Consider the following 230,686-nt stretch of genomic DNA (forward strand, 5'->3'; position numbering starts at 1 on the left):
ATAAACAGTCAAAGGTTTTGGTTAGTCTAGCGATAGATAACCGGAACCTTTTTTTCTTGCTCAGCACAAAAAAGCAGGAAACCCTGTATATACAGAGTTCCCTGCCACACTTGCTATTCCGCGGAACCGCGTTCGCTTGAGGCAAGCTCAAAACGGTAATTGCGGCTCAGCTTGACGACTCTCCTATTATGGCGACGGATTACGACGGTTGAATCATCCCATGCAACAACGATCCCAACCACGTCGTTCACTTCCATCTCATCGCGCACGACACGGATTTTTTCGCCGCTCTGGCGAAACCGATCCAACTGCTCTTCACTAATCACCGCTAATCCCTCCGTACGGACTAACCGACATGCTCCTTGGAATCATTGGTTTCATACCATTCATCGAGCACTCTCGAAGACATGACGCGCTTGGCGATATATTCTGCCTGACGTTCCGTGAATTGACCTTTCCATTCCTCACCGAGCTCTTCGCAAAGCTTCACAATCGTAAGAAGCTCCGACCATGCAACATAACGCTTGTACCAGAAAAATTGCGGATGCTCAATCATATAAGGATACAAATCATCAAATTCCGTATGCTTGCAATCTAGCGCGCGTTCGAAGTGAACTTTCGCGTCACCCAGTTTCGCAGTCAAAAATTCAGAAGTTATCATTGCCGCTGCCTCCCCTCGGTTCCTTCACTCTCATTATAACTTAGTCGAACTGAATTTGCCCGTTTTTCAAAGAAGTAACATTTACTAGCGATTCTACCCGTACCCCTTGCTCGCGAAGCGTTCTCGAACCGGCCTGGAAGGATTTCTCGAGGACAATCCCCATGCCAGCCAGCTCTGCGCCTGATCTCTCAATGATCTTGATCAGTCCGCGGGCCGCATCGCCGTTTGCGATAATATCGTCGATGAAGAGCACTTTATCCTCAGCCGACAAAAACTGCTTCGACACCATAATATCGGTCACCATCCCCTTTGTAAAGGACGGAACACGCTCCGAATACGCATCCGGATCCGCGATTAGAGTTTTCTTGCGGCGCGCAAATACAAGCGGTACAGCTAGTACGTACGCCGTGGCATAAGCAACGGGAATACCGGAGGATTCAATCGTAACGACTTTCGTAATTTTCTCGTCAGCAAACCGTTTTGCGAATTCATGTCCCATTTCCATCGTAAGAGCAGGATCGACCTGGTGGTTAAGTATGGAATCCAGCCGCAACACATCGTTTGAAAGCACCGACGCTTGCTCTAAAATTCGTTCTTTTAAAATATCCATCGTCATTTCCCTCCACCAAAATCTCTTTTCGATAACTTACCATAGGATAGGCGAACAACGCAACCCGGCTTTTTCATTTTTTTTGTCGAAGCAGGAGACGAATCATTTTATATAGAAGAGATATATAAAGCAAAGCAACTTTTTCCAGATATGGACGTTAATTAAGATAAGATAGGGGACAAAAAGCGACCCAAAAGGAGCGCAATCGCATGAACAAAACAACGCGAAACTACAAGGCGGCAAAATGGTCGGCCGTGATCGCCTTTACTCTCATTGCGGCAACCGGCTGTTCCGACCCATCGAATTCAACTCCCCCTTTGGGTATGCAGCCAACCGAGCGTTCTTCGGGTACCTATCCAACTGGCGATAGTCCGCAGAAAACCTACTCTCAAGGGCAGGATAGCCGGAAATACGGCAAAAAGCCCGAAGCAAGCGGCGCAAATGCATCCGGCGGAGATACGAGCGCGGAATCTTCCGGCAAAAGCGCATCGCCGTCCGGCACCGGCACAGCAAGCAAACAACCGCAATGGGACGCCTCCCATCCGGTCATGCTGGGGCTTCAGATTGGCGATTCCCATACCAAAGTATCCGAGCGCTATGGCAAAGCAGACGACGTATACAGCCTGAAGGACGACGCGGAGACCATAGAGGTTCACGAATACAAAGGTTTTGCCGTGGGGATCAACGAGGACAAAGCGATCCAGTACATAGAGGTTTACGATAAGTCGATTGCAACCGGGCTTAGCGGCGTTCGTGTCGAGGATAAGTCGGAAACCGTGCTTAAAGCGCTTGGAAAACCAACTTCCCAGAACAGCTACATTATTACTTACCAAGGCAAAGACTCGCTGCTTAAATTCGATCTTGATCCGGATCATAACAAAATCGTATCCATTAAGCTGTTAGCCGCCGCGTAACGGCTCTCCCATCCGGAAGTTGCTGTCATGCCCGTCCCTACTCGGACATACCTTCTTATATAGAAGGTTATTTTCGGGAGGACATGCCATGGCAAAGCGTACGGGAAAGGTTCTGCAAATCGCATCCACTTATATAGGCACAATTGTAGGCGCCGGTTTCGCGACTGGGCAGGAGATCCTGCAGTTTTTCACCCGCTTCGGCTACTGGGGTACACTGACGATCGCTGTCGCGACGGCGCTCTTTATATGGCTGGGCGGCAAAATGATGCTGATTGCGAGCGAAATCGGAGCAAGGTCCTACGAGGATCTGAATATTGCGTTGTTTGGCGATAAGTACGGAAAATGGATCAGCCATTTCATGCTGGTCGTGCTGCTGGGCGTAACGGCCGTGATGCTTGCCGGCGCGGGGACCATTTTTTACGAGAATTGGAATGTCTCCTATCAAACGGGATTAATCGTCACCATTGCCGCTTGTTTCTTCCTGCTTCGAAAAGGGATGAAAGCGATCCTGACGGTGAATGCGATTGTGGTTCCGGTGATGCTGCTCTTCACCGCTCTTATTATGGTAGACACGTTCCAAACGCCTGAAGCGGACAGGTTCATTACGATTGCGACCGACCATTCGGTGTGGGCGGCATGGGCCTCCCCGTTTCTGTATACCGCCTTTAACCTGTCGATGGCGCAAGCCGTTCTTGTGCCGCTCGGGTCGGAGGTTAAAGACCGGAAAACGATTGTGCTCGGATCATGGATTGGCGGCATCGGAATTGGCATTATGCTGCTGGCCGGACATATCGCGTTATCCGTTCATATGCCCGGCATCCAGCAGTTTGCCATCCCGATGGGAGGCATCGCCAAGCAGCTTGGCCATATCGTGCAGTATATTTATATCTTCCTCATATTCGCGGAGATCTTTACGACGCTTATTGCCGATATTTACGGGCTGACCCTCCAGCTCCAGGAGCGGCTGAAATGGTCGCGTCCTTTCATAACCTTTGGGATTCTCGCCTTCTGCTATGTTGCGAGCCAAATCGGTTTTGGCCCGCTGCTCTCCACGCTTTATCCGATTTTCGGACTGATCAGCTTAGGCTGGCTGTATCTGGTCATCCGACGAAAGATGGCCCACTGACGGCCGGGCGTGCGCCGGGCAGCTCGATTTGAACGGCATGGGGCATGCTTGCTTGCAGCGCAGCCCGTATATGCTCATGGCAGGTAAACAGAATCACTTGGCGCGATAGCGACAATTCCCCGAGTAATTGGGCAACGGCGTGCAAGCGCTGGCGGTCGAAGTTCACAAACAAAGCATCCAGCAGCAGCGGCATGCCCGCTGCTGCTGTTCGTTCCACGGCAAGCGCAAGGCGCATAGCCAGGTACACCAGTTCGGCCGTGCCGCGGCTTAACATAGCGGAATCGATCAAACGGTTGTCCGGCGTCTCGAGCCGGATGGAAGGCTGGTCCGGGGTCGTCGTTACCCGGATATACCTTCCTTCCGTAAGCCGTCGGACATAGTCGCCGGCCAGCCTGAGCAAGGCAGGCTGCCGCTCTTCCTCGTACGTTCGTTTCGTTGTGCGAATAAGGGAGGCGCTGACGGCCAGCACGGCATAACGCTCGGCATCCCCGGCAATCTGGGAGAGCGTCGTTTCCTTGACAGCCAGCAGCTCCCGGCGCCTCTCCTCCTGCAGCAGATGCTCCAGCTGCTGACGCAGCCTGCCCCGTTTATCCAGCAGATCTCCCCTATTCTTCTCCAGCTGCTCGGCTTCCGATCGAAGCCGATCGCAAAGCTGCTTCAGCTCATCTCCGTCATGGCTGGTCAACAGCAGCTCCAGCTCTTTTAACCGTTCCTCCGACATGCCTGCTTCGATTTCGATCTTTAGCTTGTTCAGCTCGTTATCGATCGCCTCCAGCCGGTTCCGGTGAACCAGAACGGCGGCAAATTCGGCTTCGTTGCGGAAGCCGGCAGCTTCCGTCAGCTGCCGGATGGAGGCCCCCTGCTGCTGCTGCTTGCTGCGGACAGCCATTAAGGCGTATTGCAGGGCTTGAAGCCGCTCATCCAGCCGGGCGGCTTCTTCCTGCGCCGCAGCCTGCCGGCGCAGCTCAGCCTGCAGGAGCCGCAAGGCTAGCGCGGGCTCCGCAGGAAGACGCTGCGCCGCGTCCGGGAAGGCGGCGCAAAGCTCCGCCGCGCGAGCCTCGAACGCGGCGATCTGGGTGCTGGCCGCCTCGAGCTTCGCTTGGCGGCGGTCCCGCTGCTGGAGCCGGTGCAAAGCTTGCTCGGCGAGCTCGAATATTTCGAGCGCCGCGTCCGGCGACATATCCGGCAGCGCGATCGCTTCGAGCCAGCCGCGCCATTGCCGGGCCGCGGCTGCGCGCTCTTCCGCCGCGGCGGCAGCCGCCTCGCGGCGCTCGCCCGCGGCAGCGCGAAGCCGCGCATGCCGGCGAGCCAGCTCGAGGCGGCCGGGGCCGAGCTGCTCGCTGCGCTGCAGCGCGGCGGCGCGCGCCTCGGCAGCGGCGCGCAGCTGCTCGCGGGCCGCGCCGGCCGCGTGCGGCGGCTCCGCCAGCAGCGCCGCGGCGGCTTCCGCGGGCGCGCTGACGAGCGCCGCCAGCGCTGCGCGGACGCGCTGCTCGCGCGCGGGCGCCGGCGCGGGACCGCGCGTGCTCCGCGGCCGGCGCCCAGCCGCGCGGCGCCCGCGGGCCGCGGCTAGCGCCGCCAGCGCCAGCGCGAGCGCGCCTAGCGCAGCAGCTGCGCCGGCTGCGCCAGGGAAAGCGCCGCCGCCTAGCGAGGCGGCACCAAGGGCAACAGCGGCGCCGCCGGCCAGCGCCGCGCCAATCCATAGCGGGCCGGCAGAGCCCTGGCCCGCTTCTCCCCGCGCGGCTGATCCCTGCAGCCGCTCCAGCTCCCACTCGCGCAGCGCGGCGTCGCAGCTATGCCATGCTGCTCGCATCGCGTCGCTCGTCTGCGGCAGGAACGCGGCGCTGCCGAACGCGCTCTGCCCGCCTGCCGCTGCTTCCGCCCGCGCAAGCTCGGCTTCCGCCTCGGCAAGCTGCTGCGCGGCCTCGCGCTCCTGCTGAATGACGGCCTGCAGATCGGCATGCAATCGTTCCGAGCTCCGCCCGGCTTCCGACTCAAGCTGTCTTTGCCCTCGCACATACTCGCGGTCCGATACGGTTAACTGCAGATCCAGCAGCTCCCGCACCCCCCAATTCGGGGCGATGCGGCCTAACAGCCGGGTCAAAGCTTCTCCATCCGCTTGCAGCTCGGCTGTCAGCGTAATTTTTTCCTCTCTCAGAAGCTGGATCCGTTCGCTCTCGAGCAGCAGAGCCTCCGCTTCCTCTTTTCGGGCAAGCAGTTCATTATTAACTTCAATGGCCTGACGCTTTTGCTTAATCAGCTGCTCCTCTTGCTCAAGCTGTTCTTGCTCTTGCGCGCTGCTTCTTTGCTCTTTCCGCAGTTCCTGCCAGTTATGCTCCGCTTCCGCCGTAATCCGCTGGGCGTCTGCAATCCCTGCCCGCTCCCGGCCAAGCTCAAGCTGCCTGAGCCATAACGGTCTTATCGCATGGGCCTTCCCGGCCAGCTGGACCGCAGACTGCCGATGCGGCTGCTCTGCTTCAAGCTGCTCGAGCTCCCGGCTAATCCGCTCAAGCTCTTGCTGGAGCCCGTTGTATGCTTGAATCGCATCTTCCTGCTCCCGAAGCTCCTGCTCGGTCTTCTCCAGCGTCTTCAGCCGCTTGTTGATCCGCTGGTTAGCTCCGCGCGGCTTGAACAGCTGCTCCATTTCGAGCTGCAGCCTTTTCTCGGCGGCCGCAATAGCTTTCCCGTTCTCCCAGCCGGCGTGGTACAGATAACGGCCTAACTCCTCATGGGATAACGCTCCGACCTGCTGCAGCTCCGTTAAGGTAATCGCGTACAGCTCGCGGAACAGCTGCTCGGTTGTACCGCCGAGAAACCGACGCTCCCATTCCTCCTGGGCCGGCCAGCTCTCCTCATGAATCTGAGCATCATGCTCCGTGAGGCTGGTCCGTCTAAGCTTCAAACGACCTCCGTTCACGTGGGCATACCGCTCCGCTATGTAGGCTTGGCCTTCATCATCCTCGAATACCAGCTGTCCGCCGTGAGTGCCGCCATGAACAGGCTCCTGACGTTCCGCCGGTTGATTCCGCCTTGCAAACCCAAACAAAATCGTCCGGATAAATCCGAACAGCGTACTTTTTCCCGCTTCATTCATGCCGTATAAAACAACGGAAGGACCGTCCAGCCTGCAGGTTAACCCTTGCAGCTGTCCAAAGCCGTCAATCCTGGCCTCCAGCAGCTTCATTCGTCCTTCCTCCCTTCTGGCGCCAGCAATCCAAGCACATGCTCCCTGGCCTGCTCCAGCCAATGCTCGGGCAGCTCGTCCCATTGCTTTCGGAGCAGCCTTCCCAGCTTGGCATGGCCGGAAAGCGGCGCAACGGCGGCGGCCGCTTCTTCTCTCCAGGCTTCCGTATCCCGCCCTAGCCGCCGGGTCAGCCTGAACAGCTCGCCCGCAAAGCTTTCCTCGTCCTCCAGCTCCGACAAACGGAGCTCCGCGCGCGTGTTAACTTCCAGCGCATAGACCCATGCGTGAGGGGAGCCTTGCTGCAATTGTTCAAGCAAGGTCCGCACAGTCAACATCTCCGTAAGCTTAAGGTGCAGCGGACCTTGACCTTCCAGCGTCAGACGAATCATAACAGGCCGGTCCTCGCCTTCTGCAGCAAGCCGATCCGCCTGCTCTTCCAATCGCTGCAGCAGCTCCTGCTCGGTATGTAAGCCGTTAATCGACAGTCCCGCGTCCAGCCAGCGAACGTCGTCTAACGGGAGAAAAGTCAGCTGAATAGCCCTTGAAGCCGAGACCTCTGCCAGGTAACAGCCCTTTGGTCCGGTCTCCCGCGGATTGCGCCCCTGTATATTGCCCGCGTACACGACATGAGGGTATTCGTGAAGGATTTTTCTTGAATGGATATGGCCTAGCGCCCAATAATCAAAGCCTTTGCCGGTCAGCTCCTCCAGCGAGCACGGCGCGTATGGATCATGGGAGGAATCCCCGTTTACGTTGCCATGAAGCAAAGCGATATGAAAAGGCGCTCCTTCAACAGGCGTATAGCGGGCGGCCAAATTTTCCGTTACATGCCGCTTCCCGTAAGACATCCCGTAGACAAAAGCAGCCAGCTCACCGTTTCTGCAGTAAGCCGGCCGATATTCCACGCCACTCGCGCCAAATTGCGTCACGTTGGACGGCAGCTTCAGCTCCGCCCGCGCGCCGTTCAGCGGATCATGATTGCCGTGTATGACAAAAACGGATATCCCGTATTGCTGCAGGCGCTCCCACTCTTTTAATAGAAGCAGCTGCGCTTTAAGCGAACGGTCCGCTTCATCGTACAAGTCGCCGGAGATCACGATAAAATCAACCTGCTCCCGAATCGCCGCATCCGTTAACCGGCGCAGGGCGCTGAAGGTCGAAGCCTGCAGCTTCTCCTTCAGCGTTTCCGGCACCTTGCTCAAGCCGCGGAACGGGCTATCCAGATGCAGGTCTGCCGCGTGTATAAAACGAAAAGGAACCGTCACGATTATTCCTCCGGTTTCAACGATAAGTAAACTTTCTTCATCTGCGAGATGACCCGCTGCAGCGAATAGACCTTCTTCGCCTTGTCCCAGCCGGTACGGGCCAGATTGTATCGGTAAGTCGGATCGGTTACCAGCTTCTCCAGCGCATCGGCAAGGGCCGGCGCATCTTCGGGCGGTACCAACAGGCCGTTGACGCCGTCCTCGATCTGCTCGGCGATACCGCCGACGTTCGTTCCGACCAGCGCAAGCCAGCACAAGGCCGCTTCGGCAAATACGGAGCCGAATGCTTCGGCGCGCGACGGCAGAACGAAGATGTCGAAGAACGGCATGAACTCCTCCGGATGAAGCATATAGCCGTAAAAAATAATATCATCGTATAAATCCAGCTCGACCGCCAGCTGCTCCAGCTCTTCCCGGATCGGACCGTCCCCGATAATATGCAGGACAAAGGGATGTCCGCGGCGCTTCAGTTCCGCGCAGGCGTGCAGCAGAATATCCAGACCTTTCGCGGGTACCAGGCGGCATACCGTAATAAACTGCGGAACGGCATTCTCGTGGGCAATCGGCTTGAAACGCTTCTCGTCGAAGCCGTTGGGAATAACCTTGATTGCGGAAGAATCCTTCATATAAGGGGACAGATAAGTCCGGAAAGAATCCGATACCGTCAGCAGACGGTCCAGCTTTGCTTCCAATTCGCCGTAGATGGAGGTCAGGAAGCGGTGCGCGATGCTGTTTTCCTCGATTTTGCCGTTCAGGACGAGCTCCCGTTCGAAGGAGGAGTGAATCGTCATCATGACCGGCGTATCCGGGAACAGCTGCTTCATGACAAGCGCCGCAATCGGATGATGCGCGTGAATGATATCGTAAGAACGCTTCAAACGCAGGCGCGTCCACCAAATATAGTCCCGCATCGTCTGTAAATATTTATCCACGATAGGATCGCCCAGAAACGGTGTCACATCGAAGGTTTCAAATACGATTTCCTCTTGTCCTTTTCCTCTTACCCGCTTCGGCAGCGAGAATAATTCCATTTGCCAGCCTAGTTTCAAAAAACGCTCTTGAATATAAGGCACCATGGAGGACACGCCGCCCGGTTGTTCCGGCGGAAAAAACAAAGCCTGTAGTATATTCAATGTCCTTCCTCCTAAAAAGAATTGTGAAGCAATTCTTACTTCGTAAGCATTTGCTTAAAAAAATGTCACACAAACGACCTGAAAAGGGGCCTTTGCGATGATTTTACTTCGTAAGCATCCGATTTTCTTCTTAGAAGAAGCTGTTCATCTTTAATTTTACACGGTCATGAACCGATATCTTAATTATTAGAAAGGATGCTTTATTAGGCAAATTCGTTCTGGGGTCATGCTTTTACCATCTCGTAAATCATGATATATTAGAACATATGTTTCTGTAAAGCAACACTCCATAGGATATGGTGATACTAAATTATGACAATCTTAACCTGGCTAACGGGGCCTAACGGCCAACTTATTTCTTCCGCTTGTGTCATTATCATCCTTCTACTGATGCTTTTCATGTCGACCCGGTTGTATGCCAGCTATCGGAACAAACGCATTTACCGGCTGCTTACCCTGACGATCCCGCTTTTTATGGTGCAAAATACCGTTTTGGCCATGCTTGCGTATCCCGAGCAGAAGCTTCCGCCATGGCTGCATATCGTTTCGATGATTTTGCAGATCGTCTCTTTCATCATTATAAACTTTGTCTTCATGAAATTATATACTCATCGCGGCGCGCAAATAAAAGTTATGCCTTTCGTTCTGCTGATCGCCTTAACCTTTGTGATTGCCGCGGTGCAGTCCGTCTTTATGGATCCATCGGATGATATCTTGCCGGGCGGGCAATACCGTCTCCTTGGACTCGATTTCTACTCGTTAATTGTAACCTTTATGATCCTGCTTGGCACCAAAGGCACCGAGATGAACGGCAAATTCTCGGCCAGTCTCATTACCTATTTTATTCTCGACCTGTCGAGAATTGCCGACGGCTATGTTTTTCACGGTTCGGTAAATTGGCTGGTGCTGCTCAGTTACTTCCTGCCGATCGTCTACTTCATGCAGCTGTTCCTTTTGCTATTCGAGTGGGTCATTGAGCGTCTTATGATGACTTATCAATCGTCAATAACGGATGGATTGACGGGCTTGTACAACCGGCGGCACTTTACTTCCAAGGCCGAACAGATTTTGCGGAGACAAAAGGGTCTTGCCGTTATCTTCTGCGATATCGACAATTTCAAGAAGCTGAACGATACGCAAGGCCATCATAAAGCCGATGTCGTGCTGAAACAGGTCGCGGAGATTATGAAAGAAGAGTCTGCGGGCATTGGCGCGGCCGGCCGTTACGGCGGCGAGGAGCTGCTGGCGTGCATCTCGACAGACCGGGTTAAACCGGACCGTGTCGCCGAATCCATCCGCAGCCGCGTTGAGAAAGAAACCATCGTTACGGTCAGCGTTGGCGTCAGCACCTCCAAGGACGGCATGGAGGTCGCTCAGCTCATTAAGCTGGCGGACGAAGCCATGTACCATTCCAAAACAACCGGCAAGAACAAGGTTACCTTATTCAACGCCATGCCAGCCAGCAAGAAAAAAGCATTATCCACGTAAACAAACAGGGCCTAGTCTCAGGCGGCGGCATGCCATCACAAGGACTAGGCCCTTTTTCATTCTATTGAAAATACCCTCGCCCGCTTACAGCAGCCATTGTCGCGGGTCTTGCGTAGCTCGGCGCAATCATCGCCAGCAGGCTTTTTACCTGCTGCTGCCCTCTCCGGGCGCCGCAAGGCAAGCTAGCTCTGCTGCATCAAGCATACGATGAAAATACCCGAAGCGGGCACCTACAATCACTTCCTGACCAGTCCTGCAAGCAGTTGACCCAGCTCTGCCACCGTACCTGCCAGATAGGTCGGCTCGGCCAGCTTCAGCTCCTCTTCGCTGCCGTAACCGTAACCCACGCCAATCGAGTCCAGGCCATGGCGCTTAGCCCCGATAATATCATGCTTGCGGTCGCCAATCATCACGGCATCCTCCGCGGACAGACCGCAGGAGAGCAGCACATGCTCGATAACCTCCCCCTTGTCGACGCGGGTATTGTCCAGGTTGCTGCCGCCTATAAACTCGAAATATTCGCTTAGCTCGAAATAAGAAATGATTTTCTCCGCGAAAAAGGTGGGCTTCGACGTAGCGACATACAAGGAAGCACCCTGCTCCTTCAAGCCGGCAAGTACTTCTTTGATGCCTTCGTACCGCTTGTTCTCGTACATGCCTCTTTCGGCGAAATACTCCCGGTAGTATTTGATCGCTTCCGTGCACATCGCGTCCGTAAAGCCGTAAAACTCTTTGAACGAGCCGGCTAGCGGCGGTCCGATAAAGGGATCGAGCACATCCAGGTTATCGATTTGAATGCCGAATTTGCTTAGTGAATATCGAATGGCGCTTGTAATGCCCAGCTTGGGATCGGTTAACGTCCCGTCCAGGTCGAATAAAATCGATGAATACGTCTTTGTCATAGCAGAGTCAGCACCTCGGATAATTGTTTGATTTCGAATTTGGGCTTAACGGGCGTCGTATTCGTCTTGTTATGCGGATTATACCAGCAGGTATCCATACCGCTGTTTAGCCCGCCTTGAATATCGGAGGTGAGCGAATCTCCTACGATAAGCACTCTGGACGGATCGGTAATGCCAAGCTTCTTAAACGCGTAATCGAAGATTCCGATATGCGGCTTCTGAAATCCTGTATCCTCCGACACGATAATATGCTCGAAGTAACGGTCCACGCCTGCCTTGGAAAACCGCGACAGCTGCACTTCCCGGATCCCGTTCGTAATAATCGCGAGTCTTACCTTGGAACGGAGTTCTTCCACAAGCTCCACCGCTCCGTCGATCAGATAGGCTCCCGCCCCCAAGTAACCGAGATAACGGTTGCTGAACTCCTCGGCTCCAATCGCAAGGCCCGTTCCATTGAATAGCCGGCTGAAACGCTCTACACGAAGCTCCGCAAGCGAGATCGCCCCTTTTTCGAAATCGTTCCACAGCTCCTGATTAATGGTCCGGTAGAGGGCTGCAAAGTCGGTATCCGGCGATTGAACCCCAAACTCCCCGAACACGCTCGTCAGAGCGAAGTCCTCTGCTTTCTTGTAGTCGAATAGCGTATCGTCAGCATCGAATAATATCACGTCGTAGTTCATTGCAGTCAAATCTCCTTGCTCTTCAATAGTGTTAGACCTCGAGTGTTCCTTGCAACATCATCTTTGCTTGGCCGGACAAAAGAACGCGGCTGCCGTTCACGGCTACCTTCACGATTCCGCCGCGCTTCGAAGCTTGATAGCCGGTCAGCTCCGGTTTGCGGAGCCTCCTAGTCCAATACGGCGCAAGCGCGCAATGGGCGACGCCCGAAACCGCAGCCTCGAATATACCCGCCTTCGGGAAAAAGGCGCGCGATACAAAATCATAGGGAGCATCCGCAGCTGCCTTTGCCGTTACAATGATTCCTCTACCTCCTGCCGCGGCAAGCTGCTGCCGATCGGGCTTTAAACTGCGCACCGTTTGCTCGCTGTCCACCTCAACCATATAATCCTGGCGGTACTTGCCGGTATATCGGGGAATTAGCCCAAGGCCTTGGATTAGAGCTTCCGGCGCATTCGCCGGCAAGGGCACCTCTTCCGGATAGTCCATTGTCATCCAGCCGTCTACTCCATTATAGTCAACGGTCAGTACCCCGCTCTTCGTAATAAATCGCGCCGTCTGGTCGGAACGAAGCCTCCCCGTATGCCACAGCGTATAAGCGGCCGCTAACGTGGCATGCCCGCCAAGGTCAACCTCCGACTCGGGAGTGAACCAGCGCAGGTCGTAGCCGTCCTCAATCGGGACCAGAAAGGCCGTCTCGGGCAGGTTTATTTCCGCAGCCACCTGCTGCATCCACCGTTCGTCCTCCGGCTTCCCGCATAGGCACACCGCTGCCGGATTACCGCGGAACGGCTCGCTTGTAAAAGCATCGGCCACATAAATCGGTTTCATTTTCCGACCTCCTCGTTCTCTTCATTATAATCGACAAACGCAAACGTCTCCATCTACCTTGAGAAAAGAGGCGGTAAACAGTAAAAAGCAGGGACACCGGCTAGGGCTCCCTGCATCCTTTTATTCGTCCCGCAACGGAATTAGAAGCTCGACTTCTTCCTCTTCCCAATGGCGTTCGTTAATGTAAAATACTTCGATCGCAAGCGCGCTGTCGTGCTTGTTCAGCTTCCGCTCGTTCATCCAGGCAAACAGCTGCTCGTAAGCTTCGCCGATTCGTTTGTTCGAGGTAGCCACCATGGCATAGCGGTGTTCCGGAATCGTGAACTGTACCATGCCCCTTGGAAGCTCCTCCATATGATACACCTCATAACAAGCCCAATAGGAAGCAAATACTTCATTGCCGAAATACGGGCTGTACAGAACAGGTGATTTGGATACGGTATTTAATTCATGCTTGCGGGCTAAAAACTCGCTCTGCAGCCGGATCGCTTCATCCGGGAATGTGGAATACGGACCGCAATAGCTAATTCCGGCCAAATGGATAGCGGGCTTCGTAATGATGGAGCAGTTGTCCAAGCGAATTCCTCCTAAAAAGTTTTGCCAAGGTAAAACGGCTTCGCCGTCCTTTTATTGATGCAAAACTTACTTCGCAAGCAAGCCATTGCTTAATCCCGTCGGTACGTCTGCGCTGGGATGAGCATTTATTCCGCCATTAGTGTATCATGAATTACCATTTTCAGGATAGTATTTTAATTGTTTTTTCCGGCTGACCGCAAACAAAAAAAGCCGGCTTCGGAAGCCGGCTGTGAATGACCTTACATATTAAAAACGAAGTCCTCGTCGCGCAGCTGCTCGATGTGAACGGTACGCACATAACCGTTGCCTTTTTTCGAGAAGAAATCATGCTGCTTGGTGTGCGTGCTGATGCCGTTGAAGACGATCGGATTGACCGGCTCTTCCGGGAAGTACGGATCAAAGCCCAGGTTCATCAGTGCTTTGTTCGCATTGTAACGGACGTAAGCTTTCACTTCTTCCTGAAGCCCGATCGGGCTGTACAGGTTATCCGTGTAAACCACTTCGTTCTCATACAGCGTATTCAGAAGGGCGAATACTTCTTCTTTCAGCTGAGCTTGCTCTTCCGGCGTAAATTCGTTGAACAGCTCTTGAGCCAGAACGCCAACATACAGGCCATGGATGCTTTCGTCGCGGAGGATCAAGTCGATAATCTCGCCGCTGCTTGTCATTTTGCCTTGACCAGCCAGGTAGAGCGGATAGAAGAAGCCGCTGTAGAACAGATAGCTTTCGAGGAATACCGAAGCGGCCATCGCTTTGTACAGCTGCTGCTTGGTTTCGATGCCTTGATACCAGGAAGAGATCAGAGTCGCTTTCTTCTGAAGCTGCTCGTTTGTCTCTACCCACCCAAAGATCGCGTCGATCTCTTCCGTCGACGCCAGCGTCGTAAAGATACTGGAATACGACTTCGCATGGATTTGCTCCATCATCGACATAAACGCGAGTACCGCTTTGCGCTGCAGGCCGTCTACATGCTCGAGAATTTTCGGCATGCCGATGCCGCCTTGAATCGTATCGAGAAGCGTCAGACCGCCAAGCACGTTTTTATATACAGAGCGTTCGGTGTCGCTCATTTCCATCCAGTCCATTTTATCGTCGGAAAGTGGAATTTCTTCGTCTGTCCAGAATTGCATCACGTTCTGCTGCCAGAAGGTAAGCGTAAAATCGTCGTCCGGACGGTTCCAGTTTACTGCTTTCATCAATCCTGCTCCTTTGGTTAAAGGCTGCTTTCCGATTCTCCTCTTCCGGCAGCCTTGTCGTTAGTTCGAATTATACGGCGCAGCTTGTGCATTCCTCAACGGAAAGACGCTTCGTTCTCGTATAGTAGAGCGATTTGAGCCCCTTCTGAGCGGCATAGATGTAGAAGCGCGCCAGCTCGCGGGTCGTTACGTTGCTGTTCACGTGAAGGACGGTCGAGATCCCTTGGTCCACGTGCTGCTGAATTTCCCAAATCAGGTCAATCAGCTTGAATTGATCGATATTGTAAGCCGATTTGTAGTAGAAGTAGTTATCTTGAGCCAGGTAAGGCATCGGATAGTACGTCGTCGAGTTCGCGTAAGTACGGGTCTCGATATGCTCTACGATCGGCATAACGCTCGAAGTCGAGTTTTGGATGTACGAGATGCTTTGCGTTGGCGCAATCGCCAGACGGTAAGCATGGTACAGGCCGTATTTTTGCACGTTCTCCTTCAATTCAGCCCAGTCCTGAGGAGACGGGATTTCCATGCCTTCGAACAGTTCTTTGACTTTATCCGATGCTGGACGGAAGTCCGTTTCGATATAGCGGGTGAAATAAGTGCCCTTTGCGTATTCGGAACGTTCGAAATCCTTGAAGGTTGCGCCGCGTTCCTTGGCGATTTCCATGCTCTTCTCGATCGAGTAATAGTTCATCATCATAAAGAATGCGCTCGCGAATTCTTTCGCCTCGTCGCTCTCGTAAGCAATCTTGTTCTTCGCGAAGAAACCGTTCAGGTTCATTGCGCCAAGGCCAACGGAGTGAAGCTCTTCGTTTGCTTTGCGTACGCCCGGCGCGTTGTCGATCTCGGATACGTCGCTGACCGTCGTCAGAGCTTCGATGCCGACATGGACGGATTCTTTGATTTTCTTGCGTTCCATGACGTTCACGATGTTGAGCGATGCCAGGTTGCAGCTGATATCGCGGCGGATGACATCGTCCATTCCGTAATCGTTGATCGTCGAAGTCTCTTGCACTTGGAAAATTTCGGTGCAAAGATTGGACATCTTGATTTGACCGATATCCTTCAGGGCGTGAACTCGGTTGGCGTTCGATTTGTTCATGATGTAAGGGTAGCCGGATTCCAGCTGGATCGAAGCGATCTTCGTCATCATGTCGCGGGCGTTCATGACCGCTTTTTTCACGACTTTATCGTTAGCAAGCAGCTCTTCGTACATCACGTCCATGTCCATGTCGTCGAGGTGCTTGTCGTATGCTTTATGAACGGAATGAGGGCCAAATACGTACAGCGTTTCGTTCTTTGCGGCCAGCTCATAGAATTTATTAGGTATGATCAAGCCGATCGACAACGTTTTGATCCGTGTTTTCTCGTCGGCGTTAATTTTCTTGCAGTCGAGGAACTCGATAATATCCCAGCCGAAAATGTTGTAGTAGCCCGCGCCGGAGCCTTTGCGCTGACCCATTTGGTCCGCGTAGGAGAAAGCGTCCTCCATCAGCTTCAGTACCGGCATGACGCCTTTTGCGGCGCCTTCCACGCCTTTGATGGCCTCGCCGCGTCCGCGCAGCTTGGACAGGTTAACCGCTACGCCGCCGCCGATCTTCGACAGCTGCATGCATGTGCCAAGCACATAGTTGATCGAGTTCAGGGAATCGTCCATCTCCAGCAGGAAGCAGGATACCATTTCGCCGCGGCGGCTTTTGCCGGCGTTCAGGAACGTTGGAGTAGCCGGCTGCAGACGCTGCTCGATCATCGCTTCCGCAATGCGGAGCGCTTTCGCCCCATCGCCTTCGCCAAGGTTCAGGGCAACGATTGCTACGCGGTCCGGATACTGCTCCAGGTACTTCGATTTATCGTTAGTCTTCATGGCGTAGTCTTTGTAGAATTTCGAGATTGCCATATACGATTCGAATTGGAAGCCGCTACTCTCGGTCAGCGTGAACACCGCCTCGATCTCCTCATATGTATATTTCTCGTATACATTCTCGTAAAAGTCGTTCTCGATGAGGTAGTCCAGCTTCTCGCGGAGGGAACCGAATTTCACGCTTTTCGCGTCCACTTCCTCCATAAATGCGGCTACCGCCTCTTTATCTTTATCCAATTGATAGAAGCCGTCCGCTCCTCGTTGCATCAATTCGTTGTTCAGCTCGATGTGTTTCAATATTTCGCACCCTTTCGACAAAGTATTCCATATCTTGATTCGTACCGGATAATTCAAACTTCGATAGGACCGGCACGTTGAACAGGCTGGAGATCGTATCCGCGCTTTTCGCGAAGCCGTCTCCCCAGTTCCGATTGCCGCTTGCGGATACCCCTTGCAGATTATTGCTGTTGCGGTTCAAGAAATTCATGACGCGCTCCGGCACCTGACCGAATCCTGTCGTGTAGGTAACCAGCACGTAAGGCTCGTCCACTATGTCAAGCTCCCCAATGGGCACCGCTCTCATATTCAATTTGTTGATAAAGCGTTTCACATTGCCTGTTCTTGAATCGTAGACTACCAACATGCTTCTCTCTCCTTAAAAGAATTGCAAAGCAATTCTTGCTTCGTAAGCTTCGATCTAGCAACGTCTATCACTGAAATTTCAGCAATATAAAAGCGCTTCTGACAGCAAAGATGTCAAATGCGCTAGTTGACAAAATCGTTGAAATATGACCTTACAACTCAATATGTAGTTGATGAATTTGATTCTACATCAAGATATAGGTCTCGTCAATGCAAATTATGGAGAAATTATTTATTTGGGCTTTTTCGACACTCGACTATTTTAACAGATGCAGATATGATGGGATAGTGACATTTTATTGCTAATACGGAGGTACAAATGGACAAGCAAATAACGCCGGAGCAGCTGCGCGAGGCCGTGCTCCAGCTGTTCCGGGATGCCGGATATACCGTACCCGAACTGCTGCCTTACATAGATGGTTTGAGCCAGGAGAACGATCGTCTGAAGCAGGAATTGAAACGTTTGAGACTGGCGGCCGCCCGCGGATCGGCCTCCTCGGATTCTATGAACAGCAGATTGAAGGACGCGTTAAGGGAGTAATTAATAGATCGGAATTTGGACGGCAAAGATTTATAGCAAAAACTATATCTAGTGTTCACCGTTTAAAAATTATGTCGAATACCCCTGTTGCATCGGCGACTTATTCTGATAAAATAATACAACCATTGAAGCGAAGGTAAGGGATAAGTCATGGATAGAGGATTCGTTACGGTCATCATAGGTCCGATGTTTTCGGAAAAATCGGGAGAGCTCATCCGCCGCTGCCAGAAGCTGATGAAATACGGCCGAAAGCAGGTACGGGCTTATAAGCCGGCCGAGGATGACAGGTTCAGCAATGAGGAGATCGTCAGCCGGATCGGCTACCGCCTTCCCGCGACAAGCGTACCGCGCGCTCTCCCGGCATCCTCGGTGGAACAAATTCTGCTCGAGTCGAAAGATGCCGACGTGGTGGCGTTCGATGAGGCGTCCTTCTTTGGGAAGCCTATCATCGCTCTCGTAGAGGAGCTGGCTTATCAAGGGAAGCATATTATCGTAGACGGTCTTAATATGGATTACCGGGGCAAAGAATTCGGCTACATCGGCGGCCTGCTGGCGATTGCCGACGAAATTGTGAAGCTGACGTCGTTCTGCGCCGTTTGCGGCGATGCCAATGCGACCTTTACGCAGCGTATCGTCAACGGCAAACCGGCCAAGCTTGGACCGGTCTTCCTGATCGGCGATACGGAGAGCTACGAGCCCCGCTGCCGCTCCTGCTTCGTCCCGCCGCACAAAGTGACGGGCGATGCAGCCGAAGAGCTCACAGACACGATTACAGCTTCTCAAGCATAAACGGCAAGCTATCCTTGGAAGAAGCTGAGGATGAAAAATAACAGGGTTGTCAACTGTCACTTGAAGTGACGGAAGACAACCCTGTTTGCTTTCAAATTTTCTGCCGCATCATTTCACGGCCGCAAAGAACAGCCGCTCCGAACCGTCTCCCGCAGGTTCAAGTTCAAAGTCCGCATAACAGTCGACCGAACGGAAGCCCGCCCGCTTCAAGGCGGCTTCCATCCAGCCGCGGCCATACGCCCGCTGTTCATGAATTTCTTCGAAGCGCTCGAACCGGCCGCTTTTCTCCTGGGCGAATATGGTCAGATGATGCTCGATCTGAAGACGGGACTCGTCGAGCTCGCAAGTCCATATGTAGGCCACCTCGTCCTCGTCGAGCACAAAAGGCTGCTCCTCCGCGTAACGAAGGAACACCTTTGGATCATGGACGTCGAACAGGAACAGTCCGCCCTCGCGCAAATTATCGTAAGCCGCCTTAAAGGCCGTCTCCACGTCTTTCTCCTCGGTCAGATAGTTCACGCAATCGCAGAACGAAATCACGGTATCGACGGGCTCTGCAAGCGTCCACTCCCGCATATCCTGCTCCAGCCAGGTTACGTTCCCCCGTGCGCGGGCCATTTGCGAGGAAGCTTCATCCCATTTGCTGCGCGCAACGGTCAGCATATCGGCAGAAAGGTCGATGCCGTATACCTCCAGCCCGGATAAGGCCAGAGGAATCGCAATGCTGCCCGTTCCGCAGCCGAGATCGGCAACCGTCCTCGGCATGCCGTAACGTTCCCAGCTGTCATGGGCGAATTGCAGCCAGTCCTCGTATGGCATGTCCTGCATCAGCCGGTCGTAGACCGATGCGAATTGACCGTATGCATCCATGCCGCTATTCCTCCGTTGACTGAACCGAAGCTGACGCTGAAGAATCTGAACCGGCATCCTCCGCTTTAGTCGGATCCGCCAGATAAGTCCAGCTTCCTTTTTGCGTGATGAGACCGTCCCTCATCAGCTTTCCTAAAGCGCGCTTGAAGGCCGATTTGCTGATGCCGAAGCGCTGCTTGACCGTTTCCGCAGGCGTTTCGTCGGAGTAAGGCATGCCGCCGCCCGGACGCTCCTTCAGGAAGGCCAGAATGCGACCCGCATCCTCAAGCCGGCCTTCCTGCTTCAGCTTCGCCATCGACAGATTTACGCGTCCATCTTCGCGGATGAACGTCACACGCGCGGATACCCGCTCGCCAAGGCGAAGCGGGCGGACGCGCTCGGGTGCCGGAATCAGTCCGTATACGCCAAAGCCAACCACGCCGCCGTCGACTAGCACGAATGAGCCCATCTGGAGCGACTTGGTGACCCAGCCTTCCACCCATTGGTTGCGCCACGATTGCGGAGCCTGGAATACGAGCGGTCCAAGCTCCTCCTCGCCAGCCGTTCTCGCGAGCAATCGTCCGGCCTTGTCGTGACCAAGCACGACATGGACCTCATCGCCCGGCAGCGGACGGAATTCCACCTTCTCCGGGAGCTCCGAAATCGGAAGCAGCAGCTGACGTCCCAATCCAAATTCCAGGAAGCAGCCGAGACGCGGATGCACGTCCGCGACCTTCAGCCGCGCCATCTCTCCAAGCAGGAGCTTTGGACGCTTCATCGTTGCCGCAATCCGGTCCTCGGAATCGTAGAAAATGAAAACCTCTACTTCATCGTTCATTTTCGGCTTCTTGCCGACCAGTTCGGTATAGTGCAGAAGCACTTCCGACTCATCATCGGTCAGGAAATAGCCGTAGGGCGACACTTCGCGTGCCACCCTTAAAGTTACCATCGTACCGGCTGTCAGACTCATGCGAACTCCACTACCTTCGCATCGGACCACAGGCGTTCGATATTATAATAATCGCGTTCATCGCGGTGGAACACATGGACAATGACATCGCCAAGGTCAATCAGTACCCAGCGAGCAGAATCCATGCCTTCAATGCCTTTTACGCGTACGCCGCGCATTTCCGCCTGCTTGCGGATTTCCGTTGTAATCGCCTGTACCTGCGTGTCCGAATTGCCGTGGCAGATAACGAAATAGTCAGCCACCAGCGAGATTTCTTTCAAGTTTAATGCTACGATGCGATGCGCTTTCTTGTCTTCCGCAGCCGCCACCGTAATTTGCAGCAGTTCATCCGAATGTACGGTCATAGCTCAGCCTCCTTGTTTTTGCTGTTCAATTAGATCATTGCGGGATTCCACCGTAAGGGGATATATCCGGTTCCCTTTCTCCAGCAGGAAAGAGATCGTTGAATCAAAGCCGGCGATTAGCGCCTGTTCCAGACTTGTCTCGCTCAGCTCGCGTATGCGGTCGACTCCGGGGAAGTCCCGTCCCGGTTCCATATAATCGGCCAGACAAACCACTTTGTCCAGCTTGGTCATTCCTACCCGCCCGGAAGTATGATACCGGATGGCATCCAGCACTTCCCGATCCTTCACGCCGTATTCATGCTCGGCTACCCAGTAGCCGACCTCGGCATGCCATAACGCCTTGTCATGGTTCAGCAGCCCTTGGTCAAGCCGCTTCTCCCGGATAATCTGTTCCATCTTCGCGATCGGCCAATATTTGGCCACGTCATGGAGGATAGCCGCAAGCTCTGCTTTCACCGGATCTTCCCCAAACCGCCCGGCAAGGATAACGGAAGTTTCCATAACCCCTTCCACATGCTTCCAGCGCTTCTCCGGCATTTGCGATTTGACCGATTCGATCATTTGTTCACGATTCATAAAGCCCTCTCCCCTTTATAAACTGATGAACGGTGTCCGGAACCAGATAAGCAATCGAACGCCCCGCATGTACTCTGCTTCGAATATCCGTGGACGATATGCCGATCGGCGGCATGTCCGCCATCGTCACGCGCCGGCGGAGAAAGTCCGGCAGTTCATCCAGCTTTACCGACGTCCCTTCCCGTTCCAGCCCAATGAAGGTAATCAGCTCCGCCAGCTCTTCTATACGATGCCATTTAGGCAGATCGTTAATCCGGTCCGACCCGATAATATAGGAAAAGGCGTTGTCCGGGTACCGCCTCTTCAGTTCCAGCACCGTGTCGATGGAATAACTCATTCCGCCGCGTTCCAGCTCGATGTCAAGCGCTTTGAAGGCCGGGTTGCCTCCCAGCGCTTCCTGAACCATTTGAAGTCTCAGCTTGCTGCTTGCACCCGGCCGATTATCCTTTAGAGGCGGCTGATAAGTCGGAATAAACCATACCTCGTCCAGCCCGCAGCCGTCGCGGGCCGCTTCAGCCGCAATCAGATGACCGGTATGAACCGGATCAAACGTGCCGCCCATAATGCCGATTCTGCTCATTAAGCGCTACCCATCCTTTTGCGGCAACGGCGTTATTTCGCCGCAGCCTTAGGCAGCTCGATCTTGCGGTACTTTTCTTCGGTCGCCTGCTTGTACAGAACGATCGTTTTTCCGATAACCTGAACCAGCTCTGCACCGGCAGCTTCCGCCACTTCCGCGCCGATTTCTCTTGGATCGTCCAGACAGTTGTTCAATACCGAAATCTTGATCAGCTCCCGCACTTCAATCGCTTCTTCAATGTGGCGGACAAGCTGATCGTTGGTGCCGCCTTTGCCTACCTGGAAGATCGGCTGCAGATGATGAGCCAGCGATCTGAGGTGACGCTTTTGTTTGCCTGTTAACATGGTAGTTCCTTCTTTCATCTCTATAGGTTATCTTTATTGTCGCGTAAAGCTAGACAAGGGATTGCAATACGGTCTCGCGCATCGCTGCTGCAGGAGCCGGCTGCCCTGTCCAATATTCGAAGGCGTAAGCCCCTTGGTAAATAAACATGCCGAGTCCGCCATGCACGCGGCAGCCATGCTGCTCGGCGTCCAACAGGAACTTCGTGCGGAGCGGATTGTAGATCAGATCGCTCGCGACTGCCCCTGGCTTCAGCCATGATGCATCGATCGGGGTAGCATCGGTATGGGGATGCATGCCTACCGAGGTCGTGTTAATGACGATATCCGCTTCCCTGCAGGCAGCCTGCAGCTCGTCGTTAGCAATGGCACGGATATCCGCCAGTGACCGGAACGATTGCGCAAGCTCCTCGGCCCTCTCCACCGAACGGTTGGCGATCGTAATGCCGGAAGGCTGTTCCCCGGCAAGCGCGTAGACAATGCCGCGGGATGCGCCTCCTGCTCCAACAACGAGAATCCGCTTGCCCGCAAGCTCAGGCTCCGCTTCTTCCTTCAAGGACCGGACATAACCGATTCCGTCCGTATTATAACCGGTTAACCGGCCGTTATCGTTCACAATCGTGTTGACTGCTCCGATTGCCTGCGCACCCGCGTCAATCTCATCCATATACTTCATAATATCCAGCTTGTGGGGAATCGTCACGTTGACTCCCCGAATGCCCATCGCCCGAATGCCGGCAACAAATTCCCCAAGCTTGCCCTGCGTAATATGAAAGGCCATGTAGGCTCCGTTGATTCCCGTCTCGCGAAAAGCGCGATTCATCATAATCGGGGATTTCGAATGGCGAATCGGATCTCCGATTACGCCATACAGCACCGTTTGGCTGTCAATCCGGTTTCCCGTAATCCCATTGTCAAGCGCGGATACCGTCAATGTTCCCGTTCTCCTCTCTTCTATACAAGCGAATCGCGAAGCAGTACCTTAATGCCCTTAGGCGCATAGACGTCCACCACCGCGCCGGAAGTACCGTTCGCCTGAATCCAGCCCATGCCGGATACGAAAATATCCTTCTTCGCTCCCCGCGGAATACGAATCGAATGGCGGGTCCAAGCCGGCATCTCATCCAATTCCTCGCGCGACGGGCCGCCCAGCAGCTCTCCGCGGTGGTCAACGTAAAGCTGTTCCGCCCGCTCCAGCTTAGTACGGTGCACGCTGAGGGCATTGGAGATATAGAAGGTAAACGATTGACGTTCCCCTTCAACGAAGTCGAACCGGACCAAGCTGTTAATGAACAACGACTGTTTATCGTTTAGCTGGTACACCAGCGGCTTGATCGGCTTATCCGGCAGCAAAGCCTGAAGGAAGCCGCGCGGAACGATTTCCGTCATCCGGGTAGGATACACGATCCCCGGCGTATCGATAATCGATTTGCCGTCATCGAGTGGAATATGAACCGCGTCAAGCGTCGTTCCCGGGTAACGGGAGGTCGTCAGCTCGCGTTCCATATCGCTGTAATCATGGATAAGACGGTTAATCAAGGTTGATTTGCCGACATTGGTTGCGCCAACGACGTAGACATCCCTGCCCTTCCGGTGATGCTCGATCGCTTCAATGACATGCTCGAAGCCGATGTTCCGTTTCGCGCTGCAGAGCACGATATCCACCGTCCGGAGTCCTTCTGCCTTCGCCTGCTTCTGAACCCAGTTCCGAAGACGGTTCAGATTAACCGAACGTGGCAGCAGATCGACTTTATTGACTACCAGCACAACCGGATTATTGCCTACGAAACGCTGCAGGCCTGAAATCAGGCTGCCCTCAAAATCAAATAAGTCGACAATATGGACAACCAGGCTGTCCGTCGACCCGATGCTGCCGAGCAGGCGCAAGAAATCATCCTGATCGACCGTTATCGATGAAGCTTCATTATAATTGCGAATACGGAAGCATCTTTGGCAAATAACCGGCTCACGGTTTAACGCCGCTTCGGGCAGGTAGCCCGACTGTTCCGGATGCTCCGTCTGGAGCTTTACTCCGCAGCCTGCGCATGCATGCGACTGACTTTGCTGCTCTTCTCTCACTTCGTCTCCCCCTCATACCATGTCCCCTTTTTGCGCAAACGGGAAAGAACAAACCGCTCGATTCTCCTGTTCACGCGGGTCATTATTCCTTCGTCAGCAGGAGCAATCGGCGTGACCAGAATCGTATACAAGCCCATGCGTTTCCCGCCAAGCACGTCGGTAAGCATCTGGTCGCCCAGCACAACGGTCTGCTCTACGGGCAGCCCCAGCACGCTTAATGCTTTGTGGAACGCCTTATTCGCCGGCTTGCGCGCGGCATGAATAAACGGAATGCCCAGCGGATCGGCGAATTTGGACACTCTCGTCCTGTTATTATTCGACACAATGACAACTTTAAAGCCATAATCCCGAACCTGTTCCAGCCATGTCGTGAGCTGCGGCGTTGCAAGCGGCTCACGCGCTCCAACGAGCGTATTATCAAGGTCGGTGATGATTCCGCGGACACCTTTTTTGTATAGCTCGTCCAGCTGGATATCGTACACCGAATTTACCCGTAAATGCGGCAATAATCTTTCGAACATGCTGCCTTGCCCCCTCGAACTTCGCTCATCTCCTGCTATCTTACGAAACTATACCATATATTCGGATTTTGTTGCAAAAGAAATACCGCCCGGCAAAGCGAGCGGCAAACTTTCCTTCTATATAATATACGCCAATTTTTATAATTCCTCTTTAATCGCTTTGATCTTTAGAATAAACCGGTCCGTCTCGATGCTTGACGCCTGGACGGAGCTGTACTTCGCGCGCTCGAACTCGTCAAGCACCTCGCGAAGCAGCTTGTTCAGCCGGTGGTGGCTTGGCGACCATCTCTGGATCGCTTCGCGCAGCGTCTCATGCTCCTCTCGTTCATAGCCTTTGCGCCGGCAAAGACGCAGCAGCTTTTCGGTTTCCCATACAATCCGGTCATTGCCGGAATACGCGCGGTATTTGGAACGGAACCATGGCGTACGCAGCAGGATCAGAACGAGCACGATCAACGCAAGGACGGATGCGGATACCGTGCCCCAGAGAAGAGCCGGATGACTGCCTCCCGTGCTTTCGGTTACTTCTTCCTGCACCGGATCGGTATCGGGGGCTGCGGTAGGCGTCGGCAATGCTTCCTGCTGCACCTCCGTCACCGAGTAAGGGAAGGTGAAGCCTGCCGTAGGCTCGAACGGAATCCAGCCATAACCGTCGAAGTAGATCTCTACCCAGGAATGCGCATCCGAGTTGCGGACGGTATACGTGCCTGCCCCGTCCGGATTTAGTTCCGCTTCGCTCGGAATGCCTCCGGCGGACGGCACGTATTCCGAAGCAGGAAGCACGCCCGGGGCAAAGCCTTTTACCCAGCGGGCAGGCAATCCGATCGAACGGGACATGACCGCCATAGCCGTCGAGAAATAATCGCAATAGCCTTCCTTCAGTTCAAAGAGAAACTGGTCGACAAAATCCTTGCTGTCTCCGGTCAGCCTTGATTTGTCCGGTTCATTCGTATAAATGAAGTTCTGGCGGAGATAAGTTTCTATCAGCTTGGCCTTATCGTAATCGTTCACTGCCGAAGCCGTTAACGATACGGCAAGCGACCTTACGCGGCCGGGCAAGGAGGACGGAAGCTGCAAATATTGCTTGGTCTCTGCCGGATCCGGCAATTCCGCCTCCGCGTTGCGAAGTCCTTCTTCATCTAATACGGTTACCTCAGAGGTTACCGCATAGCTCTGCGGATATCTGCGCAGCGGCTTGTCGGACCAGATCAGCTCCTGCTCGTTAACCGCCCATTTCAGGCTTTTCGGCAAGACGGAAGCATCCGGATCGTCTACCCAATGAACAGCCGTTATGGGAGAAGCGCCAAACAAGACCGGATAAATATTATTGTTCGCCATCCGGACCTGCTGGTCCACCTTCATCGTCTCCGCCTTCTCGCGGCCTTCGATTAACGGGAGCTCCCAGTCTTTACCCACCGAGGCTAACCGGTTCCGCTCCGACTCGTCGTTCACCGTCCAGCCTGCTCCGGTGTATTCGGTCTTTGTCTCGCCTCTCCAGTAGCTCCGATGGTTGGTCGTAATCGTCATAACCGGCGAGTAGTCGAAATCAAACCCGCCGCCAAGCTCGGAATCATCGCGTCCATAGCCGGACTTGGTATTGCTGCTGCTCACGTCAACGGGAGCCGCGATGCCTTTGTCTCCGAGGAACACGTTAACCGTCTCGCCCTTGGATTCCTTCCACATCGTATAAGGATCCTGAATGATCGGCGAAACGGTCGGCATCAGAATACCGGCTGTCATCAGCACGGACAACACGATGACGATTGGCATCAGCAGCTGCAGCGGATATTCCGTAAGCTCCTTCCAGCTGTTCGGATGATGGCTTGCCAGCTTGTGCAGATGGTTGGCTACCAGCCAGAGCAAGCCCAAAAAGACAATCCATGCCACCTCATCCCACAACCAGATCGGAGTAAAAGAATCCGCAATGGTCAGAACGAGAATATTGACGCTAATAAAGCCGAATAACCGCGTCCTTGTTGTAATCCACCTGTCAAACAGGATATACACAACGAGCAGGGCACCGCTGATCCATATGAAGGGTTGCAGCTGCTCGGCATACCCCCACAGCGTACGGAACAAATCGCCAAGCCGGTTCTCTTGATCGGGAACGGTCAGGACGACCTTTTTCAAATCGGCAAAATAAGCCGTCGCGCCTAAGGCAAGCAACAATTGAACTCCAATCCGAAGTGCCTGCATGCTGCGCGGCAGCAGCCAATCGGCAGCGACGGCGAAGAGCAGCGTGAAGCTGACCGCGTAGAAGGTCTCGCTCCACCAGAAGCCCTCAAAGATCCGGATCGTATGGATAAGCATAAGAGCAATAAACAATTGCGAGAGCTTCGTATACCAGTTCGGCGTAACCTTGATAATCGCCGTACGGCAGAAAGTAAGCAAGAGGCTCATGCCCGGCCTCCTTCCAGCACGGCAGGAAGCTCCTGCAGCTGCTTCAATTCGAATAACGCCCAGCCCTTGCTGCGGATCATCAGGCGCCATTGTTCCTCCAGCCGCCTGTCGCCGCCGATATGTATCAGGCATGGCGTCAATCCTTTGCGGGAAAGCCATTCCATCGAGCGAACGGCTTCCCTGCCGGAGGTTCCGCTAATCACGATTGCAAAGGATCCGGGCTCCAGACGAGAGTCTGCTGCCGCTAGAGACTTGAACAGCCCTTGCTCGGCGTCGGCGTCCACAAAGGTTAAATGCTTCATTAGCGCGTTGCGCTGTTCCACGCCGGACTTCGGCGGGAGAATCGTCAGCTTCTTGCCGGATGACATTAGACCGATTGCCGTATCGCCCTTCAGACCGCTGTCTATAAGCGAAGCCGCGGTAGAGACCGCCAGCTCGAAGCTTTCCGCCCCCGGAATGGGGTAATCCGCGGCATATCGGTCAAGAATAAGGAGCGTGCGCGGCAGCGATTCCCTCTCGAACGCCTTCGACTTCCAATCTCCCGTCTTGGCCGTTGCGTTCCAGTGAATCCTCGACAAACGATCGCCGTACAAATATTCCCGCACGCCGTTGATTTGCGTCGTTTCCTTGGCTGCCCGAGGGGCGGCTGCGTGGGAGTAAGGTCCCCGGAAGCCGCTCTGAATGCTATGCCATTGGCGCAGAGGAACAATCTGCGGCAATACGCTGAAGGCTGTCTCGGAGCCGAATCGGCCGGAATGCTCAAACAAGCCGAATATGTCATGGGCAATGCATTCGGTTGTGATAAAGCGGTACTCCCCTCGCTGAAGCGGCGGCGTTTGATACAGCACATCGCCGGATCGCTTGAAGTTAGGGACGAAAGAGGCTTCGAAATGCAGCTGCTGGCCATTATGGCGCTGCAGCCGGTCTCTGACCAGTACATAAGGAATCGGATAGACGCCAGGTACCTTTACCGATAATTGGACATCCAGCGTGCTGCCTGCCGTGAGCGAATGGTCGCCGCCCGCGGCTGCCCCGGTCTGTCGGTAGCTTCGGATGCCGGACACGCGGCTGATCCCGCTCCAGCGGCCTAAAGCCAAATAAAGCAGCAGCACGTTCAAAATCATAAACAGCATTAATGCCGTTTTGCCGCCCTGAAACAATAAATAAAGCAACGAGGCGCCATAAAGGATTGCGATAAGTCTCCAGCGTTTACGGTTCTTCGTCTCTTTCACGGCGTTCATGGGATCACCGCTCCAGTCTGACGGGAACCTTTGTCTTCTCCAGAACCTCGGCAATAATATCCTCGCTCCGCAGACCGTTCATCCTTGCGTCCGTTTGAAGCAGCAGACGGTGGGAAAGTACATACGGCGCCAATTGCTTGATATCGTCGGGAGTGACAAACGTACGCTGGGCAAGGAAGGCGCTGGCTTTCGCCGCGCGCGATAACGCAATCGCGGCACGCGGGCTAGCGCCCAGCAGGACAAACGGATGCGCACGGGTAGCCCGCACAAGCTGAATCAAATAATTGCCGACGGCATCATCGATATGAACGGCTTGTACCTGTTCTTGGATTCTTGCGATATCTTCTATGGAAGTGATCTGCTCCATGCGGTCCGACGGATGGCCGGACTCTCTTGCCAGAATCATCCGCTGCTCGTCCGCTTCGTTCGGGTAGCCAAGCGTCAGCTTCATCATAAAACGGTCGAGCTGGGCTTCCGGCAGGGAATAAGTGCCCTCGAAGTCGATCGGGTTTTGCGTAGCAAGCAGGATAAAGGGAGCCGGGAGCATATACGTATCGCCGTCAACGGTGACATGCCCCTCTTCCATCGCTTCAAGCAGGGCGGATTGCGTCTTCGTTGTGGCGCGGTTAATCTCGTCGGCGAGCAGGACGTTTGTCATGACCGGTCCCGGACGGAATATAAACCGCTCCTGCTTCGGGTGATAAATCGACACGCCGGTAATATCGGTCGGGAGAAGATCGGGGTTGCATTGAATCCGCCGGAATTGGCCGCCGATTGTTCTCGCAAGCGCTTTCACCAGCTGGGTTTTTCCCGTTCCGGGCACATCCTCAAGCAATACGTGGCCACCTGCAAGGACGGCTATCATTAAACGTTCGATTTCGTTCTGTTTTCCGAGAATGCATTCATTCAAGCTATTTAGAATTAAGGAGCATAATTGCATATCGGCAAGGCGTGTTTCCATGGACATACCTCCTGCGAAATAGTGGATGCAAAAAATAAGGGGATTTAGTACCATTTTACAGCAGTTCCTTCGGGTAGCACAAATGAACGAACTGCCGAAAAAAATTGGAGGATTCCACATAACGCCTGCAACGAATCGCCTTGTTGCTGTAAAAGTGGGAATCGGTATTCTCATATGATATATTGGCAATATCTTCACTTTTAGACGAACGAAAGAACGAAAAGGTTCTGTTCGCCATTAACATTCCCTTAAGAAGGTGCCACAGTTTGCTGACTCATCTATCGCGTTTTACTAACCGGTTCAAAAACGTATTCAAACTGCTGTTCCCCGTTGCCATCCTGCTCTTCCTGTACACGCAAACGAGCGGCTTCATCAAGGAGATCAAGCCGGCGGCGGCTCTCCACCTGCTGAAGCATCTTCACTGGAGCGACCATATTCAGCTGGCTGCCGTCTGTTTCCTGGCGGTTGCGGTCATGTCGGCTTATGACTTCGCGTTAGTCAGATGGAACCAGGCGCGCATGCCCTGGACTGCCGTGTTCAAAATAAGCTGGATCGCCAATTCCTTCAACAATGCCATGGGCTTTGCCGGATTAACGGGAGCGGGACTGCGCGTTACGCTGTACCGCAAATGGGGCATTCAAGGCCCGGCATGGCTGCGGTCGCTGGTGTACCAGTCCTTATCCGCCCTTTCCGGCTTGTCTATTCTCTCCATCTTGCTGCTTGTTGGCGTCTGGAATGACCGCAGCCTTCTTGCGCATCATCTCTGGCTGTATCTGGCCGTCATTCTGATTGCCGCGTATGCGGTGCTGTTCGCCTTACTCGGCAGATTGCCCCGGCTTCGCAATCTGCTTGGGCTGACCGATAAGGAACAGGAAGATGACGTTTCCTTATCGAAGCCGCCGGCGCTTCGCATGATAACGGCCTCTTTGGCGGAATGGCTGATGGCCGGCCTCTGCTTCTGGCTGATTATCCACTTGATGCATCTGCCAATCGGATTCCGGGAAGCCATGAGCATCTACGTCGTGGCTGCCGTTGCCGGCGTTGCGAGCTTTGTGCCGAGCGGACTGGGATCCTTTGACGCGATTGTCCTGCTGGCATTCCAGCATCTCGGCTTATCGCCCGATCAAGGTCTGGCCGTGCTTGTGCTTTACCGGATTTTTTATTGCTTCCTTCCGTGGGCGATCGGACTTGCGCTTGCGACAACCGAATGGATTCCGAATAAGAAACGCTGGACTCAAACGCAGGAGCAGGTACTGAAGCCCGCCATCAAACGTTGGCATACGGTCTGGAATTGGCCTAGCCAAACGGCTGTCCTAAGCGATATAAGCACTTGGGCGCTTTCGGCTCTTGTCTTTATAAGCGGCATCCTGCTGCTGGTCTCGTCCGCTACGCCCGGCAGCTGGCACCGGATGCAGCTGCTCGAGCAGTTCGTCACGCCTTTTACGATGAAGGGCTCCCACCAGCTGGCCGTTCTCATCGGACTGCTTATGCTGATGGTATCCGAGGGAATCCGTTTCCGCGTCAAAAGAGCGTACTTCCTGGCCATGATCCTGCTGATCGGCGGTACGCTCGCTTTGATTCTGAAGGGCTTCGAATTCGAAGAAGCCATCTTTCTTCTGTTTGTATGCCTGCTCTTATGGCTGTCCAAGGACCGGTTCAACCGGAAGGAAGCGATCTTCACCTTGCGCAAAACGATTGGCTGGGCAGTCATCTCGCTTATCGTGATGCTGCTGTACCTGTCTGTCGGAATATCGACCAACGAGCTTCCGCCCGGCATGCTCCATCATGCCAAGTGGCATGCCCGTTACTCGCTGAAGGATGAAGAGCTGCTGCGCGAGGGGATCATTGCGCTTGCGATCAGCTGGATTCTGCTTACGGTCCGCAGAATATTCGTCCCAAGCCTCCCGCCCGCCCCTAAGCCGGTGACACAGGATTGGGAGAAGCTGGAGCTGCTGCTCGCCAAGCATCCCGGCAATTTTCTGACTCATCTGCTGTATATGGGCGACAAGAGCTTCATGTGGTCGCCGGACAATCAAGCGGTACTCGCTTACGGCCGCATCGGCAAAACCTTAGCAGCGCTTGGCGATCCGATCGGCGACCCGGCTTCCGTCCGGCTGCTCGTGCGACAATTCCGCGATTACGCCGATCATTACGCGGCGACGGCCGTCTTTTACCAGGTGAAAGCCGAAAACCTGCCGCTCTATCACGAGTACGGCTACCGGTTCTTCAAGCTGGGAGAAGAAGCGATTGTTCCATTGGATCGGTTCCAGTTATCCGGCAGGCGCAAAGCGGATTTGCGGGCCGCTTGCAATCGGTACGAGCGCAACCGTTATACGTTTGAAATGGTGAAGCCGCCATTCAGTACCATGCTGCTGTCCGAGCTTAAGGCGGTGTCCGATGAATGGCTGGGTGACGATAAAGAAAAGGGCTTCTCGCTCGGAACCTTCTCCGAAGCTTACCTGGAGCTGGCTCCGATTGCCATCCTGCGGGATAACGACAACCATGTCGCGGCATTCGCCAGCCTTATGCCGGTGTACGATCGCAACAAATCCGTCTCCATAGATTTGATGCGCCACCGGGACGGCCTTAGCGGCGTCATGGATGTTCTGTTCGTTCAATTGCTGCAATGGGCTAAATCGGAAGGTTACGAAGTCTTTAATCTGGGGATGGCGCCTCTCTCCAGCGTCGGAGAATCGGTCTACGCCTACCGCGGGGAGAAGCTCGCAAGATGGGTGTTCTTGAAAGGAGGCCACTTCTACGGCTTCCAGGGCATCCGGCGCTTCAAGGACAAGTTCGACCCGGAATGGGAACCGCGTTATCTGGCGTTTCCTCAGAACAGCCTCTTCCCGAGGCTTATCATTCAGGTAACGAGATTGATCTCCCGCGGGACCGGAAGCGGCAGATAAATCATGCCTTGCGAAGAAAAAGCAGGTTTGCCCCTATGCGGCAAACCTGCTTTTTCGTTTATCCCTTCGGACGGACAACGAGGGCCGCCAGGAAGGAGAATATAATCGCCGCGGAAATACCGGCGCTGGTTACTTTGAATATGCCGGAGATAACGCCGATCCAGCCGGAATTTTGCAGCTCGGTCAAAGCGCCGTGAACAAGCGCATTGCCAAAGCTGGTAATCGGCACGGTTGCGCCAGCCCCCGCAAAGCTGACGAGCGGTTCGTACCAGCCGAGACCGTCGATGATCGCCCCTGCGACGACAAGCGTGGCCATCGTGTGAGCCGGGGTCAGCTTCACGACATCAAACAGCAGCTGGCCAACGACGCAGATCGCCCCTCCTACAACAAATGCCCATAGAAATTGCATGATGATCTACTCCTTTCCGCCGCTTATCGCAACGGCATGCGCAATGCAAGGGATGCTTTCCCCTTGCTGGAAGGAAAGCGGGGATAATAAAGCGCCTGTCGCAACGACAAGGACGCGCTTCAGTTCTCCGCTGGCGATTTTTTTGAGAATATGCCCATAGGTTACAACGGCCGAGCAGCCGCAGCCGCTTCCTCCGGCCTGTACCTTCTGCCGCTCCACGTCATAGACCATCAGTCCGCAATCTTTGAAAGTCGTCTCATCCATCGGAACCCCGTCACGGATAAGCAGCTCCTTGGCAAGCGGATGCCCGACGCTGGCGAGATCTCCGGTCACGATCAGATCGTAATCCTTGGGCGTCCGTCCCGTATCGTTAAAATGTGCTTGAATGGTATCCACCGCTGCAGGCGCCATTGCTGCTCCCATATTAAACGGATCCTTGATGCCCAAATCCACAACCTTGCCGATTGTGGCATATTCAACCACGGGACCCTCGCCCGCCGCGGCAACGACAACGGCGCCGGCACCGGTTACGGTATACTGCGCGGTCGGCGGCTTCTGCGAGCCGTATTCCGTCGGATAGCGGAACTGCTTCTCCGCCGTGCAGTTGTGGCTGCAGGTCCCGGCCAGCACGTATTGCCCCGCACCCGAATCTACCATTAAAGAGGCAATCGCCAGCGACTCCATCGAGGTCGAGCAAGCGCCAAATACGCCGAGATTGGGCACGCCTAGCGTTCTGGCCGCAAAGCTGTTGCTGATAATCTGATTCATTAGATCGCCGCCGACATAGAACTGCAGCTGATCCTTGGCGATCTTCGCATTGTTGAGCGCAAATTCCGATGCCTGCTCCAGCAGCAGCCGTTCCGCTTTCTCCCAGCTTTTCTGCTGCATGTCGAGCTCCGGATGCACGAGGTCGAAATCAGCTGCGAGCGGTCCGTCGCCTTCGTCGGGACCGACAACGGCAGCCGCCCCGATAATGACCGGGCGGTTCTCAAACTTCCATGTTTGTTTTCCTTGCAGCATCTTAATGTGCACCACCCGTCCCAAAAATCAGATGGGCGATGCCGACGAAAAACGCCGCAACGGTACCGTACACGATAACGGAGCCGGCCAGCTTGAACATATTTCCTCCCACGCCAAGCACCAGCCCCTCGCTGCGGTGCTCGAGAGCGGCGGAGCACATGGAGTTGGCAAACCCGGTTACCGGCACCGCAGAGCCGGCGCCGGCAAACTGGGCGATTTTGTCGTAAACGCCGATGCTCGTCAGGATGACGGAAATAATAATCAGCACGGCAACGGTTGGATTGCTTGCATCCTCGGCCTTCATGTGGGCCAGATGGATAAAGAGCTGCTGAATCGCCTGCCCCAGGACGCAGATGGCGCCGCCTATAATAAACGCGCGAATACAATTGCCAAATATCGAACGCGAAGGCTCGCGAGTTTTCGCAAAGGCTTGGTATTCCTTTGGCGACATGGACATTTTGCGGTATTTTCCGCCTCCGGCGCTTTTTACTGCCATAACGTTACACTCCTTTTTTATGTACACATGGTAAGTACATTATTTGTCAACGGAAGAAAGGATATGTATGGGAGGGTGAAAAGCTCCAGCGACCATAAAAAAACCTCCGCAGCTGACTGCGAAGGTTCATAGGGTTAGATGATTCGTTCAGCCTTTAGGCTTGACGAACAAAGCGGCGATGAAGGAGAAAATAATCGCGGCGGACACGCCGGCGCTCGTCACCTTGAAAATACCCGTGATGATGCCGATCCAGCCGGTCTTCTTCATCTCGTCCAGCGCCCCGTGAACAAGCGCGTTGCCGAAGCTGGTAATCGGAATGGATGCGCCAGCGCCGGCAAATTTGATCAACGGGTCGTAAATGCCGACACCGTCTCCGATCGCGCCAAGCACGACAAGCAAGGTCATCGTGTGGGCAGGCGTCAGCTTAAAGACGTCAAAACAGATTTGGCCGATGACGCAAATCGCTCCGCCAACCAGAAAAGCCCATAAGAAAATCATAGCTCCCTCACCTCATTCTCGATGGAAACCGCATGCGCAATGCATGGAATCGTCTCCCCCTGTTGGAAGGAGATTGGCGATAAGAGCGCGCCCGTCGCAACGACAAGAATGCGGTTCAGCTCCTTCTCGCGCATCCGCCGCAGCAAATGCCCGTACGTAACGGTTGCCGAACAGCCCGCGCCGCTGGCGCCTGCCTGCACCTGCTGCTTCTCATAGTTATACATCATCATGCCGCAGTCCTTGTACACGGTCTGATGAATAGGAAATTTATTTTTTTCGAACAATTCGTTCGCGATTGCATAGCCAACCTTGGATAAATCTCCCGTTACAATCAGATCATAATAACCGGGCTCTATGCGAAAATCGCGAAAATGAGCTTGTATCGTATCAACCGCCGCCGGCGCCATTGCCGCCCCCATATTAAACGGGTCGCTGATGCCCATGTCCACGACGCGTCCCAGCGTAGCCGAGGTGACATAAGGGCCGTCGCCCTGCTGCGATAAAACGCTGACTCCCGCTCCCGTTACGGAAAACTGAGCGGTTGGCGGCTTCTGGGAGCCGTATTCGGTCGGATAACGGAACTGCTTCTCCGCGGTAGCGTTATGGCTGCAAGCGCTCGACATGACATATTTGGCCGAGCGCGAGTTAACCAAATTAGCCGCGATTGCCAGACTTTCCATGGAGGTGGAGCAGGCTCCAAAAACGCCGATATACGGAATTTGCAGCGTTCTTGCCGCAAAGGTGGAGCTGATGATCTGGTTCATCAGGTCCCCTCCCACCAGAAAGTTGATGGACTCCTTCGTTATCTTGGCCTTCTCGATGGCCAGATTCGCGGCTTCCTCCAATAAGGTCCGTTCGGCTTTTTCCCAGCTGTCCTGACCAAGCCGGAGATCGCCGTGGACAATATCGAAGTCATGGGCTAACGGGCCTTGCCCTTCGAACGGACCAACAATAGCAGCCGTCCCTGCAATGACGGGATGATTCTCAAAGAGCCAGCTTTGATGGCCTTTCAGCATGATTAATGTCCTCCTCCAACGGCATGAGGATTAAAGATCAGGTGAACAATGCCTACGACAAAAGCCGCAACTACGCCAAAAACGATAACCGGACCGGAGATTTTGAACATTTTCCCGCCTACGCCAAGCACAAGTCCTTCACTCCGGTGCTCGATAGCCGCCGAAGACATCGTATTGGCGAACCCGGTAACGGGAACGGCGGAGCCGGCTCCTGCCCATTGCGCGATTTTATCGTAGATTCCCAAGCTGGTTAGCACGACGGACAGGAAGATCATCACCGCTACCGTGGGATTGCTGGCCTTCTTCTCGTCGAAGCCGGCCCAATGGACAAACATTTCCTGGACGGCTTGGCCGATAATGCAAATCAAACCGCCCACCAGAAAAGCCTTGAGACAGTTAATGAAAATGGGGCGTTTAGGCTCATGCTTTTTCGCAAGCTCCTGATACTCCTGCTGTACCGGGGTGAACTTCTTTTTATTGCTCGACATCTCCTAACCTCCTGGCTATTCAAGTCAATGATGCAGTAATGGTTTCATCCTGGTTATGACCTGCCGCATTTCTTGCGCGCAACGTTCATACATGTGCTTCGCTTCCTTATTTTTGGTCGAGAGTCCGAACAGCTCCAAATCGGCTTCGATCTTCTTCAATAAGGCATACAGCTCGGCCTTAAGCTGGGGCTGGGGGACCTTAATATGGTCATCGTACAGGTCCACATACAGCTGACGATACGCATCAACCTGTCCGATAAAGACATTGTCGAGCGATACGCCGATTTTCTCGAGTTCGGTTGTAAGCCATCTTCGGTTTAGGCCAACGGTAGAGAGCGGCTCATCCATGATTTTGCCGTCCATAATAACCGTTTGGGGCTCATGCTCGGGGGCAACCTTAATACCGAGATGCGCAGCGGTAAGCGGCTGGTTCTCCCTCGTAAGAAGCACGCTGATATCACCGCTTGGCTCCATAATCGCAAACTCGACATCCGCTACCCGGAATACATCCTTCTTGCGAAGCTGCTCCAGCAGCTCGTCGGATGTCAGCCGTTCCTTCTTCAAATTGTCCTCAAGCACTTTGCCGCCTTTAATCAGAACAGTTGCCTTACTGTCAATTAGGTCGCGTCCTTTCTTGCTCTTAAGCTGCAGGAACTCTATTCCGATTGAAACAAGCACCCATACACCAAGCGAGATTAGACCCAAATACCAGTTTGCCTCAAGATCAAGCGATACGTAAGCCGCAAGGTTCCCGATCGAAATTCCGGTAATGTATTCAAAGAAAGAAAGCTGGGATATTTGCCGCTTGCCCACTAATTTCGTCAGCAGGAACAGGACAAATATCGCCAGAAAGGTGCGTAGAGTAACCTCTAACCATTGCTGCACAATTCTTTTCCCCCTGTCGCTTGTTTCTACGTTTAGATTATTTGTCAAAATGCAGATGGCAACTCGAAAAACCATTTTCCACAGCAGGAAAAAGGTTCAGGCGGGCATGGCGTTAATTTCCATGAATGCCAGAAGTGAAAGGCTGACATATTAGTTTTGTTGTGAAGTTCTTAAGGAGGTGTTGGACATGACCGTAGCATCCGATGTAAAAACTTGCGTTGCCTCTTTGAAGAGCGCGCAGGCAAGCCTGGAGCAATTCGCCCTTTCCACTGAAAACAAAGCGGCAAAGCAGATGTTCGAGCAGGCGGCGCAACAAACGCAAACCATCGTCGATCAAGTGGCCAGCCGGGTAAAAGAGCTGGAAAACGAAGAGCCTCAGTATGTAGGCTTCTAGAAAAATAAATGGCCGTGCGATAAGAACGCACGGCCATTTTTCGATATTTAAGTTAGAAGCAAAAGAACAATAAAATGACGAGAAGCACGTAAAGGACAAGAACAAAGGTCGTTATCGACGGCCGGCGGCCGCTTGATGCCGGTGCTGCAACGCTTTTCATTGGCATTCCCCCAGTAGGCTTCTGCCATTATCGTATGCAGCTTGGGCGCCGCTGGTTCATCTCCTTACAGGCTAATCATGATTTCTTTGCCGGAAGGACTAACCGCGCGGATATGATGATCATCCTGTATGGACAGCCCGATACACTGACGCCATTGCTCATGCCGCATTTCTTCGAGAGCGCCAGGCTCTCCGTAAACCGCGGCGATCAAAATATGCTTGCCTGGCTGAAGCTTCGCCAGAAGCGCGGGAATCGACGTCCTTGGATGCATCAGGTTGGTATTGGACTGGGCTTGAATAAGCTCTGCCCGCTCATATCCTCGAATGCCGGAAATTCCGCTTCCGCCAAAGCCGGTACGGCCGAATACGCCGCAGGCTTGCCGGCTGACGGCAAGCGTTGCGTCAAGCGGGAGAGCAAAGCCGCCTTCGGCCGCATCCAGCTCTCTTGCCGTCTCGATCCGGTGAATCCTGAGATGCCATGGCAGTCCGGCAATCAAATAAGTCGTCACCGTTACATCCCGCCACGGCTTCCAGACGGACGTGAGGATATCGCCATCGATATTGGTCTCTACGTTTGTCCGGCGGACGCGATACAGGTTATCTCCTTCGCTCAAGGCCAGCATGGAGTCGTAAGCGCCTTGGGACAACCCCCATTCCGCACGCGGCACGCTAAAGCCGAAGGAAGCGGAATAAACAAACTTCTCGTATTTCGCCGAGGTATGAGTATGCTCGTTGGTTCCGAGATGGCCCGCGTTAAAGGCTGCAACATGATCTCGCTCGCTTTGCCTGCAAACGACAAGATGAGGAGCCTGCTGCACCGAGATGGCCGGCAGCTCCGGCAGCGGAAGCTCCTCTGCCTGCCAGAACGGATGATCGTCCGGCAAAGCCAGCGGCAAAAAAGCTTTAAATGCCCAATAAACGGAGCCCGGCGCATTATAATTTTCGGCCATAATCAGATTGGGATAGCTGTAGCCCACCGTTAATATGCCGTCGGACGTGAATATCGGCTGGCGTAGCCACCATCGCAGATGGCGCAAATACAAGCCCTTGACGACCCCGAGCTCAAGCGGCTGCACGTTGGCAAAAGCATACGCTCCCCACAAAGCCCCCTGCGCGAAACGGTAGGTCAAGCTGCGTCCGTACGGAAGGGCCCTTCCATCCCCGGCGAACCAGTTCACGAACTGCCCGGCGAATAAGACACTGCGTTCTTCGAAGCGTGCTGCCCGCTGCGGATCCTCTTCCTTCATCAGCGCCGCATAGATAAGCCCGCAGTAATGAAAGGCCAGCGGCACGTAATAATCGCTATGCCCGTTAACGCCGTCTTCGTACCAGCCATCCTCCATATAAAACTGCTCCAGCCGGTTCAGGTTCGCTTCAAGCTGATCCTTCGCGTACGGCAGACCAAGCTTATAGAAGCCTACATTAACTAACACATGAAAGAAAAGCCAGTTGCAATCGTGAGCCCGGCGGCGGTTAATCTGATTCAGCCAATCATAGAAATGCTGCTTCGCTTCGGCGCTAAGCGGCTCCCACAGGCGGTGCGGGGCAATGGCTAAAGCTAGGCCTAGCGAAGCCATCTCCACCAGGCGCTGATCGTAATCGGCAACTTCGCCCCAAAACTCCTCATGCGCGGGATTCGTACCGTTTGTTATTCCCTTCAGCACAAGCTGCAGCAGTTCTTCGTTAACCTCGGCAGAGCCTGCCGCTAGCGGCGCAAGTCCCCACACAATACGGGAAAAGCCTTCCATACCGGCAACGTCCGGCGACTGGCCGGCTCCGGATCCGTTTAGAGATAGACGAGCTCCTCCGGCTGAATAATACGGCAGGAGCGGCTTGGTCAGCTGGCTGAACGCCAGCGCAAGATCCGCTTTGCCGCGGAGCGGATTCGAAGCGGTCGGTGCGCTTACTCCCATGGAATCGTAACGCCTCCTTTAAGACGCGCGAGACCCTCCACAAAGAAATAATCGCCGTAAATAAGCGGCACATCCATATTTTTGCGTTCCGGATAGTGGCTGGTTCCATGCAGGATAAGCCCTTCTTCCTCTTCCTCGCCAAACGAACCGTAGTTTTCGTACAAGGACTTCAGAATACGCTCTCCGGCGCTGCGATAGCTGGATGCCTCCGCCGAAGGCACCAGCTCAGCCAGCAGCAGCAAGCCGCAGGCCGCGCAGGCACCTGCGGAAGAATCGCGAAGCCCCTTCGTCTCCTCCGGCGCACGGAAATCCCATACCGGCACGCTGTCCTCGGGCAGCTGCGACAGGAAGAAATGCGATACCTGCTTGGCGGCGTCCAGAAGGTCCTTACGGCCCGTATGCTTTGCGGCCAAAGTCAGTCCATAGACCGCCCAAGCTGTGCCGCGGGACCAGGCGGACTCCGGTCCATAGCCCTGGCCGCCGATAAACTCGGCAACCTCGCCGGTCCGCGAGTCAAACCGGACAATATGGCGGACCGAGCCGTCGGTACGGATAAAGTGGTTCAATACGGTGCCCATATGGGCTTCCGCCACATGGCTGTATCTAGGGTCGCCTGTCTCGCGGGATGCCCATTGCAGGAGCGGAACGTTCATTGCGCAGTCGATTATCGCCCAGCCGCTGTTGTCCTCTCCTTCGCTCCAAGGGTTCCAAGCGCGGATGAAGCTGCCCTTCAAATTAAAGCGACCCATCAAATAATTGGCTGCCTTAAGCGCTCTGCGGCGGGACTGTTCCCCGCCATTCAGTTTATAATTGATTACGCTGGTCAAAATCCACATAAAGCCGATATCGTGATCGAGCCGGTCATAACCGTCCAGCACCTCGTCCAGCTTCCGCTCGCATTCTTCCGCAATCTGCCGGAAAGGAAGGCCGTCGTTCGCTTCACCTTCATGCAATAACCACAACAAACCCGGCCAGAAGCCCGCCGTCCACCAATGCGGAGCTTCCAGAACATATTGGCCGCCTTGGCTTGCATGCGGGAATTCCGCGCCGATACGGGCGCTTGTCCGGAGCACCTTGCGCACCGTTTGTTCCCATGCTTCATTGACCCACGATGCGGTGTCGGTCTGGCTGGCAGCAGTTGTATTTGTCATTTACGATTCCACCTGTTCCTGAAATTTGAAGTTGAGTTTAAACGTCTTTTCAAGGGATGCTTCGTCTTTCGAAATAAGAGAAATGCGATAATAGCCTTCTTCCTGGCCCGAATGATTGGAATAAACGCATTCTGCGATGGAGACGTCCAGGCTTTGCGGTTCATAGCATAATAAAACCGAATGCCGGCTTCCCTTCAGCATAATCTGGCCTTCCGATCGCACAAACGGCGGGCATTTACTGACGATAACCTCCGTGACGGCCCCGCCTTCCTTGCCGAATCGGAAAGTGTCCGTCAACTCAAGCTCCGGAAGACCGGTTTTACGCCAGACAAATTCGCGCTCAAGCGCTGCAAGTCCGCTGCCCGGGTAACAGGCTGCAAGCTCCAGCTTAAGCCGGTCCGCAAGCTCTCCCCGTTCCGCCCAGTCAACGGAAGCCTTGCTCCCCGCGCCAACGGCCTGAAGCTGACCGTTCACAATCGGCAATGAATGTCCTTGCGCTCCCGTACAGTCGTATTCGTACCGGCCTTCGCCAAAGTATTGGGCCGTATATTCCCCGCTTCCGAGATCCGCGGCAAACGCCGGATCATCATCGGCAATGAGAATAAAATGGCCTACGTCATTATGATTGTGCGGTTCATCGTTATGCCCGCCTTTGGCTGCAAAGCCAAAGCTGCCGGAAGCATTGCTCACCCGGGAGATCAGCCACTGGACATCCGCCAAATACCAGCTTCCGCTTGGCCAATCCGATTGTCTTGGAGCCTCCGGCCTGAACCAGAGCAAATTGCGCAAAGCATGGGCAAACCGGCTGCAATGATCGTCCGTAAAGCCTGCCCTTATCCCCAATGGTGCGTAGTCAACGCCTTCCACGCGAGAAGCGAGATAATCGGACAAGCCGATGTTTACGCTTACATGGGAAGAGGCATCCGAGAAGTTGGCGGGTCTGTTGCCGGCGAGATACGCTTTTTGCTGGAATCCGGCGATAGACCGTACGTGATGGGAATCAAGCAAATCCGCATGGCCGCCGGTGGCGCGCTTCAGCAGATCTGCGAAGTAAACGAAATAACCAAAGCCGTAATTCCAGTAGCCCGGCCCCTCCGCGCAAGCTCCGTCTTCCCCAAAGCCGGATAAATAATGGTTCATCGTTCCGATGGCCCGGTAGAGGACGGCTGCTGCTCGTTCCTTCTCAATACCTAGCAAAATGGCGGTTGCTCCAATCGAACCGGCACAAACCGCCGCCCAGTTATGATCGGCGGTTTCCCAATGATAAGGAGGATATTGATTATCCAGATATGGGGTAACTATTCTTCGCTCGATCTGTGCTCGAATTTCTTCCCGAAGCGCCGAAGGAAGCGATTGTTCCGTAATCGTCAGAATCTCGGCCAACGCAAATCCCGTTTCGGAGGCAAATAGATCAATATGGCGATCAACCGGGTTCCCTCTCATATGAGCCGGCAAGCACCAGGTCATCTCTTCCAGAATCGCCTCAATCGTATCCGTAAGCGCCTGACGATATGCCGGCAAATCCGGGAAAAGGCAATGCAGCAGCGCAAAAGAAGTAAGCCGGCTCCTGCGTTCGAAATACAGCCCTTCGTAAATGAGGCGGTTCCCGCTCTTCTCGAACAGATCGTAAATCTCCCGGGTCAAAACGGGAATCGGACGCTTAAGCAGGCGTTCTCCCTCTGCCCGGATCTCCCCGATCATGTCGGAGTAGGCCGGGGATTCCGCTATCCCACTCCAGTCCGCTTTGTTCCCGGAGTACGTATATACATCGCTAAGCGCCGCCGGCTGCTCCGTGAGCCACTCTACCAGCGATTCCTTCGGCCAATCATAATTCGTCCGCAAGTTTCTCTCCTCCTAACCGCGATATTCGGTTGGCGTTAAGCCCGTCTGCGCCTTGAATGTCTTGATGAAATAGCTCTGGTTGTCGTAGCCGAGCATCTCGCAAATCTCGCTTACGTAATAATTCGTCTGATCGAGCAATTCCTTGGCCCGCTCGATCTTCTGGTCGGTGACATACTCAATAAAGGTCAGGCCGGTCTCCTTCTTGAAAAATCGGCTGAAATAGCTTGGATTCATATGCAGATGAGCGGCAACTTCCTCGAGCGAAATCCGTTTGCCCAGATTCATCGACACATACTTGCAGGCTTCCGATACCTCGCGGCGTTTGCTCACCGGCAAGGCCTCTTCTCTGGCTGCGATGTAAGACTGAAGCTGCGTGTGGAACCATTCGAACAGCCCCCATAACGAATCGAAATAAACGATTTCCTTATGCAGCTTCTCGGCCGTTAAGGTCTGGGAGGCAAACAGCATGGCATGAAGCTTGAGCCGCATATCGATAAGCAGCTTCAGCACCCAATCCCTCACTTCCTCGGAAGCGTATCGCTCCTTGCGGATATGCGTTTCCCATTTGCCGGCCAGCGTTCTGACCTTATCGCCGTCCTTCGCCATAATCGCTTCGCGAATTTCCGCGGCAGCCTGGTCGTACAGGGCAAGAAGCCCGGAGCCGGACTGGGCGCCTTTCTGCCACTTGGCGGTTTCCCCTTTGGACAAATAGAACCGCTGTTCGTCGGCTTTGAGCAGATTGCACAATGCCTGCTTCAGCAGCTGCGGATTGTCGCAGCCCGTCCCAATGAGAAAAGCCATCTGAATCTTCAGCACTTGACCAAGCGTCCGCTGCACGGTTTGAAGGCTGGACTGCACCTGATCATAAACATTTTGCTTAAGGCCCGGTTTAAAAGCGAAGAGCAGCAAGGACTGCCTGCTGCTGTAACCGATATGCACCACGCGCAACGGCAGCTCGGCCAGCAATTCCTCCATCACGTTGCTGATCGCGAAATGCAGCGTCTGATCCGAATCGAACCGATTTTTGATCAGGTTATAGTTTTCGATAAAGCCGGCTGCGGGAAGACATAGCTCACCGGGCTGGAACAACCCGTAAGAGCCGAAATCGCGCTGCCATTGCTCCGCGGAAATCAGCGGCTGCTGGACAAATTCGCGGAACAGCTTCTCCTTGCGCAAATCCTGGGTTTCGCTGACCATCCGCTTCATCTTGTTTTGCTCGGATAACATCTGGCGTTCGCCGTCAAAGCCTTCCTTAAATTTCTGCAGCAGTCCGATCAATTCCTCCGGATCCAGCTGATCCTTAAGCAAATAATCCTGAACATCCAGCCGCATCGCCTGTTGGGCGTATTGGAATTCGCTATGGCAAGAGAGGATGACAATCCTTACCGAAGGATTTAATTTTTTGACCCTTTGAGCCAGCTCCAGACCGTCCATCTTCGGCATCCCGATATCGGTCACGAGAATATCCGGTATTTCCTCCTGCACATGCTCCCATGCCGCGAGTCCGTTCTCATGCTTGCCGGACAAAACAAGACCAAGCTTCTCCCAATCCACTACTTCCGATAACAGCTCGATTACCGGATAATCATCGTCCACGAGCATCACTTTATACATGAGGACGCCCCTCCTCTCGAATAGGGATATGCATCATAATGCGTGTTCCTTGATCGATGTCGACGGTAATATGAAAGGCATCGCCAAACATAATCCGCATGCGCTCCGCGACATTCGCCACGCCAATTCCGGACATTCCGGGGCCTTTGGAACGCCCGGTTTCTTGAATCTCTTCCGCCCCTGTTCCCGCGGCCGTAAGACGCGCTCTCAACCGTTCCAATTGCTCCGCGTCCATGCCGATTCCGTCATCTGCCACCGACAGCTCGAGGAAGTGCTCGTTTCTAGCTGCCGTTATCCGGATCGTGCCGGCACTTTGGTTAAAGCCATGGATCAAAGCGTTCTCCACCAGCGGCTGCAAAATAAACCGGGGAACACGAATATCAAAGGAGGTTACATCTACGTCCACCACCAGCCTTGCTTCTTCCTTCTGCCGCAGATTCATCAGCTCGACATAATGCGTCAGCAGTTCGATTTCTTCATGCAGCATAATGGCGTCTTCATCCCGGCTGATCGTCATTCGCAGCAGCTTGGACAAAGAGGCAATCATCTTGGCGCTATCCTGGTCGCCGCTCCGCATGACCTTCATCCGGATCGAATTCAGCACGTTAAACAGAAAATGCGGATTAATCTGGGCCTGCAGCATCGCCAGCTCCGCTTTGCGTTTACGCGCTTGCGTGAGCGATACCTCGGTAATCATCTCTTTAATGCGGTCGAGCATTTGGTCGAACAGAAAACCCAATCTTCCGATCTCGTCGGCGCCGCGGATACTGGACCGCACCTCCAGATTGCCCCGCTGGACGCTTGAAGCTACCTTCCCAAGCTTGATCAGCGGCTTTGTCAGCTGTCTCATCAAGAGGAGAAGCACCACGAGAAAGGCGATAAACGATGCGATCTGGAATAAAAAGACCCGGTTAAAAATCGAGCTGATGTTTACGATCGCATCCTGATAAGGCTCCGTTGCCACCAGATGCCAGTCATTAAAGGAAAGATCAGCCGTTGTGAGCAGCAGCTTCTTGTCTTCATCCTTAATAATGGAAGAAGCGACGCGAGGATCCCTCTCCGCCATCTGCTTGCTGTATTCGAACTGCCCGTTCACTTGCTTAAGCTGTGGCGATGACAGGATCTTGCCGCCGCCGTCTACCAGCACAACTTCCTGGCTGCCCGTCAAGCTGCCCAGAATCTTACTGAATTTGTTTTCCATCATCGTCACGATGACGTATCCGTAAATCCGGGTGCTGTCGAACCGAAGCGTTCTTGCGACCGAGATTTGATAAGGACTGCTTATGCGGTCATAAGGAAAAATCGTCGGCGAAGTGCTCACCCAATAAGACTGCAGGCCCGTCAGCTGTTTCAGGTTGTTGAACCAGGGCTCCTTCTGGAAAGTAAGCGGATCCATCTCATCCTTGGAGTAGTTCGTAAAGGTCTCTCCGTTGGTGAGTATAATCGTGATGTAGCTCTTCTCCCCTATATAAGTGAGCGTCTCAAGCTGCTGCATAATCCGGCTCGTTGCCGTAAACTTCTCGTAAGGATCCAGATCCGCATTCAGCATCTTGATAAAGCTTGCTTTCATATCCGCGTTGGCCTGCAAATAATTCGCCGTGTTCAGCATGCCTTGAAAAAGATTATTGATCGAGCCGTTAACGAGCTGCATGGAATCGGTCGCATTCTCCTTCGCCTGCCGTTCTACGGCTTCACGGGTAAGCGAGTTATAGATCAGCATCGTTAAGACGGCCGGTATAAGAATGCAAATAACCGCTACAAGAGAAAGCTTGCCTCGGATGGAATGAAAATAAGACCTGATGCGGTACATCGCGCGAAGTCCCCCTTAGATAGAAAAGGGGGACAGTAACTCCCGTCCCCTTTGGCTATTTATTATACCTTATTATTTTTTGTTCGCCGCAATAATTTCGTCCACGCGTTTCTTGGAATTTGCAACGGTCGTATCGATGTCTTGGTTGCCAAGAATCAGCTTCTCGTACTCTTCGTTGATCGCTTTGTATACTTCGGCTTGATAAGAAGCAGGAGCGATAATTTCGGTTGCTTTCGAATTCACGAGCGTATTTACGAGGCTTTCTTTGTCAACAAGCTCAGGGTTCTTCGTGCCCGCAAGAATCGTATCGATAATGCCTGCTACCTGATCGTTGCTTACGCCGTTCCAAGCCGGAATGTTCTTGCCTTGCACGACTTGGCCTTCCGTTGTGTACCAGCGAACGAATTTATAAGCTTCTTCCTTGTTCTTGGAGCTTTCCGATACCGCCACATAGTCCGTCGTAACCGGGGTGATGCCGGATTGGTCGCTGGCATTGTTTTTCGGGAATGGCGCAACCGCTACATGGAACGTCAGAGGCAACGTATCCGTACCGCCGATTTCCGTGTTCATCCAGGAGCCGATTGTCAGCATGCTTGCCGATTGGTTAAAGAATTGGTTACGGTAAGCCAGCTTTTGCGAGATCATATCCGAGTAAGGAACGGAGGACTTATCCTCTTTTTCCATTTTCACGCGAAGCTCAAGCGTCTTCTTGAAGTTCGGATCATCCAGATTGGACGTGCCGTCCGCCTTCAGGAATTCGGAACCGGTTGGCTGGTTCTCCATCATCAGCTTCAGATATTCCATCCAGCCGCCGTTTTGCGGACCGTGGAAGTAGGTGCCGTAACGTTTTGTCGCGCCTTCGCCTTTGGTGAGCTTTTTCGCGTAGTCCGCGTATTCATCCCAAGTCCAGTCCGTCGGAACCGCAAGTCCGGCTTCGTCCAGATTGTCCTTGTTCAGAAGCACGTACCAAGGATTGAATTTGCCTGGCAGCGCGTACACTTTGCCGTTCAGATGCGTATCAACCTTGTAATCCTCTTCTACCTTGTAGCCGTCCTTCGCAAGGAAATCGTCAAGAGGAGCAGCCATGCCAAGCGCTACGCGTTGTGCGTAACCTGCCGCGTCGCTGAACATCATCACGTCGATTTGTTCGCCGGAGGCTACGGCAAGATCGAGCTTTTTCATCGATTCCTGCGTGTCGCCTTTTTCGCTGAGCTGCACAAGCTCAACGGTTACGTTCGGGTTTTTCTCGTGGTAAGCGTCCAGCGTTGCTTTCCAGTTGTAAGCTTGCTCCGTTCCGTACGTGTAGAGGCGGAGTTTTACCGGATCTCCGCTTGCCGCGCTGCTGCCTCCTGCGTTCGAGCTTGCCTCCGTGGAAGGAGCCGCGCTTGCGTTCTTGATGCCCGAATCACTGTTGTTGTTGGAGTTTCCGCAGCCTGCCAATACTCCGGTAAGCAGTAAACTAATCGCGAGTCCCGATGCCCATCTCTTTTTCATTTCTAAATGCCCCTCTCTGAAATGCAAGGTTATAGGATGTTGATAGTTTTCATTATAGTGAGCGGCAATCGGGTAAGGATGAAACTATCTTTACCTAAATTGCAACAAATTCGACTTTCTTGCTAACGCTTTCATGTTCGTTACCCTTTTACGCCGCCTAATGCAATACCCTCGATAACGCTTTTTTGACCAATGATAAAGATGATAAGGAGCGGCAGGATCGCCGATACGGCAGCTGCCATAATAAGCGAGTAGAACTCACCGCTGAGCGACGTGAACTTCTGCATGGCCAGCGGAATCGTGAACAGCGAGTCCGTGCGAAGGAAGATCAGCGGATTCTGGTAATCGTTCCAGGTCCAGATAAAACGCAGAATCGCGTAGGTCGCGACTGCCGGTTTCACCAGCGGGAAGGCGATGCTCCAGTAGATCCGGAAATGGTTGGCCCCGTCTATTTTAGCAGATTCGATAAACTCCTGGTGAATCCCCATAAAGAACTGCCGCAGCATAAAAGTTCCCAATACGCTGAAGCTGCTAAGGATAATCAAGCCCCAGTGGCTGTCGAACAAGCCGATTTGACGGTACAGGATAAATTGAGGAATCAGAATCGCCTGGCTTGGCACCATGTAAGTCGCAAGCACGATCAGGAACACGAAATTGCTGCCCTTGAACTTGATCTTCGAGAAGCCGTATGCGGCAAGGGACGAGAACAGCGCAGAGATACAGGTCGTAATGACTGCGATTTTGATGGAATTCAAATAATATTTCCAGAAGGGATAGTCCCCTACCCATACTTCCTTGTAGTTCTCGATAGCGTGCCAGTGGCGGGGAATCCATTCGATCGGGTAGACAAAGACGTCCTTCTCGATCTTGAACGAAGTGACCAGCATCCAGATGAACGGAAGCAGGAACAAGATGCTGACGGCAAACATGAGGACGGTTAGAACGCCTTTGCGCCAGTTGAAAGCTGTGTTAGATGTCTCCATAAGGTTGGTCTCCTTCCGTTAGTAGTTAACCCATTTTTTCTGCGCAAGCCATTGTCCGAAGGTAATGAGAAGGACGAAAATAAACAGCATGGCCGCGATCGACGATGCGTAACCGACCTTCAAGTTCACGAAAGCCGTATCGTACAGGTACCATACCATCAGCGACGTGGAGCCGATTGGCCCGCCTTGCGTCATAACCGCGATGATATCAAACACCTTAAAGGTTGAGATAATGCCGGTTACAAGCAGGAAGAAGGAAGTTGGCGACAGCAGCGGGAACGTTATGCGGGCAAATTTGATCCAGCCGTTCGCCCCGTCGATATCGGCCGCTTCGTACAGATCCTTCGGGATCGACTGCAATCCGGCAATGTAAATAATCATGTTGAAGCCAATCGATGTCCATACGACGATCATCATAATGGAGGCAAGCGCGAAATGCGGATCCGCGATCCACTTCGGCGGATTGCTTACGCCAAGCGTGTGCAGAATCTGGTTGATCGGGCCGAAAGACGGCTGGAATAAGACCTGCCACACGATCGCTACGGCAACGATATTGGAGATGTAAGGCATAAAGTAAGCAACCTTGAAGTAGCTTTTCAAGTAAACATGGCGGTCGATGATGACGGCGAGCACCATGGAAATAATCATATAGATTGGTACGGCGAGCAGGAATACAAAGTTGTTGCGCACCGAGCGGATGAACTGATCGTCATGGAACAGCTTCTTGAAGTTGCCGAAGCCCACCCAATCAATCCCTTTCCAGCCCTGAACAAAGTTCCAGTCGGCGAAGCTGAGCACGATTGTCGCGACAATCGGAAGAAGAACGAGAATACATACGCCAATGAGCATCGGGCTCACGAACAGCCAACCGGCCAGCGTCTCTCCGCTTTGCAGCGAGCGTACTTTTTTCGGCTTCTCCAGCTTGCCTATTACTTGCGGTGAAGTCTCCATCTTAAGCACCTCGAATTTCTTAGAATATAGTAGGAAGTAGTGAAGTTGTTTTTATTATAGAGAATGGGAAAGCGCGACCTATGCCGTTATTTTTACTTTTTTCTCGTTAGAATTGACTTCTTGGCTGGGGGCTCGTTGAAAGGTGCGTTATGGGGGGATCGGGGATCGAGGGATCGGGGATCGAGGGATCGGGAATCGATCTAACGAAACGTGGTTATTTGGCGGAAAACAGCGGTTTTTTAAATCTAACGAAACTACGTATCGCTATCGGTGTATTTCGTGGCTAAAAACGGGGCAAAAGCCTGGAATAACGATGCGTAGTTTCGTTGGAAATAGAAAGTCTCCCATTTTGGGCGAATGGCGGTACGTAGTTTCGTTAGAAAAAGAGACTGCCCCATGATGGGGCAGCCTCGAGTCGTTTTTATAGATGAGAACGATTAATATCTCGCTAAATAATCTAGCAGCAGTCCGTTACAATGGGCATTCTGCCTTTATAACCGCAAACGGTTAACAGAAAGATCAACGCCAGCGGGACAACGATTTGAATCAGGATGACAAACGGATTGCCAATTTGGTCTGCGTAGCCGATATTTCACTCCTCTTCCTCTTCCGTTTCTATTACAGCAACTGCCCGGACCGGTGAACCGTCACCACCAGCAATCCGCAGCGGAAATCCGTAAAATATAAAATCCCTATTGGTGGGAAGGCGATCCAAGCCCTGCAGCCCCGTATACGTTAGGATATTGATTCCGAGCAAGGCACGCTCCAATTCTTCCGTCAATTCTCCGCCTACAAACGATGGCCGTAAAGCGGCAAGTCGTTCATAGCATTCCAGCCCGGCCGACTCGATGAAAAATAGTCCTCGCCCTTCCGGCCATGCCGATTCTCCAATGCGAACTATACGCGAAGGTCCAAAAAATCGTTCCGCCGGCAGCTCATCCAAGGTTGCCGCACCGGCATGCATATGAGATGGAGCATCCACATGCGTTCCGGTATGGCTGCCCATGGCAAGCTTCCGCAGCTCCCAGGTATGACTTTCGTATGTATGCGCTACCTTGACCTTAACCTCCGGATCGCCGGGATATACGGCCATTCCATCTGCAATTAATGCCGACAAATCAATAACTCTCATGCAACCGTCCCCTTTCTGCAAACTATTATATAACGTATGAGCGGCACATTGGACATCGAAGGGCAATATCATACATTAGCCTAATGAAGGAGAATGCATGATTATGAATCGGATATATGACTATATCATCGTCGGAACGGGACCTGCCGGTGCGGTAATAGCCAAAACCCTTACCGACGACAAGAAAACCTCCGTATTGCTTCTCGAAGCCGGATCGAATAACGATAACGACAAACCGATTAGAGATTCGGCCATGGCTTTGGAGCTGGAAGAACGGTTTTTCCCGGAATATTTTTGGCAAGGCGAAGGTATTCCCCAAGCAGAACTGGATGACCGCATGTTTGAGTGGACCACGGGCCGGCTCCTTGGAGGGGGCTCCTCGATCAACGGTGAACAATATGTACGGCCTACCTCGGCAGTCATGAAGGAGTGGGAACGATTATTAGGGCCTCTATGGTCCCCAGCCCGAGCTATTCGGCGATTTAAGGAGCTAGAAAAATATAATGGGAAGACCGGCAATCCGGCAGCCCGCGGGTATCGCGGGCGGATCGATATTCGGCAAGCTCCGGAACATCCGACTTCGATGGCAAAGAAACTGGTGACGGCCATCGAAAGAGCAACGGGTTTCCCGGAAATTTTAGATTATAATAATCCGAAAACTCCCCTTGGCCCTTTTTCGCGTTGGCAATTGTACCAAAATCCGAACGGCCGGCGAGAAAGCTCATCCGCAGCCTTTCTTTCCGGAGACATTATGAAGCCGAACGGCCAGGGAGTAAATGGACGTCGGCTGCGGGTATTGTTCAATTCGACAGTTCTGAAAGTTCTATTCTCAAACAGACGGGCGAAAGCCATTGCGTTTTTACAAGATGGCAAGCGGCAAAGAGCCTATGCTAGAAAAAAGATCATTATTTCGGCAGGCATCAACAGTGCCCAGCTTCTAATGTTGTCCGGCATAGGGCCGGCCTCCGAGCTGAAAGAGGCAGGTATTCCCTGCATATTCAACAATCCGAATGTGGGCCGGAGACTAAGAAACCATACGCTTAACTTCGCGGTTTTCACGACTAACCCGGGTGATGCTGCATTGCCTCGGAACGATACGAACGCCCTTTATACCGGAGGAGCTTTCTTGCCGGATCCAACCGGTTCGAATCCGAAACGCCGGGCGGTGCAAATGCTGGGTATTGGCACAGATGGCATGTTGACGTTGGGATTGATTTATTTAAAGCCGAAGAGCCGCGGTACTATACAATTGCAAAATAAAGATCCGCTAAAAATCGTGCTCGCGGATGAAGGTTTTTTAATGGATCCTTCCGATATGGACGCCATAAAAAATATTTACAGAATTTATGTCAAAGATATAGCGTCCGAGCTCGCTTCCATCGATCCCTCTTACCGACTCGTCTCTCCGGCACCCGACGTGATAGAGAATGATTCCAAGCTCGAAGAATTTATTAAACAAAATTTCGATCACAACCATCATCAGCAAGGCTCCCTTCGCATGGCTCCTTTGGAAAGAGGAGGAGTCGTTGATCGTCACGGGGCCGTACATGGGGTGAAAAATCTAATCGTTGCGGATGCTTCAGTCATACCGTTTACGGTTGACGGGAATACGTCGGCTGCCGTGTACCTGATCGGTTACACCGTTGCCAAGAGGTTACTTTATGGAGCGGCGAACACAAAAATAAAACGGAAACGGTTATTTGAAACGGATGTAGAATAACTCCTCCGCAGCAGGAAGGTGCGGCTCCAAGCGAAGGCGCCCCCCTTTCGTTATCCGTGTCATTTTAAAATCAATATGTTTCCATCCCTTCTGCAACTAAAGTTACTCACTTTTCGTTAAGAGACTCGGGAAGCAAATAATACCAATATTATTTCATGCCCTTATGAAGTTCTCCATAAAGGAGAAGCCGGCCATCGGTTTCTTCTTTATGTTTATATATAGTAAATTTAGCGGTTGCGGTTTATTTTTTCTTCTCGAATGCCGTTAACAAAAGAGAGCAAGAAACATTTTCCAAGGAAAGGGAAGGGAATTAGTGAAGGAAAACATCAGAGAAATACTGTCGCTCAAGTTCGTCCGCAGCTGGCTCGCAGCCGTGCTTGCCATGACGCTTGTCATGACTAGCCTGAATGGGGTTGCGCATGCGGCGACGACGGATACCGTGACAGGCATCGAGTGGAGCTACGCGGAGTCGGATTACAATCCAAGCACATCATCGCTGGAAATGTACGTCGAAGACGGCAATGTGGACCTCACCGTACTTGCGACCATTTCGGGCTCAACATCCAAAAAAGACGTAACAACGGACGTAACGTGGAAATCATCCAATAGCTCTATCGTCAAAGTTGATAAAGGCGTGTTAAGCGGTACGGGCAAAGGTACGGCCACTATCACCGCTGCCTATAAAGGGTTCTCCTTATCGATTAAAGCAACATCGGATTACGTATACAACCAGGTTACGATTATGCAAAACGGACAAGCGGCTCCCACTGCCTTAACCGATGTGCTTTTAGGTCAATCGCTTGTATTTACGCTTGACGGAGACGGCCAGAATATTACGGACGATGCGACATGGACAACCTCCAGCTCGTCCATCGCTACCGTCGATGACGGCCGCATCACGCTTGTTGGTGCCGGCACGGTTACGATTACGGCGAAATACAAGGGCAAGTCGGATTCTATTAAACTGACGATCTCGTCGCCTTACAAATCCATCGCTATTACTCCGGAAGCGGCTAGCGATCTGTTGGAGCTTGAAGTAGGCGGCGATGATTACAAGCTGGAAGCAGACGCCGTATTGAAATCCGGAGAATCCTCCGATGTCACAAACGATGCCAAATGGACAAGCGCTAATGCGAAAATGGTTACTGTGAACAAAGGAGTCATTACTGCCGTCAGCGCAGGCAAAACGACTGTCACGGTCTCTTATCTCGGAGTATCGGACACGATCACGGTTGTCGTCCGGACCCCTTATCAGTCCATCAAGATTGCTCCGGAGAAGGAATACCATATGCAATTGCAGGATGCTCCTCTGCAGATCAAAGCGGAAGTGCTTAGCAATTCGAACGTATCTTCGGACATTACAACCGTAGGCACATGGACTTCCTCCGATATTACTATCGCTACCGTTGATCAAGGAAAAGTCATTCCGAAAGCGGTTGGCACGACCAAAATTACCGTGGCTTACCGTGGCGTTAGCCGCAGTATCGATGTGACGGTGTATCCGAGCATTACCAAGCTGAAGGCTGAAAAAACGTCGATCGACGGCTTCAAAGGAATCGAAGGCGAGCTTCCGAAAGTAACGGCAACCACGTTCGACGGCTCCAGCGTTGACGTATCCAAGCTTGTGAAATGGACCGTTGCGGACGAGGAAATAGCCGAGCTTAAGGATGGCGTCTGGACGGCCAAGCAGCTTGGAGAGACCACCTTCACGGGAACCGTGCAGGACCTGAAGGCCACGGTAAAGCTTGTGGTTCACTTGAAGCCGATCAAGCTTTTATCCGAAGCCAAAGACTTGAGCGTTATTTTGGGTAAAGAGACGAACCTTCCAAAGGTAACGGTCGTTTACGAGGACGGTACGGAAGCCGATATTTCCGAAGCGATCGAATGGAATACGGCGTCTGACAATATCGTTTTGCTTGATAAGACGTTAAAAGGTCTGGAAGCATCCAACGTAACCTTAACAGGAACTTATCTGAGCAAAACCGTCTCCGTTCGCGTTAAGATCGAAGAGGAAATCGTTAAGATGGTTGTTGAACCAACGAAGCTGGAGCTGAATCCGGGACGATCCAAGGCGATTAAGGTTACGGGCTATTACAAGGACGGCAAGAAGGTTTCCATCGGCACCAAAATGAACTGGGTTGCCGCAAACGAAAATATCGCTGCGATCAGCGGTTCATCGTCCGTTAAAGCCATTGATGTGGGTACAACCAAAGTGACGGGCAAATACCAAGGAAAAACGGTTGAAGTCCCCGTCACGGTTACGCCAAAGCTGAAATCGCTGCAGCTCTCCAGTAAATCCGCGCAGATGTCGGCGGGCGATACGTTGACGGTCAGCCTGCAAGCCATCTACTATACGGGCAACCCGGTGAACGCGACGAGCGGCGCAACATGGACTTCCTCCAATTCGTCCATCGCAACCGTCAAGGATGGCAAAATCACAGCGGTACGCAAAGGCAGCGCAACGATTAAAGCAGCCTTCGGCGGTAAAACGGCCTCCATCCGCGTCTCCGTGAAGTAACTTATTTTATTAAAAATTGAAAAACCCTGCTCGCAGCGTTATGAAAGCTGATGTGCAGGGTTTTTTAGATGAAAATGGTTTATCCCTTGTCGTGCTGCGAGAAATAGCCGGCTAATACGCTCAGGCTTTCCTCTCTTAATACGCCTCCAAGGACCTCGGGTTTATGGTGCGAATGTCCAAAGACAATCTCGGAGCATCGGCTTCCTTTTTCATTCAAGAGGCCGCATAAATCCATATCGCTGGCTGCGTAAACCAAGCGCCCGAGCTGCGTCCATACCATGGCCCCGCTGCACATAAAACAAGGCTCGCAGCTGGAATACATGGTGTATTCCCGCAAATCGGTTATCTGCGTTTCTGCGCAAAATCTCCGCAGCAAGCCTGCTTCCGCATGGAACGTTGGATCCGTCGCCGAATAAATCCGGTTCTCGTTGGAATATACGATTTCGCCATTTTTAACCAGTACCGCCCCAAAAGGTTCATTGCCATGCTCTACGGCCAGCTTGGAGAGGTAGATCGCTTCTCTCATGAAAATCTCGTCTTGGGTCATTCTTTATCTCTCCTTCTATGTAGAAACTATTGAATCTCAACAACGGTTCCATAAAAAACCTCAAGGATTAAGATAACCCGTTTCCGCTGTACATGCAAAAAGAAAATAGTATCGTTTATCATGGCAACAGCAAAAAGCGACCGGTGCCTATCAGCACGGCCGCTTTTTCGTTCATTCACTTATCCGTTCAACAATCCTGCCGATACCAGCAAACGCTTCAAAAGCGTTGCCGCTTCGGCGCGGGTTACGCTGCCTGCCGGAGCAAAGGAGCCGTCCGGCATTCCTTTTAATAAACCTGCACCGGTCGCTTTGCCTACGGCATCGGATGCCCATCTGGAGATATGGCCAGCATCCTTGTAGCTCAAGTCTGCCGCAACAAGCTTACTGCTTGCTGCCAGCTCGATCGCTTTGACTGCCATCATGGCCATCTCTTCGCGGGTTACCTTGTTATTCGGACGGAAGGTTCCGTCCTCATAGCCATTGATAATGCCTGCACCGGATGCGAGCTTCACCGTCTCTTCATACCAGCTGCCGGCTGGAACATCCTTGAAGCTGCGTGCCTCGCCAATCTGGCGGATTCCTAACGCGCGAACCAGCATGGCGGCGAACTCGGCGCGGGTCACCGCGCGTTCCGGTTCATACTTGCCTGCCGTTACGCCATTCAGAATACCTTTGCCGGCAAGGAGGGCAATGTCCGCTTTGGCCCAATGGCTGCTCGTATCCGTGAAGGTACGGTCAAGCTTCGCTGCGGTATAAATACTGTTGCCCATGCTTCTAATCGTCACAACCGTCTTGCCGTCCTTCACCGTAACAAAAGCCGGTACCGAACTGAATGTACCCGTTGCCGGATCGTAGACCAATACGGTTAATTTGCCCGCCTCTTGCACGCCATTTACCGTAAGGGTTCTTTCCACGTATACTCCGCCAAAGCTTTCAATAATGATCGATTTCGACCCGGATTGAACCGAGATGCCGAAATCCAGCGCAGAGCCAATCGTCGTTACGCCATGTTCTGCCGCATCCTTATTCAGCTTGGCAGTCAGGTCAGACGAAGGCGATTGGATCGAGAAGGTCCATATCGCGTTAACAATTTCCGTCATACCGTTAGCCTTCAAAATTGATATAAGCTGCTTCAGCGGGAACGTGTAGCTTCCCTGCTGGTTTTTCACGACCAAGACCGTGTCCGGCTTGGAGCCGGCCAGCTCCAGCAATGCTTTTACCGTAAAGGCTGCTTTACCGGATGCCGCTGAAGCGCTGACATCAACCGTAACGACGGAATGTCCTTCGTTTACTTTGTTTTTCAAGGCAAGGTCATTGTCTTCCGGCTTCGAAGCTGCCGTAATGACTTCCGTTCCGTTACTGCCCGTATGGCCGGTGTTACCCGGATTCGTGCCTGTGCCGCTGTCTTCCGCTCCCGTCACTTGAAGCGTAAATACGCGCTTCACGCCGTTATAAGCGACGGAAATATTTGCAGTGCCTGGACGTGCTGCTTTTAATGCTCCGTTTTCTAAATAAGCAATATTGCTGTTGTCGATCGTGATAACCGCATCTCCCGTTACTTCTTCCCCGCTTCGGTTATAGACATGAACCGCTTCAGATGTCTGTTTCTCCATCACGAATGGTCCGATACGGTCATTTCCTACCGCGAACCGGAAAGGCTTTAACAAGCTAGCGAAGCCTTCGTTCTGCTCCTCGAACGCAAAGCCCGGATTCGAATCGTTCAGAACGGAGATCCGTTCACCGCGTACGATAAGGTTATCCGCCATTATGGATCCTTTTACGTTAGGCGTCACATCCACTCCGTTTGTCCCCGTGCCGTCAATAACCGTATTCTCAATGGAGACGCCGCTCACGTTAAAGTCGCCATGCACAATCAGTCCGGCATACGTGCTGTCGAGGGCCGTGTTATTCCGGATGTATACGGTGCCGTTCAGATCCTTCTCGCTTGCGAATACCCAGATCGCGCCAAGGTTCACGCCATAGCCGGTATCGAAGCTGCCTGTTCGGATCAGCGTATTGCGTTCAACGACCGTAGTACCGCTGAACGGAACCGGATTGAAGCGTGTCGATACCGCTGCGCCTGCACCGTTGGTAATCGTGTCTTTGGCGATGTTGTCGGTCAGCTTGTTGTCTTTGCCGCCGAAGATGACCATATTGTCCGCGAGCCAAGGAAGAGACACGGTATTAAAGCGTGCCGTATTATTTACGCTGGCTACGCCTTCCGCCGACCACATCGCAATGCCGTCGTCACCCGGATAACGGATGTCGCTTTGCTCCAGCATGCTATTGCTCGTTCCGACGCAGAAGTTAATGCCGTCCGCCATCAGATTGCGCATTCGGAGACCAACCATATGCAAGCTGTCCGTATAGCCCATGCTTCCTTTCAGACGCGTCAGCCAGAGACCGGTCTTGGAATGCTCAATCCATACATTCTGGATAACGGAGCCCGGGCCAAACTCCCCTTCGAAGCCATGCGTGCTTGCTTCGTCATCGCGTACATTCAAGTCGCCGTCAACGAGCAGATCATACACTTCGGTATGTCCGCCATCGCCGATAAATCTTGCTCCAAGAAGCGTGGTATACCACATGCCCGCACCGCGGATGGTCACGTCGCTGACATGCAGCAGGCTGCTGCGAAGCTCAAAGGTACCCGCGGGGAACCAGACGCCTTTGCCTGCGGCTTTGGCGGCTGCCATAGCGTCGATAAAGGCTGCCGTATCATCCGCGCCATCATCCGCGGCTGCGCCGTAATCCGCGACGGACAGGAAGCCGTCCGGCATGGTCAAAGGATCTGCAACCTGCTCCATGTCGGCCAAATCGATCACGTAGTAATTCGCCGTGCTGTCCGCGTCTTTTTCCAACCGGATCGTTGCGCCGGCAGGCACATCGCCGATCAGCGCATGGATCTCGTCGAAGAAGCGGTGCGCGCTGCCCTGCTTCGGATCGTTGGACCACGGGTAGCTGCCGTATTCCCAAGCGTATTTCGAAGTCAGATTGAGCTTTTGCTTAAATTCGCCGTTTACGTAAAGCCCTAGCGTTTCCTGCCGTCCGCTGCCGTCCGCGCTGTCCGGGATCGCATACCGCAATACGATGGAGTTGGCCGGCCGAGCGAGGGTAAACTCTACGTAATCGCCGGTCTCGCTAAGGGATACCGCCTGTCTGCCCGAAGCTTCGGAGGCCATGTCGCGGTATACTCGGGATGGTCCAATCAACGCGGCATTGGTAGCCGCATGCTCGGCTTCGTAGGTTAAGTAAGGAACGGTCGCTCCGCGATAAGCCAAATTCACCGCATGATTAACGGAGAGCGAATCAATCGAATAGCCGCCGCTGCCTGACGCTCCCTGTACCGTAACCGTATTAACGCCCGCGCGAAGCGCAAGCGACAACTCGGCATTCTTCCAGTTCGATGCCGCAGGGAGGTTCGCGTCATCGGAGGGAATACCGTTGACCGTCACTTTCAGCGTACCGGATTGACTACCCAGGTAACGGATTGCAGCGTCATAGGCACCCGCTTCTTCCGAATTCACAACAAAGCGGATCAGATCGCTGCTATTCTTCAAGCCTTCTAGATAACCCGTGCCCGTATATCCTTCCGACAAAGCTTCTGCCGAAATGCTTTGGCTGCGGAAGGCGTTTTCCGCTTCGTAAACAATCTTGTCTTGCACCGGAGTTAAGCTCCAAACGGCTGGAGAAGCCGCTTCGCCGTACTCCAGCGAACTGCCCTCTATATGCAAAGCTCCTTTCTTATCTGCCGCGTTAACCAGCGCAAAATGTCCCAACCGTTCTTCAATCATCCACTGCTCGGCATCCGTTATGGCCGCCGCACTGTCCTTGAGAGAAAGGTCCTTCGACAGCAGCTTGCCCGTAGCGCGGTTCTTGATCAGCTTGCGGCCGTTGTAGTCCTGCAGCAGCCATTCCGCGCTTGAATGACCAGCACCGGAGCTAGCCGTTACGACCGCCGTGCCGTTTGATTCCGCAAGATTTTTGCCGCCGGCCGTTATGGCGATGTAATTGGTATCGTTAAAAATCGGGGTGCCGGTTGCTTCGTTACGCTCATCGCCCATTACCGGCGTTCTAAAGTCAACCGGCGCGTTGTCAAAGCTCCATTGCAGCGTCCCGAAGGACGCAGGGAACAAGCCGCGTTCGGCGTAGCCCGCGCTATTTTGCACATTGATATATTCATCGTCAAAGCTGCCGTATAAGCTGCGGATCAAGTAGGTTGTGCCTTGCGGCTCTATGGACCAGTCCGCTCTTGCCGCCGCTTCTTCCAATGCTCCGCTCGTAATGTACCGGTAATTATCGTCTACCGAGATGTAATGACCGGATACGCGGTTGCGGATGCGGTAAGATCCGTTAGCTTCTTCAAGCAGCCAATGCGAGTAGCCGTTATCCGCATCCACGTTGCCGTACAGCACGACACCGCCATGGTTCTCGTAAAGGAATTGGCCGGTTGCGGCATTTTTGATCCGGACGGGAACGGCTGGCAGCGATGCTTCAGGCACTTCGACCGGTTCCGCCGCGAACTGCCCTTCATCATTGCCCGCAACAAGCTTGCTTACTTTCGCATACCCTGCATCGTCCCCGCTCGCTTCATAGACAAAGTGGCCGGCCCATGCGCTTTTGATATTCACATAGCCTTCATATGCGCTATCCTGCAGGTACCACTTGGCGCTGCCCCATTGCGGGTAGATGCTTTCCGCAACCAGCTTGAAGTCCGGCGCGTCCTGCTCGACCGAACCGCCTACGCCCTCCATCGAAACGTAATGTCCGGTTGCGAGGTTTTTGAGCCTTACCGATCCAACTCCGTCGCCGGCGTCTTCCGGGAACCAGATCGACGAGGTATCGGATTCGGGAATGTCGGCGAATTTCAATTTGCCTAGATCCGCGCCGGCTTCCGTCACTTCGTACAGATAACCGCCGGTCAGCTTGCTCTTGATCCGAAGATTGCTTGGCGCGGCTTCAGGCACATTAATAAAGCGCCAGCGCGGGCTGCCCCAGTTCGGATTAATAATGCCGTACTCGGCATATTTGGTCAGGTTCTGCAGGTTGATGTATTTTTGCGAGCCTTCTGCGTCGTTTGCGTCCAGTACGCTGTGAATCAGCCTGGAGCCGCCGCCTTTATCCTCGATGACCCAAACGGCGCTTCTCCAGTCGTCCTCCACGTCGGATACTTTGATATGTCCGTCCGTTACATTTTGCAGATTGATATAATGATTGGTCGCGCGGTTCTTGATCCGCTTACGGCCCTGGAACCGCTCAATGACCCATTGATCGCGCTGATCGTCCTCGCGGATATTGCCGTATTTCAAATTGCCCTGCGAATCCTCATACAGATACATGGACTGCCATTCATTCATAATACGCACAAACTGCGGGGACCCGTCCGTCGCTGCCGAAGGATCGGCAAGCAGCCATTGCGCCGGATTCGTGTCCGGATCCACCGTGCCCGCCTGGGCAGATCCCGTTGCATCCGCGTTATGCAGATAGACATTGGCCCCGCTTGCGTTTTGGATCGTCTTATAGTCGTCGTAGATTTTCGAAGATGCCAGCGTCCACTGGTAGGAAGCATCGATAGCTGCCGGTTTATCCGCCGTCAGGGGATCCGTCGGCTGAGACGACCCGCCCCGGATATAGTGGCCGGTTGCCACGTTGCGGATGAGCGTCTTGCCATCGAAATCCTCCATGATCCATTGGTAGAGATAGCTGCCTGCATTGGCGCTGTCCAGCGCTCCGTATTGCACAACCCCGTTATTTTCGTATAAATACGCTGCTCCCGCCGGATCGTCGGAATAGCTTGCAATCCGGACAGGCTGAACATCCGCCGCCATATCGATCCGCCATTGCGCGCTTCCCCATGCCGGCTGAGCCCAGTCGTTGGCACGGACATTGGTATCATCCGGGAACTGGGTATTAAGCACATAGGTAAGAGGCGTTTCTGCTTGCGCCGCAAATACGTTGGTAAAAGTAACATAGCCTGCGGTAGCCGCAGCTGCCATCGTCCATTCGCTTCTCGAGCCGTCTTGAGCGATTGCCTTAAGCTGCATCCAGCCCTCATCGCCTTGCGTAACGTAATGCCCGGTCGCGCGGTTCCTCAAACGGATAACCGAGCTTCCGTCTTCTTTCGTTTCCACCGTTTCCATATACCAATGGGTGACCGGGTCGGTAATGCCGCCGGCAGCGCCAAATTTGACAAAGCCGTCCTTGTCCTCATACAAATATTGGCCTGCTTTGTACTGGTTCACGATCCGGACGGGAACGCCTGCCGGATCAACCGGCTCCAGCGCCCATTGCGGGCTTTCGAACGTAATATTGATATCGCCGCTGACTTCCGCGAATCCAAGCTGGTCCTCCTGATGAATAACCAGGTTCGCGGACGGATCGCCGGCATTCCTGATAATGACATAACCGGCACGGCTGGAATCCGCGATGATCCATTGATCAGCCGTGGTGCTGGCTGCAACGCTCCGGCTGAATAGCGGTTCTCGCCGCTGATTCGTATCCTCCATCGTGATGTAATGGCCGGTTGCGCGGTTTTTAATCCGCTTCACTCCCCCGCTGTCTTCAATCAGCCAATGGGAGCTCTCGTTGTCCATCGCCGTAAAGCCGTAACGGACAACGCCGTCCGAGCCCTCATACAAATAATTGCCTTTCCATTTGTTCTTGATCCGCACATAGCTGTCCGAGCCGCTGCTGACCGCAGCGACTGCTTCGTTGTTGCCGCTGTCCGCCGCATACACCGGAAACGCCGTCAACAACAGCAGCAGCGCCATCAAAGCAGACAGCATTGCCTTGCTTCGTGCCATTCGTACTCCCCCTTAAGTCCCGCCAAGGATTAGTTGCATCTCCCATCTTAGAAGGTAAGGGTGTACAGGACGAGGTGTATTATTGGGAATATTAGGTGTTATATTAAGATGCTTGCCAGCCGATAGACAGCTTATCTCTTCTTGCCGAACACGGCAAGGGTCAGAACAGAACCTCCCGAGAGCAGAATCGCGATCAGGATAAAAGAGAGCCGCATCCCGGATAGAAACGACTGGCTGCCGTTCAACACCGCCCCAAGCAAGGCAACGCCAAGAACCGACCCAAGCTGGCGGCTTGCGTTGACCGCTCCGGAAACCGCCCCCGTCTGTTCCCTCGGAGCGGAGGACATAACCGCCGCCATCAGCGAAGGAATGGTCAGGGAAACGCCAAAGCCTATCAAGATCAACCCAATAAATGTCCATGCATAGCTTGTGCCCGAAGCGGCCCATGCCAGAAGCAGCGTCCCTGCCGCTCCGAGCCCAAATCCTGCCGCCATGGGCGTCCTCGCGCCGATCCGGCTGACGATCCGTCCGGTCAGAATCGGATTAAAGGCGAGCGGCAGCATCATCGGGAGCAGGGACAGGCCGGCCGCGTGCGCCGATAAGCCTTTACTCTGTTGGAAGTATAAGGGCAATACAAACAGCACCCCGGACAATCCCACGTTAATTGCCATGCCTGCCACCAGCCCCGCGGACACGGTGCCGTTCCTGAACAAGCTTAAAGGAAATAACGGAGCACGCCCTTTTGCTTCAAGGAATACAAACAGGATCATGCACAGAATCGCCAATCCGAAGGTTCCCAAAATGACGGGTGAACTCCAGCCGTAGTACTGCCCCTCCATCAAACTGAAGGATAATGCGGCAATTGACGCCAAGACGCTTACCTGTCCTCCCGCATCAAAGCCCTTATGCGCGGACCGGGGCGTCTCATCCGCCAGCAAATACGTCAGCAGCAGACTTATTGCGGCAAGCGGAACATTAAGGAGAAAGATACTCCGCCAGCCAAACGAGTCCGAGAGTATTCCGCCAATCACGGGTCCTGCCGCCATCGCGGCTCCCGTAACCGCGGTCCATATTCCCAGCGCCTTGGCCCGTTCTCCCGGCACGGGGTAGGCATGGGACAATAAGGATAACGAGGCCGGAAGCAAAGCGGCTCCTCCGATGCCAAGAATAGCCCGCAAAGCGATGAGCGCGCCTATATCGGATACAACCGCGGAGGCAGCCGAACCCGCAAAGAACAGGATGAGACCGCCGACATAAACCCGCTTTGCCCCCAACCGGTCCGCATACACTCCCATGGACAGCAAAAGCCCGGCAAATACGATCGTATAAGCATTGACGACCCATTGCAGATCTATGAGCCCTCCCCCGAGATCTTCGTGGATAGCCGGAAGGGCCACGCTAACGACCGTCATATCCAGCAGCACCATAAAATAACCAAGCGATAGTCCGAGCAGAAGCAGCCCGCTTCTGCCGGATACTTGCTGTAAAGCTTTCTCCATTTGTTCTTCCCCTGCCTTATCTCTTCATGTCGAATTCCCATAGAGTGTATAATGGATCCGATTAGAGAATAAGAGGAGAGCTTATCCTAGGAGTTTTTCTCCTAGGATAAGAATTTTAATAAGAACGATAACGGAAAGAAGGTTCTATCGCATGGATGACAAGGCAAGATTAAGAGAGCTTGCGCAATTTCTGAAGACGCGGAGAGCCCGGCTGTCTCCGGAGCAAGCCGGATTGCCGGCGATCGGGCGCCGGCGGACGCCGGGACTAAGACGCGGGGAAGTAGCCATGCTCTCCGGCGTAAGCGTGGACTGGTATACCTGGCTGGAGCAAGCCCGGCCGATTCAGGTATCCGCCCAAGTACTGGATTGCATCAGCCGCGCGCTCCAGCTGGACGCCGATGAGCGTCAGCATTTGTTCCTGTTGGCTATCCAGCAGATTCCGACTGACCTCTCCCTGGATGAGAACAGGATCAGCGAGCATTTGCAAAGCTTCCTGGACCGTCAGGGAACAAGTCCGGCCTTTATTACCGATCAACGGCTGATTATCCGGGCATGGAATAAAGCCGCGAATCTCTTATACGGCCCTTTCGAATCGATGTCGGAGCGCGAACGCAATACCGTATGGCGTTCTTTCCGTTTGCCCGGCGTCCGGGAGCTCCTGAAGGAAAATTGGGAGAAGCATGCGCGGCACAGACTTGCCCAATTCCGTGCCGGATATGCCAAATTCCCGGGTGATGCCTGGTGGCTGGAGATGATTGACGAGCTGCAGCGAACAAGCGAAGATTTCCGGGAATGGTGGCCGCAGCATGACGTGCTGAACGGGCCCGAAGGAAAGAAGCTCAATTATCATCCGGAAGCCGGAACGTTGGCGTTTAACCAGCTTTCTTTTATCGTATCGGACGCTCCCCGCTTTACCGTCACCATTAACCTGCCGGCTGACGAACAGACCGTCTTCAAGATGGCGCAGCTATTGCTCGATCTTAATGCCAAGGCTAATGCTCCATCTTAAACAGGAAAGCATCCGGCGAGGTTGGCTCCACGCTGCCTCCCGACGGCTCAATGGTAAGCGCGAGCTGGCTTGCCTTTACCAATGCTCCGGCTTTCACATAGAGATGGGCATGCTTCTTCTCCGACTGCTCGAGCAATCCCAGATTGACCCGGCTGCCGCCCTCCAGCGCCCATGCCTGTATGTCGTAATCGCGGCTCGACAGCATGCCGTCCAGCAGGACCAGCATTTCGCCGGAGTCGCTGTTAAACCAGATATACCCTTCCCCAAGCTCATTGTTATAAGGATGCACTTTATAACTGGCCGTCTCCGGCGCGTGAATAAAGTCCACTGCTTCCGGCTCGTGCGCGGCGACATAATCATTGCGCTGGTCGTCGGGCTGCCGGACGCTGCCGTAAAGCGAAGCCGCACAGACGACGGCAACGACGGCGGAGACAAGCGCGGCCGTCCATTTGCTGCGTGACGTCCAGCCGGATCTCAGCCGCTTAACTATCCCGCGCCGCCGAACATGCGATCGCAGCCTATTGCGGATCCGGTCCGACGGAAGCCTGTCATCCGCGGTCCGGTCAAACTCCCCGTATCCGGCTGCCGGGGCAAAAATGGACTGCCATTCCGTTACCTTTTCCCGGCAGGCCGAGCATTGCTGTAAATGATTGGCCATCTCTGCATAACGCACGCCTGGCTGCTTTCCGAGCAGCCAATCAATCCATTGTTCCTCGCTAAATCCGATTTTGCATTGTTCTTCCGGCATTACGCTCATCTCCGTCCCTCCTCTACTCCGGTCGTTCGCTCGCTTCCCCTTCGCTCCAGATGCTTGCGCATATTGTTTAAGCCGTATCGCACCCAGGATTTTACGGTACCGAGCGGAACGTTCCAGGCATCGGACAGCTCCTTTTGCGTATGCGGGCTGTAATAGCTGTATGCGACCGCGTTCCGTTGATTGCGGGGCAGCTTCTTAAGCGCTTCGTTTAATTCCTCCAGCTCCAAATGCCGCAGGGCAATCTCCTCCGAGCTTCTGCCGCTGGATGCGGTGTCCTGCCCAAGCTGCTTCCCCTTCTCGGCTATCCGTTTGGCTCTGCGCAGACGGTCCAGACAGCGGCTCCTTGTCATCACCGCCAGCCACGCCTCCAGCGATCCGCGCCCGGGATTGTAATCCTTTCCCCGCCTCAGCACTTCAAGAAACACATCATGGCAAACATCCTCCGCCTCCATCCGTTCTCCCAGCGTGCGCAGCGCAACCTGCATGACAAGCGGCGCATACCGGGCATAAAACCGGTCAAAGGCCTCCGTCTCGCCTTCGCACATGTCGCGAAGAACCTCGCTCATATCCTCCAAGCGGCTCATAGCCGTTCCTCCCCCGCTAACCGAATCAACCTCATCTACCTAACGTTGTACCAGAATTTTCGCCGGAGGAAAAATAAATTTTTTTTCAGGTTCGCAAATCCAATCCCTTTTGCCATTCGTACCGATTACGTACGCTTCAAGGCGACGCATTCCAAATTTCAGAGCTACAGGAGGGGATCGCATGCTTCAAGCATGCCGCAAAAAAAGCGCTAAATACTTGCTTGCGCTAGGAATGACATTAGGTGCCGTCTCATGGGGAGCAGGCGCCATGCCGGTCTCGGCGGCAGCGGCGGTAGAGCTGTATACGCCTTATCTACAATTGTCCGCGCCGCCGGGGGATTCGATCGCATACTCGGTGGACATTATCAACCACGGCTCGTCTACCCAGACGGTGGATCTTGGCTTCGACGAGAAGGGGAACAAGTGGGATTACGAACTCACCGCGGGAGGGCGTACCGTAAGCAGGATCGCGGTGAAGCCCGGAGAATCCCAAACGGTAAACCTCCAGCTGGACGTTCCGCTCGAGATCAACAAGGGCGTGTACCAATTTCAAATGAATGCCGACGGAAGCGTTCTTCCGCTTGCCGTTCAAGTCTCAGAGCAGGGTACCTTCCGTACCGAATTAACGACGGATCAGCCCAATATGCAGGGGCATTCGGACTCTACGTTTACCTTCAGCGCGACGCTTCGAAACCGCACAGCCGAGAAACAAACCTACGCGCTTGCTGCCGAAGCCGCTGCCGGCTGGGACGTGACGTTCAGCGACGGAAGCAACAGCGTGACCTCGGTTGAGGTCGATGCCAACGGCGAGAAGACGATTACCATTAGCGCGAAACCGCCGGAGTCGGTTAAAGCCGGTACCTATGACATTCCGATATCCGCCTCCAACAACTCTACGAACGGGAGCACAACGGTGGAAGCCGTCGTAACGGGCACCTACGATTTGGCGTTAAGCACGCCTAACGATCTTTTGAGTACAAGCGTAACCGCCGGCTCCACCCGCAAGCTTGATCTGGTCGTCACCAACAAAGGCTCGGCGGAGCTCAAGCAAGTGGCCATGACCGCGGAAAATCCAACCGACTGGGAGGTTACCTTCGAGCCTGCGACCATTGCTTCCATCAAGCCGGGAGAAACCGCCCATGTTCAAGCCACCATTAAAGCGGATAAAAAAGCACTCGCAGGCGACTACGTGGTAAACGTCAATGCCGCTTCTCCGGAAAAATCCGCCGACGCGCAGTTCCGCGTCGCCGTGAAATCCTCGGTCCTCTGGGGCTGGATCGGCATTGTCATCATCCTGGCTGTTATCGCCGCTATTTACGGCTTATTCCGTAAATTCGGGAGGCGGTAAAGATGGACTCGCTCAACCAGGCACCGATTATTGAAATGTCCAGGCTGACGAAAAAATACGGCGAGCAAACCGCGGTCAACCAGTTGGATCTCACGATTCAAAGAGGGGAGGTATACGGACTTCTCGGCCCGAACGGCGCGGGAAAAACAACTACCATTCTGATGATGCTGGGGCTGACGGAGCCAAGCTCCGGGAAGGTGCGGGTATGCGGGCTTGATCCGGCAAGGCAGCCGCTTGAGGTAAAACGAAGAGTCGGCTATATGCCGGATGATGTAGGCTTTTACGAGGATCGTACGGCACTTGATAATTTGCTGCTTACGGCAAGACTAAACGGCATTCCTGCCCAGGATGCCCGCAATCTGGCGCTGGAATTGCTTGAACGGGTTGGCCTTCAGCATACGCTGACCAAGAGGGTTGGCGCTTTCTCGAGAGGGATGCGGCAAAGGCTCGGCATTGCCGACGTGCTGATCAAGAAGCCCGAAATCATTATTCTCGACGAGCCAACGCTTGGCATTGACCCCGAAGGGGTGCGCGAGCTGCTGGAGCTGATCGAGCAATTAAGCCGGAATGAAGGACTTACCGTCCTGCTGTCCTCCCATCACCTTCATCAGGTGCAGCAAATATGCGACCGGGTAGGCTTGTTCGTTCAAGGCAAGCTGATTGCTTCCGGCAACATCGAATCGCTGGCGAAGCAGCTGGACGATGACGGCAGCGTAACGGTCGAGCTGTCCGCCGCCCCTTGGACCAAGGAGCTGGATGAACGTCTTTCGAGCTTGGACGGTCTCCTTACCTATAAAGGTCCTGCTGCTTGGGATCATGCTCATGGCAGCGCTCAGCCATCGGACGCCGTACTCACCGGCACGCGCGACCTAACCTCGGAGGCGGCCCGGGCCGTGCTTGATTGCGGGGCTTCCTTGATCGGCATTCGGCGCAAGCAATACGGTCTCGACGATATCTATCACCGTTATTTCGAAGGAGGCGGACAGCTTGAACGCAGCAACAGCATTCAATAACGGCTTTTGGAAAAAGCTTGCCGGCCGGATTAGCGGCCGTTCGGGCCAAACGCAAGAAATTCCGCGCCGCGGCTACTCTCCCTTTTGGGTGCTGGTCCGGAAGGAGTTCGGCGACCATCTGCGGAGCTGGCGCTTCACCATTCTGATCGGCATCATTACGCTGGCCTGCATTGGCTCCATCTATGCCGCGGTTACCGCTATTCAAGCAGGCGTCAAATCGCAGCAGACCGACAGCTCCTTTTTGTTTCTTCAAATGTTCACCGCTTCCGACGGTTCTCTTCCGACCTTTGTTACCTTTGTCTCTTTTCTGGGGCCGCTGATCGGCATCGCCCTCGGCTTTGATGCCGTCAACACGGAACGCAGCAAAGGTACGCTAAGCAGACTGCTGTCGCAGCCCTTGTACCGGGACGATTTTATCCTGGCGAAATTTACGGCATCGCTGCTGTTAATCTCCGTCGCGCTGTTTTCTCTCGGGCTGCTTGTCATGGGGCTTGGCCTGTTTGTCATCGGTTATCCGCCCACGCCGGAGGAGGTGCTGCGCGTCCTGTGTTTTCTTATCGCAGCTATCGTTTACGTCGGCTTCTGGCTGAACCTTTCGATTATCTTCTCCATCCGCTTCAGACAGACGGCTACATCCGCGTTGTCGGGTATTGCGATATGGTTATTTTTCTCGGTGTTTTACAGCATGATTATCGGACTGATTGACAAAGCGACCGCGCCCGCCGATTCGGCCGGCATCGGCGCGCAGCTTAGCCACTTCAACTGGATGCTCCTGCTCAACCGGATTTCCCCTTCGTATTTGTTCTCGGAGGCCACCAGCACGCTGCTGATGCCCGGCGTCCGATCGCTTGGGCCGCTGACAACCGAGCAGGTTGTTGGGGCGATTGCCAGCCCTCTGCCGCTTCTGCAAAGCATCCTTCTGTCCTGGCCGCAGCTTATTTGCTTAATTGCCGAGACGGCAATCTGCTTCGCGGTCTCTTACGTGCTGTTCATGCGCCAGGAAATCCGCTCGCGGTCCTAATCAAAAAGCTTTCCCCGCTCTGCCTTGGGAGCGTCGGAAAGCTTTTTCCTTTTTCTTATTCACTTGGATACAGCTCCAATAGCTCGCCGGTCCCGGAACGCGCAAGGATAACGGAATCAGGCAAGAATTTAATCCTCTCGAAATACCGTCCATTGACCGTTTTCTTTCATGAGCGCAAGATTAGGGTCCATGATGGTTCCATCCTTCATTAAGACATACACGTTCAATAGCTCTATGTCGGATTTTATCCCCATCCATTCCTGTACGGCTTTTGCCCGATTATCGGGATCATGTCGTATCCATAATAGTTTCTCAATTTCATTTCGGCGTTCAAAAAAGTTATGCAGCAGGATCCCTTTCTTATGCTCCGAAAACAAAACAGCCTGCGGAACATCAATCTGTTCCGCAGGCTGGCTGTTAATCTCTATCCCTTCACCGACCTGGCTTGTTCCCTGTAGTCGATTGGGGCGAGACCCGTAACGCTTTTGAATACCCGGTTGAAATGGCGAATATTCCCGAAGCCCGTGCTTTCGGCGATATTCGTCACCTTCTCGTTGGAGGATGCAAGACGTCTCTTCGCTTCCGTGACTCTAAGCTCCGTCCAATACTCGACCAGCGAGCTCCCCGTCCGCTGCTTGAACAACGTCGACAGGTAAGCCGGGTTCAGATAGACCTGCTCCGCGACTTGCGTCAGCGACAACGGCTCCTGATAATGCTGGTTCACGTACCGGATGACTTTCTCGATGGGGTCATGGTCGGCGTTTTTCTGCCGGCTCGCAATGCATTCGGCCAGCTTCTCCAGATAAGCGCTGCAGCAATCGATCAGCTCCATTCGGGAGGTCAAGGAACAGATCTCCAGCAGCACCGCCTGGATCGTGCGGTCGCCAAGCCAGCTTGGCGTCAGCTCCAGCTTCTCCGCTTCCTCATACCCGTGAATTAGAAGCTTGCATATTTGCTGGTGAATCACTTCCGGATTTCGGGCCTGCGAGCAAAGAGCGGTAACGAACGAAGCGGCGTATTGCCTTGTCTGCTCCGGCTTGCCTTCCTGAATGGAGGTCTCGAGAAGCTCCAGCGGAAGCTCAAGCAGCGAGCTCCAAGCCATCTCCTCTTCGGCATCCTTTATCCGCGAATAGCTGATCACGCGGTCGCCGCCAACGATTAACCGATGCAGCTGGGCAATCTTCGCCTCCTGGAACGAATGCGGAATTTCCTTGATTCCGCCTACGATTCTTCCCAGGCCAATCGTTACGGTCAATCTCGACAGGGAGATCATCCGCCTGCGGATCGTTTCCGACAGCGCAAGCAGCGGGTCTTCCGCCTCCGGCTGGCCGGGCAGATTAACAAGCGCCACAACCTCAGTCTCGGATAAAATAAACGAAAATCCTTTTGCCCGCTGATCGAGCAGCTCCTGGACGATCTGTTGAATATACAGCTGGAACAGGCTTGGATCGGCTTTCTCGTACCGTTCCTTGTCGAGCTGATCCTTATCCAGCTTAATAATCATGCAGGCAAAACACGGCTCCTGGAAGGTAACGCCGATTCTCGCAAGCAAGGCCAGATCCGTCTCGTTCACATAGCCCTTGAGCAGCCCTGCCACCAGATGCTCGCTTACATGCTGGCGGATGACCCGCGCATCGGCCGGCTCCCCCGTGTACAATTCGGGTGCCTGCCGGGACTTGGCAAGCTCGCCTTCCAGCTTCCCAAGCGTCTTGAACAGCTCCTCCCGCTCCACGGGCTTCATCAGGTAATCCCGGACTCCATGGCGGAGCGATTGCTGCAAATACGTAAATTCGTCAAAGCCGCTAAGCACGATGACAAGCAGCTTCGGATAGCGCTCCTTCGCGATTTGAATCAGCTGCAGCCCGTCCATCCGGGGCATCCGGATATCCGTTAACAGCACGTCGGGCCTCAGGCTCTCCACCATTTCAAGAGCTTCATAGCCGTCCTTTGCTTCGCCTGCAATCTGCCAGCTGCCGGAAGAGGACTCGATGATTTTACGAAGTCCCCTGCGGAATATCGCCTCATCGTCAACAATCAGAATGTTTGGCATTTTGAAAGCACTCCTCCCTATCCCGTCATTGAAAAAGCGATTGGCATCGTTAAGATGACCTTTAACCCTTGGAACGGCATGCTCTCGAGCTGCAGACCGTATTGCTCGCCGTAATGCAGACGGATTCTGCGGTGAACGTTCATCAGGCCGTTGCCCGAGGTGCCTCCGAGATCATGGATTTTATCCAACCGCTTGCGCATCGCGCTTAGCTGCTCGCCGGTCATGCCAATGCCGTCGTCCTCAATGACGATCATCAGCATTCCCTGCTCCTGATAGCAGGACAATTGAATCCTGCCTTCGCCAATCCCTTTATCGAGCCCGTGATTAATGGCGTTTTCCACGATCGGCTGTATCATTAGCGGAATAACCGGACAGCCATGCAACGATTCGTCCACCTTAAGGCGAAAATCAATCCGGTCGTCGTAACGCATCTTCTGAATAGTCATGTAGCCTTTTACATGGTCCAGCTCATCGCGCAGCGTTACGGCTTCCTTGCGTCCGCTTAACGAATATCGAAGCAGGCGGCTTAAATTGTTCGTCATCGTCACAACCTCCCTGTTGCCTTCCACTTCGGCGTACATGGAGATGGAACCCAAAGTATTGTATAGAAAATGCGGATTAATCTTGCTTTGCAGCGCTGCGATCTCGGCATCCTTCTCCCTGATTTCCGTCTCGTACAGCCGGTACCCCAGCTCGCTCAGATGGGACACCATCATGTTGAAGGCATTGCCCAGCTGACCGACCTCATCCCATTGCCGGACGGGGAACGATACCTTCAGATCGCCGCGTTCCACCTTGCGCATGAGCGACCGCAGCATCCGGAGCGGACTTGTAATCCTGAACGCGATAAAGACCGAGAGCAATACGGCAAGCCCGATACAAATGCCGCCGATCAGCATAATCGAGTTGCGGACCACGAGACTATCCTTCATCAGCACCGATACCGGAACGACGCCAACGGTAGTCCAGCCCGTTACCTCCGAGCTGACGTGGGCGACAAGCAAGCTTTTTCCGTCCACCTTATGATGGGAGACGCCTTCATCCGACAAGCCTTCGATGACGGGATAAATCGCCGTTTTCTCCTTGCGCAGCACCAGATCCCCGGCACTGTCGGTCATGTACAGCGATTCCTTGCTCCCCAGGCTGACTTGGGACAGAAGCTTCCGTACTACCGCAGGATCGATGTCAATGACGATGTAACCAAGCGTATCCCCGCTGTCGAAGCTTCTCAGCTCCCGGGCAATCGAGAATACCTGATAAGCCGTCCCGCTTGTCGACTTGACTTCGTGTGTGGTTATAAAGGTCGGCTGGCCGAAGCGGCCCTTAGCCTTCTCCAGCCAATCCGTATTGCCGCCAAGCTGGTACGTCGTCATGTATTGGCTTTCCGGCAGCACGACATAGGAAGCCCCATGCTCGCCGAACAAGGAAATGCCCATAATATCGACGCGGCCGTTCAGAAACACCTTGGAGACGAAGTTGTTCAGGTCATCGATTTCCTGCAGAGACAAGGCTTCGCCGGGTTTTCTGTTCGTTGCGAGAAAATCGAGGATCTCCTGATATTGATAAGGCATTAACGATAGACGGTTCAGCTCATTCATATAAGTGTCGATATTCAGCGTCACCTGCTTCAGCATCTGAAGCTGATACTTGCCTACCTGCTCTTCCATCTTGGAGGCGAAGATGGAGAAGGACCACGCGCCGATCACTCCCAGCGGCACCACGATAAGAAGCACGTTAACGAGAATAAGCTTGCGGGCGAGCGCCAGATTTTTGAACCATTGCTTCAAGCGCTTAAAAATCGTCATCATCGCTCACCCCGCTTATTTCGACATTTCCAGATTGATTTGCTTCTCGGTTGCCTGGAGCGCCTGCTCTGGTGTCTGCTGACCGTAGATCATCCGTTCGAATTGCCGGATGATCACCTCGATAAAGCTGTGCTGCTTCGTATGCTTCGGCCAAAAAGCGACGGAATTGGCCGCTGCCGCATAATCGCCCCGGTAATCCAGCGACTTGAACGCTTCCGAATCCATTACTGCGCTGACGCTTGGGATATGGCCGGCTTCCGCCCATTTGGCGCCATGCTCGGCAAGCCATTTCATGAACAGCATTGCCGCATCCCTTTTTTCCCGTGGCATGTCATGCTGCGAAGGGATCGCCAGCGTATGGGAATCCGCCCAGGCCGCAGGCTTGTCATAGATCGTTGGCAGAGGCACAACGCCAAAGCTCAGGGCATCGTTTTTTTCAAGCGCGCCGGTTGCCCAAACGCCCGTAATGAGCACGGCTGCTTTTCCTTCATTAAATAGCTTGAAAGAGTCCGGTATATTAGGAGGAATCAGCTTGCTCTTATACAGCCCTTCTATAAAGTTTAAGGCTTTCAAAGCAGCCGGGTTGTTAAGCACCGCTTTCGTTCCCTCCGCGTTATAGAACTTTCCGCCTCCTTGAATCTGGTTATACAGACTCCACCACAGCCACACGGCATCGATCCTGGTGCTTGGCTGGGCAAGCGGGGCGACATCGCCCGGAACGGCCTGACGGATTTGCCTCAGAAAACGGGTAAATCCCTCTTCCCCGCCTTGAAGCACCGGCTTGCCTTGCGCATCTAGAACACCGGCCTGCTCCAGAAACGTCTTGTTGTAATACATGACAAGCATATGGGTATCCAGCGGCACCGCATAAGGCTTCCCTTGGAAGGATACCGCCTTCATCCCCGCTTGGTTATATACGTTCCAATCCAGGCCCGCTTCTTGTGCCGGGCCGGACAAATCTTCAATGTAACCGTTCTGCACGAATTGAGGCAGGGAGCTTGCGTGAATAATGGCCACATCCGGCGCGTTGCCGGAAAGGATGGCCGTTCGCAGCCGCGAATAATAGTCGTCCAGCCTTGAATTCATCTGGACGACTTGAATGTCTTCGTGGTCTTTATTAAACTGATCGACCATCTCGGTCATAAACAAATTGTCTCCCCCGCTGAAGGGGGTCCAATAATTAAGCTGAATGGCGGATGCTTTAGGCTCGGCCGATGCCGATGTGCCGTTATCGTTATGGCTGCAGCCAGTCAAGGCAAGGCTTGCCGCAAGGATGACGCTTAAGCCTGATGTAAGATACGAACGAAAGGACAAGCCTCTCATGACCAGCGCCTCCTAAAAAGAATTGTGAAGCATTTACGTCAGTGGAATTGCTGAACAATTCATGCTTCGTAAGCGTTACTTAAGAATGGTGAAGCTAATGCTTATTGTGCTGAGCTTCTCAAGATATCCATATAATCGACGTGCACCTCTGCCGTCGCATTCTCAAGTATAATGGCGTTCTTGCCCGCCTTCAATTGCAAGATGACCGATTGCGTCTGGTAATTGTTGCGTTTTCCATCTGGAAAAACAAGCTTTTTCGCTTTGCTTCCGCTGCCGTCCACGCGAATCTGAAGCTCCGCTTCTTGCCCGGAGGAATTAGCAGCCGCCAGCCTGATCTCATAATCGCCGCTTGCCGGCACTTGAATGTTGGCAAAACGCAAGGCATCGCCCTCACCCGGCCCAACCACAACTTTTCCTCCCGCCGACGAGAACAAGTTCTCCTCCGCTTCGCCTTGCGTTCCCGCAGAAGCATATTCCGCTTCGTATCTTGGAAGCTCAATGGCCTCAATCTTGCCTTGCCCTCCGACAATCGCGATACGAATCTCATTAATGCCCGCCGCAAGCGAAATGTCGGCATAAGCGTATCCCGTTCCGCTAGTTTCAGGAAGCCCAACATTTACCCCTTGTTCGCCGTTTACGCTAACGTTTGCTTGAAGCTGTTCTCCCGTATCATTCCGATAATGGATAAGGAGAGGAGCCGTAGTATGAATAGCGGAAGGAATCAGATCGAAGCTTACGTCGGCAGAGGCAGCCGCCGCCTTGAAGACCCCCATGCCCGCAGGAACCTCAATCGCCGTATCCAGACTTAACGGATTGCCAACCTGCAATTTCCCCGCCTCATCCCATGTCAGCTTCTGAGCGCGCGCCTTGCGGTTTGCCCAGCCATCCGTAGCCGCGGTTGTTGCGTGATAGACAATCCACTGCTCCGTACCGTCGGGCGAGGTTACGAAGGAATTATGTCCCGGACCGTAGACCCCGGCGTCCTCATCCATCTTGAGAATCGGCTCCTGCGCTTTCGTCCAGTTCGAGGCCACGAGCGGATCCGCGCCTTCCTTCAGCGACAGCATGCCAAGCGCGTAAAACGGCGTCCAGCTGCCGGCTCCCGAATACACGATATGAACCTGGCCGTTATGACGGAGAATGGAATGTCCTTCATTAATATAAGGAGGACCTCCGGCTTTCTCCCATTCCAGATCGGGCTCGGATAAAAGAACGCGAGGACCGCTGATAGTCAGCGGATCGCTCATCGGAGCGATATACGTATTTTGCTGTACGTTGATATCGCCTTCCCAGCCGGACCAGACGAAATAAAGCTTGTCGTTCAGCTCCATCGCAAGCCCGTCAATCGCCCATTTATCCGTGTCGTCCTTCACCTGGCCTTTAAACGTATAGCTGCCCATCGGATCATCGGTATCCGCTTCCAGCGCGAACATCCGGTGATTCTCGTTCAAGCCGTCGTCAGCCGCGAAATAAATGTACCATTTGCCCTGCAGGAACTGAATCTCCGGCGCCCATAGCTCAGCCGAATAGTTGGTTCCGATATCGGGATACCAGACAACCTTCCGCTCAGCCTGCTTGAAGTCGATGGTTCGGGATTTCATCACCATAACGTCCGCGCCGTTATGCGTAAACGTCATATAATAGTAGCCGTCCTTATACACAACGGCGGGGTCTGGCGTATCGATCTCCGCCAGCGTATTTTTGAATGTGCCGCCATGGCCGTTATATTCGGACGATACTTCGTTTGCTTCGTTAGCGTTGTCTTTCATTGCCCACACTCCTATACCGGCCGCCGTCACCAGCAGCACCGCCGCCGTGAGGACAGCCCATCGTTTTGGGTTCATTTCACACCTGCTTGCGTGATCGCTTTAACAAAGGAACGTTGACCGATAATAAAGACGATAAATACCGGAAGCGTCGCAATAACCGTCATCGACATCAGCTTGCCGTAAGCCTGCGTATAGCTTCCTTGCGCCATCATCGCAATGCCGGCCGTAATCGTGCGCATCTCCGGCGAGGTTGTGGAATAAAGCGGCCATACGAAATCATTGTAAATGCCCATAAAGGTAAAGATCGCGAGCGTTACCATAATGGATACCGAAGCGGGAAGCAGGATCCGGGAGTAGATCTGCCATTTGTTTGCGCCGTCGATCCGTGCGGCCTCTTCAATCTCTTTCGGAAACGCCGTGAAAAACTGGAACAACAGAAACACGCCAAATGCGCCGGACGAATAAGGAAGAATAAGCGCCGCATACGTATTGATCCAGCCAAGCGCGTTAAATTCCATGTACATCGGCAGGAACGTCAGGACGCCGGGAATCATCATGGAGCCGATAAACATCGGGAACATCAGCTTCTTAAACGGCAAGTCCTGCAGACGGGCAAGAGCGTATGCCGCCATGGACGAGAAGAGCAGGACAATCGCCGTGCCCGCGGCGCCTACGAACAAGGAGTTCGAGATCCAGCGCGTAATCGGAACGTTCATCAGATTGCCTTTTAACCCGTCCAGATAGTTCTCGAACGTTGGTTTCTTCGGAATCAGATTCATCTGACCGGCAAGAGCCTCGAAATCGTTCTTGAAGGAAGTGGACAACATCCAGATAAGCGGAAGCAGGAAAATAACCGCTATGAGGACTGCTGCGAGAACAAGCAATGTTTTTTTCATGCGGCTATTCCTTCCTTCCGTAAGCGATTTTGTACTGGACAGCCGAAACGATAATTATGATAAGCGCCATCAGAATCGCCATCGCCGAAGCGGAGCCGACCTGCTTGCCTTTAAACGCTTCGTCCAGCACGTTCATAAGGAGCACCTTCGTGCTGTCGCCGGGTCCGCCCCGCGTGAGGAGGAACGGCTGCGCGTACACGTTAAACGATGCAATCGTGGAGGTAATAATGATAAACAGCATAACCGGACGGATCGACGGCAGGGTAATGCTGACGAATCTTTTCCATGCGTTCGCCCCGTCAATCGAAGCCGCCTCGTAATAATCCTCCGGCACTTCGTTCAGCGCATTGGTGAAAATAATCATGTTAAAGCCGATCGTCCACCACAGCGTGGTCAATACGAGCGACACCCACACCCATGGCAGATCCGTCAGCCACGCAACCGGATCGATATGAAGCTTAGCCAGCAGCCCGTTCAGGAAGCCCGCGTTCGTGTCGAACATCATCAGCCAGATAACGGCCATCACCGAGCCGGAGATCGCGTAAGGCATGAAGTAGAACGTGCGGAACAGCCCGCGGATCCGCTTCGGCAGCTGATTCAGAAGCAAAGCGAGCGCCAGGCCGAGGATCACCAGCAGCGGAACCGAATACAGAACGAATTGCACCGTATTCCACAGACCGGTTGTAAACTGCTCATACAAATACGAGCCGGGCGTAAAGATTTTAACGTAATTTTCGAAGCCTACGAATTTATGCGAATCCGACAGCAGCTCGAAGTTATGGAACGAAATATAAATGCCGTATAAAATCGGGATCAGCAGAAAAGCGCAAAAGCTGAGCAGGTACGGCAGCACGAACAAGGTTGACGTTAAGCGGGATTGCAAAGAGCTCTTGACCATCACAGCTCCTCCATTCGGATTAAAGGTATAAACAGAGGGACGAAGAAGCTGGTTGTCAGCCTCTTCGTCCTGCCGTTACTTATTTTTTCATCGCTTGTCTGGACTTCGCTACCGCGTCGTCCAACGCTTTTTGAGCGTCCTTCTTGCCAAGCAGCGCATTGCTCAGCTCGCCCCAGATCGGATCGGAGATCGTTCCCCAGTTCAGTACGTTTGGCGCGAATTGAACGTAATCAAACGATTTCGCTACGTTGCTTTGCATGTCGAGAGCTTTGAATTCCGCGCTTTCCAGCATTGGCTTGGAAGCCAGCGCTTGACCGGAAGCCGCCCAATCCATCGAGTTGGTCGATACGTATTTCAGGAAGTCGCCGATGCCTTTCACGACATTTGCGTCTGTTACGCCTTTAGGCAATACGAAGTTATGGGAGCCTGCGTATACCGCTTGTTTAGCCTTGCCGATCTGCGGAACCGGAGCTACGCCGTAGTTGATGCCCGCTTCGTCGAATTGGCCTTTCATCCAAGGACCGTTAAATTGAATCGCGTTTTTGCCTTGCAGGAACAGCGTGTTTTCTCCGTCCTGCTGAACGTTGCCTGGCGATACGCCTTTGTCTACGAGACCGCGCATCCATTGCACCATCTCAACCGCTTCAGGCGAGTTGTAGGCTACGTCCGTACCGTTCCACAGGTCGCCGCCATTTTGCCATACCAGCGTCGGGAAAATAAATTGCTGCGGCCAGAGCGTAGGAACCACATAACCGTATACGCCCTTCGATTTGTCCGTCAGTTTCTCAACGTCCGCTTCGAATTCGGCGCGGTTGGTTGGAGGAGCCGCAATCCCAGCTTTATCGAACAAATCTTTGTTGTAGTACATGACGAGCGGATGAATGTCCAGCGGAATGCCGTACCATTTGCCGTCGATGGTCTCGTAGTTCACCGGAGCTTCTACATAGTCCGCTTTATTAATGGAAGCTGCCGCCGCCAGATCGTCCATCGGCTGAAGCTGGCCTTTGTTCACGTAAGTCGGGATTTGGTCCACGTGCATGATCGCCAGGTCCGGACGGTCTTTGCCCGCGCTCATCGCTACGTCAAGCAGCTTGTAGTATTCGCCGTTTGGCTGAATGACGAGCTTCACTTTGTACGTGTCTTGGGAAGAGTTGTATTTCTCTACAATCTTCTTCATGAATTCGCCGTCGGCTCCGGAGAACGGTGTCCAGAACAGGATGTCCGCTTTCTCCGCTTTCGCGTCTCCGCTATTTCCCGCAGCCGCGTTAGTCCCGCTGTTTGCCTGGTTGTTGGTTCCCGCGTCTTTGCCGCCGTTGTTGCTATTGTTGCTTCCGCAGCCCGCTGCCGCTACAAGGCTAAGTGCGATAAGCGAGGTACCCAAAAGCTTCATCGATTTCTTCATGTTCGCTTCCCCCTAGAATGTTTGTGTCGTTCTTTCTGATTCTCATTCTAGCTGGCCGGGGATAACGCGCCCATGTCGCTTTTTTAGAAGGAATGGACATATTTTTAGATCGTTGAGAAAAATTGTCCTGCCGCCTGAACGCAAAACCCCGGACAGCTGGGAGAATTTTCTCGTGCTGTCCGGGGTTTGTCAGAAGCGGCCAATTCGCCGGTCTTAACGATGTACGGCATCGTTAAGACCGGCGAATTGGCTTTTGCTAGGCCTTAACGATACGTTGTATCGTTAAGCCAGCTCAGATCGGAGCCGCGATTACTTGCCATCGTTGATCGCTTTGATTAGCTCAAGCGGCACCTTCGGCTTGCGGTCGTATGTCAGCAGACCGTTGATCTCCTGCTCGACGTCCGTCAACTGCGTATAGCAGTAGCCTTGAACAACGCCGGAGAAGATAAGCGGCTGAATCACGTTGCGGAGGCGTTCCACAAAGTCCTCGTCGCTCGATGCGCCGGAATAACCCCAGCCTTCCCATTCGCTCTTCTTGTAAGCAATGCCGCCGAACTCCGTGACGATGATCGGTTGCCCGTCGTATTCGTAACCCGCTACGCTAAGGCGGCGGTTAGCCGGCATAGCCGACACGGCTTTTTCCACGCTGCCGTAACGGTCCTCGAGCACTTCGCGTCTCCACTCGTAGTCATGGATGTTGTACAGGTCGGTTGCAACCATTTCCCAGCCGTCGTTGGAGATGACAAGGCGAGTCGGGTCAAGCGACTTGGTCAAATGGTACATGGCAAGCGCATGCTGCTGCTGACGAACGTCGATCTGGATGTTGGGAACGCCCCAGCTTTCGTTCAGCGGTACCCATACCGCGATGCATGGATGATTGAAGTCGCGGTCGATCGCTTCCTGCCATTCTTTTGTAATACGGCGGACGTATTCTTCGGAGTAGTCGCAAGCATTCGCCATTTCGCCCCATACGATCAGCCCCAGCTTGTCGCACCAGTACAGGAAGCGCGGATCCTCGACCTTCTGATGCTTGCGCGCGCCGTTGAAGCCCATTTCCTTCATGAGCGCGACATCCTGCTTAATCGCCTCGTCCGAAGGAGGTGTCAGGTTACCGTCCGGGAAATAGCCTTGATCCAGAACAAGCTTGCTGAAGTAAGGACGGTTGTTCAGATTAAACTTGCCGTTCTCGAGCGAGATTTTCCGCATGCCGAAGTAGCTTGTTACGCGGTCAACCTCGGCTCCGTCAACAGACAGTACGTATTCGACATCGTACAGGTTAGGCCGTTCCGGCCACCAAAGGCGGTCCATGCCGTGGTCGTTTAATCCGCTGAGCTTGATTTTCCGGCTCTCTTCGCCCGCGCGTACTTGAAAAGTGTCTTCGGACATAACCTCTCCCGCGAACGAAATCTTCACCGACAGGCTGACGTTCCTCGCGCCTTGCTCCAATCCTGCTACAAACGAACGGATCTGAATCTCATTCGTATCGATATTCGGTACATATTTTACCTTGCGGAGATGAACAGGCGATACCGCCTCCATCCATACGGACTGCCAGATCCCCGTTGTCCGCGTATACCAGATCGCGCGGGACTTCTCTTCCCAGAACTGCTTGCCGCGCGGCAGGAATACGTCCGTGCCGAAATCTACCGCTTTGACAACGAGCGTGTTGTCGCCGCCCGCGCGGAGCGCATTCGTAATATCCGCCTGGAACGGCGTATGGCCGCCTTCGTGGGAAGCCACCAATTGGCCGTTCACCCATACATAAGCTTCGTAATCCACGGCGCCGAAATGAAGCACAACCCGCTTTCCTTGGAAGGACTTCGGAATCTCCAGCTTTCTGCGGTACCATACAACGTCATGAAAATTCGGATCGCCAATGCCGCTTAGTTCGCTCTCAAAGCTGAACGGCACCTGGATTTTTTTCGAAAAGCTCTTGCTGCCCGAATGCCAGCCTTCCTCGCTGCCAACGCGCGCATCGTCAAATTCAAATTCCCATTCCCCGTTCAGGCTTTCCCATGCGTTGCGGTTGAATTGCGGTCTAGGGTATTCGGCTCTTGGCAAGTTCGTCATCTGTTACGCCTCCATTGATTAACCAATTAGTTGTTATATTAACAAAACCATATGAATCTGTTGCTTATTTTATCGCCTGCCCCCTTAACCGTCAACTAAAAAGTTGTTTTATTAACAGTTAGGTTATATAATAGCCAAGACAATGGAAAGCGAGGAAACCGGCGTGCATATACAAGTCAGCACCAAATATATGACGATGCTCGAATGTTTTTCATCGGAGACGAGGGTGAGAATGATCGAACTGCTTAATAACGGACCGATGAGCATCAAAGAGCTTGCGGAAATGCTAGGCTTGTCGTCGGCCATCGTAACGAAGCATATTCAGAAGATGGAGGAAGGCGGACTAATCAAGACCGAGAGCCTGTCGGGAACAAGGGGAAGCCCGAAAATGTGCTCGCTTGCGATCGACTCGCTTACCCTTCAGCTCCGCACTGCTTCACCGGAAAAAGCCTTAAATGACGAAGCCAAATACACGGTTGAAATCCCGATCGGCCAATATTCGGATTACGCGGTTAAGCCAACCTGCGGCCTTGCGTCGGAAAGCAAAATTCTTGGACTTGTGGATGATCCGAGGTATTTCTCCGATCCGGAACGGATGAACGCGGCGCATCTCTGGTTCGGCAGCGGTTACGTCGAATACCGGATTCCGAATTACCTGCATGCCGGACAAGCGGCTTCGCAGCTGGACATTTCGCTCGAACTCTGCTCGGAAGCCCCTTCCTATAACGAGAATTGGCCTTCCGATATCAGCTTCTACATCAATGACATTGAGATTGGCGTATGGACTTGCCCGGGCGACTTCGGAAGTAAACGGGGCGCGCTGACGCCTTCCTGGTGGCAGCTCGGCACGCAGAACGGTCTGCTCAAAAGCTTGTCCGTTCAGGCGGCCGGCACGTTCCTCGATGGCGTCAAGCTGTCGGACGTGACTCTTGCGGATGTCGGGCTAAAGCTTGGCGAGGATTTCCGCTTCAAGCTCGCCTCTCTAGAGACGGCCCGCCATTGCGGTGGAATCAGCCTGTTCGGCAGGCATTTCGGCAACTACAAGCAGGATATTATGGTCAATGTCTATTACAAGGATAAGAGCAGGACCGAATCTACTTAATCATGAATGGCTGTTGATCGCGATAGCCGGCTCTATGAAACAGAAGAGCCGGCTTTTTCCGTTTTTTTATATCTAATTAGATATAAGCAACCGCAAGATTCGTTTGCTATACTACATTTTGAAAACGCTTACCAAACTGCGAAGGAGATGATAGTTCATGAAAAAATGGAAGACCCTGCTCATCGGTGCCGCAGCCGTCATGATGATGCCGCTTCACGCAAGCGCGTACAGCAATCCGATTAGCGTCACGGACTCCTGGCATTGGGCAAACAACGATTTCTATGGCGAAGGCGACCCGTATATTTTGAAATTTAACGGCACCTATTATCTTTACGTCAGTACCGTTGACGATCAGAGCGGCGTAAAAGTATGGTCCTCTACCAATCTCGTGGATTGGAGCTACCGCGGCTTATGCACGACGGAGGCGGTTACCAAGGCGGCATATGCGCCTGAGGTCGTCTATTGGAACGGCATGTTCTATATGTACACCTCCCCTGGCGGAGGAGGTCATTACGTGCTGCAGAGCACCAGTCCAACAGGACCGTTCACGGTTGCGACGGGCAATCTGGGCATGGGCATTGACGGCAATGTCTTTATTGACGATGACGGCAAATGGTATTTCTACTCGACCGGCTCCAATACGATTAACGCAAGGCCGATGACAAGCCCAACGGCCTTTGGCGCGGCAGTCGGCACCGGCTTATCGATGGCGGGCTGGACGGAAGGCTCCACAACCTTCAAGCGCAACGGCAAATATTATATGACCTATACCGGCAATCATGTCTGGAGCACCGGATACCGGGTCAATTACGCAACCAGCGCAAGCCCTACGACCGGCTTCGCCCCGGCGGATAACCAGAATCCGGTTCTGATCGACACGGAAGGCTCGAATGTCGGACTTGGCCATAACAGCGTTATTAAAGGCCCTGATCTGGATTCGGATTTCATGGTCTACCACAGCCATGCATCGGATGGCAATCTGACCTATCCAGGCCGCAAAATGAATCTGGACCGCATCGCCTGGAACGGGGACAAGATGCTGGTGCTTGGTCCAACAACGGCTTCCCAGCAAAATCCCGAGCTGGCGGATTTCGAAGACCGCTTTAACCGCACCTCCATCGGAACCGGGTGGACCAATATCGGGGGCGGAACCTGGGGGATCTATAATCAGGAGCTGATGTGGCAGGATACGATCGGCAATACCAATACTTACCGCCAAGTAACCGGCGCGGGCACTGCCAGCGATTATACGGCGGAATTCAACACCAAGCAGATGAAGCAAGGCACCAGCAGCAATCCGGTGTACGGCACCGTCTTCTCCTACACCGACGAAAGCAACTATGGAACAGCCGTCTTGAACCGCGGCCTGAACCGTCTGGAGACGAACTTCGTGGTTGGCGGCGTCAGCCAGGGCTGGCAATATTCCGCGCTTCCGTCCGGCTACGACTATACCAAATGGCATCAGATTCGCGTTGAGAAAGCCGGCACCACCTTCACCGTTTACGTGGACGGCATGAAAAAACAAACCCGGACCGTAAGCGGAATCGGCGGCGGCAAGATCGGCTATACCACAACGGATGCCCATGCGGACTTTGGCTATACCGCCTTCAGCAATAAAGTGAACGGCAGCAGCGCTTGGAATGCGTACAAGCCTCTTCCGGGCAAAATCGAGGCCGTACATTATATGAACGGGGCCGAAGGAACGGCCTATCATGATTTGTCGGCCGACAATATCGGCGGCGCTTACCGCAGCGGATCGGTCGATATCCGCAGCTCGGCAGCCGAGGGCAAAAATGTCGTAGGCTGGAATCAGACGGGAGAATGGCTGAAATACCGCGTCAATGTGGCGGAGACCGGCTATTACGATCTGGATGTGCGTCTCGCGACAACGTTTACCGACGCAAGCTACCGTGTATGGGACGGTGCGACCGACTTAACCGGCATCGTTGGCGTTCCTGCCACAGGCGACTGGGAAACGTGGACAAACTCAAGCAAGAAAGGACTGTATCTGACGGCCGGTTACCATGAGCTGCGCTTGGAGTTCGTCAAAGGCGAATTCGACTTCTCGGGCATGACGTTCTCCCGCGGCGATGCGGTGACCAGCTTGTCCGATGACTTCAATGACGGCAACGATAACGGCTGGACAAGATTCGAAGGCAGCTGGTCCGTCAATTCGGGTGAGCTGGACTCTGCCGGCGGAGGCGTATTCGGCAAGACAACGATCGGCAATGAGCGCTGGGCGGACTATACGGTGGAATCGGATATCAAGCTCGTTGACACGACCGGGGACGCCGGCGTGCTGGTAAGAGTCAATAATCCGTCAAACGGCACCGTACTGGTCAATAATCCGGATTATCTTCAAGGCTATTATGCTTTTATCAAACCGGATGGCGTCTACTTGGGCAAGATGAATTACAACTATGCGGGCGTCGCCTCCTCCCCCGCATCACTCGCGGCAGGAGCTTGGCATCATATGAAGGTTGTCGCTTCCGGAACAACGATTAAGGTCTACGTCAACGATATGGCAACTCCGAAAATCACCTACACCGATAACAGTGGCAATCCGTTTACCCACGGAAAGGTAGGCCTGCGCACAATGAATAATCATACGCGGTTTGATAATTTCAAAGTTAACCCATAACGCAAAGAAGGCAGGCCATCATCAAAGGTCTGCCTCCTTCTTTATTTATGATGGCAAAATCAGCTGAGTCGGAACAACAAACCTGCCTTGAAGCTGCTCTCCGCGGGCGATATGGCCCATCAGCAGCGAGACGGCTTTGGCGCCGATTGCGGCTTCATTTTGACGGATATAAGCAACCTCTGGAATCTCGGTATCATCAAACGCAACCAATTGTTTACCTGCGGTCCGGTTTATCCGTTTCAAAGCATGATAAGCCAGCCGGGCAAGCTCAACGTCCGTAGCGACAAGGCCGGTGAAGCTGTCATGATGGATAAGCATCCATTGATGGATCAACTCCGCCCCATCCTTCCTTGATACGTTAAACCGCTGATACGGAACGGTATATCGCAATACGGATGACGGCTTCAGCCCGAATTCGGCCACCGCGCTTTCGAAGCCGGCAAGCCTGTCGGCCATTACGCTATGCTCCACGGGCGGCGTCAGCAGGGCAAGACGATGATGTCCTTTCCCGACAAGATACGATACGGCCTTGCGCGAGCCTGCCTTATTATCCGAGCAGACGCTGACGACCGGCCTATCGTTGTAATAACGGTCGATCAGTACAACCGGGCATTCGAGCTCCTCTGCTCTTACGACAGTCCGACGTTCATGCAACGCTCCTATGGAGAAGAGGATTAAACCGCTGATGCCAATAGCGCCAAGATCCTCAAGCGATTGCAGCTCCTTGGCGGCGCTGCCCCTGGATACGCGGATGACCAGCGTATAGCCATAGCCGTTAACCGCATTTTCGATAGCGTCCAGAAGACGCTGCTCCACTTGCGTGCGCATGGACGGAATAATCATTCCGATAAGCTTGCCGTACGAATGGCGGTATGCAGGCAGCTCCCGCTCCCCTCTGCTTCCTTCGTCTGCCGGGAAAAACAAATTGTACGGCGCTTGTCCGGCAACAAACGTGCCTTTGCCCTTGGAGCGGATGACAATTCCCTCCTCCGCGAGACCGGCCAAGGCATTTTTCGTGGTCATCAGACTGACATGAAACTGCGCGGCCAAATCCTTCTCGGACGGTATCCGGTCACCCGGACGCAAATTGCCAAGCGAGATTTGGCTTTTAATAGCTTCCTGAATTTGTTTATATAACGGAATATCCTTCAAAGGCGCTCACCACTTTTTACTATACTGTGCCAGCCCCCCGCATAACAACAAAAATCCCCCTCCGGGTCTATCGGAAAGGGATTTTTCCGCCTCTTATTTCTTCAGCAGCTCTTCGATTGCTTTACGCGTATCGGCGCTGAACTCCTTGAAAAATTTGATCAGCTCCGCATTGCACAAGCCTGCGTTATACAGCATTTGAATCGTAATAAACTCCGGCATTCCTTTATCGTTCACCGACGTGATAATACCCGCTTTCATGGCTGCCGAAGTCGAGGTCTTCGTCCAGCTTGGCGGCGTTTGGCTGCCCGAAATGTTAACATGAGTCTCAAGCGCGGCAAGCCGCTGCTCAAGCTCCTCCATTCGTCGTTTTTCCGCATCTGTCATTGGTTTATCCTCCTCCGGCGCATAGGCATTAAGCAAATCGGCTTCCGTCCCCGCGTATTCATTCAGATCGACATTACCGCCAATGCCCGATACCTTCCGGGTGCCGCTAGGCAATGACCCGCCCGAGCTTCCGTCGCTGTATTGCCAAAACTTCCATTTGGCCCAAGCCTTGGCATCATCCGGCGGCGTAGATGCGTTGTATCTGGCAATCCATAACGGATATCCGCCAAGCGAGATATCGAAATGGTTGGCAAAAGCGTTGCCGGTATAAAAAATCGGCTTGACCCCAAATAACCGCTCCGTCTCCTCCAAAAAAGCTCTTGCTACGGCGTTCATGCTTGCATCGCTAAGGCTGCCCGAATTCGTCTCGTAATCCATGACGGGTGGTAATAGCAAGCTGTTAGCCTGCGAGGCCGTTTGGTAGAAAAACTGAGCTTCCCGTTTCGCCGCAGCCGATGAAGCCGCCCTCAGAAAATGGTAAGCCCCAACCAGAAGCCCTGCCGCTGCCGCTCCGTTGGCATTTTGCAGAAAGGTTGGATCCTTGTAGTTCTCTCCTTCGGTAGCTTTGACAAAAGCAAACGTGATTCCGTCGCCCGCGACTTTCGCCCAATCAATCGTTCCCTGGTAATGGGATACGTCAATGCCTTGGGCATTCCCCTTTGTTCTTCCTTGCACGACATCCCCTCCTTTGGGTCTTTAATGTAGCTTCTTCTTATTAGGAGATTCAGATTCCGCTAGATAAGGCACGGCTTTTTGGCACAAAGAAGGCCGCCCTGCGGGAGGGCGGCCTACATAATTTCTTTTCTATTTCAGCATTATGGCGCAGCCGTCAGATTGAAGGCTTCCCAGCCGCTGACGCTGTCGCGGTTGGCAATCAGCATGCCAAGGTTCAAATCCGCGCTGACATATTTATTGTTGGCAACCGATTTGAACGATACCGTGCCATCGGCATTGGTTGATTTCGTGAACTTCTCCCACGCCGCAATACCCTGCGCCTGCGCGATCAGCCTGCCGTTGTTGTTAAGATCGGCGCTGACGTATTTATTATTGGCAAGCGACAGGAACGATACCGTGCCGTCCGCGTTCGTCACCACGATAAATTTCTCCCATGTGCCAACGGTGGTGCGGTTGGCCACAAGCGGCGAGGCGCCGGTATTCTCGGCCGTAACGTACAGATTGTTCGCTTTTGCCTGCAGGCTGGAAGGCGCATTAAGCTTCGCGTAAGCTTTGAACATATTGATAAGGGTCGTATTTGGCGTAAAGTAACTGGTTGTGAATTTGGACAACTTCGATTGCATCGTTGCAAGACTGTCGCTGCTTACGTTCGGGAACGGGTTCGTATTGTTCTGGTACAAGCCCCAATTGCCGCCGCTCGTTACTTTATAGGACCAGTTCGTCCAGGAAACGTCAAGCGCATCCAGGCCCGACAGACATTTCTCCCATAGGTCGTTATGCGTAAACAACGTAAACTCGCCGGAGTAGACCGGCACGTTCCAATTGTTCTGATGCCAGACAATATCCGAGAACCACTGGTTGATGCTGTTGTTCTGGCTATTCCAGTCCGTATCGTTCCAGTCATAGCTGTGCACCTCGTAAACCACGTTCGTCCAGCCGTAAGTCGAAGGAGCCGCGATATTATTCCAATAGCCGAAGGCTTCCACGTAAATCATATGATCCGGGTCAATCGCGCGGACGGCTTTGTACAAACGGTCATACATTTGGCTGATCGACAGGCTGCCGTTATTGCTGACCGGTTCATTAAGCAGATCGTAGCCGGCAATCGTTGGATTGCCTTTGTAGTGAGTGGCGATCCTCTGCCACAGCTGCACGACCCAGTTCTGGTACGTGGTGTTGCTCCACAGCTCGTTTGCGCCTTCGCGCCCGCCGCTTTGCCAGCCGTTCATATTGCCCGGAACGCCGTGCAGATCAAGCAGCACATACAGACCTCGGGATTGCGCGTTGGATACAAGCCAATCCAGGTTGCCGAACGATACGGCATCCGACTTCATCGTGCCGTCGCGGTTCATCATGTTCTCCCAATAAATCGGCACCCGGATAAAATTAAGACCCATATTTTTTATCGTATCCAAATCGCTTGCCTGAATCCATAAATCCTGATAGCTGTCCTTCAAGGAATCAACCGCAGAAGATCCGAACCGGTTAATCAAGGTTCCGCGGACCGTCCACTCGTCGGTGCCGCCAAGCGGGGACATCCAGTTCTCTTCCATCATCCAGCCGCCAAGGTTGGTGCCATGCAGGCTTACGACGCTGCCGTTGCCGTTGTTGTTCTTAATTTGCTTTCCGTTTGTCTTCAAAAAATCGCTTGCTCCGATGGCCGCATCCGCTTGCTGTACCTTGATGGAGCCCATCATTCCCACCGCTAGGCAAGCCGTCACGGCCAGGGTTAGTGCTTTTTTTAATTTCATTAACGTGCCTCCTTATTGATTTCTATTTATGAAATCGATTTCAAACAATAATATAACGACCCGCCCGACAAAAAGCATTGGTTATTTTTCAGATTCAATTGTACGGTTTTCAGGATTGAAAAAATAACCAGATTAACAAAAAAACCCTTCCGGCGTGGAAGGGATTGCTCTTACCTTAGCAAGGGCCCGGCAATCAAATCGATAAGCTTCTGTGCGGCTTTGCTCAAATAATGCTGCTTCAGCCATATGACCGCCGAACTTGAAGTGACGTCCGGACCGTCGATAGGCACAATCCGGATACGGTGATTCTGATACCGATTCACCGAGGTGCGCGGAAGAATGGAAGCGCCAAAGCCTGAAGCGATAAGCTCCACAAGCATTCCGATATCCGAACATTCGCCTATAACCGCAGGCGAAAGTCCGCGCGAATGGAATTGATCGAGGATCAGATGATAAAGCCCTAGCCCTTCCGTGCTCGGGAGAACAAGCGGGTGCTTGGCAATACAATCATACGTAACCTTTTCAAGCTGCTCATCACCCGCCCCGGTCACAAAAAACAAAGGCTCGGCGCCAAGAATGACATGATCGAAATCCTCCAGGCTGACCGGAAGCCGGACGATCGCCAGGTCCAATGCTTTGTCCTTGATCAATCTCGTCAGCGTATTCGTCTCATTCTGCTGAATCTTGAACGTAACCTTCGGATATAACTGGCGAAAGGCGCTAAGCACGGCCGGAAGCCGTTCGTCGGACAGCGTATTGATTCCGATCGACAGCTTTCCCCGAAGCCCGAGGCCGGATTCTTTGACTTCCTCCTTTGCTTCCTCCAGCAGCCGGGTGATGGTCAAGGCATGCTCGTACAAGGTTTTTCCCGGCGCCGTCAGCTCCAGATGGCGGCCGCTGCGTACAAATAAAGACACGCCAAGCTCCTCCTCCATCAGCTTCAGCTGCTGGCTGAGCGGTGGCTGCGACATATGCAGACGCAGCGCCGCCGACGTCACCTGAAGCTCTTCCGCCAACGCAATAAAATAACGCAATTGTTTGATATCCATTTCCTGTCCCCATCCGCAAGTCTGCTATATGATTTTCATATGCTTTCGCAATTTATTTAATATTTTTAATATAGTTATGCTCATGATACCATATACGGAGCATTCGGAAGAAAAACGAAGCTCGAATGAAACGGAAATTTTGAAGAAAGCTGGGAATCCTAATGTTGAAAACAAAAGAGAGCTTCACCGTGCTGCTTGCCGGCATGCAGTGGCTGTTCTTTATATTTACGAATACGGTAATGGTGCCGCTCTCGGTCGGCCATGCGCTTGGACTTGCGCCGGAGGATATCGCGTCTTCGATGCAGCGCTCCTTTATTCTGACCGGACTGCTCTGCATCGTCCAGGCGGTATGGGGGCACCGTTACGCCCTAATGGATGGCCCGGCCGGCGTCTGGTGGGGACTGGTGCTCAGCATTTGCGCTTCCGCGCCCGCGATGGGACTGGATATCGGTACGGTTGCGGCAAGCCTTAGCAGCGGCTTTATCATCTCGAGCAGCATAGTCATTATTCTTGCGTTATGCGGCTTCCTGAACGTACTGCGGCGTATCTTTACGCCGATGGTTATGGGCGTGTTCCTGCTGCTGCTTACCTTCCAGCTCGCCAACACGTTCTTTAAAGGGATGATCGGATACGATCAAGGCGGCAAATGGGATTTGAAGCTTGCTGCCTTGTCCCTGTTTATTATTATCGTTGTAGCTTTTATTCATCTGAAAGGCAAAGGGAAATGGGGGCAGTTCTCTCTGCTGGGCGGGATTATCGTAGGCTGGATCGCTTACTCCGTCTTTTTCGGAAGTCAGAGCCGCATGGAAGCAGCAAGCGGAGGAACCGGCATCTGGCATTGGCTTCCGTGGGGAACGCCGGGCTTTGAGCCGGGCATTATAATGGTAGGCCTGCTTGCCGGGCTCGTCAATATGACCAACACGCTTACGAGCTTGACGGCGGCAGGCAGGCTTTTCAAACGGGAAGCAACCAACAAACAGTTTGTCCGCTCGATCCTGTTCACGAACGGCTTCTCGATTCTGGCGGGGTGTCTGGGCTTGATTCCGTTCGGAACGTTCGCATCCTCGATCGGGTTTTTGGAAAACACGAAGGTACTTCGCCGTGCGGCCCTTATTGCCGGAGCAGCAATGTTTATCATCGTCGGAGTCTTCCCGGCATTAGGCAGCTGGCTGGCTAAGCTGCCGTTGTCCGTCGGGAATGCGGTATTGTTCGTCGCTTACCTGCAGATGTTCGGCACCGCGATCCGATCCTTCCAGGGAACCTCGTTTAATGCCAAGACGATCTATCGGGTTGCGCTTCCGGTTCTGACCGGTATCAGCATCATGAACATACCGGCTTCGGCCTTTGCGGAGTTTCCACCTCTCCTGACGCCGATTCTCTCCAACGGACTTATTATCGGAGTTATCCTCGTCATCATTCTGGAGAACGTCATCCGCTGGGACCGGTTCGAGACCAAGGCTTCCGAACCTAGGGCTGCGGAACCCAAGGATCACGCCATGAAACCGGCAGCACAATCGTAATCCTAAAAAGGCCATGCAGACTCAGGCATGGCCTCTCAATTTATTGCGGAACTGAATCGAAAGGATAGATAGAGAAAACTTGGAAAAAGGCTCTATCCCCCTATTGAAACACCCATTCGGATGCGGCATTTTGTCCATAAACTATGAGATAAGCTGCCGCAGCGAGGGGATGCGAGTCTTGTATGTTTAACTGTATCGGAAAGGTTATCGTCGTGAATAACAGCGGCATTATCCATTTTGGATTTGCCAAACAAATCGCTCCGGAATCCATTCAAGTCGGTAACGGCAACGGCTCAACGACATCAGAGGAGGATTTGGAGGAAACGGGGAGAGAAACCGAAAACCAAGCGAACGGCAATGGCGGCAATGGCGGCGATAGCGATACTAATGGCAATAGCGGCAATAAAGGAAATAAAAGGAAAGTAACTAACGGAAAAAGCAAAGGTGCAAGCAAAAGCAAAAGCAAGCCAACCGGCAAAACGCCTGCCGCGGCCAACAAAAAGGCGGCAACAGCCGCGGCCGCCTTTCCTAACTTGCCGTTCGGAAAGCAGCCTTTCGGCAATATCGGCAAAAATCATCCGTTGCTCCATTTAATGAAAAAGAGGTTCAAGTAAGCCAATCGGCTAACTTGAACCCTTTTATTTTTACTCGAATATATGGGATAAACGGGATCCGTTGTTGTTCCACATCCACTTTCGGGATTTCGAATCGCCTTGCACCGTTTCCTTCAGCCGGCCGCTGAGCTCCATAAACCAGGCTTGATCCTGCGCCTCAAGAGCGAGATCAATCAAACTGCGAATATCCTCCTCATCCGGAACCCACTCTGCCTGCTGTCTCAAATGATGAACCTTAGCAAGCGCCATACGCCCGGCCGAATCCTCGTTATCCGATTTTACAACATGAACCTTTGCAACGTTTTGTTCCAAGTCGATATGCTCGACGTAGCCGAAAACAAATTCACCGCTGATCGTTTGACCTTGCACCCAATCGCTGACTGCAATACTCATGGTCATCACCGCCTTAATTGAAGTAAGTAACTGTAACTTAAGTTGTTACTGTTATAATAATGTATACAGTTATCGATGTCAACAGGCTGCCTCAAGATTACTCATGCAGCAGATTTCCGGATAAAAACTCCTTCACCTGACTGGGATACGGAGTCTCCGAAACAATGCCTTCCGCGGCCCGCGACCCATGCATCGGGAAGTCCTTCCCGGGAGGCTGTTCTAGCAAAAAAATGAAGAGCGTATTGTTCATTCTTGGCAGGTTTCAGCTTATTTCATACATCCTCTTTCGAAAGGATTCGGGCCGCGGCCGGTTAACGAAAGACACAGCAATACCGCTGCCAGCAGCACAGAAATGATTCGGGACCTATTCATGCGCTCCTCCTGCAAGTACGTGATAACCATTATACGTAAAAGCAAGGAAGAAGTTTTACTCAAATTCCCCAAGAATCATCTCATCCAAGGCCGTGCCGCCGATAACCATCGGATACACGTTCTCGTCCATCGGAATAACGAACTCTACGAGTACCGGACCCGGTGTGTCAAGCGCTTCCCGCCAGGCAGCGTCTGCCTCGGCCTTATTCGAAGCGCGCAGCCCCTTCAGCCCGTAGGCTTCGGCCAGCTTGACGAAATCCGGGCTTCCTGCCAGATCGATCTGGCTCAGCCGGTTCTCGTACATAAGCTCCTGCTGCTGTCTTACCATGCCGAGCACCCGGTTATTCAGAACGACGATCTTCACCGGAATTTGCTGCACCGCGCAAATCGCCATCTCCTGGGCGCACATCTGCATTCCGCCATCGCCGTTGATCGAGATTACAAGCCGGTCCGGATTGCCGATCTGGGCACCTACCGCCGCCGGAAAACCAAAGCCCATCGTGCCAAGTCCTCCAGAGGACAAAAGCGAACGCGGCTGATTAAACTTGTAAAATTGCGCCGTCCACATTTGATGCTGACCTACGTCCGTTGAAATAATCGCGTCGCCATGGGAAGTCCGATGAATCATTTCGAGTACGTATTGCGGCTTTAGCTCGGTATCCGAATCGTTGTAGCGTAGCGGATGCTGCGATTGATACTGCCTAATCCGCTCCAGCCAGCCTGCGGTTTCGGCAGGCGCTGCTACCTTACAAGCGTACGCGAGAATCCCCTTCAAATCGCCAACGATGCTGATATCGGCTTTAATGATTTTATCAATCTCCGCCGGGTCGATATCAATGTGGACAATTCGTCTCGCCTGCGGCGCAAAGCCCCCTACCTTCATCGTCAGCCGGTCGTCAAACCGGGAGCCCAGCGAGATGATCAGATCCGCCTGCTGAATAGCCATGTTGGCCGCATAGTTGCCATGATGGCCGGCCATGCCAAACGCAAGGGAATGTCCGCTCGGAAAACCGCTAAGTCCGTGCAGCGTAGCTATAACCGGGATCTGCGTCCGGTCAACAAAACGGATAAGCTCGTCGGAAGCATTCGCATGGACGATCCCGCCTCCGGCAATGATAAGCGGTCTTTCGGCTTCGGCGATAGCCGTCATCCATTCGCCAACGCGCGCCTCGTCGATGGCCGGATCCGGCTCATAACCGCGAAGGCTTACTTCCGCCGTATACGGCTCATACTCCAGCTTGGCATTCGAAATATCCTTCGGAATGTCGATCAGAACCGGTCCTTTCCTTCCCGTGCCCGCCAGATAAAAGGCTTCATGCAAAATTCGCGGAATATCTGCCGCATCGCGGACGGAATAGCTGTGCTTGGTTATCGGCATCGTTATGCTTACAATATCGGCTTCCTGGAAAGCATCCGTCCCAATCATGTACGTAGGCACATTTGCCGTAATGATAACCATCGGAATGGAATCCATATGCGCCGTGGCGATGCCGGTCACCAAATTGGTTGCTCCCGGTCCCGAGGTTGCGATACATACGCCAACTTTGCCGGTGGAACGGGCATAACCGTCGGCCGCATGAACCGCGCCTTGCTCATGGCGGGTCAGAATATGCTTGAATTCTTTGTTTTGCGTCATTGCATCGTAAATATATAACGCGCTCCCGCCAGGGTAACCAAATACCGTATCAACGCCTTCTTCCAATAATCCTCGCAGCAGTGCTTCCGAGCCAGTCATCCAGGTTTTTGTCGTTTTCTCCATCTTGGGCAGCCTCCCGTAATTAAAAAATAACCCCTTTCTTCCCCGGCTAATCACAGCAATGCTGCAAGCCATAAGGGACGAAAGGGGTTTAGTCTTCGCGGTACCACCCTGGTTCACCGAAATTCTCGCGAATCCGGTCTCAAGAGGCAGGAACGCTCCTGCCTGCCGCACGATAACGTGTGCAATTCCGGTTGAGCCTACTTGGCTGAAGTTCAGCTTTCGGTCAACAGCTCCGAGATGACCGCGTCCATCGCTTATGGCAAAGGTTCCACCAATCCCTCTGCTCTCTGGGCATAAGCCGCATGCCGCTATTTCTCTTCCACGCTTCTTTATGAAAAATCATAAAACCCCTTTCTTCCACAGGCGTCAGCATACAGCTGAACGGCCAAGGGACGAAAGGGGTTATCTTCGCGGTACCACCCTGGTTCACCGGCGATCTTGCAAATCCGGTCTCATGAGGCAAGCAACTGCTTACCTGCCGCACGGTAACGTGTGCCAATCCGGTTGAGCCTACGCAGCTGAACTTCCTTCAGCCTTCAGTCAACAGCTCCGAGATGACCTCATGCAAGGCTTAAGGCAAAGGTTTCAGCATTCCCTCCGCTCTCTGAACATAAGCTGACTGCATGTTATTCTCTTCTGCGCTTTTGCTTTTGCACATCATAGCATATCAAAATCGGCTTTTCAATCCGTATTTTTCCCGATCATGCTGTTCTTCCGATTCAGCGCTCTACGCAGAAGCAGAAATATGACGATCGCAACGACTACTCCGGCAAGCGCCGACGTCATATCCTTCTGCGAATCAAACGGATCGCCTTCAAGCCCGATATACTTGGCCGCCATCTTTCTGTTGAACAGATAAGCCGACCACATTTCGAGCAGCTCGTACAAAGCGCTTGCCGTCATAATCATCGCAAAGGTCACGATATAGGCCGGCCATTTCCTGTGCAGCTTCAGGAAATATTGAACCGACTCCCGTACGGGAAAAGCGATAAGCAAGCCAAACGCGAAGTGGACAATCCGGTCGTAGAACCCTCTTTTGATGTGAAAAAGCTGCTTCAGCCATTCATCTATCGGCGTATCCTGATACGTATAGTGAGCGGCATAAGCATGCATCGCCAGGAAGAGTGCGATAAGCACGTACGATAAATTGCTGAGCGGAAACTTCCGGTACGCCGCAATCAGAACAATTACGAAGGCAATCAAAAGCGAATTTTCGACCGCCCATATTTTCCAGTCCGATGGACGTATCGCCATGATGATCCAAAATACGGCTAATATCGCTATCGTGATCTGCAGCAGCCTATTCTGTTTAAAAGGTATCAGATGGCTTCGCAGCCACTTGGATTTGTCTGTCATTCGGCGCAGCCTCTTTTTCATCAGGTTGAGGATTATCTTTCCCCAAATGGCACAGATTATATAGCAAAAAGGAGGGGCTCCCCCTCCTCAAGGCAAAAGCTTGATTCGGATTGATGATTTAGCCAGGCGATCGACAAAAATAACCATTTTATTGATCATTTCTGTAAATACGAGCACAAAAAAACTGCCTGCAGCAGCAGGCAGTAACCTTTTATCGTATGGCTTGCGGATTGGATGCCTCGGCTACAACCTCTTCCCATAATTCCTCGGCGATTTGCTTCAGCAGCAAAGCCTCCTGCCAGCGGTCGGTTGTCTCAACCTCGCGGCCGTTCTCAGCTACTCTCGTAATTGCATAACCCGGAGGACCCAGCTCCGGAATAAAAGAGAGAATATCGCCGGGCGCGGCATTCGCGTACCAATTTCCCATTCCCTTGCGCCACCAGCGTTTGAAATGCTTGATCATCGGATGGCCGCCGTTCACCATATCCACTTGGACCTGCTCTCCGTTGGAGATGCGGCCGTGAATTCCGGCGGTCCGCTGAAGCAGTATCTCAAACTCCTCTTCCGAACGGCTGTGCGTGCCGTCCAATTCGCCGCCAACTACGTAATGCGACAGATCGATTATGAGCTTAAGCTGCGGCAATGCCCTTACATATTCGGTCGTCCGGAGCAGATCCTGCGTAATTCTTCCGCGATGGGTTTCGATAAATTGCGGGATGCCCGCTTCCGAAGAAGCCTCGAGAAGACCCTCCAGCAATTGAACCGCTTCATCGCCAATAACAAACGCATCCATAACTTGAGAATTGATGTATTGAACCCGGCCGAACTTCCTCGCGGCTTCAAGCGTATCCAGCATGTCCTTGACGTTCGCCGGAAAAGCGATCGTGCTGAAGCTGAACTGATGCTTGTCCAGCAGACGATGCCACTGCGCATAGTCCTGTTCAGACGGCATCGTTGCGCTGATGCCGGTAAAGCCGGCTTCGGCGATTTTCTCGAACTTCTCCTCCATCGTCCATTCCCGGCCGTTCTCGCCAAGCCCAATCATCGCCCACCAGGACTGTTGGATTTCCATTCTTGGCGGACGCGAAGAACCGTCGTTCAAATGAAAGTTAGATGCCATTACGAACACGCTCCCTACTGGTAGTTGTTGTTCACTCCCTGTCCGCTTGCCATATCGATGACAGCCTGATACAGGTTAGGCGGATATTCCGCAATCCGGTGACATAAATACAAGTACCACTCGTGGCCGTACGGAACATAAATCCGTATCGGTGCCCCTTCGCTCCGAAGGCGGCAAGCCAGCTCCGGACGAATGCCGTACAGCATTTCAAGCTCGGCTTGCGGGCTTGTCAGCCATCCTCTCTCCCTTGCGGCATTAATAATAACGTCGTCATGGGTGGCGATAGATACCTGATGGCCTTCACGGATTGCTAGTTCAACTAGATTCAAATAACGCTCATTCAGCTCGGGCGACCGTGCAAGCGACAGATTGTCCGGCTCTTGATAAGCTCCCTTTACGATACGGATTCGCCCAGGCGAAGTCAGCGCGGCCAAATCCGCCGGCGTTCGGTTGAGATGCGCCTGCAAGGTAATGCCGATGCCGGAGTATTCGGCCGTTGCCTGCTTATAGACGGATAAAATATCATCCGTTTTCCCCGACTCTTCCATGCTGATGAACAGCTCGATCTCCGTTCCTTCCGTCTGCTTGGCCAGCTCCGTCAAGTTGGCATGCGCAAGCGAAGGGCTTATCATTAATCCGATATGCGACAGATCAAACGACACCCGCCCCGGCAATCCCGACTGCTTCAACTGCTGAATAAGCGCTTTCATCTCAGCCGCGGCTTGTTCGCACTCCCCGGCATCCGATGTATTCTCACCAATGTATTCGATGGAAAGAAAATAACCCCTTCTCGTAATCTCTTTTCCGGCTTTCAATCCTTCCCGAAGATTGTCCCCCGCCATATACCTTAACGCAGCCCGGCGCAATATCCCATTCAACTGCGGGTTCTGCTCCGCATAACCTTTCAAATCCGCGCGGCGCGCGATAGATTTTAAGACTGCTGTTAACTGTTGTTCCAATTCCGAATGCCGATTCATGCGATGCCACTCCCTTTTCCCGAATTGCGTTTATTGTAAGAGATAAGGGAATGACCGTATTGTATAAAATTGCTCTTTTGCTACATCGATAAAACGTACTTCTGCGGCGTAGCTCCTACGATTCTGCTGAACGTCCGGGAGAAGTGGCTTTGGTCGTAAAATCCCGCTTCAGCCGCAATATCGGCGATCGCCCGCCTGTTCTTCGCAAGCTCCGCCTTGGCATGATTAATCCGGAGCAGATTCTGATAAGCATGGGGAGGCAGAAGGCTCGATTGCTTAAACAACCGGATCAGATGGAACCTGCTGATAGCCGTTATCCTCTCCAGTTCGTCCAGGGTAACCCTTTCCGTATAATGCTCATGCAAGTATTCCTTGACCAGCTTGACGTATTTGCGTTCTTGTCTGGCTCTGCAGCGCTGATGCGCAAAATCGGAAGCATTGCGGCTGACTACCGCCTCGATAAGCTCAATCAGCGAGGTTTCGATATCAAGCGGGGAAGCGGCTCCCGATAAGGCTTCCATCGTCCGGTTGATGCGGATTCGGCAAACCTTGTTCTTGCCCTCCTCCAGCAGGAAAGGAATGTGCAGCCGGGCAAGCTCCCGCTGCTTCAGCCCTTGAAGCCAATCCTGCTTGATAAACAGCATTTTATAGCTCCAGTCCGCTCCTTCCTCCGGATGGCAGGCATGAAGCATCATTGGCGGAAAACTGATCATGCGGCCTTCCTCCACCCGATGCAGCGTTCCGTCACACCACGCGTGAGTCTCCCCGGTATCGATAAGCCCGATGGAATACTCCTCATGGAAGTGCTTCTGATAGGCAAAATCGCTCCTGCGGCATCGTTTGGCTTCAAGAAACGGTAGCGCTTGATCGCGGTAAAAGACGACATCCGGCATGCGTATCGTACACCTCCTTTAATCTAGCGTTTATTATATCAGCCTTTACGTAAAAAAGGACAATCCGGAAGATTGCCTGCTCCCGGATCGTCCCTGCTCAAACTCTAATTCTTGTAAATATTGTACAGCATGACGGCAACTTCCGCTCTTGTCGTTGTCGCCAGAGGAGACAATTTGCTTCCCGCCCCTTGCACAAGGCCGTTCTTAACAAGGGTTGCGATGCTGTCTGCCGCATACGGGCTTACTTGATCGGCATCCGCATAACCGCTAAGATCAGCCGCGGTACCGTTCATCGCAGACAGCTTTTTAGCCGCAACCAGCGCCTTGGCTGTCAACGTCATCATATCCTGTCTGCTGATGCTTGCGCGCGGATCAAAGCGGTTTTCGCGAATGCCGTTCGTAATGCCAAGCTTCTTCGCAATGCCTACCGCCTGATAATAATAATCCGTAGATTGGACATCAGCAAAGTTCGAGTCTACTTCGGCTGTCAGACCAAGCGCGGATACAAGAAGCTGAATAAAATCAGCTCTCGTGATCGCCGCATTTGGCGAGTAGGTTTTAGCGGAAGTGCCTTTAATGATTCCTCTGGATGCCAGAGCTTCGATCTGTGCTTTGGCCCAAGGTACGCCGGCGAGGTCATTAAAGGTCTTGCGGACCTCCGCGACAGCGTATTTGCTGAAATGGGTCGTTGTGAACGACATCACGCCCGCTGCCTGATTATAATAACCGCTTGGTACAGGCTCTGTCGTACCGTCATCCTTCACGTACAGAATGACGAGATGATCCGTATTTTCGCCTGCTGCGGGCGTGTACGGAATGGTTACAAGGACTTGCACATTGTCATTATGGAAGCCAAGCGGCTTGTTGTCCGCCAGCAAATGAATATCGACAGCCGGCTTTCCTTCATCCAGAGAGCTTGCAGGTCCGATATGAAGCGTTACGTTCTGGGCGGAACCTAGCTCCGCAGCCGTAAACATGCCTGACGGCAGCGTAACGGTGCCAAATGCCGTTTTTACCCGAATCTCTTGCGATTCTTCAAGCTGTCCGAGCACGCTAACCGGAATTTGCTGTTCATACGCTTCCGCTCCCGCCACTTGCGGCAGTTCGATCTCTACGACTTTTCTGCCGTCCCGCAGTACAGGGGCAAGCGTTAATGCTTTTGTCAGGTCTGCGCTTGTTACGGATCCTGATGCAACTCTGGTAGTCGAGTTCATAACCCCGTTCACCGTAAGTCGTGCCAGATCCGATGTAATAACCGGCGTAAGGCCGTTTGAGGAGCTGGAATTACTGCCGCTGCCGGAATGGCTTTGGCTGGATTTCGCCGGTACAACCACGGCGATGGAAGCCGTATCCGCCGTCGTGTTATCCGACGTTCTTGTTACGCGAAGCACCAGATTTACCGTGGTTTCCGCTGCTGGCGGCGTAATCGCTCCGTCAGTGCCAATCACTTCGTTGTCCGAGGACAGGATGGAAATAGAGTAACCGGCTGGCACTTCAGGCAGCGTCAGCATCGCGGCATCCTTCGCCGGTGACGTAATCGCCGTAATACCGTCCGCGATTTCTTTCACCGTGCGGGCAATCGTAACACTTTGCGCAGCGGACAATGCCGACTCCTTGCCCGTTCCGTCAATCACGCCAACTTTGTAGTAATAGGTATGCTCGGAAGGCAGGCTGCTGTCAGTGTAAGAGCCGGCCGCGCCGCTGTACACTTTCGTGAAGGTGCCTTCTTCGCTTTCCGAACGGTACAGGTTATAACCAAGCGCTCCGGTCGTTTTGTTCCAGGCAAGCTTCACGCTGGTCGAAGATGCCGCTGTTGCCGTAAGGCCCATTGTAGAATCCGTCGCCGGCGCCAAATCCGGATCTATGATCATTATCCAGCTGATCATCGGATCTTGCGCTGCCGTATTTCTAACGGTCACTTTCAACGATCCGCCCGTTACGTTCACGCCCGTAAATGCCATCGTATTGCTTGGCGTAAACGTAACGGCGCCTTTATTCTCGTCATTCAGGAGCAAATTGGCTTTTCTGCTCGTATTGGTCCACGGATCGTTAAAGCCCAGATAAACATCGTACGAACCGTTCTCCAGGGTAAATTGATAAGCAAGGTCCGTACCCTTCGGAGAATTGGCTACATTGCCGCCGTTCAAGTAACGGACCGTTGAGAAAATATCCCCGTCAGCCGAACCGGAAGGCAGCGAATCCGTGCCGAGATAACCCCAAGGCGAAGCATCGGCTGCATTATAAGCCTGCTCGATTACCGTTTTGTTCGCCAGCGTGTCTTGCATATAAGAAGCGAGAAGCTTGTAATCGGATGTCGCGTAACCTCCGGCATTCACGAAATACAGCGCGTTGTCCGGCACGACGTACATTTTGACGCTCTGCACCTTGTTGTAATACTCCGGCAGCGTCATTTGAACCGTAATGGGACCCGGCTTAGCAAAGTCCGCTGCCGTGAGAGCATGCGAGTTAACGGACCAGGTTACGGGCGTTGACACGGTTCCCGTTTTGCCCAACACGTCAACCTGGCTCGGCAAGCTAGGTACTTCCCCAAGCTTAACCGCTTCAGGGAACTTGGTGGTCACGTTCACTTGACCCATTGCATTCAATAGATCCGGCGTCCAGCTCGCATACCATTTAATCGCAATATCCGTACCCATTCCGAACTCGATTGGCAGGAAAACGTATTTGGCTCCGTCATTGGCAAAATTGCCGCCGTTCCAAATATCGCCTACATAGATAAACTTGCCGTTCTCCGGATCAACCGGAATTACATACGTCGATTGCGTATTAAAAGCTTTCGTCGGATCCGGATCGCTGGCCGACGTACGGACGAACGGATCCTGCATCGGAGCCCATGGGCCGAAGATATGATCCGCTACCGTATATTTGTTCTGGTTGGCAGCCCAGCCCGTTGCACCGGAAGTAATCAAGTAATAATGGCCGTTATATTTGAACATGGCCGGTGCTTCGCGTTGCGCTCCCGGGAATACCCGCACGTAGTCAACGCCGTTTACGGCTTTGTACGAAGCATCGCGAACGGCGTTTCCGTTCTCGTCCACGTTGCCGTCTTTATGCCAGCCGGTTACGTCGAGATAATCCGGCATCAGCTTGGAGATGTAGATCGTCAGGTTCTCTTCGCTCGAATAGATCAGGTACGCGGTTCCGTCATCGTCCTTGAACAGGTTCATATCCCTTGCCATGCCCGGGTTGCCAGGCTGGTAGTCGATCTCTCCGGCAGGAGCCTGGTCCATCCGGTAGCTTCGCTGGTAGACGAACGGTCCGGTTGGCGAATCGCTTATGGCCACGCCCGCTTGAGCTTTGCCGTAGTTGGCGCTGTTGTTGTAAGGATCCTTGTCGCCGTCGATATGAGCCCACATGACGTATTTCTTGGTTTCGTCGTTGTAGATGACTTTCGGACGTTCAACGATTCTTCCTTTGCGGATATCCGCCCAGATGTTAACGGTATCCGTTCTTCCTTCATACAGCTTGGAGATGAGAGGGTCATTCGTAAAATCATCCATCGAGTTGATTAACGTAAGAGCCATACCCTCGTCTTTCCAGTTCATGAGGTCCGTAGAAGAGTATACCCGGACGCCTGCAGCCGGCCAACCGCCTTTGTGGTATTCCCCATACCAGTAATACTTCTTCGTTTTCTCGTCGTACATGATTCCCGCGCCGTGAGCGTCAATCGGATTGCCGGTTGTATCTGCCCAAAGAGCGCCCGGCGTTAACGAGGTACGCACCGCACTCACCCCAAGCAAATCGGATACGGCGGAAGAAACGCCGTCTACTACCGCGCTGATGGTATAGAAGTAGCCTGTGCCTTGCGTTAAACCGGTATTAGTGAAGGTGGCATCAGTACCGTTGTACACTTCGGAAAAGGTTCCCGTGGCACTCGCGGCCCTTTTAACGGAATAAGCAACGGCTGTTCCCTGCAAGGCATCCCAGGTCAGCGTTACCGAAGAATCCGTCGTGGACGCCGCCTTGAAGTTAGCAGGCGCGTCAAACGCATAGGTCGTTGCTTGAACGGATACTGGCGGCGATTCGCCAAAGGCATTGTACGCCGTCATTTTATACCTGTATTCCTTGTTGGCTGTCAAGCCTGCAGCTTGATAGCTTAAAGAGGTTCCGTCGTAAATGTTCTCGAAAGACGCACCGCCGTTGGAGGACTGGTACACTTTGTAGCCGGTTGCCTTGGCAACGGCCGCCCAGCTCAGATTGATTTTCGACGAGTTAACCGCCGTTGCGGTCTGACCGGTTGGCGCAGCCGGCGCAACGCCTACAGTCCTCACTTTCAATTCCGGCGACCACTGGGACTCGGTAAGTCCGCCGTACAAATAAGCGATTTTATAATAATAATCCGTGTCCGAGCTCAAGCTTGTATCCGAATAGCTGGTTGCGGTCGTGCTGCCCGCATAGCTGTAACCGCTTCCGGATGTTGTGGAACGATAAACGTTGTAGCTGCTTGCCCCTTCAACGGCATTCCAATTCAGCGAAACGGAGGAACTGGTCTGCGCATCCGATTGAATGACGGTTGAATTGGCTGCCGGGATATCCGTAACCATAACGTCATCCACTTGAACCGACTGCCATTTGTTGCGGATGCCGATCTTCCCGCTTGCGAAAGTTGAATCGACCGCATCAAACAGCAGCTTATCCTTTCCGTTCTCCACGATGTAGGCTTTGATTGAGCTGCCAATAAGCACAAGCTTCAGCGTATACCAGGTATTTTTGCTGAGCGCATAAGCGGTGGCGCCTTTAATCGTGGCGTCCGTGTTATTCACACGTTTGGTCAAGGTAAGCCCGGTGGAGGACTGCATTTGAAAATAGTAAAAGTTTTTATAGTCTTGGACGCGGGCCAGAATGCCCGGAAAGGCGCCGCCGGCTCCCGTATAGAACCGCATGGAAACCGTGGAATCCGTCCAATTATCTCCCGTCGTAATAATGCCTTCGCCCGTATCGGTCTGGCTAAGCACTTTATTGTTGGCATCAGCCGGATCGGCTGCTACCGTCCATGTACCGGACGTAACTGTCCACTCCGGATCCGCCGTATAATTCCCGTCAGTGAAATGATCTTGAAAATCGATAGCCGAAGCTGCCGACACCTTGGGGATCGGCGTAAAGTTGAACAAAGAAACACCTAATGACAGCAGTAAAAGCCACGCAATCGGTTTTTTCCGCACTTTCTTTTCGCTCCTTTGAATAAATTAGAGTACGATCAAACGCGGATGGTACTGGCAAAGCTGGCGAGCTCCCCCCCTTGTTCCGGAAACCGGTTTCATGAAACCCGTTTCATGTTAAGCGTAAAAAGATGAAATCCAGCGGGACTTCTCTAAACAAAAAAGAAGAAAGCGGTTTCATTGGACTCATTGTACTGTTTTGTCCATCAATTGGCAACCCACTTTCTTCTTAATCCCATCCTGGTTTAAGCGATATTTTTGTCAAAACTTGTTGAATTTCGAAAATTTCAAATCCTGTTACCGCAAATACAGCATAAGCGGCTGCAGCTTCAGCGCCTTTAACTCCTCGTAGACCAGTCTCGCGATCTCAATCCCGCCTAGCTGCTGGAAATGCGTATTATCCTCGGTACCATCCGGGAAGTTCATGAATTCCCCCGGGGCCAGCCACATGAACAGCTTCTTGGTTTCTTCCGGACCCAACGCTTCGAACAAGGCTTTGCTTGCCTTCGCCAAATCGATTAACGGTACTTCCTCTTCCGCCGCCAGCTCCCTTGCCGCCGTCAAATAATCTCCGTGAGTATCCCGCAGCGTTCCGTCCTCTTCATAGAAACGGCGCTGCACGGAGGTGACCAGAACCGGGATCGCCTTCCGCTCCCTCGCTCCGTCAATATAGATTTTCAGAGTCTGCTTGTAGGTGGTGAAAGGCTCCGTATGACGCTCTTCGTCAAACTTCTGATCGTTATGGCCGAACTGGATAAAGAGATAATCGTAAGGCTTTATGCGGCTCCAGATTTCATCCAGCACGCCTTCGCTGATGAAGCTTTTGGAGCTGCGGCCGGATAAGGCGTAGTTCGCTACGGCTGCGTCCTGCTTGACGAACATCGGCAGCATCTGCCCCCAGCCCGCATACGGATAACCGTCATCCGGCTGGTCCGTAACCGTTGAGTCTCCGGCCAAGAAAATCGTACAGGCTTGCGGTGCCGGCTCTACCTCCATCGCGTTAATGCGAGGAGCAAGCCCCGAGAACGTGAGCTTCAGCTGCCCGCCGCTTACCCATACCGAAAAGCCGATGCGGGAGAAGCTGCCTGGAGCCGTCCGCTGTTTATGCACTATCAGGCGCCCCTGACCGGCCTTGATCGTCGTTTCGGTCTCGGCAATTTCATCGCCCAGCAGGACAGAGACGCGGTAGATGCCATCCTCCACATCGAGCAGGAAAGCCGTATCAAGCGGGATGCAGAAATCTCTGCGAAGGGCCCCCGGTTCTCCGCGGTCCCTCGCATTGATGCGGTCCGTCCGGGTAAAGCCGTACCCCGTAAAGGAATCATAGACGGATTGCGGCGTAATCTTCGTATAGCCCTCGGCAGGGACGCCGGTGCCGAAATCAAATCGGTAGTTTCGCGTCATTTCGTCTCTAGCTCCTCTACTTCATTTCTCCGCCCGGATACAAGGTTGAGCTGGACAGCCGTTTAGGCTGCGGCAGCGGAGAACCGGTTACGCATTCGCTAAGCTTCGCATGCTTGCTGGAATAGATGGAAGCCGTATCGTTGGAATAGATAATGACCTGCTCCGTACCGCTTCCCCATAGATCCGCGTGGACGGCATACCCTTCCGAAGGAAACTCTACTACCGTATTCATAGAACCGTCGTACAGACCGGGATATACGCCGCCGCCGCGCCGGTAAGCCAATATGTAGTCCGGCGCATCCTCGGCCCACCCTCTTAGCGGTTCGATAATGGTCAGCCAGCCCGGCGTTTTCCGGTCTTCCTTCCAGAGCTCCTTGCCCTCGCTGTCGAGCAGGAATAAAGCATCCTTACCGATCAGGCCTTTGCCGTCATCCTCCCGGACAAGCCGATCGAGCCCGGCAATCTGCAGGCCCGGAAGATCGGTCCGGAACCGGCCCAGCGCGATATGCTGCGATTCAACGGACCCTTCGTAACGCCACAGCTCCCTGCCATGCCGGTCGTACATAACCGTTACGCTCCCGCCGATAACCAGCTCGGGCTCCCCGTCTCCGTTCACGTCGCCTACCCAGATGCAGTCGGCATGATCGTCCAGATCATGACAGCTCCACAGCAGCTTCCCGTCATGATCAAGCAGGTCGTAACCGGCCATGACTTCATCCCTTCCGTCGCCATCCAGATCGTAAACCCACGGGAAGTGACCCGGATTTCCCTGATGCGTCCATAACAGCTTAAACTCCCGGTCCAGCGCCCACAGCCGGTGATAACGGTCCTTCAGGATAAGATCCCCCGCATGCGCGGCACCGCTCAGGTTTGCGACGATAATGCAGTCATGGGCATGCGGATCCGGCAGTTCGCGGGTCGATCGGACCGAGCCGTCATGCCCATTAAGAATATGGAGCCGATCCTCCATCACGCAAATCACTTCAAGCCTGCCATCCCCGTCGATATCCGCAATCTGCGCCGGATAATCCGAGCCTTGCCGGCCCGCTCCCGGATCGGGCCTGCCGGTCTGCCACAGCAGATTGCCCTCGAGATCATAGGCGGTCAGGCATTGCACCTGATGGGGAATGTAACGGACATCCTGCCGGTTGTCCGGCTGCACCAGCAGCAGCTCCATCCGGCCGTCGCCGTTCAGGTCGCCGAGCAGCACCTTGCAGTTAGGCCCGGCTGCCTGCAGATTTACGGTTCCTAGCAGAAAAGGCTCCTTAGTAGTTACGGATGACATCCTTTTCCCTCCCAACAAGATAAAATAGATTACCTATCGCTAACTCTCTAACTCTAACTACAACGTAATCTGCTGGCCGCCCTTTACTTCCACCGTTTCCCCGTCAACCTTCAGCCATACGCCGATGGCGGACGGATTGTACACAAAGCTGAGGTTTGCCGCAAACTTCAATCCTTCGAAGGCTTTCGCATAGTCCACAAGCTCCATATTCGTGCAATACCAGATCTCCGGATTGCCGCCGATGCATTGCCCGAACTGCTCCATCAGCTCCCAATTGTTATCGTTGTCAAACTCGTAGCTATGGCCCCATACGTACATCAGGTACAAATATTGCGACTTGCGAAGTCCGGCGAACTCCTCCGCATGCTTCATCAAATCCCGGTTATGATGGCAGGTCGGCTGCCATTCAAGCCAGTCGTCCGGCATGCCGTACTGTCCCGTGCTGGGAACAACGCGCGCGTACTCGATGCCAAGACCGGGCAGCAGCTCCTTGACTCTTTTGTTATACGAACCGTTAGGATAAGACATGCCGCGGACCGTGCAGCCAACTATACGCTCCAGATTGCGCCGGTCCTCCATGACCTCGTATACGATCTGCTCATTCGGGCAACGCGCAATCGTGGGATGAGTCAGCGTATGGGCGGACACTTCATGGCCGGCATACAGCTTCTTGACCTCGTCCTCTCCGATCCGGTCTTTCGTGCCAAGCAGACCCGAATTGAGATGGAACGTCCCCTTCAGCCCGTAACGGTTAAAAATATCGACCAGACGCCGGTCGGCTAACCTGCCGTCATCGTAGCTGAGCGTTAACGCCTTATGCCGGCCTTCCGGGAAACACATTGCAATCGCCATTTCTTTAACCTCCCGTTTCTGGTGCAGGCATTCCCTTACGGGGCAAACACCTGCAAATTTCCGTATTCCGCGATCAGCGGGGCCATCTGGCGGAAGCCCAGCTTGCCCTTCCCCAGCAGCGGCCCCCAAGTGGAGCCGTCATCCTTCCAACTAAACAACAATAGATCATTGACGGCAAATTGCACATACGGCCCCTGCTTCAGCAGCTGCATCCGGTAAGGCCCTTGCGCGTCCGCCGCATCCGGGATCGGATCAGCTCCTTGTGCCACAAGGTGAAAGCCGTAGCTCTTCCGCAAGTTGCAGGTATGGAACCGTCTCTCCTCCGCATGGCGCCTGCGGAAATAGGATACGTGGAACGCATTGATGTCGCCATGATGATATTGGTCGTAAATCCCGCTGCGGCCCGCCAGCCCGGAATCAAACAAATCCTGTCCTTCTATTCCCGCTGCGCAAAAAAATAGAATCGCCAATCCCGGCTCGCGGACCGGCCAGAAATCCCAAGTAACAACGAGATCCGGAGGGAATTGCTCCGGGCACCAGAATACGAGATTGGCTGCCTGCCCCTCTACGGGGTCCCGCGTGCTTTCAAGGCGCATGCGCCCCATCGGAAAGGTGACGGAGGCATCCCCTTCCATCCGGAAATCCGATACGTCCTCAGCCGAACAGAGCGGGTTATTGTAAACCATCCTCCATCCGGCCGGAATCAGCATGCTTCTTGCCGTCGTTGTTGTGGTCATCGTCAAATCAACTCCTGTAGAGGCTGCTCCCGAAGCTTCGGCAGATGGTCTGCGACCAGCTCCAAGGCGATAATCGTATTCAGCGACCATTGGGCTGCTTCATTCGTATTTATCCAGTCGATCTCCTGCAGCACGTCGATGTGTGCAACCGTTGACGCCTCGTCCTGAAGATTCACGGCCGCAAACGGATTGCCCAGCAGAATGTCCCAGCATTGCCGGGCCGTTGCTTCATCCTTCATGTAAAAAGCGCCATAAGCAACGATTGCCGCGCTGAGCACCGGATGCTCGAAACGCGTTGTGCGGATATGACCCTTCGTGAGCTTATCCTTCTCTTCCTGCGTCTTGTTGTAATAGACCCCAAACTCCGCCAGCATCTCCTCCCATTCCGGATCCTTCAGCATGCCGGCCAGCTCGAACCATACCTGCGGTCCGCCCATGCAAATCGCCAGATGCCTGCCCCAGTTATCGTCGCCCATCGGCGTGAGGATACCCGTCTTTGGATCATAGCCGTAGGTCGGACCGGAAATTAGCCTGTAATTGGCTCCTTTAATACTGTTAATGCCAACCCGAATTTTGTCCCGGTATGCCGTGCTCTCGTAACGTTCCCACTGCGTCATCCAGTTCGAACTGAAGGCGGCCCAGTCCGGGCCAACCCGGACATGGGTCGGATGCTCGTCTTTCGGGAAATAATAGCGCATCGGGTCAAGATTAACGGTCGTAAAGTCCGAGTCCTTCGTTTCGTTCATCATATCCCCGATCCGCTCATCCGCCGTCAGATAATAAAAGTATCGGTGAAGGCCGGCCATGCCGATCCGTGCTTCCTTGCATCCGCAGCCCCAATGAACCACGTTATGCCGCGAACCAAGTCCGGCATATTCGCCGAAATGGTACACGTCTACCTCGCTTGTATGCCGGGTCATCGCTTCCGCCATCCGGAAGATGTCTTCCCTGCCCGACCGCAGGAACATGATCCATAGCCACATGTTCGGCGCAAGCTCCGTGTTCTGCCAGGCGCAGCCGCCCAAATCATAGTTCCAGACATGCCGGACGGGATCGTAGCTGTGCATGAAATCGCCGTAGTCCCACAATCCGTACCATTTGCGCTGCTCCACTTCCTTCTTGTAAAAAGCAATAATGCCGTCCAGCCGTTCTTCAAGCTGCCGCTTCTCCTCGGTGGAACGATCCGGCAGGCTCCAAATCCCGAAAGCTCCGGCTTCATGGTAATAGGACGGCTCGCATACGAGCAGGGACGGACTGTCCGTTTCCTGCCGCATCAGCTCCAGCTGCTCCGGTCCCGGCGTTTCTTCCGTGCACCAAAGCGTCAGTTCATTCGTGTTGGCGATGCCGTATGGGGTTGCGCGCAGCTCCTCCGCCCCTTCATAGGACGATTCGACATGGGTTTTCGTATCGTAATGCCTCAGGTCCATCGGTTCGCCCTCCGGCGTCCATAACCATGCGGTAAGCGAAGCCTCGTCACCGGAAGCTCCATGAATCTCAAAGCCCGAAGGGTGCTTCCTCCAGAAATGCCGCAGCCCGCAGGCAAGTCCGCCGCCTTCGCCCCCGGCATAAGCGAGCCCTCCCGCCCGGTAACCGTCCGTCGCCTTTACCCAGCTGCAGCCATCGCCGGTTCTTTTCCAAATCCGGTAATGCTCGGACGATTGCTGCATAAGCTTGAAACCGTCCCATGTCGCCGAATCTTCCAGCAAGCCAAGGAAATACGCGTCATCCGAGGGGTCAAAGCCAACTTTTCCGCCAGCGGTCTGCTGTTCGAACAGCTCGCGGTATTTCCCTTTTGTCCTGCGGGTATGGAGCGTCTTCGGCGATTCCGCGAACAGCCCGCTATCCCCCGAGAAACGGATGTGACGGTTATAATGCTCGCCGCGCATCGGTATGGCAAAACGGATTCCCAATCCCTTAATAAAATCCTCGTTCGGATTGCCGTCATAAAAAAACGTATGCACAATCCGGATCGTCTCTAGACCGGCATACAGATAGAGCCTCAAGGAAAAAGGAAGCCATTCCCGCGAACCGGCTGCCGCGCGGTGCCTGCCGTCGATTTTCACCACCGCGCGAACGGGACCCTCCTGCTCAATAGTTAACCGGTGCACCCGGCTTTCAAACGGCTCCTGCCGGATCGTCCTGCTGCCGGATACCTCGCTGCCGGTCTCCCTTATATATACAAGCACACCGCCGCTGCACACCTCCACCCCGTTCCGGGTAATGCCGCGCAGCCAATTGCTGCCCCTCTTGCCAAGCGTGCATACGATAACGCCGGTATCCAGCTGAACCGCATCGCTCGTCTCCGTCACCTTAACCTTGAAAGGGACATTCGCTGCTTCCCCTCTCGTCAAGATGTACCCCTTCGCCCCGTTATCCGTGCTTACCGCCGCGTGAGCGGACCATTTCACGCTTCCGTCCGGCCAATAGGCGGTCGCCCAATGCTGCATCGGAACGGGTTCGCCCAAGCTCGTTGTCAAGCGCAAAGCTTCGTCTCTCCCCAGCTCGCCTTCCTTCCACGGAATTCCCCAAGTCATCCCGGCCGGCCATGCATGCTGCCGAGGGGACAAGCTGCGCAATTGAATCGTACTCGCCATTTACCCTCATCTCCTTCGTCGTTTGGCCCCATTGTAGAAGCTTCCCGGTTAACGCTCAATGAGACAATATTGCGGAAGGGCCAAAAAACGGCTTGCACATTATTGCGGCGTTTGCACGATCTTGATTGCGTTACAGGTGCTGGCTCTGCTCCCGGTAGCTGGTTGGCGTCATGCCCTCCAGCTTTTTGAAAATCCGGTTGAAATAGCTGTGCTGGTAACCGACCTGCTCGGCTACGTCGTTGATTTTCAATTCCGATTCTCTTAACAGCTCTTTGGCTCTCTCGATCCTAAGCTCGGTCAGATAGTCGATGAAGTTTTTACCGGTCACCACTTTAAACGACTTGCTCAGGTAAAACGGATTGGTGCCGATATGCTCCGCGCAGTTATCCAGCGAAATATCCTGCCTGTAATGCTGCTGCATATAGATCATCGCCGCCTCGATCAGCCGTTTAACCTCGGAGCCCGCCCGGCAGGACAGCTCCTTCTGATAAGGCGCCAGCACCTTATCCCTGAACCAGGCCAGCATCCGCTTCGGCTCCCGGATTTGGGACAGCTGCTCGTACAGATTAACGCCCTTGAACAGCCTGTTCGGATTAACCCCGGATACCATGATGACATGCTGGATATTGCCAAGCAGATGAAGCATTCCCTGCTGCACGTCGATTTCCTTCGCCCCGGCGCAGGATAACGCGCCAACAAACGCCCCCAGCAGCTCGCCCGCCTCTTCTTCCTTGCCGGTACGGAGAGCCTGAACAAGCTCCCGCTCCAAGGTAAAAGGATACTGCAGCTCCGCCCAGGCCTCGCCGCCTAGCACGCCCTGCTCCATATCGATAATCTGGTTGGCATTGTCGCAATTGCGGTAGCTGACCGCCTGCTTGACCCGCTCGAACTCGTTAGGCAGATCGGAGATAAAAGCAGTCTGGCGGCTGACGGCAAGGGTCACCCTCATCCGCAGAATCCGGTTCACCGAGGTCGTCAGCTCCTCGCTGAAGGCTTCAACCGCCTGCTTATACGGGCTGCCTTCCGGTATAAACAGCATAATCCCGGCCGTCAAATCATGAAAATTCAGCGTGTCGCTTTGCTCGAAATGCTTGGAAGCCAGCTCTTTCATCATATTCACCGCCGCGAACGTAACGAGCCCTTCGTCGCCGCTGCGGAATGTTTCGTCCATATTGGCGATACCGTTCAGCTGAATAAACAAGACGGCAAAATGGCGGCCGCGCACCTCCCATTTGAACTTTTCCATGCGGCGCAGCAAATCCTCTTCCGAATAAGCATACAAATACCCCTGAAGCAGCTGATGCAGAAAGCTTTCCTTCACGTGCGGAAGCTGCTCCGCCAGCTTCGAATTCAGTTCGAGCCGCTCCTTGTGAAGGTGCTGATATTGCTGCTCGATAAGCGCAAACTCGTCCTGCTTCCCCGTCCAGCCCGCCCCGCCCGAATAACCGCCAAGCAGATTCGCAAGCCGCTTCACCGGCGAATAGATCCGATGGGAGGCAAGCCAGGATAGCAAGGCTGCCAGCAGCAGGGCGATCAGACTTACCGTAATGACAAGCTTGGAGATGAACATCACCGGCGCTATGATGCTGTTGATCGGAGATGCCGAGACGTACAGCCACTCATCGGAAATTCGCGACAGGCTGCCGTAGGACACCGTGTAGGTCGAACCTTTCCAATCGAAGAAAAACGAGCCTTTCCCCGCATGCAAGCCGTTGATCTTCTCGCGAAGAGCCTGAACGAAATCCGAGTTGGAAGCGCTTCCGTTCGCGGATACAAAAAGGTCGCCCGATTTTTGCTGCAGAAACGCTTCTCCTTCGTAATAAGGGGTCATCGTTTGCAGCAGACTGGCAATCTTCTCGCCGTCGAACCGGAAGACCAGCACGCCAAACGGATTGGGACTGCCTCCGGGAATATGGTGGACCAGCGTCAAATCCTTTTGCTCCGGATGGTTGGAGTCAAACGCCCACTGGGTCCAATAGGTCAGGTTTTTACCGTGTATCAGCTTGCCGTAAATGCTTAAATCCTGCTGATCCTGCAGCGGCGTATATTCGGGATTAAACAACACCCGGCTCTTCCCGCCAACGTAAAGCTCGGCTTTCTTGACCAAAGCGTTCGAGCCCTGCATGGCGATCAGCGTCTTTGTGATATCGTCGGTTCGTTTGAAATCGCGGACAAAATCAAGTCCGTTTAAGCTGTAGTCGAATTTGTTGTCGAATGCCCAGTGGGAAAGCAGAAGCTCCAGGTTGCTTAACTGATCGTCCATTTGCTCGGAGCGTTGTTCAATCTGCTGGTAATGAAGCTGCAGAAGCTCGCTTTCCACGCGGCCGCCGGCCATCCAATAGATAAGTCCTCCGATAATAAGTCCGGGAATGCCGGAGACGATGAAAATCATAATTAAGCTTTTTCTAAAAAAGCGTCCTTTGCCGGAATCCGTGCGGCTCCGCCAAATTTTCTTTCCATGGAGCATCCTATTCCCCCGTTCCTTTCGGTTATAAATTCGACCTTATAATAGATTCCAATAAAAGGGAAGCATGAAAATCAGACTATTTTGTGCGAAAATCAGTGTTTTTCCGGTCATGCCAAAGCACCCATCCTCCCGAAGGAATTGTTGATGGGTGCGAAAGACCTGTTTATTTTATTTCGCGGATGCTGCGTACAGCTCGTTCATTTCTTTCACCAGATCGTCGCCGCCGGATTTTTTCCACGTCTCAAAGGCAGCCATCAGACCCGCTTCGTCGGTCTGCCCGACGATAAACTTGATGCGCGCATCGTTGATGATGTTGTCCAGCTGCTGGCCTTTCTGCGAATACACGTCGGAGATAAACGGCTCAGCCGGATTGGCCACGATATATTGCTCGGCTTCCTTCTGAATGTTCGTCGTTTGCTGGCGCAGCGGCGTCTGCTTCACCTTCAGGCCTCGGTCTTCCGGGATAAACGGCAGCATCTGGTTGAGGCCTTCCACTTCGGATTCCAGCAGCGCGGCATCCTTGCTCGGCACAAGCGCTTCTCCGTCCAGCGTGTAGTGCTTGCCCTCGATTCCGTAGCCCGCAAGCGTCGTCAGCTCCGGCTCGTTCATTTGATCCAGGAACTTAAGCACGCGCTTCAGCTCTTCCTCGGTCTTGACCGTTGTCTTCGGAATCGCGAGCAGCCCCGCAAAGCCGGACGTCGGAAGCGCCTTTAACTGCCCGTCGGCCCCCGTTACGCCAATCATGTTGGACATATACTGCGCGTTCGGGTCGTCCTTGCCGTCCTTGGCAAGCGCCGCATGGATTTTGTCTTCGATCCGGTTCGCGGTATCCGTAACGTCTACGATAACGCCAGCCTGACCGTTTACTACCGGATCCACCCATTTCGCCGAATCGAATACCGCAAAATCCTGGTTGATCAGCTTCTCGTCATACAGCTTTTTCATGAATTTGAGAGCTTCCAGATATTCCGGCGTTTGATGCTCCGGCACGAGCTTGCCGTCCACGACTCCCCATTTGTTCGGAGCGCCGAACCACAGCTTAATCGTGTCAAAAGCGCTTGCCCAACCGCCGGTCCATTTCACCAGCACCATGCCGTACGTATCGTTCTTGCCGTTCTTGTCCGGATCCTTCTCCTTGAACGCCTTCAGCATGTTATAGAAGTCGTCGATCGTCTTGGGCTGCTCCAGGCCAACCGCGTCCAGCCAGTCCTTCCGGTAAACAATCCCGTTACGGCCCAAGGCACGGCCGCGGTAAATCCCGTAGTTTTTCCCGTCGATCGAGGAGTTGTTCATAATCACCTCGTTCGCCTGGCTTAGGTTAGGATAATCCTTCAGGTATGGGCCCACCTCCCAGAACGCGCCGGAGCGGACGGCATTCACGAAGCTTGGATCCTTCGAGCCCGGCACATAAATGATTTCGGGGAGCTTGGTCGAGGCCAGCGTGATGTTGAATTTATCGCCGTAAGAGGCGTTAGGCACCCATTCCAGGTGAATGTTCGTATTGGTCAGCTTCTCGATTTCGCTGACAACCGGTCCGTCATCCTTCGGAAAGTTCGTCTTGAAGATCGGCAGCATGATGCTGATGTCCAGCGGCTTTTCGGCAGCCGCCCCGGTAGCGGCGGTTGCCGTCGCATTCGCCGATTCTTCCGGCTTGGAGGTCTCCTCCTTGTTGCCGCTGCAGCCCGCCAGCGCTGTCATAGCCAATGTTCCGAGCGCTGCCGTCGCTACCCATTTTTGCGTCTTTTTGTTCATCTTAACCAACGCCTCCCTTTAATCTTAAAATTGTTGTATCGCAATCCGTATTACCCCTTGACCGAACCGATCAGGACCCCTTTGGCGAAATGCTTCTGAAGGAACGGATAGACGAGCAGAATCGGAATGGTGCCGATAACGATAACGGCCATCTTGATCGACTGATCCGGCGGCGCCACAAAGTTCGGATCCATGGAATTGATGTCGCCGGCGGCCGTCTGCGAGAGCAGCACGATTTGCCTGAGCATTACCTGCAGCGGCCATTTCTGCGGATCGTTAATGTACAGCAGGGCGGAATAGAAATTGTTCCAATGCCCTACCGCATAAAACAGCGTAAAGGTCGCAAGCACCGGCATCGAGAGCGGAAGGACGATTTTCCATAGCAAGCCCAGCTCGGTACAGCCGTCAATCTTGGCCGCTTCCTCCAGCTCGGCGGGAAGCTCCTGAAAGAAATTTTTCACGATAATGAGGTTAAACGCGCTGATCGCGCCCGGCAGCATCAAGGCCCAAAACGAGTCGAGCAGATGAAGATCGCGGACAACGAGGTAGGTCGGAATAAGTCCTCCGCCGAACAGCATCGAGAATACGATCAGGTTAAGCACCGTGTTTCGGCCCATTAGATTGCGCTTGGACAAGGCGTAAGCCATCGTTACCGTAAAGAACAGATTCACCGCCGTGCCCACAACCGTTACGTAGAGAGACACCTTAATGCTTTGCAGAATCGTATCGGTCGAGAAAATAAACTGGTAAGCCGCGGTGGTGAACGTCTTCGGAATCAGGAATACGGCTCTCTTCGTTAATTCCGCATCCGATGCGAAGGATCCCGCTATGATGTAGATAAAAGGCAGCACGGCCAGCAGGCTGATGGCGCTTAGCAGGATCACGTTCGTAATATCGAAGGCGGTCCCGGACGCGCTTCTGTATTGTTTTGCCATGCGTGATTCCCTCCTCCTTCAAGTCTCTTAATAGATACCGGATTGCCCAAACCGTTTGGCCAGCCAATTCGCTCCGAGCACAAGCGTGACGCCAACAACCGCCTTGAACAAGCCAACCGCCGTACTATAGCTGAACGCCCCTTGCGTGATCCCCATCATATAGACATAGGTATCGAACACCTCGGCAGACTCCCGGTTCAGCGGGTTCAGCATCAGGAAGATCTGTTCGAAGCCATTGTCGAGCACGTCGCCCATCCGAAGAATCAACAAAATAATAATCGTGCTCCGGATGGACGGAAGCGTGATATGCCATAATTGCCTCCACCGGTTTGCCCCGTCCGTAATCGCCGCTTCGTACTGCTCGACGTCTACCCCTGCAAGCGCTGCCAGAAATATAATCGTGCCGAAGCCGGTTTCCTTCCAGACGGTCTGCATGATAATCATCGGCCGGAACCATTCCGGACTGGCAAGGAAATCGATCTTGGCGCCCGTGTATTTGAACAGGAATTCGTTAATCACGCCGCCTTCGGTCGTCAGGAAGACGTACGTTAAGCTGGCTACGATGACAAGCGAGATAAAATGCGGAATGTAGATCAACGTCTGCACGATTCTTTTGAAGAACGCCAGCCTCAGCTCGTTTAATAGAAGGGCTAATATAATAGGTGCCGGAAAGTAAAACACCAGGTTGTATAAGGAGAGTACTAAAGTGTTTCGCAGCAGCATGAAAAATTCGGGATTGGTGAAGAACACCCGGAAATGCTCCAGTCCCACCCAATCGCTCTTCCAGAAGCCAAGGAAGGGCTGATAGTTTTTGAACGCCAGAAGCACGCCCCACATGGGTACGTATTTGAAAATAATGAAGTATAGCAAGCCTGGAGTTAAAAGCAAGTACAGCCACTTGTCTTTCTTGAGTCTCGCCAGCACGTTGGATCTTGTTCTGTTATGGCTTGCCGTCGCCTGCATCAGTTCTGCTTGGCCGGGAGCAGCCGCCTGCTTCATTTAGGGTCACCTCCAAGTTTTGGTTGCGTCGCATGACCTAATTATTAAGCCTCCCCCGCCTTTCCGCCAATCGGACATTTTTGAGAAAGCCCTTTCAAACCCTGGATACGGGCGTAAATCAAGATAATGCAAACCCGTCAAAATAGTAGAAGGTCCCGGTAAACCTGACAAAATTGTACGATTGTCCCCCCCCTCTTCGAGCGCCTATAGTAAAACTGCGTGTTATTCCAGTCGAGTAGAGGTGGGCTTATGGGAAAGAAGCTGTATCATGGGGCAGCCTGGTATCCGGAGCTGTGGAATGAGGAGGTTCTGGCAGAGGATTTGAAACGGATGAAGGAAGCCGGCATTAACGTGGCACGGATCGGGGAGTTCGCCTGGTCGGGAATGGAGCCGCATGAGGGCAAGATCGATATGAGCTTTTTCGAGCGTATCGTAAAGCGGTTGCATGAGAACGGGATCGATACCGTCATGTGCACGCCTACGGCGACACCGCCAATCTGGATCAGCCACGGACATCCCGAACGGATGTATGTCGATGCGAACGGTCAGACGATGGGACATGGCTCAAGGCAGCATGCCTGCACGAATCATCCCTTTTTCAGGGAAAAGGCAGCGATTATTACCGAAAATATTGCGCGGGCAATAGGACGGCTCCCGGGCCTCATCGGCTGGCAGCTGGACAATGAATTCAAGGCCCAGGTGTCGGAATGCATGTGCCGTACCTGTCTATCGGAATGGCATAAGTGGCTGGAACGGCGTTACGGGACGATTGAGAGACTTAACGATGCCTGGGGAACCCGGATTTGGAGTGAATATTATCACCGGTTCGACCAGGTGCCGCAGCCCGGTCCCGCTCCCTTCCTGCATAATTCTTCGCTGAAGACCATGTACCGGCTGTTCTCGATGGAGGCAATCGCCGAATTCGCCGATGAACAGGCGGCGATTATCCGCCGATATTCCGATGCACCGATTACCCATAACAGCAGCATGGCGTTTAGCGTCGATAATGAACGGCTCTTCCGCGGGCTTGATTTCGCTTCCTTTGATACGTACGCCACAACCGATCATGTTCCGGCGTTTCTTATTAATAACGATTTGTTCCGCTGCTTCAAGCGCGGCCGTGATTATTGGATTATGGAGACCAGCCCGTCCTTTGCAGCTTCATTAGAAAGCTACGCGAAGCCGCATCCGGACGGCTATCTTCGCGCGGAAGCCGTTGCCGCGTACGCTCTTGGCGCCGAAGCGTTCTGCTATTGGCTTTGGCGGCAGCAGCGGGCGGGCTGCGAGCAGCCGCATGGCTCGGTCTTAAGCGCATGGGGCAAACCGGCAATTGGGTATAACCAGGTGCTTGAGGTAGAGAAAGCCCGTAAGGAGTTGGAAAGAGTGATTTTGAGCACCCGTCCGGCGCAAGCGGAGGTTGCCCTTGCTTATTCGGACCGGGCGAAGGCATTTCTGAAGACGGAGCCTCACCGCAAGCTGAACCATCGGGGGTTAATCACGGATTTTTACACAAGGATTCTTAACGCCGGCATTCATAGGGATGTCGTACCGGAGGGTAACGAGCTGGACGGTTACAAGCTGCTCTTCACGCCATTCCTGCCTTACATATCGCCGGACTATATGGACCGGGCATTGGAGCTGGTTGAGTATGGCGGCTTTTGGGTCATTGGCCCGTTGACGGGCGGGCGCACGGAGGAGCATACGATTCCGATAGACGCAGCTCTGGGCAGGCTGGAACGGCTGGCAGGCGTGGAAGTCGTCTATGCCTATCCGATGGATGGCAGCGGCACGGTTGGGCATGCGAAGGGCCATTCGGCTCCTCTTACGTTGTGGAGCAGTGTCTTTAAACCGGTAGACGCAGAGACGGTTGGAACGATGGAGGGCGGTTTAACGCCGGAGCTTGCGTGGATTACCGAGAAGACGCACGGCAAAGGAAAAATCGTCATGCTGGGCTCCTTGCCCGCCGGCGAGAACGGACAGCGCTTAATGGAAGCCCTTATCGCGCATTATGCGGATGAGGCGGGCGTAACGCTCCTCTCCGACGTGACGAAGGGTACTATCGTTGCCCCAAGACGCGGCGAAGGCTTTGAGATATGGATCATTGTGAATATGGATGGTGGCGGCGGGAGCGTAACGATTCCGCGTGCAGCGGTTGACGAGCTCACGCAGGAGCCGCTTGTTGAAGGCACCAGGCTGGAATTAGGCAGGTACGAATACCGGGTCATCCGGTTCTAACACGAAAAAGCATTGCCCTCCGTTAAACGGAGAGCGATGCTTCTTCTTTTGCTTTTAGGACTTATTATTGTATGGATGCCGCTTCAATATCGCCGGATGCCCAATAGCTTGCCGGAACGTCCTTCCAGGAGGAATCTCCGCCGCTGGATGGGTTAATGCCCAGCGAGCGATTGATTACAACTACGGCTTCGGCGCGAGACAGCGTGCGATCCGGCCGGAATGTGCCATCGGCGTAACCTTTAATGTAACCGGCTCCTTCTGCGGCTTTCACCGCTTGCTCCGACCAGTGACCGGTCGTATCCGCGAAGCCTGCCCCTAATTTGGAACCGCCGCCGGCCAGCCGCACGGCGAGCTGCGCCATCTCAGCGCGCGTAATCGCCTTCTCCGGTTTAAACGTACCGTCGGTATAACCGTTCATCAAACCGGCTGCCGTAGCTTTGCGGATCGCTTCCGCCGCCCAGTAGTCCTGCTTGACGTCGCTATAAACGCGGCCATCTTCTCCTGCCGTGGCGTCCTGTGCAATACGCGACAGGATGGTCGCCATCTCCGCGCGGGTAATCGCCTTTTCCGGCTTGAACAGATTGCCTTCGAAGCCATTCATGTACGCAGCCGGAGCGGATCCTGATGCATCACCCAGCTTCATAAGCGCAAATGTACTGAACTTCGAGTTCTTAAACTGGATCCCCTTGCCGCCGTCCATATCAATAACAGCGCCTTGCTTGTATTCCACTGTGCCGTCGCTATGCTCGATATAGACGCCGATATGCGATAGCGCTTCGGAGCTCCAATCTCCCGCAGGCAGCGGCAGCACAAGCGTAGTCTCTCCTGCCGGCAGGTTGGTATCAATGTTCGCCGGAATGCCAATCAGCGTAATCTTGCTGTCCTTGACGGCTTCGGATACAACCGTCGACAGATTGGCGCGGCGCTCGAGCTGCGATTTCTGCTCAGCAACTGGCGAAATGACGAAATGAACTTCCGTATTTATGTTTTTCAGTAAGGCGTTAGGCACATGGATCTTCGCGCCGGACACGTCAATATCCAGATCGAGCCCGCTTGCCGCGAGCTGCTTGACCGCTTCCGCATCCAGCTTCACGCCGGCCTCTGCCGCTTGACCCTTCGAATCCGGCACCACCAGCTTCAAGGCGCTTGCTCCCGATGCCTTGCGCGCGTCAATCCACGCTTTCGCTTCCGTGCCGGCCAGCGACAGCTCATCCCGCACCGTGCCGTCCGGCTGCGTCGTGCGAACAACCTTTGGCGCAGCAGGATCGACCGGCGGACTCGCGACACCTCCGCCTCCCGATACCGGCGGCACGCTTGCTTCCGCAGCGGTAAACCGGAGGGCGTCGGCAAGCATCAGTTCACCGGACTTTTTAACGACGCGGATCGTATGCGAACCCGGGGTCAATCCCGAGACGCTGTACAAGCTTACTTGCGAGTCGCGGCTGTCCGCATAAGCGTTAACCGTCGTCTTCAGCTCTCCGTCGATGTATACGTCCATCTCGCCTTGCTTTGGACCAACCGGCGACAGCAGCTCGATGCCGGTGCCTTTAAACGTATAGGTGTATGCAGCTCCTTCCGCCGCGGACGCATGCGCGTCGTCGCCGTAGTCGCCCCGGAAGCGGAGCGTCAGCTTCGTTGTGCCGACCGGCTGAGCGGCCAGGTATTGCTGCTTGATCGTCAGAACATGATCCTCAATCGTATAATCGGTGCCGCGAACAAGCGCCGCTCCGCCGTTATAGACGCCGTTCAGGCTATCCGGGCTTGCGAGCAGATTCACGCTGACGTCAGCAGGCGCGTTCTTCGCAAAGTCCGTCGAGGAGACATCGATCAGGTCCGGCAGCTGTACGCGCAGCGCGTCGAGCAGCATGAATTTTCCTGATTTCTTCACGGCTTTGATCGTATGGAAGCCGTTCGTCAAGCCGCGTACCGTATACACCGTCCGCTGCGGCGCGTTGTGCGCACCCGCTTCGTACGTGCTTACATTGCCCTGGCTGACTCCGTCGATGAAGATTTCGACGTTGCCTTGACCCTCGTCTACTTCGGTAATATAGTCGATCCCCGTGCCTTGGAACGTATACGTAAAGAAGGAGTCGTTGTTCTCCGTCCACTGCACGTCATCCTTGTAATCGCCAAGGCCGCGGCCGCCGCTGCGGTTCCAGCTGCCCGTATAACGGATGCCCGGATCGTCGTTGTTTACGAAGTTGTAGCGGCCAGGAGAAGCCGAATTCAGAATCGTAAGCGCGAGCGTTCTCGGACTGCTGCCCGAGAATTCGAAAGACAAGCTCGCATTCCCGGCCGGCAGTGATGCCAAATAGGATTTGGCGATGCGGACAACGTTGCCGTCTAAAGTATAATCCGTTCCTTCGGTCAAGGCATTGGCTCCGTTCTTGACGCCGGTCAGCTCGTTAGAGTCGCCAAGCGTCAGCGTAACCGCAAGGTCTGCCTGAGCGGCCGGACGTTTGTCGAAGGAAGCCGATACCGGACTGATCGAAGTGCCGCTAATGGCCACGGACAACGTCTGCGCTGCTCCTCCCGCGAATTTGAAGCTTAGAGCTGCCGATTGACCGGACGCCTGCTGCGCCAGATAAGACGACTTGATCGTCACGACGCCGTCAGATACCGTATAGTCGGTACCCGGCTGCAAGGATGCGGCGCCGTTGCTGATGCCCGAGAAGGAGCTGGCGCCGAGCTGCAGCGGAACCGTAATGTCGGCTTGCACGTCCTTATTGAAGCTGGTGCCCGAAGGGGTGCCCAGCAGCGTGTCCGCCGTGACCTTCAAGGCGTCAACAAGGAAATAATATTGGCCGCCGGCATTCCTGACCGCCTTCAGCGTATGCGTGCCTTGCGGCAAATCCGCCACGCTGTACACGGAGTGCTGCCCGTTCGATTCGCTGCCGTATGAATCAACCGTCGACTTAAACTCTCCGTCGATATAGATATCAATCTTGCCGCTGCTTGTGCTTTGCTCCGATAGCAGCTCAATTCCTGTCCCCTCGAACGTGTACGTGAACTCCGGCTCCGAACCATCCGGCTCGCCGTAATGCACGTCGCCCATGTAATCGCCGAAGGACCGGCCGGTGCTGTGCCCCCATTTATTGGCGTACGTTATCGCCGGATCGTCATCGTTGATCGTAACCGTATAGGAGGAAGCCGCAGCGTCTCCTGAACCCGAGGAACCGGCACTGGAATCGCCGCCGGTGCCAGCGCCCGGATCACCGCCGGAGCTGCCGCCCGAACTCGAAGAATCCGTGACAACAACGGATAAGTCCTGGGCGTCGCGCACAAGCTCGTTGCCGCCGTTGCGCGTCCACTCGCCCGTATATTTCATCCCGGTATCGTCATCGTTGACGATCGAGGTACCGTTTTGCACCGTCACCTTAAACAGACGCGATGCGTGCGGCTCGAGGAATAGCGGATCAATGCCGGTCGCCGAGCTGCCCATTTCCTTATGGCTCCACAGGTCTCGGATCGAGCCGGAACCGTTCAGGCCGATATCGCTCCATTTCACGCCAACCCGCGCGCCTTTGCTGCCCAGATTGAAGAGCGCCACCGTATACGTGCCGTCGCCGTTGTTGGCGTACCAGGCTTGCTGATCGGTATCCATCGATACCGGATGAATCGGATGGCCCGCTTGATTGACGGCGATTACCTCATCGTTCGTATAGAGCGATAAACCGTAATCATCCAGATTGGTCAAGTCATCCCCGGTATAAAATTGCGCTGCCGAAGCAGCCCACAGCGTAGCCGCCGTCTGCCTTTCGTCCTTCGTCAAGCCCGACGTTTCGCCGTTGCCGACGTTCAGGGAGTCGAAGTCGTTCCAGCCTCCGGGACCTGCGTCGCGCCACCAAAGAGCCGCGCCCGGGAACAACCTGGCGATATTCGCCCATTGCGTCATGCCAATGTTCGGATCGTACGCCTCGACATCCCAGTCGATGCGCCAGCCGTTGGCGTATTTCTTCCAATAATCGACGTAGTTGTGATCAAGCGCCCAGCTCAGCTCCAGCCAGATGCCGTGCTTGCTTAACGCTTCGGACCACGCTTTCACGTCGCCGCGCGCATCGATGCTCTCGTCGTTATGGCCCGAGCCCGGCGTCACGCTGTCGAACTTGACGAAGTCGACGCCCCAAGACGCGATCAGATCGGCAACGGAGTCGACCCATTTTTGCGCGCATGGATTACTGAAATCGATCTTGTAGCCAAGATTCCAATAATCGCCGTATTTGAAAGGCCTCACGACGATGTCTCCGATTGTGCATTCCGGTGCTCCGTAGATCGGCAGGTCGCGTTCAACCGCGTCCGGCGATATGCCCGGAATCATATAGATACCGAGCTTTTGCCCGTTGGCATGCACATAGTCGACAAGGTTCTTGAAGCCGTTCGGATACTTCTCCGTGCTGGGAATCGGCCGGCCGTATTCGTCCATGCTGCCGTTCCAGCCCGCGTCGATATTAATGTATTCGTAGCCGTGTGCCTGAAGCTTCTCGTGCATCGTATCGGACATCAGCTTGATCTTGTCTTCCGAAATCCAGTTGCCCGACGGGCCGTCGTATACCTGCATGCTGTAGCTGCTCCAGCCCATGTAAGGCTTTTGCGCCAAGCCGTTGTCGGCTGCCTTCGCGACATTCGTCCCCGGAGGTATGAAGCCGATTTGCGCCAGGACGGCGATGATCAGCAGCATGCCCATCCACGTCCTGCTCCGGCGTTTTGCGTTAACGCTCAATCTTTGCATCCCCTTTACCCAAGTTATTCGGCAGCGCTGTCCGCATCTTATGTAGAGGGTGCTTTCCGATGCGGTCCTACCAATGAAAACGCTTACCGTACACCTGATTGTAGCGGTCCCCCGTTCGGGAAGGTAGGTACATCTCGGTCGTTTAGCGTACCGATTTCCCGATTTCGGGGGTACAAATGGCCTTTTAATGGACAATTCTTCCTGTACGCTCGCCTATTAGGGGAAAAAAACGCAAACGGGACGCCGCTGAGCCAATGCCCGCATCGTCCCGTAACTATTGCTCTATCGATTGGCCAATTCGGCTGCTTGAACCGGACTCAAAGCTCCCTCATACACCTGCAGCTCATCAAGCTGCCCTTTGAACGGGGCATCCCACAAGTTCACGCCAAGGCTGAAAACCGAATCCGTCCCGGTAAAAATATCCGGGAAATTCGAGCCGCTGAATTTCTGCACGCCATTAACGTAAACGGTCAAAGTGCCGTTATCAACGGAATACGCGAGATGCGTCCATTCACCGGTTGGAATCGTAAGTCCCGCGATGCCGTCATACCAGACACCGCTTCCGGACCATACCATCGTATTGTCGCCATTCGGACCCTTTGGCACCAGGCTCACCCAGTTAAAGCCGTCCTTGGCGCCGAAAAAGGTTGTCGTATAAGTCGTCAGCTGGTCGGGCTTCACCCAAAGCGATACGGAATATTGATTGCCGTCGATCAGCTTGTTAGGCAGCCGCACGCCGGAATTGCCGTCGAATACGGCAGCTTGACCAACCACGCCTGCCGAATAAGATAACGTACCTCCCGTGTTATCGATCCGGTTGCCGGTAACCGACCCCGCTCCAAAGCTGCCGGTCGAGTCGATTACATTATTTTCAAACGAATACTTTGCAGACAGGGAAGCATTCGTGTAAGGAAGGACCGTTAAGGCGAAGTTCTTTGCTTCCGAAACCGTCCCCTTCTTAACAACCGCCGTTAAATTTACCGTCGCAGCAGTCGAGCCGGAAGCCGGCCGGGTTACAACACCCTCGGAAGATACAACGGAAGGATTACTGCTAGACCAAGTAATAGATGATTCGCGTGCCCCTTCCAATGGAAGATTCAAATTCGCAATGACGCGGCTTGTATCTCCTACAGTCAAATCCGCCAGCACATCCTGTACAATCTGCGAGTCCGTCTTCTCCTCCTGCCTGCTGCCCCAGATCGTAACCCCGTCATCAGACATCGCCGTAAAAGTCATCGCAAACGACTCGGACATCGGATCCCAGCCCTTAACGAACACGCCCTTGTACGTCTTGCCGTCCAGCGTCAGCTCGGCCTCGTTTTGGCCGTTTGTTTTCCATGTGCCGTTCCCATCGCCCGACACTTTGTTGTTCTTGCCGAGCGTAATATAGCTCGATTCCACGATATCGGCCGTTGTTCTTTTGCCGTGATTGATAAACTTATAGTCGCCGATCAGATCCTGGCGGTTTACCTTCTCCAGGGATTCTCCCGAATACCTATATGGCGCGGCTACGAGCCAGCCGTCCTTGTTCATAAACATTTGATGGACGCGAACCTCGTGGACCTCGCCTTTTTGCGGGAATCTGGAATGGAAGACAAGGAACATTTTTCCCGTCTTCGGATCCTGGTAGAAGGAATTATGCCCCGGCGATACATAGCCGTAGCCGATTCCGGTTCCCGGGTCCCCTACTTCCCTCTTGAACAGGAAGTTGCCCATCAGCTTGTTGCCAACGGCCGAGTTGTCGGTATCCTCCGCTAGCACCGCGCTTTTCCCTGCCGCATCCACGAATGGACCAAGCGGGTTGTTCGAACGGTACAGTCTCATGTTATAGCCGCCGTCCGCCCCTAGCCAGCCGATGGTTTCAAACAAATAGTAGTAGTCCGTATCTTTGTTATAAACCATGTAAGGCCCTTCGCCGGATTTGTAATAACCGCCCGCGATCCTGGTGCCGAAATAACGGTCTACCATTCTTCCGTCCTTCGTTACCGAATCCTTGCCCGGATAAATGGCTCTGCCGGTCGCCGGATCAATCTGCAGGGTGAAGATGCCGCCCGACCAGGAGCCATAGGACATCCATAGCTTGCCGCTCTTGTCGAACATCAGCTGCGGGTCAATGGCATTCGGATAGTTGATATTGGCGAACGTTCCGTCCGCATTAAACCAGTTGCCGCTCTCGCCGTCCAGCTTGCCTGCCGAGATCAGTTGCGGAATGTTGGTATTGGTCCACTTTTTATTGATGGCGCTGTTTGCGTCATAAGCTTCGTTTGCCGTGAAGCCGGAATACACAAGCGTATCTACGTACGTGTACGGGCCCTCGATATTTTGCGATACCGCAAAGCCAATCGCCGAACGGATATACGTCGAAGACGTGCAGTAATAAAGCATATAAGCGCCTTTTGTACCGTCCGCATTGCGGTAGTCGGCATTCCAGAACACATCCGGCGCCCAGACGGAGAAGCCGCCTTTGCTGTCGGAGTCATTCTCGCCCGCCCATTTGAAGGAAGCGGCCAGATTTTGCGAGAGATTGCCGTAAAGCACGTTATTAGGTGTCGTATACCCGTTGGTGAAGGTCGTCCAGTTCATCAGATCGGTAGACTTGGCCGCTTCGATATGGGAGCCAAATACGTAATACGAATCCCCGTCCCGGACGATAGAAGGGTCGTGCACCGACACATCGGTGAAGGCCGGAGCTGCCGGCGCAGCGCCGGAGCCCGGCTTATTTCCCTCCCCGCTTCCCATCGCGGTAAGCGGCAGGGTTAATGACAATACCAGCGTAAGCATAACAAGCTTTTTCAGCTTCATAGATTCGTGCAAGCTCCTCTCCCCTTATGGAATCATCCTTTTACGGAACCAATCATGACCCCTTTCTCGAAATATTTTTGCAGGAACGGGTACAGCATAAGAATCGGCAGAGAAGACACGATAATAACGCCGTATTTGATCTGGTCGGCATATCGCTGGGCGTAACCGCCCGATGCCGCGCCGCCGCCCGTACCCGCTCCGTTCTGGAATACCTGGTTGGACAGCAGAATATCCCTTAGCACGATTTGCAGCGGCTGCAGATTATTGTCCCGGATATAGATCAAGCCGGTAAAGAAATCATTCCAGTGTCCGACCAGGTAATATAACCCGATAACCGAGATCAAAGCCTTGGACAATGGCAAAGCGACCTTGGCGAAATACGTGAAATGCGAGCAGCCGTCCATCACCGCCGCCTCGTAAAGCTCAGCGGGCAGCGCGGTCTCGAAGAACGTGCGGGCTATAATCAGATAGAAGATATTCACGCAAAAAGGCAGGATAAATACCCAGAACGTATTCGTAATATGAAGATCCTTCATCAGCAGGTAGGTCGGGATCAGTCCGCCGTTAAAAAACATCGTGACGACAAAGAGAAACATAATCGGACGTCTCGCTTTGAATTCCTTCCGCGACAGCACGTAAGCGGCCGGCATCGTAAACAGCATGTTGACCAGCGTTCCAAGCAAGGTGTAAAACAACGTATTCCGGTAGCCGGTCCATACCCGGCTGTCCTGGAAAATCTCTTTATAGCCGAACAGGCTTGTGCCCTTCGGAAAAAACAGCACCTTCCCGGTCGACACGAGCGTTGAATCGCTAAACGAGGCAATCACGATGAAATAGAGCGGATATAAGATAATGACGAATATAACCGCGCATAACGCGTAAAGCGCGATATGAAAGGCGAGCTCGCTCCCTTTCAAGCCTTTGAGCGCCATATGGCATCCCTCCTTCCTTAGTATAGGCTTGTATTGGACATTTTCTTGGAAGCCGCGTTCATCCCAAACAGGAAGACAAAGTTGATCAGCGTATTAAACAAACCGATCGCGGAAGCATAGCTGAACTGATTGGACACAATGCCGATTTTGTAAACATACGTGGCGATAACCTCCGAGACCGGCAGGTTCAGAGCGTTTTGCATCAGGAAGATTTTCTCGAAGCCCGTGCTTAGAATATTGCCCATGCTCAGAATAAACAAAATAATAATAGTAGGAACCAGCGCCGGAAGATCGACATACCGGATCATCTTCATTCTGCTCGCGCCGTCAATCTTCGCAGAGTCATAGAGCTGCGGATCAACCGTAGACAAGGCAGCCAAATAAATAATGCTGTTCCAGCCGCAATGCTGCCATATATCCGACAGGACGTAGACCGGGATAAAGGTATTGGTCGAGGCAATCAGGTTGATATCGCCAAGCCCCAGCCCCTTCATCATATGGCCAACAACGCCGGTCTCCGGCGACATCAGCACGTTCATCATGCCCACGAGGACGATAATCGAAATGAAATGCGGCAGATAAACCGTCGTCTGCATCACATTTTTAAACCTTTTGCGCCGTATTTGATTCAGAATCAACGCCAGAATAATAGGCGCCGGAAACCCGACGATAATGGTTGCCAGGCTGATGAGGAACGTGTTGCGCATCAGATCGGTGAACAGATAGCTGTCAATGAACTGCTTGAAGTAATCGATGCCCCTCCAGGCGCCGCCGGTTAGGCCCTTCGTAAAATCGAAATCCTTGAAAGCCAGCTGAATGCCGTACATCGGTATATAGTTAAAGATCAGAACAACGGCGATCGCGGGCGCAATCATAATCCACAGCTGATAATCCCGTCTTAATGCCCGGAGTCCTCCTCCTAATAATCGCATCGGCCGATAACCTCCCTTGCCAGCCGGAGCCGGCATACCCCGTCAAGCGGCATGCCGAATTCCGCGGTTCGTTATTGCTTTTTGTATTCGTCGTAGTACTTCTGCATAATCTCAAGATTCTGCTTCAAACCGGCTTTTTCGCTTTCCTTGACATAGCTGTCCCATTCCCCTTCAACGCCGCCTTTTGTTACCCATTTCGCGAAATTCGTATTCGCCAGGTTCATGACGTTGGTGTTGTTCAGTCCCATGGTGCTGTTGTCGGCGCTCGAATATTTCAGAAAGGTAGGGAACACGTCGTTATCCGCGTCGATCTGAATCGCGTCAATCGGCTTCGATTGCTCCAGAACCTCCTGCATATCCTTGCCCAGCGTGAGCTGAAGCGAATCCGGAATATAGAACGCTCCGTTATCCGCCATCGTGGATGTCCATTTCCATGTGCCGGGATCCATCTTGGAGTCGGCCGGCGGCAGCACGCTGTAGCTTCCGTCGCCGTTATCCTTAATATTGGGTCCAAGGGAGCCGAACAGAACCTGCATGCCCATGTCCGGCGCATAAAGCTCGTTTATAAACCGCATAATGGCGTCTTTGTTTTTCGATTTGGCCGATACGACAAGCTGATTAACCCCATAGTTCAAGGAATTGTAATCATAGCTCCACGATACGCTGCTGTCTGGCGTTGCCTTAAGCGGCGACATCGAGGTGTATTGCGGCGCAAGCTGCTCGCCAAAGCGGTCGGAAGCCACCCAGCCCATCGTAAAGCCAACCTTCGCCGTATCCCCTTCACCCCTGGCAACGGACTGGTATTTCGTATAATCATGCGTGAATACCTCCGGATTAATCAGGCCGGCTTTATACAGCTTGTTCAGAAAAACAACCAGCTGTTTGTAGCGATCATCGACCAGATAGTTCTTCACGACGCCGTCCTCCACGAAATAACCTTGCGGGCTGCCGTCGGTCAGCGTCATGCCTTCTCCGCCGAGAAGATAAGCCGGATTGAAATAACCGCCTATTCCGCCAGGCCAATCCATAGGAATCTCGTCGTTCGGATCTCCGTTGCCGTTAGCGTCCTTCTCTTTGAACGCTACAAGCACATCGTACAGCTCATCCCAGGTTGTCGGCATTTGGAGGCCCAAGTTATCCAGCCATTTCTGATTAATGTATTGGCGGGTAGCCGTGGATGGCCAATACCGCTGGTATTTCGGCAGACCGTAAATTTTGCCGTCCGGCTGCTCCGCGATTTTCTTCGTCTCCGGCTTGGCGTCAAACATCGCCTGAACGTTAGGCAGCTTATCCAGCATGCCCGACAGATCCTGAAACAGCCCTTGGAATTGCGCCATATCCGCATCCGTAATGACGTTAGGACCGATAAAGAGATCCGGCACATCTCCGCTTGCCAGCAGCGTTCCTTTCTTCTGGTCCCAGTCGGCCGTAATTTCCTGCCAATCAATCTCAACGCCGGCCTTCTCCTCCACCTGCTGCAGCCATTCCATATCCTTAAGTGGTTTCGTCAAAGCATGTTTGGTCATAATCGCCGTAAGCTTTACTTTCTTGCCGCTATTGCCGCCGCTGCCGGCGGAGCCGTCCGCCGCAGGACTGCTTCCCGTATTGCTTCCGCCCGAATTCGAGTTGCTGCTGCACGCCGACATAATGGTCGTTGCAGCAAGCATGACGGTAATGATGCCGACTACTTTCTTCCGCATGTAATTGCCCCCTCAATTCAATTAATAAGATGGCAGCCGCATCGAAAGCCGATGCGCCGCACCGAGGCGTCGCCGCCCGGTACATCCACACTAATCGGTACGGCGGTATACCGTATACGGACAGTTTTCGAACGGTTGGCATTTTTTGAAAGCGTTTAACTAACCGCCGGTGAAAACGCTTCGATTTTTGCTTGTTCAATTATTGTGGATGTTCAAAAAATGCCGCTTGCCAGGCGCAGAAGGCTGATTCTTGGCTGGAAGAGAGCCATTTTATTGCTAGGGCAACAACAAAGCCTGCCGAGCGATTCGGCAGGCTTGCCAGCGATGCAGGTGCAGCATGTCAGGAAATAAGCTTATGCGTTTCCCGGTATTGCCCGGGCGTCGTGCCTACGATTTTTTTGAAGCAACGGATAAAGCTCGACGTATTGGAGAAGCCCGTTTGCTGGGCAACGCCTTCCAAGGTCTGGTTCGTCGTCCTGAGCAGCTGAATAGAGGTTTGTATGCGGAATAAATCGATGTATTCTTTAAAGTTCTGGCCCATCGTTTTCTTGAAGTGATGGCTGAAGTTGGACGGCGACATGGCAAAATGGTCCGCAATCAGCTGAAGGGAGAAATCAGGGTTTAACCCCCTATTCTCGATAAAGCGCGTAATGTCGTCCCGGGATGCATTTCGGACAGGCTGCAAGGTATTCTGGATCATGAGGCATAACCGCTCGCAGCTGTCCCGGACGATATCGGCCATCTGCTCCACCGTATACCGGAACTGGTAAGCCGTATCCGTAAGCCGGAGCAGGACATCGTCCTCCGGGCTAAATCGCTGCAGCCCGTTAAGCAAGGCGCTCACCGTGTTAATATAAACGCTTCGGACCATATGCGGCGGCATTCCCGCGCTGCTCATCTGGGCTATGATACGGTCCGTAATGGAGCGTACCGCGCCGGCATCATTTTTCAAAATCGACAACTCGAGCGATTGCAGCAGCTCCGCGTAGTAGGATACGGAGCCGGCTTTTGGCGTCTCTATTTCATCGAAGACGATAACCGGACTGCCTCCGCGCAGCTGAAGATGCTCCATTGCCCGAATCGCCTGCAGATAAGCGACGTGAACGGCTTCTGCCCGTTCGGGCTTGCTCGAGGTCCCTATGCCGATATAGACCTTTGCCCCTGTCCGGTCTTCCAGCTGCCTGCCGGTATCCTCCAAATACGGCTTTATCGCAAAGCCTGCCTCGTGGGAGCAGACGTATATCATTTCGTGACTGTAAATGCTCTTTAGAAAATACCCGGTACTCTCGCTTGGCTGCTCCGCCTCCATTGTTCTCAAAAACTCTGCTGCCCGGCAATCCGTCCCGTCACCGCTCTTCGGAGATTCGATCGACATTACGGCAACGGCAACCGCTTCGTGCGGGAATGCTATGCCGTACGAAGCCGCCTGCCTCGTAAACGCTTCGTCATTGCCCGCTTTCCCGCTTACCAATTCCAGCAGCATATGATCCCGAAGCACCGGCATCGTCTGCTTCACTCTCGCATCAAGGGAGGTATTCACGGACACAAGCTCGCCAAGAGCGAAAGAGATCATTTCGAATTCGTTCATGGGCTTCCTGCCGCCGGTCTCGAACAAATTGGAAGCAAAATCCACAATCCGCTTAATCGGCTGATAGTTCCGGCGGATCGCCACGTAGATGATAAGAAATTCGAGCAGCAGCATGATGCCAATCAGAAGAACGGTATTGCGCTGGATCGTCTGAATGCCCTGCAGCATCTCGGTTACAGGCAGGACGCTCACATACTGCCAGCCGTTCTTGTCGGACACGGTATGCGAGATAATGTAAGAGCGGCCGTCTTTCTCGTAAAAGCCCGCTCCCTTGCCGCTCTTATCCAATCCGCTCAGGAAGCTTTGCACTTCGTTAGTGGGTATGTACGATCCTTTCCTGGAGGTGAGCAGAGGAACGCCCTCTCCATCCAGTATAAAGAAGTCTCCGCTGTACATCTCCGACATCGAGTTCAGCATCCGGATAATCGTATCCTCGCGGACCATAATGAGTACCGCTCCCGGCGTCTCGTAGCCGCCAATCGGAAGCGGCAGAGCGAAGGTAAGCATGCGGACATGATTGCTGCCCGGAATGATGACATCCTCAACCGGCCGAACTAACGTCCCCTTCAAATGATTCAGCTCGTTAAACATATTCGGCCAGTCTTTATAGTAATAGCCGATGCCCGGCTTGCCGAAGTCGCCCGCATTGTAAGCGCTTCCTGTTTTGGCGAATAAATAGCCCATACTCTCGATATAAAGCAGGGTGTTGTCGATAAAGCCGTCCGTGGCATTGTATTTGCGCATTTCGTTTGCGATTTGCACGCGTTGGTAGTCAATGTCTTCGGCGTTGTACAATTTGATTTCCCTGTTTTTCAACAGCTCGAACGGCAGATTGTATACATAACGCGTAAACGTATCCATCGATGTCCTTACCTGCTCCGTAAGATGCGTATTCCAGTCCATCTCCTTCTGCTTGACGACCGCCGTGGAGTGGGGATAATAGTAGATCAAAATAATCAAGAGCGGGAACAGCAATACCAGAAAGTAGGAGACGAGATGCTGGATCAGCAGATTCATACGGCTTCTTTTCATCGCAACGCCACCTTTCGCCTTGCCAACTCAAACGATGGGAAAAGTCTCAATAATTGCTTTATTATACCACCCCGGACAAAAGCAGACTACCGTCCAAAGCAGCAATTGAAGGATTTCCCGCGATCCCCCGACGGAATAAGAAAGGATTAATTTGGAAAAATAGATGATAACTGTTCAAAAAATTCATCATGGGAATTGCGAGGTTAAGATGAGTAAAATTACGGTCTATCAGTTGTTCGCAATCACCTTTATTTTTCAAATAGGCACTACGATTATTTTCGGCTTTGGCGCTCAGGCGGGCAAGGATGCATGGATCGGGGAATTGATATCTTGTTTCTTCGGCTTGGTAGTGGTTCTAATCTTCCTCGCCTTGATGCGCATGAATCCGGGGCTAACCCTTGTGCAATGGTTTCCCGCGCAATTTGGCCGATGGATCGGAACTCCGATTGCATTTCTATACCCCCTATTGTTTATCTATATTGTTGGACGGATTACAGCGGATATCCGGGATATGGTTTCAACTACCATCTTGTTTAATACACCGCTTATCGTCATCTCAGGCGTTTTTATCTTTATTATAGCCTATTGCGTATATAGTGGCATTGAACGCATTTCCCGGCTGGGGGAAATGTTTCTCCCGATCGTATTGCTCTTGTTTTGTATTGAAGCCGTTCTTCTCATAGGCTCCAATGTTATGAAATTCCATAATTTGCTGCCTGTTTTGGAACAAGGCTGGGCGCCCGTCATGAAGACCGTTTATCCCTCCGGCATCACTCAATCCTTTGGAGAAACCATTACCCTTGCTATGTTCTGGACGGAGACCAAAGAGCCCAATAAAGTGTTGAGAATTACGATTCTCGCGTCTTTGCTTTCCGGAATCATGGTTACCTTATTCGATGTCATGGCGATTTCCGTTTTCGGAGATATGTTTTCCGGTTTCCTGTACCCTCTTTACACCCTGCTTAGTTTGATCAGTATCGGAAAATTCATTGAAAACTTACAGATGTTCGGCGTGCTTTATTTATTAATGACGGCGCTGCTAAAAAGCGTCGTCTTAATGTTTGCGGCGGTCAGAGGGATTCAACAATTAACGAATATGAAGAGTTACCGTGTGCTTGTCATCCCGTCCTGCGCCATCTCCCTCATTCTTGGATTGACTATGTCCAAAAATATTGCGGAGCACATTTACCGTCATCACTTCGAAATATTGGTTCCTTATATATGGGTGCCCATGTACTTGGTTTTGCCTGCGATTCTTCTCCTAGTTAATTGGCTTCGGCAATTGATGAAATGAACTTCTTCATTTCTTGATCTCGTCTGCTTTTAATTGCAAGGAGGGTCCTGTTACCCCTATCCGTCGAACCGTTATCTTTGCGTTTACAGAAATCTCCGCTTCCCTAAATTGTTCTTCCCAGTTATTCCTTATCGATTTCCATAATGCCAAGTTTTTTCTTCTAATAGTATCACTGAATCCAAACACGTCTGTCCCGTATTTTCTCTGCACTTTGGCAATCGTCCGTGAGACGGTTTCATTGACCTGTTTGTCCAACGCGTTTTGCACCAGGCTAATATTATTCGTCTGTGTTAAGTCCAGCCTGGTATTATTTTCACGAATGGCTCCTTGTCCCGTTAATGTAACAAAAATTTTCAACTTGCCCTTCTGGAGTGCAGGCTGAATCTTGCTTTGCATCTTATAAAGATTAATACTGACATTCCCCTCCTCTTGCGGTATTGCTGCGGATACCGTCAGACTGCGCAGATTGCCGTTTACCCAGCGCATGGCGAGGCCTTCCTCTAAATCTAAAAACCCGACTAATTTCAGCTCTTTATTAAAAATTCCTGTACCTGCAATCCGGAACCCATTATGATTGGAACCGGATTGCTCATTCTGATTTTCTTGACCTTGCGGCACGGAGTTCATGCCGATGGTTATTGCAGGTACGACAGGGCAAGCTCCTTCGCTCGTTGCAGCATGCAAAAAGTTCAACAATCCCATTTCCACGGGCGTTCCCATTTGACCATATTCCCCCAAAACCCCAAGGGCGGGAATGATTTCCAACGGATACGATATTTTTAGAAAATCCCTTGCCGTACCTCCCTTGACGATAAATATATCGGTTCGCAGCTTGAGTGTCGGATCACGGGTATACGTATCGAATATCTCATTAACACCTTGTCTAGCCATGGATTCACCAATTACGATGACCCGCCGATGACCGCGAAACACTTGCCTGGAAAGCTTAGTCTGCATCTGCTTAACCGCCTCGAGCGTATTCATTCCGATACCCGAAACAACAAAGAACGGTTTATCCTGGCCTCCTCCGCCTTTGCCGTTCTGCTGTCCGCCGCTTATTTTGGTCGGAATGATCGTCTGGGCACTGATCATCACTTTCTTGTCCGGGGCATTGTCGATCCCCCATGCAAGTTCGACCGCTATCTCATTTACTTCCGAACTATCCCAACAGCCCGATACTAAGGTAAAAGAGAGAACCAAACAGAACAAGCTGGTCCTGCGCAACTTTTTCATTCGTCTGCTTTCCCTTTCTTTGAACTTGGTTGTTGGCCTTCCGGAATGCGGGTCTTATTTGCCCCTGATGAAAAGGCGGAACGCTGGGTCATACTCCACCTTGGCGCGCGTATGAATATATCCTTCAAGCCTTGAGATATATGCGGAATGACCGGAGTCATATACGGAACTCCAAACGACCGTAAGCCAAGAAGATGGATGATCAACAGGAATAATCCGCTTACAATCCCGTATAAGCCCAGCATACCCGCCATTATCAGCATTGGAAAACGAAGAAGACGATAAGCGGTCCCGAAATTATAGCGCGGGATGGCAAAGGAGGCGATCCCTGTCGTGGCAACAACAATGACAACAGGAGCGGATACGATGCCTGCTTGCACGGCAGCTTGTCCGATGACAAGCGCTCCCACAATGCTGACGGCCGAGCCTACGGCTTTAGGCATGCGAATACCGGCCTCGCGAAGCCCCTCGAACATAAACTCCATTAACAATGCCTCAACAAAGGTAGGAAAAGGAACGCCCTCCCTCGAATTAGCGATACTGATGAGCAGGTTCGTAGGGATAAGCTGTTGATGGAAGGTTGAGAGCGCGACGTACAAGGACGGAAGCAGCAGTGCGATATTAAATAAGGAATAACGGACAAATCGAATAAACGTTGTATAAATCGAACGTTCGTAATAATCTTCAACCGCCTGCAAACCCGTCCAAAACGTCATCGGAACGATCAGCACAAACGGGGTATTATCGACAAGGATCGCGACTTTTCCTTCGAGCAAACTTGCGCATACGATATCGGGCCGCTCGGTATTTTGAACTTGCGGGAATGGAGACCATGGGGCATCCTCAATAAATTCTTCGATAAAGCCTGATTCCAACACCCCGTCCATCACAATCCGGTCGATTCTATTGCGGACTTCCTTCAGCACTGCGTTCGAGACAATTCCGTCAATATATACAATAACAACATCTGTCTGGGATACTTTGCCTATCGTAACGGATTCCATTTTCAGCTTTGAACTACGGATTCGTCTTCGTATTAAGCTGGTATTGGTACGCAGCGTTTCCGTAAATCCGTCCCTTGGGCCGCGAACGGATATTTCCGCAGCCGGTTCTTCAATCGAGCGTTTCTCGAATCCTTTTAGATCTGCGACAAGAGCCTTGTTTTCTCCGTCAGCCAAGAGAACAATATTCGCCTTCAGAATGCCATCGATTATTTCGCCTAAAGTGGAAACCGTTTTAATTTGCGAGACGGCAAACAGTTTATCTTGAATCATCTGCCCCGATATAGGGGCATCTTCATATAGGAGCGGCGCTAACACCATGTTATCCAGCGTTTTGTTGTCAATTAAACCATCCGCATATACGATAAGAATTTCAGGATTGCTGCTGATGGAACGAAAAATGATATCGGAGCATTGTTCAAAAATTCCCCTAACCGTCTTCTCGTTTATAGAAAGCTTTGTGCTTAATTCAACATGCTGATCGCTAAGCATTGGAGGATCATTCGATTCGAATCGGTCAGAGCTATGGTTGCGGTTAGATTGTTGCCGGCTTCTTATTCGCATCAAGCGCATATGCCTCCTCCAAACGTTAAGCATTCAGTTGTGTAGTATATCCAATCTTTCCATAGTTTATCGAATAGCTTCTTTTGATCCGGAGACTTCATTAGCCCAAGCAGTCCGTTCATCTTCTGGAATATCCAAAACGCCAAAAAGAGCTGCCTCGCGGCAGCTCATTTCTTATTGCGTAACATTTACATTTCTCTAGCTTCCTGAACCTTCATCTTCGTTGTGATCTGTTTCTCGTCAGAGGCTTGAGCAACGCGTTTGATGAAGAAGGTCAGAATCAGACCCACAACGCCAATTCCGACGATAACCAGATAGGCATCGTTCATGCCGCTGATCGTCGCGTTCGTTACCATCTGCTGTTGCGTCATGCCTTCCGTTGCCCCGGATGTCATCGCATCCTCAAGATGGGACTTCGTTTGCGTAGTCAGGATCGTTACGAGAAGCGACGTGCCAACCGCACCCGCTACCTGCCTGATCGTGTTCGAGATCGCGGTGCCATGCGCGTTCAGACGGTTAGGCAATTGATTGAGGCCCGCTGTCTGAACAGGCATCATCAGGAGCGCCATGCCGATACGGCGTCCGGTCGACATGAGAACAAGATACGTATAGCTGGTGGTATCCGTCAGATTAATGAAACCGAGAGTTGTCACGATAACGATAATCATGCCGGCAACGGATAGCCATTTGGCGCCGAATTTATCGAACAGTCTGCCTGTAACGGGCATCAGGAAGCCCATGATAAGCGCGCCCGGAAGCAGAAGCAGACCCGATTCCATCGCGGTATAACCGCGCGCATTCTGCAGGTAAAGCGGAAGCAGCATCATATCCGCATACATAATCATCGTAATCGCAATGTTGATAAACGTCGTTAAGCTGTACATATTGTATTTAAAGGCGCGCAGATCAAGCAGCGGATTGTCGGAAATGAGCTGACGCCATACAAACAGCACCAGGGCGATAAAGCCTCCGATAATCGTGATAAGCACCTCCGCGCTTTCCCATCCTGCGCTGCCCGCACGGCTGAAGCCGTACAGCAAAGCGCCAAAACCGATCGTGGACAAGATGACGCTGATCACATCGATCTTCGGATACGAACGCTCCGAAACATTCGTGAGAAAAACATATCCGCAAATGATAACGATAACCGCAAGCGGAATCATGCCGTAGAACATCATTTCCCATTTAAAGTTCTCGAGCACCCAGCCGGCAAGAGTTGGGCCAATCGCCGGTGCGAAGATAATGGCGAAACCAACCATTCCCATTGCGCCGCCCCGCTTCTCGGGCGGGAACAAGGTTAAGATAACGGTCATGAGTAGCGGCATGATAATACCGGCGCCAGCCGCTTGAATCAAGCGTCCGATAAGCAATACGTTGAAATCCGATGCGAGCGCCGATACGACGGTACCTGCCAGGAATAATACCATTGACGTCTGGAACAGCTCGCGCGTCGTAAATCTTTGCATCAAAAAGGCTGTAATCGGAATTAAAATACCGTTGACCAGCATGTATCCGGTCGTCAGCCATTGGACCGTAGTCGCCGATATGCCGAAGTCATTCATCAGCTCGGGGCCGGCTACGCTCATAATCGTCTGGTTCAGCGTCGCAATAAAAGCGCCTAAAATCATAACAAATAAAATGGGCCCCTTTTTGACAGAACCGTCTGCTTGTAAACCTTTACTCAACCGCTCCATCCTTCTTTCTTGTCTCTCTAGACTAAATTTACAATGTGTCGTATAGTGAACATTGTATAAATTAAATTATAGCTCGAGCCGCCCCTTTTACAAGCAACGATTCCAGGTAAAAGTGTAAATTAGTTTACAGAAATTGAATTTTTGTAGCTTTAGCAAAGAAAATAATACAGTCAAAAAAGAAATTGTAGTTTACAACTAGGTAATTAATTACTAAAGGAAAGGAATGCAGTAACGATGGATAAAACAACAACCCGGACCGACCCCCGTATCCTCCGGACGCGTCAGCTGCTAAGAGATGCCTTTATCGATCTGCTCGAGGAAATGGACATCGAGAAAATTTCGGTTAACAAGCTTGCCGAGCGCGCTACGATTAACCGGGTTACTTTTTATCTTCATTATAAAGACATCCCGGACATGCTGGAGAAAATGGCCGATGATATGATCGAAGACATTCATCAGGTTCTTGACCGGTCTACCGTAAAATCCGACTCCCCGGAGGTAATCAATACAACGATGCTTGTAAAGCTGCTGGAGCATATCGCGGAGCATTCGAAATTTTACAAGATCATTCTGGCGTCTCACCGCACGACGATCTTTACCGAGCGGTTGCTGCGGCTGTTGACCAAGCTGATCTCGGACGGGATAGACAAACGGGGAAATGATTCTTTTGTGGCCAAGGCCAATATTCAGAAGGATATTGCGGTGTGGTACAGCTCCGCCGCCTTGATCGGCACGATAGTGTCCTGGCTTCGGGCGGACATGCCGTATACCCCTGTTTTTCTCGCGAAGCAGTTTTTCCTGCTCCGCACGCTGCAGGACCCGAAGGAATGAAGAAATCGCCCTCACCCTGAAATCGTGCATACGGGTGAAGGCGATTTTTTGTTCTGCTTATCCATCGGCTAACGGCTTTGTGCTTTGTCTGACAATAAGTTCCGGCTCCAGGGAGTACACTTTCTTGACCTTTTCCTTGTTCATCAGATCTCGGAGCACCCGCACCGCCGTCCGTCCAAGGCTATTCGCCTGCTGCGATACGGTTGTCAGCTCGGGAATCACGTGATGAGCAAGCGGAATATCGTCGAACCCAACGATCGAGATATCCTCCGGTACGCGAAGTCCCTGCTCCACCGCCGCTTTAATCGCCCCGATTGCCGTAAAATCGTTAACGCAGCATACCGCCGTCGGCCGGTCCTTCAATTGCAGCAAGGCCTCCATTTGCGTCCGTCCGGAATCAACGGAGAAGCTGTCCGGCAGGATCCAGTCCTCCCGCACGGCAAGACCCGCATCCTTTAAAGTCTTCTTATAAGCCCTGATCTTGACGGCTGTAGTTGCCATATGAATCTGTCCGCCGATAAAGCCGATCTTCTTATGGCCGGTTTCGAGTAAATGCTTGACCGCCAGAACGGTGCCCGCATATTCGTCCGTTACGACGCGGGTAATGCCGGAATCCTTCAAATTGCCGTTTACGAGCACCATCGGAATTTTCTGCGAATGCTCCACAACCTCCTGAATCAAGGCAGGACTGCAATCCTTCAGGTTAATCCGTCCGCCCATAAACAGAATGCCGTCGACCCGCTTCTCCTGCATGATGGTCAAGAACTCCGATTCCTTGTCATGCAAGCCTATCGTATTGCAGAGGAAAAAAGTATGGCCGGATTCCCTTCCTTCCTGCTCCGCGCCGGAAAAAACTTCGGGAAAAAACGGGTTCGTAATATCCGGCAGAATAACGCCGATTATTCCCGTTTCTTTCTTCAGCAGGCTCCTTGCGTTCGCATTGGGCTGAAACTGATATTTTTGCATGATAGCTTCGATCTTTTCCCTCGTGGAAGCGCGTACGGGAGCGGTGTCATTAAGTACGCGCGAAACGGTTGCAACGGACACCTTGGCTTCCTTCGCTATATCGTATACGGTCACTTGCTTCATCTGATAGGTTCTCCTCTGGAACATCTAATATAGTTGAAATTATACCAAAGTTAGGTTGCTAAAGAAACGGATTTAAGCAGCCGCTATCCGCCAATCTCCCTATAATTTCAATTGACTTTAACCAACGTCCACTGCTGATTTGTCCCGTTGTTGTCGGACCATTGAATGACGGATGCCCCGCTTGCCGTCGAGGCTTGATTCACATCCGCGGTCAAGCCGCTGTTCCGGTTCACGAGAATAACCGATCCTCCGGCGTCCACGGGGAGCCACTGCTGATTATATCCGCCATTGTCCTGGTATTGAATCAACGCGGTACCGCCGGTTGTGGAGCTCTGGTTCACATCCAGCAACAGTCCGCTGTTCACGTTCTGAATCTTGTAATAACCGTTGCCTGCCGAGACAAGCTTCCAGCGCTGATTGCTGCCGCCGTTATCCGTGTATTGAACAACCGATGCGCCATTTGAAGTTGAAGCGCCGTTTACGTCCATTACCAACCCGCTGTTCTTGTTGACAATCTTATAGATTGCCGCGGAAGGATAACCCGTTGTGCCGGTGTAGGTAACGTTGGAGATCACGTATGTCGTAACCGAGCTTGCTTTGGCCGTAGCGGTAAACGTTTTGTTCGAGACGACCGCATTAGAGAGCTGGGCAAGATCCTCTGTTGAGGAGGTCCGGTATACCGCAGCGGAGCTGCCTGCGGCCGTAAACTTGCCAAGGTCATAGGTGACGGAGGTATCCGTTGTCGCGCTGTTGGTTGTAACCAGCACAAGCTTGCTGGAGGCCGCATCGTAAGCCGCCAGCGTATTGGCATCGCTCATGCCGATAATCTTGTAGCCCGGGCGGATAAATTTGCTGTAATTCCCCATGACGTAATATTTTTTGTTCACCGTGTAGCTTGTCGTCTGCGTGCTGTTCAGCACGTTTTTGAAAAAGCCCCACCCATCCGCGCTATCTACCGCCTGCCAATAAACCCACGCGGTTACGCCCATGTTGCGGATGTCCTTCAAGATGGTGCGGGACATCGTGAGGCCGCTGGCATCCCCGTCTCCGTACTCCGAGACCCAAGGCGTCTTCCCGTTGGATGCCGCGATGTTGCGGAAGGCCGCTCTGTTCGTTCCGCCGTACGTATGCGTGTTGACCTGTGCCAATGCCGATTTGACTGCGCTCGAGTAGCTGTTATAAGAGGTTACGGAATCATCTATGCTGTATTCTTCCGGAGCGCTCAGCTTGGTTCCCGTGAGACCCTTCGCGGCAAGGGAGGCATTCACCTGGCTCAGAATCGTATCCTGGTTAGCCCGGTCGAAGTGCATGCCCTCCTGATTGTTGCCAAGCGACCACCAAGTGGATACCGGCTCGTTCAGCGGGGTCAGGGTCTTGAAGGTAATCCCCCAGCTGTCGCGGAAATGCTTGACGACCTCCGTCAAATAATCGGCAAAATCATCGTAATAATCGCTCTTTAAATTATTAGCCCCGCCGGATGCGCCGGTAACGCTGCCGCTATTGGTCATCCAGTAAGGAGCGGAATTGGAGAAGGCTTCAAATACGTTGGCGCCTCTTGTTTTTGCGGCTTGGAGCATGTACCGCTGGTTCGCGTCGGCCGTCCAATCATATACGCCTTGCGTCGGCTGGAAGCCGGGCACGGCCTTCCGGTATTCCAGGTAACTCAAGCTTGGATTCTCGCCGCCTCCGATGTTGTAGCGGAGAACGTTTAGGCCAATCCCGCTTGTCGTGCTGAACATTTTGTCCGCGTATTCATCCTTGTTGGCATAACCGCCTACTACCTTTCCCCACCAGGCCAGCGAAGTTCCCCAGCCTTCAATCGTCTGATACTGCAAAGACGGATCGGCAACGGCGGTGTAAGAGCCTGCTGCCGATGCGGTTATCCCGAAGCTTCCCGCAAGCATGCCGCCTGCCAAAGCCCCTGCCAGAACTCGTTTGATCCTTTTCATGTTTTCCTCTCCTTATTTGAGATTGCTCATCACTTCTGACGGTTCTCAGGTGAGACGGACGCTTCGGCATCACCCCCCTTCATGCAAACGATTACAACAACTCAGAAAAAACCGCTGCCCGATATGACTGATTCAAAAATTGAACGCATCATCTAAGCAGCGGTTACTCATAACCTATTTATTTTAAAGCCATGGCTGGGATGGAATAGAAATCCAGCGCCTGCTGGATGCCTGATCATAAAGAAGGCGTACCTTCGACGGGCTTGCGCCGTTCTCGTCAAACAGGACAAGCTCGTTGCGCTCCTTCAGCCATGCCATCGGAATTTTGTAATCCTCCTGAGGACCAACCTGCCAGTAACGGCCAAGGTTGATGCCATTAAGCCACAACGTTCCTTTGCTCATACCCGTTAAACGCAGCTTCAGCTTGGCGTTAACATCCGCCGGAAGCTCCGGTTTATCGAATTGCACGGTATGCCACGCCGGAGCTCCGGTGCTTCCCGCGTACGGTTTACGGTTAAGCTGCTCGACATCGGCGATCCGCCATCCGCCCAACTCGTTCTTCGAGGAAGACAAGAGCAGCTCCAGACGCTGCAGCGGCGATTTTACGTAAGCCATCTCGATCAGGTTGGAGCCTTCCTGAATATAGTCCGAGATGTCCAGCGTGTGATGCAGGAACCAATCCTGATAGCCTTCCAGCTTGATTTCCTTGCCGTTAATGCTGAGGCGTCCGCTGATCGCGCCTACCAGAACGGCGCGGTCAAGACCGGCCTCCACGGTGAAGGCTCTGCGGATCACGCTGCCGCCCGCAATCGAATTGACCTCGTTCAGATGAACCGTTGCGTCTTCATGCTTCCAGCCGCCGAGCAGATCAACCGATTGTCCGTCCGCATAGACGGCTCCGGCGATCCCCTTCACTTCGCCCAAATACGGCGAGAAATTGAGACGACCCATATTTTGCACCAGAATTTGCAGCCTGTTCTTGCTGTTCGGCGCAAGCCGCACTTCCACCGCCGCTGCTCCGACCTTTTGCACAAGCGCTTGCTGGTTGCCGTTAACGTACACTCTCGCGGTATCTTCGAGTCTGGAGATAACGAGATTTGCAGCACTCTCGCTGCCTGCGTCGATGTCGCATTCGTAGAGCAAATGACCATACGGCTGACCAAGCTCGGAGAAAGCTTTCGGCTGCGAGGCCTCCCGGCCTTGCGCCGCCGACAGCTCGCAGGCTTCGGATGCCCAGCCTTCAAGAGCCGGCGCTTGCAAATACACGCATGGAGCAAGCTGTCCGCCAGGGAGAGCTGCCCATTCGCCCAGAAGAATCGGCTCCGCATCGCTATCCTGGAGGGCAGCACGGAACGTACCGTCTGCAAGCAGGTCGAAGTCCGCGTAGCCAATGGCCCAGTTAGACCCGTTCTTGCCGGCAAGCCGCCAAGCCCGGTCCGCGGTGTCTTTGTTGATGACGATAATCCGGTAAGGCTTGCCGCCAACGGTCAGTTGAACGAACTGCGCCTCCTGGAAGTGGCAAAGATCAAAAACAACTCTTCTGTCGCCTTCCAGCCGTTGTCTTCTGACACCGTCATCCTCAACCCGGATGGGCTGACCGGATTCCAGCTCGATATGCGAACGCTGGCCGTTCTCCGCGTACACTATAAGCGTATGCTGCCCGTCGATCAGATCGTTGGCAAGAAGATACGTATTGCAGGTCAGATAAACGCCCGGTTCCACCTGAAGCCTGTCGATGACGGGAACGATGGCATGAGGACCAACCGTAACCGGAATGGTCCGTCCGTCCGGCAGCGTCATGCTGGCCGTTTCCCGCTCGTCCTTCGAGCTCTCCACAAACCAGATCCGCTCTTTGCCTTTCTCGCGAACACGTGCCGCAAAGCCTTGCGGAAGAGCTGCAGAACCGGCAGCGCCTTCAACCGCGCCCAGCAGGACGCTTTCCGTTGCATTCACGAAATAGGACATTCGTTTGGCGGTATTGTATTTCTCCGTTACGCGACCGTATTCATTAAGCGGTGCGTCATAGTCGTAGGAGGTCACCATGAAAATATCGCTCGCGCCAACCGTGCGGCCGCCGTAACCGCCAAAGTTGGTACCGCCAAAGAACATGTAATGGCTGATGCCCGTAAAACCGGCCCGCAGCGATTCCAGCATTCTTTTCTCGTATAGGGCTGCCGTCTTCTGCGTTGCCGCAGGCGCACCCCAATGCTCGAACCAGCCGGTCCAGAACTCGGTTACGATCTTTGGCGTATCCGGCTGCTTTTGCACCAGATTATTATAATGATGGTCCGCTCCGGACCAGAAGTTCGCGCCTTCAACCGTGCCTTCCGCGCCGCCGACGCAAGTGATCAGCGGTACCGTTACGCCGCGTTCCAGCATGACGTCTCTAAGATGAAGCATATAGTCGCGCGCAGCCTCGTCGGTTTCCAGATAACCGTATTCGTTCTCGACCTGCACAAGGATAACCGAGCCGCCGGCGTTAATCTCGCGCTCCCGGATAATCGGGATAATCCGGTCCATGTACCGGTCGACGTAAGTCAGGTACTGTTTATCGTAAGCTCGGAATTTCATATCCTTCTTATTATTCAGCCAGTATGGAAAGCCGCCGAAATCCCATTCCGCGCAAATGAACGGACCCGGACGGGCAATGACCCACAGCCCCAATTCATGGCAAAGATCCAGAAAAGCGCCGCAGTCGTTATCGCCTTCGAAGCTCCACTGTCCTTCTTCAGGCTCATGGACGTTCCACGCAAAATAAGTATCGACGCAATTCATGCCGGCCAGCTTCGCCTTCACAAGCACCTCGCGCCATTCTTCCTTAGGCATGCGGAAATAATGAATAGCCGCGCTGTTCAGGAACACTTGCTCACCGTTAATGTTGTAGCTGAATGCGTTATATTGAACAGCCGTATTTTTATGCGGCAGTCCATTCGTGGATTGGATGGTTTCCTGCATCTGAAGTGCTCCTCCCTATTTCTCTTTTTATAGAGTTATATTGGATACGACCACAGTCGTCACGGACTGCGCCTCGAGATTAACCGTAATTTTGTTACTATAAATGAACAGCTCCGCTTCAACCAGGTTTTCCTGCTCCGAGGTGCGGTACAGCTTGGCCGTTGTGCCGTCTGGGACAAAAGGGCCAAGGTCGAAACGGATTCGTCTTTGCCCTTCCCGGTTATGCACAACCACCGTAAGCTGCTTGCTCGCCGCATCGTAAGCCGCAATGGAATCGCGGTCGTCGGGACATAAAATACGGTTGCCGGGACGAATAAACTTGCTGAATTGAGCCATCGCGTAATATTGCTTCGTTATTTCGTATCGGTTCTCGCCATGCCTGAAATCGGAGTGGATAAATCCCCAGTTATTCTGGGCGCTTTCGTCCTCCACGGCCTGCCAATACACCCAAGCTGCGGGCTGCAGCAGCCGCAGATCCGTAATGACCCTCTCAGCCAGCTCCATCACACTGGTCATATCCCCGTGATCATGCGGTCCCGTCCCGCCGGTTCCGTACTCCGACATCCACAGCTTTTTCCCCTTTTCCCGAGCGAGCTTGCGAATTTCCTCGAGGCGAACGCCGTTATAAGAATGGGTATTGATTTGCGAGAAGCTGTTAAACGTCTCCTCGTCGTAGCCGTGCAGCATTTCCAGCGTTTCATCCACGCTATTTTCATCGGGTGCGCTGACTGCCGTTTCGGTTAAGCCTTTCAATTGGAGGGATCGGGCGGTTTGCTTAATGATCTCCATCTGTTTATCAAGCGAAAAATGAGCGCCCTCTTGAATATTGCCCTTCTTCCACCAGTTCGAGACCGGTTCATTCAATGGATTAAGCGTCCGGAAGGCAACGCCGTGCGCTTCCTTGTAGTGCTTAACCACTTCCGTTAAATAATCCGCAAACTCCTCGTAACATTCTTCACGCAGATTATTTCCGCCGTCTTCCGAACCCGTAACGGAACCGCTTACCGTCATCCAGTAGGGCGGCGAATTCGAAAAAGCTTCTGCAATATCAGCTCCGCGCTTCATCGCTGCCAGCAAGACGTTCCGTTGACCCTCGTCGGCACTCCAGTCCCATATGCCTTTCTCCGGTTGAAAGCCCGGAACATCGCCGCCCGGACGCAGCGTGTTAGGCTGGATCGCCGGATTTTCCCCGCCGCCGATGTTGTACCGGACGATGTTTAAGCCTAGACCTTTATCCGCATCAAAAATAAGATCCATGATCTCATCTTGCTTATTCCGATCGCTCCACTGGCCGACAATATGCCCCCACCAGGCAAGCGAGGTGCCCCAGCCTTCAAATCCGTCGTAACCGTTCTCCGGCTTGATTTGAATGAAAGCATCCCCGTCGATAAGTCCGTTACCGTTTCCGTTATTGCCGCTCATAAGTCCTCCTGCTCAGCCAAGTCTGAAACCTATTTCATGAAACGGGTTTCATAATTGCTGAAAAATGAATACCCATTGACGGGTATTGATAATAATGGAGCTCGATTGAAAAGGCTTACAATAATCTGGTTTTAATTATATTCCCGACTTCCGGAAACTGTCAATACTTGTTTATTAGCTCCTTCATAAGCAAACGAGACTGCCGTGTGGACAGTCTCGTTGCCGCTTAAATGCGGTTCGCGCTATTGAACGGTTACGCTCATTTCCCTGCTCTTGGTCTCTCCCGCAGCGTTAACGAGGACGGCCTCATAGACATACTCGCCAGGCGCCCTGTCCGAAATCGCCGTTACCGCGGATTGCGCATTTGGCGTACCGGCTTCCAGAGCCTGCGTATCTATCAATTGCCCGTTCTCATAAAGCCGGTACTCGCTTGCGTTTGTTCCCCACCACATATTCATGGAGATCTTGTATTCGCCGTTGTTATCCCAGTTGTCGTTCGATAATACCGGCTTGCCAGGATTAGCATCCGTTACGGCGACAACCAGCGGAGCGCATGCCGTAGTTCCGAACGAATTCGCGAGCTCGCAGGTATACGTGTACGTTCCGTTTGCTTTGCCCGTCATATCGGTCTTTACGGTTTGCGCTTCAGGCGATTTGTCGGCGAGCTTCTGCGTATCAATCAGCTCCCCATTCTCGTACAGCTTATATACGGTACCGTTATTGCCCCACCAGAGGTTCATCGTAACGGTATAGCTTCCGTCTTTTAAGCCGCTGTCATGTCCGTTGTTGTCCGACAAGACCGCTTTCCCCGGCACATCCGCGGCAAGCGGAACCTGAACCTTCAGGTTCTCCTGTGCCTGCCGAAGCTTCGCCGATTCCGAATCAATCTCAGCCTGCGCAGCATTTGCATTCGTGCATAACTCTTGCGCAGCCGCCAGTTCCGATTGAAAGACCGCAACGCTCTCGGATGTGTAAGGTTCTAAGTCTATCGCTTCTGCTTCTTCTATAAACAGCTCGAGCAGCGTGCGGTCTACGGTTTTTTCATGGAATTCGATTTCTCCAATATTGGCATATCCGCTTGGCGTGTAATATCTCAAGTACCGGTAAGCCTTGCTGTTGTCCAGCAGCTGCGAATACCATTTGAAATCCGATATGCCATTAATCGTAAACAAAGTCTCGTAGTTGATGCCATCGTTCGAGCCTTGAACCTGAGCGCCGTTGATTCTTGCGATATTTCCGTTTCTGCCGATAAACCGGATGCTGCCGACCACCTTCTCGTTGCCTGCCGCAAGGTCAATGCGAGCCCAGCCCGATGCGGCTTTTGTATCCGGGGATGTAGCCGTATCCCCGTCAAAGGCGCGCCAGCCATTCGTCGCGGCATCGGCCGTGCCGTCCCAGGAATCGGAAGAGGCAAGCGTCATGTCGGCCGTCACCGGGATCTTCGGATAAAGATCAGCCAAGGAGACAAGTAGATTTCTTGCGTCCAGCAGCTGGTTCAGAATCTCCATTTTATCGGCGCCCGGCTGATTGTTCGCAGCCTTGATACGGTCTATTTCTTTCAAATACTTGTAATAGCTTGCTTGTGTGAATCCTTCCGGCCGTACGATTTTGGAATGGAGGTCATAGTCGTAATAACCGTAGATCCCGACCTCCGCAATATTGCCGTACCAGTTCCCCGCGTTATACAGCCTGAGATACCGGTAAGCTCCATGATCAATGATTTTATCCAGTCGGATGTCGGTCCAGGCATTGGACAGAGCACCCGTAACCGGAGTCGTCAGATTGCTCCAGCTCGCGTTATCGTTGGAGCCTTGGACTATCAGTCCGTCCAGCCTGCCGGCCAGCGTAGCTCTTGGATAGAGCTTAATCTGAGTCAGGCTAACGGAAGAATTTACGCCAAGGTCAATGGTATAGGAGGAGCCCGGACCGGTAACCAGATCGCCGTAAGTCGACGTATTGCCGTCAAACAGCAGATAACCAACCTGTTCCTTCGTCAGGCCGCTCCCTGTTTTCACGTATTGATTGTCGGAGGCCGTAACGGTCGCAAGCTTTGTTACATCGATCTGAATCGGCGCGTATTTCCCTGGTACAACAACGTTAATCGCGCTTGTATTTGCTGTGGTCTCATCCGCTTCATTCGTAACCGACAGTACAACGGAGACGATGGTGTCCATAGCCGGCTGCGTAATCGTACCGTCCGTTCCAATGATTCCTTCCGGTGTCGCGGATGCAACCGACACGGAATAACCGTCCGGAACCCTCGGAAGCGTTAGGCTTGCCGAGCCTTTTGCCGGCACCGCAATACTCGTGATTTTGGATGCTACGGTTTCCGCGGATGCCGTATATTTGCCATGCAGCTCTACTTCGGCAACATTCCCGCTCCAAGCGGTAGGATTATACAGCCTGAAGTAACGGTAGGGCTTATGCTCCAACAGCTGATTGCCGCTAATGTCAAACCACTTGTTCGCTTGGGATGACGCCACCGCCGTTGTCAGGTTGGTCCAGCTCGAATTATCGTTGGAGCCTTGAATAATAAGCCCGTTCATTCGGGCCGGATGGCTCGCTCTTGGCAGGAGTACGATTTCGTTCAACTCTACCGCTGCCCCTTCGCCGAAATCAACCGTATAAGTCCCCGTGCTATTCGTCAAATCTCCGTAAGTACCAGGATCGCCGTCAAACAATAAGTAGCCCACTTGCTCGGCGGATAAACCGGTCCCCGGCCATTGCGGGTCGGAAGCCGTCACTTTCGCCAGGCTGGTTACATCCAGATATGTCGTTCCGTCAACGAGGAATAAGGCCGAGCTGTCCGTTGTGGAATAAGCCGTGTCGCCGCTTGTTCCGTCCTTTTTCTCATAGTCGATGGCAAACTTAACCGATCCGGTTGGAGCGGCCGGGAGCATCTTCGCTTCTGCCGTCCATGTTTTCTGATCGGATGTGCTCACCGCGGCATCCTGACCTTGAATTCGAACCTTGACATTTTGAATGGCATCGCGTGCCGTTATGGTAATCTTCACGGTATCCCCGGTGGAAATCTTGCCGTTTACGCTTTGTTCCGAGCTCATGGATACGGAAGCCAATTTATTGCCGGTCTCATAACGTGTCCCGTAAATTCTAAATTCGGTCAGCTCCAGGAAATTTCGGACGATGCCATATAGAACATCAGGCAGAGGTTTAATCATTTCAAGCTTGATGTAACGGTACTTCTCGTCCCGGCGCGCTTCATCCACATCCAGGGTCTGGTATTCCTGCGTCATTCGCGTAGCGCCTGGCGTCAGCCGCGTCCAGTTCTCTCCGTCATTCGAGCCATACACCGTTGAGTTGGCAAGCCGATCGGCGAAAATATTGCTCTGGAATCCAAACTTCGTCGCGGATACTTTATAGTCGGGCCCGAAATCAAGAATATGGTACAGGTAAGGAGCTGATCCAAGCGCAAGTCCGTAATAGCCGCCCGTATCATAGCTCAAATCGTCCATCTTGGTAACGTCGGCTCCCCAGCTGGACCAGAAAACGGAATCGGAGTAATGAATGCTGCCATCCGCCCGGAGAGGCGTCGTTAACGCAAGATTTTCCGCCGATTGCCTAAGCTTGCCCAGCTGCCGATTAAACGCATCATTGGATGCCGTATTTAACATCCCGATCGTCTCGTTATAGACCGCTTCGTATTGAGCAAGCGAGTCTGACACATAAACGGCGGATGGATCGTATGGCGCTATAGCCGCTTTTACGGCGGATACCCGGTCCGAAGCCGTAACGATGGTAATCTTTTTCGCCGAAACGCTTGTTCCATCGGATGCTTCAGCTATAAAGGTTGACTCACCGGCCTCTGCAGGCTGCCAGTTAAATGCGCCCGTTGAGTCATTTAGCGTTGCACCTTCCGGTTTATTAGCCAGCGAATAGGTGATCGTATCGGCACTATTGGCATCATCCGCAGAGAGATCGAGAGTAAGGGCTGAGCCAACAAACGTATATACCTTCAAATCCGAGCTTCCGGACTTAAACGCCGGCGGCGTTAATTGCGTTGCTGCCTGAGCGTTAATATGATCGATGTCGACGATGGTGCCGATTGATCCTTTCACTGTCAAATACGCGATATCCCCCATAAAGCCGGAAACCGTCACATACCTCCATTGTCCGTTGGTATCCGGCAAGGTCCAGGCCGCGCCAAGCATATCGAGATCAGCCGGGCCGTTGGTCCGGATTTTCAAGCCAAAGGTCTGCAAGCCGTAACCCGAGCTTAGATAAGCAACCGTAGTTCCCGCTTCCGTCGCATTCATGCGGACATAAGAGGCATCTCCCTCCTGCTTGGTCACGGAATGAGCGTCCAACGCAGTGTAACGGTCTTCCACTTCCATGATTGATGGGCTTGCTTGCCGTTTTGGCAGATAAGACGCGCCTTCAGCCTCCGCTTGCTTCGGGATATACAGCCAGAAGTCGCCTCCACCGTCGACGTTATCCCAGTTGTTGTTAAGCCCGCCGCCGTAATAAAACGTAAGCGGAGTTCTTTTCTTAAAGGCTTCGAAATAATACGGCGCCTTCTCGGCAACATCGATCCCTCTCGCGTATGTATAGTAGTAATAGAGGTCCCAGAAGTTCGCGGTATTGTACCTGCCCCTATACCCGGCAGCAAGATGGTTATACGTGTCCCGGATCGTACCGTCCGGCGAAATCGCGTAAGCCACAGGCGTCCAAGGGGTATCATAGCCAAGCATATATTGCCAGAAATAATCGGCGGTTGCGAGAATGCGGTCATCCAAAAACTCGAATGGACCCACGGCATCCGCGCTTTCGGAGACGGTACCGTCTACCGGGTCTACCTTTGTTCCCTGCGCCAGCAGCATCCGCGATAGGATCGCCGCGTTCGTTAAATCGCCGCCTCCGTGAGCCTGGTCCCGTCCCATCTCCAAATGCTGCACATGCGGCGTTACCGGTTCTCCCGTCAGGTCATTCGTATCCACCATGCGGAACATCTGTTTAATGGATCCGTTAAAGCCCTGGTCATTCGCTGTCTTATTCACGGTGAACCATTCAACGGCCTCATTATATCTCTCTTTATTGTTCGTAAAAATATAACCGGCCATCGCGCCCATTAACGGATACGTATGCTGATTCATGAAATAGTTGTTGCTGTGTTGAAACGTTTCAATAACCGGATTAATCAGGTTGTTTGAAAAATTCGTTGTATCCTGCTCCGTCCACTCCCATTCCGGCGAGGGGCTGCTTGTATATCTCAAAATCTCAGCTGCCGTTACCATCCGGTTAAGCGGAATCCCGGTATGAATATGAGCATCCGTGTAATACGCGTATTGGGATGGATCCATTTGGGACCAGATCCGAATCGCCTTCATCGCATTTGCCCGGTAGGTCGCATCGCCGGTTACGACATACATAATGGATTGCGTGTAGGCCAGCAGGGCATCGCTTATAAATCTCGATTGAATGCCTTGGCTGTTAAAGAAATTGGACAACGGTTTCGTTGGGTCGGTTGCGCTTTGATTTTTGATCGACACGGTCTTGGAGGCTTGAGCCGAGGTTGTCATGGCCGTGTAATACGAATACCAAGGCTCCTTATGCGCAAGCACTTGAGCCCGCATGTTCTCCAGAATGTCCTTCGTTAATCCGACGCCGGGATGCGTAAAGCCATTGCTGCTGATGCTTTCCTGAACGGTAACGGTATAGCCGGAGCTGTTCCCCTCACCGGTATCCTCGGCCGCCGCTGCCGCCCCTTGCGGCAGCATCGACGCCGCCATGCTCACGGTAACGATCATGGACAACAGCCTCGTCCATACCCTGCTGAAAGTTAATTGCCCCACCAATAACTCCTCCTCTAGTAAGATGATACCGCTTACAAATAACCTCGCCATAAAACGCTTTGAATCGGCATCCTTCCTCCTTTCGTCCAATCTACTTTAACTATAGAGCGAGGCCCCGACCGCTCCTATCGCAATTTTGCAAGATTCCTGTAACTTTTGCGTAAGCAAAGAAATGCCCCGGACGAATTGTCCGGAGCTTATTAGATCTTATTTTTATATTTTATTGGTGTAAAATGCTTCGAATTCAGCAACAGAGTCGAAGGAATTTAAGGCTACACCCTCCGCTATGAGATGCTTCTCCAACTGAACGATAAGCTGCAACACGGCTAACCGTAACGGTTCGAAATTAGTTGGATCCAGCAGCGAGACAAGATCCGGATATCCAAAACGAACGTAATACTCTCGATAATCCCCTATGTCACCAAGACCAGGCCAACGCCCTTTTTCCGCCGCGTACAATATTCGGGCTAGTCCGTCTTGCAAGCCGGCAGAAACAAAGAAGGCTGTTTCGTAATGGCCCTTTTCGCATGCGGTCAACAGCTTGTTCATCATCCCCCGTTCCTCTTCGTAGTATCCCTTCATACGTTCTTTGTAAGAGCGATTCTCTACCAGATTGTTTCTTTTCTCCGATACAAGACGAATGGTGGAAGCCGTCAGTTTCTCGCACGCCATTAAAATATCATCCGGACTATGGCTGAACATAATCGTATCCAGGTATTGATCTAGTTGTTCCGGCTTTACCTTGAGATCTCTGACTTGCTCACGATAGTGGCCCCAGCTTCGCTTATAATAGATTTGGTTCAAGAAGCCAAGGGACTTGAAAATGTCTCCAGCAATCTTTTGAGCTTGAATCCGAAAATAGGACAGATCTTTAGAGTCTGTAAAAATCCGCATATTAGCCAAGCCGGCAAGGCATTCCTTTATAACGGATTCTGCTTTATTTACCATTAACGATGCATTGGATTCGCTTCCAATGCCCGATATCTTGTCTCGAAGCGCCATGAATCTAGCAAGATCATCCTCTGAACGAACATACAATAGCTGGCAGTCCGCTATTATCGTTGTGTTCCACTCCTCCGATGCTGCCATTCTTTCAGCACGATCCCATCCGATTGGCCAAAAGTCAAAGCTTATGCCTTCGATTATAAACTGGCACTCTGCCTGTCTCCCTTTATCGGTTGCCGGAACAAAGAAGAAATCCAAATCGGAACGTTCCGTGGCTCGCCCCTGCAAATAAGATCCGTAATATCCGACAATCGAAATATCCTCGGAGTAATGAGTTTTAATATGCTCAACAATAATATCTGCGACAGCAAAAACGTCAACCATAAGCCCCCCCCTAGTCTGTCTACATCAAATTCCGATAGCAAAAGATCCTCAAACCCTATTCAATTGTGTTACACTCCTATACTAGCAAATTCGGGAACCCTTTTCCGGGTATAAAACATATAAAAGAATTTTTAGAAATCCAGGCATAAGTGCACTGTAAGTGCCTCAGCAATAAAAGAAGCCAAGTATCCGAAGTACTTGGCTTCTTTTATTGTTCAATATTAAAGCTAATGAGCTGCGGTCGGCTGCCCAACGGTGGTTTCTTCAAAGTCACCGGCATTAAAATCGTTGGATTGCCTTGAGAAGCTCTCTAGACGGGCAATATGCAAACCGCGCGATACTTGGATGCAGAGGATCAAAAAACACATGTATAGGATCAGCGTAACTAAACTCAGGATAAGAATCATCGATCCGCTCAGCTCGTCGGCTTGATTAACCATACGGCCAAGACCGTTTGAAATCATCATGAATAGAAGAAGCGGCAATGCCAGGCTGCAGATCCAGCGCCCTTCCTTCTTGGCACCGTCTGTTTCTTCCAGATAACATCGTCCAATCATTCGGTAAATAGAAGGAATCCCGAATAAGTTGTAAACGGGAATCAGAATGCACGCAAGCGCTTTTCCCGGCGAACGGGCGAAGCTAGGGAAGAGCGCCTTCATATCGAGATGAACGCAATAGATCCAGATAAGATAGACAACCGCGGCAATATAATACAGAACGGAGGATACGATCTCGACGAAACCGTAGAAATCGTAAATATAAGCGGTGAAAGCATCCAGACTTGCCGTATACACAATGGAGCTTACCAAATCGGCACAGGCAAATCCGGCAAGTACCCACAGCAATATTTTCAATACGTTCGACAAAGTCTCTGACTTCAATTTCAAGGTTTAATCACGCTCCGGAGATAGGGTTTAGGTAATTGCCGCAAATAGGAAATAGCTTCTTCTAATGTCGCAACCGGGACAATCTCGAGCTTCAAACGCAGTTTTTCCGAGGTTAACTCGGCTTCTTCCTCATTGCTGAGCCCCGGATACATAAACGTATCTTTATCCTTGGGCACGAAGAATATATCCGTACCCGCCGCTTCGGCCGTTCGCAGCTTATCCCGGATAGCGCCAACGGAGCCGACTGTATGGTCTTCTTCAAGCGTTCCCGTGCCCGCGATAATAATCGTGCCGTCTTGAGAGAAATCCTCCTTCATCGTTTCCTCTACCAGCCCAATCCCCAGCATTAGTCCGATGGAGTCCCCGTAATAATCCGAGGTTTCTTCGATGATCTGCTGAAGCCGCTCATTCTGCCGGTCTTGTGTAATCGCGGTGGAGCTTACCTCGGAAGCCGAATCAATGGCATGGTGGATCGTTTCATTACGCATTTCTTCCTCAAAGTCGAGCATTGCGCTAAGATCGTCTTCAGCCGAGGAATCGACCTTCGTAAATTCGGCTTCCGAATCGCGAAGGCCAACGGAATACTTCTCATACCGGTTGCGCGTAACGCCTTCTTGGACATACACGAAGTTAACGCTGCCGTCGACTTCGATCTCTTGCATCGGAACGATCTCGCCCGTAGTCGTGAAACTATAGTACTGGGGCCAATAAGCATAGATCGCAACAGTAAAGGGAATGAGAAGCAATAGAATGCCTATAATCCAATGGCGGTATGACTTTTGACTGTCGTTGCTTGTCATTTGAGGTAATTCTTTCACTTTCGCAACCATCCTATTTGTTCGAATGTAGATCGAATGACTCCTATTCGACAGTTGGATAAGTATTCCTGCTTAATAAAGGAAGAAATGCGTAAAGCAGCCTGCCAGCAGGCAGACTGCTTTATTAACGGCTCAATACCATTTCAGTAGATTTAACCGAACGCCTCTTCTTCCGAAAAAGGCCTTTCGTTATGTAATATCCTATTAGAATACCCGAGCCGTTTAAGATAACGTCGTCAATATCAACGGCCCTCATTCCTAGATGAATGAAATACATGATCCATTGTCCGAATTCAATAATAAACGGGATCGCGACCGCATAAATGGCTATATTCATTTTGGGAATGACCCGGATATTAAAATAATAGTAAAAACCAAACGGCAAGCAAATGAGGAGATTTCCTATAATATTTTTGAACGCCGTGCTGGAGGGGATCTCCTGTAGGTAACCAACGATGGTTTTGAAAGGGATATAATTATACAACATATATTCCGTTTGCGCCGCATAATAAAGCCACACAATAAATACGACGGAAGACGTGTATAAAACAAAAGATAGATGAAGAACCTCCCGAATCAACTTGATTCTGAACACTTTCCATAAACTTATTCTTATAATCAAATAAAGCAGCGTTACGGGAACCGCGATTATAAGAATATCAAATCCTAATCTCATGAATGGATCTCCTTCTTCACTCGTTTTCATAACCTAATTTTTTCCACAAACCACTAGACGATGGATAAGCTGTAAAAGTTACATATTGAGATCCTATTTTTCAACAAAAAAGCAGCCGATCAAGGCTGCTTCCTCTCCTTCTTTTCCATCTCATCCAGCTGCTCCTGCAGCACCTTCAAATAACGGTCAATGCCCGCTTCCTTCAGCTTCTGCTTCATCGCGGCCAGGTCGCCTTCTATGTCCTTGCTTATCCCAAGATTCAGCGGTTGAACGTACTGCTCCTGAACCGTCTCCAGACTGGACAGCTCGTCGAATAAGGAGGACGTATCGAACAGGAAATTTTGGTACGGGTCAACACCGTTCTTTTCGGCCAGCTTTGGGCCCTCCTTAACGGTCAGCTTGTCTACGATTGCCTGCCATTCTTCCGGATAGCGGACTGGAACGTTCATGTAGCCGTCCATTAATCCTGTCCAAGCCTGCTTCTTATTCTCTTCCTTAATCCCGTCGTAAGAGATCATGCCGCCCTGCAGCTTGTAATTCTCGCCCTCTACGCCGTATACCAGAAGATTATAATAGGTTTGATTGGTATGGGCTTTTTCAAGAAATTGAAGAGCTATCTCCGGATACCGGGAGTTCGAACCAATCGAGATCTGCGTTGTAGTATTCGCCGAGGTATTCGGCAGAAACAACGTACTCGGGAACATATCGAACTTGTAATCCATCCAGCCGTATTCCTGCTCCGGATAAGCGGCCTTTAACGCCGAAATATACGAATTGCTGACCGCGCCAAAATGGTTATTAAACTCCAGCGGCTTTTTATTCTCCTTCATTAATGCCAATGTCTTGGTTGTTTCATTCTCCTGGGCCCCGAGAATATCATGATCCACAATGCCGGCGTCGTACCACTCTTTGGCCTTTGCGACCATCCCTTTATACTCCGGCGTATCAAACATGCTGATGACCTTGTACGGATCGTTAATCGGCGCTACCGCAAACTCGGCGACGGAATAATACTTATCCCCCGTCAGGGCAAGCCACAGGTTATCGCTGTAACGCTTGTCGATAATCATGGGCGTATCCGGAAACTCTTCTTTCGCCTTATACAAATATTGCTCCATGACAGAAAAATCTTTCATCTCGGGCAGCTGCCACTTCTTCCGCAGATCCTCGCGATACAGCATCCCTTCCCGACCGGCCCCCGGTACGTTCAGCTGAGGAATGCCGTACAGCCTGCCGTCGATCTTCATCTGCTCCAGCATCCCTTTGTAATGCTTCACCAGCGCCGGCACCTCGCCTAATAGCGGTGTCAGATCGACAAACGCGTTTTTGGCTGCAAAGGACTTGAAATCCGACCACGGACCACCTACGTAGAAATCGTATTTCTTCGAGGCAATCGCCATGCCGATATTGCTTTTCTCTTCATCCCACGGAATAAAATCAAACCGGACCGTAGCTCCGAAATCCCGTATCGTTAATTCGTCCAGCTGCTTGTAAAAGGAATCCATGCCGCTTGCCGGCGGATTTCCCATCGTAATCGCGTTTAACTGAATGACCGGCTTTACCGCCTCCGCAACCTCCGCCCTATCGGGGATATTGTCCTGCCCCATGCATCCGCCCAGTACCAGAGGGATCGTCAGCAAGGCCGGCGTTATTCGAAACAACCTCATCTTTCCTCATCCCCTTGCATCCATTGCCTCTACTCAACGATGAGTTACCGGAACGTTTATCGTCACGTCGGTTCCCTCGCCTGGCGTACTTTGAAGCTGCAGCTCGGCTGTTTGGCCAAAATATAAATCCAGCCGCTTCCTGATATTGCTTAGGCCGTAACCGCTCCCGCGATGCTTTCGCTGCCCGCCGCCTCCCTCTTCCGGCATACCGACGCCATCGTCACTGATTCGCATAATGAGGCGTTCCCCCTCAATATGGCCCGTAATCCGGATGGTGCCCCGGCCGCCGGGCTTCTCCGAGACACCGTGAAGAATCGCGTTCTCCACAAGCGGCTGAATCGTAATTTTCGGGAGCATGCAATCCATCACCGATTCCTCCACTTCCATTTCAAGCTGGACCCGGTTCTTGAACCGTTTCTTCTGAATCTCCATATAAATCGAGCTTAACCTCAGCTCATCCCTGACCGTAACAAAATCATTGCCTTTGTTCAGAATCAGCTTGTAATAATCGGACAACGCATAAATAATCTGCTGAATGTTGTCCCGCTCTTCCTTCTGCGCCATCCAGTTCAGCATATCCAGCGTATTGTACAAGAAATGGGGATTGATCTGGGACTGGAGCGCCTTCAGCTCGGCCTGCGTTTTCTCCTGGCCTAATTTGTACTGCTCGACCATCAGCTCCTGCACGCTGTTAATCATGTAATTATAGCTTAAGATAAGCTGGCCGACCTCGTCTTTGCTTGTCCGGATATCCAGCTCGTTCAGGCGGCCCTGCCGAACCTGGCTCATCTTGTTCATCAGCAGATAAATTCTGCGGGTAATCGATCTGGCCACCGGGAAAATAAACAAAAGCAGAAGGAGACAGATGATCACGTAAACCATCCCCATCTGATATTTGATTTCATTAATGCTCTTCGTGGCGGCGCGGTGCGAAATAACGGACATCAAATACAGATTGGTACCCCCTATTTCTTGGCCTCTCGCCATATAGGACCCGCTTGCCAGCGAGACATTCACATAGGAGCCCTTGCTGTCAAACGGCTTATCCAACCGCATCGTTTCCAGCTCCTTCCCGCCGCTGCCGGCCACAAGCTCGCCGGCTGCCGTCTCCACATAAACAAGCTGCTCCGGATTGGATTTCGTCAAGCTTTGCTGAATTTGCTTCAGCTCCAGGTTAAGCGAGACGATGCCAATTGCGGAGGTATAGTCCTCCGGATTCCAGAGCAGCTTGTTCAAGGAGAGATAGGTCTGTCCCGTGCGGGTATCGATATCTTTGTTTAACGTCCAGGTGGGACCGCCCTTGTTCTCGATGACCTTCTGCGCCCAATCCAGCTGCCGGATGCTGTTCATCCGCCGGAATAACGTATCTACGCCCGTAAAAGCATAGTTATCGTCCACAAAATATACGATGCTGTCAATGTCCGAGCTGGACACCATAATTTGCGTGTAATCCACGATATTGCCGTAGACCTCGATCTGGTCGGCCACGCTCATCCGTGCCGAGCCCTTGGCGAGAATCGCCTCCATATCCTTGTTTACGATAAGCATGGAGGATAATTCCTCAATATGCTCCAGCTTGCGGTTTAAGGTTGTCAGCGTTTGCTCGTAGCTCTGGTTCTCGGCGTAATTTTGCCCGTTCACAACCAGCTTGCGGATCTCCCCATAGGAGATAAAGAACGTAATAATAAGCGGGACAATCCCGATTAAGGCGAATAGAATGATAATTTTTTTGCGCAGAGGCATATCGTTGACAGCATGAATAAGGTTCATCCGGATCAGGTCTTCTTTCTGTATTCAAGTGGCGACAAATCGGTTGAAGCCTTGAATACTTTGGCGAAGTAGCTCGCGCTGGCATAGCCGCACAGCTCGGCAATGGTATTCATTTTGTAATGCTCGCTCATGACCAGCTTTTTCGCCAGTCCTATCCGGTAATCGCCGATATACTGCTTAATCGATACGCCGGTCTCTTGCTTGAACAACATTCCCAAATGCGCGGTAGACAAATGCATATGGTCGGCGATCATCCGCAAATCCAGATCCGGATTCTGATAATGCCCCGCAATATAGTGAAGCACATCCTGCACCAGCCGCGAGTAGGGCGAGGTCTGCTTCACCTCCTCCAAATAGGCCGAGCAGATGATGCTCATTGTCAATTCTACTTGTTCCAGGGTTCGGCAATCCCGCAACGCTTCTTCTACACGATGAATGCCGTATTCGTTCTCCAGTCCGATAAGCAGCTTCTGGCTGCCTCCGACCAAGGCTAACGCCGCCGTCTCGAATATCGCGATGATCCGGGCACGGTCGGCGTATTCCTGTTCTCTTAACAGCCTGCACGAAGTTTTCACCCACTCCGGGAGCAACTCCGGACTTTCTTCCTTCCGCTTGTAAAACTCCGGCAGCAGATTGGCAAGTACGGCATGGCTCTGCCCCTTCTCCTCCTGCGGCTGATAGAATCCGCGCTCCGGATCGTAGAACGACCGTTCCGAAGCCCGGCTGGCTGATTGGAAACTTGCGGGCATCAACTCCAGCCCGTTTGCCGGCTCTCCTATGGCAAGGCTGTACGCCTCCTGTTTTCTCACAAATAAATCCGCCAAATAATGAATCCGCTTGTAGTCCTGCTTGTCGTAAGCGGCAACAACAAAGCAGCGGTAACGATCGAGCTGCTCCCCGATGGCCATGACGCCGTTGCTGCTCCAATAGCGATTGATGAGGTCAAGATCGGCCCCGCTGCCCTCTTCTTTCTTCCGGCATGACACAATCATTCCCGCGTAACGCTTGCCCACCGGAAAACCTGTTTCCTGGCATAACTCCTTGACGGTATCCGGATTGGCGCCGCTCTCCCTCAGCAGGCCGGCCAATCTTTGCCGCTCCAGCTCATTCTTTTGATTCAGAACGGCCGTTTGCTTCTGCTTGCTCTGAATGGTGCGGACCGATTTTAATATCGCCTGCTCCACTTCCCCCAGCTTGAGAGGCTTCTCGATATATTCAACGGCGGACAGCTTAATCGCGCTTTTGAGATATTCCACGTCCATATACCCGCTCATAAATAGCAACTGGCATTCCGGAGAAGTCTCGGCAAGCTTCTCGGCAAATTCGATCCCGTTCAGCTTGGGCATGCGGATATCCGTCAGGACAATATCCGGCTTCTTCAGCCCAGCGAGCCTTAATGCTTCAGCACCGTCGCTTGCGAGAAAAACTTCCCGGATGCCGAATTTCTCGAAATCGATCGTCTCGCTTAAGCCTTCCCGGGTGTAATCATCGTCATCGGCAATCAAGATTCGCATGACTTATCCCGCCCCTCTTCCCCCCGTAATGTTAACGCTTGCAATTCTATTAAATTTTATAGGATATCCGGACAAATATAAATAGAAGGATAAAGTTCTAGCCATAGACTTGCAGCAGTCGATCGTATTCCGCTAACGTGACGGGGATAACCGAACCATGCCGCGTCTGCCTGGGCAGCGTATATTGAGCGGGTACTTGCCAGTATCCGGATCCGAGATCGGACGTAACCAGCGGGATATAGCCCCGAAACCCGAACTCATCGATAAACAGATACCATTTCTCTTCGACATTGGATTTGAAGACGATGGGGCCTTCGCCTCGGACCATAAAATCCTGCTCCACCTGCCCATGAATCATCCTGTACTTATCGTTTTTAATACCCGTTCCTACTTCCTGCATGATGTTTTTGCCCTTTGCGAACCGGTAAATCAATCCGTTATGCTCGATCAAGGTTGCATCAAGCACGGAATAGCCGTAATCCATATACACTTCGGGCCTGCTGAAATGGACAAAATCTTTCGTTGCCGCAGCCATCATCCGGTGATACCTTCCGCCAGATCCCCCGTCTGAAGAGTCCGCCATTGAGGCCCAGAACACCTTGTATTCCCGGCAGCCCGCATCATAGAAAATTTCGGGCGCCCAAGCGCAGCCTGCTTCCGCGTTCGCAATCTCAACCATCCGCTGATCCGACCAATGAACCAGATCGTACGAATGCCAGACCATAATCGACCGGCTGCCCTCGGTGACCGCCCGGTTCCAGCCGGGCTTCCGGTAAATACTCAAATCCGTCGCGACAAGATAAAACTTATCCCCCTGCGGCGATCGCGCCAAATACGGATCCCGCACGCCGCCCTCCCCAAGATACGAGGTCAGCACGGGCCTGCCTCCGTTAAGCTCATGCCAATGCAGGGGGTCGTTTCCTTTGCTTAGCGCAAAGTATACCTGCTCTTCTTCGGCCGTCTCATTGCCTTTGAAATAGGCAAACAAATAACCTGCATAGTGATCCGCCACTTGATCAACCCTCTATCCTCAGGAGATTTTCCATCGCCGTGCCAGTTGCCAAAAAAGGAAGACCCCTGAATTCGTTCAGAAGCCTTCCTTGCCTATTATTTCAATGCGGCTTGACGTTCTTGATACACTTTAGTCGCCTCGTCCAGCATTTCCTGACCGCCGGCTTTCAGCCACTCCGATTTAAAGGCTTCAAATTCCTTCTCCGCATCGCCTTTCGTGACCATGACCTTGGAATAGAACGAATCCTCAAGCGTGTTCAAGTTCGCCAAATATTTCGTCTTCGACTCCAGCGGAGTTGGTCCAAGAAGGTCGGAAACGATCTCGTTGCCGGCATTCAGCTTATCCGAGAATGCTTGCTTGTCGGCAGGCATCTGGAACTTCGCATTGGAGAGCGAACGGTCTACAAACGGGTTATAATAGCCTCCCGTGCCAAGGTCGTTCTGGAGCTGCGGAGTATCCAGGTATTCTTTTTTCCATACCGGAACGCCGTCTACCATATCGTAGGATTTGCCTTCTTCCCCGTATGTCGTTCTCAGGTACACTTCGTCGTTTGTCGCCAGGTCTTCAAGCATCTGCAGGATCTTGATCCGTTTCTTGTCGTCCTTCTCCAGCTGCTTGCCGAACATGAGCGGGGTCTGCAGAGGACCGTTGGACATCACATAGGATTTGCCGGCAGGGCCAATCAGACCTTTGCCGTAAACGACAGGGAAGCCGTTTGCTTTGTCCTGCTCCAGCTGGCCGAACAAATGATGGTACATGTAATTATCCTTAATGCCGATTTTCCGGCTGTTCCATTTGGTGTTGATCTGGTCCTGGTCATCCGTCAGGAACTCCGGATCAATCAGGTCCGAATTGTACCATTGATTAATCTTCTTTACGGCCTCCTTCGCCTGGTCGGTGATCCCGCCCCAAGTGACCGTACCGTCCGCCGCTGCCATAAACTGATAAGGATTAACGCCGTAAGCGGCGAATACTTCGTTAAACAGCTGGTTTCGTGCCGATTTGCCGCGGCCCGTCATGCCGTACGTATCCTTCTTGCCGTTGCCGTCCGGATCGTCATTGCGGAATTTCGTCAGCACGTCCTCGTATTCTTCCAGCGTTTTTGGAGCTTCGGTATAACCGATCTTGTTCAGCCACGCCCCGTTATAAGTAGGAATAAAGCCGTAACGGCCGTTCAGCCAAATTCTCGGCACACCGTAATTCTTGCCGTCAACCATGGCAATTCCCCATGCCGCCGTATCGACCTGATCGATGTCCGCCGAATATTTCGGCATATACTGCTTGATCTCATCGGTCGAAATGCTTGCGATGATGCCTTGTCTTGCGTAATTCGCCATGTCCGCTTCCTGCAGCGTACCCGGGAAAATATCCGGAATCTCGTTAGAGGCGAGCTTGAGCTTAAAGCTTTCATCCGTCAAATTCATGTTGATGAATTTGACGTTGTATTTCTCTTCCAAATACTTCTGAGTCGGGTTCCCGTCTGCGGAAGGAAGGTTCCAGGTCGAACCGATCGAGATCTCGATAGGCGCTTCTTTTTCTGCGCCGCTGTTTCCTTTTGCATCGTTGGTCTGGGATGCGTTTGTTGCGCCGCTATTCGCATTGTTATTGGAATTGCTGCTGCAGCCTGCCGCCATAAGAGACATTGCCAATACGGATGCCAGAATCACCTTTTTGCCATGCTTCATCTTTTTTTGCTCCCCTTTACATGGAATAAACGATTATTTAAACGGAGAATGTACCCCGGATAAACCAAACCCTATCAGCCTTTCAGAGAACCAACCATCGTCCCTTTGACGAAATACTTCTGCAGGAACGGATAGACGATAAGGATAGGCACAACCGCAAAAATAACGGTTGCCGCTTTGATCGAAGTCTCGTACTGAAGATTAGCCGCCCCCGTAACCCGGCCGAAAATCTCGGCGTCCGCACTGGTGACGACAACCTCCCTCAGGAAGAACTGAATCGTCTTCAAGTCCGTATCCGTGACATAGATAATGGCATCAAACCAGGCGTTCCAATTCGCTACGGCTGCCCATAACCCCAGTGTGGCAAGCACCGGCTTAGACAGCGGTAGAATGATGCTCCAGAGTATCCTCATGTCGTTGGCACCGTCGATTTTGGCGGATTCTTCGACTTCAACCGGGATGGTCATAAAAAAGTTCCGCATAATGAGCATCGAGAAGGTTGGGATAAGTCCCGGCAAAATGTATACCCAGAAGTTATTCAACAGATGCAAATCTTTGATCAATAGATAAGACGGAATAAGTCCTCCGCTGAAGAACATCGTAAAAACGATGATCATCGTATAAAAGCTGCGGTGAGGCAGATGCCTGCGGGACAGCGGATAGGCGGCAAGCGCCATGGCAATGAGCGTAAGTACCGTGCCAAGGACGGTACGCAGCGTTGTATTGCGCATGCCGATCCAGATTTTCTTTTGCGTGAGCAGCTGTTCCCAGGAGAACAGATCGATATCTCTCGGGAACCAGTGGAATCCGAAGCGGCCGGCTTCCTTAGGCGCGCTGAAGGAGACCGCCGCAATATGAATGAAAGGATAAATCGCTATTACGCAAAGCATCAAGATGAACAGAAGCAGAAACACTTGAAACACTTTTTCTCCGGCAGTCATTTTCATACCGACATACTCCCCTCCTTACAGAACGCCTTCCTGTCCCATCTTTTTCACGATATAGTTCGTCCCGAGGACCAGCGTAATCCCGACGATATTTTTAAATAAGCCAACCGCCGTGGTTAATCCCATCTGGAAATTCACGATCCCTTGACGGTAAACATAGGTGTCGATGACATCCCCGACTTCGAATACGGCCGGGCTGCACAAGTTGTAGATCTGGTCAAAGCCCGCATTCAGAATGCCGCCAAGCGACAGGATGAACATAATGGAAATAATCGGCAGCATGGAAGGCAAAGTCACATGCCAGGTCTGCTTCCATCGGTTCGCCCCGTCCATCCGCGCTGCTTCGTACAAGGTCTGGTCAATCCCCGACAGGGCCGCAAGGTAGACGATCGTTCCCCAGCCCACTTCCTTCCAGATATTCGTGATCACCAGGCTAAAGCGGAAATATCTTGTATCCCCGAGGAAGTAGATCGGATCGACTCCGAACCAGCCCAGAATGTAGTTAACCGGTCCAGTCGACGGGGACAGCATCAGGAAGACAATGCCGGATAGAACAACCCACGAGAAGAAATGCGGCAAATACGAAATCGACTGCGCGATTTTCTTAAACCAGGTAATCCGCAGCTCGTTCAGCAGCAGAGCTAGGATAATAGGCGCCGGAAATCCGCAAATTATATTCAACCCGCTGATGATAACCGTATTTTTCAGAATCCTCGGAAACTCGGGCGACTGGTTGAACAAGTAATCAAAGTAGGCAAAGTGGTTCCAAGGACTGTCCCAGGTTCCGAGAACAGGACTGTAATCCTTGAAGGCAATCAGAATGCCGTACATCGGCCCATAGCAAAAGATCGCGTACCATACGAGCACCGGCAGCAGCATAAGAAGAAGATATTTGCTTTTTTTGTACTCTTTCCAGGTGCGCTTTAAAGCGGATTGCTTTCCCGGAATGTTGACGCTTTCAAGTTTGACGGCATGCGTTTTTTCCATCCTCTCTTGCTCCTTTCTCTCCTCTTCTCTCTACCACAGGAGCACATGCTTGTTGTTCAAGCGAAGCGTAGCTTCAATCGCTCGATTTTGTTCCATGTGCTGCCGATCCACTGCTCAATCTCGTCTTTCGCCATGTTCATTCTCCTACTCTCTGTCGTTGACTTGCTACTTAAATTGTAAGCGTATCAAAAAAACGAAAATATCATAAAATTACAAGATTCCTTGTAATTTTCGCTTCATACTGCGCAATTAAATGCTCCTCGAGCGCGAAATAACAGTTATTTCTCATAAAAATAGCGTTGCAGAGGGCTGACCCTGCAACGCTATTTTTCGATTTCTAATACCCGAACACGAAAGAGGTGTCCCATCGTCATGTTCATGACTTATGGGACACCCCCTTGTTAGTTATCAATAAACATACATTCTCACTACATTTATTCTGCTTTACGCATTATCCTTCTACTCATTAAGAATACGCCTACGAGAATAATAGCTAATCCTACCAGCCTTATTCCCAATTGACTGCCCTCTCCAGTTTTCGGCAATGTCGGCGTGCCTGAATCAATGGTGCCCAGGGGTACGCCATCGACGGTAATCGTAATCAAGGTTTCCGTGGCATTGCCATCCTTATTTTTAACGATAATGGTGAAACGATCCTTGCCCGTATAGCCTTTGTCGGGCTTATAAGTCCAACTGCCATCAGGCTTGACGATGACCTCACCATGCTTTGGACCTTGATTCACGACAGCGATGCCGCCAAGAGGTACATTCACGCTGCTTTCGATCAATTCGTCTTTTTTGGTCGTTTTATGGATGTCCGGCTGCTTGACGGGCTTCGAAGGCGTCGTCGATGGTTCCGGGTCAGTCGGTTCGGTAGGCATCGACGGTACCGGATCTGTCGGTTCTGTCGGCGTCGACGGTTCCGGATCTGACGGCAGCGTCGGAGTCGGCGGTTCCGGATCCGTTGGCGTTACCGGTGGTGGTGAAGGAGGCCTTTTCACATTGTCAAGGGTCACTTCAACATTCGTAGGCGAATTGATGGCCACCGGATGCTCCGTCGTATCCAGTACATATCCGGAAGGCGCTGCCGTTTCAAGAAGTACGTAATCGCCATAAGGCAGGTTTGTAAATACGGCTTTCCCGTCCGCTCCCGTCGTTAACGTGTTCACGAGCGTGCGAACCGCTCCGGATTGACGGAAGAGGTTATAGGTTGCTCCGCTTAAAGGATCATGGTTATCCTTATCCTGCTTCAACACCGTGAGCGAGACCAAAATTTTAGCATTGTCGATGATCAGGTTAACGGCTGTTGTCGAATCGATTTTGACAGGACGCTCGGTTGCGTCTAGTTGATAACCGACCGGTGCGGCCGTTTCAATCAGCACATAGTTTCCGTACAGCAATTTCTTGAATTCAACTTTGCCGTCCGCGCCTGTCGTCAGCGTATTTACGAGAATACGGTCCGAGCCCGATTGGCGATAAAGCGCGAAAGTCGCTCCGCTAAGCGCAGCTTGCGTATCCCCGTCCTGCTTCAGCACCGTGAGAGCGCCGCGTACGCCGCTGCCCGTCCCCGAACCGTCCGATACGCCAACGACGATATCTTTTGCGGAATCCTTGGTGACAGCCTGCACATTGTTGCCGCTGAAGCTGACCTTGTTAGAGACCGTATCGCCATTCTGGGCCACGATCAGCGACTGGTACTCCAGCACGTAGGCGCTCGTAATTTGGTGCAGGAACGCCAGCTTGAAGAGCTGTTTGCCCGTTTCGGGATCAGTCTCGATCGCAAGCGTGTAATCCGTGCCTTTGACGAGCGGCGTGTTCACTTTCGTAACGGTTCCGCTTGCGGCAACCGTCGTCGGATACAAATTAAACGACTCCGGAATGAGCAGCTGATTATCCGTAGGCTCGTCCGTCACAAGCGCGTCGTTTACGGTCGATTGCCCACGGTTAATATAGATCGTCCAACTGATCTTGCCGCCGTTCTGCTGACCGTCCTTGTTAACGTACTCGCCGCCTTGAGGAATATTGACGGAAGCCGTCAAATCCTTGGATTCGGATTTTGTCCCGTCCAGCAGCTGGGCCGTGTTGCCTATCGACGCATCGATGAGGTCATCCGCCAGGCTTGTGGAGAACACCAGAATATATCCCGCGGAGATAGGTTGGTTAAAGGTTACTTTCACCACATCGCCCGTATAGTTGACGGTGTATTCCGCGGCATCGACTTCAGTGCCCTGAGCGGGATTTCCGTTGGCCGGAACCGTCATATTATACACGTGAAGCGATTCCGGAATCAGCTTCTGGCCGGCGAGCAATTGATCTTGCACGATCGCGTTTGCCAATGTTTTGCGATTGTAGTTTACGCCTACCGTCCAAGTGATTTCTTTGGTCGCCGCATTGTAAGACCCTTTTTTGTAACCGTTGGCCTTTGTTTCGTTATTCGGATTAAACGTTGCCGTTACCCCGACAGCAGATGCTGCTGCGTTCTCATCCCAATCTACCGTGGTGTGGTTGGGATAAGAGGCGTTTGTTGTAATCCAATCCGAGTTCAGCCAATCGTTGTTGTATTTCGTTGTGTACGTAATGGTATAAGGCACGTGAATCGCTTCGGTAAACTGAATCTTGAAGCCGTCATTAACCGCAGGAGTTGGGCTTGCTATTTCGGTAACCGTATAGGCGGCCGCCGTTCCGCTGTCCGGCGTTATGCTTAAGCTCCCCGGTACCAGCTGCATTCCGCCCTTTGTAAACTCGTCGATCAACTGGGCGTTAGACATTGTTTTGCTGTCTTCATTTAATCGAATACGCCAGGATACCGTTTGCGCAGCGTAATCGATCGTGCCGGTGCCCTTCTGCAAAATAACCTGCTTGATGCCGCGGCTAGCGGAAGCCATTGCTCCATTCGCAGTAACCTTGTTCACGATATTCGTGGCGCCCGATCCGTCTACGCGATCGATGGAACGGGTCTGATACTCCACTTTGTAAGCGGAAGTGACCGCGTTGTTAAATTGGAGATTGAAACCGTTCAAGTGTTGGGCGGGATCATTGGTCGGAGTTACCGTGTAATCCGACCCCGGAAGAGCGGCCCCCTTCGTTCCGTTGCCGTTGATATCGAAAGTTACCGGATATACCGCAATGGAACCTGGCACAAGCTCCTGAACATCATTAAACGTGTCCGCAAGCAGCGCGTCCGTCTGATCAATGGCTTGTTCCTTGTAATTGTAATTAATCGCCCAAGATATCGTCTGGGTATTGGAATCATAGCCCGTCGACGACTTATCGAGCAGCTTGCCGTAATTGACGTTCACCGTTGAGTTAGAGGTTACTTCAGGCTTGTTGTCGCCCATGAACTTGGCGGTATTGCTGAAGGAAGCCTTGCTGGCATCATCGATGCTCGTGGTGAATTTGATGCGGTACGCCGATGTGACCGGGTCGGCAAAATGCACGTTGAGAGCGCCGCCCGTAATATCCGCCGTATAACGGCTTGGATCCACCGCGCCGCCGACAGCAACCGATCCGTCCAGATTAACGTTCAAATCGTAAACCTGAACCGACGAGGCGTCCGCCATCGACAAGCCGGCCGGAATAGGGTCGGTCATGACAGCGTTATTAACGGTGTCAAGCGCCTTGTTCACGTCTACGGTCCAGTCAATCGACTTCGGATTGTAGCCTGCGGGCACGCCGCTCTTCTCGATTGTCGACGTAACCGTTGGTTTGAAGCGCAGCGTAAACACCGTAGTACCGCCCTTGGTCGGAATGGTGATGGCATGCGTTGTGCTTCCCGTAATTTTTTGCTTATCGAATTGCGAGGAGAATTTTAGGATGCCCCCTACATCGTCGTGATCGGTAATGTAATCGTTAAACGTCATTACCACTTGATGGGTCGAAGCTGTTGCCGCGAACGTTCCGACTGTTGTCTCAGGGTCCAGCATAAGTTCGCCGGAGATGTCATTGAACAGCAAGAACTCGTCCGGAATTCCGAACGTAAAGGTGTCGCCTTCTTTAAAGCCGTGGCCGTTGGGCAGTGACCAGCTATAGGCTAGGTTTACTTTCGCCCCCTGCTCAAGCAGCTCCGTAAGCGGTACGGGATTATTGCCGGCATCCAGTACGGTTAGCTCCGCACTGTCAATGATGTTGATCACATCATCGATGGACGAGGCATACGCCTTAGAAACAAAGCCGGTCCCGCTTACCACCTGGGAAAGCAGCAGCAGGACGATTGCTAATCCCGCTATTTTTTTAAAAACCATTTTCCGTCATCAACCTCTTTTCTTGAATGATAGTCTATCGTCCCAGCCATTTGCGCTATTCTACTAAAAAATAGAGAAAACAACTAGGCAGAAAGCACTTATCCAGTTTATACTAGAATTCGACAACGTCGCAACCAATTTAATCCATTTTTAGCCATAAAAAAGGTAGGATTCGACAAAATGATTAAAAAAATTGCTCCCATTCTCCTCATTCTCGCAGGACTTCTCATCTTTCTCTACCCGACCATTAAGGACCGTTACGAGATTTATCAGCAGCGTCAAATCCTTAAGGCATGGGAAGACAACTTGCAAAGAATAGACCAGGTACCTATTGATGCGCAGAATACGACGGCCGATGAGCAGGACCAAACACCCGCTTCCGTCAGCCCGGCCTTAACCGGCGCCAACTCGGCGGATGATATGGAACAGCGGCTTCAGTCCAAAGGCATCGGCAAAAAATCGATCGAAGGCGTGCTGATCATCGACAAAATTAATTTGAAGCTGCCTATTATCACCAACGCGACGCAGGCGCATCTAGCCTTATCCGTAGCAAGCATCCTGCATACCGGCAAGCCCGGTCAGATCGGCAATTACGCCATCGCGGGCCATCGCAGCCATACGTACGGCAAAAATTTCAACCGGTTGGACGAAATCGAGATTGGCGACCGCATTCAGGTGCAGACGGCTGACGAGACTTTCACTTATATCGTAAATTCGAAGCAATACGTAAAACCGACGCAAGTCGAGGTGCTGGAAGGAAACGGAAAAGACAGCGAAATTACGCTTATTACCTGCCATCCTCTTTATAAACCGACCCAAAGGATCATTGTGAAAGGAATTCTAGCCGAAAATCAGAACGCCGAATCTTGAAGATTTTTCTATGAAAACCGGCAAGCTTATAGTAAATTAAAACTAGCAAACCAAATTAACCGGTGCTTTCCACCGACAAAGGCAAATTTAGCGAAAGCTAAAGACGCAAAGCTACAGGGTCTTCCTCGCGCGCATGCCCGAGATGACAGCCAGCCGCCGAAAGGAGAGTTTTTTTATGTTTAAAAGAATGTTTTTCCTGCTGCTTGCAACTCTGATTGCCTCCTGCCTGCCCGTGAACAGCACGTTCGCCGCCACTTCCACGACCGCCGCGATTATCGGGAAACAAGGCGTCGCTCAAGGGTACATAACCGTTAATTACAAGCCCGCAAACGGCGCGAAAGTGATTGTCCGCATTGCCAAAGGCAAGACCCAATACGATTATCCTCTGACTAACGGCGTTAAATATCCGCTGCAGCTTGGAAATGGCAGCTATTCGGTACTAATCGCCGAAGCTGTGAATGCCACGCAGTACAAAGTTATTAAGCAGGAAACCTTGGCGGTGAAACAGACCGACGACAAGCAGGTGTTCAAGCTATCCAATCCGCTGATTAATTGGACAAGCCAGACCATGGCGGTCAAGAAAGCGGCCGAGTTGACGAAAACCGCTGCTACGGATCAACAAAAGGTTCAAGCGATCTATAATTTCATCACCAAAAAATTCGTCTACGATAATAACAAAGCAAAGACCGTGAAAGCCGGCTATATTCCGAACCTGGATACCGTGTTCAAGGCTTCCGGAGGCATTTGCTACGATTACGCGGCGACCTTTGCGGCCATGGCCAGAAGCCTTGGCATCCCGACAAAACTCGTCATGGGCAGAGAACGCAGCAAGCCGAACGTAGAACATGCCTGGAACGAAGTGTACCTGAGCAATCTGAAAAAATGGGTTATTATAGACACAACCTACGATGCCGCCCGCATCCAAGGCGGCCAAAAGCCCAGCCTTTTTAAAAATACCGCGAATTACACTGTAACTAAATACTTTTAGTGACCATAAAAAATAGCGTTGCATGGGCTATCCCTGCAACGCTATTTTTAGATTTTGCTCCTTTGCGGAATCCATGAGCAAGGCGATGGGAAGAAATGATGGAACACCACCATCTTAAATACAAGGAAAACTTAACTGAAAGTGAGATTGTTTACATAGCTTCCTAACTCGATATTGCCGGTAGAGATATTAGTGACCTTGAGGTCGTTGATATAGAGATTATGGACGGTTACTCCGTCGACGCAGCGATCATCGTCAAAGCCGCTGATTCTTGAGACAGCATTGTCGCTGCCGGTATAGTAAATGCCGTCGAACGTGATTTGTTCGATCCGGCTGCCCGGGACCGGATTGTAATCCGGATTCCACACTACCCGGATATCGATGATTCTGCCGAGCTCGAACCGTTCGATTCGGATATTGCGGTAGGTCACATTGCGCACCGTATTTTTGTCCCCGGCGTTAATAGACAGGCAGCCCCGGTAATTATCCTGGGGTTCATGGTGCTCCAGAATATCGATATTCTCGAAAGTAATATTCTCAATTTGCGTGCCGTCTGCTTCGTAATCGCCGTGGGTACCGATATTGGTCGGGTGCGCCACGTCTGCCCATAGGGTTGAATTCTTCACTGTAATATTGCGCGTATCGCCGTAATACCCCCAGCGGTGCCCGTAAATGGCAATGCAATCATCGGAATTTCGCATAAAGACATGATCGATCTCAACGTCGCTGCAGGACATCATATCGATGCCGTCAGACCAGCCTCGCGTACTGAACGACTCGAAGTCGGCAATTCGTATTTGCTGCGACTGTCCCAAATAAATGCTGTAATGCGGCGGATCCACAACGGTTATGCCGGACACCGAAATATTCCGCGAATACATGATCCTGACGCCACGGAACGCTGAGAAGCGGCCGAACTCCGCCAAGTAAATAATTCCGTGGCCGGAGATTTGCACATTTTCCACCTTGTCGCAGACGAAAGCTCCCGCTACATAAGCTCCTCCCTCGATGTAAATCTTCTTGTTCGATGGAACGTGAACAACGACCTGCTCAATATGATGAAGACCAGCCGCGAAACATAACGTATGATAACGGGCATCCGCCAGCTTTGCTTGCAAATCGTCGATTCGATGAATGCCGGGATGAATGCAAGCAACGCCGGGATCCGACGAATCGGGACGCTGCTCCGCGAGCTTTTTGGCAAACAAATGAAGGTTATGGAACCGGTCGCCGTTTATTTCAACCGACAGCTTCTGCGGCTTGGATAAGCGGAACTGCATGGTTCGGTCGTCAATGATTTCGGCATGAATGCCGGTGGAGAGCGGGCGGATAACGGCATCCCTCACGGGCTCACGGTTACAAATGACTTTCACTTCGACTTCACCGTTGCAATCGAATTTCGCAAGCGAAGCCTCTCTTACATGATGCATGTCGACTTTAACGAGCAGGACTCCAACTTCCGTCCATTCCCCGCCCGGGATGCGTATAAATACATCAAAATCATGATTGACGGGCAATGCTTTTGGAATCGGATAAACGGATAATGAATTAGCGGCTGCCTTTGCCAAGGGAACACTCTCCTAAACGGTTTGTTCCATTTATTCTACTTAGCCGGCATTACGCCCAGCAATCGTAATTTCGCTAGATTCCTTGTAAAAACTTACTCCTGGCCTTAGGGCTGTTCCTCCTTATCGACGATCACCCACGAACCATGATCAAGCTTGGCTTTAATCTTGATTGGAACTCTGGATACCCCATACCTGGCTGCATGGTCATGTCGACCAACGCCTTCGTACGTGTACCGAATCCATACCGTCCCTCTGGTAAAGGTATGAAAGACATGACCCGTGCTTAATTGAACTTGGACGTTGTCATCGGGCTTTTGATTCGGGAAATCCACAAACTGAAGAAACTTGCTTTTAACCGCATCCGAAACAGAGGAATCGTCTAACGCTATTCCGTTTTTCCCGTCCATATAGATCGAGGTTACGGTATGTTTAACGCTTTGCAGGATCCAGACATAAAAACCAATATAGAATGCTAGTACCAAAAATAGCGCAACAATAAGCCGTATCCTCCAGCTCTTTAGGCTGATGTTCATGACGAGCCCCTCCTTCCATCAAGGCCCCGTTCCAACGCTCGAAACGATCCAGAACGGTCCAAATTTTTTCAAGTAAAATACGCTCATTCCGCCACCGGTAACTCTGTCTTTGAAGTTAGTCACATCGTACAAATGGCCGTATTGATGATCATAGCGATGCATATTGGTAATTTTAGACGCAAATACGCTTCCAAGATGGAAGCTGGTCAGCATATACCTCCGGGTCGTTAACTGCGGGGACAGGAAGCTAATGATCCATAAGGCTGCTGCAACAATAACGGCAAGCTTGACGATCGTTCTTCTCTGCAGCTTAATAATCGATCACCTCTAAGTTCGTAAATTCCAGTATAAGGGTTTAATTCTAGTTGTTAGACGGCGGAGGCGGATGAATAGTTTCGTTTTCAATAAAAAAAGCACCCGACAGTATGGATTCCATACTGCCGGCGCTTCTGGACTTTCGCTTAAGCATTTTTAGCCATCCCGCTAATAGGTTCTAACCCATTCGAAGCATCTGCATACAAAGGCAAAGGCTTCGTACTCTTGTTCTTTTACCCGGAAGTTAATATTCTCAAGCTGGTCGGATGAAATATCCTGAATGTTGATATCCAAACGGAAGGCTCCCTGGAAGCTGCCTATCTTCAGATCTTTGACATCCTCAAACGTAATGATTAATTTGGGAGCATCCTGGGCGAGCGGAAGCGAACTAAGCGTTATGATCAAATTATCCGTCAACATCCCCGCTTCATGCTCGCAGCGAACCAGATTAAAGGATTGGATGTAGCAGAGCTTGTACTGTTTTTGATAAAAACTCTGTATTCGATCAGCCGTATGTTTCATCTTCGGACAGCCTCCTTATTATTAATATATACTCCTCCGCATAAATGAAAAGGACCATCTTCTAAGATGGCCCTCTAGAACTAATAGGGAACAAAACAAGCGATGATTCTACAATAATCGAACGTATTATAGTATTCGTCTTTGTCTCCGGTTTTGGGGGTAGCTTTGCCGTGCGCCTGTAACAACGGAAAAATACGCCGGTGAAATTCATCCCTTCCACTTAAACCATCTGCCATGGCCGTCTGTTTCGGCAAGTGTAAGCTTCTTTTCTTCGCCATTCCCATAAAAGTCGAGATGGAGGTCCATGTCCCACATATTGTTATAGAGATGGAAAACATCTCTTTGCTGGCCTAGTACCTGAATGAACTGGATAAGTTTGGTTTTTGTTGCGGCAGGAAATTGGTTGGCCACATGAGTGTGAAAAATGCATAAGGTCGAATCGTTTGCTAGTGTCGGGATAATGTCGGGGAGAAGCTCAACCCCATCGCCTTCGATTAGATGAACGGGGTAATGCTCCAAACATGCCGCAGCCGCTTCGAAATAAGCTCTCCGTTCCTTATGCTCCGGCCAGATCAACGCTTTCAGCCAAAGGTAATGATCCGGATCCTTAAGGTCGTTGATATGCAGATCAATTCCAACTCTGTCAGCTACCGGGGGACTTTGGGCATATAAAAAAGGATTCCCTCCTAGTTCAGATATAATTTTCAGGGCAGCATGCTCATTACCATACTCCACCGTTTGGGATGTATAGGAATACTTGTATTTGTCCCACAGGAGCTGCAAGCCGGCGCTCGTTCCAATCTCAACTAGGGATAGCGGCTTACCTGTTAACTGATAGATATAGCAGAAAGCAGGATATAAGTAGGCGCAGCGCCGCACTTCATTGGTCTGTACGAGCCTGGTTTCCAGGAGATCGACAATCTCAGCCTCATATTGCTTGCAAAACTGCTTGAATGGAGCAAATACCCCGGCCAAATCCTTAGGATCTTGCACAATGCTGTCATAATAATAAGCGAGTTCATGCCGAATGCCCTTCAAGAGCAAATAATGAACCGCCCCCAGAAAAAGATTCGGTACAGGCTGCCCGGGCCGCGAATGGGCAGCAAGCTTAAGAAGCTCCGGATCTTCAGCCGCATTCCTTGCCAGATATACATATAATCGGCTGGAATGCCTGCATTCCATATCGGCAAACCGTCTAAACCGTTCGGACAATTGTTCCATAGAGCACACCACCTTCTTTCCAGATAGGGGTATGATACCATGAGCGGCTCAACCATCATGCTTTAACCTTTTTATCCCGCGGATAGATATTGTTTATCAACAATAAAAGGAAGCCAATTTCGATTGGCCTCCTTCCCGTTGTTAGTTCGGTTTTTTCCAGCTATCCTTAAGCGGTACAACCCGGTTAAACACCAAATGATCATCCTTACGGGGTTTCGTGTCAACAGAGAAATACCCATGTCGCAGAAACTGGAATTTTCGCTCGGGACCGGCATGCTTAACATGCGCTTCAATGAGAACCTGTTTCCGAACCAAGGAATCGGGATTTATTTTGAATGTCCAATCCTCATCATCCCGTGGCAGCTCCCCGTCCAGAAGCAATTTATCGTACAGGTTAACATCCGCCTGGATGCAATGCGCCGCGGAAACCCAATGAATCGTCCCTTTCACCTTGCGCCCGGTAAAGCCTGAACCGCTCTTCGTAAGCGGGTCGTACGTGCATCTCAGTTCTGTGACTTCACCGGAAATAGGATCCTTCATAACCTCATCGCATCGGATAAAATAAGCTCCCTTCAGCCTAACTTCTCCGCCAGGACAAAGCCGGTGATAGCCTTTGGGCGGCTCCTCCATGAAGTCTTCCCGCTCGATATATATGGTTCTGGAGAATGGAACCTCTCTTTTTCCAAGCGCTTCGTTCTCGCCGTTATTTTCGATCAGCAGCATTTCCTCCGAATCTTCCGGATAATTCGTGATGGTGACCTTTAACGGCTCCATAACCGCCATCACGCTTGCCGCTTTCTCCTTAAGGTCCTGCCGAACGAAATGATCCAAGAGTGAAATGTCCACGATGCTTTGATTTCGGATGCTCCCGATTTCTTCAATAAAATCTTGGATGCTCTCCGGCGTATACCCCCTGCGACTTAAGCCGCGAAGGGTAGGCAGTCTGGGATCATCCCATCCGTCCACGAAGCCGCCTTCCACCAGCTGTCTTAAAAACCGCTTGCTCGTGACAACGCCGGTTAAGCTCAATCGGCCAAACTCTCTTTGCCGCGGAGGTTCGGCAATCTCCAGTTCATTCAGGACCCATTCGTACAAAGGCCGATGATCCTTGAATTCAATCGAGCAGAGCGAGTAGGTAATTCCTTCAATGGCGTCTTGAATCGGATGCGCAAAATCGTACATCGGATAGATGCACCAGTCGCGTTTGGTCCGATAATGCTCGGCGTAAATTATACGGTAAAGAACCGGATCACGCAGATTGATATTGGGCGATGCCATGTCTATTTTCGCGCGCAATACTTTGGAACCGGCCGGAAAGGCTCCGTTTTTCATCCTTGTGAAAAGCTCCAGATTTTCCTCCACCGAGCGTTCCCGGTAGGGACTGTTTCTTCCGGGCTCCGTTAAAGTCCCGCGGTATTCCGTTAACTCGTCAGGCGTCAGATCGCATACGAATGCTTTGCCTTTCTTGATTAGGGTAATAGCGGCATTGTAGATCATTTCCGCATAATCGGAGCCGTAATAAATATGTTGTTTCGGGTCAACGCCAAGCCACTTGATATCCTCGATTATCGCGTTTACGTATTCGATATCTTCCTTTAGCGGATTGGTGTCGTCGAACCGCAGATGAAAGGTGCCGCCGAAATTTTGCGCGATCATAGCGTTCGTAAGAATCGCGTAGGCACTCCCGATATGGAGATAGCCGTTAGGCTCGGGAGGAAATCTCGTGCACATTTCCCTGCTGAACGGCTTCCGTTCAAGCTCCTCGCTAATAAGTCTAAACATATGGTGCTCCGCTAAATGTTCCTTTGAATTCTCCATTTTGTAACCCTCCTAAAAAGAATTTCGAAACAAAAAAAACTCCACCCCCAAGACGTTAAGTCTTGGGGACGAAGTTCCGCGGTGCCACCCCAGTTTGTTAATATGTCGCCACATCAACCTCTTCGAGTACGGCATTGCATGCATGCAATGGTTATACTCTAGCTCTGTAACGGGAGCTCCCGTCATGCCATCACCCCGTAAGGATCCGTCATGCTGCTCAGAGGCTTGGTTCGGGGAATCGCTCTCCGCTCCTTCTCAGCTGCCGGAGCTCTCTGTTCAAGAACGTTATTCCCTTACTCTTCTCGTCATTGCGTTTCCATAATTGTTTATTATAATACGAATAATTCCCTAATTTGTAAACGGTATTCCGCTTTTTATCCGGTTGTACTCCTCCATCGTAACGGAAAGCACCGCGGCAAACAATAAAGGATCACAGCTAAATACTGGCTTATCGTGCTTTTCGAGATGAATAACTGATTAGCCGGACCGTTCCTTGTGTAATACTATATCGATACATAAATTTTAGGACGGGGTGATGGGAATGCATGCAAATTCTAATACTCAGGAAGCCATCGAGAAGGTAAGGGAACTGATTAAGGACATCAAAATCGCGATGCTGACTACGGTATCGGAGGAAGGCTTGGTGTCACGCCCGATGAAGACGCAGGATGTCGAATTTGACGGCACCCTGTGGTTTCTTACGAAGAAGGATACGGAGAAATTTCACGAGCTGCTCCACAATAAGCAAGTGAACGTAGCTTACGCGGACAAATCCTTTGTCTCCATCCGCGGCGTGGCGGAGCTTGTGGACAGCACCGACAAAATAAAGGAATTCTGGAATAAAGCCTACGAGGAAATACTGGAGACAACCTATGACGATCCGGACCTTGTGCTGATCAAGGTGGATGCCGAGGCCGCCGAATATTGGGATTCCGGCAACAAGTTCAAGATGGTGAAGTTTCTGTTCAATCGGTTAATGGGTAAAAATACGGAAGGAACCGAGCTGAATCAGACGGTGGAAATGAATTAATACGACGCCTCATGCCTTCGTCCGCAAACAAAGCAGACTTGGAGCATGAGGCTTTTTTCTTAGCCAGTCATACGGATATAAATCCAACTCGCAAGCCACAGGCCAAGAGGAAGAAGGACGCTTGCAACCGTTATATGGGGAGTCAACGGCTTCTTCCGGGTGATGAAAAAGATCGTATCCGACAAGTAAAAGATCGCCGCGGCCAATAAGCTGATTTGATAAAGAATAAGTCCGAAAACGCCATGAAATACGGCGGAGACCGTCAATTGAACCCAACGCCTCGGGGCAACAAAACGTGCAATGATTTCACTGAGCAGCGAAGTCATCGATCCGTAAACGTAAATAACAGGGCCGGCGTACAACAGATAGAAACAAACGCTGGAAAACGCTTCATGCAATCTATCTCCTAAGGACAGGTTATTAGGAATGCGAAATAAATCCGGCTCCCCTATGGCGAAAATAATGGTAAATAAGAAAGTGGTTATGCCGGCGCTTATGATTTTCCTCATGAATAGTTGGCCCATAGCTGGATGCATCGCTCTTCTCCCCTTTCCTTTCGCATAAAGCAGGATGAATTTACCAGCATTATACCTTGGGAATAGCAAGCCCGTCAGTTCTAACTTTCGTAGTACCCGGTCGGCCCGGAAAAATCTTTTCAAAAAAATGATATCCGTTGTCGATTTGGACATCCCTCGTTCGTTGTCTTCATAGAGACTGAAGAAGACAGTCTAAACCACGACGGAAGGATGTTATTCAAATGGCAAAACTTACGGCTTACATAATGTCGGAAGACGCGAAAGCACAGGCAGCCTTTTATGTGCAGGCACTCGGAGGAGAAATTTTGTCGGTTGTCACCCACGGCCAGCTTCCTGAATCCAATGAAGAACTGAAGGACAAGGTTGTTAATCTCAGCATGACGGCGGCAGGCATTACCATTCTTATGTCCGACTCCGTGTTTGAGCCGCTTAGACAAGGCAATGCGATTAATCTGAGTCTGGAATACCAAGATGAAGCTGAAGCTCAAGCTGCCTTCGATCAGCTGGCGGAAAACGGCAACGTCATTTGTCCGCTGGAGCCGGCTTTCTGGGGAGCCCTATTTGGACAAATCGAGGACAAATTCGGCCTAAGATGGATGATCACAACTGCTGCTCAGAAGGCTTAATGCAAATGAAAAGCGCGTTATCCAATAAGTTGCGTTATTGACGATGGGATAAAAAAAGCGTTGTAGGGATAGCCCTCTACAACGCTTTTTTTAAATTCACTTCGTTTATGCGAGCCATTTCTCTAGCGGGCGGCCCTTAGACTGGTTTCATCGTTATTTAGCATGGAAAGCGAGATAAGCTTTCACCTTCTGCACCGCATCCGCGATCGTATCCGCTTCGATTTCGATTCTATCCTGCTCATATTGCATCATGGAATGCTCGTAACGCGGATCGTAGTAATGCTCCAATAGCAGGCGTACAGCAGGCTCGAACCGGTCTTCCGTCAGAGCCTGCATAATCTGCGCGGCAATCGGCGTATGCATCCGCTTCTCGATCTGCCTGAACGCGGCAATCAGCTCCTGCTTGTTCTCATACGGATTGTAGTCCTCCACGATATGGCGGACCCGTTCTTCCAACGGCAGACGGATAAAGAGCTGCTTCCCGGCTTCCTTCTTCTCGATCAGGAATGGAGGCAGCACGGCTTTGCCGATCCTTTTGCTCTCCCCCTCCATCAGCACGTACGGCGAGTCCTGCAGCTTCAGCACCTCCGTTACGAGTAAAGCTTCAAACGTCTTCTGATTATTCGCCTTTTGCCCGACTTGGCCGAAGATCGAGCCTCGATGCCCCGCCATGCCTTCCAAATCGAGAACAGGATAGCCTTCCCCTTGAAGCTCGCGCAATATCGCCGTTTTCCCGGTTCCCGTATGGCCTTGAAGCACAATCGCCTGCGGCTTGAGCTCGAGATGCTCAAGCGTATCCACAATCCACTTCCGGTAGGTTCGGAAGCCTCCGGTCAGCCGGTAAGCCCGGATTCCCATCAGCGACAGCACCGTAGCCGTCGTCTTGCTTCGCATGCCGCCGCGCCAGCAGAATACGGCTTTAGTGTCTTTGATCTGCTCGAAGGCTTTGATGAAAGCCGGCAGCTTGGCCGAAAATAATTCAAGCCCCCGGTCCTTGGCCGCCTGGACGCTGACCTGCTTGTAAATCGTGCCCACCTCCGCCCTCTCCGAATCGTCGAAGAGCGGAATATTCAGGCTCCCCGGAATGGTGGAATCGGCGTATTCCGATGGAGAACGCACGTCGATCATCACGATTTCTTTCTTCTCCCGTAATGCCAGCAATTCCTCTATGGTGATGTCTTGAAACAAGTTAACCGCTCCTTATCCGATCAAGCTACAGTACAACGATACGTCCCGGATGGTCGGCTACCGTCTCTCCGATCATGGCCGCTTCCACGCCGAATTGCTTCAGCTTGCCCAGAAGCTCCTCCGCTTGGCTGCCATCCACGGAAATAAGCAATCCGCCGGACGTCACCGCATCGCATAAAATCCATTGACCGATCTGATCCAGCGTTTCCGGGAAGCTGATCGAATCCTGCACATGGGCGAAGTTGTTCTTGGTTCCTCCCGGTACGAAACCTTCCTCGGCCAGCTCCCTAACGCGCGGCAGCATCGGCACTTCACTCGCATGGATGCGGATTCCGACGCCGCTGCCTTTAGCCATCTCAAGCGAGTGACCAATCAAGCCAAAACCGGTCACGTCCGTGCACGCATGCACATTATACGGCTCCATCGTTTCAGCCGCCGTCTTGTTCAGCGTTGCCATCACATCCGTCACGCGCTGAACCTCTTCATCCGACAGCTTGTCTTTCTTGATGGAGGTCGTAAGAATGCCTACGCCAATCGGCTTGGTCAGGATAAGCTTGTCTCCCGGAACCGAACCCGCATTGGTTCTCACTTTGTCCGGGTGAATGAGCCCTGTAACGGCCAGACCAAACTTCGGCTCGTTATCGTCGATGGAATGGCCGCCAACGAGGGTAATGCCGGCTTCCTTCATCTTATCGCCCGCGCCGCGCAAAATATCGGCCAGCACCTGTTTGTCGAGCGTCTTGATCGGAAAGGCAACGATGTTCAGCGCGGTCAGCGGTCTGCCGCCCATCGCGTAGATATCGCTGATCGCATTGGCGGCGGCTACCTGTCCGAACGAATACGGATCGTCGACGATGGGAGTAAAGAAGTCGACGGTTTGCACCAGCGCAAGGTCGTCGCTTAATTTGTATACGCCTGCATCGTCGCTCGTATCGATGCCGACCAGAAGATTGGGATCCGCCACGGGTACCGGCAGGGAACGGATAACTTGCGACAGGTCGCCGGGACCAATCTTGCAGCCGCAGCCGCCTTTCGTGGAGTAGGAAGTCAGTTTGATTTTTTCAGTATCAGGCATTTGGCTCGTATCCTCTCTATATAAGGTTTTATTAAGCTAACCATATAGGATAATGATAAAGGATTATGGCGATAAAATCTAATTGTCCGTCCTAAGCAGTCCGTAATATTTCAAATCCCTCGTAAATACGCCTTAGAAAAAAAGCGTGTGCTTCCTTTCTCGGAAGCGCACGCTTTTGCTTGCAATCAATATTATTTCTCAATCTTTATCCATGCAATCATCGGCTTGGAATTGCCGTCCTTAACCGCTTTGACAATAATCTCGCCGTTTACTGCGGAAATGTTCTCGAATACCTTCGCTTCGCGGCTGGAGCCAATGACGTAATCGCTCAGCTTGGTCTCGCCGTTAATCGTCAGGTCCATATTCCGGTCGCTGGCCTTCCATGGATCATAAAAGCCAACCGTCACTTTGTACGCACCCTCCGGCAGCTGAAAGCGGTAGGCGATTCCTTTGCCGTTCTCGTTGCCGTCGTATTGGCGGATCGTCTCGTAAGCGTCTACCGGGGAGGTTTGAGCCCATGTCTTTCCGTCGTCGGCGACATAGCCCCACTTCATGCCGGTAATCGAATCAAGGCCATACTCTTGCTCCTCCTGCGACTGGTAAATGCCCAACACTTCGCCATCCTCTAGAGTGCCAGGAGTTCCGTCTCCGGCATCCGCATAATAGACGACTTTGTTATTCGAGTTAGGCGTCGCATCCATGGGTGCGGATTCCGAAGCAACTCCGCCGCGAACGGCCACGGCCTTAAACGAATAAGCCGTGCCGTTCTGAAGGCCCGTTACAACCGACGAGCCTGGTGTTGCTGCAACCTCCGCTGCCGCTCCGCCATTTTTTGGCGCATAACGGATCAGGTAGCTGTCCGCTCCGTCTACTTCCCTGAATTGAAGCACAACCTGCCCGTCCCCTTCCTTGATCTGATAAATTTCCGGAGCGGCTGTCAGGTTTTCGGGATTACGGGCAACCTGCAGGTAAGCGAATTGCGCGTCCGCCCAGCTATGCAGTCCAACGCGTCCGCTCGTGTACGTCGAATCTTTGACGTCAAAGATCAGATTTCCGTCCAGATAGGCCTGAATATGCTGACCGTCGAGCTGTACCTCCATCTTGTAGTACTCCCCTAATTTAGGCGAGAAAGGTACGGCTTCGGCCAGGTTTTGCCCGTCTCTGCGAAGGAACAGAATGCCGTTCTCGAAGCCAAACACATACCCCTTCGAATAACTGCTGCCGCGGAACGTAATTCCCCAATCCGCTTCGCCCAAGGCATGCTTCGCTACAGCGGTAATGGTACCGTCAATGATCGAAAGATTGTTTACGCCAATCTCGCCGCGGTTATTGCCGCCGGAAGCATGCTTTAGAAGTCCGTCTTCCATGACCCACTTGCTTACATCCTGCGTGTAACCCGAGAGATTACCGCTTGTAAAATCGTCCTTAAACCGGATTTCCCCGTTCGCAGGCGTAACCGAGGTTTCGGTGTAGCCGGTTCCTCTGCCGCCTTTGCCAATCGTCGAGACGCGCACGGTTACCGCTTCTCCGTTCGTTAGACCGGTTAATACGGTTTTGTTGCTAGTGATCTGCTGAGCGTTATCGTTCAGCGAGGTTTGCACGCTGTAGCCGGCTGCTCCACCAACAGCTCCAAACGTAAGCAGCGCTTCCCCGTTGCCCGGGATCGCAACCAGCTTGCCTGGCGCGGCAATATCCGGCATTACTTGAAATTCGACGGAAGGCTGGCTCGCGCTTGTGCCGTCGACTGCTTCCACAACGCCGTAATACACCGTTCCGTTCGCAAGTCCGTCAATCTGAATCTTGCCGTTAGGTACCTGGGTCACATATTGCCTGTCATAATTGCCTTGTTTGGTGCCGTATCGAACGCGATAAGACGGTACGCCAATCTGAGTATTGTAAGTGAGGACAAAACCTCCATCCGAGCTTGCGGCTTTTACGCCGGATGGCGCAAGCAGCTTAGGCGTGCCATACGCTTTCTTGGATGGCGGGCCAAAGCCATTGTCATTGCCCGCTCGTACCGTCACATCATACTGGCTATCGTTCTTCAGACCTTGCAGAATAACCGTATCGGTGGACATGTTCGACAGCTTCAATACCTTCTTGTCATTTTTGCTGCCGTATTCCACTTCGTATCGGTAAGCGCCTTTTGGAGCCTCGAAGTCGATTTTAAGACCTTTGTTAAGCGGCTCTACCTTTACGATTTGAGGAGCATCCGGTTTTTTGTTTTCTTTTACGACATCGCCGTTAAGCGTCACGATGGAACGGGCCGGGATAACCGCATCGAACGAGCCGTCAGCCGATGCCGGAATGTCCGAGCCTCTCGCCAGATCCTCGTCTGCCGATGTGACATACGGCTTTAATACATGAACCGCCTCATGCTTGTCGATGCCGCTGATTTCAACCTTGATATGCTGCTCCTTCGCGCTGTCGTTGACGAATACCGTCGTTACGGTATTCTCTCCGTCATGCTTGTAGGCCGATCCGAGCAATGCGCCGTTACGCGCATTCTCATCCAGACCGGAGAGCGCGATACGCTCCGCGCCCGGACGGATGAATTTACTGTAGTTGCCTAGCGTCCAGAACATTTTCGAAGTGAGAATATTTTGCTCGTCGCCCGGGTTATGGAAGTCGGTATAGATCAGGCCGTCCTTGTAATCTCCCGCGGATACGGCCGTCCACCACTGCCATGCGGAAGCATTTGCTCTCGCCAGGTCGAAATGGATCGTCTTCGCGATATAGAGCGCCGGGTCAATGCCAAGGTCTCGGCCGGGACCGTAGTCCCCGAGAATGCAATATTCGCTCATCCAATAAACCGCTTCGCGGTCGTATTTGTTCAAATTGGAGAACAGCAAATCCCTTAACGTGCCGTACCGGTCATCACCCGTCTTGCTGTAATCCGACCAGTAGGAGTGAGAAGCGATATGATGGCCAACCGCTTCCTGCAGCTCCGGATCCCCGAGCAGGTCTTTAATATATTCGCGGTATTTGCCAACGCCAAGGCTGTTGGAGCCGCCGCTGTACTTCTCTTGGCCCGAGAAGGATTTGAATACTTCATCGTCCAGCAGTGCCGTAATCTCTACGCCGTCCGGCGCGCTGATCTGCGTCTCAAGCCCTTTGGCCTGAAGCTGCTTGTACAGCTCGAGAATAACACGCTTAATATCGTCGTTGTTATATCGGTTGCCTTCCTGGCCCGCTTTGTTCCAGTCCCAGGTCGGTTCATTGATCGGGCTGATATAGTTCAGATAAATGCCTTGCTTCTTGAAATGTTCAATGACATCCGTCAGGAAGGTCGCGAATTCGTCCTCGTACCCGTCTTTCAGGTTCGTGGATCCAACCGTGGAATCCGGCTGGGCATGGCCGTTCTTCGTCATCCATACCGGCGGGCTGTTCACGAAGCCGATAAGCGTATCTACGCCGCGGTCTTTGGCTGCTTGCAGGAACCATTGCTGACCGGCCTGCTTGCTCCAGTCATAGTGGCCGTTCTCCGAGGATTTGAACGATTCGACGCGGCGCCAAGGATCGGTAATGATCGTCTTGTCCGTCTCGGTTGAGCCCGCCCCGATATTGAAACGCCAAGCGGTAAGGCCAATCCCCTTGTCCCTTGAGAAGAGCAGGTCCGCTACCTTGTTCTTGTTCTCCTCCGTCCAGTTCTTCCCGAGCTGCTCCATGCTCCAGGCATCGGACGCTCCGAAGTTATCGATGGTCTGGAAGGTGGTCGAGGCATCCACCTTTACGACGGCGTCGAATGTAACAGGCGTTATCGCTGCTTCTGCCGCGTAAGTTGGACTCCCCAGCGAGGTAAGGCTGATGACGGTACCCAGCATGGCTGCCGCGGTCCTTTTCTTAAGCTTGAACGGTTTCACTCGTCTTCCCCCTTGATTTGAATTGGTTGGGCCAATTAAGAAAACGGTTTCATGAAACCGGTTTCTTAAAGCTCCGAAAAGGTGGAGCCGTCATCTGAAGAGGGGCTCCACGCTCTCGATTTTACTTCCTGTCCCTCCCCTCCACATCCTACTTTTCTCCTAAAAATTTCTTCGCTCAGCCGTTATTTTTGTCTAATCATGGATTTTCCTGTTGAATGAACAATGGAATAAGCAGTCCTTAACCAGCTTTCTTAGATATCGAATGAAATAAATTGGCTATAGTCTATGAGATATATACATTATTCCAACTCCAAACTTGCACGTACTATGAAGGATATCGTCAATTGAGGAGTTGAATAATGAAAGCTTTAGTTACTGGAGGCGCAGGCTTTATTGGTTCCCACCTAACAGATGCGCTTGTTCGAGCAGGCGCCGCAGTCCATGTCATTGATAATTTATCTACAGGCTTTAAATACAACGTCCATCCCGATGCAGTTCTACATGAACTGGACATTAATAGTGATGCCGCTATGCAGATCATCAAGCAAGTTAAACCAGATGTTGTATTTCATATGGCTGCGCAGGTCGATGTCCAGCATTCAGTAGCGGATCCCGCCTTTGATTCTTCCGTCAATATCGTTGGAACGATTCGCCTTATGATGGCATGCCGGCAGGCCGAAGTCGGCAAGCTTGTTTTTTCTTCTACCTCCGCTGTTTATGGCGATTCCAATAAAGAAAGGAATGCGGAGGATGCCGTTACAGCCCCCATTTCCTATTACGGACTGTCCAAGCTTACTGGAGAAAACTATATCCGGCTGTTCCATGAAATGTGTGGTCTTCGCTATACGATATTACGATACAGCAACGTGTACGGCCCTCGGCAAAACGCTTCGGGTGAAGGCGGCGTCGTTTCTATTTTTATGAACAAATTAAAACAAGCCCTTCCTCTTTACGTTAACGGCAGCGGAAATCAAACCCGCGATTTCATCTATGTGCAGGATGTTGTCCAAGCGAACTTGGCAGCTATTCACCAAGGAGACCAGGAAACGATCAATATCAGCACGGGATTGCGCACTTCCATAAACAATTTGATTCAAATAATAAAGCTTATCCACGGTCAAAATGTCGAGATTATTTACGGCCCGGAACGGCCTGGCGATATTATGGACAGCTGTCTGGACAATACAAAAGCCAGTCAACGATTAGGCTGGCGGCCTGCATGCAGTTTGTTTGAAGGGCTCTCTAACACCTATCAGCATGTGCAAATGAAATAACAAGAAAGCTAATATCGTCACTGCAGCCAGTGGCATATTAGCTTTCTCCGTCATTTTTTTCACTTGGTGGCCACATAAATAATTGTGAATCCATCGTCCCTTCCGGGCACAATCTCGTACGTATCGTTATCTTGCGTTACGGCCTGCTGGATATGGAAGCCTTGCTTAACAAGCAAGCTGCGCAGCTCTTCAGGACGATAGTGGCGATAATGATGCGGGTTGACGCCATGCAAAAAGTAGGGATTTTTCAAATAGGGAATAACGTTCTCGTTAGGCGCGGAAATAAGCAGCACCCCGCCCTTATTCAAGCATTGATACAGTTTTCGGATAAATGACTGATCATCCTTCATATGCTCTACCGTTTCAAAACAAATAACGACATCATAGAGTGGCAGCGGGAGCTCCTCATGGAAATTGCCCGATAAATCGGTCTGGCAATAAACGGTTTTGTGGGAGAAGAAGTGATGAACCGCCCAGTCTAATCCATGCTCAGACTTATCCACCCCGACAGCTAATGTGCAAGCAGACTGGGTTGCCATGTAATGCGTTCCAAAGCCAGAACCGCATGCTGCATCAAGCAAAATATCACCAGGGCGGATAAATCGTACCGCATATTGATAGCGAAAGTAATGATCCGGCATGGCGTCATCTACTGACGTTGCATACATTCGTTCCATCTTCGCAATTTCGTCATCCATTTTTTTCCCTCCACTAACCATAAAATCAAACTTATTCCGAAGAACAGATATTTACCAGGGGATATCTGTACATTGCATCCTACCAAATCTATGAATCTAATATATGAAAGCAAAAAAACGAGGAGGAGATCGGCTTGAGCAATTGGATTGATTTTTCCGCGCAGGAGGTATCTGTCGGAGCGGAATCGCTGCCGCTGAATTTGACCGCGGGTACCGAGATTTTGCTTACATCCGTCTTCCTTTCCATACCGGATTATCAAACCCGAGTAAATGGTTATGCAACGATCGGCTGGGAGACTCCTCTGTTACAGAACACGCAGCATATCAATATGATTTTCCGAATACGCCGCGGCGGGTTTACATCCGACCATAAGTTAATTTGCTGGTTCGTCGATTCCATCACTCTAGGCCATGACGTTCCTATATTAACGATAGATAAAACTTTATCCTTGCAATTCACCGATCAGCCAAGTATAGAGAACGTCGGAACCTTTCAACAATATTGCCTGACGGCAGAGCTTGCAGGTGCTGGTCAAGCCACAATCTCCGGACCGATTACGCTTATTGGCGGAACTTTCAACCTATAGAAAGAGGAGGAAAACAAAACGATGGCTATTCTTGATTCTGCTTCCGTAAACATATTGCCGGGCACCTATTCCCTCCCGCTTCCCATTCCTCCGGGTACAGAAATCATGCTTACATCCTTATTTCTAAAAAGCTCTAGCCCAGACAGTAAAAATTTTATCGAGGCCTCCGTCTGTTGGAGGGCCGAACCGTCTCAACTATCCATTGTGCCGAAGATCATACTCAGGCTAAGACGCGGCGGCGTTACTGCCGCTTTCCCCGAGGTCTCTCAAATCGCTGATTCTTGTTACTGCACCAACAACACATCTGCCCGCTCTACCACAACTACCTTTTATCATGTGGAATCCCCCGAGCCTGGCACCTCCGGATTATACCAGTCCTATTATCTGACGGCAGAATCAGCTGGAATCGGCAGGATAACTATAACGGGACCTATCGATTTGAAAGGAACAACAATCGGTTATTCCTGACGGTTTCTGCTTTTGAAAGGAGGTGATAGCATGACTGTTTCAATTGTAGACTACCAGTACCAAGAAGTTGCGGCCGGAACGGGTTCTCTCCCGTTTATAATCTCTCCGGGTGCCGAATACTTGTTGACTTCCGTTTTTCTCCAAATCAATAACATCAATAACCGGATTGAAATCAAAGCATCCATTGGCTGGGAAGCACAGCTGCTGCTGCTCAATATCGTTCCTAAGCTGCTCTTCCGCATCCGGCGCGGTGGTATCTCTGCTCCTGCTCCGGTTGTTTATCAGACCATGGATTCCGCTTTTATCGGAACAGCGCAAGAAGGCCCTTGGGTAGCGCTTGATTTCACGACGGCTTTCCAGCATACGGAAACGGCAACGGCCGGGCTCGTTGGTACCTTCCAGCAATATTCCCTCACCGTAGAGCATGTTGGACAAAACTCGGTTACCATAACCGGCCCCGTGCATCTTGATGGAACCGTGTATCTGTAAGTAAGCAGCAATGAGGTGGTTGGTTAGCTGGATTCCGGCTAACCAACCGCTTCTTTGTTTACCGGTCCTCGAAAATATTCTGCGAGCCGGTTCGGGTATCCATCCATACAACGAAAGTTGTTCCTGCCGCGTTGATTTCCAGGCCATTATAATCGCCAATGGAGGGTGTAGGAAGGCCAAGCGAAGGGTCCGCGTTCGGATTAAAAGAGACGCCGGTAATCCGGCGGTTAGGCAGAAACGAATTGCCGGCATCATTCGACTCGGCCAAAAATACGTCAATAAGATTACTGGTTACGCGATTGGTATAGTACATAGCTTTGAAAGCTCCGGTGTCGCGGGAAACCGTCGCATTGGGCAGAAAATTCTGCGTACCTGCGGGGCTGTCATCAATTTGCTTTGCGACTGACCAGGTATTGCCCCTGTCCGTCGAACGCGACATAAAGATATGCGCGCTGCCTGTACGGTTATCCTGCCAAACGGCATAGACGATGCCTTGACCGTTAAACGGCGAGATATCCGTCGCCATATAAGCAATGGTCAAGACGCGGAAGCCAAAGGTTGGAACCGGCAGAGGAGTCGGTACAAGGCTGACCATGGACACGGTTACGATTGGACCAAAGGTTACCCCTCCGTCCAGCGATCTCCGCATTAAATATTGCGGGGTCCCAGGTCCGTATTGCATCCATCCGACATACACGTCGCCTTGCGGTCCGATCGCAATCGTGGATCCAAAGCTTGTTACGCCTTGCACCTGATTCGTCAGAAGAATTGGCGGAGACCAGGTCAGTCCTTGATCCAGAGATCGCTGAAACAGGGTTTCCGACTGCGTAAAATTGTTAAAGTACCGGGTATATGCGATGTACGCATGCCCCAAATAAGGGCTGCCATTCGCCGTATCAATAGTAAGCGCAGGTTTATCATTATAAACGGCTGTCCCGAAGCCCTGATTGACAATGATAGGAGTAGAGAAAGTAGCTCCATTGTCGGTTGAACGATAAACGATAATCGAGGAGTTTTGCACAGGGTTTACAGTGAGCGCGGTAGCGGCGACCAGAAAGGTTTGAGCATAACCAAAAGCGGCTATGCCATCTCCCGACGCGTCAAATCCCGGTGGAGGTGAAAGTAAGGTTTGAGCATATGATACCCCTGCGTTAATCGAACGGTAGACCGTTGTCATGTTATTGCCCGAACGCAAATCGTTTGTCGTTACCAAGATGGTGGATTGGTCAAGATTATTAAGCGCAATGGACGGCTCCTGCTGAGGCCCTGAAGGGGTAATTTGCTGATTTGCCATCTATCGTCACTCCCTTTCTAAAACTTATTAAGACTGGTTGGCTTGGAACAAGATCGAACCGACAATATGGTCGTCTACGATCGAAAAAGACTTTGGAATATCCATCTGATAAGCATTCCGGAAATAGGTGCATATTTTTGAACCGTGATGGGCGGGATGCTTAGGCGGATGTAAAGCTTTGCGGATATGCTTATTGCTCCGGAGCTGTCCATAAAGTTCTTCGATTCGGTCTGTCATTGCGGGGAGCGACCATTGCTTCAGACCCCAGCTGTGTCCGTTCTTGGCTATTCGATTGCGAAGCGGCTTGTTCTCAATCAATAATTCAAGGCAGCGCGACAGCTCGCCGCTATCCCCGGCTCTTGCCATCAGACCGGTCTGACCGTGCTGAACCATCTCCGGAATGCCTCCGGCATCCGAAACGATTATCGGCTTGCTCGCGAGCTGAGCTTCCATAACGGCATACGGCTGGTTGTCATTCAGGCTTGGAAGGACGATGATATCCGATTGCCGCATTAACGCAGGCACATCATTCCTGCTGCCCGCAAATACAACATAAGGCGATAAGCCAAGATGAAGAGCTTTAGCCTCCAGCTCCTCCCGGAGACTACCGTCGCCAACAAACAGACATCTCCAATCGGTCCTGGATTGCTTGAGCAGATACAGGGCATCCAACAAGCTGCTGTGTCCTTTTACTTTATCCAGGCGGGCTGGACATAGAATATTGCAGTTGTCTTTCGGAAGTCTGAAAGAATTTCGCTCTTTGGTGCGCTGTAAAAAATGCTCGATGTTCATCCCGTAAGGAACCACTTCCATATGATCGCCGGGCACCAAATAACTGCCAAGCGTCTTATGCAGCCATTGCGTCGGCACAACAGCCAAATCACTTGAGGTTGCTCCATAATACTCTCTGGCGCAGGCATACTTCCAAATCGAATCGGAAGGCGTTTGCCCTTCCAACGAAACCCAGAAATCGGTTGCTAGGCAACCATGTATGGTATTTATCAAAGGAACACCATCCGGCTTGATTTGCCATAAGGCACGCGAGGAAATCACATCTTGAGCGTGGATGATATCATAGCTTCGAAGGCCTAAATACGAGGCTGCTAACGCATAGGAGCAAAACTCGATTTCCTGGTCCACGATCCAAGGATCGATTGGAATTGGCTGCGAGGCATACACCGCTTTTATTTTTTTTTCTATCAGCGGCCGAAACAACTTCTTCTCCACCCTGCGCCCGGTATTCACGATATAGTAGCTGTTCTCGTCCGGATGTCTTGCGAGTATGTCTACTTCATGCCCGAGCTTCTCCAGACTGGCTTTCAGATCCTGTATATATACCCATACCCCGCCTACATGCGGAATCAGCCAATACGTTGCTATTAGAATTTTCATAGGCTGTCAGCACGCTTCGAGGCTATGGCTTTCTCGTAAAGAAGAATCGTCCGGTTAATCATGGTTTGAAGCGACCAATTGCGAAGACCATGATATCTCGCTTGATTGGCCAACTTCTTTCGCTGGTCTTCATCGCTAAGCAATTGATTTAACCCCCTGCATAGCAGATCCGACTTCCCGCTTGGAAACAGCAAGCCCGTCTTTCCGTTATCAATCATTTCGGGTATTCCCCCTGTGTCTGAAGCAATGATAGGTTTTCCAGCCACCTGCGCTTCCATTACGGCAAAAGGTAAATTGTCATGAATGCTTGGCAGAACGATCAAATCCGCTTCCTGCAGGAGCAGCGCCATATTATTTTGGTGACCAAGAAAGCTGACCTGATGGCCTAACCCTAACTGGCTAACCAAGTGTTCCAGCTGTTTGCGCATGGGACCCTCCCCCGCAAGCCAACAAATCCAATCCGAACGAAGTTCCTTTAACTTATACAAAGCTTCCAGCAGTAAATAATGACCCTTCACAGGATCCAGACGCGCAGGACATAGAATTAACTTCGAGCCGCTTTTATTAATTGAAGGTGTAAAAAGCGCGGATTGGTGGAGGAATTTGATCGTATCGAAGCCATAAGGAATAACGATTGCCTTGGAATTCGTTCGGCCTGGTTTTATGTCATACTGCCGCTTAAGCCATCTGGAAGGAAAGACAATCTGGTCTGCCGCTGTTCTTCCGTAATGATCGAGTGCTTTCGCCCATTCCCAGGATAAAGAGCGCTTCGAGACAACCCTCTGATACTGCCATTCCGCAGCCAAATCTCCATGAAGAGTTAATAACAGTGGAATATTGCTCGGCTTCACTTCATAGGCGCCTATCGCGGATATGACATCCTGCGCGTGGATGAGATCATAGCTATCCAATCTGAAATGGGATAACGCTTGACGGAAAGCGATTCGCTCGCTTTCCATATCAGCCAGCCAAGCGTCATAGGCATGCATTTTTATATTGTATCGCCTACCGGTATTCTGCTTTACCGCTTCCGAAATCAACGGTTTATCGATGGTTTTCCCCTTGTCTACAATGTGGTACTTCATTCCCGTTTCGTTGTGGGAGATAATATCCACTTCATGCCCAAGCTCTTCGAGTCCCTTCCTTAGTGCCAGCGTATAAGTGGAAACTCCGCCGGAATAGGGAATACACCAATAGGAAACAAGTGCAATCTTCATCCCGCTTCCCTCCTCCGGCTAGACCGTCTCTAAGCTGATACGTTCACGGTACCACTCAATCGTTTTAATAAGTCCTTGCTCCAAAGAAACGGATGGTCTATACCCAAGTATAGTCTCTGCCCGAGTCAAATCGGGCTCGCGAGCCGGCATATCCTCATATCCCGGACCATAAGCCTCTGCATAAGATTTGAGTATAATCGGCGATGCAGAGCGGCTCAGCCGAATAATTAACTGCGCAAGCTCAGTGATCGTTACGGAGTGGGTCGAACCGACATTAAAGGACAGACCATCTGCCTCCGGTCTTAACGCGGCGATCGTTCCTCTTACGGTATCGTCCACAAAAGTGAAGCATCTTCGCTGCGTACCGCTCCCGTATACCTCGAGAGGTTCTCCTTTTAACGCGGCAGTGATAAATCTGGCTACGACCCCGCCATACTGCGAATTCGTTTGTCTAGGTCCGTAAGCATTGAAATACCGGAGCACCGTTACCGGAAGTCCTTTCGCAGCATACGCAAAGCACATGTGCTCGTCGATGGATTTAGCTGTTGCATAGCTCCAGCGATGGATGGACGGCGCACCGTAAACGCGGTCCGACATCTCGTTAAACGGCAGCTTTTCGTTTTTCCCGTAAATCTCGGAAGTCGATGCAAATATAACCTTTGTTCGGCTCGGATATGCGAGCTCAAGAATATTACGGGTCCCGTCAATATTGCCCTCAATGACCTTAATGGGATCTTCAACCGTATTTTTCACTCCAAGCACGGCTGCCAAATGATAGACGGTATCTACCTGACTTAAGCATTTCTTCACTAGTTTGCGGTCCAGCACCGAGCCTACGATAAGCCGGTGACGAGGATGATTGAGCAAATGAGCGAGAAACTCCGGCCGTCCGTTCGAGAAATCGTCCAATGTCAAGACTGTGTGACCCTCCGCCAACAAGCATTCCACAAGATGAGAACCAATGAATCCCGCACCGCCTGTTACTAATATTTTCAACGAACTCTCTCCTTAAATTAGGATAATGTTATTTCGGTCCGCAAGTTTGACGGTTGCATTCCTCGTATCCAAGACGATAGGGGTATGAGCCGCAATCAGCTCGTATGGAATATTAGAATGATCCGTCAGAATAAGGGTGCAGTCAAAATTTCTCATATTCCTTGCAGTAAGCGGAATCGAATGGAGGGTTGTTTCGCCGACTTGAAGTTCTTCGACATAGGGGTCGAAGAAGCCGACATGGACGCCTTCCTGCAGCAATTTTTCAATAATAGGCAAAGCTACAGATTCGCGCATATCATTGACGTCTTTTTTATACGTGACTCCAATAATCAGCACGCTGCTGTCCTTGAGCTCTTTCGGCCTCAGGATTTTGGAAACTCTCTCCACGATATAAACGGGCATACTCTCGTTTACATGCGAGCTAAGCTCGATGAAGGGCATATCGATCTGATGCTCTCTCGCCTTCCAAAGCAAATACAAGGGATCCACGGGTATACAATGTCCGCCAATCCCCGGACCCGGATAATACTTGGTAAATCCAAACGGCTTTGTCCCTGCTGCTTCAATAACTTCCCAAAGATTGATATCCAGTTCTTCGCATAGCTTAAGAAGACTGTTCATAAAAGAAATGTTCAGGAATCTCTGGCAGTTCTCCAGCAACTTTGTCATCTCCGCGGCGCGAGGAGAAGAGACGACAACTATCTTCTCAAATGCGGTGCCATAGACTTCTTTGGCGTACGAAGTACTTGCCGGATTCACTCCGCCTACGACCTTCGGAATTTGGGAAAGCTCCCAGTGCGATCCGGGATCGATTCGTTCCGGCGAATAAGCAAGCAGAAGATCCTTCCCGACCTCCAGTCCCGTGGACTCCAAAAGCGGCTTCAAAATTTCCTCGCTGGTCCCGGGGAAAGTTGAGCTTTCAAGGGCAACAAGCTGACCTCTTCGTAAATGAGGGAGAATGCAGCGTGTGGCGTTTATAACAAATCTCAAATCCGGCTGCATTTGCTCGTCAAGCGGCGTTGGAACACACAGAATGATAACGTCGGCTTTCTCTATCACTTCAAACGAATGGCTGACATGAAAGTTTTTTCCGCTGAAGAGCTCTCGAATATCGTTTCTCTTAAAGTCTGATAAATAGGATTGACGTTTCTGCAGCATTTGAATCTTGCGAATATCGGTATCAATTCCGTATACCGTATTCCCTTTCTGTACAAACAGCTTCGCGAGCGGCAATCCGACATACCCCAGGCCGATTATGGCGATATTATATTTAAGGGCAAGCTCCATCTCTCTCAACTCCTTTAATTCATCCTCTAGCATAATACGCAAATGAATCAGAGACGCATAAGTTAAACGTCTAATAGCTTTGAAAATAGTAGATTATCCCGAATTTGTGGACTAGAAGAGATAATTGCCATGCTTTAGGGGTTGATGTCGGAATTCTATCTATTTTACAGGGCTATTTAATAGGGAGATGCCCGTCCGGAAATACGGCTGAAATAGGTTCGTGTACGTTAACAACGCTTTGGTTGAATCATATACTAATGGGACGACGGACCAATCGGAGGACAAAACATGCGAATATTAATCGCTTGCATGTGGGCACTGCCGCATGCCGGCGGAGTCAATACCTATATCAATCAACTGGTCAAGGGATTGCAAAGCGCGGGACATGAAGTTGATATATTTTCCTCAACAACCGATGCGAAAGGCTTCTATATTCCAAGCAGAAATTTATCGATAGATAAAAGTCGCATCTCCCCTCTCATTGCCCACCAAACGGATCTTTATTTAAATCAACTGCTGCCGGGTATCGATCCTTGGATCAAGCAAGCAGAGGTTGATAGATTGTGCATGGAAGCAGCCGCTTTGTATTTTGGATTGGCTGAATACGATGTCATACACGCCCAGGACATCGTAAGCGCACACGCGATTTCCCGCGTAAAACCTGCACACATCCCCCTTGTCACAACCATTCATGGTTGTCTTACAAAGGAATGGTTCGTTAAATTGAAGGAATTGGGCTTGACTGACCAAAATGTAAACTCTCCCTTGTGGTACTATTCGTCCTTGCGGGAGTATCTTGGCGCAACGGTTAGCGATGTAACGATTTCTCCTTCGCTTTGGTTAAAAAACGAACTGGTCAATGACTTTGCTGTTCCTGAAGAGCGCGTAACGGTTAGTCATTATGGGATAGATATCGAGGAATTTCAGAATAAAATGCTAAGAGAGCCTACGACGATTAAACCCCTTGCGGAGAAAGTATTTATTTGCCCCGCCCGCTTCGATATCGTTAAAGGACACTCCACTCTCATTCATGCTCTGGCCAAACTAAAAGAAGAACGTTCTGACTGGGTTTGCTGGCTGGTTGGCGACGGTTTCCTTCGTGAAGAATTAATTCAACTGACCAATCAGCTTGGTCTGGCAAATCATATTCTCTTCTGGGGACACCGGGAGGACGTGCCCGAAATGATGCAGCAAGCTGATTTTGTCGTTCTGCCCAGCATGCAAGACAATCAGCCGTTTGCCATCATTGAAGCTCAAATCGCAGGTAAGCCGGTCATCACTTCTGATGCCGGAGGCATACCGGAAATGGTTATCCACCTTCAGAACGGGCTGGTATCTCACATGGGGGACCCAGAGCAGCTCTATTCATGCCTTCGAACTGCTCTAGAAGAGCCGGTGCTGTTAAGCGTCATGGCCAACCAAGCCAAAGTGTGGGGGCATAATCATTGGTCATTGTCTACGATGATCACTCGGGTTCTGGAGCTGTACGAGTACGCCCGGAGCAAACATACGGAGGAGCGCCTAGCCTTTGAGGCACAATCTGGGGAACGAGTCATAACAATGGAAGAGGAGGACCGCAAATGGGTTACACAAAAAAAGAGAAAACCGTCAGCTCGAAAAACAAAAAAATACCGAAAAAAAATAAAAGGAAAAAGATAAAAACGTCAAAAAAAAATTCTCCGCCGTTACGCAAACGAAGAAAAAAGCAAGTACCGATTGCTGTTGAAACGCTAAACCTCGCACCTCTCTTTGCTTCGCCGCTTGATCCGGGCTTTACCCTTTCAAAAACGGATGAAGAGGTTTGGAGACGTATTCTGGAAGCTCAACCCAAAGGGTACGTTCTCCCTGACCGCTTTACCTTTCAAAGGCTTAAGCAAATGATGACGCCGTTAGATCCTGCCCCGGAGAAAACGATGGCGCAATGAAAAAAAGAGCAGGCCGTATGGATAAACGGCTTGCTCTTTCTATTTCTATTTCTATTACTATTTCTATTTCTATTTCTGTACTTCTATCTTGCTTCCCGCTCCTGCGGTTTGTATAATTCCTGTTCCTTGCGGTGCAGGTTTTGTCCGTAGTTATCGATCTTGGAATCCAGCCGCTCCAGCGTCTTTGTCATTTCCTCAATCCGTAGACGGAGCTGCTCCCGCTGCTCGATCAGGAGATCCTTCCTTGCCTCCGTCGTATGATCGCCCTGCTGGCACAGATTGACGTATTCGATCAATGCTTCAATCGGAAGACCGGCGCATCTCATGCATTTAATGAATTCAACCCACCTGAGATTATCCTCGGTATACTCCCGGATGCCATTGTTATTGCGATTCACGGACGGGATTAATCCAATACGTTCGTAATAACGGAGCGTATCCTGTGACAGGTCGTACCTGGCGCTTACTTCGGCCATTCTCATACGAATTGTCCCTCCTATTCCCTGATCCATCTAACAACAGTTTACATCGTCGACATATCGATGACAAACCGGTAACGGACATCGCTGCGGAGTACGCGCTTATAAGCTTCATCCACCTGATCGGCGTTGATCCGTTCGATTTGCGGTTTAATGCCATGCTCCGCCGAGAAATCGAGCATCTCCTGCGTCTCGCGGATGCCGCCAACCAGCGAGCCGGCAAGGCTCCGGCGCTGCATAATCAGAGAGAAGGCTCGATAGGAATCCGGTTCGGAAGGCGCGCCTACGTTAACCAGCGTACCGTCAACACGGAGCATCGACAGATACGCATCCACATTCAGATTGGCGGACACGGTATTCAAAATCAGGTCAAACCGGTTAGCCAGCTCTTTGAACGTATCCGGATTGCTTGTTGCCCGGTAATGATCCGCTCCAAACGCAAAGGCTTCTTCCCGCTTGTTCATCGACTGGCTCAGAACGGTCACTTCCGCTCCCAAGGCATGCGCGTATTGCACGGCCAGGTGGCCAAGACCGCCCATGCCGACGATCGCAACTTTTTTGCCGGGACCTGCGTTCCAATGCTTCAGAGGAGAATACGTTGTAATGCCCGCGCATAAAAGCGGACTTGCGACATCAAGCTCCAGGCTGTCCGGAACGCGGACAACAAATCTCTCCGTGACAACAATCTTCTGGCTGTAACCGCCATAAGTCGGTTGTCCGTCATAATCGAGTGAATTATAGGTGCTGACTACGCCTTTCGTGCAGAACTGCTCCTCGCCTTGCAGACAATATTCGCATTCCCCGCAGGAATCCACGAAGCAGCCTACGCCGACGCGGTCGCCAACGGCAAACTTGGTCACCGCGGATCCAACCGCTTCGACAACACCCGCGATTTCATGCCCGGGAACGAGCGGAAAGATCGCTTCGCCCCATTCGCCAAAGGCCGTATGAATATCCGAATGGCAAATACCGCTGAATTTGATATCAATTAGAACATCGTCGGGACGCAATGCCCTCCGTTCGATCGTTGTTTTTTCAAAGGGCGCCTTCGCGCTTGCCACACTGAGTACATGAGACGTGCACATGGTTTATCTACTCCTTCTCTGTTCAGATTGACTGTATCGTTTTCGAATACAGAAGGAGTATATATGCTGGAGTGGACTCCAAGTCAAGCCTTACTCAAGTCCCGGCCACCTTTTCCCTTTAAAATCCTTCGGCGTAACGCCAACCATTTTCTTAAACAGCTTGTTGAAATAAACGGGATCATGGTAGCCGACAAGCTGCGCAACCTCGTAATTTCGCAGGGAAGGCTCCTCGCTAAGCAGCTCCTTGGCCTTCTCAATCCGAAGGTGAATCAAATAGTCCGTGATCGTCATGTTCGTCTGATTTTTAAACAGCCGGCTCAGGTAGTTACCGTTCATTCCGACTATGTCGGCAAGCTTATCAAGCTCAAAGGGTTCTCCGTACGACTGCTTTAACGTTTCTTTGACCATTTCGACCGCGTGATGCTCCCGTTCCTGCGATTGCTCGGGTGCCGGCTCCGAGGCTTTAAGCTTGCGCTCGATTTCCTGAAGCACGGCTTCGAGCTGCGATTTGACGATCGGCTTAAGCAGGTAATCCTTTACGCCGCTGCGCAAGGCAGCTCTTACATAATCAAACTCCTCAAAGCCGCTCAACACGATGATATCAACGCCGGATCCGGTCTGCCGGATGTTCTTGATTAATTGAATCCCGTCCATTCGGGGCATTTTGATATCCGTAATGACAAGGTCGAGCCCTTGTCCGCATAAGCTCTCGAACTGCTCCCAAGCCGCTTGTCCGTTCGAGAATGTACCGATCACTTCGATTCCGGGGTTCAGCTTGGACAAGATTTTAACCAGCCCCAGACGAATAACTTCCTCATCATCGACAATCATGGCCTTCATGCCTATACACCTTCTTCGAGTCGTTAACGTTTGTTATGGTTTAATCCCTTGAATAGACTGGCGATAAACCAAATCGCCAAGTATCATGAGCTTCTCAAGCGGCTCCTCCGGCCGTTCGATCCTCTCCAGCAGCTTATCTACCGCACGGATTCCAAGCCACTCCTTCGGTACGTTTACGGTCGTAATCGGAGGGTAATGCCTGGCGGCATCTTCAATATTGTCAAATCCGGTTAAAGAGAAATCGCCGGGCGCCTCCATCCCCAGTTCTTTCGCAGCCCTATGCGCGTCAATGGCGATGGAGTCATTGGCGCATACCAGTGCCGTCGGAAGCAGCCGCTGCTTCTTGCGGCGGGTCAGCCAGGCTTTGATCGGCTCGTCGAAATGCTCCATAGCCTCCAGATCGGTCAGATGATCATGTCCGTCCCAAAGCTCAAACTCCTCCATCGCATGCCGGAATCCGTTCCAGCGCTCGAAAAAGCTTCGGGAATATCGTATATTCCCGATAAAGCCAATACTGCGGTGACCAATGCCGATCAGATGCTTTGTCAACCGATACATGCAATCGTAATTATTCGCGTAGACCGTGTCTGTCGGAATCAGCATGTCCTCATGGTCAACGAGCACCATGGGGATACCAAGACGGTGTATCTCCAGCAGCATGGAAGAAGCGATTTCGCCAACCCCAATCATGCCGAGCAGTCCTTCCGGCTTCAAAAGCTGCAGGAAGCCTTCTACCTTCTGCTCCATAACGATGACGCTGCCTATTTCTTTTTCCTCCAGCCGGCTCGCAATGCCGTCCAGAATGCGTCCCCAATAGACGGAATCCCTCGTCTGAAACCTGATATTCGGCATAAGCACAAGCACGGATTGCCTCACTCCGGTTTCCGGGAGCCTGCCGTCCTCGTGTCCCGTCTTGCCCGCCTTGACATAACCGCTGTTCTGAGCGAAATAGCCAAGCTGCGAAGCAACTCCGATAACCCGTTCCTTAGTCGCTTCGCTGACGCCTCCTTTACCGGAGAGAGCCTTGGAAACGACATATTTGGATACCCCCAGATGATCCGCGATTTGCTGCATGGTCACTTTTTTCGTCACTATCGTCTTCCCCCGTCGCTATATTCCGTTAATCCCTTATCCTCGTAACCGCCAATGGGCAGCTTCAGGACAACCTCCGTACCGCCTTGCAATCTTTCCAGCACCTGTAAGCCGTAATGGGCTCCGCAGTGCAGCTTGATTCGTTCGTTTACATTCCGCAGGCCGATCCCGCCACGGCCGGTTGCACGGACAGGCTGCAGGTTGAGAAAGGCCTGATTTAACCGCTCCCTCGTTTCGGGCGGAATGCCCAAGCCATCGTCCAGGATACGCACCAGCAGGCTCTGATCGGAACTGGCAATCAGAATTTCAATATTCATTACCGGCTTCGAATCGTCAAACCCGTGTTGTATCGCATTTTCGACAATTGGCTGCAATAGCAGTCTCAGCGTCGGAATTTCAAGAAAAGGCTGATTCTCTTCCAAATGGAGGTGAAGCCGGAACCGGTTCGGATACCTGTAGTTAAGCATCTCGACATAATGCTTGACATGCTCAAGCTCCGCTTTAACGGTTGTCCTCTCTCGCACATCGCCAATGCTGTAACGCAGCAGCTGACCGAATTCCGTCAGCATATCGGCGACCGCTTCATCGTCATTCAGCTCCGCAAACATCCGAATCGTCTCCAGCGTATTGTACATGAAATGCGGATTAATCTGATTCTGAAGCGCGTGAATCTCCGCTTCGTTCTTTTTCGCTTCGATCTCGTAAATGTCTTTGATCAAATGGTCGATTCTTACGATCATGCGGTTAAACTGAAGGCCGAGCTGCCCGATTTCGTCCCTGTGCCGGATCGGAAACTGTACGCTCAGGTCCCCCTCCTGAACCTTGCGCATCAGCCTCATCATTTTCCTCAGAGGCTTCGTCAAGGCGATGGAGAGCAGAATAGAGATAAGAAGCGCAATCCCGATGATGGCGAACGTAGCTGCCCAAGTCGTGTTCCGGGTACGGATCGAGTCCTTGTTCATCTCCTTCTCCGGAATGAGGACAAACCACTTCCAGTGCGTATCGGCCGAGGTTGTGTAAATAACGAGCTGCCGCTGCCCGTCAATATCGGCGTAGAAATGTCCGTTTTTCTCGCTATGCTCGGCGACCTTGCCAGCGATATCGCGGGCGCTGTGATTGTTATCGCTGTCATAAATCAAGCTGCCCCGATCATCCATGATCAACGCGTTGCCGTGCGTCAGCTTATTCATTTCGACAATTTGATCCTCAATGACGCGGAAATCCGTGTCCACCGCAATAAGCCCGATCGGCGTGAGCGAAATGTCGTCGAGAATTTTGCGCACGACGGTCAAAGCGTTCTTGTTGCTGTTCAGCGTGCTGACGTAAGTCTCGGTCCCGAGGAGCAGCGCTTCCCCGCTTGATTGATCGGAAAGGCTTTTCCACCGCCGGTAGCTCTCCTCCAGATTGCTCCGCACGGAGCCGGTCTCCGTCGAATAATAGCCGTTGCCATACGCATCAAAGATATAAACGACATTCGCGCCTCTTTTTATGTTATTGATAAACTTTACCGAGGACTGGATTCCCCGCTGAATTTGGAGCAGCTGATTGATGTCGTTCCCCGCCGACTGTCCTTCGCCGTTCTTTCGCAGCCGTTCATAGTAGGTGTTGGAGCGGATCAGATTTTGCTTGATCTCCGCCTGATAAGCCGGAATAGAGGATACGCGCATCATATCCTCCACGTAGTCATCCATCCGTTCCATCATGGCAATCATCAAATTGTTGGAATAGGACACGGTTGTATTCTCGATAGAGCCTGAATAGTTGGAATAAGAGATGTAACCGATAAAAGCCAGCGGCAAAGAGATGACGACCAGAAACACGGCCAGCAGCTTGCGCTCCATCGGCATGTCCGTCACCTTGGACCATACCGCCCCGGCCCATTGTTTCGCGTTCATCATGCTAGTCTTACCACCCTCAACTGATATACCCAAACATTATACGACAATCCGTTAGCAATCGCATGTTTTTGTTATGACGGGTTAGTAAAGTTAGCTAACTCCCCTAACAAGCTTAGGAATGGGCAAAAGAGACCTCCCGCCTGTCCGTTTGGACGGCGGGATGCCTCTTTCCCTTGTTATTGCAACGAAATTTGACGCAGATGGAGCTTGGCGGAAGCTCCGCTGCTGCCGAGCTCCTCCAGCTTAATGCCAATCACCTTGATATCCTTCAGATCGACGCCCGCGACCTGAGCAGCGTCCTTGAGGGAAAGGGTGAGCGGTGTATACTCCGCGGCGCTGACGGCTGACGGGGCGCCGCTGTCCACCCACGTCCAGCCGCTTCCGCTCTTGATGAAAATACGCGCTTTAGCCGATCCCTCGCTTAATCTAACTGCCGCGGTAAGGGAATTCTTTCCCGTCAAATTAAGCGCCGACGGGTTTATCGTGAGTTCAAACTCCTCGTTCCAGGCATGAGTTGCCGGATTCTGACCCGTATTTACAAGCGGGAAATCAACGGTCAGCGTTCCTTCCTCTTCATCGAAGCCTATGTCCTTGGCGCTCGCCGTATTGTTTTCCAGCGTCCAACCGGTCACATCGCCGGCCGCTTGGAACGAATACAGCAGCCCGGTTGGCGTTCCCGGCTGCTCCGCCGCGCCGGGAAGCTCGGGAAGCCCCGCTGCGCTCACCGCTCGAATCTCGTCAAAGCCCAGCGAGCCGCTATGGCTGCCGCCGTCCATTGCATTGATATAAAGGTTGAAGCTCGTGACGCTCTTTAGCGCTTCCTTCGTGACCGGTCCTCCAGAGCTCCAAGGCGCGACGGCAAAATCCGCAAACGGAATCGTCAGGCTGTATTCCTCAGACGGCGCTAGAGCCGGATAAGCTTCATACGCCGTGCCGTTGATCATAAGCTGCACCACAAGCTTCAGCGGCTTGCCGTCTTTGGCAAAGGCGCCGGCGTCGTCGGTTTTGATCCATAACGACAGCGCATTGTCGCCGCTCCAATCAACCGTGCCAAGGCTCTTGCCGACACCGGTATAGCCCGCTGTGCCAACCGCATATTCCAGCTTCATGCCATATTCGCCGGCCGACTTGGCCTCCCCGCTTAAGGAAACGCGGATATCATCGCCGCCTGCCTTCGGATATTTGGCTTTAAGCGCGTCGCCGGCGCCCCCGTATCCTTCGTAATCGTCAATAAGGCCGGTATCCCGAACCGGGGCGGCATACGTATTGTACAAGCCGATTTCATCAATCAGGACCGTGATTGGCCCGGAAGCGGAGAGCCCGCTTCCCACAAGCGATACCGCGAGCCCCGATGCCTGCGCCGCCGCGGCTTCGCTATTCAGGTCGATAACCGCCTCATATCGGTAATATACCGTTCCGTTTACGGTAATCGGCTCCAATTCCGAGAGCGAACGTTTCGTGGCATTGCCGCCATACTTGGTTCCCCAATCCTCCGGGTACATCGCAACGGCCTGCACCGCCCCATCTTGGCCTAGCGCAGACGGAAGCAAAGCGGACAGCTTTAACCGTTTCACCCGGGACAGGTTAACGCCGCGAAGCCCATCGCCCGTCAGCTGCAGCTTCAGCTCCTGCCAAGTATCGCCGGCTGCAAGACCGCGGGATACGGTTAGACCAAGCATGCCTTTCCCGTCCAACGCTTTATGCTCGAGCGCCATTTCGATGGAGGACGGGTACGTACCGTTATTTTGAACATCGGACATATCGCCCTCTTGTTCAAAGGTGAAACGCTTTACATCAAGCTCGGGCACTTTGACAAATACCGAGATCGTCTGTTCAAGCTTTGCCCCGCCCGGCAGATAGGCATGAACCGTTATCAAGGCCGATTTGCCGTTTAATGACGCTTCGGGCAGCCATGCGCCTGCATAGTAACCGTCCCCGTCCAGCTTCATTTCCGCCTCGGTACCGCTGTCCCCGGCCGTGTAGGTTACTTTAGCCGGCGCTGCATGGATAACCTTTGCCCGGATTACGGCAGGCGCCTCGGTTACGGTGCCTACGTTCGTCGGCGAGACAATATGCAGAAAAGGCCGCTCCTCTGCCGTCTGCAGCGTTCTGCCGTAAACATTATCGCTTCGGATATCCCTTGCGAAAGCCGTATACGGATCATCGTAGTAGCGGATAAAATCCTGCAGCAGCTCGTGATTGCCTTTGCCGGCTGCATCCTTGTACGGGACGAACAGGTTATTGCCCTCGCCGAAGTTGGCCCAGGTCAGCATATAGGCAATTCTCTTGGCATCCGGATCGTTCTTGATCGCATTCATCACCTTGGTGAACCATTGAAGCTCGTTATTGCCGGTCGTCTTCATCCCCTGCGCACTGTAGCCATATTCCGAGAGCGTCGCGATTTTCCCTTTGCGGTCCGCCAAGCGCGAGATCATCTTCAGATCTTTGACCAATCCGCCAAGAAAGGCATCGCCGCCCGCGTTATCCTTGTTATCGTATTGGTCCATTCCGAGAATATCGACGTACTCGTCTCCCGGATAGGTTGTCAAATATTCGTCCTCGTTGCCGTTAAACGGTCCGTTAGGGGAATACACGTACAGGAAGTTGCGGACATGACGCGCATCGCGCAAATATTCAACGGTGTAACGGTACAGCTCCGCATATTCCGCCTTGGCAGTTGTGGAAGCCCCCCACCAGAACCAGCTGCCGTTCTGCTCGTGGAAAGGCCGGAACAGTACCGGAATCAGACGTCCTCGGTCATCCTTGAGCCCATTTGCCAGAGCCGCAATCCGGTCCAGGTATTGCTTGAACTCCCCGTTCTTGTCTCCTCCGGGAAGAATCCGCGTGACTACGGACTCAGCCGCGCCAACCGAATTGCCGGTATCGTTGAAATTTCCGCCGGTTACGAAATTGTACGGATGCGTGCTGAGCGTTACGATGCCGCCAAGCGCATACGCCCTTTTCATGGCTGCCGACAGCCCGGCCCGGCTCGCCTCAGCATCGCCTGCTACGCCCGGAGGATTCTCCCGGCCCTCCAGGCTCAAAGTATCCCAGCCAAAAACAGCCGGATAGTCGCCAACATCATTGTTTACATCCGAGATAATATTTCCGTCACCGTCTTTTCCGGCGATGGAGACCGTTGTGTCATGCTGATGGCCGAATAGCACTTCTTTCCCCCGCGTATCCTGTAAAAAAGCAAAGAGCGACTTCGTTTCGCCGGTAGCGTCCGCGTCTACCAGATTTGCGGTTGCCGCGGCTGTTCCCGGAGCGCTTCCCGTCCCCGTTAACGTGCCGGACAGCAGCTTGCCGTTTTTCCATTCATATGAACCTGCCGCGGTAATCGTCTGGCCGTTTATAACGGCATTGCCGCCCAGAAGGTTAATCGTTACTTCACCCGTCGTCGCTTGCAGGGTCAGCGTTGAGCCCGATGCCTCGGTGCCAATCGTAATCGAATGTACCGTTGATTCGCCGTCCACCACGATTTCGCCAGCCGAATTCAACGACAAGCTTTGAACAGCCGAATCGCCCGATACAACGACTCGAACTTTCCCTTCCGCGCGGTTTACGATCAATCCGGAGAGCGTTGCCTGTCCAATATGCACGGAGTGATCGCCCCCGCCCGAAATAAAAGTATTGCCTTTTACTTGTACGGCTTCGAGCGATGCTTCACCGTCCGCAATTCCCGGCGCAAGGTACAGGTTGCCGGAGATTGCGGCGTTCTTAAGCATTACTCCGGGCTGATTGATGATGACGTGGCTCTCCAGCTTGCCGCCGGAAACCGTTCCCGCCTCCTGGTACAGCTGGCCGACCAACCGGTCGATGACGGTGACAAGCTCCGCGCGCGTCATCTCCGCGTTTGGCCGGAAGGTACCGTCGGCATAGCCCTTCAAAGTACCGCCAAGCGCCAGGACCGGCCCGCGTGCATACGCGCTGATTTGAGCCGAATCGGCAAACGGCAATTGGCCGGTTGGCTCTGGCGCGCTTAGCTCGAGCACTCTCGCGAGAAAGACCGCCGCATCCTCCCGGGTAACGGCAGCGGACGCTTTGGACAAATTGCCCGGAACCCCCTCATAGTAGCCTGCCTTGCGGGCAATGCTCAGCGCATCGGCATACCACGCTCCGCCGGGGATATCCGCAAATGTATTGCCAGACTTGGCATAATAGCCGAACAGGCGGTTAAGGATCGTTGCCAGTTCCGCGCGCGTCACTTTGTCGTCCGGATGCAAAGAGCCGTCCGCAAAGCCTTTAATGACGCCATACCCCGCCCACCTGGACAAGGCACCGGAAGCCCAGTGCGCCCCCTCTTGCACGACAGCCTGGAGCGGTACGGAATAAGAGGATTTCAGAGGCAAGCCTGCCGCCTGAATCGTTCCCTGAAATAAAAGTGCTGCCGATAACGCCGCAGCCATTAGCGCGGTGGACCTGTTCTTCGCCTTGTTCAAGCTTGTTCACTCTCCATGGACAGATTGGGTTAAAGCGCTTTCAATTTAATCAAACCACGAAGCTGCCTGCTGCTGTATAGCGGATAGAGAGAACGTAATCGTCCCCTCTATCCTCATATGTCCATGCTTTCTATTTGACAGCCCCGTTCGTAACGCCGGCGAAAATATAACGCTGCAAGAACACGTACATAATCGCGGTTGGGATCATAATAATGAGAATCGCGGAAGAAACCATCTGCCAGTCCCCGCTATTGACTCCAAAGAACCGCATTAAAGACGTCGAAACAACAACGTTTTCCGAGCCCGGCAAGTAAAGGAACGGCGTATACATGTCGTTATAGATGGCTATCGTCTTCAGAATGACAATCGTTGCCGTTGCCGGCCCAAGCAGCGGGAAGATGACGGAAAAGAAGATTTTGAACAGGGATGCCCCCTCCATCATGGCCGCTTCGTCCAAATCATAAGGAATGTTGCGAATGAACTGCAGATAAATATAAATTTGCAAAATATCCGCGCCGACATAGAGCAGCACGGGGCCCATCAAATGATTGGTCAGATCGAGTCCTTGAATCGTCTTGTAGTTAATCACCTGGGTTGTTATTTGCGGAATGATGGTCGCGAACAAAAACAGTCCGATGAGCGGCCCCTGCAGCTTGAATTGAAAACGGGATACCGCATAACAAAAAGCGGAGCCGAGCAGCACGTTCAGAACAAGCGTGGTACCCAGGATGATAAGCGTATTGCCGAACGCTCTTCCCATATCGGCCTGCATGAAGGCCTCGCCAAAATTCCGGAAATTCAGGAAGCTGTCAGGAAGCGCCATGGCCGATTTGGTCAAATATTCATCGGGAGTCTTGAATGCGTTCGCCACAATGATATAAGGCGGGAATAATACGATAAAAGCTGCGATCAGCAGGGATACATATTTGGTAACGGTCCAGACCGGATTTTCTCGTATCACGATCAATCCCTCCCTTTGTTCAAGAAGTATCTTTGGATGGAAAGCACAAGAACAACGCCCAGCAACAAAACTACGCTCATCGCCGAAGCAAGTCCGTAATTATTGAACTGGAAGGCGGTCTCGATAATTTTCATAACAAAGGTTTGACTCGCTCCCGCAGGTCCGCCGTTCGTCAGCACAAACGGTAGATCGAATACCTCCAGAGCGCCGGTCACGGTCAGGAACAAGTTCAATTCAATAATTTTGTATATATTAGGAACCGTGATGAACCGGAATTTTTGCCAATTGTTTGCGCCGTCTATAGATGCCGCTTCATACAAGTCGGAAGGAATCGACTGGAGAGCGGCCAAATAAATAACCATATTAAACCCCATAAACCGCCAAAATCCGATGGATGCAAGCGTATAATTCACAAACCCTTCCGAACCGAGCCAGCTTGTCTCCGAGCCTAGTCCCAGTTTGCCAAGCAAATAATTAAGCGAGCCTTCCGTCGTATCAAATACATAACCGAACAAATAAGCTACCGCTACGCCGTTGAGGATGTAAGGCAGGAATAGGAGCAGGCGGTAAAAATATCTGCCTTTCAGCTTTCCGTTCAAAATAATGGCGAAATAGATCGCGGCGATATTTTGCGCAATTCCCACCACGAAATAGGCAATGTTATGCTTGAATACGCCGAATATTTCCGGATTCGTGAAGACCTCCTTGTAATTCCTAAGCCCAATCCATTCTTTGTCCGCGCTCATGCCGTCCCAATTGGTGAAGCTTAGCCTTACGAGCTCGAGAGCCGGATAATAAGAGAACGTCAAGAGCAGCAGGAGAGGCAGCGTGACAAACAATATAATAATGATCTTTTTCTGTGTTCCAAAAGGAAGCCTGCTGAGCATGGTATCCCTTCCTCTCCCTTGTCTAGTCGGCCGGATATCTGGATCCGGCATGCATGGTGTATGCCCCGGGAGCGGCAGGATGCATACAATTCCCCCGCTCCCGAGACGTCAAGCCTTGCTGCTTATTTAACTGCCGATTTTCTTGCGTTTGCCCACAGCTTGTTGTATTTATCAAGCACGGCTTGCGGATTCTTCGATAGAACAAACTCCTGAACCATGCTGTTCTGATCGATTTGCGCCGCATTTTGGATCGAAGTGGCCGTATCGTTCGGCGGGCCAAGCTCAATGTATTGCGGGTTATAGCTGTTGAATTCAGCCAGCTGGGAAAGCTTAGGCTCTTTGGATTTCAAGGTCGGAATGAAGCCCGCAAAATCCTCGTAACCGGACTCCTCAATCATCCATTTCACAAAAGCTTTCGCCGCGGCCACGTTGCCGTCTTTATTCACCGCATAGAACCAATCCGGGTTAAGCGGAGCCTTAAACGTGCCGGAATTGTCGACCGGGAACGGGAAGAAGCCGATATCCTCCGAAGCTGCACCATTGTCGATAACCTGGTTAATAACCCAGTTGCCAAGCAGATACATGCCCGATTTGCCTTGGGCGACATCCTTCTTCGATTTCTCCCAGTTTGTCGATTTAATGTCCTTCTCCAGCAGGTCCTTCTCGTGCATCGTGCGAAGAATCGACCAGGATTGGCCGTATACGCCGTCTATCGTGTATGGCGCGTCGCTGTCCGCGCGTTTGTTTTGGTGGTCGGAAGCTCCGCCAGCCATGGTTGGAACGTCGTAAATCCAAGCGTCAAGCGGCCATTTGTCCTTGAAGTTGGAAGCCAGCGGCACGATTCCCGCATCCTTCAGCTTTTGCGCCGCTGCATAAAATTCGTCAAGCGTTTTTGGCACCTCCGCGATGCCAGCTTTCTCAAACGCCTTTTTGTTGTAGACAACTCCCACCGTGCTGTTGCCGGACGAAATACCGTACATCTTGCCTTCAAACGCTTTCAAATCCTTGAAACGAATCTCGTCCGAGAACTTAATGTCGTCAAGCGGCGCGAAATATTTCGGGAAATCGGAGTTTGGAATGCCCGGTCCGATCAGAATAACGTCCGGGAACTTGCCGGAGGCGATCCGGATTTTGGCGTTTTTCTCATAGTCCGTAATTCCCTCGAACTCAACCGTTACGCCGGGATACTTCTCCTCGAATCTTTTCTTGTAGTCGTTAAATTCTTTACCGATCATGTCGGTACGCTGCGTTAAGAAGACGACTTTCCCTTTGATCTCTTCGGTAGCGCCGTTCGCATCGGATGCTGCCGGCGTCGCTTCCGCAGCGCTGTTTGAAGGCTTCACATTTGTGCTGCTGTTGCTATTGCTGCTGTTGTTTCCGCCGCACGCCGCCAAAGTTGTTAGCATAACTGCACTAGTCAACAATAACAATGACTTCTTTTTCATTCGCAATTCCCCCTGAAAATGTTTTTGGTACCGCTTGCATTTCGAGTATATAACCATCTCCCGGATAATAAAATGGTCTGTATTATCTTTTCTGGTCTTAAAAACACTTTAGGCAAAACGACGCCTCCTGTTTGCCAGAACCGTTATATTTTGCCGTTTTTATCTTGTTTCATATATATAACAGGCGCTCTCAGCCTGGTATCGGGATCCTAAGTATTTTTTTCCGCTAGCTATTGCCAAACAGCAATTGATGTTGTTAACTTATGATAACAAATTATTATTTTTGTTATGCTAACAACATTTATTCGGAGAGGTGTATATGATCAAACCATTTATTGGCGGAATGACTTGGGGATGGACCGGGATAAGAGGAACCTGGGGGAATGAGGAAACGATTCGTTCCATGCAGCTGATGGCGCAGAGGCTCAACGTTAACTGGACCGCCGTCACCTTTGCCGCGATGCAGGAGCATCCGCAGGCAACAAAGATAGCTTACAAGGAAGCTCCCACCGTAACGGATCAGGAGGTCCGTCATGCAATCGGCGAGGCGAAACGGCTTGGCTTGAAGGTTGTTCTGAAGCCGGTCGTTAATTGCGCCGACGGCATATGGAGGGCTCATATCAATTTCTTTGATCACGATGTCCCCTGCGAGCCTAAATGGTCGGATTGGTTCGCTTCGTATACCGACTTCATGCTGCATTATGCGGCTATTGCCGAAGAAACCGGCTGCGAGATGCTGTGCATCGGCTGCGAAATGGTTCAAACGGACCGCAGGGAATCCGAATGGCGAGCCCTTATCCGGAAAGTAAGAGCGGTCTACTCCGGACTTATTACTTATAATTGCGACAAATATCAGGAGGATCACGTGAATTGGTGGGATGCGGTTGACGTCATTTCCTCCAGCGGCTATTACCCGGTTAACGATTGGGAACGGCAGCTGGACCGGATCGAAGCCGTCGTTCGACGCCACCGGAAGCCTTTCTTCTTCATGGAAGCAGGCTGTCCGAGCCGCCAGGGCTCGGATGCGCTTCCCAATGACTGGGGACTAGCCGGCGATCCGGACGAACAAGTGCAGCAAACATATTTGGAGACGATGTTCGGCGCCTGCGATTCCAGGGAATGGGTTGGAGGTTTCATGCTCTGGGACTGGCCGGCGCAGCTTTATCCGGAGAATCAGGCTTCGAGCAACGACGATTATTGCATGTTCGGCAAATCGGGAGAACATGTCGTCAAACGGTACTACACTCAAAAAACGCGGGAACACGAGGAGGCAAACGGATGACTTCGTTAACGGAAGAGACACGGCAATGGAGGCTTGAGATCGAGCGTGAGCTTGACGGGAATATTCTTTCCTTCTGGCTGAAGCATGCGCCGGACGAAAGATTCGGAGGCTTTGTCGGCGAGATTAGGCAAGACATGACGCGGATGGATCATGCCGAGAAAAGTCTTGTGTTAAACACCCGCATCCTGTGGACCTTTTCCACCGCTTACCGTTTATTCCGAAAAGAGGAATATCTGGAGGCGGCTAATCGGGCTTACCGCTACATCCATAGCTGTTTCATCGATAAGCTGCATGGCGGTCTCTATTGGATGCTGGACGCGGAGGGCAGACCGGTCTCAGCCAAAAAACAAATCTACGGCCAAGCCTTCGCGATCTATGCCTGGTCCGAGTATTACCGGGCAACAGGCAATCCGGAAGCGCTCGAGGAGGCAGCGGGCTTGTACCGGCTCATCGAAAAATACGGACGGGACCCCTTGCATCTCGGCTATATCGAAGCTCTTGCCGAAGATTGGAGCACCACCGACGAGCTTAGTCTCAGCGACAAGGATTTGAACGAGAAGAAATCCATGAATACCCATCTCCACGTGCTTGAGGGTTATACCAACCTGTACCGGATATGGCCCGACGAATCGCTTCGGAAGTCCCTTGGCGAGCTTATTCAGATTACGATGGACTATATCGTGGATCCGAAAACAGGCCATTTCAAACTCTTCTTCGACGAAGCTTGGAACAGCAAATCCGGCCATATTTCTTACGGCCACGATATCGAAGGCAGCTGGCTGCTGCACGAAGCGGCGGAAGTGCTTGGCGATGAAGCGCTGCTTCAAAAGGCGAAAGCCGTTGCCGTCCACATGGCCGAAGCCACGCTTCGCGAAGGAATCGGCGCGGACGGCGGCATTCCCAATGAAGCGGACAGCTCCGGTCTGATCGACGCGAACCGGGACTGGTGGCCGCAGGCGGAGGCGGTTGTCGGCTTTTATAACGCTTACGAGCTGACCGGAGACAAGCGGTATGCCGAGTCGGCCAAAGCTTCCTGGAAGTTTATCCAAGACTTCCTCGTCGACCGGGAGCATGGAGAATGGTACTGGAGCGTTACGAAGGACGGCGAGCCCGTGGCCGGACATCCGAAGGTTGGCGCCTGGAAATGCCCTTACCATAACGGTAGAGCCTGCTTTGAAATGCTGGAGCGCTTGTCCCGTTAACCGAACGAATACAAGATTTGGAGGAATAATCGATGAATACTGTTTTTTCAAGCCGCAAAGAAGCCCTTACTGAACGTTACGAAACTTTAATTGCGAAACCCAATCATAAGGTGCCGTTTGGAAACGGCATCTACGACCGCTATGAGAATCCCGTATTGACCGCGGCTCATGCGCCACTGATCTGGTTGTATGATTTTAATCCCGAGACCAATCCGTATTTCATGGAGCGGCTTGGCGTAAACTGCGTATTTAATCCCGGCGCTATCGAGTTGAACGGCAAGTTTTATCTGGTAGCCCGCGTGGAAGGCCATGACCGCAAATCGTTTTTCGCAATCGCCGAAAGCTCTACCGGCGTGGACGGCTTCCGTTTCTGGGATCATCCCGTCGTGCTGCCGGAAACCGAAATTCCGGATACGAACGTCTACGACATGCGTCTTGTCAAGCACGAGGATGGCTGGATTTACGGTCTGTTCTGTACCGAGCGCAAGGATCCCGCAGCCCCTCCGGGCGATCTATCGAGCGCCGTCGCCCAATGCGGCATCGTTCGCACCAAAGACCTTAGATCCTGGGAACGTCTCGCGGATTTGAAAACCGGATCCAATCAGCAGCGGAACGTCGTTCTTCACCCCGAGTTTGTTGACGGACAATACGCTTTTTACACCAGGCCTCAGGACGGATTCATCGATGCGGGCTCCGGCGGCGGCATCGGCTGGGGATTATCGCATTCGATGGAGAACGCGGTAATCGAGAACGAAACGATTGTAGACCATCGCCATTATCATACGATCAAAGAAGTGAAGAACGGGCAAGGGCCTGCTCCAATCAAGACAAGCAAAGGCTGGCTTCATATTGCCCACGGCGTCCGTAACACCGCGGCCGGCCTGCGTTACGTGCTGTACGCGTTTCTCTCGGAGCTGGATCGCCCCAATGTCGTCACGCACCGTCCCGGCGGCCACTTTATCGCGCCGGAAGGAATCGAGCGCGTCGGCGACGTCTCGAACGTCGTATTCTGCAATGGGGTTATCGCTCGCGATAACGGCGACGTGTTCGTTTACTACGCTTCCTCGGACACGCGCTGCCACGTGGCAACGACAACGGTTGACCAATTGCTCGACTATGTCACGAATACGCCGGAGGACCCTCTTCGTTCGTACGCGTGCGTCGAGCAGCGGATACAATTGATCGATCGCAACCTTCAGCTGAATAGCTAATGACATATAAAGGAGCTGTTCCATTTGGAACAGCTCCTTTGGGTTATTGCTCTAAGTGACGCGCTTCTTGCCACATGGCGTTGTATTGCTCGAACGTTTTCTGAAGGTCAGGGGAAGCGATCCAATCCTGAATGTACTCTCCCGACCATAAAGACAGATTCGCCTTTTCCGCTATCCGAAGAAATTTGTCGCTGGGCGGCACGTTTTCAACAAACGACGGCTTGAACGACAGGAACTGCTTCAATTGGGGCGATATATCCGTGTCCGAATCCAGTTTCACGGGAAGATACCCCTGCTCCTCCACATAACCGGACTGTTCCACAAAAAATTTCACCCACGCTTTAGCGAGCTCCTTATTGCCGCTGAATTTGCTCACGCCAATGAACCAATCCGGTAGAAGCGGAGCGTAACGCTTGTCCTCATCATCATAAGGAAAAGGGAAAAATCCGATATCTTCGGGCTTAGCCCCCGCTTCAATAATCTGATTAATAACCCAATTGCCGTTAAGCAGCATGGCCGCTTCGCCATCCGCTATTTTTTTCTTGGACAGTTCCCACTGATTGTTCATCAAGCCCTGTTCCGTGTAGCCGTCATGAATCAACGTTTGCACGATCTTCATGGATTGTCCCCATTCATTGCCTATATCCCAGGGCTTGTCCGTGTCCGCCATCTCGCTCAGGTAGTCGGGATCCCCCGACATAAAACTGACCAGCTCTTCCCCCCAGGTTTTCATCGGCCACTGCGCGCCGTAATTCAGAAAAACGGGAGTAATGCCAGCAGCCTTCAGCTTCTTGCATGCTTCATAGAAGGAAGTGAGCGTTGTCGGAAGCTCGGTTACGCCTGCTTTTTCCATCGCTTTCTTGTTATATACAATCCCAATCGTTGAGGTTCCGGACGCAATGCCATACCGGGCTCCGTTAACCGATTTATAATCCGCGAAGCGGACCGAAGCGAATAAATCGTCCGAAAGAGGCTCGAAATATTGCGGCAGGTCCTCCGCCAGCATATTAGCCGGCAGCAGCAGGACATCTCCCATATTCAGGGTGGACAAACGAGTCATAATATCAGCCGTATAATTGCTGAATCCTTGAAATTCCACCGAAGTCCCCGGATGCTCCCGTTCAAACAACGCGGCATAACGGTTCATCGTGCCATTCTCGATTAAATCCACCCGGTTAGTCAGCACGTTTAACGTTATGCTCTTCGCCGTGCCTGCGCCGGATTCATTGCCCATGCCGGCGTCCGTCTTGCCTTCCCCGATCGAGCAGCCCGCAAGCCCGGAAGAAACGGCGAGTACAATCAACGTCATCCGAACAATTCCCCTCATATCCCGTCCCTCCTTGCGTTTATTCCGGACTAACCCCGTCAGGAAGCGCTTTCTCCCATTATACGACAAAACCGCAACAGCCCGCCATAGGCGGGCTGTACGGACACAAGCAATAAACTTTCCTTGTGCCTTCTTATTTTAAACTCGAATAGATGATATTTCTCAACCGAGGATGGATATAAGGCTCCTGATTGTTCAGCAAATGCTGCGCGTACATAACCGTCAGCTCGGAATCCGGATCGATAATCGCCATGCAGCCCGCGGCGCCGCTCCAGCCGAATTCCCCCAGCGGACTAAGCGACCCGCTTCGGGCATTGGACACATGCGTTCTGACGCCTAAGCCGTAGCCGTAGCCTTTCAGCTGCTCCCAGTTATAATCCCCGCGCATACGGTCGGTCAAATGGTCCGTCCGCATCAGACTGATCATTGCCGGCGACAAAATACGAACCCCTTCCGGGCTTTTTCCTTTATTGGTAAGGGCGTTGAGGAAAATCGCATAGTCGCTTACGGTAGACAATAGCCCTGCACCGCCGCTTTCGTGTTCCGTTCCTAACCGGTAGCCGTTACCGTCTTTGCGGACCGGTCTGCCCAGCTCGTCTTTGTATTCGTATTGGGGAAGGAGTCGGCTCCTTTGCTCCTCGGTTAAATCAAACGCCGTATCCCTCATTCCCAGCGGTCCCGTAATCTCCTCCCGGATATAAGCGCCGAAACGCCGGCCGTCCACCGCCTCAACCAGTGCCGCAAGCACGTCATGGCACAAGCTGTAATTCCAGCGGGTGCCCGGCTCGAAGAGAAGCGGTTCCTTGGCTAACGCCTCCGCAAACGCGCGCGTCGGCACCTTTCCCTGCGTATGTTCCGCAACCTCCTTAAGGGATGGAGAACCGATATCATAAGAAAAACCGGCCGTCATCGTAAACAGATCGCGAACAAGGATGGGATTTTTAGCTCGCTCGATCTCGAGCTTGCCGCCTTGAAGCCGCTTGCGGACGTTCATCTCCGCATATTCGGGAAGGTAAGCGGACAGCGGATCGTTCAGCAGCATTTTCCCCTGCTCTACAAGCCGAAGGGCTGCCACGCAGGTCATAATCTTCGTCATGGAATAGAGGTTGAAGATCCGTCCCTCTTCAATGGGAGTCTCTTCTTCCAGGCTCGAGAGACCGCTTCGGTAACGGAATACCGTTTCATTGCGGTGAACGACCATGACCTCTGCCCAAGGAATTCGCCAGGAGGTTACGCGGTTAATAAAATCGGTTAAGGCTTTCATGAATGCACTTCCATTCGCATGAGATAAGATTGTTTATTCGTAATCCATAACGACCATCTGATGCAATTCCAGCTCGGGCACGGTATAAGCAACCACGCCATCATTGTTGCTGAATAACAGCGGAGTCATTTGCGGCGCCAGATAGACCTGTTTGACGGGACGGTCCGTCCGGATCGAAACCTGAACATTGTATAGCGGAATTATATCCTCGATCACTTCCACTCCATCGCCTCTTCGCACCGGCGAAGCATAAAGGAGATGATTCACGAGGCGATTGAGCCCCTTCTGTTCCTGAAGGGTAACAACGCCCTGCGCCGGCAGACCGGTTTGAAGCGTCTTGCCCGGAAGCAGGCGATCCAGCGCGTATAGAACGGTTTCCTTCAAAATCAGGCTGCCTTTCTTCGCGTAATCCTCAAATACGTTCCAGGCGATATAAATTCCGCTGCCGCTCTCCACCATGCCCGGACCGCCATCGTTCCGGCTGCTTGGCGTATGCTGATGGGAGCAGAAGGCAAACGCATCCCGGTTAAAGTACGGATCTTCACGCCTGCCTAGCTCCGTCCCCCCGGCCAGCTCAACCTTTTGCCCCTGGGCATAAAAGATAAACGAAGCCTCTCTTAGGCTCTTTAACGCAAAACCCGGACGGAAATAATCCGGCTTGTAAGGGTTCACTCCCAAGTACCGTACTCCGAGGTCAACCGCAAACTTCTCTCCCGCCGGATCAAGTCCGGACCAGCCCGTTGCGAGGAGTTTGCCGCCTTGCTGCAGGTACTGCTCCAGCTTGCCCTGCAGATGAGCGTCAACAGCCGCATAATCCGGCATAATCAACACCTTGTAGGCGTTAAAATCATGCTCCTTGTCGATCACGTCAAACAGGATTTTTCCTTCAAGCAGCATACGGACGGCCCCGGCATCGGAGGCGCCTGTGGACTGCCCAGCCCGCGCTTTCTCATGGACGCCAACGGCTTCAAGCGACAGTAGAGCCACATCGGCCACATTTGCCGCGTTTGCGCACCAGGCTTCCTTGCTCTCGACCTCGCTATACGCGGCGCCGATCAGCGCATACGTCGCTTTGTCCATATAGCCGTCCGGATGCAGCTGATCTCCAATCGAGCATTTCGCCCCGTTGGCTATGCTGAGCGCCGCTTCGTAACGCAGGGCGTTCGGATGCTTATAGCCGCCGAATTCTCCCCAGGACGTATGGAACTTCCCCGTCATGCCCAGGAAATCAACGCCAAGGGTTTGAGCGTATCTGGCCGACAACGGAAAATGATCATAACCCCAGCCGCCCGTTGGAAGCGACTCCAGCTCCAGATGCGTATTCATCATGGCCAAATCCCTGCGGCCCCGCCTGATATGCCCGCCGTTATGGAAGATCGGCAGTCCCGGCTTAACGGAATCCACCGTTTCCTTCACCCTAGCCGTATAGTTGGCATACGTTCTTTCCCATAAACGGCGCATGGCTTGCTCATCCCTTGGATCCATGCCTTCCCGCCTTGCGCTTTCGATACAGTTATGGCAATAGCATTTGCGCACGCCAACAATATCGAGGAACACGCCATCCGCATCGTATCGGGACACCACTTCGCGAATCTGCGCGAGAAGAATACCGAGATACGGCGAATTCATGCAAAACTGGTGATAACCCGGCTCCATAAAGCCTTTTACCCAACCGGTCGTATCGTTCTCGTCGCGGATCAGCCATTCCGGATGCCGCCTGGCGAGCTTCTCGTCAAGACCCGCGGACAGGTAGACGGGAGTCTTCACGCCAATTTCATGCGCGGCCTCAATCTGCGCGGCAAGCAAATCAAAGCTTAGGCCCGGATGGATCTCGTTGGCTTCCGATGGATGATAAGCCCAGCCGTGATGGCATTTGGAGAAAACGGTGATCGAGTCGACATGGCCTAGCCGCAGCATCTCCTGAAACTGTTTTTTGTCAAACCGATGACCAATGGGGGTAATGGCTTCGGAGGTATGAAAATCAAGATGGACCTGGCGAAAACGCATAAGTTGTCATCCTTTCCGGTTCGTTTAACTTAACTATATAAGTTCCGCGTTTGACCGGACAGGTTCATTAACGACTTTTTATAGCACATTTTCTACCTAACGGGCAATGACCGTGTTACAATCGGGTAAGCGATTACAAGACAAAGGAGCTGGCTTCACGATGCATTGCCTGGAGCTGATCATCCCTCCGCTTCCGCAGTTGTTGACCATCGGCCATTCCTGCTGGGCACCGGGACAACAGCATGTGGCAAGATCCTTCAACGTGTACGACATGCTGTTTGTTCTGAAAGGGACTTTATATATGACCGAAGACGGTGTGCCCTACGAGATCAAGGAAGGCAGCATGCTTGTGCTGGAGCCAAACCGGATGCATATCGGGCATCGCCCCTGCGAGGAAGCGACCGAAATTTACTGGATCCATTTCGCCCATTCCGCCCCGGTCCGCACGATTGACAGCGGACAGATCTCATGGTCGATTCCTTTTGCCAAAGGGACGGTCGACGACCTTACTCCCCACCGGCAGGTGATGTACTTACCGAAATTTACGAATATACGCGCCACCGACGTTCTGCCGTTCCTGCAGCAGATGCTGGAGCTCCATCATACCTTGTCGCCCGCAAGCTCATTAACGCTCCAAACGCGGTTAGCCGGGCTGTTTGTTGAACTGCAGACGGCCGTAAGCAGTCAATTGGCTCCCCGGTCCAGGCTGCTCTGCGACCAAACGATCGCTTATTTGCAGCAGCATGTGACCCGCCCGTTTGACGCGAAGCATATGGAGCAGACCCTGCATTTCCATTTCGACTATCTCGCCCGCTGCCTGAAAAAATACACGGGGATGAGCCCGCTTCAATATTTGCATAACCTGCAGATGAAAAAGGCCAAGGCGCTGCTCGAGAGCACCGGGCTTTCCGTATCCGAAATCGGCCATCAGGTCGGGATTGAAAATACGAATTACTTCATTAGGCTGTTCCGCAAGCAATCGGGCTTTACCCCCGGGCAGTACCGTTCTTTCCGAATCGGCCGGGTATAACCCGGCCGGCTACTTGGCGGAATAATGCAGCGCGGAGCGATAATCGAGCGGCGTCATTCCTTTTTGCTTTTTGAACAGCGGAGCCGGCCAACCTCATGAGCGATCTGCTGCGCTTACCCCCGGGACAATACCGGCAGCAGCAGGCAGCGGAGAAGCTGCTCAACCATTTTTCATAATTTTCCTGTTGAAAGCTCATAATAGAGAACAAACTAGGAAATGAAGATGGTGATGTCATGACGTTATCCGGCGAGGAAATTAATTTATATTTGTCCGGTACCGAGGATTTGAAAACCGAACGCTTTGCCTTTCATAACCAAGCCTGCTCCATTCTTTATTTGGAATCCTTTGCGAAAATAGAGCTTATTCAATCCCTCATTGTATTGCCTTTGCTTGAGGATGGCATCGCTTCTCTTGAAGCTGTGTCAGGCATTCTCAAATCCTCGGATCTTTCTCTTATCGGCCAGTCTTTGTTGGACGGTTATTGCGCGGTCTTGTTGGAAAACCATCCGGAAGCCTATATGATCGCCGTTCCCCAATCTCATGGCCGCTCGATCGACGAGCCTTCTGCCGAACAGATCATTAAAGGCTCGCATGAAGGCTTTGTCGAGAATCTGAACACGAATATTTATTTGCTGCGTTACCGGGTCAAAAGCCCTCAATTCAAGGTGAAATATTTTTCCATTGGCACTCTCACCAATACCAAGGTTGCCATGGTCTATATGGAAAAGCTGGCCGATTCCAACATCGTGGAAGAATGCGAGAGACGGCTGAAATCCATTAATCTTACCCATCTCTATTCAACGGGCGAAGTGGATGAAATGATTGAGGAACATCCCATGTCTCCCTTTCCCCAATCGCTGCACACGGAGCGTACCGACCGGGCCGTGTCTTATTTATTGGAAGGAAAGATCAATATACTCGTCGACGGAAATCCAACGGTATTGATTCTTCCCATCACATTCTTCTCCTTCTATCAATCGCCGGATGATTATAACAGCAGGTGGATTACGGGCTCCTTTTTCCGGTTTATCCGGATGATCAGCTTTATTCTGGCGATCAGTCTGCCCGCCATCTATATCGCAATCGTGTCCTATCATTCGGAAGTGCTTCCTCCAGGGATTCTATATTCCGTTAAGGTCTCCCTGACCTATGTTCCGTTTCCCCCTATTGTAGAAGCGCTGGCCATGCAAATTATTCTCGAGTTATTGAAAGAAGCGTCGATCCGGCTCCCGTCTCCCATTGCCCAGACAATCGGGATAGTTGGAGGTCTGGTTATCGGAACCGCCGTCGTTGAGGCCCATCTCGTCTCCCATACGATGATAGTCGTCATTGGTTTGACGGCTATAGCGTCCTTCGCCGCTCCCTTAAACGAATTCGGAACGAGTCTTCGCATATTAGGCTTTCCGACGATGCTTGCCGCCTCTCTGTTCGGATTCTTCGGCATTTCCGTCATGATGATGGTCATCTTTATCCATTTATGCAAAATCGAGACCTTGGGCGTCCCTTATTTCGCTCCTTTTGGTCCTTTCCATGGCAAAGACAGCATGAAGGATATATTTCTTAGACTGCCGGTCTGGAAAACCGAACAAAATGCTCAAAAGAACGGCTCCCGCAAACAGTCCTTTACTCTAAGGTGGAAACGCCAATGAATATCTCCATTACGAACAGACAATTGTTTTTCTTGATCATCAAAACCCAAATCGGCATTGGCTTGTTATCTCTGCCTTCCGTCATTCAGAATACAGCCGGAGCGGACGCATGGATATCCGTGCTTTGTTCAGGGGTTATCATCCAGCTGATAATTCTGGTGTATTGGCATTTAATACGCACATATCCCGGAATAATCTTAAGCGAAATGACCGTGCTATTTTTCGGTAAATATGCCGGCAGAGTGGTCAATGTTATTTACTACTGCTTTTTTGTCGTTATTGCGGGATATGCATGCACCCTATATGTCAAGCTCATTAAAGTCTGGCTGCTCCCCTTGACCCCCGACTGGGTGCTGCTGCTGCTTATTCTCGGAGTCGGAATATACCTCGCCGTCGAAGATTTGCGGGTTATAGCCAGATTTTATGAAGTAGCCTCTGTTCTGTTCATCGTCTTGTTTGCCATGAGCCTGGCCACTTTCTTTAATAATGCGCATTTCTCGAATGTATTGCCAGTGGGACAAACGGGTATAGCCCAAATGGCTAAAGGGAGCGAGAAAACCTTTTTCGCCATGCTTGGCTTTGAGGTTATTCTCTTCTTTAGCGCCCAGGTTAAGGATACGCCTCGGGGCACCTTGAGAACCATATCGCTTGCCAACTGGTTTGTTACCTTGTTCTACGCCTATTTTGTTTTTATATGCTTGATCGGCTTTAGTCAGGAGGCCTTGTCCAAAATTAAGGAACCCGTCCTATTCCTGCTCAAAGGATTATCCTTTCAGCTCTTTGACCGTCTGGATTTAATCTTCCTGACGATATGGATCATTCCCATGTCAGCAACGATCGTTTCTTATTTAAGCCTGGCAGGCAAAAGCCTGGCTAGAAAGAGAAACGTTTATCAAAGAATGGTCTGGTTCAGCGGTGCGCTTATATTACTGCTGGGCAGCTACATGTCCGCGAGTGAGAGCCTCGAGACCTTCAGTAAATACATGGAATACAGCTATCTGGCGATGATTGCGGCCGTTCCCCTTCTGATGTGGATACTGTCCATCATGTTCCGAAGCTTTTATAAGAGGAGATTGACATGAAACGAAAGCTCATGCCTATTTTCTGCATGGTCATCTTGCTGCTTGCGCCCGGATGCTGGGATGCCCATTATTTAACCAACAAAAATTTAGTAAACGGGATTGCCATAGATACTGAAGACGACGGTCGAATTCTCGGGACGGTAAAAGCGATTATTCTGGAAAGCAAGGGCGGCGGTCAGTTTTACGTTAAAGATAAATTAGAGCGAGCGACGGGAGGCAGTATAACCGAGATCGGCCATAAAATTGACAGCATGCTTCCCGGGACCATTGAAGCTAATAAGGCATTCGTCATTATTATCGGCGATGAACTGGCGAAAAAAGGGATTATGCCGATTCTTGAGTTTTTTTACCGTTTACCCAAAGCATACCTGAATACAAAAGTATTAGTCGCAAAAGGCCGGGCTTACGAGATCTTAACGGTTCCGGAGGTAGAGAATAATCCGATAGCCTTTGACATTAAACAAATCGTGCTGGGTTCGGAAAGAACTACTCTTGTTCCCAATCAAACCTTATATTCCCTATGGAATCAAATCTCGGATCCGTCGGAAGATTCCGCATTGCCGATCATTCACAAGATACGCAAGAACACGTTGGTCATCGACCGTACGGGCCTGTTCAGCGGGGATGTTTTCACCGGGGTTACCTTAGGTCGTAACGACAGTATCCTGTTGCTGCTGCTGCAGGACAAGCTCAGCAAGGTAGCATGGCTGGATGTCCCGTTGGGGAGAAACGTGGTTTCCTTCGAAGTACGCAAGATGAAACGGAATTTCCGGGTTAAAGTTAATGACCGGACCAACGCGATTGAAGCAAAAATCCGGATTGATCTATACGGGAATATCGACAGCTATACCGGAAATCCCGACTGGACGGTCGATTCGAAGCCATTAAGCAAGGAACTGGAAAGCTCCCTTAACAAACAAGCGGCCAAAATCGCGGAGACGCTGCTGCAGGCGAATTGCGATGCTTTCGGGATTGGCCGCAAATTGAAAGTCAGCCATTCGAAGCTTTGGAAAGGCATGGACTGGAAGAACGCATATCCTCAAACCAAAATAACACCGGAGATTCATATCCATATTACAAGCACCGGGGTGCTTAAGTGACAGAGGATTGAAAGCCCCCATGATTGCGGGAATCATGGGGGCTATTAATTAAATGGCGCTCACCACTTCCGTATTCTGAATCAATGCGACCAGGTAAGCAAGCGTTAAGCCTTGACCCCAGCCTTGCACCCGCTTTTTGGAAATTACCTTGTAGTCGTCCGCCGAATACATAACCGCCGTGCCGGCGGATACATTCCGGACCGAACCGTCATCATCGATATTGGCGCGGATGCCATCGTAAGCTTTGGCCATGTAATTCTGATGCAGCGGATGCGCGTAAATCGTCAAGGCAGCGGCAATGCCGGCGGAAGCCGAGGTTTCCTCGTACGAAGTCTCGTCATTCAAGACCGTACGCCATAATCCGTCCGGAGACTGCAGTCTGACCAGAGAGCTTAACTGATCGCCAAGCGCTCCGCCAAGCTGCATCCACATCGGCATAAACGGATTAAGCATTTTATGAGCCTGCGCCATGGTGTAGGCCGCCCATGCATTCGCTCTGCCCCAATAGATGCCGGACAGATGATCTCCCCTTACATTATCCCATGCGTGGTAGAACAGATTCGTCTTTGTATCCTGCAAATATTCTTCATGCCAGTAGAATTGGTTAAGCGCGTCGTCGATATACTCCTTCTTGTCCAGCTTGAAGCCAAGTCTCAGCAGGAAATACGCCGCCATAAACAACGTATCCGCCCACGCCTGTTCCGGAAAATCGTTTTTGGACGATACGGTATGCTGAAATACCCCTTCTCCAAACCGGATGGCGTCCTTGCGCAAATATTCGGCTTTCATTAGAGCGAGATCCAGGTATTTCTGGTCGCCCGTCGCTTCATGCAGCGTCAGCATCGTATGCCCCATGGCACAAGAATTAACCATTAAGGCCGGCAGCCCCAGCTCCAAATATTCGTCCACCCATTTCACCAGAAAATCGATATACTCCTGATTTTTCGTTACTTCCCAAGCTTTGCTGATGCCGTAAAAGGCAACTCCGCAAGACCAGTTCCAGGTAAAATCCATATTCATCGTTCTGCGCACGACAAGATCAATCAGCTCTAATACGTCCTTTTGGTTCGCTTCAAATTTTTTCATTATCCAAACCTCCGTCTGAAATCGCTATCATACCCCAAGAGTAGCATGAATTTTACAAGGATTTCTCCGCATATATGGACAATTACTGCTTAAACCCCGCAATTATTGATATAATGATCATGCGAAGGTCCTTGAAAGGAGCTCCTCCCATTATGACGATTGCATCGCTTCCCAATAGGCTTCGGTTCGGTTCGATCAGCGAACCCTTGTGGATCGAATTCGACCGGAGAATCGGCTATCATTCCATGGACAATACCCATTATCACCGTTCGTACGAATTCTTTTACTTGTACAGCGGCGAGAGAAAGTTTTTTATACGCGATTCCGTCTATCAGATTCAGTCGGGCGATCTTATCCTCGTAAACTCTAACGAGGTTCACCGGACCTCCGAGCTTAGCCAGCCTAATCATGAACGGGTAGTGCTTCATTACGACCTGCCCTTCTTTGACGGATTGTTGCGGGAGGAGACGGAGCTGCTCCTGTCCCCTTTCGCTTCGGTGCATCCGATCATCAAGCTTAATCTGCAGGAACGCATGCAGCTGGAGGCTTTGTTCGAATCCCTGCTGCGCGAGCTGCACGAATGTCCGCCCGGCTATCGGCTGCATATCCGGAACATGGCCCTTGAATTGCTGCTGTTTACGGCCCGTCACGTTCAGAGACGCAAGGTGCAGCCATCCATCGAGCTTACTCCGGTTCAGCAGAAAATAACGGATGTCGTCCGCCATATCAATCAGCATTTCAGAGAGCCTTTGCCTCTTGACGAGCTGGCCAAGCGTTTCTTCATTAGCAAGGGACATCTTAGCCGCGTCTTTAAGGAGGTTACCGGCTTTGGCTACAGCCAATACATCAACGTTACCCGGATCAAGGAAGCGGAGCAGCTATTGAAGGAAACCGATTGGAGCATTACCCAAATATCCGAGCATTGCGGTTTCGAGAACTTTTCCCATTTCGGCAAGGTGTTCAAGGAGCTGTCCGGTCTATCCCCCCGCGATTACCGAAAGCTGGCGCAGCAACAAAATAACGGTTAAGCAGCTGCTTAACCGTTATTGGAAATGCGGGATAATCAAACGCCGTTTCGTCGGCGAAAATATCCTATAGTCTTTTATTGCAGCTTATTCTAAGCCTCTGTGCTTCAAAAACAAAGTGGAATTAATGACCAAACCTTCATCAGGTTCTGTCCGTCCAAGGATATGCCATCCTTCGCTTGCGAGAACCTCCTCGTCAATCGCCTCATACATAATCTGCTTCATTCCCTCCGCCGTACGCATAGCGACGAGGGGATCCGAAGCGGTGCGGCATATTTGTTCCAGCACTGCCTGCTTGTTTCTCACAAGACTAGCGACAAAGATCCGCTTGTACGAACCGTAATCGTAATGGGCGCCATTCTCCAATACGACCTTAATCTTCGATCCGAGACCGATATGCTCGAGCAACGAGCAAGACGCCTCGTAAGCCACCGCGTCCTTCTCCAGGCAGACAACCTCCACATCGCCAAGCAGATAGAAAATAATCGGGCTTAACGGCATCGGCCCGCTGCCTACAAACACAACGGGAGATTGCTCCAGGCGGCTATCCGGCATGGTAAAGCGGCGAAGAGTATCCAGTTCCTGCTTTACCAGCGCTATGTAAACCGGCCAATTCGGGAGATTTTTTAGGTTATCCAGTCCGAAAGCCAGGGCTTTGCAGGCTTGCCTGGAGTCGCTGAGCTCTGTCAGAAACTCGGCTTCCGAGAGCTTATCCTGCAGCTGACGCTGATGCTTTCGAATATACTCGTTGCTCAGCACGGCTTGTACCTCCTCCGGCAAATAACGGGAACGCAGCTGGGTGAAAATACGGCCAATAACGCCCGTAACCAATTGATTGGCCGGAGACAAATCTATTTCCTTCTGAAGAAGCTCGTTGGCTTCGCGGATAAAAGCGATAAAGTCGTCAACAACCTGCCATCTCGGCAGGCTGCTTGCGGATGCGGCCGTACCCGTAGAATAAACCTCCATTTACGCAACTCTCCTTCTTCCACATATATTCGAAATATATTCATTTCGCCCGGGATGTAGAAGGGAATCGGGACAAGCCGGCTCATTCCGGCAAAAGAAAGAGGCATCCATCTTCCCGATGAACAGGAACCGGATGCCTCATTGCTAGCCTTTAGTTACGACCGAACACCTTGAACTCCCATAACGAATAGCCGTACATCGTACCTCTTTGCGTGCCGTACATCCGTACATAACGGGCTGGCGTCTCATCAAAGTTAACGATGTCGGTGCCTCCGTCACCGGAAGTTGTGCTGTATACATCGGTCCAGTTCAAGCCGTCATCCGACACCTGGATCTTGTAGGCTTTACCGTATGCAACCTCCCAATCCAGCTTGACGCGGCTGATCGGGCTTGAAGCACCAAGATCGACCTGAATCCACTGCGGATCCGAGGAGTCGGAGGCCCAGCGGGTCTGGCCGTTTCCGTCATTGGCATCCGCGGCCGGGTGCGAACTCTCCGAAGAGGAGGCGGTTATCGCTTTGCCTTGCGCCAGTTCCGTCAGCTCCGGTCCGTCCGGCGGCGTTAGGTTCAGCTCCGGATTGGCAAGATCCAGCTTATACATCATCTGATTATAGTTGTAACGCGGCATGGCAGGCGCATTCGTAAACGTATTGGTGAAGGTCGCCTCGAAATAAAGATAACGTCCGCCGTCCTTAATGAAATACTCATGCTGGGAAGGGTTATAGAAAGAGTACTCGTTATGGGTAATAATTTTCTTGGCCAATTTCCATGGTCCGTTGGGCGCGGGCGCTTCCGCGAACCAGATTTCGCCCAGCAGCGACGTCTTGCCGAATTTCTCCTGACCAATCATGACATAGCTATGGCGGTAATCATTCCATTCGACGGAGCTTTGGGCAATTTGAACCTCATCGCCCGAATCGGCGTCCTTCAATTGGAAATAACGTTCATCATCCGCCTTGATTAAGCCTAATCCAATCAGCTCTTTCTCCTTTTCCTGAGTCAGCATTTGCGTGTTTTTCTTCCAGCCCCATACCAGCTTGCCTTCAGCGTCGCGTTCAAGCTGCGTGTTCGCCCCGGCATAAGTCGTCCCTGGCGCAAGCGGCGTAAAATACTCGTATTGGGTGTAATCCGCAATGGCATCCATCTTCGCCTCTACCCGAATATTCGGATACTCGTATTGCGTGAAAATATAATAGCCTTTGCCGCCATCCTCGTAGTACGTACCTTGACCGCCCATTCCCGCGTAACGCCAGTCGCTGGTACCCGGAAATTGGACCAGCTGCTCGAATTCTTGCTTCTCATCATTAAAGATCAGAATGCCGAAAGAACGAGGGTTGGGATCATGCGTGCTGTAAGCAGCAAGCAGGCGTTCCTCGCCGTTAACGTCCTTGACGGTCATCAGGCCAAAAATCCAGGCGATATTCGCACCGTCCGGAAGCGGCGGTACAAGGCTTTTTGCAAACCCGTCCTCGCGCGTTATATAGTCGAGATCGACGCCAACGTCGAGATCCAGCCCTTGCTCAGGCAGCTTCGACGTGGCTCCCGTCACGCGGAAGTTCCCAAGCGGATAAGAGGGCCGGTCCGTATCGCCCCAGAACCAGTACAGCTTATTTTTGTATTTAATGGTCTGCACGGAATCCTGGCCCATCACTTTCCCGTTTAGGAGCGGTTCTTCAATCGGCGGCGTCTCCCCAAGCATAACGGTGTCCCTGTAAATGCCTTGTCCGGTGACCCGGTACAGTCGTTCCGCGAGATTAATCCGGTTCATCTGAATGGTCACGTTTCCGCCCGGCGTTACGTCCACCGCCTGACCGCGGTAACCGAACATATCCGTCGGAACCTCGTAGCCATGACTGGCTATATGAAAAAAGACCGTTTCATTCATAAGTCCCGGCTCGTCGAAAGCAACGTTGCCGGCGCTGTCCGTATAGTAACGAATGTTGTTCGTCGTCTTCAGCTCCACGGCCGGAATCCCTCTTCCGGTCTCCGCGTCCACGACGTGAATTTTGAACAATTCCTGATTATAAACCTGGCTTTGCGCCGGCTTATCGGCAACGCTTGCCCCGGCTGCACCAGCCGTTGCTAAAGTTCCGGGGAGCAGAGCCCCAGCCAGCAGAACGCCGGCCATGATCCGGATGCGTAATCTCATTCCCATGTATAATCCCTCCGTTCCAGAATGATTAGTTTGAGCTCTGCCGAGTCCCGTACACCTCGAACTCCCTTACGGATAGCTTAGCGCCTCTTGGTATGGCGTACATTCGGACATATCTGGCTTTTGCATCCGCAAACGTAATGTCGTCCACGCCGCCGTCGCCGGCCTTGGTGTCGTATACGTCCTTCCACTTCGCCCCGTCATTTGAGATCTGAACCTGATAAGCCTTGCCGTAGGCAACTCCCCAATTCAGCACAACTCGGTTAATGCTGCTTGGCTCGCCAAGATCAACCTTCAGCCATTGCGGGCTTTTGGCAGCGGATGTCCAGGACGTCTCCGAGCTGCCGTCATTAGCCAGCTTCGCCGGCTGATTCTTTTCGTTTGAAGAGGAGGCAATCGGCTTGCCTTTTGCCAAATCCGTTGCCTGTGGCGTCAGCCCAAGATCCGGATTGGCAAGGTCGAGCTTATACATTATCTGATTGTAGTTGTAGCGCGGTGTTGGCTCGTGGTCGGTAAACGTATTGGTGTAAGTCGCTTCGAGGTAGATATAACGGCCTCCGGCTTTATCGAAAAACTCGTCATGAGCCGGGTTATAAAAGGTGTAGTTGTTATGCGTAATAATTTTTTTGGCCGTTGTCCATGGCCCTTCCGGCGCAG

The 230,686-nt window shown here is 52.3% G+C and carries 170 protein-coding genes, 1 riboswitch and 1 other annotated feature (1 of these 172 running past the window's edge); of the genes, 38 read left to right on the top strand and 132 right to left on the bottom strand.

Annotated elements, in window-relative coordinates; genetic code table 11:
• Positions 1–113: 113 nt before the first annotated feature.
• From EV294_RS10865 to EV294_RS10875, 3 genes are read right to left on the bottom strand one after another with little or no spacing between them, the layout of a single operon-like run.
• Positions 114–326 (bottom strand): hypothetical protein, encoded by a 213-nt coding sequence (locus EV294_RS10865; RefSeq protein ID WP_132306614.1) that lies wholly within the window; start codon positions 324–326, stop codon positions 114–116.
• A gap of 20 nt (positions 327–346) precedes the next feature.
• On the bottom strand, positions 347–661 hold the full coding sequence (locus EV294_RS10870; protein WP_127497648.1) for a hypothetical protein: 315 nt from the start codon (positions 659–661) through the stop codon (positions 347–349).
• Between the two features lie 40 nt (positions 662–701).
• Complete coding sequence (locus EV294_RS10875) at positions 702–1,271, bottom strand: xanthine phosphoribosyltransferase (protein WP_132306616.1); 570 nt, start codon at positions 1,269–1,271, stop codon at positions 702–704.
• A 209-nt stretch (positions 1,272–1,480) separates the two neighbouring features.
• On the opposite strand from EV294_RS10875, the gene EV294_RS10880 reads away from it, so the two are divergent.
• Entirely contained in the window at positions 1,481–2,185 is a 705-nt protein-coding gene (locus EV294_RS10880) for a hypothetical protein (protein WP_132306618.1), read from the top strand.
• A gap of 88 nt (positions 2,186–2,273) precedes the next feature.
• Entirely contained in the window at positions 2,274–3,311 is a 1,038-nt protein-coding gene (locus EV294_RS10885) for a YkvI family membrane protein (protein ID WP_132306620.1), read from the top strand.
• On the opposite strand, the gene EV294_RS10890 is transcribed toward EV294_RS10885, so the two are convergent.
• From EV294_RS10890 to EV294_RS10900, 3 genes are read right to left on the bottom strand one after another with little or no spacing between them, the layout of a single operon-like run.
• Positions 3,286–6,492, bottom strand: a complete 3,207-nt coding sequence (locus tag EV294_RS10890; protein WP_165930648.1) for an AAA family ATPase — start codon at positions 6,490–6,492, stop codon at positions 3,286–3,288. The genes EV294_RS10885 and EV294_RS10890 overlap by 26 nt on opposite strands.
• Positions 6,489–7,757, bottom strand: a complete 1,269-nt coding sequence (locus tag EV294_RS10895; protein ID WP_132306624.1) for a metallophosphoesterase family protein — start codon at positions 7,755–7,757, stop codon at positions 6,489–6,491. The genes EV294_RS10890 and EV294_RS10895 overlap by 4 nt, the downstream gene beginning before the upstream one ends.
• 2 nt (positions 7,758–7,759) lie before the next feature.
• On the bottom strand, positions 7,760–8,890 hold the full coding sequence (locus EV294_RS10900) for a glycosyltransferase family 4 protein (protein WP_132306626.1): 1,131 nt from the start codon (positions 8,888–8,890) through the stop codon (positions 7,760–7,762).
• Between the two features lie 312 nt (positions 8,891–9,202).
• On the opposite strand from EV294_RS10900, the gene EV294_RS10905 reads away from it, so the two are divergent.
• Positions 9,203–10,378: a GGDEF domain-containing protein gene (locus EV294_RS10905; RefSeq protein ID WP_132306628.1), complete on the top strand. Its 1,176-nt coding sequence runs from the start codon at positions 9,203–9,205 to the stop codon at positions 10,376–10,378.
• Positions 10,379–10,614: 236 nt separating this feature from the next.
• Here the strand turns inward: EV294_RS10905 and EV294_RS10910 are convergent, their stop codons facing one another.
• The 7 genes from EV294_RS10910 to nrdI form a co-directional block, all read right to left on the bottom strand.
• Entirely contained in the window at positions 10,615–11,280 is a 666-nt protein-coding gene (locus EV294_RS10910; RefSeq protein ID WP_132306630.1) for an HAD family hydrolase, read from the bottom strand.
• On the bottom strand, positions 11,277–11,960 hold the full coding sequence (locus EV294_RS10915) for a YjjG family noncanonical pyrimidine nucleotidase (RefSeq protein WP_132306632.1): 684 nt from the start codon (positions 11,958–11,960) through the stop codon (positions 11,277–11,279). The genes EV294_RS10910 and EV294_RS10915 overlap by 4 nt, the downstream gene beginning before the upstream one ends.
• A gap of 31 nt (positions 11,961–11,991) precedes the next feature.
• Complete coding sequence (locus EV294_RS10920) at positions 11,992–12,789, bottom strand: PhzF family phenazine biosynthesis protein (protein ID WP_132306634.1); 798 nt, start codon at positions 12,787–12,789, stop codon at positions 11,992–11,994.
• A gap of 120 nt (positions 12,790–12,909) precedes the next feature.
• Complete coding sequence (locus EV294_RS10925; RefSeq protein WP_132306636.1) at positions 12,910–13,365, bottom strand: GyrI-like domain-containing protein; 456 nt, start codon at positions 13,363–13,365, stop codon at positions 12,910–12,912.
• Positions 13,366–13,604: 239 nt separating this feature from the next.
• Positions 13,605–14,561 carry a class 1b ribonucleoside-diphosphate reductase subunit beta gene (nrdF, locus tag EV294_RS10930; protein ID WP_132306638.1) on the bottom strand — a complete coding sequence of 319 codons (957 nt, stop codon included), beginning with the start codon at positions 14,559–14,561 and terminating at the stop codon, positions 13,605–13,607.
• Between the two features lie 70 nt (positions 14,562–14,631).
• Positions 14,632–16,716, bottom strand: a complete 2,085-nt coding sequence (gene nrdE / locus EV294_RS10935; RefSeq protein WP_132306640.1) for a class 1b ribonucleoside-diphosphate reductase subunit alpha — start codon at positions 16,714–16,716, stop codon at positions 14,632–14,634.
• Complete coding sequence (gene nrdI / locus EV294_RS10940) at positions 16,649–17,062, bottom strand: class Ib ribonucleoside-diphosphate reductase assembly flavoprotein NrdI (protein WP_015845582.1); 414 nt, start codon at positions 17,060–17,062, stop codon at positions 16,649–16,651. The genes nrdE and nrdI overlap by 68 nt, the downstream gene beginning before the upstream one ends.
• A 318-nt stretch (positions 17,063–17,380) precedes the next feature.
• Here nrdI and EV294_RS10945 point away from each other — a divergent pair, with 318 nt between their 5' ends.
• Positions 17,381–17,602 carry a hypothetical protein gene (locus EV294_RS10945; protein ID WP_132306642.1) on the top strand — a complete coding sequence of 74 codons (222 nt, stop codon included), beginning with the start codon at positions 17,381–17,383 and terminating at the stop codon, positions 17,600–17,602.
• A 150-nt stretch (positions 17,603–17,752) separates the two neighbouring features.
• A complete protein-coding gene (locus EV294_RS10950; RefSeq protein ID WP_132306644.1) occupies positions 17,753–18,391 on the top strand; it encodes a thymidine kinase in 639 nt (212 codons plus the stop codon).
• 108 nt (positions 18,392–18,499) lie between these two features.
• On the opposite strand, the gene EV294_RS10955 is transcribed toward EV294_RS10950, so the two are convergent.
• From EV294_RS10955 to EV294_RS11010, 12 genes are all read right to left on the bottom strand, one after another.
• Positions 18,500–19,261, bottom strand: coding sequence for a class I SAM-dependent DNA methyltransferase (locus EV294_RS10955; RefSeq protein ID WP_132306647.1), 762 nt, complete (start codon positions 19,259–19,261; stop codon positions 18,500–18,502).
• A gap of 4 nt (positions 19,262–19,265) precedes the next feature.
• Entirely contained in the window at positions 19,266–20,210 is a 945-nt protein-coding gene (locus EV294_RS10960) for a CvfB family protein (RefSeq protein WP_132306649.1), read from the bottom strand.
• Positions 20,207–20,554: a ribosome silencing factor gene (rsfS, locus tag EV294_RS10965; protein ID WP_127497094.1), complete on the bottom strand. Its 348-nt coding sequence runs from the start codon at positions 20,552–20,554 to the stop codon at positions 20,207–20,209. Before rsfS ends, EV294_RS10960 begins: the two co-directional genes overlap by 4 nt.
• Positions 20,555–20,557: 3 nt before the next feature.
• On the bottom strand, positions 20,558–21,130 hold the full coding sequence (yqeK, locus tag EV294_RS10970) for a bis(5'-nucleosyl)-tetraphosphatase (symmetrical) YqeK (protein WP_132306651.1): 573 nt from the start codon (positions 21,128–21,130) through the stop codon (positions 20,558–20,560).
• A complete protein-coding gene (gene nadD, locus EV294_RS10975; RefSeq protein WP_132306653.1) occupies positions 21,120–21,710 on the bottom strand; it encodes a nicotinate-nucleotide adenylyltransferase in 591 nt (196 codons plus the stop codon). Before nadD ends, yqeK begins: the two co-directional genes overlap by 11 nt.
• Before the next feature lie 32 nt (positions 21,711–21,742).
• Positions 21,743–22,054: a ribosome assembly RNA-binding protein YhbY gene (gene yhbY / locus EV294_RS10980; RefSeq protein WP_132306655.1), complete on the bottom strand. Its 312-nt coding sequence runs from the start codon at positions 22,052–22,054 to the stop codon at positions 21,743–21,745.
• 49 nt (positions 22,055–22,103) lie between these two features.
• Positions 22,104–22,985, bottom strand: a complete 882-nt coding sequence (gene aroE / locus EV294_RS10985) for a shikimate dehydrogenase (RefSeq protein WP_132306657.1) — start codon at positions 22,983–22,985, stop codon at positions 22,104–22,106.
• A gap of 20 nt (positions 22,986–23,005) precedes the next feature.
• Positions 23,006–24,130, bottom strand: a complete 1,125-nt coding sequence (yqeH, locus tag EV294_RS10990; protein ID WP_132306659.1) for a ribosome biogenesis GTPase YqeH — start codon at positions 24,128–24,130, stop codon at positions 23,006–23,008.
• A complete protein-coding gene (locus EV294_RS10995) occupies positions 24,127–24,651 on the bottom strand; it encodes a YqeG family HAD IIIA-type phosphatase (RefSeq protein WP_015845593.1) in 525 nt (174 codons plus the stop codon). The genes yqeH and EV294_RS10995 overlap by 4 nt, the downstream gene beginning before the upstream one ends.
• A gap of 138 nt (positions 24,652–24,789) precedes the next feature.
• A complete protein-coding gene (locus tag EV294_RS11000) occupies positions 24,790–27,051 on the bottom strand; it encodes a transglutaminase TgpA family protein (RefSeq protein WP_165930649.1) in 2,262 nt (753 codons plus the stop codon).
• A complete protein-coding gene (locus EV294_RS11005) occupies positions 27,048–28,292 on the bottom strand; it encodes a DUF58 domain-containing protein (RefSeq protein WP_132306663.1) in 1,245 nt (414 codons plus the stop codon). The genes EV294_RS11000 and EV294_RS11005 overlap by 4 nt, the downstream gene beginning before the upstream one ends.
• A 4-nt stretch (positions 28,293–28,296) precedes the next feature.
• On the bottom strand, positions 28,297–29,253 hold the full coding sequence (locus tag EV294_RS11010) for an AAA family ATPase (RefSeq protein WP_132306665.1): 957 nt from the start codon (positions 29,251–29,253) through the stop codon (positions 28,297–28,299).
• A gap of 266 nt (positions 29,254–29,519) precedes the next feature.
• On the opposite strand from EV294_RS11010, the gene mprF reads away from it, so the two are divergent.
• Positions 29,520–32,159 carry a bifunctional lysylphosphatidylglycerol flippase/synthetase MprF gene (gene mprF / locus EV294_RS11015; RefSeq protein ID WP_165930650.1) on the top strand — a complete coding sequence of 880 codons (2,640 nt, stop codon included), beginning with the start codon at positions 29,520–29,522 and terminating at the stop codon, positions 32,157–32,159.
• A gap of 58 nt (positions 32,160–32,217) precedes the next feature.
• Here the strand turns inward: mprF and spoVAE (EV294_RS11020) are convergent, their stop codons facing one another.
• The 7 genes from spoVAE (EV294_RS11020) to EV294_RS11050 form a co-directional block, all read right to left on the bottom strand.
• Complete coding sequence (spoVAE, locus tag EV294_RS11020) at positions 32,218–32,568, bottom strand: stage V sporulation protein AE (RefSeq protein WP_015845598.1); 351 nt, start codon at positions 32,566–32,568, stop codon at positions 32,218–32,220.
• A 6-nt stretch (positions 32,569–32,574) separates the two neighbouring features.
• A complete protein-coding gene (gene spoVAD / locus EV294_RS11025) occupies positions 32,575–33,588 on the bottom strand; it encodes a stage V sporulation protein AD (protein ID WP_132306669.1) in 1,014 nt (337 codons plus the stop codon).
• Position 33,589: 1 nt separating this feature from the next.
• The gene (spoVAC, locus tag EV294_RS11030; protein ID WP_132306671.1) at positions 33,590–34,084 is read right to left on the bottom strand and encodes a stage V sporulation protein AC; all 495 of its coding nucleotides are present in this window, start codon (positions 34,082–34,084) and stop codon (positions 33,590–33,592) included.
• Between the two features lie 147 nt (positions 34,085–34,231).
• Positions 34,232–34,582 carry a stage V sporulation protein AE gene (gene spoVAE / locus EV294_RS11035; protein ID WP_132306673.1) on the bottom strand — a complete coding sequence of 117 codons (351 nt, stop codon included), beginning with the start codon at positions 34,580–34,582 and terminating at the stop codon, positions 34,232–34,234.
• Complete coding sequence (gene spoVAD, locus EV294_RS11040; protein ID WP_132306675.1) at positions 34,579–35,598, bottom strand: stage V sporulation protein AD; 1,020 nt, start codon at positions 35,596–35,598, stop codon at positions 34,579–34,581. Before spoVAD (EV294_RS11040) ends, spoVAE (EV294_RS11035) begins: the two co-directional genes overlap by 4 nt.
• A 2-nt stretch (positions 35,599–35,600) precedes the next feature.
• The gene (gene spoVAC / locus EV294_RS11045; protein ID WP_132306677.1) at positions 35,601–36,086 is read right to left on the bottom strand and encodes a stage V sporulation protein AC; all 486 of its coding nucleotides are present in this window, start codon (positions 36,084–36,086) and stop codon (positions 35,601–35,603) included.
• 24 nt (positions 36,087–36,110) lie between these two features.
• Entirely contained in the window at positions 36,111–36,971 is an 861-nt protein-coding gene (locus EV294_RS11050) for a DUF421 domain-containing protein (protein WP_132306679.1), read from the bottom strand.
• 187 nt (positions 36,972–37,158) lie between these two features.
• On the opposite strand from EV294_RS11050, the gene EV294_RS11055 reads away from it, so the two are divergent.
• Positions 37,159–37,365 (top strand): DUF1657 domain-containing protein, encoded by a 207-nt coding sequence (locus EV294_RS11055; RefSeq protein WP_127497128.1) that lies wholly within the window; start codon positions 37,159–37,161, stop codon positions 37,363–37,365.
• A 224-nt stretch (positions 37,366–37,589) separates the two neighbouring features.
• Here the strand turns inward: EV294_RS11055 and EV294_RS11060 are convergent, their stop codons facing one another.
• The 9 genes from EV294_RS11060 to EV294_RS11100 all read right to left on the bottom strand — a co-directional run bounded on the left by EV294_RS11060 (position 37,590) and on the right by EV294_RS11100 (position 50,414).
• Complete coding sequence (locus tag EV294_RS11060; RefSeq protein WP_132306681.1) at positions 37,590–39,437, bottom strand: DUF2264 domain-containing protein; 1,848 nt, start codon at positions 39,435–39,437, stop codon at positions 37,590–37,592.
• Entirely contained in the window at positions 39,428–40,588 is a 1,161-nt protein-coding gene (locus EV294_RS11065) for a glycoside hydrolase family protein (protein ID WP_132306683.1), read from the bottom strand. The genes EV294_RS11060 and EV294_RS11065 overlap by 10 nt, the downstream gene beginning before the upstream one ends.
• Positions 40,589–42,430, bottom strand: coding sequence for a hypothetical protein (locus EV294_RS11070; RefSeq protein WP_132306685.1), 1,842 nt, complete (start codon positions 42,428–42,430; stop codon positions 40,589–40,591).
• A 12-nt stretch (positions 42,431–42,442) separates the two neighbouring features.
• Positions 42,443–44,044 carry a response regulator transcription factor gene (locus EV294_RS11075; protein WP_132306687.1) on the bottom strand — a complete coding sequence of 534 codons (1,602 nt, stop codon included), beginning with the start codon at positions 44,042–44,044 and terminating at the stop codon, positions 42,443–42,445.
• Positions 44,037–45,854: a sensor histidine kinase gene (locus tag EV294_RS11080; RefSeq protein WP_132306689.1), complete on the bottom strand. Its 1,818-nt coding sequence runs from the start codon at positions 45,852–45,854 to the stop codon at positions 44,037–44,039. Before EV294_RS11080 ends, EV294_RS11075 begins: the two co-directional genes overlap by 8 nt.
• A 72-nt stretch (positions 45,855–45,926) precedes the next feature.
• Positions 45,927–47,348, bottom strand: coding sequence for an ABC transporter substrate-binding protein (locus EV294_RS11085; protein ID WP_132306691.1), 1,422 nt, complete (start codon positions 47,346–47,348; stop codon positions 45,927–45,929).
• Positions 47,349–47,488: 140 nt separating this feature from the next.
• The gene (locus EV294_RS11090; RefSeq protein ID WP_132306693.1) at positions 47,489–48,331 is read right to left on the bottom strand and encodes a carbohydrate ABC transporter permease; all 843 of its coding nucleotides are present in this window, start codon (positions 48,329–48,331) and stop codon (positions 47,489–47,491) included.
• An 18-nt stretch (positions 48,332–48,349) separates the two neighbouring features.
• Complete coding sequence (locus EV294_RS11095; RefSeq protein ID WP_132306695.1) at positions 48,350–49,282, bottom strand: carbohydrate ABC transporter permease; 933 nt, start codon at positions 49,280–49,282, stop codon at positions 48,350–48,352.
• 592 nt (positions 49,283–49,874) lie between these two features.
• Positions 49,875–50,414 (bottom strand): cyclase family protein, encoded by a 540-nt coding sequence (locus EV294_RS11100; protein WP_132306697.1) that lies wholly within the window; start codon positions 50,412–50,414, stop codon positions 49,875–49,877.
• 97 nt (positions 50,415–50,511) lie between these two features.
• Between EV294_RS11100 and EV294_RS11105 the strand changes: the two genes are divergently transcribed.
• Together EV294_RS11105 and EV294_RS11110 are read left to right on the top strand one after the other, a co-directional pair.
• Positions 50,512–52,134 (top strand): GMC family oxidoreductase, encoded by a 1,623-nt coding sequence (locus tag EV294_RS11105; protein ID WP_132306699.1) that lies wholly within the window; start codon positions 50,512–50,514, stop codon positions 52,132–52,134.
• A 313-nt stretch (positions 52,135–52,447) separates the two neighbouring features.
• A complete protein-coding gene (locus EV294_RS11110) occupies positions 52,448–54,652 on the top strand; it encodes an Ig-like domain-containing protein (RefSeq protein WP_132306701.1) in 2,205 nt (734 codons plus the stop codon).
• A gap of 79 nt (positions 54,653–54,731) precedes the next feature.
• Here EV294_RS11110 and EV294_RS11115 read toward each other — a convergent pair whose 3' ends face one another.
• From EV294_RS11115 to EV294_RS11125, 3 genes are all read right to left on the bottom strand, one after another.
• Positions 54,732–55,199, bottom strand: a complete 468-nt coding sequence (locus tag EV294_RS11115) for a nucleoside deaminase (protein ID WP_132306703.1) — start codon at positions 55,197–55,199, stop codon at positions 54,732–54,734.
• A 179-nt stretch (positions 55,200–55,378) separates the two neighbouring features.
• Positions 55,379–62,002 (bottom strand): S-layer homology domain-containing protein, encoded by a 6,624-nt coding sequence (locus EV294_RS11120; protein WP_132306705.1) that lies wholly within the window; start codon positions 62,000–62,002, stop codon positions 55,379–55,381.
• A 131-nt stretch (positions 62,003–62,133) separates the two neighbouring features.
• A complete protein-coding gene (locus tag EV294_RS11125; RefSeq protein ID WP_132306707.1) occupies positions 62,134–63,501 on the bottom strand; it encodes an MFS transporter in 1,368 nt (455 codons plus the stop codon).
• A 151-nt stretch (positions 63,502–63,652) separates the two neighbouring features.
• Here EV294_RS11125 and EV294_RS11130 point away from each other — a divergent pair, with 151 nt between their 5' ends.
• On the top strand, positions 63,653–64,510 hold the full coding sequence (locus EV294_RS11130; protein WP_132306709.1) for a helix-turn-helix transcriptional regulator: 858 nt from the start codon (positions 63,653–63,655) through the stop codon (positions 64,508–64,510).
• On the opposite strand, the gene EV294_RS11135 is transcribed toward EV294_RS11130, so the two are convergent.
• A complete protein-coding gene (locus EV294_RS11135) occupies positions 64,494–65,267 on the bottom strand; it encodes an anti-sigma factor domain-containing protein (RefSeq protein WP_132306711.1) in 774 nt (257 codons plus the stop codon). The two genes, EV294_RS11130 and EV294_RS11135, sit on opposite strands and share 17 nt — an antisense overlap.
• A complete protein-coding gene (locus tag EV294_RS11140) occupies positions 65,264–65,851 on the bottom strand; it encodes an RNA polymerase sigma factor (protein ID WP_132306713.1) in 588 nt (195 codons plus the stop codon). The genes EV294_RS11135 and EV294_RS11140 overlap by 4 nt, the downstream gene beginning before the upstream one ends.
• A 181-nt stretch (positions 65,852–66,032) precedes the next feature.
• Between EV294_RS11140 and EV294_RS11145 the strand changes: the two genes are divergently transcribed.
• Genes EV294_RS11145 through EV294_RS11155 form a run of 3 tightly spaced genes read left to right on the top strand, consistent with a single transcriptional unit; the run spans position 66,033 to position 69,233 of the window.
• Entirely contained in the window at positions 66,033–67,199 is a 1,167-nt protein-coding gene (locus EV294_RS11145; RefSeq protein WP_132306715.1) for a COG1470 family protein, read from the top strand.
• Between the two features lie 2 nt (positions 67,200–67,201).
• Positions 67,202–68,212 carry an ABC transporter ATP-binding protein gene (locus tag EV294_RS11150; protein WP_132306717.1) on the top strand — a complete coding sequence of 337 codons (1,011 nt, stop codon included), beginning with the start codon at positions 67,202–67,204 and terminating at the stop codon, positions 68,210–68,212.
• Positions 68,187–69,233, top strand: coding sequence for an ABC transporter permease (locus EV294_RS11155; protein ID WP_132306718.1), 1,047 nt, complete (start codon positions 68,187–68,189; stop codon positions 69,231–69,233). The genes EV294_RS11150 and EV294_RS11155 overlap by 26 nt, the downstream gene beginning before the upstream one ends.
• A gap of 424 nt (positions 69,234–69,657) precedes the next feature.
• Here EV294_RS11155 and EV294_RS11160 read toward each other — a convergent pair whose 3' ends face one another.
• The 8 genes from EV294_RS11160 to EV294_RS11195 form a co-directional block, all read right to left on the bottom strand.
• Positions 69,658–71,283 (bottom strand): response regulator, encoded by a 1,626-nt coding sequence (locus EV294_RS11160; RefSeq protein WP_132306720.1) that lies wholly within the window; start codon positions 71,281–71,283, stop codon positions 69,658–69,660.
• A 17-nt stretch (positions 71,284–71,300) separates the two neighbouring features.
• Positions 71,301–73,091: a cache domain-containing sensor histidine kinase gene (locus tag EV294_RS11165; protein ID WP_243711623.1), complete on the bottom strand. Its 1,791-nt coding sequence runs from the start codon at positions 73,089–73,091 to the stop codon at positions 71,301–71,303.
• Between the two features lie 12 nt (positions 73,092–73,103).
• Positions 73,104–74,411: an ABC transporter substrate-binding protein gene (locus EV294_RS11170; RefSeq protein ID WP_132306722.1), complete on the bottom strand. Its 1,308-nt coding sequence runs from the start codon at positions 74,409–74,411 to the stop codon at positions 73,104–73,106.
• 101 nt (positions 74,412–74,512) lie between these two features.
• Positions 74,513–76,255 (bottom strand): family 43 glycosylhydrolase, encoded by a 1,743-nt coding sequence (locus EV294_RS11175; protein ID WP_132306724.1) that lies wholly within the window; start codon positions 76,253–76,255, stop codon positions 74,513–74,515.
• A complete protein-coding gene (locus tag EV294_RS11180) occupies positions 76,252–77,076 on the bottom strand; it encodes a carbohydrate ABC transporter permease (RefSeq protein WP_132306726.1) in 825 nt (274 codons plus the stop codon). Before EV294_RS11180 ends, EV294_RS11175 begins: the two co-directional genes overlap by 4 nt.
• 4 nt (positions 77,077–77,080) lie before the next feature.
• Positions 77,081–77,974 (bottom strand): carbohydrate ABC transporter permease, encoded by an 894-nt coding sequence (locus EV294_RS11185; protein WP_132306728.1) that lies wholly within the window; start codon positions 77,972–77,974, stop codon positions 77,081–77,083.
• A gap of 79 nt (positions 77,975–78,053) precedes the next feature.
• The gene (locus EV294_RS11190; protein WP_132306730.1) at positions 78,054–79,376 is read right to left on the bottom strand and encodes an ABC transporter substrate-binding protein; all 1,323 of its coding nucleotides are present in this window, start codon (positions 79,374–79,376) and stop codon (positions 78,054–78,056) included.
• 309 nt (positions 79,377–79,685) lie between these two features.
• Positions 79,686–81,446: a glycoside hydrolase family 2 protein gene (locus EV294_RS11195; protein WP_132306732.1), complete on the bottom strand. Its 1,761-nt coding sequence runs from the start codon at positions 81,444–81,446 to the stop codon at positions 79,686–79,688.
• A 196-nt stretch (positions 81,447–81,642) separates the two neighbouring features.
• Between EV294_RS11195 and EV294_RS11200 the strand changes: the two genes are divergently transcribed.
• Both EV294_RS11200 and EV294_RS11205 read left to right on the top strand, forming a co-directional pair.
• Positions 81,643–82,548 carry an ArsR/SmtB family transcription factor gene (locus EV294_RS11200; protein WP_279513576.1) on the top strand — a complete coding sequence of 302 codons (906 nt, stop codon included), beginning with the start codon at positions 81,643–81,645 and terminating at the stop codon, positions 82,546–82,548.
• 157 nt (positions 82,549–82,705) lie between these two features.
• The gene (locus tag EV294_RS11205) at positions 82,706–85,189 is read left to right on the top strand and encodes a family 43 glycosylhydrolase (protein WP_132306736.1); all 2,484 of its coding nucleotides are present in this window, start codon (positions 82,706–82,708) and stop codon (positions 85,187–85,189) included.
• A 45-nt stretch (positions 85,190–85,234) separates the two neighbouring features.
• Here EV294_RS11205 and EV294_RS11210 read toward each other — a convergent pair whose 3' ends face one another.
• The 4 genes from EV294_RS11210 to EV294_RS11225 all read right to left on the bottom strand — a co-directional run bounded on the left by EV294_RS11210 (position 85,235) and on the right by EV294_RS11225 (position 90,200).
• Positions 85,235–86,341, bottom strand: a complete 1,107-nt coding sequence (locus EV294_RS11210) for a GntR family transcriptional regulator (RefSeq protein ID WP_132306738.1) — start codon at positions 86,339–86,341, stop codon at positions 85,235–85,237.
• Between the two features lie 93 nt (positions 86,342–86,434).
• A complete protein-coding gene (locus EV294_RS11215) occupies positions 86,435–87,400 on the bottom strand; it encodes a glycoside hydrolase family 25 protein (RefSeq protein ID WP_132306740.1) in 966 nt (321 codons plus the stop codon).
• Positions 87,401–87,540: 140 nt separating this feature from the next.
• A complete protein-coding gene (locus EV294_RS11220) occupies positions 87,541–89,151 on the bottom strand; it encodes a cellulase family glycosylhydrolase (RefSeq protein WP_132306742.1) in 1,611 nt (536 codons plus the stop codon).
• A gap of 170 nt (positions 89,152–89,321) precedes the next feature.
• A complete protein-coding gene (locus EV294_RS11225) occupies positions 89,322–90,200 on the bottom strand; it encodes a LysR family transcriptional regulator (RefSeq protein ID WP_132306744.1) in 879 nt (292 codons plus the stop codon).
• A 161-nt stretch (positions 90,201–90,361) separates the two neighbouring features.
• Here EV294_RS11225 and EV294_RS11230 point away from each other — a divergent pair, with 161 nt between their 5' ends.
• Together EV294_RS11230 and EV294_RS11235 are read left to right on the top strand one after the other, a co-directional pair.
• Positions 90,362–91,720, top strand: a complete 1,359-nt coding sequence (locus EV294_RS11230; protein WP_132306746.1) for a uracil/xanthine transporter — start codon at positions 90,362–90,364, stop codon at positions 91,718–91,720.
• 182 nt (positions 91,721–91,902) lie between these two features.
• Positions 91,903–92,334, top strand: coding sequence for a hypothetical protein (locus EV294_RS11235; RefSeq protein WP_132306748.1), 432 nt, complete (start codon positions 91,903–91,905; stop codon positions 92,332–92,334).
• A gap of 30 nt (positions 92,335–92,364) precedes the next feature.
• Here EV294_RS11235 and EV294_RS11240 read toward each other — a convergent pair whose 3' ends face one another.
• The 16 genes from EV294_RS11240 to EV294_RS11315 form a co-directional block, all read right to left on the bottom strand.
• The gene (locus EV294_RS11240) at positions 92,365–92,727 is read right to left on the bottom strand and encodes an IDEAL domain-containing protein (protein ID WP_165930651.1); all 363 of its coding nucleotides are present in this window, start codon (positions 92,725–92,727) and stop codon (positions 92,365–92,367) included.
• Positions 92,728–93,154: 427 nt separating this feature from the next.
• Positions 93,155–94,858, bottom strand: a complete 1,704-nt coding sequence (ilvB, locus tag EV294_RS11245) for a biosynthetic-type acetolactate synthase large subunit (RefSeq protein ID WP_132306752.1) — start codon at positions 94,856–94,858, stop codon at positions 93,155–93,157.
• A 681-nt stretch (positions 94,859–95,539) separates the two neighbouring features.
• Positions 95,540–96,214, bottom strand: coding sequence for a DUF2238 domain-containing protein (locus EV294_RS11250; RefSeq protein ID WP_165930652.1), 675 nt, complete (start codon positions 96,212–96,214; stop codon positions 95,540–95,542).
• 211 nt (positions 96,215–96,425) lie between these two features.
• Positions 96,426–97,334, bottom strand: coding sequence for a sugar phosphate isomerase/epimerase family protein (locus EV294_RS11255; protein ID WP_132306755.1), 909 nt, complete (start codon positions 97,332–97,334; stop codon positions 96,426–96,428).
• 14 nt (positions 97,335–97,348) lie between these two features.
• Entirely contained in the window at positions 97,349–98,311 is a 963-nt protein-coding gene (locus EV294_RS11260; protein ID WP_132306756.1) for a proline dehydrogenase family protein, read from the bottom strand.
• Between the two features lie 80 nt (positions 98,312–98,391).
• A complete protein-coding gene (locus EV294_RS11265) occupies positions 98,392–99,204 on the bottom strand; it encodes a helix-turn-helix transcriptional regulator (RefSeq protein ID WP_132306757.1) in 813 nt (270 codons plus the stop codon).
• A gap of 104 nt (positions 99,205–99,308) precedes the next feature.
• Complete coding sequence (locus tag EV294_RS11270) at positions 99,309–104,387, bottom strand: S-layer homology domain-containing protein (protein ID WP_132306758.1); 5,079 nt, start codon at positions 104,385–104,387, stop codon at positions 99,309–99,311.
• 294 nt (positions 104,388–104,681) lie between these two features.
• The gene (locus EV294_RS11275; protein ID WP_132306759.1) at positions 104,682–105,788 is read right to left on the bottom strand and encodes a rhamnogalacturonan acetylesterase; all 1,107 of its coding nucleotides are present in this window, start codon (positions 105,786–105,788) and stop codon (positions 104,682–104,684) included.
• Positions 105,789–105,804: 16 nt separating this feature from the next.
• A complete protein-coding gene (locus tag EV294_RS11280) occupies positions 105,805–107,073 on the bottom strand; it encodes an FG-GAP-like repeat-containing protein (RefSeq protein ID WP_132306761.1) in 1,269 nt (422 codons plus the stop codon).
• A 57-nt stretch (positions 107,074–107,130) separates the two neighbouring features.
• Complete coding sequence (locus EV294_RS11285; RefSeq protein ID WP_132306763.1) at positions 107,131–107,925, bottom strand: polysaccharide deacetylase family protein; 795 nt, start codon at positions 107,923–107,925, stop codon at positions 107,131–107,133.
• A gap of 35 nt (positions 107,926–107,960) precedes the next feature.
• Positions 107,961–108,662 (bottom strand): YesU family protein, encoded by a 702-nt coding sequence (locus EV294_RS11290; protein WP_207918127.1) that lies wholly within the window; start codon positions 108,660–108,662, stop codon positions 107,961–107,963.
• Between the two features lie 2 nt (positions 108,663–108,664).
• Positions 108,665–111,256 (bottom strand): exo-rhamnogalacturonan lyase family protein, encoded by a 2,592-nt coding sequence (locus tag EV294_RS11295; protein ID WP_132306765.1) that lies wholly within the window; start codon positions 111,254–111,256, stop codon positions 108,665–108,667.
• Positions 111,257–111,386: 130 nt separating this feature from the next.
• Entirely contained in the window at positions 111,387–113,723 is a 2,337-nt protein-coding gene (locus EV294_RS11300; protein WP_132306767.1) for a helix-turn-helix domain-containing protein, read from the bottom strand.
• A 168-nt stretch (positions 113,724–113,891) separates the two neighbouring features.
• Entirely contained in the window at positions 113,892–115,475 is a 1,584-nt protein-coding gene (locus tag EV294_RS11305) for an extracellular solute-binding protein (protein WP_132306769.1), read from the bottom strand.
• Between the two features lie 50 nt (positions 115,476–115,525).
• Entirely contained in the window at positions 115,526–116,410 is an 885-nt protein-coding gene (locus tag EV294_RS11310) for a carbohydrate ABC transporter permease (RefSeq protein WP_132306771.1), read from the bottom strand.
• Positions 116,411–116,437: 27 nt separating this feature from the next.
• The gene (locus EV294_RS11315; protein ID WP_481856062.1) at positions 116,438–117,409 is read right to left on the bottom strand and encodes an ABC transporter permease; all 972 of its coding nucleotides are present in this window, start codon (positions 117,407–117,409) and stop codon (positions 116,438–116,440) included.
• Positions 117,410–117,658: 249 nt separating this feature from the next.
• Between EV294_RS11315 and EV294_RS11320 the strand changes: the two genes are divergently transcribed.
• Positions 117,659–119,644 carry a beta-galactosidase gene (locus EV294_RS11320; protein WP_132306773.1) on the top strand — a complete coding sequence of 662 codons (1,986 nt, stop codon included), beginning with the start codon at positions 117,659–117,661 and terminating at the stop codon, positions 119,642–119,644.
• A 64-nt stretch (positions 119,645–119,708) separates the two neighbouring features.
• Here the strand turns inward: EV294_RS11320 and EV294_RS11325 are convergent, their stop codons facing one another.
• The 6 genes from EV294_RS11325 to EV294_RS11350 all read right to left on the bottom strand — a co-directional run bounded on the left by EV294_RS11325 (position 119,709) and on the right by EV294_RS11350 (position 133,359).
• On the bottom strand, positions 119,709–124,364 hold the full coding sequence (locus tag EV294_RS11325; protein ID WP_243711625.1) for a X2-like carbohydrate binding domain-containing protein: 4,656 nt from the start codon (positions 124,362–124,364) through the stop codon (positions 119,709–119,711).
• 291 nt (positions 124,365–124,655) lie between these two features.
• Entirely contained in the window at positions 124,656–127,175 is a 2,520-nt protein-coding gene (locus tag EV294_RS11330) for a LamG-like jellyroll fold domain-containing protein (protein WP_243711626.1), read from the bottom strand.
• A gap of 32 nt (positions 127,176–127,207) precedes the next feature.
• A complete protein-coding gene (locus EV294_RS11335; protein WP_132306779.1) occupies positions 127,208–128,107 on the bottom strand; it encodes a carbohydrate ABC transporter permease in 900 nt (299 codons plus the stop codon).
• A gap of 17 nt (positions 128,108–128,124) precedes the next feature.
• Positions 128,125–129,039, bottom strand: a complete 915-nt coding sequence (locus tag EV294_RS11340) for an ABC transporter permease (RefSeq protein WP_132306781.1) — start codon at positions 129,037–129,039, stop codon at positions 128,125–128,127.
• A 71-nt stretch (positions 129,040–129,110) separates the two neighbouring features.
• Positions 129,111–130,739 (bottom strand): ABC transporter substrate-binding protein, encoded by a 1,629-nt coding sequence (locus tag EV294_RS11345; RefSeq protein ID WP_132306783.1) that lies wholly within the window; start codon positions 130,737–130,739, stop codon positions 129,111–129,113.
• A 340-nt stretch (positions 130,740–131,079) separates the two neighbouring features.
• Complete coding sequence (locus tag EV294_RS11350; RefSeq protein ID WP_132306785.1) at positions 131,080–133,359, bottom strand: AraC family transcriptional regulator; 2,280 nt, start codon at positions 133,357–133,359, stop codon at positions 131,080–131,082.
• Between the two features lie 208 nt (positions 133,360–133,567).
• On the opposite strand from EV294_RS11350, the gene EV294_RS11355 reads away from it, so the two are divergent.
• Complete coding sequence (locus tag EV294_RS11355) at positions 133,568–134,653, top strand: GerAB/ArcD/ProY family transporter (protein ID WP_165930653.1); 1,086 nt, start codon at positions 133,568–133,570, stop codon at positions 134,651–134,653.
• Positions 134,654–134,659: 6 nt separating this feature from the next.
• On the opposite strand, the gene EV294_RS11360 is transcribed toward EV294_RS11355, so the two are convergent.
• The 3 genes from EV294_RS11360 to EV294_RS11370 form a co-directional block, all read right to left on the bottom strand.
• Positions 134,660–135,886, bottom strand: a complete 1,227-nt coding sequence (locus EV294_RS11360; protein WP_132306789.1) for a Ger(x)C family spore germination protein — start codon at positions 135,884–135,886, stop codon at positions 134,660–134,662.
• Positions 135,883–137,451: a spore germination protein gene (locus EV294_RS11365; RefSeq protein ID WP_132307173.1), complete on the bottom strand. Its 1,569-nt coding sequence runs from the start codon at positions 137,449–137,451 to the stop codon at positions 135,883–135,885. The genes EV294_RS11360 and EV294_RS11365 overlap by 4 nt, the downstream gene beginning before the upstream one ends.
• Positions 137,452–137,639: 188 nt before the next feature.
• The gene (locus EV294_RS11370) at positions 137,640–139,079 is read right to left on the bottom strand and encodes a DHA2 family efflux MFS transporter permease subunit (protein WP_243711645.1); all 1,440 of its coding nucleotides are present in this window, start codon (positions 139,077–139,079) and stop codon (positions 137,640–137,642) included.
• A gap of 300 nt (positions 139,080–139,379) precedes the next feature.
• Between EV294_RS11370 and EV294_RS11375 the strand changes: the two genes are divergently transcribed.
• Positions 139,380–139,976 carry a TetR/AcrR family transcriptional regulator gene (locus EV294_RS11375; protein ID WP_132306793.1) on the top strand — a complete coding sequence of 199 codons (597 nt, stop codon included), beginning with the start codon at positions 139,380–139,382 and terminating at the stop codon, positions 139,974–139,976.
• A gap of 57 nt (positions 139,977–140,033) precedes the next feature.
• Here the strand turns inward: EV294_RS11375 and EV294_RS11380 are convergent, their stop codons facing one another.
• The 17 genes from EV294_RS11380 to EV294_RS11460 form a co-directional block, all read right to left on the bottom strand.
• On the bottom strand, positions 140,034–141,065 hold the full coding sequence (locus EV294_RS11380) for a LacI family DNA-binding transcriptional regulator (protein WP_132306795.1): 1,032 nt from the start codon (positions 141,063–141,065) through the stop codon (positions 140,034–140,036).
• 107 nt (positions 141,066–141,172) lie between these two features.
• Positions 141,173–143,014 carry an RICIN domain-containing protein gene (locus EV294_RS11385; protein ID WP_132306797.1) on the bottom strand — a complete coding sequence of 614 codons (1,842 nt, stop codon included), beginning with the start codon at positions 143,012–143,014 and terminating at the stop codon, positions 141,173–141,175.
• Between the two features lie 183 nt (positions 143,015–143,197).
• Positions 143,198–145,969 (bottom strand): beta-galactosidase, encoded by a 2,772-nt coding sequence (locus EV294_RS11390; RefSeq protein WP_132306798.1) that lies wholly within the window; start codon positions 145,967–145,969, stop codon positions 143,198–143,200.
• Positions 145,970–145,996: 27 nt separating this feature from the next.
• Positions 145,997–147,391: a glycoside hydrolase family 30 protein gene (locus EV294_RS11395; protein WP_132306800.1), complete on the bottom strand. Its 1,395-nt coding sequence runs from the start codon at positions 147,389–147,391 to the stop codon at positions 145,997–145,999.
• 242 nt (positions 147,392–147,633) lie between these two features.
• Entirely contained in the window at positions 147,634–153,201 is a 5,568-nt protein-coding gene (locus EV294_RS31000) for a discoidin domain-containing protein (protein WP_165930654.1), read from the bottom strand.
• A gap of 213 nt (positions 153,202–153,414) precedes the next feature.
• Positions 153,415–154,530: a hypothetical protein gene (locus tag EV294_RS11405; RefSeq protein WP_132306804.1), complete on the bottom strand. Its 1,116-nt coding sequence runs from the start codon at positions 154,528–154,530 to the stop codon at positions 153,415–153,417.
• A 227-nt stretch (positions 154,531–154,757) separates the two neighbouring features.
• Complete coding sequence (locus tag EV294_RS11410; RefSeq protein WP_132306806.1) at positions 154,758–155,417, bottom strand: DUF4328 domain-containing protein; 660 nt, start codon at positions 155,415–155,417, stop codon at positions 154,758–154,760.
• A complete protein-coding gene (locus EV294_RS11415) occupies positions 155,414–156,235 on the bottom strand; it encodes a hypothetical protein (protein ID WP_132306808.1) in 822 nt (273 codons plus the stop codon). The genes EV294_RS11410 and EV294_RS11415 overlap by 4 nt, the downstream gene beginning before the upstream one ends.
• 124 nt (positions 156,236–156,359) lie before the next feature.
• On the bottom strand, positions 156,360–156,941 hold the full coding sequence (locus EV294_RS11420; RefSeq protein ID WP_132306810.1) for a VanZ family protein: 582 nt from the start codon (positions 156,939–156,941) through the stop codon (positions 156,360–156,362).
• Between the two features lie 89 nt (positions 156,942–157,030).
• Positions 157,031–158,578 (bottom strand): ABC transporter substrate-binding protein, encoded by a 1,548-nt coding sequence (locus EV294_RS11425; protein ID WP_132306812.1) that lies wholly within the window; start codon positions 158,576–158,578, stop codon positions 157,031–157,033.
• Between the two features lie 33 nt (positions 158,579–158,611).
• Entirely contained in the window at positions 158,612–160,348 is a 1,737-nt protein-coding gene (locus tag EV294_RS11430; RefSeq protein ID WP_132306814.1) for a cache domain-containing sensor histidine kinase, read from the bottom strand.
• A gap of 5 nt (positions 160,349–160,353) precedes the next feature.
• Entirely contained in the window at positions 160,354–161,862 is a 1,509-nt protein-coding gene (locus EV294_RS11435; protein ID WP_132306816.1) for a response regulator, read from the bottom strand.
• 97 nt (positions 161,863–161,959) lie between these two features.
• Positions 161,960–162,874 (bottom strand): glycoside hydrolase family 43 protein, encoded by a 915-nt coding sequence (locus tag EV294_RS11440; RefSeq protein ID WP_132306818.1) that lies wholly within the window; start codon positions 162,872–162,874, stop codon positions 161,960–161,962.
• A 95-nt stretch (positions 162,875–162,969) separates the two neighbouring features.
• Complete coding sequence (locus EV294_RS11445; protein ID WP_132306820.1) at positions 162,970–164,559, bottom strand: extracellular solute-binding protein; 1,590 nt, start codon at positions 164,557–164,559, stop codon at positions 162,970–162,972.
• Between the two features lie 74 nt (positions 164,560–164,633).
• On the bottom strand, positions 164,634–165,506 hold the full coding sequence (locus EV294_RS11450) for a carbohydrate ABC transporter permease (protein ID WP_132306822.1): 873 nt from the start codon (positions 165,504–165,506) through the stop codon (positions 164,634–164,636).
• 18 nt (positions 165,507–165,524) lie between these two features.
• Positions 165,525–166,493 carry an ABC transporter permease gene (locus EV294_RS11455; protein ID WP_132306824.1) on the bottom strand — a complete coding sequence of 323 codons (969 nt, stop codon included), beginning with the start codon at positions 166,491–166,493 and terminating at the stop codon, positions 165,525–165,527.
• 434 nt (positions 166,494–166,927) lie between these two features.
• On the bottom strand, positions 166,928–170,734 hold the full coding sequence (locus tag EV294_RS11460; RefSeq protein WP_132306826.1) for a collagen binding domain-containing protein: 3,807 nt from the start codon (positions 170,732–170,734) through the stop codon (positions 166,928–166,930).
• Between the two features lie 180 nt (positions 170,735–170,914).
• On the opposite strand from EV294_RS11460, the gene EV294_RS11465 reads away from it, so the two are divergent.
• Both EV294_RS11465 and EV294_RS11470 read left to right on the top strand, forming a co-directional pair.
• The gene (locus EV294_RS11465; protein ID WP_132306828.1) at positions 170,915–171,604 is read left to right on the top strand and encodes a class D sortase; all 690 of its coding nucleotides are present in this window, start codon (positions 170,915–170,917) and stop codon (positions 171,602–171,604) included.
• 70 nt (positions 171,605–171,674) lie between these two features.
• A riboswitch (cyclic di-GMP riboswitch) is annotated at positions 171,675–171,765 on the top strand.
• 14 nt (positions 171,766–171,779) lie between these two features.
• Positions 171,780–172,592, top strand: a complete 813-nt coding sequence (locus tag EV294_RS11470) for a transglutaminase-like domain-containing protein (protein WP_132306830.1) — start codon at positions 171,780–171,782, stop codon at positions 172,590–172,592.
• Between the two features lie 131 nt (positions 172,593–172,723).
• Here EV294_RS11470 and EV294_RS11475 read toward each other — a convergent pair whose 3' ends face one another.
• The 6 genes from EV294_RS11475 to EV294_RS11495 form a co-directional block, all read right to left on the bottom strand.
• Positions 172,724–174,160 (bottom strand): glycosyl hydrolase family 28 protein, encoded by a 1,437-nt coding sequence (locus EV294_RS11475; RefSeq protein ID WP_132306832.1) that lies wholly within the window; start codon positions 174,158–174,160, stop codon positions 172,724–172,726.
• Positions 174,161–174,264: 104 nt separating this feature from the next.
• Positions 174,265–174,693, bottom strand: a complete 429-nt coding sequence (locus EV294_RS11480) for a hypothetical protein (RefSeq protein ID WP_132306834.1) — start codon at positions 174,691–174,693, stop codon at positions 174,265–174,267.
• An 18-nt stretch (positions 174,694–174,711) separates the two neighbouring features.
• The gene (locus EV294_RS30525) at positions 174,712–174,906 is read right to left on the bottom strand and encodes a hypothetical protein (RefSeq protein ID WP_207918128.1); all 195 of its coding nucleotides are present in this window, start codon (positions 174,904–174,906) and stop codon (positions 174,712–174,714) included.
• A 270-nt stretch (positions 174,907–175,176) separates the two neighbouring features.
• Complete coding sequence (locus tag EV294_RS11485; RefSeq protein ID WP_132306836.1) at positions 175,177–175,530, bottom strand: hypothetical protein; 354 nt, start codon at positions 175,528–175,530, stop codon at positions 175,177–175,179.
• A gap of 207 nt (positions 175,531–175,737) precedes the next feature.
• Entirely contained in the window at positions 175,738–176,760 is a 1,023-nt protein-coding gene (locus EV294_RS11490) for a DUF2332 domain-containing protein (RefSeq protein ID WP_132306838.1), read from the bottom strand.
• A 132-nt stretch (positions 176,761–176,892) separates the two neighbouring features.
• Complete coding sequence (locus EV294_RS11495; protein WP_132306840.1) at positions 176,893–178,569, bottom strand: glutamine--tRNA ligase/YqeY domain fusion protein; 1,677 nt, start codon at positions 178,567–178,569, stop codon at positions 176,893–176,895.
• 61 nt (positions 178,570–178,630) lie between these two features.
• Positions 178,631–178,887 (bottom strand) — a binding site (T-box leader).
• A 217-nt stretch (positions 178,888–179,104) separates the two neighbouring features.
• On the opposite strand from EV294_RS11495, the gene EV294_RS11500 reads away from it, so the two are divergent.
• A complete protein-coding gene (locus EV294_RS11500) occupies positions 179,105–179,599 on the top strand; it encodes a pyridoxamine 5'-phosphate oxidase family protein (RefSeq protein ID WP_132306842.1) in 495 nt (164 codons plus the stop codon).
• A 59-nt stretch (positions 179,600–179,658) separates the two neighbouring features.
• On the opposite strand, the gene EV294_RS11505 is transcribed toward EV294_RS11500, so the two are convergent.
• Positions 179,659–180,258: a hypothetical protein gene (locus tag EV294_RS11505; protein WP_132306844.1), complete on the bottom strand. Its 600-nt coding sequence runs from the start codon at positions 180,256–180,258 to the stop codon at positions 179,659–179,661.
• Between the two features lie 98 nt (positions 180,259–180,356).
• Between EV294_RS11505 and EV294_RS11510 the strand changes: the two genes are divergently transcribed.
• Positions 180,357–180,761 carry a VOC family protein gene (locus EV294_RS11510; protein WP_132306846.1) on the top strand — a complete coding sequence of 135 codons (405 nt, stop codon included), beginning with the start codon at positions 180,357–180,359 and terminating at the stop codon, positions 180,759–180,761.
• Between the two features lie 153 nt (positions 180,762–180,914).
• On the opposite strand, the gene mnmH is transcribed toward EV294_RS11510, so the two are convergent.
• From mnmH to EV294_RS11525, 3 genes are all read right to left on the bottom strand, one after another.
• Entirely contained in the window at positions 180,915–181,949 is a 1,035-nt protein-coding gene (mnmH, locus tag EV294_RS11515; protein ID WP_132306848.1) for a tRNA 2-selenouridine(34) synthase MnmH, read from the bottom strand.
• A gap of 25 nt (positions 181,950–181,974) precedes the next feature.
• Positions 181,975–183,024 (bottom strand): selenide, water dikinase SelD, encoded by a 1,050-nt coding sequence (selD, locus tag EV294_RS11520; protein WP_132306850.1) that lies wholly within the window; start codon positions 183,022–183,024, stop codon positions 181,975–181,977.
• Between the two features lie 191 nt (positions 183,025–183,215).
• The gene (locus EV294_RS11525) at positions 183,216–186,887 is read right to left on the bottom strand and encodes a glycoside hydrolase (protein WP_132306852.1); all 3,672 of its coding nucleotides are present in this window, start codon (positions 186,885–186,887) and stop codon (positions 183,216–183,218) included.
• Between the two features lie 359 nt (positions 186,888–187,246).
• On the opposite strand from EV294_RS11525, the gene EV294_RS11530 reads away from it, so the two are divergent.
• Entirely contained in the window at positions 187,247–188,161 is a 915-nt protein-coding gene (locus tag EV294_RS11530) for an NAD-dependent epimerase/dehydratase family protein (RefSeq protein WP_132306854.1), read from the top strand.
• Positions 188,162–188,220: 59 nt separating this feature from the next.
• Here EV294_RS11530 and EV294_RS11535 read toward each other — a convergent pair whose 3' ends face one another.
• A complete protein-coding gene (locus tag EV294_RS11535) occupies positions 188,221–188,859 on the bottom strand; it encodes a class I SAM-dependent methyltransferase (RefSeq protein ID WP_165930655.1) in 639 nt (212 codons plus the stop codon).
• A 134-nt stretch (positions 188,860–188,993) separates the two neighbouring features.
• On the opposite strand from EV294_RS11535, the gene EV294_RS11540 reads away from it, so the two are divergent.
• The 3 genes from EV294_RS11540 to EV294_RS11550 are packed head-to-tail and all read left to right on the top strand — an operon-like array spanning position 188,994 to position 190,403.
• On the top strand, positions 188,994–189,446 hold the full coding sequence (locus EV294_RS11540; protein ID WP_132306858.1) for a hypothetical protein: 453 nt from the start codon (positions 188,994–188,996) through the stop codon (positions 189,444–189,446).
• 21 nt (positions 189,447–189,467) lie between these two features.
• Positions 189,468–189,914, top strand: a complete 447-nt coding sequence (locus EV294_RS11545) for a hypothetical protein (protein WP_132306860.1) — start codon at positions 189,468–189,470, stop codon at positions 189,912–189,914.
• A gap of 30 nt (positions 189,915–189,944) precedes the next feature.
• Complete coding sequence (locus EV294_RS11550) at positions 189,945–190,403, top strand: hypothetical protein (RefSeq protein WP_132306862.1); 459 nt, start codon at positions 189,945–189,947, stop codon at positions 190,401–190,403.
• Between the two features lie 58 nt (positions 190,404–190,461).
• Here EV294_RS11550 and EV294_RS11555 read toward each other — a convergent pair whose 3' ends face one another.
• From EV294_RS11555 to EV294_RS11575, 5 genes are read right to left on the bottom strand one after another with little or no spacing between them, the layout of a single operon-like run.
• A complete protein-coding gene (locus EV294_RS11555; protein WP_132306864.1) occupies positions 190,462–191,697 on the bottom strand; it encodes a sialidase family protein in 1,236 nt (411 codons plus the stop codon).
• Between the two features lie 27 nt (positions 191,698–191,724).
• On the bottom strand, positions 191,725–193,089 hold the full coding sequence (locus tag EV294_RS11560; RefSeq protein WP_132306866.1) for a glycosyltransferase family 4 protein: 1,365 nt from the start codon (positions 193,087–193,089) through the stop codon (positions 191,725–191,727).
• A complete protein-coding gene (locus EV294_RS11565) occupies positions 193,086–194,306 on the bottom strand; it encodes a glycosyltransferase family 4 protein (protein ID WP_132306868.1) in 1,221 nt (406 codons plus the stop codon). Before EV294_RS11565 ends, EV294_RS11560 begins: the two co-directional genes overlap by 4 nt.
• Before the next feature lie 18 nt (positions 194,307–194,324).
• Positions 194,325–195,302 carry an NAD-dependent epimerase/dehydratase family protein gene (locus EV294_RS11570; RefSeq protein ID WP_132306870.1) on the bottom strand — a complete coding sequence of 326 codons (978 nt, stop codon included), beginning with the start codon at positions 195,300–195,302 and terminating at the stop codon, positions 194,325–194,327.
• Between the two features lie 12 nt (positions 195,303–195,314).
• Positions 195,315–196,589: a nucleotide sugar dehydrogenase gene (locus tag EV294_RS11575; protein WP_132306872.1), complete on the bottom strand. Its 1,275-nt coding sequence runs from the start codon at positions 196,587–196,589 to the stop codon at positions 195,315–195,317.
• 288 nt (positions 196,590–196,877) lie between these two features.
• Between EV294_RS11575 and EV294_RS11580 the strand changes: the two genes are divergently transcribed.
• Both EV294_RS11580 and EV294_RS11585 read left to right on the top strand, forming a co-directional pair.
• Complete coding sequence (locus EV294_RS11580; protein WP_132306874.1) at positions 196,878–198,248, top strand: glycosyltransferase family 4 protein; 1,371 nt, start codon at positions 196,878–196,880, stop codon at positions 198,246–198,248.
• A complete protein-coding gene (locus tag EV294_RS11585; RefSeq protein WP_132306876.1) occupies positions 198,170–198,514 on the top strand; it encodes a hypothetical protein in 345 nt (114 codons plus the stop codon). The genes EV294_RS11580 and EV294_RS11585 overlap by 79 nt, the downstream gene beginning before the upstream one ends.
• An 83-nt stretch (positions 198,515–198,597) precedes the next feature.
• Here the strand turns inward: EV294_RS11585 and EV294_RS11590 are convergent, their stop codons facing one another.
• The 9 genes from EV294_RS11590 to EV294_RS11630 form a co-directional block, all read right to left on the bottom strand.
• Positions 198,598–198,996 (bottom strand): MerR family transcriptional regulator, encoded by a 399-nt coding sequence (locus EV294_RS11590; RefSeq protein ID WP_132306878.1) that lies wholly within the window; start codon positions 198,994–198,996, stop codon positions 198,598–198,600.
• Positions 198,997–199,037: 41 nt separating this feature from the next.
• Positions 199,038–200,078 (bottom strand): NAD(P)-dependent alcohol dehydrogenase, encoded by a 1,041-nt coding sequence (locus tag EV294_RS11595; RefSeq protein ID WP_132306880.1) that lies wholly within the window; start codon positions 200,076–200,078, stop codon positions 199,038–199,040.
• A 90-nt stretch (positions 200,079–200,168) separates the two neighbouring features.
• The gene (locus tag EV294_RS11600; protein WP_132306882.1) at positions 200,169–200,918 is read right to left on the bottom strand and encodes a response regulator transcription factor; all 750 of its coding nucleotides are present in this window, start codon (positions 200,916–200,918) and stop codon (positions 200,169–200,171) included.
• Positions 200,919–200,951: 33 nt separating this feature from the next.
• The gene (locus EV294_RS11605; protein WP_132306884.1) at positions 200,952–202,010 is read right to left on the bottom strand and encodes a LacI family DNA-binding transcriptional regulator; all 1,059 of its coding nucleotides are present in this window, start codon (positions 202,008–202,010) and stop codon (positions 200,952–200,954) included.
• Positions 202,010–203,908 carry a cache domain-containing sensor histidine kinase gene (locus EV294_RS11610; RefSeq protein ID WP_243711627.1) on the bottom strand — a complete coding sequence of 633 codons (1,899 nt, stop codon included), beginning with the start codon at positions 203,906–203,908 and terminating at the stop codon, positions 202,010–202,012. Before EV294_RS11610 ends, EV294_RS11605 begins: the two co-directional genes overlap by 1 nt.
• A gap of 176 nt (positions 203,909–204,084) precedes the next feature.
• Positions 204,085–208,350: a glycosyl hydrolase gene (locus EV294_RS11615; protein WP_132306886.1), complete on the bottom strand. Its 4,266-nt coding sequence runs from the start codon at positions 208,348–208,350 to the stop codon at positions 204,085–204,087.
• A 130-nt stretch (positions 208,351–208,480) separates the two neighbouring features.
• Positions 208,481–209,311 carry a carbohydrate ABC transporter permease gene (locus EV294_RS11620; RefSeq protein WP_132306888.1) on the bottom strand — a complete coding sequence of 277 codons (831 nt, stop codon included), beginning with the start codon at positions 209,309–209,311 and terminating at the stop codon, positions 208,481–208,483.
• A 2-nt stretch (positions 209,312–209,313) separates the two neighbouring features.
• Positions 209,314–210,198 (bottom strand): carbohydrate ABC transporter permease, encoded by an 885-nt coding sequence (locus EV294_RS11625; protein WP_132306890.1) that lies wholly within the window; start codon positions 210,196–210,198, stop codon positions 209,314–209,316.
• Between the two features lie 122 nt (positions 210,199–210,320).
• Positions 210,321–211,643 (bottom strand): ABC transporter substrate-binding protein, encoded by a 1,323-nt coding sequence (locus EV294_RS11630; protein ID WP_132306892.1) that lies wholly within the window; start codon positions 211,641–211,643, stop codon positions 210,321–210,323.
• Between the two features lie 319 nt (positions 211,644–211,962).
• Between EV294_RS11630 and EV294_RS11635 the strand changes: the two genes are divergently transcribed.
• The 3 genes from EV294_RS11635 to EV294_RS11645 are packed head-to-tail and all read left to right on the top strand — an operon-like array spanning position 211,963 to position 215,338.
• Entirely contained in the window at positions 211,963–212,925 is a 963-nt protein-coding gene (locus EV294_RS11635; RefSeq protein ID WP_132306894.1) for a glycoside hydrolase family 113, read from the top strand.
• Complete coding sequence (locus tag EV294_RS11640) at positions 212,922–214,127, top strand: AGE family epimerase/isomerase (protein ID WP_132306896.1); 1,206 nt, start codon at positions 212,922–212,924, stop codon at positions 214,125–214,127. The genes EV294_RS11635 and EV294_RS11640 overlap by 4 nt, the downstream gene beginning before the upstream one ends.
• A 32-nt stretch (positions 214,128–214,159) precedes the next feature.
• A complete protein-coding gene (locus EV294_RS11645; protein WP_132306898.1) occupies positions 214,160–215,338 on the top strand; it encodes a glycoside hydrolase family 130 protein in 1,179 nt (392 codons plus the stop codon).
• Positions 215,339–215,381: 43 nt separating this feature from the next.
• On the opposite strand, the gene EV294_RS11650 is transcribed toward EV294_RS11645, so the two are convergent.
• From EV294_RS11650 to EV294_RS11660, 3 genes are all read right to left on the bottom strand, one after another.
• Positions 215,382–216,665, bottom strand: coding sequence for an ABC transporter substrate-binding protein (locus EV294_RS11650; protein WP_132306900.1), 1,284 nt, complete (start codon positions 216,663–216,665; stop codon positions 215,382–215,384).
• 133 nt (positions 216,666–216,798) lie between these two features.
• Positions 216,799–217,929: a serine hydrolase domain-containing protein gene (locus tag EV294_RS11655; protein ID WP_132306902.1), complete on the bottom strand. Its 1,131-nt coding sequence runs from the start codon at positions 217,927–217,929 to the stop codon at positions 216,799–216,801.
• A 33-nt stretch (positions 217,930–217,962) separates the two neighbouring features.
• Positions 217,963–219,936 carry an alpha-amylase family protein gene (locus EV294_RS11660; RefSeq protein ID WP_132306904.1) on the bottom strand — a complete coding sequence of 658 codons (1,974 nt, stop codon included), beginning with the start codon at positions 219,934–219,936 and terminating at the stop codon, positions 217,963–217,965.
• Positions 219,937–220,096: 160 nt separating this feature from the next.
• Here EV294_RS11660 and EV294_RS11665 point away from each other — a divergent pair, with 160 nt between their 5' ends.
• From EV294_RS11665 to EV294_RS11680, 4 genes are all read left to right on the top strand, one after another.
• Entirely contained in the window at positions 220,097–220,966 is an 870-nt protein-coding gene (locus tag EV294_RS11665) for a helix-turn-helix transcriptional regulator (protein WP_132306906.1), read from the top strand.
• 233 nt (positions 220,967–221,199) lie between these two features.
• A complete protein-coding gene (locus tag EV294_RS11670) occupies positions 221,200–222,615 on the top strand; it encodes a spore germination protein (RefSeq protein WP_132306908.1) in 1,416 nt (471 codons plus the stop codon).
• Positions 222,612–223,697, top strand: a complete 1,086-nt coding sequence (locus EV294_RS11675) for a GerAB/ArcD/ProY family transporter (protein ID WP_132306910.1) — start codon at positions 222,612–222,614, stop codon at positions 223,695–223,697. The genes EV294_RS11670 and EV294_RS11675 overlap by 4 nt, the downstream gene beginning before the upstream one ends.
• Positions 223,694–224,797 (top strand): Ger(x)C family spore germination protein, encoded by a 1,104-nt coding sequence (locus EV294_RS11680; RefSeq protein WP_132306912.1) that lies wholly within the window; start codon positions 223,694–223,696, stop codon positions 224,795–224,797. Before EV294_RS11675 ends, EV294_RS11680 begins: the two co-directional genes overlap by 4 nt.
• Before the next feature lie 48 nt (positions 224,798–224,845).
• Here EV294_RS11680 and EV294_RS11685 read toward each other — a convergent pair whose 3' ends face one another.
• Positions 224,846–225,883 (bottom strand): glycoside hydrolase family 88/105 protein, encoded by a 1,038-nt coding sequence (locus EV294_RS11685; RefSeq protein ID WP_132306914.1) that lies wholly within the window; start codon positions 225,881–225,883, stop codon positions 224,846–224,848.
• A gap of 152 nt (positions 225,884–226,035) precedes the next feature.
• Here EV294_RS11685 and EV294_RS11690 point away from each other — a divergent pair, with 152 nt between their 5' ends.
• The gene (locus tag EV294_RS11690) at positions 226,036–226,911 is read left to right on the top strand and encodes an AraC family transcriptional regulator (protein ID WP_132306916.1); all 876 of its coding nucleotides are present in this window, start codon (positions 226,036–226,038) and stop codon (positions 226,909–226,911) included.
• A gap of 84 nt (positions 226,912–226,995) precedes the next feature.
• Here EV294_RS11690 and EV294_RS11695 read toward each other — a convergent pair whose 3' ends face one another.
• The 3 genes from EV294_RS11695 to EV294_RS11705 form a co-directional block, all read right to left on the bottom strand.
• Positions 226,996–227,877, bottom strand: coding sequence for a nicotianamine synthase family protein (locus EV294_RS11695; RefSeq protein WP_132306918.1), 882 nt, complete (start codon positions 227,875–227,877; stop codon positions 226,996–226,998).
• Between the two features lie 151 nt (positions 227,878–228,028).
• Complete coding sequence (locus tag EV294_RS11700) at positions 228,029–230,032, bottom strand: discoidin domain-containing protein (RefSeq protein ID WP_132306920.1); 2,004 nt, start codon at positions 230,030–230,032, stop codon at positions 228,029–228,031.
• A gap of 25 nt (positions 230,033–230,057) precedes the next feature.
• A protein-coding gene (locus EV294_RS11705; protein WP_132306922.1) for a discoidin domain-containing protein crosses the window boundary here: on the bottom strand, positions 230,058–230,686 show its end. The gene runs 1,357 nt beyond the window's last position; the window shows 629 of its 1,986 coding nt (coding positions 1,358–1,986); its start codon lies off the right edge, out of view; it ends in the stop codon at positions 230,058–230,060.

This window comes from Paenibacillus sp. BK033 (assembly GCF_004345425.1).
Lineage (GTDB): Bacteria > Bacillota > Bacilli > Paenibacillales > Paenibacillaceae > Pristimantibacillus.

Bases quoted from the DNA above. Each gene is read 5' to 3' on its own strand.
- EV294_RS11700 (WP_132306920.1), bottom strand. From the start codon at position 230,032: ATGGGAATGAGATTACGCATCCGGATCATGGCCGGCGTTCTGCTGGCT.
- EV294_RS11625 (WP_132306890.1), bottom strand. From the start codon at position 210,198: ATGCTCAGCAGGCTTCCTTTTGGAACACAGAAAAAGATCATTATTATA.
- EV294_RS11675 (WP_132306910.1), top strand. From the start codon at position 222,612: ATGAATATCTCCATTACGAACAGACAATTGTTTTTCTTGATCATCAAA.
- EV294_RS11300 (WP_132306767.1), bottom strand. From the start codon at position 113,723: ATGCTCCATGGAAAGAAAATTTGGCGGAGCCGCACGGATTCCGGCAAA.
- EV294_RS11680 (WP_132306912.1), top strand. From the start codon at position 223,694: ATGAAACGAAAGCTCATGCCTATTTTCTGCATGGTCATCTTGCTGCTT.
- EV294_RS11255 (WP_132306755.1), bottom strand. From the start codon at position 97,334: ATGGCATCTAACTTTCATTTGAACGACGGTTCTTCGCGTCCGCCAAGA.
- EV294_RS11335 (WP_132306779.1), bottom strand. From the start codon at position 128,107: ATGGCGCTCAAAGGCTTGAAAGGGAGCGAGCTCGCCTTTCATATCGCG.
- nrdI (WP_015845582.1), bottom strand. From the start codon at position 17,062: ATGTTGGTAGTCTACGATTCAAGAACAGGCAATGTGAAACGCTTTATC.
- EV294_RS11660 (WP_132306904.1), bottom strand. From the start codon at position 219,936: ATGCGTTTTCGCCAGGTCCATCTTGATTTTCATACCTCCGAAGCCATT.
- EV294_RS11690 (WP_132306916.1), top strand. From the start codon at position 226,036: ATGACGATTGCATCGCTTCCCAATAGGCTTCGGTTCGGTTCGATCAGC.
- EV294_RS10960 (WP_132306649.1), bottom strand. From the start codon at position 20,210: ATGAGTCTGACAGCCGGTACGATGGTAACTTTAAGGGTGGCACGCGAA.
- selD (WP_132306850.1), bottom strand. From the start codon at position 183,024: ATGCCTGATACTGAAAAAATCAAACTGACTTCCTACTCCACGAAAGGC.
- EV294_RS11290 (WP_207918127.1), bottom strand. From the start codon at position 108,662: ATGACCACAACAACGACGGCAAGAAGCATGCTGATTCCGGCCGGATGG.
- EV294_RS11190 (WP_132306730.1), bottom strand. From the start codon at position 79,376: ATGAAGAAATCGATGAAGCTTTTGGGTACCTCGCTTATCGCACTTAGC.
- EV294_RS11655 (WP_132306902.1), bottom strand. From the start codon at position 217,929: ATGAAAGCCTTAACCGATTTTATTAACCGCGTAACCTCCTGGCGAATT.
- EV294_RS11085 (WP_132306691.1), bottom strand. From the start codon at position 47,348: ATGAAAAAGAGATGGGCATCGGGACTCGCGATTAGTTTACTGCTTACC.
- EV294_RS11280 (WP_132306761.1), bottom strand. From the start codon at position 107,073: ATGTCATCCGTAACTACTAAGGAGCCTTTTCTGCTAGGAACCGTAAAT.
- spoVAE (WP_015845598.1), bottom strand. From the start codon at position 32,568: ATGCAATTTCTATGGGCATTTGTTGTAGGAGGGGCGATCTGCGTCGTT.
- EV294_RS11465 (WP_132306828.1), top strand. From the start codon at position 170,915: ATGATTAAAAAAATTGCTCCCATTCTCCTCATTCTCGCAGGACTTCTC.
- EV294_RS10915 (WP_132306632.1), bottom strand. From the start codon at position 11,960: ATGAACTACGACGTGATATTATTCGATGCTGACGATACGCTATTCGAC.
- EV294_RS10995 (WP_015845593.1), bottom strand. From the start codon at position 24,651: ATGTTCGAAAGATTATTGCCGCATTTACGGGTAAATTCGGTGTACGAT.
- EV294_RS11435 (WP_132306816.1), bottom strand. From the start codon at position 161,862: ATGCGAATCTTGATTGCCGATGACGATGATTACACCCGGGAAGGCTTA.
- EV294_RS11555 (WP_132306864.1), bottom strand. From the start codon at position 191,697: ATGGCAAATCAGCAAATTACCCCTTCAGGGCCTCAGCAGGAGCCGTCC.
- EV294_RS11080 (WP_132306689.1), bottom strand. From the start codon at position 45,854: ATGTACCGCATCAGGTCTTATTTTCATTCCATCCGAGGCAAGCTTTCT.
- EV294_RS11495 (WP_132306840.1), bottom strand. From the start codon at position 178,569: ATGGAGAATTCAAAGGAACATTTAGCGGAGCACCATATGTTTAGACTT.
- yhbY (WP_132306655.1), bottom strand. From the start codon at position 22,054: ATGTTAACAGGCAAACAAAAGCGTCACCTCAGATCGCTGGCTCATCAT.
- EV294_RS11450 (WP_132306822.1), bottom strand. From the start codon at position 165,506: ATGAAAATGACTGCCGGAGAAAAAGTGTTTCAAGTGTTTCTGCTTCTG.
- EV294_RS10945 (WP_132306642.1), top strand. From the start codon at position 17,381: ATGGACAAGCAAATAACGCCGGAGCAGCTGCGCGAGGCCGTGCTCCAG.
- EV294_RS11295 (WP_132306765.1), bottom strand. From the start codon at position 111,256: ATGGCGAGTACGATTCAATTGCGCAGCTTGTCCCCTCGGCAGCATGCA.
- EV294_RS11455 (WP_132306824.1), bottom strand. From the start codon at position 166,493: ATGGAAAAAACGCATGCCGTCAAACTTGAAAGCGTCAACATTCCGGGA.
- EV294_RS11225 (WP_132306744.1), bottom strand. From the start codon at position 90,200: ATGGATATCAAACAATTGCGTTATTTTATTGCGTTGGCGGAAGAGCTT.
- EV294_RS30525 (WP_207918128.1), bottom strand. From the start codon at position 174,906: ATGCTGACCAGCTTCCATCTTGGAAGCGTATTTGCGTCTAAAATTACC.
- EV294_RS11560 (WP_132306866.1), bottom strand. From the start codon at position 193,089: ATGAAAATTCTAATAGCAACGTATTGGCTGATTCCGCATGTAGGCGGG.
- EV294_RS11285 (WP_132306763.1), bottom strand. From the start codon at position 107,925: ATGGCGATTGCAATGTGTTTCCCGGAAGGCCGGCATAAGGCGTTAACG.
- EV294_RS11585 (WP_132306876.1), top strand. From the start codon at position 198,170: ATGGGTTACACAAAAAAAGAGAAAACCGTCAGCTCGAAAAACAAAAAA.
- EV294_RS11535 (WP_165930655.1), bottom strand. From the start codon at position 188,859: ATGGATGACGAAATTGCGAAGATGGAACGAATGTATGCAACGTCAGTA.
- EV294_RS10910 (WP_132306630.1), bottom strand. From the start codon at position 11,280: ATGACAAAGACGTATTCATCGATTTTATTCGACCTGGACGGGACGTTA.
- EV294_RS10885 (WP_132306620.1), top strand. From the start codon at position 2,274: ATGGCAAAGCGTACGGGAAAGGTTCTGCAAATCGCATCCACTTATATA.
- EV294_RS11640 (WP_132306896.1), top strand. From the start codon at position 212,922: ATGACTTCGTTAACGGAAGAGACACGGCAATGGAGGCTTGAGATCGAG.
- EV294_RS11205 (WP_132306736.1), top strand. From the start codon at position 82,706: ATGAAAAAATGGAAGACCCTGCTCATCGGTGCCGCAGCCGTCATGATG.
- EV294_RS11485 (WP_132306836.1), bottom strand. From the start codon at position 175,530: ATGAAACATACGGCTGATCGAATACAGAGTTTTTATCAAAAACAGTAC.
- EV294_RS11575 (WP_132306872.1), bottom strand. From the start codon at position 196,589: ATGGAGCTTGCCCTTAAATATAATATCGCCATAATCGGCCTGGGGTAT.
- EV294_RS11150 (WP_132306717.1), top strand. From the start codon at position 67,202: ATGGACTCGCTCAACCAGGCACCGATTATTGAAATGTCCAGGCTGACG.
- EV294_RS11220 (WP_132306742.1), bottom strand. From the start codon at position 89,151: ATGAAATTAAAAAAAGCACTAACCCTGGCCGTGACGGCTTGCCTAGCG.
- yqeK (WP_132306651.1), bottom strand. From the start codon at position 21,130: ATGAATCGTGAACAAATGATCGAATCGGTCAAATCGCAAATGCCGGAG.
- EV294_RS11265 (WP_132306757.1), bottom strand. From the start codon at position 99,204: ATGCCGGATGTCGTCTTTTACCGCGATCAAGCGCTACCGTTTCTTGAA.
- EV294_RS11170 (WP_132306722.1), bottom strand. From the start codon at position 74,411: ATGAGAGGCTTGTCCTTTCGTTCGTATCTTACATCAGGCTTAAGCGTC.
- EV294_RS11090 (WP_132306693.1), bottom strand. From the start codon at position 48,331: ATGGAGACATCTAACACAGCTTTCAACTGGCGCAAAGGCGTTCTAACC.
- spoVAE (WP_132306673.1), bottom strand. From the start codon at position 34,582: ATGATTTTCTTATGGGCTTTTCTGGTTGGCGGAGCGATTTGCGTCATC.
- EV294_RS11260 (WP_132306756.1), bottom strand. From the start codon at position 98,311: ATGAATCGGCATTCGGAATTGGAACAACAGTTAACAGCAGTCTTAAAA.
- EV294_RS11695 (WP_132306918.1), bottom strand. From the start codon at position 227,877: ATGGAGGTTTATTCTACGGGTACGGCCGCATCCGCAAGCAGCCTGCCG.
- EV294_RS11460 (WP_132306826.1), bottom strand. From the start codon at position 170,734: ATGGTTTTTAAAAAAATAGCGGGATTAGCAATCGTCCTGCTGCTGCTT.
- EV294_RS11500 (WP_132306842.1), top strand. From the start codon at position 179,105: ATGGGAATGCATGCAAATTCTAATACTCAGGAAGCCATCGAGAAGGTA.
- EV294_RS10905 (WP_132306628.1), top strand. From the start codon at position 9,203: ATGACAATCTTAACCTGGCTAACGGGGCCTAACGGCCAACTTATTTCT.
- EV294_RS11380 (WP_132306795.1), bottom strand. From the start codon at position 141,065: ATGAAGCAAGTGACCGTATACGATATAGCGAAGGAAGCCAAGGTGTCC.
- EV294_RS11635 (WP_132306894.1), top strand. From the start codon at position 211,963: ATGATCAAACCATTTATTGGCGGAATGACTTGGGGATGGACCGGGATA.
- EV294_RS11360 (WP_132306789.1), bottom strand. From the start codon at position 135,886: ATGAAAAAGTTGCGCAGGACCAGCTTGTTCTGTTTGGTTCTCTCTTTT.
- EV294_RS11430 (WP_132306814.1), bottom strand. From the start codon at position 160,348: ATGAACCTTATTCATGCTGTCAACGATATGCCTCTGCGCAAAAAAATT.
- EV294_RS11185 (WP_132306728.1), bottom strand. From the start codon at position 77,974: ATGGTCAAGAGCTCTTTGCAATCCCGCTTAACGTCAACCTTGTTCGTG.
- EV294_RS11140 (WP_132306713.1), bottom strand. From the start codon at position 65,851: ATGAGCCGCTTGGAGGATATGAGCGAGGTTCTTCGCGACATGTGCGAA.
- EV294_RS11160 (WP_132306720.1), bottom strand. From the start codon at position 71,283: ATGCCAAACATTCTGATTGTTGACGATGAGGCGATATTCCGCAGGGGA.
- ilvB (WP_132306752.1), bottom strand. From the start codon at position 94,858: ATGGAGAAAACGACAAAAACCTGGATGACTGGCTCGGAAGCACTGCTG.
- EV294_RS10950 (WP_132306644.1), top strand. From the start codon at position 17,753: ATGGATAGAGGATTCGTTACGGTCATCATAGGTCCGATGTTTTCGGAA.
- EV294_RS11125 (WP_132306707.1), bottom strand. From the start codon at position 63,501: ATGGAGAAAGCTTTACAGCAAGTATCCGGCAGAAGCGGGCTGCTTCTG.
- EV294_RS11120 (WP_132306705.1), bottom strand. From the start codon at position 62,002: ATGGCACGAAGCAAGGCAATGCTGTCTGCTTTGATGGCGCTGCTGCTG.
- EV294_RS11545 (WP_132306860.1), top strand. From the start codon at position 189,468: ATGGCTATTCTTGATTCTGCTTCCGTAAACATATTGCCGGGCACCTAT.
- EV294_RS11180 (WP_132306726.1), bottom strand. From the start codon at position 77,076: ATGAAAAAAACATTGCTTGTTCTCGCAGCAGTCCTCATAGCGGTTATT.
- EV294_RS10955 (WP_132306647.1), bottom strand. From the start codon at position 19,261: ATGGATGCATACGGTCAATTCGCATCGGTCTACGACCGGCTGATGCAG.
- EV294_RS11470 (WP_132306830.1), top strand. From the start codon at position 171,780: ATGTTTAAAAGAATGTTTTTCCTGCTGCTTGCAACTCTGATTGCCTCC.
- EV294_RS11240 (WP_165930651.1), bottom strand. From the start codon at position 92,727: ATGAGTATTGCAGTCAGCGATTGGGTGCAAGGTCAAACGATCAGCGGT.
- EV294_RS11405 (WP_132306804.1), bottom strand. From the start codon at position 154,530: ATGGTTGACGTTTTTGCTGTCGCAGATATTATTGTTGAGCATATTAAA.
- EV294_RS11390 (WP_132306798.1), bottom strand. From the start codon at position 145,969: ATGCAGGAAACCATCCAATCCACGAATGGACTGCCGCATAAAAATACG.
- EV294_RS11145 (WP_132306715.1), top strand. From the start codon at position 66,033: ATGCTTCAAGCATGCCGCAAAAAAAGCGCTAAATACTTGCTTGCGCTA.
- EV294_RS11610 (WP_243711627.1), bottom strand. From the start codon at position 203,908: ATGATGAACGCGAAACAATGGGCCGGGGCGGTATGGTCCAAGGTGACG.
- EV294_RS11100 (WP_132306697.1), bottom strand. From the start codon at position 50,414: ATGAGAGTTATTGATTTGTCGGCATTAATTGCAGATGGAATGGCCGTA.
- EV294_RS11340 (WP_132306781.1), bottom strand. From the start codon at position 129,039: ATGCGATTATTAGGAGGAGGACTCCGGGCATTAAGACGGGATTATCAG.
- EV294_RS11510 (WP_132306846.1), top strand. From the start codon at position 180,357: ATGGCAAAACTTACGGCTTACATAATGTCGGAAGACGCGAAAGCACAG.
- EV294_RS11355 (WP_165930653.1), top strand. From the start codon at position 133,568: ATGAGTAAAATTACGGTCTATCAGTTGTTCGCAATCACCTTTATTTTT.
- EV294_RS11650 (WP_132306900.1), bottom strand. From the start codon at position 216,665: ATGAGGGGAATTGTTCGGATGACGTTGATTGTACTCGCCGTTTCTTCC.
- EV294_RS11420 (WP_132306810.1), bottom strand. From the start codon at position 156,941: ATGAAAACGAGTGAAGAAGGAGATCCATTCATGAGATTAGGATTTGAT.
- spoVAC (WP_132306671.1), bottom strand. From the start codon at position 34,084: ATGGCAGTAAAAAGCGCCGGAGGCGGAAAATACCGCAAAATGTCCATG.
- EV294_RS11005 (WP_132306663.1), bottom strand. From the start codon at position 28,292: ATGAACGCCGTGAAAGAGACGAAGAACCGTAAACGCTGGAGACTTATC.
- EV294_RS11315 (WP_481856062.1), bottom strand. From the start codon at position 117,409: ATGAAGCAGGCGGCTGCTCCCGGCCAAGCAGAACTGATGCAGGCGACG.
- EV294_RS11135 (WP_132306711.1), bottom strand. From the start codon at position 65,267: ATGAGCGTAATGCCGGAAGAACAATGCAAAATCGGATTTAGCGAGGAA.
- EV294_RS11345 (WP_132306783.1), bottom strand. From the start codon at position 130,739: ATGCGGAAGAAAGTAGTCGGCATCATTACCGTCATGCTTGCTGCAACG.
- EV294_RS11075 (WP_132306687.1), bottom strand. From the start codon at position 44,044: ATGTATAAAGTGATGCTCGTGGACGATGATTATCCGGTAATCGAGCTG.
- EV294_RS11175 (WP_132306724.1), bottom strand. From the start codon at position 76,255: ATGAACCCAAAACGATGGGCTGTCCTCACGGCGGCGGTGCTGCTGGTG.
- EV294_RS11305 (WP_132306769.1), bottom strand. From the start codon at position 115,475: ATGAACAAAAAGACGCAAAAATGGGTAGCGACGGCAGCGCTCGGAACA.
- EV294_RS11165 (WP_243711623.1), bottom strand. From the start codon at position 73,091: ATGATGACGATTTTTAAGCGCTTGAAGCAATGGTTCAAAAATCTGGCG.
- spoVAD (WP_132306675.1), bottom strand. From the start codon at position 35,598: ATGCTGAAAGGCCATCAAAGCTGGCTCTTTGAGAATCATCCCGTCATT.
- EV294_RS11670 (WP_132306908.1), top strand. From the start codon at position 221,200: ATGACGTTATCCGGCGAGGAAATTAATTTATATTTGTCCGGTACCGAG.
- nadD (WP_132306653.1), bottom strand. From the start codon at position 21,710: ATGAGCAGAATCGGCATTATGGGCGGCACGTTTGATCCGGTTCATACC.
- EV294_RS11370 (WP_243711645.1), bottom strand. From the start codon at position 139,079: ATGATTTTAGGCGCTTTTATTGCGACGCTGAACCAGACGATTATGAGC.
- EV294_RS10880 (WP_132306618.1), top strand. From the start codon at position 1,481: ATGAACAAAACAACGCGAAACTACAAGGCGGCAAAATGGTCGGCCGTG.
- EV294_RS11630 (WP_132306892.1), bottom strand. From the start codon at position 211,643: ATGAAAAAGAAGTCATTGTTATTGTTGACTAGTGCAGTTATGCTAACA.
- EV294_RS11310 (WP_132306771.1), bottom strand. From the start codon at position 116,410: ATGGCAAAACAATACAGAAGCGCGTCCGGGACCGCCTTCGATATTACG.
- EV294_RS11350 (WP_132306785.1), bottom strand. From the start codon at position 133,359: ATGAAAAGAAGCCGTATGAATCTGCTGATCCAGCATCTCGTCTCCTAC.
- EV294_RS11060 (WP_132306681.1), bottom strand. From the start codon at position 39,437: ATGGGAGTAAGCGCACCGACCGCTTCGAATCCGCTCCGCGGCAAAGCG.
- EV294_RS11590 (WP_132306878.1), bottom strand. From the start codon at position 198,996: ATGAGAATGGCCGAAGTAAGCGCCAGGTACGACCTGTCACAGGATACG.
- EV294_RS11115 (WP_132306703.1), bottom strand. From the start codon at position 55,199: ATGACCCAAGACGAGATTTTCATGAGAGAAGCGATCTACCTCTCCAAG.
- EV294_RS11235 (WP_132306748.1), top strand. From the start codon at position 91,903: ATGTTTAACTGTATCGGAAAGGTTATCGTCGTGAATAACAGCGGCATT.
- EV294_RS11595 (WP_132306880.1), bottom strand. From the start codon at position 200,078: ATGTGCACGTCTCATGTACTCAGTGTGGCAAGCGCGAAGGCGCCCTTT.
- EV294_RS10870 (WP_127497648.1), bottom strand. From the start codon at position 661: ATGATAACTTCTGAATTTTTGACTGCGAAACTGGGTGACGCGAAAGTT.
- EV294_RS11095 (WP_132306695.1), bottom strand. From the start codon at position 49,282: ATGGAGACTTCACCGCAAGTAATAGGCAAGCTGGAGAAGCCGAAAAAA.
- EV294_RS11010 (WP_132306665.1), bottom strand. From the start codon at position 29,253: ATGGAAACACGCCTTGCCGATATGCAATTATGCTCCTTAATTCTAAAT.
- EV294_RS11275 (WP_132306759.1), bottom strand. From the start codon at position 105,788: ATGACGCGAAACTACCGATTTGATTTCGGCACCGGCGTCCCTGCCGAG.
- spoVAD (WP_132306669.1), bottom strand. From the start codon at position 33,588: ATGCTGCAAGGAAAACAAACATGGAAGTTTGAGAACCGCCCGGTCATT.
- spoVAC (WP_132306677.1), bottom strand. From the start codon at position 36,086: ATGTCGAGCAATAAAAAGAAGTTCACCCCGGTACAGCAGGAGTATCAG.
- EV294_RS11375 (WP_132306793.1), top strand. From the start codon at position 139,380: ATGGATAAAACAACAACCCGGACCGACCCCCGTATCCTCCGGACGCGT.
- nrdF (WP_132306638.1), bottom strand. From the start codon at position 14,561: ATGAAAGCAGTAAACTGGAACCGTCCGGACGACGATTTTACGCTTACC.
- EV294_RS11425 (WP_132306812.1), bottom strand. From the start codon at position 158,578: ATGAGGTTGTTTCGAATAACGCCGGCCTTGCTGACGATCCCTCTGGTA.
- EV294_RS11200 (WP_279513576.1), top strand. From the start codon at position 81,643: ATGCTCGAATGTTTTTCATCGGAGACGAGGGTGAGAATGATCGAACTG.
- EV294_RS11250 (WP_165930652.1), bottom strand. From the start codon at position 96,214: ATGACAGACAAATCCAAGTGGCTGCGAAGCCATCTGATACCTTTTAAA.
- EV294_RS10890 (WP_165930648.1), bottom strand. From the start codon at position 6,492: ATGAAGCTGCTGGAGGCCAGGATTGACGGCTTTGGACAGCTGCAAGGG.
- EV294_RS11105 (WP_132306699.1), top strand. From the start codon at position 50,512: ATGATTATGAATCGGATATATGACTATATCATCGTCGGAACGGGACCT.
- EV294_RS11685 (WP_132306914.1), bottom strand. From the start codon at position 225,883: ATGAAAAAATTTGAAGCGAACCAAAAGGACGTATTAGAGCTGATTGAT.
- EV294_RS11645 (WP_132306898.1), top strand. From the start codon at position 214,160: ATGAATACTGTTTTTTCAAGCCGCAAAGAAGCCCTTACTGAACGTTAC.
- EV294_RS10875 (WP_132306616.1), bottom strand. From the start codon at position 1,271: ATGGATATTTTAAAAGAACGAATTTTAGAGCAAGCGTCGGTGCTTTCA.
- EV294_RS11330 (WP_243711626.1), bottom strand. From the start codon at position 127,175: ATGAAGCTGAAAAAGCTTGTTATGCTTACGCTGGTATTGTCATTAACC.
- EV294_RS11530 (WP_132306854.1), top strand. From the start codon at position 187,247: ATGAAAGCTTTAGTTACTGGAGGCGCAGGCTTTATTGGTTCCCACCTA.
- EV294_RS11320 (WP_132306773.1), top strand. From the start codon at position 117,659: ATGGGAAAGAAGCTGTATCATGGGGCAGCCTGGTATCCGGAGCTGTGG.
- EV294_RS11395 (WP_132306800.1), bottom strand. From the start codon at position 147,391: ATGAGCGGCAATAACGGAAACGGTAACGGACTTATCGACGGGGATGCT.
- EV294_RS11000 (WP_165930649.1), bottom strand. From the start codon at position 27,051: ATGAGCCTCTTGCTTACTTTCTGCCGTACGGCGATTATCAAGGTTACG.
- EV294_RS11065 (WP_132306683.1), bottom strand. From the start codon at position 40,588: ATGACAAATACAACTGCTGCCAGCCAGACCGACACCGCATCGTGGGTC.
- EV294_RS11230 (WP_132306746.1), top strand. From the start codon at position 90,362: ATGTTGAAAACAAAAGAGAGCTTCACCGTGCTGCTTGCCGGCATGCAG.
- EV294_RS11600 (WP_132306882.1), bottom strand. From the start codon at position 200,918: ATGAAGGCCATGATTGTCGATGATGAGGAAGTTATTCGTCTGGGGCTG.
- EV294_RS11550 (WP_132306862.1), top strand. From the start codon at position 189,945: ATGACTGTTTCAATTGTAGACTACCAGTACCAAGAAGTTGCGGCCGGA.
- EV294_RS11665 (WP_132306906.1), top strand. From the start codon at position 220,097: ATGCATTGCCTGGAGCTGATCATCCCTCCGCTTCCGCAGTTGTTGACC.
- EV294_RS10920 (WP_132306634.1), bottom strand. From the start codon at position 12,789: ATGAAACCGATTTATGTGGCCGATGCTTTTACAAGCGAGCCGTTCCGC.
- EV294_RS11580 (WP_132306874.1), top strand. From the start codon at position 196,878: ATGCGAATATTAATCGCTTGCATGTGGGCACTGCCGCATGCCGGCGGA.
- EV294_RS11385 (WP_132306797.1), bottom strand. From the start codon at position 143,014: ATGAAAAGGATCAAACGAGTTCTGGCAGGGGCTTTGGCAGGCGGCATG.
- EV294_RS11565 (WP_132306868.1), bottom strand. From the start codon at position 194,306: ATGAAGATTGCACTTGTTTCCTATTGGTGTATTCCCTATTCCGGCGGA.
- EV294_RS11195 (WP_132306732.1), bottom strand. From the start codon at position 81,446: ATGACGAACTTGCCAAGAGCCGAATACCCTAGACCGCAATTCAACCGC.
- EV294_RS11130 (WP_132306709.1), top strand. From the start codon at position 63,653: ATGGATGACAAGGCAAGATTAAGAGAGCTTGCGCAATTTCTGAAGACG.
- EV294_RS11445 (WP_132306820.1), bottom strand. From the start codon at position 164,559: ATGAAGCATGGCAAAAAGGTGATTCTGGCATCCGTATTGGCAATGTCT.
- rsfS (WP_127497094.1), bottom strand. From the start codon at position 20,554: ATGACCGTACATTCGGATGAACTGCTGCAAATTACGGTGGCGGCTGCG.
- EV294_RS11365 (WP_132307173.1), bottom strand. From the start codon at position 137,451: ATGCGAATAAGAAGCCGGCAACAATCTAACCGCAACCATAGCTCTGAC.
- EV294_RS11480 (WP_132306834.1), bottom strand. From the start codon at position 174,693: ATGAACATCAGCCTAAAGAGCTGGAGGATACGGCTTATTGTTGCGCTA.
- EV294_RS11055 (WP_127497128.1), top strand. From the start codon at position 37,159: ATGACCGTAGCATCCGATGTAAAAACTTGCGTTGCCTCTTTGAAGAGC.